This is a genomic window from Bacillus sp. FSL W7-1582, assembly GCF_038593325.1.
GTDB lineage: Bacteria > Bacillota > Bacilli > Bacillales > Bacillaceae > Bacillus > Bacillus altitudinis.
Window position 1 is genome coordinate 2,659,696 of record NZ_CP151987.1, and the last position, 230,686, is coordinate 2,890,381.

243 protein-coding genes, 22 tRNA genes, 3 rRNA genes, 2 riboswitches and 1 other annotated feature (2 of these 271 running past the window's edge) are annotated in these 230,686 nt (G+C 41.5%); of the genes, 76 read left to right on the plus strand and 192 right to left on the minus strand.

The features are described from left to right. The 7 genes from NSQ11_RS13660 to NSQ11_RS13690 form a co-directional block, all read right to left on the minus strand. A protein-coding gene (locus tag NSQ11_RS13660) for a DUF948 domain-containing protein (RefSeq protein WP_008343048.1) crosses the window boundary here: on the minus strand, nt 1–6 show its start. Its footprint begins 411 nt before the window's first position; 6 of the gene's 417 nt are visible here — the first part of the coding sequence; it begins with the start codon at nt 4–6; its stop codon lies beyond the left edge, outside the window. A 223-nt stretch (nt 7–229) separates the two neighbouring features. Continuing rightward, the gene (murC, locus tag NSQ11_RS13665) at nt 230–1,528 is read right to left on the minus strand and encodes a UDP-N-acetylmuramate--L-alanine ligase (protein ID WP_008343047.1); all 1,299 of its coding nucleotides are present in this window, start codon (nt 1,526–1,528) and stop codon (nt 230–232) included. Between the two features lie 302 nt (nt 1,529–1,830). Then, nucleotides 1,831–4,584: a DNA translocase FtsK gene (locus NSQ11_RS13670; protein WP_272754091.1), complete on the minus strand. Its 2,754-nt coding sequence runs from the start codon at nt 4,582–4,584 to the stop codon at nt 1,831–1,833. 196 nt (nt 4,585–4,780) lie between these two features. Next, complete coding sequence (ytpR, locus tag NSQ11_RS13675) at nt 4,781–5,386, minus strand: YtpR family tRNA-binding protein (protein WP_035391100.1); 606 nt, start codon at nt 5,384–5,386, stop codon at nt 4,781–4,783. A 16-nt stretch (nt 5,387–5,402) separates the two neighbouring features. After that, nucleotides 5,403–6,215 (minus strand): DUF1444 domain-containing protein, encoded by an 813-nt coding sequence (locus tag NSQ11_RS13680; RefSeq protein ID WP_008343044.1) that lies wholly within the window; start codon nt 6,213–6,215, stop codon nt 5,403–5,405. An 18-nt stretch (nt 6,216–6,233) separates the two neighbouring features. Beyond that, nucleotides 6,234–6,554 carry a thioredoxin family protein gene (locus NSQ11_RS13685; RefSeq protein ID WP_003217665.1) on the minus strand — a complete coding sequence of 107 codons (321 nt, stop codon included), beginning with the start codon at nt 6,552–6,554 and terminating at the stop codon, nt 6,234–6,236. Then, nucleotides 6,541–7,569: a PTS sugar transporter subunit IIC gene (locus NSQ11_RS13690; RefSeq protein WP_019743715.1), complete on the minus strand. Its 1,029-nt coding sequence runs from the start codon at nt 7,567–7,569 to the stop codon at nt 6,541–6,543. Before NSQ11_RS13690 ends, NSQ11_RS13685 begins: the two co-directional genes overlap by 14 nt. A 200-nt stretch (nt 7,570–7,769) precedes the next feature. Between NSQ11_RS13690 and NSQ11_RS13695 the strand changes: the two genes are divergently transcribed. Continuing rightward, nucleotides 7,770–8,216 carry a YtoQ family protein gene (locus NSQ11_RS13695; protein ID WP_007501817.1) on the plus strand — a complete coding sequence of 149 codons (447 nt, stop codon included), beginning with the start codon at nt 7,770–7,772 and terminating at the stop codon, nt 8,214–8,216. Nucleotides 8,217–8,259: 43 nt separating this feature from the next. Here NSQ11_RS13695 and NSQ11_RS13700 read toward each other — a convergent pair whose 3' ends face one another. Then, nucleotides 8,260–9,333: a M42 family metallopeptidase gene (locus NSQ11_RS13700; protein WP_008343043.1), complete on the minus strand. Its 1,074-nt coding sequence runs from the start codon at nt 9,331–9,333 to the stop codon at nt 8,260–8,262. 199 nt (nt 9,334–9,532) lie between these two features. On the opposite strand from NSQ11_RS13700, the gene NSQ11_RS13705 reads away from it, so the two are divergent. Next, complete coding sequence (locus NSQ11_RS13705) at nt 9,533–9,847, plus strand: PepSY domain-containing protein (RefSeq protein ID WP_003217759.1); 315 nt, start codon at nt 9,533–9,535, stop codon at nt 9,845–9,847. Between the two features lie 40 nt (nt 9,848–9,887). On the opposite strand, the gene NSQ11_RS13710 is transcribed toward NSQ11_RS13705, so the two are convergent. The 3 genes from NSQ11_RS13710 to trmB all read right to left on the minus strand — a co-directional run bounded on the left by NSQ11_RS13710 (nt 9,888) and on the right by trmB (nt 13,266). Next, nucleotides 9,888–11,585, minus strand: coding sequence for an NAD-dependent malic enzyme (locus NSQ11_RS13710; protein WP_035391093.1), 1,698 nt, complete (start codon nt 11,583–11,585; stop codon nt 9,888–9,890). A gap of 73 nt (nt 11,586–11,658) precedes the next feature. Continuing rightward, nucleotides 11,659–12,507: an MBL fold metallo-hydrolase gene (locus tag NSQ11_RS13715; RefSeq protein ID WP_035391091.1), complete on the minus strand. Its 849-nt coding sequence runs from the start codon at nt 12,505–12,507 to the stop codon at nt 11,659–11,661. A gap of 117 nt (nt 12,508–12,624) precedes the next feature. Further along, complete coding sequence (gene trmB, locus NSQ11_RS13720) at nt 12,625–13,266, minus strand: tRNA (guanosine(46)-N7)-methyltransferase TrmB (protein ID WP_025207815.1); 642 nt, start codon at nt 13,264–13,266, stop codon at nt 12,625–12,627. Nucleotides 13,267–13,455: 189 nt separating this feature from the next. On the opposite strand from trmB, the gene NSQ11_RS13725 reads away from it, so the two are divergent. Next, entirely contained in the window at nt 13,456–13,731 is a 276-nt protein-coding gene (locus tag NSQ11_RS13725; protein WP_019743713.1) for a YtzH-like family protein, read from the plus strand. On the opposite strand, the gene NSQ11_RS13730 is transcribed toward NSQ11_RS13725, so the two are convergent. The 4 genes from NSQ11_RS13730 to thpR form a co-directional block, all read right to left on the minus strand. Next, a complete protein-coding gene (locus NSQ11_RS13730; protein ID WP_026050132.1) occupies nt 13,728–14,528 on the minus strand; it encodes a phosphotransferase family protein in 801 nt (266 codons plus the stop codon). The two genes, NSQ11_RS13725 and NSQ11_RS13730, sit on opposite strands and share 4 nt — an antisense overlap. A gap of 284 nt (nt 14,529–14,812) precedes the next feature. Then, nucleotides 14,813–15,742 carry a YegS/Rv2252/BmrU family lipid kinase gene (locus tag NSQ11_RS13735; protein WP_017367869.1) on the minus strand — a complete coding sequence of 310 codons (930 nt, stop codon included), beginning with the start codon at nt 15,740–15,742 and terminating at the stop codon, nt 14,813–14,815. Nucleotides 15,743–15,789: 47 nt separating this feature from the next. Beyond that, complete coding sequence (locus NSQ11_RS13740) at nt 15,790–16,725, minus strand: hypothetical protein (protein WP_017367870.1); 936 nt, start codon at nt 16,723–16,725, stop codon at nt 15,790–15,792. 25 nt (nt 16,726–16,750) lie between these two features. Further along, nucleotides 16,751–17,302, minus strand: coding sequence for an RNA 2',3'-cyclic phosphodiesterase (gene thpR, locus NSQ11_RS13745; RefSeq protein WP_025207818.1), 552 nt, complete (start codon nt 17,300–17,302; stop codon nt 16,751–16,753). A gap of 90 nt (nt 17,303–17,392) precedes the next feature. On the opposite strand from thpR, the gene cysK reads away from it, so the two are divergent. After that, the gene (cysK, locus tag NSQ11_RS13750) at nt 17,393–18,325 is read left to right on the plus strand and encodes a cysteine synthase A (RefSeq protein ID WP_326115994.1); all 933 of its coding nucleotides are present in this window, start codon (nt 17,393–17,395) and stop codon (nt 18,323–18,325) included. Between the two features lie 56 nt (nt 18,326–18,381). On the opposite strand, the gene NSQ11_RS13755 is transcribed toward cysK, so the two are convergent. Both NSQ11_RS13755 and pepV read right to left on the minus strand, forming a co-directional pair. Beyond that, nucleotides 18,382–19,002 (minus strand): Type 1 glutamine amidotransferase-like domain-containing protein, encoded by a 621-nt coding sequence (locus NSQ11_RS13755; protein WP_048002547.1) that lies wholly within the window; start codon nt 19,000–19,002, stop codon nt 18,382–18,384. Nucleotides 19,003–19,029: 27 nt separating this feature from the next. After that, complete coding sequence (pepV, locus tag NSQ11_RS13760) at nt 19,030–20,430, minus strand: dipeptidase PepV (protein ID WP_017358328.1); 1,401 nt, start codon at nt 20,428–20,430, stop codon at nt 19,030–19,032. 94 nt (nt 20,431–20,524) lie between these two features. Here pepV and NSQ11_RS13765 point away from each other — a divergent pair, with 94 nt between their 5' ends. Together NSQ11_RS13765 and NSQ11_RS13770 are read left to right on the plus strand one after the other, a co-directional pair. Next, complete coding sequence (locus tag NSQ11_RS13765; RefSeq protein ID WP_017358329.1) at nt 20,525–21,823, plus strand: NCS2 family permease; 1,299 nt, start codon at nt 20,525–20,527, stop codon at nt 21,821–21,823. A gap of 369 nt (nt 21,824–22,192) precedes the next feature. Continuing rightward, the gene (locus NSQ11_RS13770) at nt 22,193–22,414 is read left to right on the plus strand and encodes a DeoR family transcriptional regulator (RefSeq protein ID WP_008356419.1); all 222 of its coding nucleotides are present in this window, start codon (nt 22,193–22,195) and stop codon (nt 22,412–22,414) included. Nucleotides 22,415–22,535: 121 nt separating this feature from the next. On the opposite strand, the gene NSQ11_RS13775 is transcribed toward NSQ11_RS13770, so the two are convergent. Both NSQ11_RS13775 and NSQ11_RS13780 read right to left on the minus strand, forming a co-directional pair. Beyond that, nucleotides 22,536–23,252 (minus strand): pseudouridine synthase, encoded by a 717-nt coding sequence (locus tag NSQ11_RS13775; RefSeq protein ID WP_017358330.1) that lies wholly within the window; start codon nt 23,250–23,252, stop codon nt 22,536–22,538. A gap of 16 nt (nt 23,253–23,268) precedes the next feature. Further along, nucleotides 23,269–24,891: a polysaccharide biosynthesis protein gene (locus tag NSQ11_RS13780; RefSeq protein WP_017358331.1), complete on the minus strand. Its 1,623-nt coding sequence runs from the start codon at nt 24,889–24,891 to the stop codon at nt 23,269–23,271. Nucleotides 24,892–25,066: 175 nt separating this feature from the next. On the opposite strand from NSQ11_RS13780, the gene NSQ11_RS13785 reads away from it, so the two are divergent. From NSQ11_RS13785 to NSQ11_RS13800, 4 genes are all read left to right on the plus strand, one after another. Then, nucleotides 25,067–26,338, plus strand: a complete 1,272-nt coding sequence (locus NSQ11_RS13785; RefSeq protein WP_017358332.1) for an NAD(P)/FAD-dependent oxidoreductase — start codon at nt 25,067–25,069, stop codon at nt 26,336–26,338. Further along, nucleotides 26,335–26,532 (plus strand): hypothetical protein, encoded by a 198-nt coding sequence (locus NSQ11_RS13790; protein ID WP_008343027.1) that lies wholly within the window; start codon nt 26,335–26,337, stop codon nt 26,530–26,532. The genes NSQ11_RS13785 and NSQ11_RS13790 overlap by 4 nt, the downstream gene beginning before the upstream one ends. A 140-nt stretch (nt 26,533–26,672) precedes the next feature. Further along, on the plus strand, nt 26,673–28,205 hold the full coding sequence (locus NSQ11_RS13795) for a BCCT family transporter (RefSeq protein WP_017358333.1): 1,533 nt from the start codon (nt 26,673–26,675) through the stop codon (nt 28,203–28,205). Between the two features lie 133 nt (nt 28,206–28,338). Beyond that, the gene (locus NSQ11_RS13800; RefSeq protein WP_017358334.1) at nt 28,339–28,863 is read left to right on the plus strand and encodes a CbrC family protein; all 525 of its coding nucleotides are present in this window, start codon (nt 28,339–28,341) and stop codon (nt 28,861–28,863) included. 31 nt (nt 28,864–28,894) lie between these two features. Here NSQ11_RS13800 and NSQ11_RS13805 read toward each other — a convergent pair whose 3' ends face one another. From NSQ11_RS13805 to NSQ11_RS13835, 7 genes are all read right to left on the minus strand, one after another. Then, on the minus strand, nt 28,895–29,077 hold the full coding sequence (locus NSQ11_RS13805; RefSeq protein WP_003217582.1) for a sporulation protein Cse60: 183 nt from the start codon (nt 29,075–29,077) through the stop codon (nt 28,895–28,897). Nucleotides 29,078–29,178: 101 nt separating this feature from the next. After that, on the minus strand, nt 29,179–29,490 hold the full coding sequence (locus NSQ11_RS13810; RefSeq protein ID WP_035391078.1) for a rhodanese-like domain-containing protein: 312 nt from the start codon (nt 29,488–29,490) through the stop codon (nt 29,179–29,181). 54 nt (nt 29,491–29,544) lie between these two features. Beyond that, nucleotides 29,545–30,228 (minus strand): YesL family protein, encoded by a 684-nt coding sequence (locus NSQ11_RS13815; protein ID WP_342501127.1) that lies wholly within the window; start codon nt 30,226–30,228, stop codon nt 29,545–29,547. Between the two features lie 24 nt (nt 30,229–30,252). Then, entirely contained in the window at nt 30,253–31,542 is a 1,290-nt protein-coding gene (locus tag NSQ11_RS13820) for a Gfo/Idh/MocA family oxidoreductase (RefSeq protein ID WP_342501128.1), read from the minus strand. 18 nt (nt 31,543–31,560) lie between these two features. Then, nucleotides 31,561–32,085, minus strand: a complete 525-nt coding sequence (locus NSQ11_RS13825; RefSeq protein ID WP_342501129.1) for a lipoprotein YteS — start codon at nt 32,083–32,085, stop codon at nt 31,561–31,563. Then, complete coding sequence (locus NSQ11_RS13830; protein ID WP_236810029.1) at nt 32,082–33,194, minus strand: glycoside hydrolase family 105 protein; 1,113 nt, start codon at nt 33,192–33,194, stop codon at nt 32,082–32,084. The genes NSQ11_RS13825 and NSQ11_RS13830 overlap by 4 nt, the downstream gene beginning before the upstream one ends. Before the next feature lie 18 nt (nt 33,195–33,212). Beyond that, on the minus strand, nt 33,213–34,178 hold the full coding sequence (locus NSQ11_RS13835; protein WP_008343019.1) for a sugar ABC transporter permease: 966 nt from the start codon (nt 34,176–34,178) through the stop codon (nt 33,213–33,215). A 231-nt stretch (nt 34,179–34,409) separates the two neighbouring features. On the opposite strand from NSQ11_RS13835, the gene NSQ11_RS13840 reads away from it, so the two are divergent. Continuing rightward, on the plus strand, nt 34,410–36,710 hold the full coding sequence (locus NSQ11_RS13840; protein ID WP_178930474.1) for a helix-turn-helix domain-containing protein: 2,301 nt from the start codon (nt 34,410–34,412) through the stop codon (nt 36,708–36,710). Nucleotides 36,711–36,745: 35 nt separating this feature from the next. Here the strand turns inward: NSQ11_RS13840 and NSQ11_RS13845 are convergent, their stop codons facing one another. After that, the gene (locus NSQ11_RS13845) at nt 36,746–37,117 is read right to left on the minus strand and encodes a helix-turn-helix domain-containing protein (protein WP_008343017.1); all 372 of its coding nucleotides are present in this window, start codon (nt 37,115–37,117) and stop codon (nt 36,746–36,748) included. 154 nt (nt 37,118–37,271) lie between these two features. On the opposite strand from NSQ11_RS13845, the gene NSQ11_RS13850 reads away from it, so the two are divergent. After that, nucleotides 37,272–38,459, plus strand: a complete 1,188-nt coding sequence (locus NSQ11_RS13850; protein ID WP_098680617.1) for an MFS transporter — start codon at nt 37,272–37,274, stop codon at nt 38,457–38,459. A gap of 13 nt (nt 38,460–38,472) precedes the next feature. After that, nucleotides 38,473–39,312, plus strand: a complete 840-nt coding sequence (locus tag NSQ11_RS13855) for an aldo/keto reductase (RefSeq protein ID WP_342501130.1) — start codon at nt 38,473–38,475, stop codon at nt 39,310–39,312. A gap of 44 nt (nt 39,313–39,356) precedes the next feature. Here the strand turns inward: NSQ11_RS13855 and NSQ11_RS13860 are convergent, their stop codons facing one another. The 6 genes from NSQ11_RS13860 to NSQ11_RS13885 form a co-directional block, all read right to left on the minus strand. Next, nucleotides 39,357–40,856 (minus strand): extracellular solute-binding protein, encoded by a 1,500-nt coding sequence (locus tag NSQ11_RS13860; protein ID WP_007501870.1) that lies wholly within the window; start codon nt 40,854–40,856, stop codon nt 39,357–39,359. Between the two features lie 25 nt (nt 40,857–40,881). Beyond that, nucleotides 40,882–41,742, minus strand: a complete 861-nt coding sequence (locus NSQ11_RS13865) for a carbohydrate ABC transporter permease (RefSeq protein WP_113767071.1) — start codon at nt 41,740–41,742, stop codon at nt 40,882–40,884. 218 nt (nt 41,743–41,960) lie between these two features. Continuing rightward, a complete protein-coding gene (locus NSQ11_RS13870) occupies nt 41,961–42,713 on the minus strand; it encodes an NAD(P)-dependent oxidoreductase (protein WP_342501131.1) in 753 nt (250 codons plus the stop codon). A 52-nt stretch (nt 42,714–42,765) separates the two neighbouring features. Beyond that, nucleotides 42,766–43,668, minus strand: a complete 903-nt coding sequence (locus tag NSQ11_RS13875; protein WP_007501875.1) for a dienelactone hydrolase family protein — start codon at nt 43,666–43,668, stop codon at nt 42,766–42,768. Between the two features lie 130 nt (nt 43,669–43,798). Continuing rightward, entirely contained in the window at nt 43,799–46,213 is a 2,415-nt protein-coding gene (leuS, locus tag NSQ11_RS13880) for a leucine--tRNA ligase (protein WP_058213933.1), read from the minus strand. Between the two features lie 97 nt (nt 46,214–46,310). Next, nucleotides 46,311–46,532 (minus strand) — a binding site (T-box leader). Nucleotides 46,533–46,634: 102 nt separating this feature from the next. Continuing rightward, nucleotides 46,635–46,964 (minus strand): DUF4257 domain-containing protein, encoded by a 330-nt coding sequence (locus tag NSQ11_RS13885; RefSeq protein WP_008343006.1) that lies wholly within the window; start codon nt 46,962–46,964, stop codon nt 46,635–46,637. 425 nt (nt 46,965–47,389) lie between these two features. Here NSQ11_RS13885 and NSQ11_RS13890 point away from each other — a divergent pair, with 425 nt between their 5' ends. Further along, complete coding sequence (locus NSQ11_RS13890; RefSeq protein ID WP_007501884.1) at nt 47,390–48,193, plus strand: STAS domain-containing protein; 804 nt, start codon at nt 47,390–47,392, stop codon at nt 48,191–48,193. Nucleotides 48,194–48,278: 85 nt separating this feature from the next. Next, nucleotides 48,279–48,977: a hypothetical protein gene (locus NSQ11_RS13895; protein WP_008343000.1), complete on the plus strand. Its 699-nt coding sequence runs from the start codon at nt 48,279–48,281 to the stop codon at nt 48,975–48,977. 60 nt (nt 48,978–49,037) lie between these two features. On the opposite strand, the gene NSQ11_RS13900 is transcribed toward NSQ11_RS13895, so the two are convergent. From NSQ11_RS13900 to NSQ11_RS13935, 8 genes are all read right to left on the minus strand, one after another. After that, nucleotides 49,038–50,348, minus strand: a complete 1,311-nt coding sequence (locus tag NSQ11_RS13900; RefSeq protein ID WP_113747076.1) for an ABC transporter permease — start codon at nt 50,346–50,348, stop codon at nt 49,038–49,040. Beyond that, a complete protein-coding gene (locus tag NSQ11_RS13905; protein WP_007501890.1) occupies nt 50,338–51,036 on the minus strand; it encodes an ABC transporter ATP-binding protein in 699 nt (232 codons plus the stop codon). Before NSQ11_RS13905 ends, NSQ11_RS13900 begins: the two co-directional genes overlap by 11 nt. A gap of 21 nt (nt 51,037–51,057) precedes the next feature. Further along, nucleotides 51,058–52,041, minus strand: coding sequence for an ABC transporter ATP-binding protein (locus NSQ11_RS13910; protein WP_008342994.1), 984 nt, complete (start codon nt 52,039–52,041; stop codon nt 51,058–51,060). Then, nucleotides 52,035–52,913 (minus strand): ABC transporter ATP-binding protein, encoded by an 879-nt coding sequence (locus tag NSQ11_RS13915; protein ID WP_007501894.1) that lies wholly within the window; start codon nt 52,911–52,913, stop codon nt 52,035–52,037. The genes NSQ11_RS13910 and NSQ11_RS13915 overlap by 7 nt, the downstream gene beginning before the upstream one ends. Continuing rightward, nucleotides 52,906–53,298, minus strand: coding sequence for a GntR family transcriptional regulator (locus NSQ11_RS13920; protein WP_024719312.1), 393 nt, complete (start codon nt 53,296–53,298; stop codon nt 52,906–52,908). The genes NSQ11_RS13915 and NSQ11_RS13920 overlap by 8 nt, the downstream gene beginning before the upstream one ends. Nucleotides 53,299–53,315: 17 nt before the next feature. Beyond that, nucleotides 53,316–53,495 carry a hypothetical protein gene (locus tag NSQ11_RS13925; RefSeq protein ID WP_008342991.1) on the minus strand — a complete coding sequence of 60 codons (180 nt, stop codon included), beginning with the start codon at nt 53,493–53,495 and terminating at the stop codon, nt 53,316–53,318. A 265-nt stretch (nt 53,496–53,760) separates the two neighbouring features. Further along, a complete protein-coding gene (locus NSQ11_RS13930) occupies nt 53,761–54,093 on the minus strand; it encodes a hypothetical protein (RefSeq protein ID WP_061419967.1) in 333 nt (110 codons plus the stop codon). 150 nt (nt 54,094–54,243) lie between these two features. Beyond that, nucleotides 54,244–54,519, minus strand: coding sequence for a YtzC family protein (locus NSQ11_RS13935; RefSeq protein ID WP_017367895.1), 276 nt, complete (start codon nt 54,517–54,519; stop codon nt 54,244–54,246). Between the two features lie 152 nt (nt 54,520–54,671). Between NSQ11_RS13935 and NSQ11_RS13940 the strand changes: the two genes are divergently transcribed. Next, on the plus strand, nt 54,672–55,637 hold the full coding sequence (locus NSQ11_RS13940; protein ID WP_342501132.1) for a TIGR01212 family radical SAM protein: 966 nt from the start codon (nt 54,672–54,674) through the stop codon (nt 55,635–55,637). Next, nucleotides 55,634–56,212, plus strand: coding sequence for a class I SAM-dependent methyltransferase (locus NSQ11_RS13945; protein WP_046344273.1), 579 nt, complete (start codon nt 55,634–55,636; stop codon nt 56,210–56,212). The genes NSQ11_RS13940 and NSQ11_RS13945 overlap by 4 nt, the downstream gene beginning before the upstream one ends. Before the next feature lie 20 nt (nt 56,213–56,232). Here NSQ11_RS13945 and NSQ11_RS13950 read toward each other — a convergent pair whose 3' ends face one another. From NSQ11_RS13950 to NSQ11_RS13960, 3 genes are all read right to left on the minus strand, one after another. After that, entirely contained in the window at nt 56,233–57,009 is a 777-nt protein-coding gene (locus NSQ11_RS13950) for a sporulation protein (protein WP_254505681.1), read from the minus strand. Nucleotides 57,010–57,231: 222 nt separating this feature from the next. Further along, nucleotides 57,232–58,311, minus strand: a complete 1,080-nt coding sequence (locus NSQ11_RS13955; protein WP_017358359.1) for a tetraprenyl-beta-curcumene synthase family protein — start codon at nt 58,309–58,311, stop codon at nt 57,232–57,234. Nucleotides 58,312–58,340: 29 nt separating this feature from the next. Next, nucleotides 58,341–59,120, minus strand: a complete 780-nt coding sequence (locus tag NSQ11_RS13960) for an alpha/beta hydrolase (RefSeq protein ID WP_019743683.1) — start codon at nt 59,118–59,120, stop codon at nt 58,341–58,343. 45 nt (nt 59,121–59,165) lie between these two features. Here NSQ11_RS13960 and NSQ11_RS13965 point away from each other — a divergent pair, with 45 nt between their 5' ends. Continuing rightward, nucleotides 59,166–59,681, plus strand: a complete 516-nt coding sequence (locus NSQ11_RS13965) for a gamma carbonic anhydrase family protein (RefSeq protein ID WP_008342977.1) — start codon at nt 59,166–59,168, stop codon at nt 59,679–59,681. A 141-nt stretch (nt 59,682–59,822) separates the two neighbouring features. Here NSQ11_RS13965 and asnB read toward each other — a convergent pair whose 3' ends face one another. Beyond that, nucleotides 59,823–61,721: an asparagine synthase (glutamine-hydrolyzing) gene (asnB, locus tag NSQ11_RS13970; protein ID WP_017358361.1), complete on the minus strand. Its 1,899-nt coding sequence runs from the start codon at nt 61,719–61,721 to the stop codon at nt 59,823–59,825. 148 nt (nt 61,722–61,869) lie between these two features. Continuing rightward, nucleotides 61,870–63,072 carry a methionine adenosyltransferase gene (gene metK / locus NSQ11_RS13975; protein WP_008342973.1) on the minus strand — a complete coding sequence of 401 codons (1,203 nt, stop codon included), beginning with the start codon at nt 63,070–63,072 and terminating at the stop codon, nt 61,870–61,872. A gap of 195 nt (nt 63,073–63,267) precedes the next feature. Then, a riboswitch (SAM riboswitch) is annotated at nt 63,268–63,402 on the minus strand. 226 nt (nt 63,403–63,628) lie between these two features. On the opposite strand from metK, the gene pckA reads away from it, so the two are divergent. Continuing rightward, a complete protein-coding gene (gene pckA / locus NSQ11_RS13980) occupies nt 63,629–65,215 on the plus strand; it encodes a phosphoenolpyruvate carboxykinase (ATP) (RefSeq protein ID WP_007501908.1) in 1,587 nt (528 codons plus the stop codon). A 40-nt stretch (nt 65,216–65,255) separates the two neighbouring features. Here pckA and NSQ11_RS13985 read toward each other — a convergent pair whose 3' ends face one another. The 6 genes from NSQ11_RS13985 to NSQ11_RS14010 are packed head-to-tail and all read right to left on the minus strand — an operon-like array spanning nt 65,256 to nt 70,392. Further along, nucleotides 65,256–65,498 carry a DUF2584 domain-containing protein gene (locus tag NSQ11_RS13985; RefSeq protein WP_048003412.1) on the minus strand — a complete coding sequence of 81 codons (243 nt, stop codon included), beginning with the start codon at nt 65,496–65,498 and terminating at the stop codon, nt 65,256–65,258. 39 nt (nt 65,499–65,537) lie between these two features. Further along, nucleotides 65,538–66,332 carry a prolyl oligopeptidase family serine peptidase gene (locus NSQ11_RS13990; protein ID WP_048003413.1) on the minus strand — a complete coding sequence of 265 codons (795 nt, stop codon included), beginning with the start codon at nt 66,330–66,332 and terminating at the stop codon, nt 65,538–65,540. A gap of 26 nt (nt 66,333–66,358) precedes the next feature. Continuing rightward, nucleotides 66,359–67,840 (minus strand): phytoene desaturase family protein, encoded by a 1,482-nt coding sequence (crtI, locus tag NSQ11_RS13995; RefSeq protein ID WP_252224471.1) that lies wholly within the window; start codon nt 67,838–67,840, stop codon nt 66,359–66,361. Then, complete coding sequence (locus tag NSQ11_RS14000) at nt 67,837–68,964, minus strand: glycosyltransferase (protein WP_046527564.1); 1,128 nt, start codon at nt 68,962–68,964, stop codon at nt 67,837–67,839. Before NSQ11_RS14000 ends, crtI begins: the two co-directional genes overlap by 4 nt. Continuing rightward, on the minus strand, nt 68,949–69,695 hold the full coding sequence (locus NSQ11_RS14005) for a lysophospholipid acyltransferase family protein (protein ID WP_252224472.1): 747 nt from the start codon (nt 69,693–69,695) through the stop codon (nt 68,949–68,951). Before NSQ11_RS14005 ends, NSQ11_RS14000 begins: the two co-directional genes overlap by 16 nt. Next, the gene (locus tag NSQ11_RS14010) at nt 69,664–70,392 is read right to left on the minus strand and encodes a carotenoid biosynthesis protein (protein WP_017358367.1); all 729 of its coding nucleotides are present in this window, start codon (nt 70,390–70,392) and stop codon (nt 69,664–69,666) included. Before NSQ11_RS14010 ends, NSQ11_RS14005 begins: the two co-directional genes overlap by 32 nt. A 173-nt stretch (nt 70,393–70,565) precedes the next feature. Here NSQ11_RS14010 and NSQ11_RS14015 point away from each other — a divergent pair, with 173 nt between their 5' ends. The 3 genes from NSQ11_RS14015 to NSQ11_RS14025 are packed head-to-tail and all read left to right on the plus strand — an operon-like array spanning nt 70,566 to nt 73,134. Then, nucleotides 70,566–71,567 (plus strand): ABC transporter substrate-binding protein, encoded by a 1,002-nt coding sequence (locus tag NSQ11_RS14015; protein ID WP_213406956.1) that lies wholly within the window; start codon nt 70,566–70,568, stop codon nt 71,565–71,567. 15 nt (nt 71,568–71,582) lie between these two features. After that, nucleotides 71,583–72,353 (plus strand): ABC transporter ATP-binding protein, encoded by a 771-nt coding sequence (locus tag NSQ11_RS14020; RefSeq protein WP_144624977.1) that lies wholly within the window; start codon nt 71,583–71,585, stop codon nt 72,351–72,353. Beyond that, nucleotides 72,340–73,134: an ABC transporter permease gene (locus NSQ11_RS14025; RefSeq protein ID WP_007501924.1), complete on the plus strand. Its 795-nt coding sequence runs from the start codon at nt 72,340–72,342 to the stop codon at nt 73,132–73,134. Before NSQ11_RS14020 ends, NSQ11_RS14025 begins: the two co-directional genes overlap by 14 nt. Nucleotides 73,135–73,164: 30 nt before the next feature. On the opposite strand, the gene ytkD is transcribed toward NSQ11_RS14025, so the two are convergent. Continuing rightward, on the minus strand, nt 73,165–73,641 hold the full coding sequence (gene ytkD / locus NSQ11_RS14030; protein ID WP_039964158.1) for an RNA deprotection pyrophosphohydrolase: 477 nt from the start codon (nt 73,639–73,641) through the stop codon (nt 73,165–73,167). 246 nt (nt 73,642–73,887) lie between these two features. On the opposite strand from ytkD, the gene NSQ11_RS14035 reads away from it, so the two are divergent. Both NSQ11_RS14035 and NSQ11_RS14040 read left to right on the plus strand, forming a co-directional pair. Next, nucleotides 73,888–74,541, plus strand: coding sequence for a TerD family protein (locus NSQ11_RS14035; RefSeq protein WP_050827614.1), 654 nt, complete (start codon nt 73,888–73,890; stop codon nt 74,539–74,541). A 22-nt stretch (nt 74,542–74,563) separates the two neighbouring features. Further along, on the plus strand, nt 74,564–75,346 hold the full coding sequence (locus tag NSQ11_RS14040; protein ID WP_019743674.1) for an AIM24 family protein: 783 nt from the start codon (nt 74,564–74,566) through the stop codon (nt 75,344–75,346). A 193-nt stretch (nt 75,347–75,539) separates the two neighbouring features. On the opposite strand, the gene NSQ11_RS14045 is transcribed toward NSQ11_RS14040, so the two are convergent. The 4 genes from NSQ11_RS14045 to NSQ11_RS14060 form a co-directional block, all read right to left on the minus strand. Beyond that, nucleotides 75,540–75,848: a hypothetical protein gene (locus NSQ11_RS14045; protein WP_017358369.1), complete on the minus strand. Its 309-nt coding sequence runs from the start codon at nt 75,846–75,848 to the stop codon at nt 75,540–75,542. Nucleotides 75,849–75,891: 43 nt separating this feature from the next. Continuing rightward, entirely contained in the window at nt 75,892–76,296 is a 405-nt protein-coding gene (locus NSQ11_RS14050) for a phage holin family protein (protein WP_039964161.1), read from the minus strand. Between the two features lie 157 nt (nt 76,297–76,453). Continuing rightward, nucleotides 76,454–76,645, minus strand: coding sequence for a hypothetical protein (locus NSQ11_RS14055; protein ID WP_008342942.1), 192 nt, complete (start codon nt 76,643–76,645; stop codon nt 76,454–76,456). Nucleotides 76,646–76,769: 124 nt separating this feature from the next. Then, complete coding sequence (locus NSQ11_RS14060; RefSeq protein ID WP_007501934.1) at nt 76,770–77,207, minus strand: Dps family protein; 438 nt, start codon at nt 77,205–77,207, stop codon at nt 76,770–76,772. A gap of 131 nt (nt 77,208–77,338) precedes the next feature. On the opposite strand from NSQ11_RS14060, the gene ytzI reads away from it, so the two are divergent. Beyond that, nucleotides 77,339–77,485, plus strand: a complete 147-nt coding sequence (gene ytzI / locus NSQ11_RS14065; protein WP_017358370.1) for a YtzI protein — start codon at nt 77,339–77,341, stop codon at nt 77,483–77,485. 8 nt (nt 77,486–77,493) lie between these two features. On the opposite strand, the gene NSQ11_RS14070 is transcribed toward ytzI, so the two are convergent. Beyond that, nucleotides 77,494–77,931 (minus strand): FixH family protein, encoded by a 438-nt coding sequence (locus NSQ11_RS14070; protein ID WP_008342936.1) that lies wholly within the window; start codon nt 77,929–77,931, stop codon nt 77,494–77,496. A 123-nt stretch (nt 77,932–78,054) separates the two neighbouring features. Then, nucleotides 78,055–78,528 (minus strand): S-ribosylhomocysteine lyase, encoded by a 474-nt coding sequence (locus NSQ11_RS14075; protein WP_008342935.1) that lies wholly within the window; start codon nt 78,526–78,528, stop codon nt 78,055–78,057. Nucleotides 78,529–78,656: 128 nt separating this feature from the next. Here NSQ11_RS14075 and yidD point away from each other — a divergent pair, with 128 nt between their 5' ends. Then, on the plus strand, nt 78,657–78,881 hold the full coding sequence (gene yidD / locus NSQ11_RS14080; RefSeq protein ID WP_008342933.1) for a membrane protein insertion efficiency factor YidD: 225 nt from the start codon (nt 78,657–78,659) through the stop codon (nt 78,879–78,881). 1 nt (nt 78,882) lies between these two features. Here yidD and NSQ11_RS14085 read toward each other — a convergent pair whose 3' ends face one another. Next, complete coding sequence (locus tag NSQ11_RS14085) at nt 78,883–79,449, minus strand: carbonic anhydrase (protein ID WP_046527630.1); 567 nt, start codon at nt 79,447–79,449, stop codon at nt 78,883–78,885. A 213-nt stretch (nt 79,450–79,662) separates the two neighbouring features. Here NSQ11_RS14085 and NSQ11_RS14090 point away from each other — a divergent pair, with 213 nt between their 5' ends. After that, nucleotides 79,663–80,655, plus strand: a complete 993-nt coding sequence (locus NSQ11_RS14090; protein ID WP_017358373.1) for a zinc ABC transporter substrate-binding protein — start codon at nt 79,663–79,665, stop codon at nt 80,653–80,655. A gap of 77 nt (nt 80,656–80,732) precedes the next feature. On the opposite strand, the gene NSQ11_RS14095 is transcribed toward NSQ11_RS14090, so the two are convergent. Further along, nucleotides 80,733–80,975, minus strand: coding sequence for a type B 50S ribosomal protein L31 (locus tag NSQ11_RS14095; RefSeq protein ID WP_017358374.1), 243 nt, complete (start codon nt 80,973–80,975; stop codon nt 80,733–80,735). Nucleotides 80,976–81,150: 175 nt separating this feature from the next. Here NSQ11_RS14095 and NSQ11_RS14100 point away from each other — a divergent pair, with 175 nt between their 5' ends. The 4 genes from NSQ11_RS14100 to NSQ11_RS14115 all read left to right on the plus strand — a co-directional run bounded on the left by NSQ11_RS14100 (nt 81,151) and on the right by NSQ11_RS14115 (nt 83,995). Continuing rightward, complete coding sequence (locus NSQ11_RS14100) at nt 81,151–82,482, plus strand: cytochrome ubiquinol oxidase subunit I (protein ID WP_035391038.1); 1,332 nt, start codon at nt 81,151–81,153, stop codon at nt 82,480–82,482. A 22-nt stretch (nt 82,483–82,504) separates the two neighbouring features. Next, nucleotides 82,505–83,551, plus strand: coding sequence for a cytochrome d ubiquinol oxidase subunit II (locus NSQ11_RS14105; RefSeq protein WP_342501362.1), 1,047 nt, complete (start codon nt 82,505–82,507; stop codon nt 83,549–83,551). A 68-nt stretch (nt 83,552–83,619) separates the two neighbouring features. Then, nucleotides 83,620–83,778: a DUF1540 domain-containing protein gene (locus NSQ11_RS14110; RefSeq protein WP_008342921.1), complete on the plus strand. Its 159-nt coding sequence runs from the start codon at nt 83,620–83,622 to the stop codon at nt 83,776–83,778. A 25-nt stretch (nt 83,779–83,803) separates the two neighbouring features. After that, complete coding sequence (locus NSQ11_RS14115) at nt 83,804–83,995, plus strand: hypothetical protein (protein WP_008342920.1); 192 nt, start codon at nt 83,804–83,806, stop codon at nt 83,993–83,995. Between the two features lie 105 nt (nt 83,996–84,100). Here the strand turns inward: NSQ11_RS14115 and menC are convergent, their stop codons facing one another. The 6 genes from menC to NSQ11_RS14145 all read right to left on the minus strand — a co-directional run bounded on the left by menC (nt 84,101) and on the right by NSQ11_RS14145 (nt 91,544). Beyond that, nucleotides 84,101–85,225: an o-succinylbenzoate synthase gene (gene menC / locus NSQ11_RS14120; RefSeq protein WP_008342917.1), complete on the minus strand. Its 1,125-nt coding sequence runs from the start codon at nt 85,223–85,225 to the stop codon at nt 84,101–84,103. After that, a complete protein-coding gene (locus NSQ11_RS14125; RefSeq protein ID WP_268359179.1) occupies nt 85,212–86,672 on the minus strand; it encodes an o-succinylbenzoate--CoA ligase in 1,461 nt (486 codons plus the stop codon). Before NSQ11_RS14125 ends, menC begins: the two co-directional genes overlap by 14 nt. A 70-nt stretch (nt 86,673–86,742) precedes the next feature. Further along, nucleotides 86,743–87,561, minus strand: coding sequence for a 1,4-dihydroxy-2-naphthoyl-CoA synthase (menB, locus tag NSQ11_RS14130; protein ID WP_008342913.1), 819 nt, complete (start codon nt 87,559–87,561; stop codon nt 86,743–86,745). A gap of 14 nt (nt 87,562–87,575) precedes the next feature. After that, entirely contained in the window at nt 87,576–88,406 is an 831-nt protein-coding gene (menH, locus tag NSQ11_RS14135; RefSeq protein WP_342501133.1) for a 2-succinyl-6-hydroxy-2,4-cyclohexadiene-1-carboxylate synthase, read from the minus strand. Beyond that, on the minus strand, nt 88,391–90,133 hold the full coding sequence (menD, locus tag NSQ11_RS14140) for a 2-succinyl-5-enolpyruvyl-6-hydroxy-3-cyclohexene-1-carboxylic-acid synthase (protein ID WP_342501134.1): 1,743 nt from the start codon (nt 90,131–90,133) through the stop codon (nt 88,391–88,393). The genes menH and menD overlap by 16 nt, the downstream gene beginning before the upstream one ends. Then, nucleotides 90,126–91,544 (minus strand): isochorismate synthase, encoded by a 1,419-nt coding sequence (locus tag NSQ11_RS14145; protein ID WP_008342907.1) that lies wholly within the window; start codon nt 91,542–91,544, stop codon nt 90,126–90,128. The genes menD and NSQ11_RS14145 overlap by 8 nt, the downstream gene beginning before the upstream one ends. A 381-nt stretch (nt 91,545–91,925) precedes the next feature. Here NSQ11_RS14145 and NSQ11_RS14150 point away from each other — a divergent pair, with 381 nt between their 5' ends. The 3 genes from NSQ11_RS14150 to NSQ11_RS14160 all read left to right on the plus strand — a co-directional run bounded on the left by NSQ11_RS14150 (nt 91,926) and on the right by NSQ11_RS14160 (nt 94,280). Beyond that, nucleotides 91,926–92,864, plus strand: a complete 939-nt coding sequence (locus NSQ11_RS14150; protein ID WP_048003421.1) for a 1,4-dihydroxy-2-naphthoate polyprenyltransferase — start codon at nt 91,926–91,928, stop codon at nt 92,862–92,864. Nucleotides 92,865–92,981: 117 nt separating this feature from the next. After that, the gene (locus NSQ11_RS14155; protein ID WP_060832581.1) at nt 92,982–93,716 is read left to right on the plus strand and encodes a TraR/DksA C4-type zinc finger protein; all 735 of its coding nucleotides are present in this window, start codon (nt 92,982–92,984) and stop codon (nt 93,714–93,716) included. 87 nt (nt 93,717–93,803) lie between these two features. Further along, nucleotides 93,804–94,280 (plus strand): tryptophan-rich sensory protein, encoded by a 477-nt coding sequence (locus tag NSQ11_RS14160; RefSeq protein ID WP_148780156.1) that lies wholly within the window; start codon nt 93,804–93,806, stop codon nt 94,278–94,280. 76 nt (nt 94,281–94,356) lie between these two features. On the opposite strand, the gene NSQ11_RS14165 is transcribed toward NSQ11_RS14160, so the two are convergent. The 24 genes from NSQ11_RS14165 to NSQ11_RS14280 all read right to left on the minus strand — a co-directional run bounded on the left by NSQ11_RS14165 (nt 94,357) and on the right by NSQ11_RS14280 (nt 101,687). Beyond that, a tRNA-Glu gene (locus NSQ11_RS14165) sits at nt 94,357–94,428 on the minus strand. Nucleotides 94,429–94,435: 7 nt separating this feature from the next. Beyond that, nucleotides 94,436–94,526, minus strand: a tRNA-Ser gene (locus NSQ11_RS14170). A 3-nt stretch (nt 94,527–94,529) separates the two neighbouring features. Next, nucleotides 94,530–94,604 (minus strand) — tRNA-Asn (locus tag NSQ11_RS14175). 6 nt (nt 94,605–94,610) lie between these two features. Then, nucleotides 94,611–94,687 (minus strand) — tRNA-Ile (locus NSQ11_RS14180). Nucleotides 94,688–94,703: 16 nt separating this feature from the next. Continuing rightward, nucleotides 94,704–94,777, minus strand: a tRNA-Gly gene (locus tag NSQ11_RS14185). A gap of 11 nt (nt 94,778–94,788) precedes the next feature. After that, nucleotides 94,789–94,864, minus strand: a tRNA-His gene (locus NSQ11_RS14190). A gap of 24 nt (nt 94,865–94,888) precedes the next feature. Beyond that, a tRNA-Phe gene (locus NSQ11_RS14195) sits at nt 94,889–94,961 on the minus strand. A gap of 16 nt (nt 94,962–94,977) precedes the next feature. Continuing rightward, nucleotides 94,978–95,054, minus strand: a tRNA-Asp gene (locus NSQ11_RS14200). A 15-nt stretch (nt 95,055–95,069) separates the two neighbouring features. Continuing rightward, nucleotides 95,070–95,146, minus strand: a tRNA-Met gene (locus NSQ11_RS14205). A 22-nt stretch (nt 95,147–95,168) separates the two neighbouring features. After that, nucleotides 95,169–95,261: transfer RNA gene (locus NSQ11_RS14210), tRNA-Ser, on the minus strand. Between the two features lie 7 nt (nt 95,262–95,268). Further along, a tRNA-Ile gene (locus NSQ11_RS14215) sits at nt 95,269–95,345 on the minus strand. Between the two features lie 4 nt (nt 95,346–95,349). Beyond that, nucleotides 95,350–95,423 (minus strand) — tRNA-Met (locus tag NSQ11_RS14220). 26 nt (nt 95,424–95,449) lie between these two features. Then, nucleotides 95,450–95,522, minus strand: a tRNA-Ala gene (locus NSQ11_RS14225). Between the two features lie 8 nt (nt 95,523–95,530). Beyond that, nucleotides 95,531–95,607 (minus strand) — tRNA-Pro (locus NSQ11_RS14230). Between the two features lie 7 nt (nt 95,608–95,614). After that, nucleotides 95,615–95,691, minus strand: a tRNA-Arg gene (locus NSQ11_RS14235). Between the two features lie 11 nt (nt 95,692–95,702). After that, nucleotides 95,703–95,788: transfer RNA gene (locus tag NSQ11_RS14240), tRNA-Leu, on the minus strand. 12 nt (nt 95,789–95,800) lie between these two features. After that, a tRNA-Gly gene (locus tag NSQ11_RS14245) sits at nt 95,801–95,872 on the minus strand. A gap of 30 nt (nt 95,873–95,902) precedes the next feature. Next, nucleotides 95,903–95,985, minus strand: a tRNA-Leu gene (locus NSQ11_RS14250). Between the two features lie 7 nt (nt 95,986–95,992). Further along, nucleotides 95,993–96,068: transfer RNA gene (locus NSQ11_RS14255), tRNA-Lys, on the minus strand. 37 nt (nt 96,069–96,105) lie between these two features. After that, nucleotides 96,106–96,181 (minus strand) — tRNA-Thr (locus NSQ11_RS14260). 33 nt (nt 96,182–96,214) lie between these two features. Then, nucleotides 96,215–96,290 (minus strand) — tRNA-Val (locus NSQ11_RS14265). A gap of 558 nt (nt 96,291–96,848) precedes the next feature. Next, nucleotides 96,849–96,964: ribosomal RNA gene (gene rrf, locus NSQ11_RS14270) — 5S ribosomal RNA — on the minus strand. 61 nt (nt 96,965–97,025) lie between these two features. Then, nucleotides 97,026–99,956: ribosomal RNA gene (locus tag NSQ11_RS14275) — 23S ribosomal RNA — on the minus strand. Between the two features lie 182 nt (nt 99,957–100,138). Beyond that, nucleotides 100,139–101,687, minus strand: a 16S ribosomal RNA gene (locus tag NSQ11_RS14280). Together the 16S, 23S and 5S rRNA genes form the textbook arrangement of a ribosomal RNA operon. 436 nt (nt 101,688–102,123) lie before the next feature. Beyond that, nucleotides 102,124–102,226: riboswitch (TPP riboswitch) on the plus strand. A 96-nt stretch (nt 102,227–102,322) separates the two neighbouring features. Here NSQ11_RS14280 and thiT point away from each other — a divergent pair. Continuing rightward, a complete protein-coding gene (thiT, locus tag NSQ11_RS14285) occupies nt 102,323–102,898 on the plus strand; it encodes an energy-coupled thiamine transporter ThiT (protein WP_007500615.1) in 576 nt (191 codons plus the stop codon). Between the two features lie 240 nt (nt 102,899–103,138). Here thiT and NSQ11_RS14290 read toward each other — a convergent pair whose 3' ends face one another. After that, nucleotides 103,139–103,693 carry a GNAT family N-acetyltransferase gene (locus tag NSQ11_RS14290; protein ID WP_035701109.1) on the minus strand — a complete coding sequence of 185 codons (555 nt, stop codon included), beginning with the start codon at nt 103,691–103,693 and terminating at the stop codon, nt 103,139–103,141. Nucleotides 103,694–103,862: 169 nt separating this feature from the next. Here NSQ11_RS14290 and NSQ11_RS14295 point away from each other — a divergent pair, with 169 nt between their 5' ends. The 3 genes from NSQ11_RS14295 to ftsW are packed head-to-tail and all read left to right on the plus strand — an operon-like array spanning nt 103,863 to nt 106,809. Further along, nucleotides 103,863–104,501 carry a DUF1232 domain-containing protein gene (locus tag NSQ11_RS14295; RefSeq protein ID WP_035701111.1) on the plus strand — a complete coding sequence of 213 codons (639 nt, stop codon included), beginning with the start codon at nt 103,863–103,865 and terminating at the stop codon, nt 104,499–104,501. A 14-nt stretch (nt 104,502–104,515) separates the two neighbouring features. After that, entirely contained in the window at nt 104,516–105,670 is a 1,155-nt protein-coding gene (rodA, locus tag NSQ11_RS14300) for a rod shape-determining protein RodA (protein ID WP_342501135.1), read from the plus strand. Beyond that, the gene (ftsW, locus tag NSQ11_RS14305) at nt 105,667–106,809 is read left to right on the plus strand and encodes a putative lipid II flippase FtsW (protein ID WP_272754201.1); all 1,143 of its coding nucleotides are present in this window, start codon (nt 105,667–105,669) and stop codon (nt 106,807–106,809) included. Before rodA ends, ftsW begins: the two co-directional genes overlap by 4 nt. Before the next feature lie 31 nt (nt 106,810–106,840). Here ftsW and NSQ11_RS14310 read toward each other — a convergent pair whose 3' ends face one another. Both NSQ11_RS14310 and NSQ11_RS14315 read right to left on the minus strand, forming a co-directional pair. After that, nucleotides 106,841–108,388, minus strand: coding sequence for a flotillin family protein (locus NSQ11_RS14310; protein ID WP_007500611.1), 1,548 nt, complete (start codon nt 108,386–108,388; stop codon nt 106,841–106,843). Between the two features lie 11 nt (nt 108,389–108,399). Then, entirely contained in the window at nt 108,400–108,930 is a 531-nt protein-coding gene (locus NSQ11_RS14315; protein WP_019743390.1) for a hypothetical protein, read from the minus strand. 205 nt (nt 108,931–109,135) lie between these two features. Here NSQ11_RS14315 and NSQ11_RS14320 point away from each other — a divergent pair, with 205 nt between their 5' ends. After that, complete coding sequence (locus NSQ11_RS14320; protein ID WP_048003085.1) at nt 109,136–109,615, plus strand: DinB family protein; 480 nt, start codon at nt 109,136–109,138, stop codon at nt 109,613–109,615. Between the two features lie 40 nt (nt 109,616–109,655). Here NSQ11_RS14320 and NSQ11_RS14325 read toward each other — a convergent pair whose 3' ends face one another. Next, complete coding sequence (locus NSQ11_RS14325) at nt 109,656–110,864, minus strand: iron-containing alcohol dehydrogenase (RefSeq protein ID WP_008344050.1); 1,209 nt, start codon at nt 110,862–110,864, stop codon at nt 109,656–109,658. Nucleotides 110,865–110,891: 27 nt separating this feature from the next. Continuing rightward, nucleotides 110,892–112,361, minus strand: a complete 1,470-nt coding sequence (gene betB, locus NSQ11_RS14330; RefSeq protein ID WP_144626062.1) for a betaine-aldehyde dehydrogenase — start codon at nt 112,359–112,361, stop codon at nt 110,892–110,894. Nucleotides 112,362–112,567: 206 nt separating this feature from the next. On the opposite strand from betB, the gene NSQ11_RS14335 reads away from it, so the two are divergent. Both NSQ11_RS14335 and NSQ11_RS14340 read left to right on the plus strand, forming a co-directional pair. Continuing rightward, nucleotides 112,568–113,125 carry a GbsR/MarR family transcriptional regulator gene (locus NSQ11_RS14335; RefSeq protein ID WP_046344315.1) on the plus strand — a complete coding sequence of 186 codons (558 nt, stop codon included), beginning with the start codon at nt 112,568–112,570 and terminating at the stop codon, nt 113,123–113,125. 72 nt (nt 113,126–113,197) lie between these two features. Continuing rightward, a tRNA-Ala gene (locus NSQ11_RS14340) sits at nt 113,198–113,270 on the plus strand. Nucleotides 113,271–113,329: 59 nt separating this feature from the next. On the opposite strand, the gene NSQ11_RS14345 is transcribed toward NSQ11_RS14340, so the two are convergent. From NSQ11_RS14345 to NSQ11_RS14445, 21 genes are all read right to left on the minus strand, one after another. Then, nucleotides 113,330–113,776 (minus strand): hypothetical protein, encoded by a 447-nt coding sequence (locus tag NSQ11_RS14345; RefSeq protein WP_039169955.1) that lies wholly within the window; start codon nt 113,774–113,776, stop codon nt 113,330–113,332. 102 nt (nt 113,777–113,878) lie between these two features. Next, nucleotides 113,879–114,697, minus strand: a complete 819-nt coding sequence (locus NSQ11_RS14350) for an N-acetylmuramoyl-L-alanine amidase (protein ID WP_342501136.1) — start codon at nt 114,695–114,697, stop codon at nt 113,879–113,881. 19 nt (nt 114,698–114,716) lie between these two features. Beyond that, a complete protein-coding gene (locus tag NSQ11_RS14355; RefSeq protein WP_008361671.1) occupies nt 114,717–114,980 on the minus strand; it encodes a phage holin in 264 nt (87 codons plus the stop codon). Between the two features lie 12 nt (nt 114,981–114,992). Beyond that, nucleotides 114,993–115,205 carry a BhlA/UviB family holin-like peptide gene (locus NSQ11_RS14360; RefSeq protein WP_017367922.1) on the minus strand — a complete coding sequence of 71 codons (213 nt, stop codon included), beginning with the start codon at nt 115,203–115,205 and terminating at the stop codon, nt 114,993–114,995. Nucleotides 115,206–115,241: 36 nt separating this feature from the next. Continuing rightward, on the minus strand, nt 115,242–115,382 hold the full coding sequence (locus NSQ11_RS14365; protein WP_079920608.1) for an XkdX family protein: 141 nt from the start codon (nt 115,380–115,382) through the stop codon (nt 115,242–115,244). Then, on the minus strand, nt 115,382–115,702 hold the full coding sequence (locus tag NSQ11_RS14370; protein ID WP_041507667.1) for a hypothetical protein: 321 nt from the start codon (nt 115,700–115,702) through the stop codon (nt 115,382–115,384). Before NSQ11_RS14370 ends, NSQ11_RS14365 begins: the two co-directional genes overlap by 1 nt. A 13-nt stretch (nt 115,703–115,715) precedes the next feature. Next, nucleotides 115,716–117,113 (minus strand): hypothetical protein, encoded by a 1,398-nt coding sequence (locus tag NSQ11_RS14375; RefSeq protein WP_234935787.1) that lies wholly within the window; start codon nt 117,111–117,113, stop codon nt 115,716–115,718. A 44-nt stretch (nt 117,114–117,157) separates the two neighbouring features. Continuing rightward, on the minus strand, nt 117,158–118,321 hold the full coding sequence (locus NSQ11_RS14380; RefSeq protein WP_072368325.1) for a hypothetical protein: 1,164 nt from the start codon (nt 118,319–118,321) through the stop codon (nt 117,158–117,160). Further along, nucleotides 118,293–118,502, minus strand: a complete 210-nt coding sequence (locus tag NSQ11_RS14385) for a phage portal protein (RefSeq protein ID WP_072368326.1) — start codon at nt 118,500–118,502, stop codon at nt 118,293–118,295. The genes NSQ11_RS14380 and NSQ11_RS14385 overlap by 29 nt, the downstream gene beginning before the upstream one ends. Next, a complete protein-coding gene (locus NSQ11_RS14390; RefSeq protein WP_079920582.1) occupies nt 118,499–118,828 on the minus strand; it encodes an XkdW family protein in 330 nt (109 codons plus the stop codon). The genes NSQ11_RS14385 and NSQ11_RS14390 overlap by 4 nt, the downstream gene beginning before the upstream one ends. Before the next feature lie 10 nt (nt 118,829–118,838). Continuing rightward, on the minus strand, nt 118,839–119,711 hold the full coding sequence (locus NSQ11_RS14395) for a hypothetical protein (RefSeq protein ID WP_342501137.1): 873 nt from the start codon (nt 119,709–119,711) through the stop codon (nt 118,839–118,841). A 15-nt stretch (nt 119,712–119,726) separates the two neighbouring features. Next, complete coding sequence (locus NSQ11_RS14400; RefSeq protein ID WP_057079157.1) at nt 119,727–120,110, minus strand: phage tail protein; 384 nt, start codon at nt 120,108–120,110, stop codon at nt 119,727–119,729. Nucleotides 120,111–120,121: 11 nt separating this feature from the next. Then, nucleotides 120,122–121,045 carry a YmfQ family protein gene (locus NSQ11_RS14405; protein WP_144626072.1) on the minus strand — a complete coding sequence of 308 codons (924 nt, stop codon included), beginning with the start codon at nt 121,043–121,045 and terminating at the stop codon, nt 120,122–120,124. Beyond that, on the minus strand, nt 121,032–122,078 hold the full coding sequence (locus tag NSQ11_RS14410) for a baseplate J/gp47 family protein (protein ID WP_008344084.1): 1,047 nt from the start codon (nt 122,076–122,078) through the stop codon (nt 121,032–121,034). The genes NSQ11_RS14405 and NSQ11_RS14410 overlap by 14 nt, the downstream gene beginning before the upstream one ends. Beyond that, on the minus strand, nt 122,071–122,493 hold the full coding sequence (locus tag NSQ11_RS14415) for a DUF2634 domain-containing protein (protein ID WP_024719684.1): 423 nt from the start codon (nt 122,491–122,493) through the stop codon (nt 122,071–122,073). The genes NSQ11_RS14410 and NSQ11_RS14415 overlap by 8 nt, the downstream gene beginning before the upstream one ends. A 14-nt stretch (nt 122,494–122,507) precedes the next feature. Further along, nucleotides 122,508–122,774, minus strand: coding sequence for a DUF2577 family protein (locus NSQ11_RS14420; RefSeq protein WP_017358996.1), 267 nt, complete (start codon nt 122,772–122,774; stop codon nt 122,508–122,510). Next, complete coding sequence (locus NSQ11_RS14425; protein WP_017367933.1) at nt 122,771–123,781, minus strand: hypothetical protein; 1,011 nt, start codon at nt 123,779–123,781, stop codon at nt 122,771–122,773. Before NSQ11_RS14425 ends, NSQ11_RS14420 begins: the two co-directional genes overlap by 4 nt. Before the next feature lie 11 nt (nt 123,782–123,792). Further along, complete coding sequence (locus tag NSQ11_RS14430; protein WP_342501138.1) at nt 123,793–124,461, minus strand: LysM peptidoglycan-binding domain-containing protein; 669 nt, start codon at nt 124,459–124,461, stop codon at nt 123,793–123,795. Further along, nucleotides 124,454–128,476 carry a transglycosylase SLT domain-containing protein gene (locus NSQ11_RS14435; RefSeq protein WP_342501139.1) on the minus strand — a complete coding sequence of 1,341 codons (4,023 nt, stop codon included), beginning with the start codon at nt 128,474–128,476 and terminating at the stop codon, nt 124,454–124,456. Before NSQ11_RS14435 ends, NSQ11_RS14430 begins: the two co-directional genes overlap by 8 nt. 55 nt (nt 128,477–128,531) lie before the next feature. After that, a complete protein-coding gene (locus NSQ11_RS14440; RefSeq protein ID WP_008344097.1) occupies nt 128,532–128,669 on the minus strand; it encodes a hypothetical protein in 138 nt (45 codons plus the stop codon). Between the two features lie 41 nt (nt 128,670–128,710). Further along, complete coding sequence (locus NSQ11_RS14445; protein WP_008344099.1) at nt 128,711–129,151, minus strand: phage portal protein; 441 nt, start codon at nt 129,149–129,151, stop codon at nt 128,711–128,713. A 183-nt stretch (nt 129,152–129,334) separates the two neighbouring features. On the opposite strand from NSQ11_RS14445, the gene NSQ11_RS14450 reads away from it, so the two are divergent. Further along, the gene (locus NSQ11_RS14450; protein ID WP_229200408.1) at nt 129,335–129,391 is read left to right on the plus strand and encodes a putative holin-like toxin; all 57 of its coding nucleotides are present in this window, start codon (nt 129,335–129,337) and stop codon (nt 129,389–129,391) included. A 277-nt stretch (nt 129,392–129,668) separates the two neighbouring features. Here the strand turns inward: NSQ11_RS14450 and NSQ11_RS14455 are convergent, their stop codons facing one another. From NSQ11_RS14455 to NSQ11_RS14540, 18 genes are all read right to left on the minus strand, one after another. Then, nucleotides 129,669–130,112 carry a phage tail tube protein gene (locus NSQ11_RS14455; RefSeq protein ID WP_003213309.1) on the minus strand — a complete coding sequence of 148 codons (444 nt, stop codon included), beginning with the start codon at nt 130,110–130,112 and terminating at the stop codon, nt 129,669–129,671. A 1-nt stretch (nt 130,113) separates the two neighbouring features. Then, on the minus strand, nt 130,114–131,460 hold the full coding sequence (locus tag NSQ11_RS14460) for a phage tail sheath family protein (RefSeq protein ID WP_342501140.1): 1,347 nt from the start codon (nt 131,458–131,460) through the stop codon (nt 130,114–130,116). Nucleotides 131,461–131,463: 3 nt separating this feature from the next. Further along, nucleotides 131,464–131,676: a hypothetical protein gene (locus NSQ11_RS14465; RefSeq protein WP_008344108.1), complete on the minus strand. Its 213-nt coding sequence runs from the start codon at nt 131,674–131,676 to the stop codon at nt 131,464–131,466. Next, the gene (locus tag NSQ11_RS14470) at nt 131,663–132,118 is read right to left on the minus strand and encodes a DUF6838 family protein (protein WP_041091933.1); all 456 of its coding nucleotides are present in this window, start codon (nt 132,116–132,118) and stop codon (nt 131,663–131,665) included. The genes NSQ11_RS14465 and NSQ11_RS14470 overlap by 14 nt, the downstream gene beginning before the upstream one ends. Before the next feature lie 4 nt (nt 132,119–132,122). Next, on the minus strand, nt 132,123–132,620 hold the full coding sequence (locus NSQ11_RS14475) for an HK97 gp10 family phage protein (protein ID WP_025207873.1): 498 nt from the start codon (nt 132,618–132,620) through the stop codon (nt 132,123–132,125). Continuing rightward, nucleotides 132,617–132,973, minus strand: coding sequence for a YqbH/XkdH family protein (locus NSQ11_RS14480; protein WP_017358987.1), 357 nt, complete (start codon nt 132,971–132,973; stop codon nt 132,617–132,619). The genes NSQ11_RS14475 and NSQ11_RS14480 overlap by 4 nt, the downstream gene beginning before the upstream one ends. Continuing rightward, nucleotides 132,970–133,353, minus strand: coding sequence for a DUF3199 family protein (locus tag NSQ11_RS14485; RefSeq protein WP_007500574.1), 384 nt, complete (start codon nt 133,351–133,353; stop codon nt 132,970–132,972). The genes NSQ11_RS14480 and NSQ11_RS14485 overlap by 4 nt, the downstream gene beginning before the upstream one ends. A gap of 13 nt (nt 133,354–133,366) precedes the next feature. Further along, nucleotides 133,367–134,290 carry a phage major capsid protein gene (locus NSQ11_RS14490; protein ID WP_135009764.1) on the minus strand — a complete coding sequence of 308 codons (924 nt, stop codon included), beginning with the start codon at nt 134,288–134,290 and terminating at the stop codon, nt 133,367–133,369. A gap of 22 nt (nt 134,291–134,312) precedes the next feature. After that, nucleotides 134,313–135,404, minus strand: a complete 1,092-nt coding sequence (locus NSQ11_RS14495; RefSeq protein WP_116306115.1) for an XkdF-like putative serine protease domain-containing protein — start codon at nt 135,402–135,404, stop codon at nt 134,313–134,315. Between the two features lie 35 nt (nt 135,405–135,439). Next, a complete protein-coding gene (locus NSQ11_RS14500; RefSeq protein ID WP_116306117.1) occupies nt 135,440–136,897 on the minus strand; it encodes a phage portal protein in 1,458 nt (485 codons plus the stop codon). After that, nucleotides 136,894–138,195 carry a PBSX family phage terminase large subunit gene (locus NSQ11_RS14505; RefSeq protein WP_160758062.1) on the minus strand — a complete coding sequence of 434 codons (1,302 nt, stop codon included), beginning with the start codon at nt 138,193–138,195 and terminating at the stop codon, nt 136,894–136,896. Before NSQ11_RS14505 ends, NSQ11_RS14500 begins: the two co-directional genes overlap by 4 nt. Before the next feature lie 8 nt (nt 138,196–138,203). Then, nucleotides 138,204–138,851, minus strand: coding sequence for a phage terminase small subunit (terS, locus tag NSQ11_RS14510; RefSeq protein WP_058213668.1), 648 nt, complete (start codon nt 138,849–138,851; stop codon nt 138,204–138,206). Nucleotides 138,852–139,002: 151 nt separating this feature from the next. Then, on the minus strand, nt 139,003–139,521 hold the full coding sequence (locus NSQ11_RS14515) for a sigma-70 family RNA polymerase sigma factor (RefSeq protein WP_017358981.1): 519 nt from the start codon (nt 139,519–139,521) through the stop codon (nt 139,003–139,005). Between the two features lie 124 nt (nt 139,522–139,645). Next, entirely contained in the window at nt 139,646–139,852 is a 207-nt protein-coding gene (locus NSQ11_RS14520) for an XtrA/YqaO family protein (RefSeq protein ID WP_045034528.1), read from the minus strand. After that, nucleotides 139,849–140,253: a holliday junction resolvase gene (locus NSQ11_RS14525; protein WP_342501141.1), complete on the minus strand. Its 405-nt coding sequence runs from the start codon at nt 140,251–140,253 to the stop codon at nt 139,849–139,851. The genes NSQ11_RS14520 and NSQ11_RS14525 overlap by 4 nt, the downstream gene beginning before the upstream one ends. A gap of 102 nt (nt 140,254–140,355) precedes the next feature. Next, nucleotides 140,356–140,550, minus strand: coding sequence for a hypothetical protein (locus tag NSQ11_RS14530; RefSeq protein WP_225310417.1), 195 nt, complete (start codon nt 140,548–140,550; stop codon nt 140,356–140,358). Next, nucleotides 140,528–140,680 carry a hypothetical protein gene (locus tag NSQ11_RS14535; protein WP_008344135.1) on the minus strand — a complete coding sequence of 51 codons (153 nt, stop codon included), beginning with the start codon at nt 140,678–140,680 and terminating at the stop codon, nt 140,528–140,530. Before NSQ11_RS14535 ends, NSQ11_RS14530 begins: the two co-directional genes overlap by 23 nt. A gap of 18 nt (nt 140,681–140,698) precedes the next feature. Continuing rightward, a complete protein-coding gene (locus NSQ11_RS14540; RefSeq protein WP_008344138.1) occupies nt 140,699–140,938 on the minus strand; it encodes a helix-turn-helix transcriptional regulator in 240 nt (79 codons plus the stop codon). A gap of 159 nt (nt 140,939–141,097) precedes the next feature. On the opposite strand from NSQ11_RS14540, the gene NSQ11_RS14545 reads away from it, so the two are divergent. The 3 genes from NSQ11_RS14545 to bioB all read left to right on the plus strand — a co-directional run bounded on the left by NSQ11_RS14545 (nt 141,098) and on the right by bioB (nt 143,212). Further along, entirely contained in the window at nt 141,098–141,475 is a 378-nt protein-coding gene (locus tag NSQ11_RS14545) for a helix-turn-helix transcriptional regulator (protein ID WP_007500560.1), read from the plus strand. Between the two features lie 243 nt (nt 141,476–141,718). Next, the gene (locus tag NSQ11_RS14550) at nt 141,719–142,069 is read left to right on the plus strand and encodes a hypothetical protein (protein WP_003213146.1); all 351 of its coding nucleotides are present in this window, start codon (nt 141,719–141,721) and stop codon (nt 142,067–142,069) included. Nucleotides 142,070–142,216: 147 nt separating this feature from the next. Further along, a complete protein-coding gene (bioB, locus tag NSQ11_RS14555; protein WP_017358975.1) occupies nt 142,217–143,212 on the plus strand; it encodes a biotin synthase BioB in 996 nt (331 codons plus the stop codon). Nucleotides 143,213–143,253: 41 nt separating this feature from the next. On the opposite strand, the gene NSQ11_RS14560 is transcribed toward bioB, so the two are convergent. The 4 genes from NSQ11_RS14560 to NSQ11_RS14575 form a co-directional block, all read right to left on the minus strand. Then, complete coding sequence (locus tag NSQ11_RS14560) at nt 143,254–143,727, minus strand: hypothetical protein (RefSeq protein WP_007500557.1); 474 nt, start codon at nt 143,725–143,727, stop codon at nt 143,254–143,256. A 171-nt stretch (nt 143,728–143,898) separates the two neighbouring features. Then, nucleotides 143,899–144,732 carry an undecaprenyl-diphosphate phosphatase gene (locus NSQ11_RS14565; RefSeq protein WP_035390159.1) on the minus strand — a complete coding sequence of 278 codons (834 nt, stop codon included), beginning with the start codon at nt 144,730–144,732 and terminating at the stop codon, nt 143,899–143,901. A 124-nt stretch (nt 144,733–144,856) separates the two neighbouring features. After that, nucleotides 144,857–145,999 carry an AI-2E family transporter gene (locus NSQ11_RS14570; RefSeq protein ID WP_007500555.1) on the minus strand — a complete coding sequence of 381 codons (1,143 nt, stop codon included), beginning with the start codon at nt 145,997–145,999 and terminating at the stop codon, nt 144,857–144,859. Between the two features lie 51 nt (nt 146,000–146,050). Then, nucleotides 146,051–146,458 carry a DoxX family protein gene (locus NSQ11_RS14575; RefSeq protein ID WP_135226211.1) on the minus strand — a complete coding sequence of 136 codons (408 nt, stop codon included), beginning with the start codon at nt 146,456–146,458 and terminating at the stop codon, nt 146,051–146,053. Nucleotides 146,459–146,658: 200 nt separating this feature from the next. On the opposite strand from NSQ11_RS14575, the gene NSQ11_RS14580 reads away from it, so the two are divergent. Beyond that, nucleotides 146,659–147,648, plus strand: a complete 990-nt coding sequence (locus NSQ11_RS14580; RefSeq protein WP_019743561.1) for a Gfo/Idh/MocA family oxidoreductase — start codon at nt 146,659–146,661, stop codon at nt 147,646–147,648. A 55-nt stretch (nt 147,649–147,703) separates the two neighbouring features. Here NSQ11_RS14580 and NSQ11_RS14585 read toward each other — a convergent pair whose 3' ends face one another. The 5 genes from NSQ11_RS14585 to NSQ11_RS14605 form a co-directional block, all read right to left on the minus strand. Continuing rightward, nucleotides 147,704–148,228, minus strand: coding sequence for a type 1 glutamine amidotransferase domain-containing protein (locus NSQ11_RS14585; protein ID WP_008344162.1), 525 nt, complete (start codon nt 148,226–148,228; stop codon nt 147,704–147,706). Between the two features lie 90 nt (nt 148,229–148,318). Continuing rightward, entirely contained in the window at nt 148,319–150,307 is a 1,989-nt protein-coding gene (locus tag NSQ11_RS14590) for a methyl-accepting chemotaxis protein (RefSeq protein WP_008344163.1), read from the minus strand. A 165-nt stretch (nt 150,308–150,472) separates the two neighbouring features. After that, nucleotides 150,473–152,449 carry a methyl-accepting chemotaxis protein gene (locus NSQ11_RS14595; protein WP_144610073.1) on the minus strand — a complete coding sequence of 659 codons (1,977 nt, stop codon included), beginning with the start codon at nt 152,447–152,449 and terminating at the stop codon, nt 150,473–150,475. 176 nt (nt 152,450–152,625) lie between these two features. Then, the gene (locus tag NSQ11_RS14600) at nt 152,626–154,614 is read right to left on the minus strand and encodes a methyl-accepting chemotaxis protein (RefSeq protein ID WP_099496710.1); all 1,989 of its coding nucleotides are present in this window, start codon (nt 154,612–154,614) and stop codon (nt 152,626–152,628) included. Between the two features lie 126 nt (nt 154,615–154,740). Continuing rightward, the gene (locus NSQ11_RS14605) at nt 154,741–156,732 is read right to left on the minus strand and encodes a methyl-accepting chemotaxis protein (protein ID WP_008345759.1); all 1,992 of its coding nucleotides are present in this window, start codon (nt 156,730–156,732) and stop codon (nt 154,741–154,743) included. 156 nt (nt 156,733–156,888) lie between these two features. On the opposite strand from NSQ11_RS14605, the gene NSQ11_RS14610 reads away from it, so the two are divergent. Next, the gene (locus NSQ11_RS14610) at nt 156,889–157,629 is read left to right on the plus strand and encodes a protein-glutamine gamma-glutamyltransferase (protein WP_008345763.1); all 741 of its coding nucleotides are present in this window, start codon (nt 156,889–156,891) and stop codon (nt 157,627–157,629) included. A 21-nt stretch (nt 157,630–157,650) separates the two neighbouring features. On the opposite strand, the gene NSQ11_RS14615 is transcribed toward NSQ11_RS14610, so the two are convergent. The 6 genes from NSQ11_RS14615 to NSQ11_RS14640 all read right to left on the minus strand — a co-directional run bounded on the left by NSQ11_RS14615 (nt 157,651) and on the right by NSQ11_RS14640 (nt 161,829). Then, nucleotides 157,651–157,899, minus strand: a complete 249-nt coding sequence (locus NSQ11_RS14615; protein ID WP_017358966.1) for a hypothetical protein — start codon at nt 157,897–157,899, stop codon at nt 157,651–157,653. A 24-nt stretch (nt 157,900–157,923) separates the two neighbouring features. Beyond that, entirely contained in the window at nt 157,924–158,955 is a 1,032-nt protein-coding gene (locus NSQ11_RS14620; RefSeq protein WP_050826556.1) for a nitronate monooxygenase, read from the minus strand. A 14-nt stretch (nt 158,956–158,969) separates the two neighbouring features. After that, on the minus strand, nt 158,970–159,371 hold the full coding sequence (locus tag NSQ11_RS14625; protein WP_025207889.1) for a secondary thiamine-phosphate synthase enzyme YjbQ: 402 nt from the start codon (nt 159,369–159,371) through the stop codon (nt 158,970–158,972). A 136-nt stretch (nt 159,372–159,507) separates the two neighbouring features. Further along, the gene (locus tag NSQ11_RS14630) at nt 159,508–160,800 is read right to left on the minus strand and encodes a hemolysin family protein (RefSeq protein ID WP_007500537.1); all 1,293 of its coding nucleotides are present in this window, start codon (nt 160,798–160,800) and stop codon (nt 159,508–159,510) included. Nucleotides 160,801–160,848: 48 nt separating this feature from the next. Continuing rightward, the gene (locus NSQ11_RS14635) at nt 160,849–161,523 is read right to left on the minus strand and encodes a zinc metallopeptidase (protein WP_024719711.1); all 675 of its coding nucleotides are present in this window, start codon (nt 161,521–161,523) and stop codon (nt 160,849–160,851) included. Nucleotides 161,524–161,604: 81 nt separating this feature from the next. Continuing rightward, complete coding sequence (locus NSQ11_RS14640) at nt 161,605–161,829, minus strand: hypothetical protein (RefSeq protein WP_008345775.1); 225 nt, start codon at nt 161,827–161,829, stop codon at nt 161,605–161,607. A 126-nt stretch (nt 161,830–161,955) separates the two neighbouring features. Here NSQ11_RS14640 and NSQ11_RS14645 point away from each other — a divergent pair, with 126 nt between their 5' ends. Beyond that, nucleotides 161,956–162,942 carry a potassium channel family protein gene (locus NSQ11_RS14645; RefSeq protein WP_025207891.1) on the plus strand — a complete coding sequence of 329 codons (987 nt, stop codon included), beginning with the start codon at nt 161,956–161,958 and terminating at the stop codon, nt 162,940–162,942. On the opposite strand, the gene NSQ11_RS14650 is transcribed toward NSQ11_RS14645, so the two are convergent. From NSQ11_RS14650 to NSQ11_RS14670, 5 genes are all read right to left on the minus strand, one after another. Further along, entirely contained in the window at nt 162,939–163,340 is a 402-nt protein-coding gene (locus tag NSQ11_RS14650; protein ID WP_008345780.1) for a YugN-like family protein, read from the minus strand. The genes NSQ11_RS14645 and NSQ11_RS14650 overlap by 4 nt on opposite strands. Nucleotides 163,341–163,369: 29 nt before the next feature. Continuing rightward, nucleotides 163,370–163,588 carry a spore germination protein gene (locus NSQ11_RS14655; protein ID WP_048003081.1) on the minus strand — a complete coding sequence of 73 codons (219 nt, stop codon included), beginning with the start codon at nt 163,586–163,588 and terminating at the stop codon, nt 163,370–163,372. A 115-nt stretch (nt 163,589–163,703) separates the two neighbouring features. Then, the gene (locus tag NSQ11_RS14660; RefSeq protein WP_024719715.1) at nt 163,704–165,059 is read right to left on the minus strand and encodes a glucose-6-phosphate isomerase; all 1,356 of its coding nucleotides are present in this window, start codon (nt 165,057–165,059) and stop codon (nt 163,704–163,706) included. Between the two features lie 126 nt (nt 165,060–165,185). Next, a complete protein-coding gene (locus NSQ11_RS14665; protein WP_125589742.1) occupies nt 165,186–166,358 on the minus strand; it encodes an iron-containing alcohol dehydrogenase in 1,173 nt (390 codons plus the stop codon). A gap of 119 nt (nt 166,359–166,477) precedes the next feature. Then, nucleotides 166,478–167,641, minus strand: coding sequence for an iron-containing alcohol dehydrogenase (locus NSQ11_RS14670; protein WP_008345790.1), 1,164 nt, complete (start codon nt 167,639–167,641; stop codon nt 166,478–166,480). 144 nt (nt 167,642–167,785) lie between these two features. On the opposite strand from NSQ11_RS14670, the gene NSQ11_RS14675 reads away from it, so the two are divergent. Beyond that, complete coding sequence (locus tag NSQ11_RS14675; RefSeq protein WP_008345792.1) at nt 167,786–168,022, plus strand: DUF378 domain-containing protein; 237 nt, start codon at nt 167,786–167,788, stop codon at nt 168,020–168,022. 66 nt (nt 168,023–168,088) lie between these two features. Here the strand turns inward: NSQ11_RS14675 and yugI are convergent, their stop codons facing one another. The 3 genes from yugI to NSQ11_RS14690 all read right to left on the minus strand — a co-directional run bounded on the left by yugI (nt 168,089) and on the right by NSQ11_RS14690 (nt 170,375). Further along, nucleotides 168,089–168,481, minus strand: coding sequence for a S1 domain-containing post-transcriptional regulator GSP13 (gene yugI / locus NSQ11_RS14680; protein WP_008345795.1), 393 nt, complete (start codon nt 168,479–168,481; stop codon nt 168,089–168,091). A gap of 199 nt (nt 168,482–168,680) precedes the next feature. Next, nucleotides 168,681–169,874, minus strand: coding sequence for an aminotransferase (locus tag NSQ11_RS14685; protein ID WP_035389238.1), 1,194 nt, complete (start codon nt 169,872–169,874; stop codon nt 168,681–168,683). Further along, nucleotides 169,875–170,375 (minus strand): Lrp/AsnC family transcriptional regulator, encoded by a 501-nt coding sequence (locus NSQ11_RS14690; protein WP_007500517.1) that lies wholly within the window; start codon nt 170,373–170,375, stop codon nt 169,875–169,877. A gap of 178 nt (nt 170,376–170,553) precedes the next feature. On the opposite strand from NSQ11_RS14690, the gene NSQ11_RS14695 reads away from it, so the two are divergent. Then, nucleotides 170,554–171,378: an alpha/beta hydrolase gene (locus tag NSQ11_RS14695; protein WP_017358960.1), complete on the plus strand. Its 825-nt coding sequence runs from the start codon at nt 170,554–170,556 to the stop codon at nt 171,376–171,378. Here the strand turns inward: NSQ11_RS14695 and NSQ11_RS14700 are convergent. After that, nucleotides 171,375–171,635 (minus strand): DUF1871 family protein, encoded by a 261-nt coding sequence (locus tag NSQ11_RS14700; protein WP_025207895.1) that lies wholly within the window; start codon nt 171,633–171,635, stop codon nt 171,375–171,377. The genes NSQ11_RS14695 and NSQ11_RS14700 overlap by 4 nt on opposite strands. 83 nt (nt 171,636–171,718) lie before the next feature. On the opposite strand from NSQ11_RS14700, the gene NSQ11_RS14705 reads away from it, so the two are divergent. Then, entirely contained in the window at nt 171,719–172,894 is a 1,176-nt protein-coding gene (locus NSQ11_RS14705; RefSeq protein ID WP_025207896.1) for a MalY/PatB family protein, read from the plus strand. 133 nt (nt 172,895–173,027) lie between these two features. Next, the gene (locus NSQ11_RS14710) at nt 173,028–174,320 is read left to right on the plus strand and encodes a HAMP domain-containing sensor histidine kinase (RefSeq protein WP_024719721.1); all 1,293 of its coding nucleotides are present in this window, start codon (nt 173,028–173,030) and stop codon (nt 174,318–174,320) included. On the opposite strand, the gene NSQ11_RS14715 is transcribed toward NSQ11_RS14710, so the two are convergent. Continuing rightward, nucleotides 174,321–174,497 (minus strand): hypothetical protein, encoded by a 177-nt coding sequence (locus NSQ11_RS14715; protein ID WP_008345810.1) that lies wholly within the window; start codon nt 174,495–174,497, stop codon nt 174,321–174,323. A 93-nt stretch (nt 174,498–174,590) separates the two neighbouring features. Here NSQ11_RS14715 and NSQ11_RS14720 point away from each other — a divergent pair, with 93 nt between their 5' ends. Beyond that, on the plus strand, nt 174,591–174,983 hold the full coding sequence (locus tag NSQ11_RS14720) for a kinase-associated lipoprotein B (protein WP_017358956.1): 393 nt from the start codon (nt 174,591–174,593) through the stop codon (nt 174,981–174,983). On the opposite strand, the gene kapD is transcribed toward NSQ11_RS14720, so the two are convergent. Next, complete coding sequence (kapD, locus tag NSQ11_RS14725) at nt 174,980–175,597, minus strand: 3'-5' exonuclease KapD (RefSeq protein WP_008345814.1); 618 nt, start codon at nt 175,595–175,597, stop codon at nt 174,980–174,982. The genes NSQ11_RS14720 and kapD overlap by 4 nt on opposite strands. Before the next feature lie 218 nt (nt 175,598–175,815). Between kapD and NSQ11_RS14730 the strand changes: the two genes are divergently transcribed. The 3 genes from NSQ11_RS14730 to NSQ11_RS14740 all read left to right on the plus strand — a co-directional run bounded on the left by NSQ11_RS14730 (nt 175,816) and on the right by NSQ11_RS14740 (nt 179,433). After that, on the plus strand, nt 175,816–176,994 hold the full coding sequence (locus NSQ11_RS14730) for an MFS transporter (protein WP_220482436.1): 1,179 nt from the start codon (nt 175,816–175,818) through the stop codon (nt 176,992–176,994). Between the two features lie 108 nt (nt 176,995–177,102). Beyond that, entirely contained in the window at nt 177,103–179,004 is a 1,902-nt protein-coding gene (locus NSQ11_RS14735) for a transglycosylase domain-containing protein (protein WP_342501142.1), read from the plus strand. Between the two features lie 18 nt (nt 179,005–179,022). Continuing rightward, entirely contained in the window at nt 179,023–179,433 is a 411-nt protein-coding gene (locus NSQ11_RS14740) for a thiol-disulfide oxidoreductase DCC family protein (protein WP_017358953.1), read from the plus strand. A 43-nt stretch (nt 179,434–179,476) separates the two neighbouring features. Here NSQ11_RS14740 and NSQ11_RS14745 read toward each other — a convergent pair whose 3' ends face one another. Beyond that, a complete protein-coding gene (locus NSQ11_RS14745; RefSeq protein ID WP_017367952.1) occupies nt 179,477–180,034 on the minus strand; it encodes a YufK family protein in 558 nt (185 codons plus the stop codon). Nucleotides 180,035–180,219: 185 nt separating this feature from the next. Here NSQ11_RS14745 and malK point away from each other — a divergent pair, with 185 nt between their 5' ends. From malK to NSQ11_RS14780, 7 genes are all read left to right on the plus strand, one after another. Beyond that, on the plus strand, nt 180,220–181,821 hold the full coding sequence (gene malK, locus NSQ11_RS14750) for a malate sensor histidine kinase MalK (RefSeq protein ID WP_008345824.1): 1,602 nt from the start codon (nt 180,220–180,222) through the stop codon (nt 181,819–181,821). Then, nucleotides 181,814–182,521: a response regulator gene (locus NSQ11_RS14755; protein WP_041091824.1), complete on the plus strand. Its 708-nt coding sequence runs from the start codon at nt 181,814–181,816 to the stop codon at nt 182,519–182,521. The genes malK and NSQ11_RS14755 overlap by 8 nt, the downstream gene beginning before the upstream one ends. Nucleotides 182,522–182,916: 395 nt before the next feature. After that, entirely contained in the window at nt 182,917–183,999 is a 1,083-nt protein-coding gene (locus NSQ11_RS14760) for a BMP family protein (RefSeq protein ID WP_025207900.1), read from the plus strand. A gap of 159 nt (nt 184,000–184,158) precedes the next feature. After that, nucleotides 184,159–185,694 carry an ABC transporter ATP-binding protein gene (locus tag NSQ11_RS14765; RefSeq protein WP_017358950.1) on the plus strand — a complete coding sequence of 512 codons (1,536 nt, stop codon included), beginning with the start codon at nt 184,159–184,161 and terminating at the stop codon, nt 185,692–185,694. Continuing rightward, complete coding sequence (locus NSQ11_RS14770) at nt 185,687–186,733, plus strand: ABC transporter permease (RefSeq protein WP_025207902.1); 1,047 nt, start codon at nt 185,687–185,689, stop codon at nt 186,731–186,733. The genes NSQ11_RS14765 and NSQ11_RS14770 overlap by 8 nt, the downstream gene beginning before the upstream one ends. Then, entirely contained in the window at nt 186,734–187,693 is a 960-nt protein-coding gene (locus NSQ11_RS14775; RefSeq protein WP_008345835.1) for an ABC transporter permease, read from the plus strand. Between the two features lie 179 nt (nt 187,694–187,872). Further along, a complete protein-coding gene (locus NSQ11_RS14780; protein WP_017358948.1) occupies nt 187,873–189,210 on the plus strand; it encodes a 2-hydroxycarboxylate transporter family protein in 1,338 nt (445 codons plus the stop codon). Between the two features lie 72 nt (nt 189,211–189,282). Here the strand turns inward: NSQ11_RS14780 and NSQ11_RS14785 are convergent, their stop codons facing one another. Then, a complete protein-coding gene (locus tag NSQ11_RS14785) occupies nt 189,283–189,492 on the minus strand; it encodes a hypothetical protein (RefSeq protein WP_017358947.1) in 210 nt (69 codons plus the stop codon). 219 nt (nt 189,493–189,711) lie between these two features. Here NSQ11_RS14785 and NSQ11_RS14790 point away from each other — a divergent pair, with 219 nt between their 5' ends. Genes NSQ11_RS14790 through mnhG form a run of 7 tightly spaced genes read left to right on the plus strand, consistent with a single transcriptional unit; the run spans nt 189,712 to nt 195,488 of the window. Beyond that, a complete protein-coding gene (locus tag NSQ11_RS14790; RefSeq protein WP_046526552.1) occupies nt 189,712–192,123 on the plus strand; it encodes a Na+/H+ antiporter subunit A in 2,412 nt (803 codons plus the stop codon). Next, nucleotides 192,120–192,551 carry a Na(+)/H(+) antiporter subunit B gene (locus tag NSQ11_RS14795; protein WP_008345843.1) on the plus strand — a complete coding sequence of 144 codons (432 nt, stop codon included), beginning with the start codon at nt 192,120–192,122 and terminating at the stop codon, nt 192,549–192,551. Before NSQ11_RS14790 ends, NSQ11_RS14795 begins: the two co-directional genes overlap by 4 nt. Continuing rightward, complete coding sequence (locus tag NSQ11_RS14800; protein WP_003213576.1) at nt 192,551–192,892, plus strand: Na(+)/H(+) antiporter subunit C; 342 nt, start codon at nt 192,551–192,553, stop codon at nt 192,890–192,892. Before NSQ11_RS14795 ends, NSQ11_RS14800 begins: the two co-directional genes overlap by 1 nt. After that, nucleotides 192,885–194,363 carry a Na+/H+ antiporter subunit D gene (locus NSQ11_RS14805; RefSeq protein WP_017358945.1) on the plus strand — a complete coding sequence of 493 codons (1,479 nt, stop codon included), beginning with the start codon at nt 192,885–192,887 and terminating at the stop codon, nt 194,361–194,363. The genes NSQ11_RS14800 and NSQ11_RS14805 overlap by 8 nt, the downstream gene beginning before the upstream one ends. 6 nt (nt 194,364–194,369) lie before the next feature. Beyond that, nucleotides 194,370–194,849, plus strand: a complete 480-nt coding sequence (locus NSQ11_RS14810; protein WP_017358944.1) for a Na+/H+ antiporter subunit E — start codon at nt 194,370–194,372, stop codon at nt 194,847–194,849. Next, a complete protein-coding gene (locus NSQ11_RS14815; RefSeq protein WP_008345849.1) occupies nt 194,849–195,130 on the plus strand; it encodes a Na(+)/H(+) antiporter subunit F1 in 282 nt (93 codons plus the stop codon). Before NSQ11_RS14810 ends, NSQ11_RS14815 begins: the two co-directional genes overlap by 1 nt. Continuing rightward, on the plus strand, nt 195,114–195,488 hold the full coding sequence (gene mnhG, locus NSQ11_RS14820) for a monovalent cation/H(+) antiporter subunit G (protein ID WP_003213369.1): 375 nt from the start codon (nt 195,114–195,116) through the stop codon (nt 195,486–195,488). Before NSQ11_RS14815 ends, mnhG begins: the two co-directional genes overlap by 17 nt. 90 nt (nt 195,489–195,578) lie before the next feature. On the opposite strand, the gene NSQ11_RS14825 is transcribed toward mnhG, so the two are convergent. From NSQ11_RS14825 to degQ, 6 genes are all read right to left on the minus strand, one after another. Beyond that, nucleotides 195,579–195,968: a hotdog fold thioesterase gene (locus NSQ11_RS14825; protein WP_017358943.1), complete on the minus strand. Its 390-nt coding sequence runs from the start codon at nt 195,966–195,968 to the stop codon at nt 195,579–195,581. A gap of 23 nt (nt 195,969–195,991) precedes the next feature. Beyond that, the gene (locus NSQ11_RS14830; protein WP_007500477.1) at nt 195,992–196,633 is read right to left on the minus strand and encodes a response regulator transcription factor; all 642 of its coding nucleotides are present in this window, start codon (nt 196,631–196,633) and stop codon (nt 195,992–195,994) included. 80 nt (nt 196,634–196,713) lie between these two features. After that, the gene (locus NSQ11_RS14835) at nt 196,714–199,020 is read right to left on the minus strand and encodes an ATP-binding protein (RefSeq protein WP_076821016.1); all 2,307 of its coding nucleotides are present in this window, start codon (nt 199,018–199,020) and stop codon (nt 196,714–196,716) included. Between the two features lie 13 nt (nt 199,021–199,033). After that, nucleotides 199,034–199,204 carry a competence pheromone ComX gene (comX, locus tag NSQ11_RS14840; RefSeq protein ID WP_017358941.1) on the minus strand — a complete coding sequence of 57 codons (171 nt, stop codon included), beginning with the start codon at nt 199,202–199,204 and terminating at the stop codon, nt 199,034–199,036. Beyond that, on the minus strand, nt 199,182–200,105 hold the full coding sequence (locus NSQ11_RS14845) for a polyprenyl synthetase family protein (protein WP_008345863.1): 924 nt from the start codon (nt 200,103–200,105) through the stop codon (nt 199,182–199,184). The genes comX and NSQ11_RS14845 overlap by 23 nt, the downstream gene beginning before the upstream one ends. A 151-nt stretch (nt 200,106–200,256) precedes the next feature. Next, a complete protein-coding gene (degQ, locus tag NSQ11_RS14850) occupies nt 200,257–200,397 on the minus strand; it encodes a degradation enzyme regulation protein DegQ (protein ID WP_003213123.1) in 141 nt (46 codons plus the stop codon). A 505-nt stretch (nt 200,398–200,902) separates the two neighbouring features. Here degQ and NSQ11_RS14855 point away from each other — a divergent pair. Next, nucleotides 200,903–201,256, plus strand: a complete 354-nt coding sequence (locus NSQ11_RS14855) for a hypothetical protein (RefSeq protein WP_017358939.1) — start codon at nt 200,903–200,905, stop codon at nt 201,254–201,256. A gap of 36 nt (nt 201,257–201,292) precedes the next feature. Here NSQ11_RS14855 and NSQ11_RS14860 read toward each other — a convergent pair whose 3' ends face one another. The 9 genes from NSQ11_RS14860 to NSQ11_RS14900 all read right to left on the minus strand — a co-directional run bounded on the left by NSQ11_RS14860 (nt 201,293) and on the right by NSQ11_RS14900 (nt 207,673). Next, nucleotides 201,293–202,519, minus strand: coding sequence for an HDOD domain-containing protein (locus tag NSQ11_RS14860; RefSeq protein WP_035701209.1), 1,227 nt, complete (start codon nt 202,517–202,519; stop codon nt 201,293–201,295). 139 nt (nt 202,520–202,658) lie between these two features. Further along, the gene (locus tag NSQ11_RS14865) at nt 202,659–204,128 is read right to left on the minus strand and encodes a nicotinate phosphoribosyltransferase (protein ID WP_007500472.1); all 1,470 of its coding nucleotides are present in this window, start codon (nt 204,126–204,128) and stop codon (nt 202,659–202,661) included. Nucleotides 204,129–204,145: 17 nt separating this feature from the next. Further along, a complete protein-coding gene (locus NSQ11_RS14870; protein WP_342501143.1) occupies nt 204,146–204,697 on the minus strand; it encodes an isochorismatase family cysteine hydrolase in 552 nt (183 codons plus the stop codon). A 60-nt stretch (nt 204,698–204,757) separates the two neighbouring features. Further along, nucleotides 204,758–205,165, minus strand: a complete 408-nt coding sequence (locus NSQ11_RS14875; protein WP_007500468.1) for a YueI family protein — start codon at nt 205,163–205,165, stop codon at nt 204,758–204,760. 27 nt (nt 205,166–205,192) lie between these two features. Further along, nucleotides 205,193–205,441 (minus strand): YueH family protein, encoded by a 249-nt coding sequence (locus NSQ11_RS14880; protein WP_008345876.1) that lies wholly within the window; start codon nt 205,439–205,441, stop codon nt 205,193–205,195. 94 nt (nt 205,442–205,535) lie between these two features. Then, nucleotides 205,536–205,757, minus strand: coding sequence for a spore germination protein (locus NSQ11_RS14885; RefSeq protein ID WP_008345878.1), 222 nt, complete (start codon nt 205,755–205,757; stop codon nt 205,536–205,538). 101 nt (nt 205,758–205,858) lie between these two features. Further along, complete coding sequence (locus NSQ11_RS14890; protein ID WP_008345880.1) at nt 205,859–206,080, minus strand: spore germination protein; 222 nt, start codon at nt 206,078–206,080, stop codon at nt 205,859–205,861. A 68-nt stretch (nt 206,081–206,148) separates the two neighbouring features. Next, nucleotides 206,149–207,252, minus strand: coding sequence for an AI-2E family transporter (locus NSQ11_RS14895; protein ID WP_008345881.1), 1,104 nt, complete (start codon nt 207,250–207,252; stop codon nt 206,149–206,151). 184 nt (nt 207,253–207,436) lie between these two features. Next, nucleotides 207,437–207,673, minus strand: a complete 237-nt coding sequence (locus NSQ11_RS14900; protein WP_003213721.1) for a YuzF family protein — start codon at nt 207,671–207,673, stop codon at nt 207,437–207,439. Nucleotides 207,674–207,853: 180 nt separating this feature from the next. Here NSQ11_RS14900 and NSQ11_RS14905 point away from each other — a divergent pair, with 180 nt between their 5' ends. Then, a complete protein-coding gene (locus NSQ11_RS14905; protein ID WP_039956281.1) occupies nt 207,854–209,338 on the plus strand; it encodes an alpha/beta hydrolase in 1,485 nt (494 codons plus the stop codon). Here the strand turns inward: NSQ11_RS14905 and NSQ11_RS14910 are convergent. The 8 genes from NSQ11_RS14910 to NSQ11_RS14945 form a co-directional block, all read right to left on the minus strand. After that, nucleotides 209,335–209,868, minus strand: a complete 534-nt coding sequence (locus tag NSQ11_RS14910; protein WP_007500462.1) for an HD domain-containing protein — start codon at nt 209,866–209,868, stop codon at nt 209,335–209,337. The genes NSQ11_RS14905 and NSQ11_RS14910 overlap by 4 nt on opposite strands. 144 nt (nt 209,869–210,012) lie before the next feature. After that, nucleotides 210,013–210,756, minus strand: coding sequence for a (S)-benzoin forming benzil reductase (locus NSQ11_RS14915; RefSeq protein WP_058337150.1), 744 nt, complete (start codon nt 210,754–210,756; stop codon nt 210,013–210,015). Nucleotides 210,757–210,859: 103 nt separating this feature from the next. Next, entirely contained in the window at nt 210,860–211,357 is a 498-nt protein-coding gene (essA, locus tag NSQ11_RS14920; protein ID WP_056702632.1) for a type VII secretion protein EssA, read from the minus strand. Beyond that, nucleotides 211,338–214,235 (minus strand): type VII secretion protein EsaA, encoded by a 2,898-nt coding sequence (esaA, locus tag NSQ11_RS14925; RefSeq protein ID WP_335357912.1) that lies wholly within the window; start codon nt 214,233–214,235, stop codon nt 211,338–211,340. Before esaA ends, essA begins: the two co-directional genes overlap by 20 nt. After that, nucleotides 214,232–218,707 (minus strand): type VII secretion protein EssC, encoded by a 4,476-nt coding sequence (essC, locus tag NSQ11_RS14930; RefSeq protein ID WP_255835768.1) that lies wholly within the window; start codon nt 218,705–218,707, stop codon nt 214,232–214,234. The genes esaA and essC overlap by 4 nt, the downstream gene beginning before the upstream one ends. 51 nt (nt 218,708–218,758) lie before the next feature. Further along, complete coding sequence (gene essB / locus NSQ11_RS14935) at nt 218,759–220,072, minus strand: type VII secretion protein EssB (protein ID WP_045034547.1); 1,314 nt, start codon at nt 220,070–220,072, stop codon at nt 218,759–218,761. Nucleotides 220,073–220,086: 14 nt separating this feature from the next. Beyond that, nucleotides 220,087–220,326 carry an EsaB/YukD family protein gene (locus tag NSQ11_RS14940; protein WP_008345897.1) on the minus strand — a complete coding sequence of 80 codons (240 nt, stop codon included), beginning with the start codon at nt 220,324–220,326 and terminating at the stop codon, nt 220,087–220,089. 95 nt (nt 220,327–220,421) lie between these two features. Further along, the gene (locus tag NSQ11_RS14945) at nt 220,422–220,715 is read right to left on the minus strand and encodes a WXG100 family type VII secretion target (RefSeq protein ID WP_003213769.1); all 294 of its coding nucleotides are present in this window, start codon (nt 220,713–220,715) and stop codon (nt 220,422–220,424) included. A gap of 407 nt (nt 220,716–221,122) precedes the next feature. On the opposite strand from NSQ11_RS14945, the gene NSQ11_RS14950 reads away from it, so the two are divergent. The 3 genes from NSQ11_RS14950 to NSQ11_RS14960 all read left to right on the plus strand — a co-directional run bounded on the left by NSQ11_RS14950 (nt 221,123) and on the right by NSQ11_RS14960 (nt 224,312). Further along, nucleotides 221,123–222,352 (plus strand): PucR family transcriptional regulator, encoded by a 1,230-nt coding sequence (locus NSQ11_RS14950; RefSeq protein ID WP_007500450.1) that lies wholly within the window; start codon nt 221,123–221,125, stop codon nt 222,350–222,352. Between the two features lie 110 nt (nt 222,353–222,462). Next, nucleotides 222,463–223,599 carry an alanine dehydrogenase gene (ald, locus tag NSQ11_RS14955; protein WP_342501144.1) on the plus strand — a complete coding sequence of 379 codons (1,137 nt, stop codon included), beginning with the start codon at nt 222,463–222,465 and terminating at the stop codon, nt 223,597–223,599. 116 nt (nt 223,600–223,715) lie between these two features. Continuing rightward, nucleotides 223,716–224,312, plus strand: a complete 597-nt coding sequence (locus NSQ11_RS14960) for a biotin transporter BioY (RefSeq protein ID WP_008345905.1) — start codon at nt 223,716–223,718, stop codon at nt 224,310–224,312. Between the two features lie 47 nt (nt 224,313–224,359). On the opposite strand, the gene NSQ11_RS14965 is transcribed toward NSQ11_RS14960, so the two are convergent. Beyond that, nucleotides 224,360–225,688, minus strand: a complete 1,329-nt coding sequence (locus tag NSQ11_RS14965; RefSeq protein WP_008345907.1) for a Na+/H+ antiporter family protein — start codon at nt 225,686–225,688, stop codon at nt 224,360–224,362. Nucleotides 225,689–226,024: 336 nt separating this feature from the next. Further along, complete coding sequence (locus tag NSQ11_RS14970) at nt 226,025–227,515, minus strand: leucyl aminopeptidase (protein WP_046344402.1); 1,491 nt, start codon at nt 227,513–227,515, stop codon at nt 226,025–226,027. Nucleotides 227,516–227,841: 326 nt separating this feature from the next. On the opposite strand from NSQ11_RS14970, the gene NSQ11_RS14975 reads away from it, so the two are divergent. After that, nucleotides 227,842–228,318, plus strand: coding sequence for a divergent PAP2 family protein (locus NSQ11_RS14975; RefSeq protein ID WP_008346791.1), 477 nt, complete (start codon nt 227,842–227,844; stop codon nt 228,316–228,318). Between the two features lie 40 nt (nt 228,319–228,358). On the opposite strand, the gene NSQ11_RS14980 is transcribed toward NSQ11_RS14975, so the two are convergent. From NSQ11_RS14980 to NSQ11_RS14995, 4 genes are all read right to left on the minus strand, one after another. After that, nucleotides 228,359–229,003, minus strand: a complete 645-nt coding sequence (locus tag NSQ11_RS14980; protein ID WP_017358926.1) for a 3D domain-containing protein — start codon at nt 229,001–229,003, stop codon at nt 228,359–228,361. A 99-nt stretch (nt 229,004–229,102) separates the two neighbouring features. Beyond that, on the minus strand, nt 229,103–229,423 hold the full coding sequence (locus tag NSQ11_RS14985; RefSeq protein WP_003212933.1) for a YuiB family protein: 321 nt from the start codon (nt 229,421–229,423) through the stop codon (nt 229,103–229,105). 81 nt (nt 229,424–229,504) lie between these two features. Then, nucleotides 229,505–229,630 carry a YuiA family protein gene (locus NSQ11_RS14990; protein ID WP_008346797.1) on the minus strand — a complete coding sequence of 42 codons (126 nt, stop codon included), beginning with the start codon at nt 229,628–229,630 and terminating at the stop codon, nt 229,505–229,507. Nucleotides 229,631–229,765: 135 nt separating this feature from the next. Next, a protein-coding gene (locus NSQ11_RS14995; RefSeq protein ID WP_342501363.1) for an NAD(P)/FAD-dependent oxidoreductase crosses the window boundary here: on the minus strand, nt 229,766–230,686 show its 3' portion. The gene runs 297 nt beyond the window's last position; the window shows 921 of its 1,218 coding nt (coding positions 298–1,218); the start codon falls outside the window, past its right edge; it ends in the stop codon at nt 229,766–229,768.

Below are 230,686 nucleotides of genomic sequence, written 5' to 3' on the forward strand. Positions count from 1 at the left end.
AATCATCTGATACCTCCTTTGCTGCGGGCATATTCAATTCAATACCCTCTCGTTGTATCATTCAAACATCGCCTAGAATGACCGATTGAATAATAATTCTACACTTATTCGCCAATTCCTGTCCACAGCGAACGAAAAAAAGCGGCACATCTTGTCACATTTAGCCCCTTTGTCACATTTTATTCAAAATAAAAAAGTGCCGATTGAATCGGCACTTTTTGACAGGCAATTATACTGCGACTTTCTCATAAGCACGAAGATACTTTTGAATATCTCCTGCTCCCATAAAGACCAAGATCGCATTTTCATGTGCTTTCAGCACAGATGTCTCTTCTTCTTCAATCAATTGGGCTTGCGGAATTTTTTCCCGCAAATCTTCAATGCTTAGTTTCCCAATGTTTTCACGAGCTGAACCGAAAATATCACAAAGGTACACATAGTCCGCTTTTTTCAGACTGTCTGCAAATTCACTTAAAAATTGCTGTGTACGAGTGAAAGTGTGCGGCTGGAAGACTGCTACAATATCACGGTCTGGATACTTCTGGCGGGCTGCTTCGATCGTGACTTCAATTTCAGTCGGATGGTGCGCATAATCGTCAATTAAGACTTGTTCACCGACTACTTTTTCATTAAAGCGTCGTTTCACACCGCCAAATGTCGTTAAAGCACCTTTGATGAGCTCTACATCAATGGCCTCATAGTGGCATAATGCAATGACCGCTAATGAGTTAAGGACATTGTGGTTTCCGTAAGCAGGAATGTAGAAGGTATCATAAAACGTATTACGTACAAATACATCAAATGTCGTGCCTTCTGTGTTTTTCACAACATTTCGTGCTTGGAAATCATTTTCTTCATTGAATCCGTAGTACACAACAGGTACTTTTGCTTGGATCTTGAGCAGATGCTCGTCATCACCGCAAGCGATGATGGCTTTTTTCACTTGAAGTGCCATGTTTTGAAACGCATCGAACACGTCATCAATATCCGTGAAATAATCAGGGTGATCAAAATCAATATTGGTCATAATCGCATAGTCTGGATGGTAGCTGAGGAAATGCCTGCGGTATTCGCACGCTTCAAATACAAAATACTCGCTGTTTTCTTTCCCCATTCCAGATCCATCACCGATTAAGTAGGAAGTTGGTTTTGCCGCTTGCATCACATGTGCAAGCAGACCTGTTGTCGATGTTTTACCATGAGCACCAGTAATTGCAACGTTTGTGAATGAATCCATGTATTCTCCAAGAAATTTATGATAACGAATAACAGGAATCCCTTCAGAAAGAGCACGCTCAATCTCAGGGTGTGTATCTGGGAATGCATTTCCTGCAATCACCGTCATCCCTGGCTGAATATTATCTGGGTCAAATGGAAGAATTTTAATATTTCGTTCTTCTAATGCTTTTTGTGTAAAGATATGTTTTTCGATATCCGATCCTTGGACAGTATACCCAGTATCATGAAGAATTTGGGCCAGTGGACTCATACCTGTCCCTTTTATTCCAACAAAATGATAAACAGTCATAATTGTACCTCCAACAAACGTCTATCTGACTTACAGTATATGACGCTCATTTCAATTTGCAACTTGTGATTTTTGTCTCTAGCTGATCACAAATCGCAGCTCCAAATAAAGATTTTTTTCCGATCTTCCTATTCTAATCAATATTAACTATGATTAGTATCCGACAACTTTCCCATTTCTAACACCTGCTTTCGCTCATTTTCATTAAAAAGCGTTCAAACAGGCATGCGAAAAGCGTCCAATTCAAAAATTGCACCTATGTGCTATCATACCATGTTTATCAAAAAAATGAAGTGGTTTGTTTAGATCAATTGTTCTAAGTCACTCAGTGTCATGAGGACCTCTCTTGGCTTACTGCCTTTTGCCCCAGAGATCATCCCTTCACGTTCCATCATATCAATCAATCTTGCTGCTCGATTGTAGCCAATTCTAAATCTTCTTTGCAAACTGGATGTACTTGCACTATTTTGCTCGATGGCGAACCTGCATGCGTCCATAAACAATTCATCTTCGTCTGTAATAGCAGAGCCTTGGAGCATTAATTCTTCCTGTTCAAAAAGGAACACAGGTTTGCGCTGTTTTCTCACATGCGCTACCACTTCATCAATCTCTCGATCTGATACAAAGTTCCCTTGTAGCCTTGTCGGTTTGCCAGAGCCATTTTCTAAGAACAGCATGTCTCCTTTACCGAGAAGCTTTTCAGCACCTGCCATATCAATGATCGTTCTTGAATCCACTTGGCTTGAAACAGAGAAAGCAATTCTTGTTGGGATGTTTGCTTTAATAAGGCCTGTAATGACATCAACAGAAGGTCTTTGCGTCGCAATGAGTAAGTGAATCCCGCATGCTCTTGCTTTTTGGGCAATTCGGCAAATGCTTTCTTCGACTTCATTTGGTGCGACCATCATTAAATCAGCCAGCTCATCAATGACAACGACGAGATATGGCAGTTTTTCACCCATTTGTTTTTCTTTCACCAGTTCGTTAAATCGTTTGATTTCTCTCACACCAGAGTGTGCAAACAGTTCGTAGCGTCTTTCCATTTCATCTACTACCCATTTCAGGGCAGCTGTGGCTGTCTTGGCATCAGTAATAACCGGGCTCACAAGATGCGGAATGTGATTATACGGCGCGAGTTCGACCATTTTAGGGTCGATTAACAGCATTTTCACTTCATCAGGTGAGGCTTTAAACATCAGGCTCACGAGAATGGTATTAATACAGACACTTTTCCCTGAACCTGTTGCTCCGGCAATTAAGCCGTGCGGCATTTTTTGTAAATCAACCACAACGGGCTGACCGGAAATATCCAATCCGAGCGCCGCCGTTAATGGAGATGGATTGTCTCTGAAGGCACTGCTTCTGATCATTTCTCTTAAGAAAACCATTTTACTGTGAAGGTTCGGCACTTCGATTCCAATCGTGTTCTTCCCAGGAATCGGTGCTTCGATCCGAATATCTTTTGCAGACAAACTGAGTTTGATATCATCTGACAGGTTTGTAATTTTGTTCACTTTCACGCCTGGTTCAGGATGCACTTCAAATCTTGTAACAGAAGGACCTTGCGTCACATGAACAACACTTGCTCTGACATTGAAGTTTTTCAGAGTGGCATTGAGCAGTTCTGCCCGTTCTTTCACCCATGTTCCGTCCTCTTCTTTTTGTGCTGGCGGAACGTCTAGAAGGGCTAAACTCGGAAATACATATCCTTGTGCATCTGCCGTTTTCTTCTGTCCTTGCACGCGCTGATCACTTTTTAACATCATGACGTTAAAAGGAACGGTGGAGGTTTGACCGCTTGAGCGCTTTGGCTGTGGAGAAGACGATTTTGGTTCTTCACGTTTTATTTCATGCGTTTCTTCAGGTGTTTCCTCAAGCTCTTCTGCCATATCCCCGGCGATCTCTGCTTGTCCAGAGTCAGCAAATTCATCTGATGCTTCTTCAACTGGCATGACTTCATCATCTGTTAATTTTACTTCCGGCAGAGAATCATCATCTTGCGAATCTTGTATGATCATCGGTTCTTCTTGTTCAAATGCTGCCACTGACACGTCTGCTTGACTTTCTTCTATCCATGCAGCCTCTGTTGTTTCCTCCATAGCCTCTACTTCATTCTCTTCCAGCACCGCAGTTTCTTCTACTGGGCTTTCTATCTCCATGTCGAGTGCTGGTGATGGGCTTTCAGCTGTTTCAAATGTAAAGCTCTCTTTTTTCTGAGCATCATCTTCAAGCGGAATCATCGGCTCTTCTTGTTCAATGGTGACTGCCTGTTCTTGCTCCATCTCTAGAGGCTCGTTAGATGCTTCAGCTTGCTCCATATGTAAGAATGCTTCCCGATCGTCTTTGGTCTGTGACAAAACTTGATCTTGATCCTCTGTCTCACTGAAAGGCTCGTCATATAAACGTTCCATCGTTGATTGAACGTGATCTTGATAAGCGAGTTCCTCTTGCAAAGTAAGCGGGGGCGTGACAGGTTGCTTCTCTGCTTGTTCTTCTGTTTGGGCTGACATCATGTCTTCCAACCGTTGTTCTTTTCGTATAGACGGGATGTTCATTTGCTGTCTTACATTCCGTTCACGCTCTGCTTCTTCTGATAACAGTGTGACACGCTGTGACGCTTCTTCTGCCGATTTCATTTTGACAGAAGATGTGTCTTCTTTGGCTGCCGCATGTTTTGGACGCATATCCTGGTGGTAGCCATAGATGGGTGAAGGGATTTGCTCTGGTTTAAAAGGCTTTTTATTGAGATCAGGCTGCACCGTTTGTTTTGGCTGATAGGTCGTCTGCTTTGCCTTTGGCTGACTTGACCGCGTGCGCCTTCTTTCTTGCTGCTTTGCTGCCTCACGTGCAGGTTCATCTGGAACGAGAGGAAAGCGGAAATTGCCTTTTGGATATTCATAATACACTTTCGTATCTTCAACTTTTTTATATTCTTTATGCTGTTCAACAGCTGGCTGCTTTGGTGCAATCGGACCTGTTTCAGGCCTCTCAGCTTTTTCTTCTTTTTTTTCTTCTCCTAAAAATACACTAAAAAATTTATCTAACCAACTCATCATTTATCACTCACTTTAACTCCCCTTACGTTTTCTTGGGCGATTTTTAGTATACCATTGCTTTTTCATGCAGAAAAGCGAGAAAAGTGCTACGCTTTGCTGTTCATGCTGTCTGTAGATGAAAAAAAGTCACTAAGTACGTACTTAGTGACTTTTGGTATAACACATTCTTCGCTCATTTGTACCCGTTTATGGGAGGTTACGCTTCAAATGGTTCGCCAGCTTGGCGACTTCCTTCTAGAACAAGGATTCCTTTTTCAGCAGGCGCATTCGGAAGATCTAATTCTTTTGCAGAACAAATCATTCCGCTTGAAGGAACACCTCTTAGTTCAGCATCTTTGATCACCAAACCGCTCGGCATCACAGCACCGACCTTTGCAACCACAACATATTGACCTTGATCAACGTTTGGTGCACCGCACACGATTTGTAAGGTTTCACCGCCAACATCTACTTGGCAAATGTTCAGTTTATCTGCATTCGGATGTTTTTCTTTTTCCTTCACATAGCCGACCACAAACTTAGGTGATAGATCAACTGTTAATGTTTCACTGACACCGTTGCGGTTCAAAATTTCATTGATATCTTGAACAAGCGTTTCAGAAAGCGGTACAGATCCGTTTTCTTCAATTTTCATGTAAGTAGATGCATTGAAAATATTAAAACCTGTTGTTTCTTTTGTGTCTTGATTGAAGATTCTTACGACATCTCCAAACGTTTCATGACCTACTTCTTCTCTTGTTACATCTTTCAATGAAATAAGGAGTGTGTCGCCGACACCTTCTGCATTATAAAAAACGTTCATTCTTCAAAATTCCCTTCTACTGCTGTTTTGGTCTACTTTTTGCAAGAATAAAGATCGGTTCAAGCTTGCCTTCGTCATATAAAAATGACAAGGCCGTAATCGGAACCGTGCCGCTGGCGAAGAAGCTCATCGACATTTGCCCTAAAATATCATAGCCTGATTCATTGCGTACATCTGCAATGATGAACACATCTTGATGGGGAACGGAAATAGCCATTTGTCCCTCTACTTTTTGCGCGTATTCTTGTAAAATCGATTCATTTAATATTCTGCTTGCATCGTACCCGTCGTTTGCACGGAAGAAATAAAAACGGTTGCCCGCCACTTCATCCATCTTCACGACAGTCTTTAGTGAACGGACGTTAAAACTTGCGGTTTCTCTAATTCGTTCTTTTGTCCAGTTCTCCTTTTGCAGCATCTTCTCGTCAATTAATCTGTAGGTGCTTCCAAGGTCAAGTGCATAGTAGATTCTTGTCTCTGCTGTATGCTCATCAAAAACGAGCGGAATCTCATCACTCGATGTTTCTGGAAAGGACGTTGAACGAATGACCGGATAAATGTGCTTCTCTTTACCTGAGATGTGCTGCGCTTCACCTTTCATAGCGCTGAGCGCTTCTTTCACATAATAAACGATCTCATCCAGTGTTTCATCAGGCTTTACTTCCCACTTTGCAATAATCGGCGGGAGCTCAAGCGTGATGCCCTTTCCTGTATGTTTATCTTCTACACGAAGCGTATCTTTTTCCCTGTCAAACTGGTGGGTCCAGCTGTCGTTCGTCAGACGGCTTTTCAATTGATTGGCAAGCTGTCTTGATGTCATTTTCGCCATAATAAGACTCTCCTTTCGTTATTTAGAAAGAGAATCTGTTAAAAATGCTTCAATCTCTTCCTTTGTCTTACGATCTTTGCTGACAAAACGGTTGATCTCTTGTCCGTTTTTAAAGACTAAAAAGCTTGGAATTCCGTAAATTTCCCACTCTGCACAAGTGTCGATGAACTGATCTCTATCCACATAGAAGTATTCAAATTCTGGATAGTTTGCTTCAAGCTCTGGCAAAAACGGCTCAATAAATGTGCAGTCAGGGCACCAGTCAGCTGAAAATAGTAATACGGTTAAGTCTTCTTGAATCACTTTTTGTAATTCTTCGTTTGATTCAATTTTTTTCATGTTTGATTCCTCCAGTTTGTATACTTAAATCTCCGAATTGTATATAGCCTTTCTTTCTCATCCATTCTGATACTACCAAACTAATCACTGCCGGGCCAACGATATGCAAAAGAGCAATTGCGAGGAAAACGGATGGATGAAATCCCATGACTGTGAGTGTCATGAGCTGGCCGACAAGACCGCTCGTTCCCATACCCGCTCCTGCCGCATTATTGACCATCCCAAAGCCAATAATACCAATTGGCGCAAGAATCAGTCCTGCAATCGTCGGCGGAATGAGAATGAGCGGATTTTTCACAATGTTCGGCAGCTGTAGTTTTGATGTTCCAATGCCTACCGCAGCAAGACCGCCAAAACGATTTTCTCTAAATCCTGCAGCAGCAAAGCCGACCATCTGCGCACAGCAGCCAATCGTTGCCGCACCAGCAGCAAGACCGCTTAAATCAAGCATCAGCGCAAGCGCAGCGCTTGAAATCGGTGAGCTAAGAGCAAGTCCAACAATGGTTGCAACCAGCATGCCCATGATGAGTGGACTTTGGTCAGTCCCCCATACGATCAGCCTGCCGAGCCCTGTCATCACCGCCTGAATCCCAGGGCCAATAAAAGCAGCAGTGAGAAAACCTGTGATAATGGTCACAAGCGGCGTTAAAATAATATCAATTCTTGTCTCACCACTGATCAGTTTGCCTAATTCCACACCAATGAGAGCAGCCACGAAGCTTCCAGCGGGTCCCCCAAGCTCTGCTCCAGCGGCACCTGAAACAACACTTGCGAAAATAATTAAAGGAGAAGCGTTTAAGCGATAAGCAACCGCTACGCCAATTGCTGGTCCCATCAGCCCCATAGCGAGCGTTCCCATTTCCACGATGAGAGGAAATGATAACAGGCCGCCTGCTGTTTTTAAAATCAGCCCTACCACTAATGTAGCAAATAGACCTAAAGCCATATAAGAGAGTGCATCAATAAAATACACCTTTGGCGAAAGGGAAATACCCTTTCTTTTTAAATAAGTCATCAACGTCGTCTTCCTGCTTTCTCATAGGAAAGACGAAGAGGCCTGTCCTTCCCATTATATGTAGTCTTCTTACGATGAAAAATAGTCTCTACCATGAATATCATAATCATATTTTTTTTGCTTTATCAAGCACTTCTTGTGTAACATGAAAAGAAACAGGGCAAACCTTTACTAAGTTTGTGCACAAGGAGGAGATTGTTATGCAATTAACGGTTTATTTAGCTGGAGAAATTCATAGCCAGTGGCGCGATGAAATTAAGGAAAAAAGCCAGTCGTTGAAACTACCAGTGACGTTTGTTGGTCCAATGGAGAATCATGACCGATCAGATAACATCGGAGAAGATATTTTAGGCGGGCAGCCAAATGCCATCTTGAAAGACGATGCGGCTTCTGATTTGAACAATTTCCGCACCGAACTATTATTAAATAAGGCAGACGTCGTCATCGCCCGCTTTGGTGAGAAATATAAACAGTGGAATACTGCAATGGATGCTTCTTCTGCCATCGCCAAAGGAAAACCCCTTATTTTGATTCGTCCTAAAGAATTACATCATCCCCTAAAGGAACTATCAAACAAAGCAAATATCACTGTCGAAACAGTGAATCAAGCAATTAAGGCGTTGTCATACGTGTTTGAACAGGAATAAGAAAAAGGCTGTGCTCTTAATGAGGCAGCCTTTTTCTTATCGTTTACACTTGTTGATAAATCGAATCCACCGTGCTTTGATCACAATTTTTCACAAGACGAACAATTAATTCTTTTGCCGCTGCATAATCATCCACATGCAAGACAGAGTGACTTGTATGAATGTAACGCGCGCATACACCAATAACAGCAGACGGTACACCTTGATTTGAGATATGGACACGTCCAGCATCCGTACCGCCTGGCGATACGAAATATTGGTATGGAATATTGTTTGTTTCGGCTGTATCGAGGACAAATTCTCTCATGCCTCGGTGCGTAATCATCGTGCGATCATAAATACGAAGAAGTGCACCTTTTCCAAGCTGGCCAAATTGTGATTTGTCTCCCGTCACATCATTTGCGGGACTCGCATCTAGAGCAAAGAACAGATCCGGCTGAATCATATTCGCAGCTACCTCAGCCCCTCTGAGCCCTACTTCCTCTTGGACGGTTGCACCTGAATATAGCTGACATGAGAGGGTTTCGTCTTTTAATTCTTTCAATAATTCAATGGCAAGTCCGCACCCATAGCGGTTATCCCAAGCTTTGGCTAAAATCTTTTTCGGATTGGCCATTGGGGTAAAGACCGTTGCAGGAACGATTTGCTGCCCTGGGCGAACGCCAAGCTCTTTCGCTTCTTCTTCACTGTCTGCACCAATATCAATCAGCATATCTGACGGTTTTACTGGTTTGCTTTTTTGTTCTGGTGTCAGAAGGTGAGGAGGTGTGCTCGATACAACGCCCGGAATTGGCCCGTGATCCGTATGAACATCCACGCGCTGCGCAAGCATCACTTGACTCCACCAGCCGCCAAGTGTTTGAAAACGAATCATTCCGTTTTTCGTAATGGATGACACCATAAAGCCGACTTCATCCATATGACCAGCCACCATAATCTTCGGCGCGTTCTCTGGGCCTTTGCGGACACCAAACACTCCGCCAAGACGATCCTGTATGAGTTCATCGGAATATTTCTCAAGTTCCTTTTTCATAAAAGCACGCACATGGTGCTCATTACCTGGAGTTCCCTGTAGTTCTGTTAAATTTCGGAAAAGCGACATTGTTTCTTCGTTCATTTGACAGTTACCCTCATTTCTATGTAATGACCATATAAATTCCTATAAAAATAACACTCACTTTATACTATAAGAATTCTTTCGGTTTTCCAAGTATCTCTCCAGAAATTTTGAATATGCTTTCAAGTATTCGGATTTCTTAACATCGCTGGACAAGTTTTGTATAATGGAAAAAACAGCAATACGGAGGTGCAGCACGTTGAAGTTAAAACATGTTCTGATTGGTGCGAGTATAGGCGTAGCCGCTGCAATTGTTGCAAAGAAAGTCTTTTTCCCTACGTATATCTCGTCTGAAAAAGCGTTAAAAATTGTGAAATCTGCTTTTAAACAGCGCGGCCCGATTGATGGCTCTTGGATTTATACTGTACCAGAACCGTATACCGTAAATGGTGAAACGATTGATGTGTACAAATCTGGCATTACACGCTCCGCCTTTGGCGAGCTGGAACAGTATGAAGTCATGATTGATGCAAAAACAGGCATGATCGTTGATGTCATTGATTCTGTTGCTTAATAAGAAAGCTTCGCAAAGACAAGTCCTTGCGAAGCTTTTTTTAGATGGCTTTGATTTTTTTGTATACAGGGTGCCACATGGCGTCTTGCACAGCCTGAATGAGATCATCAGGGGTTTCTTCCGCAATTCCTTCGTCAATCGCTGCTTGTGCCACACGGACAGCCACTGTCGCTGAAACTGTTCGAAGCTGATCAACACTTGGAAGCATCGCAGCACCCGGTTTTCCGACATTGACCATGCTCGCAATCGCTTCAGCACTCGCAACAAACATGCTGTCTGTCATGAGGCGGGCTTTACACACAATCGTTCCAAGACCAAGCCCTGGAAACACAAGGGCATTATTTGCCTGCCCAATTTCATATGTCACACCGCCATATTCAACTGGATCAAACGGGCTTCCCGTTGTGACAAGCGCACGTCCTTCTGTCCACTCAATGAGATCTTCCGGCTTTGCCTCTGAAAGAGGTGTTGGGTTAGACATCGGTAAAATCGCTGGCCGCTCTACATGTGACGCCATTTCTTTCACAATTTCCTCTGTAAATGCCCCACCTACAGTTGAGGTACCAATTAAGATCGTAGGTTTCGCCTGCTTCACGACCTCTAACAAATCAATTGAATGCTTTGGACCATTACGTGCATAATCCTTCACTTCATCAGAACGTCTTGCATACGGCTTTTGGAATGGCTGAATGTCAGGTGAATCATCTGTGAGCAATCCCGTTTTATCAATACACCAGAAATGATCATATGATTCCTCTTCTTTGACACCATCTCGCACGATGGCATCACGAATTTGCTCGGCTATACCAATCCCTGCTGTACCTGCTCCAAAGATCACGATTCGGTGATCTTTCAGCGGAACCTTCGATGCTTTTGCACAAGCAAGAACGGCAGCAAGTGAGACGGCTCCAGTTCCTTGAATATCATCATTAAACGTACAAATACGGTCCTTATATTTTTCCAAAATGGCGCGCGCATTTTTTGTACCGAAGTCTTCCCAGTGAAGAAGTGCATTTGGAAAAGTCGCACGGGCAAGCTCAACATATTGATCAATAAACTGATCATAGCGCTCTCCTCGAACGCGGGAGTGCTGATTTCCCACATAAAGCGGATCATTTAAAAGGCTTTCCTGGTTGGTCCCAGCATCAAGCACCACTGCCAGCACACGGCTAGGATCAATACCTGCTGCAGCTGTATAAACAGCCAGTTTTCCGACTGAAATGGCGATTCCGCCAACACCCCAGTCACCGATGCCTAAAATTCCTTCTGCATCTGTTGCGACAATGAGATCAATTGATTCATCCACTCCGTAAGATGCAAAAATTTCTTCCATTCCTTCTAGGTCATCAATGGATAAATAAATTCCTCTTGGCTTTCTATACTCGTGGCTGTAACGCTGAATCGCTGTTCCTACGGTCGGTGTGTAAACAATCGGCAGCATTTCTGCCAAATGCTCATTTAATAATTTATAAAAGAGCACTTCATTTCTGTCATGAAGCGCAGTTAAATAGACATTTTTCCCAAGTGCATCTGGCTGTGCTTTGAACTGTTCATATGCACGCTTTGCTTGATCTTCTAGTGTTAACACCTTCGGCGGCAGAAATCCCTTTAACCCAAGCTCTTCCCGCTCTTCCTTTGTAAATGCGACTCCTTTGTTTAAATAAGGGACAGACATGACTTCGATCCCTCTTAACGGTGTCTCGATGACATCACCATGTACACGATAAAATTGATTCACCTGCACTCTTCCTTTCACAAGTTCATTTTGTCGTTATTTTGTGTGAAAGGCGAAAAAACATACAGATGATCTTTTATCTTCCGGTTTCTCTTTTGACCTCATGGGTCATTGCCCCGTCTTCATCCCACTTTACAGCACGGTAGATGGCATCATGATAAAACAAGTACCATGCATTGTTTTCTTCGGCAAATGCCTGCCATTTTTGCTTCGCTGGGATCGAGGTCATTGGATAATCATCATATGCCAAGACCCAAAGCGGGTTTTTATGAGCGTGTGTCGGCATGATATCCGCTAAATGAATAGCTGTTTCTCCCTGACTTGTGAGCGTTAAGATGCTATGCCCATTGCTATGTCCACCTGTATGATGCAGGCGAATGCCTTCTGTTACTTCGATGCTATCTTCAAATGTCATGACTTGATCGGCAACAGGCTCCCAGTTTTCTTTCCAATATGTATTTCTTGAGCGGATGTTCGGTGCTCTCATTTCGTCCCATTCAATTTTGGACGTGATGATTTTTGCCTGCTGAAAAACAGACACGAGCTCATCGCCTTCACGTTTTGTCAGCCCGCTTGCATGATCAAAATGCAAATGAGTCATTAAGACGTAATCTATATCAGATGGGCGCAAACCGAGAGCCGCAAGTGATTCTTCTATTTTCGTTTCCTCTGTGACGCCATAATTGCGTTTTTGTTTCTCTGTCAGCTTCCCTGATCCGATGCCGGAATCTACTAACAGATGAAGACCGTTCCACCGTATGAGCATTGGATCACACCGTAATTCAATTTGATTTCGATCATTCACAGGGTATTTTTTTGACCATAATGGCTTTGGCACCACGCCAAACATGGCACCGCCATCCATGTGTGTATCTCCCCCATTTAACCAGAACAGTTCCATTTCACCTATTTTCATTGTCTCCATTGCTGTCATCCCTCCTTTTTCTATCGTAGCAAATACAAAGGAAAATCGCATGTGCTAATCTTTTTATCAAAAAAAGCTGACCGCAATCGTTCGGTTGCAGCCAGCTTTGTTCGCTTGTTATTCAGGGAATTTCACTTCTGATCGATAGATCGGTTGTCCCATGGAAGAGAATTTCTCTTCATATTCTGTCATGACATTTCCTTCGAGGCCATCCTCATGTAAATCAAGGCTCACATACGTTAAAAGGAGTCCGTAAGACGAAAAGCTTTTCAAGGAATATTCAAATAGTCCGCGGTTATCGGTTTTGAAATGTAATTCACCGCCTGGACGGAGGATCTGTTCATATCGCTTTAAAAAGGCTTTAAACGTCAACCTACGTTTTTCATGCCTTGATTTTGGCCACGGATCAGAGAAGTTTAAATACACCCGGTCAATCTCATTTTCCGCAAAGACATCTGTCAGTGTCTCTGCGTTGATGTTCAGAAGCTTTACGTTTTCTACATCTGTTTCTTTGATTTTATCGACTGCCGTCACAATGACACTTTTAAATAATTCAATGCCGATATAGTTTATCTCAGGATGAAGCTTGCCCATTCCGGCAATAAAACTCCCTTTTCCTGTACCGACTTCGATATGGATTGGATGATCATTTCCAAACAGCTCATGCCATTTCCCTTTGTATTGTTCAGGGTTGGCTAAAGCAATATGAGCATTTTCAGCTAAGTAATCATCCGCCCACGGTTTATGTCGCATTCTCAATTTGATACACCTCTATTTTCTTTACATTTTATCAAGATACCATGAAACATAAAGAGCCGCAAGACAGCAACTTATCCGCACATATGAAAAAGACCAGCTGCTATTTGGGCTGGTCTGCTTCATGTATAAAATCAAAGCTGAATGCACAGTTTAACCACATAAATGACACGCCTTGAAAGGAGCATACGTATGGGATTAAACCGCCAACATCAGCTTCAATTAATCAAAGATATTTTAACTGATCACCAGCTGGATTGCTGCGGGACTGTTGCAGAATATGAACAGGTGGGACGCGTGATTCAATTAATGCTGGCAAAAGAAGATTTGGATGCTGACGTTCGTCAGCTACTATCCGATATTTATGATTACAGCCAAAAAGGTACCTCTGTCAGTTCAATTGATGCACATATCGAAGCGCATCAATCGCATCTATCTGACTGGGTCGAGAACATTCCACTGTCTTAATGGATGTTTAACCGTTTTAAGAGTGCATGTAGCTCGGCTTGCACTTCTTTTTGCGCCTTTTCATTTCCTTTTCTTTTATGCCAAACGACAAACGAGACGGTTTCAGCCAGCACATACCATGCCATGCGTTTTCGCAAGTTGTCGGTCAGCGGAGCACCATACATAGAGAGCCAGCTTTCCCAGTTCTCTTCTTCAACATAATGGTATAAGAGCGGTCCAAGATCAATCGCTGGATCTGCAATCATTGCCCCGTCCCAATCAATTAAATAGAGCTGATTTTCATCTGTCAGCAGCCAATTATTATGGTTGAGGTCACAATGGCATACGACCTTATCCTCGAAATGAACTGCGTCCACATGTTTCTCTAAATACTGGATGGCGCGCGTGATATCATGTGAGTCAATCTGCTCTTTTAAGATCGATGCCTTGAGATGCATCAAGATCGATGCCGGGTCAAGCGAGTGCTTTTCTAATCGTTTCAGCATATCGAGCAGCTCTTTTGATGTATGAATTTTTCTTAGCTGCTCCGCTACAGGACGGTCATTCATGTCCTTTGGCTTCAGCTCTCTGCCGCTCAGCCAGTGCTGCGCAGTAATGACATCCCCATTTTCCATCCGTTTTGTCCAGACAAGCTTCGGCACAATGCCTTCAGCTGACAAAACCGCAAGAAACGGTGACGTATTGCGTTTTAAAAATAGCTTTTGGTCATTGTGTGTTGCGAAGTACGCATCTCCCGTAGCGCCTCCAGCAGGAGAGATGTGCCATTCGCTACCTAATATTTGTCCCAACCAGTTCATATCAATTTTCAACCCATCATTTCTTAAAATATTTTAAATCATGCTTTTTTAGTCGACAAAATTCAGCCGATTGAGATCAATTGGCTGTTTATTTTTTATTTATATGATCATAAAAACAAAAAGGACAGCTATTGAGAATGAGATGCTAAACAATAGCCGTCCTATAGATTTTATCGCTACCTTCTTATACTCGTCAAGCAAAACTAGAAAATCAGGACAAGAACCTTATGAAAAAGGAAGTCTTTTTTCATGTTTCTTTTGCTCGTGCGCACACTGGCTGCTTCTTAGCCACGTAATTTTAACGATCGCTCACTAGCCTTAACAAACACTGGAGTGGCGCCAATCACTTCTCCATCGGCGTGAAATAAAATTTTTTCATCTGCCTCCAAGTAGGCTTCTTCATGCTGAAAAAGGGTGACTCCTTCCATTACAAGGTGCTTTTTAAAAACCATTGCACTTAAAAATAAGAGAACTTTCAATGGATTCAAATCCGTGACAACGAGCGTTTGAAATCCTGATTGCCTCGCACTCGCTTCCGGCGCTGCTTCCAGCCCGCCCCCATAGTAAGGGTGATTACATACGATCACAAACCACACTTGGCGAAAAACTTTTCTCTCATTTTCAATAAAAAGAGCAAGGTCAAACGGTTTGAATGACCATAACGAATGTAGAAAAGACAGCGGGTAGATGATAAACCCGAGTTTGAGTCGGTTGAGCCACTTTTTCCCTCTAAAATGTACCGTTCTCTTCAAGACATGCGCATCAAACCCAACACCAATATGATTGAGAAAAAGAACAGATTGCGGACTTTCTGCATGATCTTGAAAGGAACCGAGAGAAAATGTTTTCGTCAGCATCCTCTTTTGTTTTCTCACTTCTTTGATCACATCATGACGCTGGATGCCCAGCCCCTTCGCAGCATCATTCCAATGACCTGCTGGGACAAAGCTTAGCTGCACATGATCAATTTCTTTTAAACCATTCAGTACTTCATGAAATGTGCCGTCACCGCCAATGACGATCAGCCGTTTCAATCTGTCGTCTTGCATAGCGCTAATCTGTCTCGCCAAAACTTCGGCATGTCCTTCATGCTGGGTAAGAAACGATCTGTAGGAGATCTCTACCTTTTGTAATTCTTTCTCTATGCTTCTCCAAGTGCGGAGTCCTTTTCCTTGTCCTGCTGCTGGATTGACGATAAAGTACCATTCATTCATATATTAGCTCCACTCAGGTCTCATTTTTTGGTGACCTTGATATGCCTTTAATCGAGCCATTCCTGCCTTCTTTTGCTGTCTGATTCACCATAAGCAAGCAATGCCTTTGTCGCTTTGAATTGCTGGTGCTTTGTCGGCGCGGTGTTTTTCCGTTGCTTGTCAAACCAATCCTCCGCTTTCTTCTTATCGACAACCTCCATCCCGAATGGAACTTCGGGCAAATCAATATACGAGGTGCGGCTGATGAGGATTTTTTTCACAGGAAGTTCTACACCACTTTGCTGTAAAATTTTTGACACAACAGTTCCAGAGCGCAGAAGGCTTGCACAAGGGTTTAAAACGGATTGAACAGCTTTTCCCGTCGCCCGCTTTTCCCAAAAACGTTCCTTCGATCCAATATATACGCTGTCTGGCTCTGCTTCTAAGAAAGATAAACAGATGACTTCAAGCGGCGTAATGAGCACTGGACACAATTCCATCTCAGCTTTTTGAATGAGCAGCACCGGCTTGTACATCACAAAATAAGAATCTGGCAGCTGCCTTGCAAGCATCCGCAGCTTTTCATCATATCGAATGTGATGGGAGACAGTTGAAATATGAGAGATCGTCGAGCTGGCCCATTTTAATTGAACATCGTAAAGATGATCCTTAAAAAAGTGAATCAGCTTCGTTTCATCGGTAGGAACGTTTGTAAAGACACCTTGTTCTATATCTGTTGGCTCGTTAAAAAGACTCAGGTCCCGTTCCTTTTTCATATCGGCTTCTTTTTGCTTTCTTTTTAAGGAGAATTTCTTTCTCTTTTCTTCCTCTTGTTCAGGTGCTTGCTCGGTGGCTTGGTCAGCCTGCTTTTGCACCTGCTCTTTGGAAGCCTTTTTTAACTCGTCCCATCTTTGTTTTTTCAACCGAATAAACTGATTGATGTAATGATGCGGGTCTTGTTCATATCGTGATATATAATCTTGGATTTTAATAATTTGCGCCATCTGCTGCTCACTCCAACCTCTAGAATCATTTATGTAATGTAAATTGTTTGATCGCGTGATAACGTGGGGTTTCTTTTAGACGAATTTCAAATAAAGCGATACTAGAAACCTCCATCGAATATGGTTCTTTCCGTAAGGGCGCTTGTTCTATATAGGACTGTTCTCTATTCCATTTGCGCGCAATCGTCATGTGTGGATGAAAGGGTCTCTTTTCGACAGGATGACCTGCTGTCAAAACGGTTGCTTTCACCTTTTCTCTTAGATCCATCAAAGGCTTACTTTCACTAGGCTTTGCAAAAAAGACTCTCGGGCGCTCCTTTTGACCAAATATTCCTACTTCATTCAGCTTGAGCGGGAAAGCAGACACCTCATGAGACAGCTGTGCAAGTAGCTCAGAAATCTTATTTAAACGGTCCTCTGGAATCGCACCTAAAAACACAAGGGTGACATGATAATCAATGGGTGCTGTCCATTTTTGAAAGGACAGTTCGCTCCTCTTGTCTATATCCGCTTTCATTTGATACGCGAGTTGTTCAGGGATTGGAATCCCGATAAAATAATGACGGCTTTCGGCCATATTTTCACCTGTCCTTTTTAACAAACTTTACGAATCCCCATTGATGATAGTATAACTAAAGTAATGCGGAATGAGAAGAAAGGGTGTCACATGATGAAGGTTGCACAAAATATAGCTGAATTAATAGGTCATACACCACTTGTAAAATTACAGCGCCTTCAGCCAGAACATGGCGCTGCTGTTTATTTAAAACTGGAATCATTTAATCCTAGCGGAAGTGTAAAAGATCGGGCTGCTTACAATATGATCCTTGAGGCAGAAAAACAAGGAAAGCTCACAAAAGGGGCAACGATTATTGAACCAACGAGCGGGAATACAGGAATTGGCTTAGCGATGAACGCTGCAGCAAGAGGATACAAAGCCATTCTGATCATGCCTGATACAATGACCCAAGAAAGAATCAATATTTTAAAGGCATACGGCGCACAGGTCGTTTTAACCCCGGGGGAGGAAAAAATGCCAGGCTGTATTCGCAAGGGAGAAGAATTAGCTGCTCAAATTCCTAATAGCTTTATTCCCATGCAATTTGACAATGGTGCGAACCCTGATGCTCATAGAGGGACAACGGCTGTAGAAATTATGGATGCAGTGCAACAGATTGGACAGCCGCTTGCCGCTTTTGTCGCCACTGCTGGAACGGGCGGAACCATTACAGGCACTGGAGAGGAACTCAAGAAAGCATTCCCGGAATTGACGATACGTGTGGCAGAGCCAAAGGGGTCTCCTGTTTTATCAGGCGGGAAACCTGGCAAACATAAGCTTGTTGGCACAAGTCCAGGATTTATCCCACAAATTTTAAACGAACAGGTGTATGATGAGATTGTGCAAGTGAGTGATGAAGATGCTTACGACATCACACGAAAGCTCGCCCGTCTTGAAGGTATTTTAGTCGGTCCATCATCTGGCGCGGCATGCTATGCAGCGATTGAAGCAGCCAAGCAAATGCCAAAGGATCACATTGTCATTTGTATGACAGCAGACACGGGTGAACGTTATTTATCAAGTGATGTGTTTCAAGATTAAAAAAGGAACAGGGCGTATGCTCCTGTTCCTTTTTCTTCGTTTCATATGAACAACTCCTACAAGACCATCTTGACCTCAGTCTGTTCGCCTGTCACAAGTAAAACTTGTTCATCAGTGAGCGGGCATAAAGAGAGCGTATTTTGATCTTTCTCTATGATGTGCTGCGCGGCTTCACCTAAATAAGGATTGTTTATATGCGGTACCGGATAGCTGCTGATCTCATTGAATCCTTCAAAGGAAGATAATTCTAGCGCTTTCTCCTGATCATCCATCAGTGAGATGTATTCAATGCTTGGCGCCATGATAATACTCCCCGCAGATTCTCCGATATACAGCTTGCCTTTGCCGATCTCTTCTTTCAATACACGATCGAGCCCGGGCTTTCTTAATTCTTGCAGCAAATAAAAGGTATTGCCGCCAGATACATACATGACATCATTCTTCCTAATGATCTGTGTGATCTCCTGAACCGTTTGCCCGGTCAGCTGAACAGTCTCTACACGCATTTCTAATTGATGAAAGGCTTCTTTTGCTGCATCGACATAGTGCGTGACTTCTTCCACTTCACTGGCTACCGGAATGAATGTCACACTTTTTCCTTTTAAGGTGTCGCCTGCAAAGTCAGACAAGAGAGAATAGCTGTCTTTGAATGAAGAGCATAAGAACATTTTTTTCACGGTGAATCCCCTCTTCTCTTTCCTTTTTTATTTCGCCAATTCATACATGGCTTGTGCATATAGCGCAGTTGCTCGTAGTAAATCATCGATTTCGATATATTCATCCTTTTGGTGTGCGCAATCAGGTCTTCCAGGGAATAGAGGGCCAAAGGCAACGCCTGCTTCTAATGACCTTGCATACGTTCCTCCCCCAATCGCAATAAGATGAGCAGGATCTCCTGTTTGTTCTTCGTAGACACGCTGTAATGTTTTCACAAGTGGATGGTCTTTTGAGACGTGATGAGGAGGACTGTTATCAAATTTCTCAATCGTTGCCCCTTTTATTCGTTCAATCCCTTTTTTGACTTCCTCACCGTCCGCGGTTACGGGATAGCGGACATTCAGTCCAAGCTTCGCTTCTTCGTTTTGCGAATAGCGGATTGTGCCAACATTCAAGGTCAAGTCACCACTAATATCATCTTTACAAGCGATGCCGAGTTTTTGTCCTCTTGTGTCTTGATCAAATAAGGCATTAATTTGTGATGTAAAAGCGAGCCCTCTTTCATCTAATTCATGCGCACATAAGAAATTCGCCATATGAATGCCCGCATTTGTGCCATTCGCCGGCTCCATTGCATGAACTGATACACCTTTTAATGTGAATGTCAGTCCATCTGCTGTATGGTTTGTCTCACCGGTTAACTGATTTTCCGCAAGATAGGCTGCAAAAGCCGTTTTTAAGGCTTCAGCATCGTGATCGTTTGCTGCTGCCACAATCGCGCGAGCCTCATCTGGGACCATATTGAGACGCATGCCTGATGTGAATTGCTTGAGGATGTAACGCTTGTTTTCTTCTGATTGTTCGTATGTAAAGGATACGATGGCATCTATGATCCCTTTTTCAGCATGAATAATTGGAAAATCAGCATCTGGTGCAAAGCCAATTTGCGGCATCGCCTCATGCTTGAAATAGTGATCGACGCAGCGCCAATCGCTTTCTTCATCTGTGCCAATGATGATTCGAATCTTTTTCGACAGCGGCAGACCGGCATCTTTTAACATTTTCAATGCGTAAAACGCCGCCATGGTCGGCCCTTTATCATCAATGGCTCCTCTTGCAAAGATTTTATTTTCTCTTATGTCCGCTGAAAATGGCGGGGTTGTCCAGTCGTCTCCCGCAGGCACGACATCCACATGGCATAGCACACCGACGATATCTTCGCCTTCTCCATATTCAATATGACCAGCATAACCATCAACATTTTTCACTTTGAAGCCCTCGTCCTGCCCTTTTTTGAGCATATACTGAAGAGCCTCATCCACTTTTTCACCGAACGGTTTTCCTGCTGTGCCGCCTTCTTCATCCAAGACACTTTCAATTTGTAAAAAAGATTGTGTATCCTGAATCAAATTGTCTTTTTTTCGTATGACTTCTGCTTCCCAATTCATTTTTCCATTCCTCCTTGAAAAAAGGTTGCAATCCACCCTTAAAACGAATATTATATTAAGTGTTTTGTAATAATGTTCGTAAATGGAGGATTTTATGTTTCAGTTAAAAGAGAACCAAACCAACATAAAGAAAGAATTACTCGCTGGTATGACGACATTCTTTACGATGGTATATATTGTAGCCGTCAATCCAGGAATCCTTTCAGATGCAGGCATTCCTTTTGACCAAGTTTTTACTGCAACCATTATCGCTGCTGTTGTCGGTACCCTTTGGATGGCACTCTTTGCAAACTATCCGATTGCCATTGCACCAGGTATGGGGCTGAATGTCTATTTCACCGTCACTGTTGTCGGTGGTGGGGGTCTCAGCTATCAAACAGCATTTAGTGCGGTATTTGTTGCTGGAATACTCTTTATCATTTTATCGTTAACATCCCTTAGAAAACAACTCATTGAGGCGATTCCAGATAATTTAAAGTACGGGATTACAGCAGGTATCGGATTATTTATTGCATTCATTGGGCTAAGACAGTCTGGAATCATCACTGCTGATCCACAAAATCTTGTGAAGCTTGGCAATTTAAGCTCACCTGTTGTCATTTTGACACTCGTTGGTTTAATGATTTCTGTCATATTAATGGTTCTTCAAGTGAATGGAGCGCTGTTTATCGGCATGTTAGCAACCACGTTAATTGCACTTGCAACAGGCCAGCTTCATTTTCCTAAAGTGCTAGTGGATACCCCAGCACTGCCTGAAGGAATGCTGATTACAAATCCATTCGCTGCGTTTGGCGATGTATTTTCCCATCACTTGTATGCTGTTGTCTTCTCCTTTTTACTTGTGACGATTTTTGATACAACAGGAACAATGATCGGGGTTGCGGAACAAGCAGGTTTAATGAAAAATGGTCAGCTCCCAAAAGTACGCAGAGCCTTACTTGCTGACTCTGCTGCGACGACAATTGGCTCAATGTTTGGAACAAGCCCAACCACAGCTTACATTGAATCTTCATCAGGAGTGGCTGCTGGCGGAAGAACTGGACTGACCTCTTTAACCGTTGCTGCATTGTTTATTGTGGCTTTGTTTTTTGGTCCGCTCGTTCAAGCCATTTCGTCTTTGCCGTCCATCACTTCACCTGTCTTAATCATTGTCGGCTGTTTGATGATGAATTCAGTGTCACGTATTCGCTGGAATGAGCTTGACGAAGCATTTCCTGCTTTTCTTGTGATTCTTTCCATGCCGCTGACATCTAGCATCTCTACAGGAATTTCACTAGGATTTATTTCATATCCACTTGTGAAGCTGGCAAAAGGAAAATGGAAAGAAGTGCATATTCTTGTGCTCATTTTTGCCGTCTTATTTTTCGTGCAGCTCTTTTTCTTAGAAGGATAACCAAAATAAAAAGACACATTTCTCATTTGAATGTGTCTTTTTTGTATGAATGATTTTTTATTTTGTAAATTTTCTGTGTTTATTTTTTGATCTTTCTTAAGTGGCAATTTTCTTTATACGCCTTGTGTTTATTGGATTGTAACCGGATTCAAATCATGATATATACCATAATTTCATTCATGAAGACAAGTTTAAAAACACGTAAAGTTGACTTTTTGGTGGAACTAGATGCATAATAACGTGTATAATAGAATAAATCATTAAGAAACACGAACATTTACCATTGTTGCATGTCCTTATGTCGCAGTTTTAGTGTAGTAAGTTGTGGTTAGTCAAGTCCATCCGATCTTATTGATAGGGAGTGGTTTTTTGAAACCTTCAACAAACCGTATGATGACTCGAATAAAATCAGTTTATATGTTCATTCAAGAGAAAGGTCTTGTGACGACACAAGAGCTGGTTGATGAATTCGGGATCACACCTAGAACCATCCAAAGAGACTTAAACGTGCTTGCCTATAACGATCTTGTTCATAGTCCAAGCAGAGGCAAATGGGAAACAACGAGAAAAAAAGTAAAAATATCATCATAAGCGAATAATGAACTTCCATATAACAAAAAGAACCGGCGGTCGCCGGTTCTTTTCATTTTGTTGACAAAGGGCTAAAATGAACTTGATTTTAGCCCTTTATCTTCTTTTCATTTGCTCTATATTAATCACGATTGATTAAACTGTCTAACTCTTCCTCCGTCAATTCACGGTATTCTCCGGGGGCCAAATCTTCGTCTAATGAAACAGCCCCCATCGAGAGCCGTTTTAAAAAGATCACTTCATTGCCCACTGCTTGTGCCATCAGCTTCACTTGATGGTACTTCCCTTCAGTAATCGTTAAACGGATTCGTGTATCTGCCTCTTGGTTGGCATCTACTTCAACCTTCGCCGGCTTCGTTCGGTAGTCGTCTAAAATCACAATTCCCTCTTCAAGACGAGTGATGTCTTGATCTCCAAGCGGGTATTTTAGATGAACTTCATACGTTTTCGGGACATGCTTTTTCGGAGATAACAATTGATGAGCAAGCTGGCCGTCATTTGTAAGGAGGAGGAGACCGACTGTATCCTTATCCAGTCTCCCCACAGGGAATGGCTCCCTTGCAATATCCTCTGGCTCTAGTAAATCAACAACCGTCTCATCTCGCAGATCCTCCGTTGCTGAAATGACACCGTCTGGCTTGTTCATCATGAGATAAATGAATTCTTTATACTCTACACGCTCTCCATGCACGAGCACTTCATCATTTGTTGGATCGACATGATCTTTCACCTGCTTCGCCACTTCTCCATTCACTGTGACAGCCCGGGCCTTGACCAGCTTCTTTACATCTTTCCTTGAACCAAAGCCGGTATTGGCCAGCAATTTATCAAGCCTCATGCTTCTCCACCTCTTCTTAACTCTTTTTTCTTAAAAATGATGGCATCCGGCTGCCAAGTACACGCTCTAACAATCCAACTTTATAAGATAAGAACATATACACACCGCCGCCTGTAATCATTGAAATCAAAATAACAATACCAGCTTGTATGATTCCGCCTTCATATGAAATGACTTGACTCACAAGCTGACATGTCACATAAGCCACTACAGCCATGATTGCCGTTAAAATACCAATTAAAATAAACCGTTTGAAAATCCTGCGGAACGAATAGCCTGCATGGCGCTTGATCATGATGAACATATACAAAATCGAGGCACTGTAGCCTAATGCCGTTGCAAGCACAGAACCGTTTCCTTGCAGCCAGCTAATCAGCGGGATATTGAGAACCGTTTTAATGATAATCCCTAACAAAAGACTGACGATCGCAAATTTTTGTTTGTTAATCCCTTGTAAAATCGCTGCGTTAATGGTGAATAAAGAAAACAGTAACGCAACAGGTGCATACCAAAACAAAATAGAAGTCCCAATCTCAGGATGCACAGACGGATAGAAAAACCAATAAACTGGTCCAGCCAATGCTGAAATGCCAAATGAAGCAGGCAGAACGAAGAATAAAATGACCTGCATCGTTTGATCAATTTGCCGATTCAGCAGCTTGTAATTTCGCGCTGTAAAGGATTCCGTTATGGTAGGAATCAATGTTAAACCAAATGCAGTTGCAAGTGACACAGGAATCATGACAAGCTTCGGTAAATATAACGTCACAATAGACAGAACCGCTGTACTAATATCCTGATGTCCTGATGCAATCATCGCTCTGTTAATTGTATTTGTATCAATATAAGAATAAATCGGAATGGCAAGCCCAACAAACACATAGGGTGCTGCATAACTGAACAGCTCTGTAAACATTTGCTTATAAGATAATCCAGAATAGTCCCCTGTATTCGGCTGCATTGCCAAAAGCCGATCTTTCCGTTTCAGCCAATATAAATAAAGCGTAAATAGACCGCCAAACGCACCAATGAGTGCGGCAAATGTGGCATAACCAACCGCAATAACAAGACCGCCGTCAAGCACTTTTAAAATGATAAACGTCGCTGTTAATAGGAAGATGATTCTGACAAGTTGTTCGATGACTTGGGAAACAGCTGTCGGGCCCATCATCGAGTGGCCTTGGAAAAACCCTCGCACAAGACTCATAATGGGTACAACTAATAGACCCAAACTGACCATCCGAATCACATAAACCACTTGATCAACCGTCAAACCGCCCGTTTCATTCGATCCTCCAAGCTGAATCTTGGCAAAGATCGGTGCGGTCAAATATAAAATAGAAAAGGCGATAATACCGGTGACAAGCATGACCGACATACCCGCCCTGAACATTTTTCTTGTTGTCTCATAATCGCCGATTGCATTATATTTAGAGACGAATTTCGATACCGCTGTTGGAAAACCGAGCGTAGCAATACTTAAAAAGATCGTATACTGATTGTATCCATATTGGAATAGCGCACCACCAGTCGCTCCGACCATTGCGCTAAATGGAATTAAGTAAATCATACCAAGAATACGAGAGAGATAAGTCCCTATCGTTAAAACCAACGTACCACGAAGCAGTTTATTAGACATGCGCTTAACCACCATTTTTCTAATGAATATTCAACTTAACTATTTTAACACATCATTTCATCGCACAGGTAACAAATCCAATACAGAAGTCACAAAACCAATCAATTCATATTTCAGCCTTCCCCAATCTTCGTTATAATAGAGAAATGACTGAAAGTAGAAAGAGGAATGTAACATGAAACATTATGATGTCATTGTCATTGGCGGTGGACCTTCTGGACTGATGGCCGCGATTGCATCGGCAGAACACGGTGCATCGGTTCTGTTAATTGACAAAGGAAACAAACTTGGCAGAAAGCTCGCCATTTCTGGCGGTGGACGCTGCAATGTGACCAATCGCCTTCCAGTAGAAGAAATCATCAAGCATATTCCCGGAAACGGCCGTTTTCTATATAGTGCATTTTCTGAGTTCAATAACGAGGATATTATTTCGTTCTTTGAAAATCTAGGTATTGAACTAAAAGAAGAAGACCATGGACGTATGTTCCCTGTCTCAAACAAAGCACAATCTGTTGTGGATGCCCTATTGGATAGGCTCCGCGCGCTCAATGTGACCATTCGAACGAATGAAAAGATTAAAACCGTTCTGTATCAAGACGGACAAGCAGCTGGAATTGTTACAAATAATGATGAAAAAATTTCAAGTCATGCCGTTGTCATTGCTGTTGGCGGGAAAAGTGTGCCGCATACAGGCTCTACTGGCGATGGCTATGCATGGGCAGAAGCCGCTGGTCATACCATTACAGAGCTCTTCCCAACCGAAGTACCCGTCACGTCAGACGAGCGTTTTATTAAGGACAAAGTGCTTCAAGGTCTTTCATTAAGAAGTGTGGCCGTGAGTGTTTTAAATAAAAAAGGAAAACCCGTCGTCACTCATGTCATGGATATGATCTTTACACACTTTGGCTTATCAGGTCCTGCCGTTCTGAGATGCAGCGGATTTGTTGTGAAGGAACTGAAAAAGCAACAGGCCGTCCGTCTTCAAATTGACTTATACCCAAAGCTCAATGACGAGGAGCTTTTCCAAAAACTTCATCGCGATCTAAAAGATGAACCAAAAAAAGCCATTAAAAATGTCCTGAAATCTTGGATGCAAGAGCGCTATTTATTGTTCCTTTTAGAACGAAATGGCATTGATCCACAGGAGACATTTTCTGGTCTCGCTAAAGATAAACTGCGCGCTTTTGCTCATGATTGTAAACATTTCATCGTCCATGCAAATGGGACGCTTTCTTTAGATAAAGCCTTTGTTACAGGTGGCGGCGTTTCTGTCAAAGAAATTGAACCGAAGAAAATGGCATCCAAAAAAATGGCCGGTCTTTATTTCTGCGGAGAAATTTTAGATATTCACGGTTACACAGGCGGTTACAATATTACGTCAGCACTTGTGACAGGCAGGTTAGCTGGCATGAATGCCGCACTAGAAGTAAAGGAGAGATTTCAATGATTAGACGCGCACTTCCGATTGTCCTTGCAGTTGTCATTAGTTTGACAGCCGCTTTCTTTATGAAGCTGTCCATTACCCCGTTAAAAATCGCCATTATTTTAGCGTTTACGATTTTCGCAGTTTGTTTAAAAGAATATGTCTACCGTCTGCGCAAACGAATTGAAGAAAAGTCATCTTCACATATCGATGGTTGATAAATGGAAGCAAAACATGTTACGGTAAAATAGAGGTCGAGTGAGAAACTCGCCTCTTTTTGTTTGAAAATAGTTGAGACAGGGGATATTAAACAAAATCCTCTGCTTAAACGTGTAGAACAACAGGAGAGTGAGATGGTGTGAAAAACGTATCAAGTGTATTTTGGATTGTGATTGCAATCACATTTATTGCCGTTCTATGGGGAGCCTTTTCTCCAGAATCACTGCAAAATGTGACAGATCAAATTCAAACATACATTACAAATGACTTTGGCTGGTATTATTTATTAGTCGTATCGCTTCTAGTCGGCTTTTGTCTATTCTTTATCTTTAGCCCTATCGGAAAAATTACGTTAGGAAAGCCAGGTGAAGAGCCTGAATTTGGTCTTTTTTCTTGGTTTGCGATGCTATTTAGTGCTGGAATGGGTATTGGGCTTGTTTTTTACGGAGCAGCTGAACCGATCAGTCATTATGCGATTCAATCACCAACGGGTGACACTGAAACTGCACAAGCCTTCCGTGATTCCCTTCGTTATACCTTTTTCCACTGGGGACTTCATGCATGGGCGATCTATGCCATTGTTGCGCTTTGCATTGCATACTTTAAATTTAGAAAAGATGCGCCTGGCTTAATCAGTGCAACACTGCAGCCAGTTTTAGGAGATAAAACGCACGGATGGATCGGAAAAACCATCGATTGTATTGCTGTGTTTGCGACAGTTGTTGGTGTTGCAACGAGCTTAGGATTAGGCGCAGCACAAATCAATGGTGGATTGGATTATCTATTTAACATTCCAAATGCCTTTAGCACACAATTGATTATTATCATCATTGTGACGGTGCTCTTCCTTGCATCTGCTCTTAGCGGTATTGGTAAAGGGATTAAATATTTAAGTAATATCAACATGGTATTAGCAGCTGTTCTGATGTTTTTCTTACTTTTGGTAGGTCCAACAGTTTATATTTTAAATTCATTTACTGACTCTATTGGACAATACTTATCCAACATCGTTCAAATGAGCTTTCGCTTATCTCCAAATGACCCTGAAAAGAGAGAATGGATTAACGGATGGACGATCTTTTATTGGGCATGGTGGATCTCTTGGGCACCATTTGTCGGGATCTTTATTGCACGTGTATCACGTGGACGAACCATTCGAGAGTTTTTAGTTGGTGTGTTAGTTGCTCCATCTATCCTTGTATTTCTTTGGTTCTCTATTTTCGGTGTTTCTGCGATGGACTTACAGCAAAAGAATATTGTCGATGTTGCAGGCCTTTCTACGGAAACCATGCTATTTGGAGTACTAAATGAATATCCGCTGGCAATGATCACATCGATTCTAGCTCTTATTTTAATTGCGGTATTCTTTATCACATCAGCAGACTCAGCTACATTCGTTCTCGGAATGCAGACAACCTATGGATCATTAAATCCAGCGAATAGTGTAAAGATCAGCTGGGGTATTATCCAGTCAGCAGTTGCGGCAGTGCTCTTATTTTCAGGCGGTCTTGAAGCCTTACAAAACACAGCCAAACTTGCTGCTTTACCGTTCTCTGTTGTCATCATTTTAATGATTGTATCTCTGTACAAATCATTAAATGAAGAACGAAGAGCGATTAAACAAGCAAATAAGTACAATAAACCAAGAAGTCCAAGAGTAAAAAAAGCATAATCATCACAAGAGAAAAGTCGTTCCTCATCCGAACGGCTTTTTTTCTCGTTGAAATAATTGAAGATTGTCATGACATCGCGTATTCCGATAAAATAGTGTTGAATCATCACTTTTCTACATAATGGAGGTTTATATGACGTTACCTACGTTCAAGTACAACCCAGACCCAGTTTCATTACATGTAATTAAAAAAGAGCAGACGATATGCCCCGTTTGTGAGAAAGAACGAGATTATGTATATCATGGTCCTTTTTATTCTGTTGAAGACGTTTCTGGCATTTGTCCTTGGTGCATTAAAGATGGATCAGCTGCTCAAACATATAATGGAATGTTTCAAGACGATGTGAGTTGTGATGACGTTGATCATGAAGAATATATAGATGAACTGATCTACAGAACGCCGGGTTACCGCGGATGGCAGCAGGAATATTGGTTAAGCCATTGCGGGGATTTTTGCGCGATTGTGCAGTATGTTGGATGGAAAGAAATTGAACATTTAGAGGAAGAACTCTCAGAGGATATTGAAGAGATTTGCAGTGGTGGACATTTCACAAAAGAGAACCTGAAACAATGGCTCGTGAACGGAGGAGACTTGCAAGGCTATCTCTTTCAATGCGTTCACTGCAAAAAGCATCGTTTACATATTGACGCTAGTTGATCATGGCAAAAGGACCTTTCAGCAGGTCCTTTTATTTTTTATATAAAATGAGCGCTGAAAAACAGTAGAGCTGCTCTCCTCCTTGCTCACAGATCACCGCCACATTGTATTTGATGTCAATAATTTGGTCGTCGTCCATTCCTTTTAAAAAAAGATTGATTTCGCTTTGCAAATCTTTCTCGTGTTCTTCATCAAATACAGCTACCTTCAGCACATATGCCACTCTCCCTTCTCTTGCTACTCTATTTTTATGCAAATAGAGACGGACATATGAACAAAAAAAGCCTTCCATCTTGTCGATGAAAGGACTTCTTTTTACAGCTTCGGTTTTGTTTCTCCTGTCCATGCAAGCATGCCGCCAACGACATTGGTTGCTTGATACCCTTGGTCTTCTAAGAAATAGCAGACATTCTCACTGCGTTTACCAGAACGGCAAATAATATAATACTCTTGCGACTTATCAAACGCATCCAGCTTCTCAGGAATATCCCCCATTCGAATATGGACAGCCTCTGGAATCATGCCTTCTGCTACCTCTTCATCCTCACGCACATCGACGAGTTGAATGACTTCTTCTTGCTCTAGCTTTTGCTTTAATTCTTCTATTGAAATTTCTTTTACTGACACGACTCTCATCTCTCCTTTTAATCACGGTGACACCATTATAGCAAATCATACACATCACTGCGTATTCACCCGCTTGGATTGAAGGAAAGACGGGAATCGTTTCTTCACATCAACTGCCGGCTGCTCGCTTTCAAACTCTATCTTTTTAAACACTTGATAGGCTAGCCACATGTGGCCATATGCGAGAATGCTGATGCTAAAAAATGGCACGATCCCTGGCAAATAAGCAAATAGGATAAAGAGAATAGCTGAGAAAACGAGCATAGAGAGCGTATATTGCAAATACGAGATGCCAAGCAGAAGGGAAAATTTCAAATAAAGACGCTTTTTCCAATCATAATGAGCCAGCAGCGGAAAGATATAAAACAAGCTGACAATAAACAGAAAACCAAAGATATAGATCGCAAAGCGAAGCACGTGTAAAAACCAACTCGTTGGATAAATATAAGCAAGGTCTACATAAATAATCGTCCCGATGATGACCAGCACCACTCCAATGACATTAGAGCGTACAAATTCTTCGCGGTATACTTTCCAAAAGGTTTGAAAGACGCTGACTTGCTCATGCCCTTGTATCCACTTTCTCATCACAGAAAATAACGCTGTTGTTGCAGGCATGAAGCCAAAGATTCCAAGCCCAAGTAAAGTGAACAAAAGCCATAACACATTCGTATAGGCGAGTCTCATCACCCACTCACACATACGCAGCATTCTGCTCATTGATCCATCATGATCCATCTCTCGTCCCTCCTCTCTTTCTCGTTACACCGTCTCTTTTTGAAACAATTCTTCTATTTCAATCGGGCGTTTTTCTGCAACTGATCGCCACATGCCTTCGCCAAGTGCAATGGAATAAGCACCCGCCTCTGCTCCTGCCGAAATGTCATAAGGAATGAGCGGATCTTTTCCTAAAAATAAATCTGCTAATAATAGCGGATCTCCGCCTCCATGACCACCTGATTGCTTCACAACTTCAATCGTTTCTTTTCCACCAAACATCGGGTAGTATGCAATTGTCTGTTCAGGGAATTGAAAAGGGATTCTCGATGGCACATGAAACTCATTTGTTTCAATCCGTCCCTTCGTCCCGTTAATCGCAAGCCGGTAGCCTTCATATGGCGCTGAAAATTGAATCGAGTAACTTAACAAAGCCCCCTGATCATAAGTCACTGACGCCACATATGTATCCTCAATATCAATTTCTTGATCAAAAATACAGGCATCCGGGCGATAATTCGAGTATTGCTTTGACTGCTGCTCACCTGATTCAATATGGTCATCCTCCACCTTTGTGCGCTCTACCCGCGGATTCCACCTTGCTTCATAATGACAGGTATCTCTTACATGACAGGTTCCACAATATCGATTCTCTTCACCCTGCAAAGGATTCCAAGGACTTTCATCCCCATAATAATTCAGTGCGCCATAGGCAAATACTTGCTTCGGCTTTTGATCAATCCACCAGTTGACCAAGTCAAAGTGATGGGTCGATTTATGAATAGACAGACCGCCTGAATATTGACGCGAGCGGTTCCACCTTTTAAAATAACTGGCTCCGTGATACGTATCAATGAGCCAGCTTAACTCAACAGACGTGACCCTTCCAATCTTTCCATCTAAAATAAGCTCTTTTATCTTTCGGTGGAATGGATTGTAGCGATAATTAAAGGTGACGGTGACCTTCCCTTTGCTTTCTGCCTCTTTTTCCATCACCTGTTTGGCATCTTTTGCTGTTGTGACCATCGGCTTTTCCGTTATGACATCCAGATCATGATCCAGTGCCTGCAGGATATATGTGACATGTGTATCATCTCGCCCCGCCACAATGACGATATCTGGTCTTGCTTCCTTCACCATCTGACCAAATGCATCCTCATGAAAAAATGAGACGCCCCTTAGTGATGGAAAACGCTCCTGACAAAGTGTATACCGCTTCTCATCTACATCTAAGAGCCCTGTAATCCTGTAATGCTCGTTGAAATCCTCGGTGAGCGGTTTGATAAACATATTGAAAGCACGGTGACTGAGCCCGCAAACGGCGACCCTTTTCACATTCCCCCACCCCTTTTTCTATTGGTTTTCACGAAGCTGCTTCATGAGAGACAGTGCCTCTTTAGATTTCTCCGCATACACAGGTATGAAGGCGACCATATCTCGGTGTAATCGAAAGGTATAGCCATTTAGCTGCTTCGTTCCTTTCTTGATTTGGACCGCATAATCGACTGTATTTCCCGTCTTTGCATCTTCCACCGTATATGGTCCTTCCCTTTCGCCATCTACCCGCATCTCTTCAAGCAGCTGAAAGCTTTCAGGATCATCATATGTTCTAAACATTTCTTCCGGGACAAACATCACGTCCCCCTCTTTTGCAGTAATTTCAACAAGAAGTTTTTCAGGAATTGCAGGGAAGATGTGAACATCGTATGTCTCCTGATTTGGTTGAAAAGCTTTCTCCACTAATTGGTCTTTCATTGCTTTTGACATGTCAGAAAAAATAAGGACATCAATCCCCTCTGTTTTCCCCTGACAGGCGGACAAATAAAAGGCAGCGATGAAGCTGAGGAGCCATACCGCAGCCCTTTGATGCCGCCTCATACCTTTTGAAACACAGACAGCTTTTCTAGTTCAGTTAACGCCATAATAAAAGCGCCTGCTCCATGCAAATCATTCGTGCTCCGCTCTCTGCCAACGTAATAATCATAAAAACCCGCAGATGTTCCAATACAAATGTCGTTCACCGTAAAATCGCCGTTGTCTTTTTCCTCCGTTTTATACTGAATCAACCCTTGATACGCTTTGACCACATGATCAACATATCGAAGACTGACATATCCTTCATTCATGGCTTTTGCCATCGCATATATGAATAGACATGACCCTGAGCTTTCAAGCCAGTTGTCGCTATGACTTCCTTTATCAATGATCTGATGCCATAGACCTGTTTCGTCGTCCTGATACTTTGCTACACTTTCCAGCATATCTGTCAGTGTGTCCTTCCACAATTTTCGTCCTTCATGACCTTCTGGCAAATCTTCGATCATATCGGCTAACGCAAGGACATACCAGCCAAAGGATCTTGCCCAAAATTCTGGGGAACAGCCCGTCTGTTGATCAGCCCATGGCATCACTTGCCGTTCATCCCATGCGTGATAGTAAAGGCCCGTTTTTTCATCTTTGGTATGCTTTCTCATGAGATGCTCTTGATGGATGACCATGTCCACCAGCTCCGATTCTCCTGTCAACTGGGCATACTTTAAAGCAAAAGGCCCACCCATATAAAGACCATCTAGCCACATTTGATAGGCATAATTGTCTTTATGCCAAAATCCGCCCTCAGACGTGCGATTCAGCGTCAGGTAAAGCCCCCGAAGCTTTTCTGCTGCCTTCACATACCGCTTCTCTCCCGTTCTTTCAATCAGCGGGAATAAAATGAGCCCTGCTTGAATGGCATCAAGCTCGTCTCTTCGGAATAACAGATTCCCATGGTCATCAATGAGTGAGTCAGCATAATTTTTCACATAATCAAAGTACGCCTCGTTTTCTGTTGCTTCGTAAAGCTTCATCACTCCGCAAAGGAAAACCCCTTGATGATAGTGCCACCTTCCAGCTGGCGGAAGTTCAATCGGTGTATACGCTTTCATTATTGTTTGTGCTAATTTCTCTGCATGCTCAAGCGGTGATCCCTTTTCAATCGATAATGTCATTGGTCTTCATCTCCCCTTTTAATAAATCCCTTCTTCTCCAAACTTCTTCGCTAAACGGTTTGCCATCATGACCAAAATAAGTCCAACGGCTGCTTTAAATAAACCAACAGCAGTACTATAGCTGAATTGTCCTTGCTTCAGACCAGCTGTATACACATACGTATCAAAAATCTCTGCAACTTCCCTGTTGGTCGCATTGAGTAATAAATAGACATGTTCAAATCCAAGCTCTAACGTATCACCGATTTTTAAAATGAGCAGTACAACAATGACACTTTTAATCGCAGGAAGGGTGATGTGCCACATTTGTCTGAGTCTGCCGGCTCCATCCATTTTTGCTGCTTCATATAGCTGCGGATCTACTGCTGTAATCGCTGCAAGATAAATAATGGTTGACCAACCCGCTTCTCTCCAGATTACCTGCAAAATGTACATGGGTCTAAACCATTCTTGACTAAGAAGGAAGTTAATCTTTTCTCCTCCAAAGAAAGCAATCAATTCATTGATTAACCCGCCATCTACCGTTAACAAAACAAAAGATAAGGACACGACAATCACCCATGACATGAAGTGAGGAATATAAATCATCGTCTGAACAAATTTCTTAAACAGTGCCAATCTGACCTCGTTTAAAAGAAGAGCTAATAAAATCGGAATCGGAAAGAAAATCACGACATTCATGGCAAATAAAATGAGCGTATTTTTTAATAAGATGAAAAATGTTGGTTCTGTAAATAAGCGAATAAAGTGTTTGAAGCCAACCCACTCACTGCCAAGAATTCCGAGAAATGGCTGGTAATCTTGAAAGGCAATGATCAGCCCCCACATAGGGACATATTTAAAGACAAGAAAATAAAGGAGCCCTGGCAAAATCATTAAATACAGAAATTTTTGACTAAGTAATTGGTTAAGTAAGCGCTTTCTCTTTTCTTTTTTCAAAGCTGCCGCAGGCACACCCTTGGCAGTGACATCCTGTGTTTTCACAGATAAAGCCTCCCCTCATGCTGATGCATGTGTTAACTGTATCTTAAGGATGAAAAATCCGTCTACAATCATATCATCAGATCATATTTACTCAGGGGAAGCTACTCAAAACGTTACATAAAACATAAGAAAATGATCCTAATCTCAGAAAATGATTATTGACAAACCTACCAGATTTTTGGATTAATAAACTAAGGGGAAAAGATTGTTTCGTTTGAAATGGGGGGTTTTATGAAAAGAAAGCAGTATAAATTTTATTACAAGCTGGTGACGTTTTTTTTCGTGCTTAGTACGATTCCTGTTATTATTGTCGGTATTTTTTCTTATCAGCATTCGCAAAAAACTGCACTCGAAAATATTTCAAATGAAAAGCTGGACAGCGTCAAACAAACGCAATCCAATATTGAGCATATTCTAAAGACAGTAGATCATTCTCTCACTCACTATGTCAGTTCGCCGCCTCTCCTTCAAACACTGGCAGAACCTTTAAATCCAGATCAATTCCAACTTTATAATCAAGTCCAACAAGAACTGAATTACCTGCAAACCTTCGACACCGATCTCTCCAATATTACACTTGTTAGTAAAATGGAAGATTGGTATATGAACAATTCTGGTCTTTATCATGTCTCAAACGGGGATCAAGAGAAAGCGTTAACCTCTTACCTCAATATTCCGAGTCATTCCAGCTGGGCACTTGAAGAAAATAATCCACTTGTCTCAACAAAAGAAGGAAAGACATCCTTTTGCAAATACAATGTGAATTTAATCAAGCAGCTTCCGATGAATAGTGTCCAAAAGAAGGGAATCGCCGTCGCCAGCATTCCAAGCTGCGTGATTGCTGACAACATGCCTGACTTCTCTCAATCTGATAGTATGTTTGTCATTGATACAAACGGAAAAGTGCTGCTACATAATCGAAAAGAACAAATTGGTGACTCGTTAAAAAATCAAGATTTCGTCAAACATGTCCTGTCACTTGAAGAACGATCCGGACAATTTGATATGAAAATCGATGAACTAAACTATCAAATTACGTTTCAAAAATCAGATTATAACGAATGGACATACTTATCCTTTGTCTCCATTCCAGAACTAAAGCAGCAAACGAAATCAATCGGGTGGATCACCTTTATTATTTGCTTTATTTTGTTAGCGCTTTCATTGTTATTTTCATGGTTTGGCTCTAGACACTTTTATAAACCGATTCGCTTATTATACGAATCCTTTGCACGTAATGAGTCGTTTTTGCATAAACAGCCTTTCCAAAATGAATTTGAGCTCATCGAATCGAGCATTAAACAAATGAAAGATCAAAACAATGATCTAGAGGAACGGATTGAGCAGCAAGTGACACACTTACAGCAATACTTTATGGTGCGGCTGCTGCTTGGCAAGCTGACGGAAGAAGAGATTCACAACCGATTTCAAAGTCTAGGCTTTCCTCGTGACTGGTCCCATTTGTCCATGCTTGTGACCCAAATCGATACACTAAAAGGAACGCCGTATGAAAAAAAGGATGCAGACTTGCTTTTATTTGCGATAAATGGACTGATCGAGCAGATTATTCCGCTAGATGAGCACCTTCAGCCGACCGTTGTCAATCAGCATCAAACGACGATTGTTCTCAATCAATCGAAGTCAGAAGAGGAATTTACTGAATATTTAAATCAATTAGCCGAAACAATTCAGCAGCGGATTGAGGAAGAGCTGGGCTTGTCGATCAGCATTGGGATCAGTCGCTCATTTAAAGAGCTCTCTATGGCCAAACATGCTTATATTGAGGGAAAAGAAGCCTTAAAATACAGGCTCAAAGCAGAGAAAAAATCCATTCTTTTATACGAACACATTCAGCAAGGAAAGACGTTTAAAACTCATTTCCCAAAACAGCTGCAGCATGATTTATTTGATGCCATTAAAGCAGGCGATCAAGGCAAGGCAGATCACTATTTACATGTGCTTCTGCAATCCATTTTTTCTAAAAATGCTGGACCACATGAGTACCAGATTGCTCTCGCTCGTTTTTTAAACAATCTCATCGAGCTGATGCATTTGCTAGGCATTGAATTGTTTGAAGTCGAAGATAATAAAATGCTCTATGATACGATCTTTGAGTTTAAAACGTTTGAAGATACAGAAGCGTGGCTGAAACATGAGATCATTCGACCCATCATTGATCAGCTCGGCGCGCGTGAAGACTCTCAATATAAAAATATCTCAGAGAAAATCATTCATATCATTCATCAAGAATTTGACTCAGATCTGACCTTGGACGAAATCGCTACACGCCTGCACTATAATCCAAATTATTTAAGTAGTATTTTTAGAAAAGAAATGGATATCTCCTTTAGTGAATATCTCTCGTCTTACAGACATCATGTCGCCAAAAACTGGTTGGTGGAGACGGATATGTCGGTGAAAGAAATTTCGGAAAAGCTAAAATACAAAAATCCGCAAAATTTCATCCGCTCCTTCAAAAAGCTGGAAGGCACGACGCCTGGAAAATACCGTGATCAGAAAAAAGGCACATAAAGCAAAGTCCCGCTCTCACAAGAAGCGGGACTTTTTTATTTAAACTGTTCATTTAGAATACTGTCTTCCAGCACTGAAAGCGGCTCGCCATACACTCGTTCAATATGGGCTGCCCCCCAATCACATAACGCATTTAAAATTCGCTCAAGTGACTGTCCGTATTCACTTAATTCATACTCCACTTTAGGCGGAACTTGTTCATATACAATGCGGTTAATCACACCGTCATTTTCAAGCTCTCGCAGCTGCTGTGTGAGCATTTTTTGCGTGATATTTGGCATGAGGCGCTTCAGTTCACTCGTCCGCTTTTTCCCATGTGTTAAATGACATAAAATGACACACTTCCATTTCCCGCCGATCACCTCAAGCGTTGCTTCCACAGAGATATTATATTTCTTCTTTTCCAACGTCTCTTCACTCCTTTTGATGCTGTACAGGCACTTTTTAGTACCTATATTACAAAAAAGTACGTACTTTTTTTTCTGTCATCTATGTTAGATAATAACTCTTGCCGATCGGCTTCGTCTATTAAAATGTCATGAAAGAAGGATGTGAATCACGATGCAAAACAAACAAAATCACTTTGCCCTTCTCGCACTAGCGATTAGTGCATTTGCTATAGGTACAACTGAATTTATCTCTGTAGGTCTTCTGCCGATGATCTCAGAAGACTTTGGCGTGAGTGTCAGTCAGGCCGGCTGGACCGTTTCTTTATATGCGCTCGGTGTTACCTTTGGCGCACCAATTCTAACCTCACTTACGTCAACGATGAAAAAAAAGACATTGCTTCTGCTCATTATGCTCGTCTTTTTGATCGGAAATACACTCGCCACGATTGCCCCGACTTTTTCTGTACTCTTAATCGGACGAGTGATTTCAGCCCTATCACATGGCGTATTTATGTCGATTGGCTCGACCATTGCCGCAAGCCTTGTGGTGAAAGAAAAGCGGGCAAGCGCTATTGCCTTTATGTTCACTGGTTTAACAGTCGCTACTGTGACAGGTGTGCCATTCGGTACGTTTCTTGGTCATGAGCTCGGCTGGCGGACGTCATTTGGTGTGATTGTTATGATTGGCCTAATCGCACTGATTTCTAACTATTTCCTTGTTCCGTCTCAATTGAAACAGGGCGTGAAAACAACGTTTAAGGATCAAGCAGCCTTATTAAAGTCGAAAAGAATGTTGCTTTTATTTGTCATTACTGCTACAGGGTATGGAGGAACTTTTGTCGTCTTCACCTATTTATCCCCTCTCTTGCAGCATGTGACAGGTCTTGCGCCTGGAACAGTTGCATTGATCCTGCTGTTATACGGAATGACCATCGCCGCTGGGAATGTCATTGGCGGAAAAGCAGCGAATAAACAGCCAATGAAGGCACTGATTTATATGTTTATCATTCAAAGTCTCATCTTGTTTATCCTTAGCTTTACTGCTGGATTTATGACACTCGGGATTGGAACTGTGATGCTGATGGGACTGTTTGCTTTCATGAATGTCCCCGGCCTTCAAGTTGCCGTCGTTGATTTTGCAGAAAGGTATACACCTGGAGCTGTCGATGTTGCTTCCGCTCTGAATATCGCTGCCTTTAATGCAGGTATCGCCATTGGTTCATTTTTAGGCGGCATCGTGACAGATACCCTTGGGCTTGTGCATACGGGCTGGGTTGGCGGCATCATGGTGCTCATGGCGGCCATACTCACGATGGTGAGTCATCAAATCGAACAAAAAGAATACAAACAAACCATGTAAAGGAGTCTTTCATATGAACGATTTACAAAGTAAAAAAACATTAAACAACGGCGTCCGCATGCCAGGATTTGGTCTTGGGGTCTTTCAGGTTGAAGAGGGAACGGAATTAATTGAAGCTGTTAAAACAGCCATTCAATTAGGATATCGCAGTATTGATACAGCTTCTATTTATGGCAATGAAGAAGGTGTTGGACGAGGCATACAACTTGGTCTAGCAGAAACAGGCCTTCGCCGCGAAGACATCTTTGTGACATCCAAAGTGTGGAATGCCGATTTAGGATATGAAGCGACACTAAAAGCATACGAAGACAGCCTGAAAAAACTTCAGCTTGATTACCTTGATCTGTATTTAATTCACTGGCCAGTTGAAGGGAAATACAAGGAAGCATGGCGCGCGCTTGAAACGCTGTACCGTGAAGGAAAAGTCAGAGCCATCGGTGTGAGTAACTTCCAGCCGCATCATCTAGATGAATTATTGAAAGATGCGGACATCATTCCAGCGATTAATCAAGTCGAGTTTCATCCAAAACTCACGCAGGAAACGCTGTTTACGTATTTGAAAACACATGGTATCCAAATGGAAGCCTGGTCACCACTTATGCAGGGAGAGCTGCTGCACCACCCGCTGATCACGGAGCTTGCGGGCACATACAGCAAAACACCTGCTCAAATTATTTTGCGCTGGGATGTGCAAAAAGGCGTCATTACGATTCCTAAATCAACGAAAGCCCATCGTTTAAAAGAAAATGCCGATATTTTCGATTTTGTCCTATCTGATGAGGATATGAAGCGCCTGTCTGCCTTAAATGAAAATAAACGAATTGGTCCTGATCCAGACAACTTCGACTTTTAATGAAAACACCCCCGCTTTTTACTAAGCGGGGGTCTTCATGTTCATCATTTTGATTTTTTAAAGGAAGCTTCATATTCTTCTATGATTTTATTTCCACCATTTGATTTCCACTTCTCTACATCTTTCTTAAATTGTTCTTCGTTGATATCACCAAGAATGAACTTATAGGTCGCATCATCGATGATTTTCTTCAATTCATTTCCTCGCTCTGATGCTGTTTCTGAATACAGGCTTTCAGCAGGGTTAGCGACAATGATGTTTTTATTGTCTTCTTCTAGCTCTTCATATTTTGTACGAACTGCATCGCCTTTATTTTTCAAGTAACGCTTATCAATCCCTACGAGGCTGACAAGTGGCTGTACATCTGTCTGCCAGCTTTTCACTTGGCTTTCTTCCCTCACAAATGTATTTCCATCTTGTTTGTTATAATGCTTTCCATCAATCCCATACGTCATGAGACCATACACGTCTTCTTCTGCAATTCGGTCAAAGAAAGCCAAAATTCTCTTTAACTCTGCTTCTGATTTGACGCTTGTTTTAGGGAAAGCGAAGATGCCATTATGGCCGCCTGATGCCCATACACGTTCTTTGCCATCTGGGCCTTTGATTCGGTTGATAATATCCACTTCCATGTTCTTATCTGTTGCATCATCTCTTAAGTTCACTGCATCTACCATATTTCCAACATAGATACCCGCTTTTCCTTGTGAAAACAATTCTTGCTGCTGCGTTTTGCTTGTGACTGGGAAGTCTTTGTTTATATAACCATTGTCACGCAGCTTTTTCATATATTTCATTGTATTCATATACTCATCTGTCATAAAGTCTGGCGTGAATTTGCCATTTTCTTCTTTCCAATCTGTTGGCATTCCTTCATAAGAACCGAGCGTTTTAAATGCACCGTAAATCAAATCATTACGGTCTGTAAAACCAATTGTATCGTCCTTGCCATTTTTGTTCGGATCTTTTTCAGTAAATGCCTTGGCTACCTCATAAAGGTCATCTAGCGTTTTTGGTGTATCCAAATTTAAATTTTCAAGCCAATCCTTTCGAATGACAATCCCTTGTCTTGAAAGTGGTCTCTCTCTATAAATGCCATAAAGCTTCCCATCGATAGAGGCATTTTTATTAATCAGTTCGTTCATCTTACTTAAATTTGGATAATCCTTTAAGTATGGACCGATTTCCCAGAACATGCCTGATCTGAACGCATTGATAGCAGATGAATTCTTAATGTCTTGAATCGTCACAATTTGCGGGAGGTTCCCTGCGGCAAGTGCTGAATTTAAACGGTCTTCTTTCACCGCATCAGGCACCCACGTAATATCAAGCTCTGTATTTGTAAGCTTCTCAATCTCTTCTAACACTGAATCTTTTGGCGGCTGCTGATGATACAAAATCGCCATCCATGACAGCTTCACCTTTTTGTCTAGATCAACCTTTTCATCTGATGAACTTGCCCCTTTACTTGAACAAGCTGACAGAATACCGCTTGCGGCAAATAACAAAACAAAGGCAATCAGCCATAATTTCTTTCTCCCCATAAGATCCCTCCGTTATTCCATCTTTTTAACCCTTTACAGAACCTAGTAATGCCCCTTTGTTGAAATGCTTTTGAATAAATGGATAGACAAGCAGAACGGGAATGGTCGCCACGACGATGACCGCCATCTTAATGGTTTGGTCTGGCGGCGGTGTGGATGAGCCCATATCTGACATATCTCCCTGCATACCGCTTGATACAATGACGATTTGTCTTAACAGGACCTGAATTGGCCATTTCACCGAATCGTTTAAATATAAAATGGCTGTCATGTACGTATTCCAATACGTCACGGCATAAAAAAGTGAAATCGTCGCAATAGCTGGCAAAGAAAGTGGCAGCACGATTTTAAAGAAGATCCCTAAATCGTTACAGCCGTCCATCTTCGCTGATTCTTCAAGGCTTGCTGGTATGTTTTGAAAGAAGTTTTTCAAAATGATCAAATTGAATGCATTGATGGCCACTGGCAGAATGAGTGACCAGTAAGTATCAAGCAGCCCAAGTGTTTTCACGACGATAAACGTCGGAATCATCCCTCCGCTAAACAGCATCGTGAAGACAACGAGAAACATGAGGGTTCTTCGGCCCTTTAGCTCCTGACGAGACAGCCCATACGCCATGAGTGAGGATAAAAACATGCTGACCGCTGTTCCAACGAATGTCACAAGAATGGATACAATCAGGCTGCGATACACAATATCTGTAGAAAAGATATAGCGATAGGCCTCTAGAGAAAACGTCGTTGGAAACAAAATAAACTTCTTTGAGATGACCTCTTCTACTGTCGCAAAAGAGGCGGCAATGACATGGATGAACGGGAGCACACATATTAATGCGAACATGAGTAGAAAAGAGTAATTAAATACATTGAACAATCGGCCTTTAATAGAACGATCTATGTTCATCACGCCCTTTCTTTGTAAGCGTTATCATTTCATCTGAACATAAGCTGCAGCCTTTGACGATATCGTGATTAAAATGTAACAAACGTGGAAAGAAAGCGTCTATAATCATCATGACAGACCACAGAGATGATCATGCCATTCGTGCTTTTAGCCTCATCAATGAAAAGAAAAAGATCATGAGCTAATGTCATGATTATGCCCTATGCCTGATCGTTTTCTTTCAGAATTTCTGCCGTATTGACATCTGGCCTGTAGCCTAACTCCTGCTTCGTTTTCTCAGAAGACCAAGGTTTTCCTTCGTTTTCTGATACAGCATAATAAGTCCCGAATGGAACGTCCGTTTCGATGGCAGCCTTGATCATGCCGAAAAGGTCTTCATGTGAAAGAAGTGTTCGTTTCGTTCTTTTTTTAGTTTGCAATCCTTCCATCTCATCTGTCACGACGGTTCCAATTCTCAAATTGATGACAGACATACCTGTTTGATCGTGAAACAAACGCCCAAGCTGTTCGGAAGCAAATTTTAAAATGCCATACACATTTTTCGTTGCTGGTACATCATCAGTCGTAATTTCTCGCTCTAGTAAGGAGTGACCATCTTTTTCATAGCGATCTGTCACATGATTACTGCTTGCAAAAATGACTTTTGGAATGCTTAACCTGGCCGCTGAACGAAACATATTATACGCGCTTATCCAAAACACCTCATTCATTTTTGCAAACTCCTTTTCATTCATCACATCATGCGTCATGTCTATGTTTAAAAGATGAATGATCACATCTGTATCTCTTGGAATGGCTTGAAACAACTCCTCTTCAATTGCCGCATTTGCCATGATGACTTCTTCTACACACCTTGTTTGATCAATGATGGTCAGGTCATACTCCAAAGAGAGCTCTTTAGTTAATAAACGTCCGATGACACCACATCCGCCAATCATGGTGATTTTTTTCATCTGTTTCCTCCTTCATCTTCTATCGGAGTAGTATGTCCATGCCGTCTATTGATTACAGCCACTTTTTCAAAAAACGTGTAGCCTCGTGGCGCATAGCAGCCGTTTCAAAATGACCTGCATGTAGACCTATAAGCTGATAACGTTCCTTTAAGGAAGCAGCTTGATAGGCTTGACTTAATGTCTGTTGAATTCGTCCAACACCTTCAGCAGGTGTAAGCTGATCATGCTTTCCAACTAAGCTTAAATGCGGTCTTGGGAAAATCATTTCTTGGATGTCAGCTGCTGTAAAGTGCTTAGCTAAGCTCGGTACATAATAGTAAAAACCGTGTCTATCTAAATGATTCTTTTCAATCAATGTGTGATGATCAACCTGTGCGCAAAGATCCACACACACACTGACCCTCTCATCAAGTGCTGCCGTCCACCATGAAAGAAGGCCGCCCATTGACATCCCAAAAACAGCTAAACGCTCTGGAAGCACATCAGAGCGGGACAGCAAATAATCAATTGCACACATGCTCTCATACAGCATCATGCCCCACATCACTTTTCCTGTTAACAGCATTTCTTTGAAAATTTCACTTTCTGTTCTCCCCCTTCTTTCACCAAATCCCGCATGATCAATCGCCAACACACTATAGCCTTTTGAAGTGAATTCTTTTGCGTATGAAGGCGCTTGCAAATAATGAGCCCCCTTCAATAACTCTTCTTTCCCATCCACATAATTCCCACCATGAGAATGCTGGAACAAGACAACAGGCCTTTTTTTCACTGTATCTTTCGGCTTCACAAAATAAGCCGGAACTTCCTCCACCCCATGAATAGAGAGAATGAGTGTTTCTACTAAGTACGATTCACGTTCCTCAATCTTTAACGTATACGCCTCTACACGATGGCGCTCCGGCATTTCCCCTAATAAACTGAGCAGTTGTTCACGTTTGCTTTCCTTTTCCATTGACGTCACTCCTCATTTTCTTGATCAACTTGTTAAATACGAGATTGATGGAGGAATCACCTTGTTTTCGACAAAATTATGTCCCGGGAAATAAACAACACCCATCGGCTGATACCGATGGGTGCGTTCATTAGTTTGCGACAATATTGACAAGTTTTCCAGGAACCGCAATCACTTTACGGATTGTTTTCCCTTCAAGCTGTTCTTTTATCCGTGCATCATTTTTCGCAAGCTCTTCTAGCTGCTCTTTTGTTGCATCAGCAGGAACCGTTAATTTTGCTTTCACTTTTCCATTTAGCTGTACGACAATTTCCACTTCATCATCGACAAGTTTTGACTCATCATATTGCGGCCATGCTTCATAAGAAATAGACCCTTCATGACCAAGTTTATTCCAAAGCTCTTCCGCTACATGCGGTGCAATCGGAGAAAGAAGTTTCACAAATCCTTCTGCATATTCTTTCGGCAGTGTGTCAGCCTTGTATGCATCGTTGATGAACACCATTAATTGTGAAATCCCAGTATTGAAACGTAAGCCTTCATAATGATCCGTTACCTTCATGACGGTTTCATGGTAGCTTCGCTCTAATGGCCCGCCAGATTGCTCTGTCACTTTATCACTGATGGAGCCATCTTCATTTGTAAACAGACGCCATACACGATCTAGGAAACGACGAGCACCATCAAGACCTGTTTCAGACCAAGCAATCGACGCATCTAAAGGTCCCATGAACATTTCGTACAGTCTTAATGTATCTGCACCATGAGATTCTACGATATCATCTGGGTTGACAACATTCCCTTTTGATTTACTCATTTTTTCATTATTTTCACCAAGAATCATTCCTTGGTTGAACAATTTCATGAACGGTTCTTTTGTTGGAACAACACCAATATCATACAAGAATTTATGCCAGAATCGTGCATATAGCAGATGAAGCACAGCATGTTCTGCTCCACCAATATACACATCAACCGGAAGCCATTTCTTCAGCTTTTCAGGAGATGCAAGTTCTTCTGTGTTATGTGGATCAATATAACGTAAGAAGTACCAGCAGCTACCTGCCCATTGTGGCATCGTATTGGTTTCACGGCGTCCTTTTTTACCTGTCACTGGATCGACAACCTCTACCCAATCTTTAATATTCGCTAAAGGTGATTCACCTGTTCCGCTTGGCTTAATCTCAGTCGTCTTAGGCAAAATCAGTGGAAGCTCTTCTTCTGAAACAGCTGAAGATGTTCCGTCCTCCCAATGAATAATTGGAATTGGCTCTCCCCAGTAACGCTGACGGCTGAACAGCCAGTCTCTTAAACGATAAGTGACTTTCTTTTCACCTTTTTGATGTTCTTCCAGCCATGCAATCGCTTTTTCAATTGCTTCTTCTTTCCCTAAGCCGTTTAAGAAATCAGAGTTGATGTGCTTTCCATCACCTGTGTAAGCTTCTTTGTCAATGTCTCCACCTTCGACAACCTCTTTGATTGGAAGATCGAATGTTTTGGCGAATTCATAATCACGCTCATCATGAGCAGGAACTGCCATGATCGCTCCAGTGCCATATGTGGCTAACACATAATCTGCAATCCAGATCGGCATCTTTTCCCCATTCAATGGATTGATGGCATAAGCACCTGTGAAAATGCCCGTTTTCGTTTTAGCAAGATCTGTTCGCTCTAAGTCACTCTTAGACTGAATTTCTTTGATATATGCTTCAACTGCTTCTTTTTGAGCAGCTGTTGTAATTTTTTCAACTAGTGCATGCTCTGGTGCAAGAACGGCATATGTTGCACCAAATAGTGTATCAGGACGTGTTGTAAACACAGTAAACTGTTCGTCATGTCCTTCTACTTCGAAGTGAACATGTGCACCTTCAGAACGTCCAATCCAGTTGCGCTGCATGTCTTTGATGCTTTCAGGCCAATCAATGTCTTCTAAATCTTCTAACAGCCTGTCCGCATATGCTGTAATTTTTAGCATCCATTGCTTCATTGGACGTCTTTCAACAGGATGCCCTCCGCGCTCACTTTTCCCATCAATGACTTCTTCATTTGCAAGGACTGTACCGAGTGCTGGGCACCAGTTTACAGGTACTTCATCAATATACGCCAATCCTTTTTCGTACAATTTCAAGAAAATCCACTGGGTCCATTTATAATAATTCGGATCTGTCGTGTTAATTTCTCGATCCCAATCATACGAGAAGCCCAATGATTGAATTTGGCGGCGGAAATTATTAATGTTCTCTTCTGTAAATTCAGCTGGATCATTTCCTGTATCCAGCGCATATTGTTCCGCTGGAAGACCAAATGCGTCCCATCCCATTGGATGAAGAACATCGTATCCCTGCATACGTTTCATACGTGATAAAATATCCGTTGCTGTGTATCCTTCAGGATGCCCTACATGAAGCCCTGCTCCTGATGGATAAGGAAACATATCTAGCGCATAAAACTTTGGCTTATCTTCCGAGTCAGATGTGGCGAATGTTTTATGTGTCAGCCAATAATCCTGCCACTTTTTTTCAATTTCCCGATGCTGAAAACTCAATGTGAAAACCTCCTTTAATATGTACGGCTTTATCTGCTCAGATGACCACTGCAAGAATTCAGATTTTTCTAAAATCAACAAAAAACCCTCATCCCTGGAAAGGGACGAGAGATTTTTTGGTTCCCGCGGTACCACCCTTGTTAGCGTCATGAACTGTTCATACGCTCACTTAATATCTTTAACGCAGACATGCGACAGAAGCTTTAACGCAACTGCAACTCTGAGGCGAGTTCAGAAGCAGATTTGATTGACTTTCACCAGCCGTCAATTCTCTAAAGACAAATACTGCTTTCCTACTACTCCTCTTCACTGTTCTTATCGTAACCGTCATCTAAGTAGTATTTTATAGAATTATGATCATAAGTGCAAGCAGGTTTGTATACAATGGGAATGTACCCTAGACTAGGGTAAAGTGAGGATATTATTCGTGTGGAGATCGGTTATGACGGTTGGAGCCTGCATCCTGTGAACGTTCTTCTCTCACAAAATCGAAGCTTCGCAGAACTGCTTCTCCTCCGTAACCTGAAATAATGGATAAGATGATCAAGTGCAGACTAGATTCGGGATTTGAGGATAAGACAAGCAGTGTAGCAGCAATCATCCCAACGAGCCAATCTTCAATAAACCCTAGATAAATAAACTTCTTTGTCATTCTGGGCTTCTCTAGCCTGCCTTTTTTCTTTACGTGACCGAGAATGCCCATGACCCCTCCAATGGCGCAAGCAATAATGACTTGTTGCAGCATTTTCATCACCTTCCTAAAGCCCTTAGAATAGTAAAGCGACTTCAGGCTGTCCAGCCCCCTGTAATGCCATTCTGCTGTTCCGTCATAATCCATGTAAAAGGTCTATTCTCTCTAACGAAGAAAAAAAGCTTGTTTCTTCCATTATATGTGAATGACCCAAAAACAATCTTGATGCATTGGAATCATTTTCACCTAATCCATATTAACTATTTTTGTCATTTTATGAATTATCCTCAAATGATCCCTTCTTTTTCTAATGAAAAGTCTCCTTACTTACTCTATTCTAATGGAGGACAAACTATGATGACAAATTTAACAAAGCGATTGCAATCATTGAAACAGAACATATGTTATGTTACGTTTAAAAAGAATTCATTTGGTTTCAAAAAAACCATCTTAAATGTCTAATAGTAGCAGCAAAGGAGGGTAATATGGTCAGCTCGAACATCTTCGGATTGCAAAAACAGCTTGAACTCATAAAAAAAGCGCTGGATCATGCGCGGATTGGTGTTGTCATTACAGACCCTTCTTTAGAGGATAACCCTATCGTTTATGTGAATCATGGCTTTACACAAATGACTGGATACAAACCAGATGAGATTCTTGGACGTAATTGTCGATTCCTCCAAGGAAAAGACACAAATCAAGAGCAACTTGCCTTAATACGTCACGGAATTCAAAACAAAACACCTATTACCACACAGCTCAAAAATTATAAAAAAGACGGTACTTTTTTTTGGAATGAACTCAATATAGATCCTCTATACATTGAACAAGATGACAAAACATTTTTTATTGGCTTTCAAAAGGACATTACAAAGCAGAAAGAATATGAACAACTCCTAGAAGATTCCTTACAGGAAGTCACCTCTCTGTCGACGCCAATTGTCCCAATCAAAAATGGTGTTTCCGCTCTTCCACTCATCGGAAAATTATCAGAAGAACGCTTTGATGCCATCGTCGCGAAGTTAACTTGTATATTAGAAGATTCAAAGGATGATTATTTAATTGTCGATCTTTCTGGTTTAATCGATGTCGATGATTCCGTTGCAGCGCGAATTTTCAAACTGCATCACCTGCTGAACTTAACTGGAACTGAACTCATCATCACTGGGATCAAACCACAGCTTGCGATGAAAATGAAAGACTTAGATACAGACTTCCAGAATACGATCACTTACTTAACAGTAAAAGAAGCAATCAAAGGATTGCCATTAGCTGAAAACCCTGTATAAACAGGGTTTTTTTAATTGAACCGCTCCCCAAAATGGAAAAATGAGGTATGATAGGTATAAATAGCGATATAGGGGGGGCTGCCAGATGATGATGTTACTCATCATAGGTCTTTTATGTATTTGTTTCGCCATAGGATATGCCGTCAATTATTTATTACTTAAACACCAAAATCAACAAATCTTTTCAAAAAAACTCTTCTATCCTTTTTTGACCATTGGTCTTGTTTTTTCTATTATGTCATTACCGTTTGCCGGCACAGGTGCTCCGAAAGCACAAGCAGATCCATCTTCTGAACAGCTGCTGAAAGAGCAAAAACAATTAGCATCTGACATTTCTCGTCTAAAGGAAGACAAAGAAACGCTGACGGCCTCTTTAGAAGACGTGACCAAAGAAAAAGAAAAGCTATCCAAGAAATTAGAAACCATCACCTCCGAAAAGAAGACAGTCAAACAGCAAGAAAAAACCATCCATGAGCTTGAAGAGAAAATAGACAAGCTAACCTCTACAAACGAAACACTCAAAAAAGAACACCAGAAAGTAAACAAAGACACCACGTCATCGGCCCAGCGATCTGCTCCTAAAGATGATGGGTCGAATACTGGCGGTCATGAGTCACAAAAAGAAACAAAAAAAGAATCTGCCGCCTGTAATATTAAAGGAAGTGTCAACGGCATATATCACACACCGAGCAGCAGATACTACTCACGGACAAAAAACGTGACCAAAATGTTCTGCTCCGTAGAAGAAGCTGAGCGTGCAGGGTACCGGGCACCAAAGCAATAGACATCTTTTGACGATAAAAAAACCTCCTGTCAGCCCACTATAGGTACAGGAGGTTCTTCTTTAAATTTCTCTTCTTAATGCTGTTAATACATTCGTTTTTGTCGCCTTACGTGCTGGATTGAGTCCAGAAATAATGGCGACTCCTGCACTAATCACTGTTGCTGTGACCACAAGGCTTAGCGGAATATAGGAGAAGGTGATCGAGAATTGATCACTGGATCCCCCTTCAGACATAGAAGACAAAATTGCTGGAATGATTAAATTCACTGCAAAACTAACGATGTACGAGATGATAATCCCGATGATCGATCCAATTACCCCAATATAAGCACTTTCCATGAGGAACATTCGCTTAATAATGGAAGGATTCGCACCGATGGCTTTCATGATCCCAATCTCTTGTGTCCGCTCTGTTACGGCCATTGTCATCGTATTGAAAATGCCGATCGCCGAAATAATCACCGCAATACATCCAACAAAGATGAGTCCAATTTTAAAGACTGTAAAGAACATATCCATTCCTTCAAGCTGATTCGTCACAGAGATAACTTGATAGCCGTCATCTGTCAGCTTATCTGTGAGCGCACCGACATTGTCGAACTTATCAGCATAGACAGACGTCATTTTTTCGACATTTCCTGCATCAGGAGACAGATCGAGCACTTGACTAAATTCTTTTTCATAAGCATTCGGAATAAGAATTTTATGATCCTGCTGCCACTCCAAATTCGGTTTCTTCAATACACCGACGACACGGAAATCGAACGTCTTTTCTTTCACCACTTCATTTTCTTCATTCAGTTTTGGCACCTTGATTTGAATGACTTTGTTTAAAATTTCCTTCGTATAGCCTTTTGGCTCTTCCGGTGTATCTTCACCATTTGATGTCTGATTCATTTCTTTTTCATAGTCTTTTCGTTCTTTTTCCGTCCAAAGTTGTTCTGCCATTTGATACCCAACTACAATTTCATTCGCCGATGTTGGGACTTTTCCACGGTCTAGTTCAAGGCCTGCCTCTTTTTCTTCTTTCATATCTGTCAGTACAGCCTGCGTATCACTTGAGCGATTATCGAGCTCGACGTGAACCGATGGAATGATTGACGTTCTCGCAACGACAGATTTCGCATGATCATATTTCTTTAAATCGTCAACCTTGACGTCACCTTTTTCTTTGCCTAACACTTTAATTTCTGTGATAATTTGTTGTTTCATGATTTCATCTTGAGCCGATTTTTGCAGACCAAAACCAACTGACGCTAGAACGATTAAGAAAGAGCATGCCATTGTCGTTGCAAGTATGGTCATAAACACACGCAATCTATTTTTCTTCATATTTCTTCTGATGAATTTGACCTGATCTCTAAATTTCAATGGACTGATCCCCTTTCTTTAATACACCATCATGAAGCTGGAACGTTGTGTCTGCGATTGAAGCGACTTCATCGTCATGTGTAATGATGACAAATGTAATTCCTTTTTCACGATTAAGCTGCTGGATAAAGGCTAGAATTTCGCCTTCAGTTTCTGAATCCAGACTGCCTGTTGGTTCATCTGCTAAAATAATAGACGGATTAAGGATCAAGGCTCTTGCAATACTCACACGCTGCTGCTGTCCACCTGACAGTTCATTAGGATAATGCCCTGCGTGATGTTCAAGACCAACTCGTTTCAGCATTTCCTTTACTTTCACTTTTCGCTCAGACGGCTTCACACCTTTTAAAGTGAGCGGAAGTTCAACGTTCTCATATGTTGTTAAACTCCCGATCAATTGAAAGCTTTGAAAGATAAAGCCAAAATGATCTAACCGAAAGTCTGCCCATTCTTTCTCATTAAAGCCGGTCACATTGGTGCCATCAACCATAATTTGTCCGCTTGTTGGCGTAATATATCCCGATATTAAATTCAGCAAAGTTGATTTCCCCGAACCGCTTCGTCCGACGATACATGCAATTTCGCCTCTTTTAATAGACAAGTCAATGTCTTTGAGCACAGGAATTTCGTTCTCCCTGCCCTTTTTCCCAATTTTAAACACATGATCTAACGATTGAATTTGAATCATCTCTACTCCCCTGCTCTCTGTTTATCTTTTTCGATAGATTAAGAAATAACTCGTCAGTGCACCTACAGCTCCACCGATGCACATCCCAACAAAATATCCAATTAATGAATCTGAGGAAAAACCAACCCAGCCAAACCCTAAGACGCCAAACACGATCACCATAATTTGAATTGGGCGATCCATTATTGAATAAAGGAAGAATCGGCCATTTCGTTCAATTGGATGTTTAATAAAGCTAAACAAGCCAATAAGGTAAAATAGCAACATCATGACAATTGGAACGATGTATTCTTCACCATTGAACCAAAGCGGATATTCCTGATAAAAACTGTTAGCTGTAATATAAGTAATGGGGGAAATGGGCGTGATCAAGAAATTAAAGATTTTATCCAGCCACATCCCGCTTGTTTTAAAGATAAAATCTAAATGAAGGATTGGTAAACCAATCACTAAGTAAGGTAAAATAGCTGTACTAAATCCAACGATTGCTTGAGAAATAGCACTCCCTGTTAAAGCACCTGCTGCAAAAAACAAACTATAGATCATCAAGGCTGACAACAGTGCAGAAACATAAAGACTGTTAAATCCAGGTGTCTCTATTGGCCCAAGACCTAATTTTAATAAATAAATGAGAAGGTATGAAACAGCATGAACACTTGCAATAATTCCAGCACCTAAGAAAAACTTTGTGTGAAAGATGGAACTTCTACTAAACGGCAAGGATACGGTAAAGTCCATCTGCCCTTTATTTCTTTCAAATCCTAGCTGAATCACAGCAAAAAATATGCCCATGACCCATGAAAGTGAGAGAAATGCGTCCGTCTTAAAAATATAAGTGAATGTTGTTGTATCCATTAGACAGTCTCGGTTATTCAAACAATCTTGAAAGGTTGAGTACTCCATTAAGAGGGATAATGGCGTCGCAAAGACCGCAACAAGCATCACTAAAATGAATGTCAGCTCAGACTGCTTCCATTCCTTATATAACAATTGCCGCTTTACCATCTGCGTTTCCCTCCAAACTTTGCAATGAATACTTCTTCTAAATTTACAGGCAGTTCATGCCAGACTTTTGGTTCAAGCGATTTCAAATACTCTTTTGCTTCTTCATCTGTTTTGAGTACAAGTGCTGTATAGAACACACCCGCTTGATCTAAGATGGCAACGCCTTTTTTTCTAATACTTAAGTTCATATCCTCTTCAAATGCCATCTGGATTTTGACGTAGTCATTCTTTAATTCATCTAAATCCATAACACTTGTGAGCTGATTTCCTTCCAAAAACCCGATTCGGTTACACATACGCTCAATATCCTCTAAACGGTGCGATGTAATTAAAATCGTTGTTTGTCGTTCTGCCACCTCGTCAATCATCAGCTGAAGAACGTCATTTCTTGTGACTGCATCAATCCCGTCTGTCGGCTCATCTAACAAAATGACTGCTGGTTTGATGGCAAAACTTAAAATGAGAGACAGCTGTTTCTTTAAACCTGTCGACAATTCACGGTATTTCACTTTTTCCGGAATCTCATACCGGTTCACAAGCTCATTGGCATATGTCACGTCAAACTTTGGATACAGTTGTTTTAACAGCTTTACAAGCTGTCCATAATTGTACCGGTCAAAGTAGGGATTTACGACTGGCATATACACAATATTTTGCTTCACTAACGGGTGGTCTTTTACGAGTACATCTTTAAAATAAATCTCTCCTTCATCTGGAAGAAGGATTTGCTGAATCAAGCGAAGAAGTGTTGTTTTACCAGAGCCATTCCGGCCAAGCAGACCAAAGATCTCTCCTTCGCCTATCTTGAAGGAAACGTTGCTGAGTACTTCACGTCCATTTAATTTCTTTGATACATTTCTGACCTCAATCAACTTGTTTTCCTCCTTTTAGACTTGAGCTGATCTCCTCCAGCCACTCTTTGAGTTGATGAATATCAATACCGGCATAATGAGCTTCAATAATGAGTTGCCTTAATTGCTCCTTCATCTCTAACACCTTCCCTTCATTCAGCTTTAACTGTGCACCTTCTGTCACATACGTTCCACGGCCTCTTAATGTTTCAATAATTCCTTCCCGTTCAAGCTCTTTATACGCTTTGCTGACGGTGTTTGGATTCGCAATAATAATGGTGGCAAGCTCTCTCACAGAGGGCAGTTTGTCACCTGGTTTCATCACGCCTTTTAAGCACAAAATTTTTAATTGCTCAATGATTTGTTCATATATTGGTGCAGCGCTTCTTGGATCTATTTGAATCATGATGGCTCCCTCTTTTCTCATTCATGCTTTTGCAGTCCTATCGCTTGATCATGTCCTTGCATTAAAGGGACCGAATTTGGAATAAAATCTTTTTGAACTTCAAAACCAATGAAAACGAGAACGAAAAAAAATGTACATGCTAACGCAACAGCCAGCACCATCCACTTTAAATTGATTGGTTTTTTTTCTTTTTTCATGGTTAAACACCTTTCTTCACGTTTAAGTGTCTGTAGTGTATTAGTTGATGTAGTACACTTAATACAATATAGACACTTGATTGAAAAGTCAAGGGACTCTAGAAAAAAATAGGCAGACGAACCAGATAAAATGACGAAGCTACTTAAAAGCTTTCGGAAGCCAGGTTTGCTTCTGGTTTAGGGTGTTCAACACGTTAATCACTTTCATAATCGCCTGAAAAAGTGCATAATAAAAGACCCCTAATATTGAGGTCTCTACAATGTTTTAATTAGATACTATTACTTTGTTTTTGGACTTGCTTTTGAACAGGATTAGCACCCACCATACTAATAAAAATATATAGCCTATAACTGTAAAGATAGACCAAACTGCACCCTGTCGCAATTGACTAAATAAGTGTTCAAATTCATTCATTCCTTCTACTCTACCAATGCTATTTATCAGGCTAATAATCGGAATTGTAACAGTAAATACAATGGTTAGAATGGACAATCCCCTATGTTTATTTTTCACAACACTGAATATTGCGGTTCCTAATGTTGCTAAGAAAAACAAGTAATATAATGCCCAAAACCAATCAGGAAGAGTCTCCAACATTTCTTCTACCCCCTTGAAGATATTTGCAATTTCTATATATAACATACTTTAACAGAACAAAAACCTATTACAAATATATATCCAAAAACAACAATCTTTGCGAAAACAGCCAAAAAATAAAAACAGACCCTTAAAAGAAGGATCTGTTCATCATTCGTTCTCGTATGAAATACCTAAAATCATTTGGTTTTGCAGACTTTGAATTTGTACACGCGTTCTGTCTAAACGTTCTCTTTGCTGATCATTGGCGACATCTTTTAACTTTTCTAATTCATTCACCGCATCCTCAAGCATGAGCTGCGCTTTTGAAAATTCTTCTACGTTATAATGTTCTTGGCGAGAGCTCAAATCAAACTGTTCGCTTGCAAACTCAAGAGTCTCAGTGCTTTTTTGGACAAATTCATCGATTGATTTTCTAGTTGCCATCTAGCCATCCCTCCATTTCATCATTGCTCTCGCCTATTTTGCCCACGTAAAGCTTTTTCACTAAAGAAAATGTTGGACAGATTCAATTGTCCTCTTTCGTGATTTTTGTTAAACTTTAAGGATGCCTATTATTATGCAAGGAGGTTACTGACTTGGATCAGCATAACCCTTTTTTATATTCAAACAGCGAAAAACGTTATCACACATGGAATTATCATTTGCGTGAGCACTTTGGTCATAAAGTATTTAAAGTCGCATTAGACGGCGGCTTTGATTGTCCAAACCGTGATGGTACTGTCGCACATGGAGGCTGCACATTTTGCAGCGCAGCAGGATCTGGTGATTTTGCAGGGAACCGGGCGGATGATCTCATCACTCAATTTAATGAAATCAAGGAGCGGATGCATACAAAATGGAAAGATGGAAAATACATGGCGTATTTCCAAGCTTACACAAACACACATGCGCCGCTTCCTGTTTTAAAAGAAAAATACGAAACCGTCATGAATCTGGATGGAGTGGTTGGTTTATCGATTGCCACAAGACCTGATTGTCTGCCAGATGACGTCGTGGAATATTTAGCTGAGTTAAATGAGCGGACGTATCTATGGGTTGAACTTGGTCTACAAACTGTACATGAGCGGACAGCGATGCTCATCAACCGTGCTCATGATTATGAATGCTACGTAGAAGGTGTAGAAAAACTGCGAAAACATGGCATTCGAGTCTGTTCACATATCATCAACGGTCTTCCTCTTGAAAACCGAGATATGATGATGGAAACAGCAAAAGCTGTCGCTGATTTAGATGTACAAGGAATTAAAATTCATCTACTTCACCTGTTAAAAGGAACACCGATGGTGAAGCAATATGAGAAAGGTAAACTAGAATTTCTCAGCCAAGAGGAATATGTTCAGCTTGTCTGTGACCAGCTGGAGATCCTGCCGCCAGAAATGATTATTCATCGTATTACAGGCGATGGTCCCATTGAATTAATGGTAGGTCCAATGTGGAGTGTGAATAAATGGGAAGTGCTCAATGCCATTAATGCTGAGCTTGAAAGGCGTAACAGCTACCAGGGCAAACGCTTCATCAGATTGGAAGAAGCGGCAAAATGATTTTAAAACGGATGCTCCCTTTTAGTAAAGAACTGTTAGAACGTGCATGTCAAAAAGGCGATATTGTCATTGATGCAACGATGGGAAATGGCCATGATACACGCTATTTAGCTGACCTTGTCGGGAAGGATGGACAAGTTTTCGCATTCGATGTACAGAAGGAAGCCATTGAGCAAACAAGCAAAAGACTTGGTGAGCACTACCCTTACGTTCACCTGATCCATGACGGACATGAACAACTTGCTGAGCATCTGCCAGCCGAAGCTTATGGTCACATATCTGGTGCAGTGTTCAATCTTGGGTACTTACCAGGAGGCGATAAAACCGTCACGACTCAGGCCCATACGACCATTGAAGCGATCAACCAGCTCATGGATTGGCTTAAGCCTGGAGGTCTGATCGTTCTTGTGATTTACCACGGTCATCCCGAAGGAAAAAAAGAGAAGGACATCCTTCTTGATTATTGCAAAACACTCCATCACGAAGAAGTACAGGTGATCTCTTATCAATACATGAATATTCAAAACGATCCGCCCTTTGTGGTAGCCATCGAAAAAAAACTCAAATCCTCTTAATGGATTTGAGTTTTTTTTATTTAATAAGCGTATTGGTCAATGATTTCTTCAAGCACTACTTCCAGCTCTTCTGCATCTGCAAGCTCTGATTGAGTAAAGCGGACACGTACAAGCTGTTCTCCGTCATTATACATTTCTTCCAGCCAGCCACGCAGCCCTCTTGCTCTACGGTCGACTTCAAAAATGATATCTAGCCCCTCTTCATCAATGAAGAAAATCACCTCTAACTCATCAAGCATTTGACGATAATAGTCGGAAGTCGGTATGAACTCAAACTCTTGAACAAAGGGAAGGCGGCGCCTAAAATAAGGTGCTTCTTCACAGTCTGCTTCATGAAGGTGAAAGCCTAAGTTTCCAACAGCTTCAAGCACACGTTTCACCCAAGGGTGCGCGCTTACGAAAATGCGGTCATGATCAAATTTATCAATACCACCTTGAATATCAAGGTCTGTCACAACAGCCACCTCTACTTTACCTACAGTCATTGGTGTATCAAGAGGAAGGTGAAATGAGAATGTAAACTGATGGGCTTCCCCAGGCTGAATTGTGAATGATTCAGTCACTCGGACAGAATGGATGGTTGTGTGTTTTCGCTGCTCTTCATCATCTTTTACAATGGTGTACCATGTTTTCAACTTTAAATCAATATAGCGAATATCTTGAGGCACTTTTCCGCCCTTCACATGGACTGTTCCCTTTACTTCTTCTCCCGGTTCATACGCATCTTTCTCCAAAATTGTATCCACTTTTGCTGCACCGATTCCTACACTTGCTGCAAACTTTTTAAAAAATGACATATTCGACCTTCCCCTTTTTTAAGTTTTTCAACAAATATACGTCATAAGGAGTAGATACGATCAATACTTTTCTCCTATTTTTCGTACACTAAGAATAATATCGGCAGCAAATAAGAGGATTGTAATCATAAAAGAACTGTACATGGTCCAAAGCGAAACAGTTCAAAACAAAAAAGCTTGTAGAAAAACATTTTCTACAAGCTGATGAGCTTATTTTATACGTTAAGAAGATTTCATCCAAGGCATTTTCTGATAGGTTCGATAGGCTCTGCCATTGATATAGAAAAAGAACGATGTTTTCCCGCTTGATTTGATCAACCGCTTTGCCAGCTTGTTCATCTCTTTTTGAGCTGTCACTTTTTCATCAGACAAATAGACCGCAAGTAACCCTCTATTGATTAGTTTGTGAAAATTCTCGTGTGGAATGCCTTTCAACTGTTCATCCGCTTTTTCAATAAAATGCTGTAGTCTATCCATCATCTCATGATGAGAGTTGTAGTACGAGCAAAAATTCAAATCGCCTTCCAGCCTGTCCTCTTCTTGGTCGATTAAATAGTCCAGTAAGATGTGCAGACCTTGAATATAAGGGAAATAGCTTTCGTAAATTTGCTTCGCCTGCTTCTCTGTAAAATCAGGCTGCAGTGCATAAGCCACAAGACAGAAAATGCCCAGCGTTGATCCTGCACATGCGGAAAACTCATACCACTCCATTTTCGGTAAATCCTTTTCATACTGGCGGAACCATGACTCTAATCGAGGTTCACGCTCATGAGGAACCACATGCTTATGTACTTGTAAATCACTATAATAATCACACAGCGTATGTAAATAGGGCTGAATGATCGGATAATGCGCTAGACGTGACAGCACATCTTGGCACGTCCTGACTAGCGCATGCAGGTACCCATGATCCTCTTGATCATCACGGAATTGATAATACGGCTTAAGCTCCGCATGAATATCGAGTGCATCTCTCATTGCCTGATGCAGCATATGAAAATCCTTTGGATCAAGTGATGTACTGCGGTCACACAAGTTATCTAAATAATCGCTAATCGTTTGGTACGCCACAATGAATTCAATACACGTTTCCTTCGCTTCACCTGCAAGCAGAGATAAAATTCCCCCGCCTTCACAGTGAAAGGTTTTACTGGATATGCTCGCTAGTGCCTGCGTTCTCAGTTCTTCATTTTCAATCATTTCTGCATGAGCCCGCCACTTTTTTAGCTCCTGATGAACTAGCGGAAAAATATCTTTATACACCTTCGTCATCAGTGCAAAAGGACGTTCTGGTACTGACAAATCAATCCACCCCCAACTTAAGCTCACAATTAAATATATTGATCAGTAAAGGCTCTTGCCGCCTTAAACACATCTTCTCGCTCGGGCTCATTAAAAATTTCATGATAAAGCCCTTCCCATTCACGGTATGATTTATTGGTTGATTCAATGCCATTGAACCATTTCATCACTCTTGTTTTATCTACTATCTTGTCATCGCCTGCCTGCATGAGCAGGAGCGGAATCGACCGAAAGACATTCGTTGGCTGCATCGCCGCATCGATATTTTTCACCAGTTCTCGATACCAGCGAACCGACACCTTCGTCACATAAAGCGAATCATTCGAATCTGCCTCTATCACATCTTGATTCCGTGTGGCAAGTTCGATCGACAGCCCGGATTCGACTTTAAAAGACGGCGCCAGCACATTTAGCCCTTTTGACGCAAAATCCATCAGCTTCTTCGGTTTAAATTGCAGACCTAAACAAGGTGATGATAAAATAAGGCCATCAATCTTCGTATGGGTATACTGCTTGAACCATTCAATCGAAATCAGTCCCCCCATACTATGTCCAAGTAAAAATGTCGGAAGTCTGAACGACTTCGCATGTTCAATCCATTCATCCACTGTATCAATGTATTCTTGAAAAGAACGAATGTGGCCTCTCGCACGTGTCGATGTCCCTTGCCCAGGCAGGTCACCCATGACGACGTGATAGCCTGCATTTCGCCACATTTCGATCAGCCATTTATATCGGCCATGATATTCACTAGCACCATGTACAATGACAATTGTACCAACCGGTCTTTCAGCATGCCAAGTCCACAAAGTAAACACCTCACAAATGTTGTATTAAGAAAGGAAGTCGAAAAAGTGATTTATCCATATCATCAGTTTACACCTGAGATTCATGAATCGGTCTTTGTTGCAGAAAACGCCACCATTACAGGTGATGTCACAATAGGAGAATATTCAAGCGTTTGGTTCCAAACGGTCATTAGAGGCGATGTAGCTCCTGTCAGAATTGGAAAAAACGTCAACATTCAAGACTTATCCTGTCTGCATCAAAGTCCTGGAAAAACACTTCTTATTGAAGATGGTGCTACCATTGGACACCAAGTCACATTACATAGCTCTATCATTCGAAAAAATGCCCTCATTGGCATGGGATCCATCATTCTCGATGGTGCGGAAATTGGCGAAGGAGCCTTTATTGGTGCAGGCAGCCTTGTCCCGCAAGGAAAAGTCATCCCAAAAGGTTCACTCGCTTTTGGCCGTCCAGCCAAAGTCGTTCGCCAGTTAACAGATGAAGATATCCAAGACATGGATCGTATCCGCAGAGAATATGTAGAAAAAGGACAATACTATCGTTCCCTTTTATCGCGTTAACATCATACATGTATCTTCACTTTATCATGTTTTTTTCAGGATATTAAGCAATAACTGTGTACCGCTTGTTATTTTACCCTTTTCCACCACTTTCTATCATGACAAAAAAGGTTTTCAGCACAAAGCTGAAAACCTTTTTCATTAGCTAAAAATAACTTCTTTCGGCTGGTGATTCAACTGCTCTGGATCAATGCTGCGCTCTACATAGATGCTATGCCAGATCATAAAGATCAGGACAGTCCAAATCTTACGGCTATGATCTGCTTTTCCAGCACAATGATCATTTAATAAATCAAGAACATATGCCTTGTTAATGTATTCATCTGTTTGACTGTTTTTAATGATATCTTTCGCCCAAGCGTTCATCTCATTTTTCAGCCAATGACGAATTGGCACAGGGAAACCTAGTTTTTTACGGTTTAACACATGGTCCGGCACAATGCCTTCTGCTGCTTTACGCAATAAATATTTCGTTGTGCCGTCTTTCGTTTTCAGCTCTTCTGGAATTTTAGAAGCTGCTTCAAATACGACCTTATCAAGGAATGGAACACGAAGCTCAAGAGAATTCGCCATTGTCATCTTATCTGCTTTAAGCAGGATATCCCCGCGCATCCACGTATGGATATCAACATATTGCATTTTGTTAATATCACTGTAGCCTGCACTTTCCTCGAAGTATGTTTTCGTCACGTCACGATACGTGATGTTCGGATCATACTGCTTTAAGAGGTTTTTCTTCACTGGCTCTTCAAAGATTTTTGCATTGCCGATATAACGTTCCTCTAATGGCGTACAGCCGCGAACGATAAAGCTCTTCCCTTTCATTCCTTCTGGCATTAAACGAGCCAGACGAAGAAGAAGCTTTTTCAGCATGGATGGTACAGATTCAAAAGGCTTTAGAGACAGCGGCTCACGGTAAATATTATATCCACCGAACAGCTCGTCTGCTCCCTCACCTGAAAGAACAACTGTGACTTGTTTTTTCGCTTCTTTTGCCACGAAATACAATGGAATCGCCGCTGGATCAGCCAAAGGATCATCTAAATGCCAGACGATCTTCGGAAGCTCATTCATATATTCCTCAGGAGAAATCACAGCACTAAAGTTTTGCAATCCCAGCTTATCAGCTGTTTCTTTTGCTACATCCACCTCACTGAATCCATCCTGCTGGAAACCAACAGAGAATGTCTTCAGTTCAGGGTGAAATTCCTTTGCGACCGACACGATGAAAGAAGAATCGATCCCGCCTGATAGGAATGAACCAACAGGCACATCACTTCTCATGTGGACTTTTACAGAATCATAGATAGCATCACGTACTTCTTCTACTAATTTCTGCTCTTGTGTTTGCTCAGGTTTGAATTGAACTTTCCAGTAAGTCTTAAATGCAATGTCTTGGCCTGGACGCAGTGTAAACTGATGACCTGGCTCAACTTTGTGCACTTTTTGATCAAGTGTATTTGGCTCAGGAACGAACTGAAAAGACATGTACTGCTGCAAAGCAGTCTCATCAAATAAAATGTTCTCATTCACAGCCATTAAGCTTTTGCGTTCAGAAGCAAAGTACACTTGGTCATCTATTTGTGTAAAATAGAGCGGTTTAATGCCGAAAGGATCTCTTGCGCCATATAATAACTGCGCTTCTTTATCCCAAATTAAAAAGGCAAACATGCCGCGAAGCTTCGATGCCGCTTCTTCTTTATAGTGACGATATGTGGCAAGAAGGACTTCCGTATCAGAATCTGTGCTGAACGTATAGCCTTTTTTCACAAGCTCTTCTTTCAGCTCCACATAGTTATAAATTTCTCCGTTGAAAATAATCCAATATTTTTCATCTTCATAAGAAAGCGGCTGCTTTCCGTGTTCAACATCTATAATACTTAAACGTCTAAATCCAAATCCTACATGCTCATCATGAAAGTACCCCTCATCATCCGGACCTCGATGAACGATGAGACGATTCATTTGCTTAATTAACTCTTCCTGCTCAGTAGTTTCGGACAATGGACGGTGATTAAATACACCAACAAACCCACACATATTATTGCCTCCACGTTATGTTATTTCTTAAAAGTAGACCTATAATTAGACAGTATTTTGTCCAATTTTGTTTCACATTTTTACGCTTTTTGTAGAATTTTTTTTAATCAAAAGGAAAACCGCTTAAAATAAGCGGTTTTGTATGTTGTTATTCTCCTAATGCTTCCTTGCGAAGCGTGTCGGCTTTATCCGTTTTTTCCCATGGAAGATCCAAGTCATGACGGCCAAAATGTCCATATGCAGCGGTTTGTTTATAGATCGGACGACGTAAGTCAAGCATTTTAATAATGCCGGCTGGACGAAGATCAAAGTTTGCACGTACCACTTCAATTAATTTCTCTTCAGAGGCTTTTCCTGTTCCAAATGTATCAATTGAAATGGAGACAGGCTGTGCAACACCAATTGCATAAGCAAGCTGTACTTCACATGAATCTGCAAGACCAGCTGCTACGATGTTTTTCGCTACATAGCGAGCCGCATATGCTGCAGAACGGTCAACCTTCGTTGCATCCTTACCAGAGAAAGCACCGCCACCGTGACGAGCATACCCGCCATAAGTATCAACGATGATTTTACGTCCAGTTAAACCAGCATCCCCTTGAGGTCCACCGATGACAAAGCGGCCTGTTGGGTTGATGAAGTATTTTGTTTCTTCATCGATCAGTTCACTTGGAACGACAGGGCGGATGACATGCTCTTTTAAGTCGCTTTGAATTTGTTCAAGCGTCACTTCTGGTGCATGCTGTGTAGAAATAACCACCGTATCAATACGAACTGGTTTGTTTTGTTCATCATATTCAACTGTTACTTGAGTTTTTCCGTCTGGACGAAGGTATGCAAGTGTTTCATTCTTGCGTACTTCTGTTAAACGGCGAGATAATTTATGTGCAAGAGAAATCGGCAGTGGCATAAGCTCTTCAGTTTCGTTGTTTGCAAAACCAAACATCAAACCTTGGTCACCTGCACCGATCGCATCAATTTCTTCTTCAGTCATTGTTCCTTCACGTGCTTCAAGCGCTTTGTCTACACCTTGCGCAATATCAGCAGACTGTTCATCAATTGATGTAAGAACCGCACATGTTTCCGCATCAAAACCATATTTCGCACGTGTGTAGCCAATTTCCTTAATCGTGTCACGCACCGTCTTTGGAATGTCGACATAAGTAGACGTTGTAATCTCACCGCTTACTAATACGAGACCGGTTGTTACAGAAGTTTCACAGGCAACACGTGCATTTGGATCTTTCTTTAAAATTTCATCCAAAATGCTGTCTGAAATTTGATCACAGATTTTATCTGGATGTCCTTCGGTCACTGATTCTGAAGTAAATAAACGACGATTTTGACTCATAATGGCTATTTCCTCCTGTACAAGACCACATCATCCCAAGATGAGGCCTCCAATATGATACGGAACTCGTTCCCTCTTATATTTCAACATGTTTATATTAGAGATGTTATTGGCAATTTGTTCATATGATATCCCAAAAATAAAAAAACCATTTCCTTCATTGCGAGGAAAGGGTCTGAGATCGCATGCCTTTCACTCTTATCGCTCAAGGTGTTCTTGTACCTTGCATCAGGTTAGCACCTTGGTTTCTCAGCATGTTCATGCCTTTTTCATAAGAAACCGGTTGCTGGGCTTCATCGGGCCTGTCCCTCCACCAACTCGGGATAAGAGTATCCGTTCAATAAGATATCTTATCTTAAACCCTTGCGTCATGTCAATGGTTCATAGGAATTATCTCCCCTTTTTTTCACCTCATCATTAGCATCACCAAAAAGCATATTTTCATAGCAGAAATGAAAAAACACACACAAAAATGTTTAAATAGTATAGACTATTATTATCAATGTGTTATACTAATCAAAACAAACAAATTCAACGGTAAAGGAAGGGTTTTTTTATGAACTCAGTGGATTTAAAAGAAGATTTGCAGTCATTGCTCTCATTAGAAAATACGCACCAAAATTTATCTGTTCCGAAACTTGTTGAAAAGATTTTGGCACGTAATGAAGGCGTTTTAACTTCAACTGGTGCTGTCCGCGCCACAACTGGTGCCTACACTGGACGTTCGCCTAAAGATAAATTCATCGTAAAAGAAGAAAACTCTGAACATAAAATTGATTGGGGTCAAGTCAATCAGCCGATCTCGAAAGAGGCATTTGATCGTTTATATACAAAGGTTGTGTCATACTTAAAAGAACGTGATGAACTATTTGTCTTTGATGGTTTTGCCGGTGCTGACGAAAAATACCGTATGCCAATTACAGTTGTAAATGAATTCGCTTGGCACAATCTCTTTGCAAAGCAACTATTCATCAGACCTGATGGATCAACACCATCATCAAACGAAAAACCTTTCACCATCTTATCTGCACCTCACTTTAAAGCAGATCCTGAAACAGATGGCACAAACTCTGAAACGTTTATTATCGTTTCTTTTGAAAAACGGACGATTCTGATCGGTGGAACAGAATATGCAGGTGAGATGAAAAAATCCATTTTCTCTGTTATGAACTACCTGCTTCCTGAACAAGATATTTTATCAATGCACTGCTCTGCTAACGTCGGTCAAGAAGGCGATGTTGCTTTATTTTTCGGCCTTTCAGGTACTGGAAAAACGACGCTTTCTGCAAGTGCAAGCCGCAAGCTGATTGGAGACGATGAGCATGGCTGGTCTAACACAGGTGTCTTCAATATTGAAGGCGGATGCTATGCAAAATGTGTGAACTTAAGTGAAGAAAAAGAACCACAAATTTACAAAGCTATCAGCTTCGGATCAGTGCTTGAAAATGTAGTACTTGATGAAGAAACACGTGAAGCAGATTATGATGACACATTCTTTACTGAAAATACACGTGCGGCTTACCCAATCGAAATGATTGATAACATCGTGAAACCAAGTATTGCAGGTCACCCATCTGCCATCGTCTTTTTAACAGCTGATGCATTCGGCGTTTTACCTCCAATCAGCCGTTTAACGAAAGAACAGGCGATGTACCACTTCTTGAGCGGTTACACAAGTAAATTAGCGGGAACTGAGCGTGGCGTGACGTCACCAGAAACAACGTTCTCTACTTGCTTTGGTTCACCATTCTTGCCACTTCCTGCTCATGTCTATGCTGAAATGCTTGGTAAAAAAATTGATGAGCACGGCGCAAAGGTATTCCTTGTGAATACAGGCTGGACTGGCGGCGGCTACGGTACGGGCAAACGAATGAATCTTGCTCATACAAGAGCAATGGTGCAGGCAGCGATCGAAGGCGATCTTGACAACGCTGAAATGATCACTGACGACATCTTCGGGTTACACATCCCGCTTCATATTCCAGGAGTGCCAGATGAAGTGCTTCAGCCTGCTAAAACATGGGACGATCAAGAGGCTTACAAAGAAAAAGCAAACTTCCTTGCAAATGAATTTAAAAAGAACTTCAAAAAATTCAGCCATGCAGCAAGTGATATTGAAGCAAAAGGCGGACCACTCGTCTAATCAAAAGGAAAAAGCTGAGGGAATGAATCCCTCAGCTTTTTTAGTTCGTTGAATGCAATGACATAAGACGGTATGTCACCTTCGTGATATTGTCTGTGAGCTCCAGCTTTTCAACATGTGCTGTTCCCGTTTTTTCTCCGTCTTTCGTTTTACGCACCTCAAGCGGAATATTTAATGGATAAATGCGGTACCCTTCCTTCATGAGCTCAAACACATTTTCTTCAATTCTTGTCTCTTTTCCTTTTGTGACAATCATTGTATTAAATTCAACAGGCATTCCCATAATGAAAATCCCCCTACTTTCTATATTTCTTTCTACCGTTTATTTTACCACATTTCCGCCTTTTCGGCTGTGCATCCATGTCGTCAACCGTCTGACAATCTCCCGGTTATGCTGTGGCGGGAAATAATGATGATATCCGTGAAAATACCATGTTTCCACAGACTTGCCATGCTGACGCAGGGCATCTTCTAATAAATACGCATGCTCAATGGATACATTCTCATCCAGCTCCCCATGAATGATTAGGACAGGTGCTTCAATTTGGTGCACATGATTCAAAGGCGTTCTAGCCTCATATGCTTCTGGTATCTTATGCGGAGGACCTCCTATCACACGCTTCATCATTCTTCTCATATCCACACGTTCTTCATAGGTGAGCTTCATATCACTTACGCCTCCCCATGTCACAAAGGAAGCGGCCTCATGCTTCATTTCAACAGCGGTCCATATGCCCATAATTCCGCCACGGGAAAAACCAAAGATATGAATGCGCTCCTGCTTCACCTTTTGATGATGTTTCAACAGCTGAAATGCAGCAAATGCATCTTTCCGGTCTTCTCCGGCAAAATCCTCGTTCCCTTCGCCTCCTTGATTCCCTCGGTAGAAGGGCGCAAAGACGACAAACCCTTGCGCAGCAAATTGCACAATTCGGCCAGGTCTAACCATTCCCACATTTTTAATGCCGCCCCGTAAATATAAAAAACCGTCATAGAGACCTTCTCCGGCCGGTTCAGCGAGCAGCCCCTTCATCCGAAGTCCATCGGCCTCATATGTCACTGTATATAAGTGAATATGCGGATGTGGCGACGGGAACCTTCTCTTTTCCACAATCACTTGAATTCTCTCCTTTTCATTCGGTGTTACGTTAAATGCTTGATGATGGCTTCTGCGACGAGCTGTCCTGATTTTGTCACCATCGGAGTGCCGCCGCCTGGATGACTTGTGCCGCCAACAAACCAAAGTCCTTCAATATCCTTTGATTGATTATTGATGCGAAAAAATGCCTGCTTGAATGAGTTTGACGACATGCCATAAATGGCCCCATGATACGCTCCCGTTTTTTGCTGTAAATCAAGCGGGGTTTGTACCGCTTCAAATTCTACAAGCTGGTCAAGATCAAAGAGACCCTTTTCCTTTAGTTTTGTTTTCATATGCTGGCCATATGTCTCCTTTAGCATGTCCCAATTTTGCTCTTTTGTCACATATGGCGCATTGGCTAATACAAACAAGTTACTTCTTCCTGGCCCTCCGCTTAAAGCTGGCTCTGAATGACCTGAATAACAGATGTAAAGCGTCGGATCATGAGGAAGCTGTTTTTTCTGAAAAATATCCTTGAATTCTTGTTCATAATTCTCTGGAAAAAACACGTTGTGATGAGACAATTGTTCATAGACTTTAGGGACGCCCAACAAAAGAACAAAACCTGATAACGATGGCTCAATGTTTGCCAGTTTTTGATTTCCAAAGCTCGGGCGGTCTTCTTCATCAATTAATTGGCGATAAACAGTCAGTGCATCTGCCCCCGCAATGACTTGATCTGCCTCATATAACTGCTGATCCGTTTCAACTCCTTGGATTCGCTTATTCTTTACATGAATCTTTTTGACCGATTCATTGAGATGAATTTGGACACCCAATTCCTTTGCCAGTGTCTCAAATGCCTCAACTAAACGATACGTACCGCCCTTAATACCATAAATGCCTTTTTCTCCTTCTAAATAAGCCATCATATTAAAAATAGCAGGTGCCTCGTATGGAGAAGAGCCAATGTAAGTCGCATACCGGCCAAACATCGCCAATGTATGAGGATGACGAAAATATTGACGCAGCAAGCGCTGAACAGATGTAAAAGGTTTGACAGCAAGAAGGGCTTTCATTAGCTTGACATCCGCTTTATCCTTCCAGGTCAATAATAAACGATTTAAAAACTGTTCCTCTGCCATTTGAAAAAGCTTCTTCGATTCCTGTAAAAATGCCCGGTATTGCTTTGCATCCTCTGGACTAAAAACTGCAATTTGTGATTCCATTTGCTCAATATCTGGCGTAAACTCGACCGTATGTCCATCTGAAAAAACATTTTTAGTAAGGGGAAAAATCGGATAAAACGTCACATAATCCTCCATTCGCCTATGACAGGAGGTAAATACTTCCTCAAAATACGCCTTCATTGTAATGGTACTCGGTCCTAAATCAAAAGAGTAGCCAGACGCTTGATGGCGTTGTAATTTCCCGCCTAAAGAAGCTTCTTTTTCTAAAATGGTGACCTGGAAACCGCGTGACTGTAAGCGAATCGCAGCCGATAACCCGCCAAGTCCGCCGCCAATAATGATCACTTTTTTCATTCGTACCTTCTTCCTTTCCATTCATAGCCTTCTTTTTTCAGCCCAATTTTCATAGAAGCAAAACCAATGGCCATCAGGCTCATGATACTGACAGGCAATAAAAAGGCCATCGTAGACGTTCTTCCATTTTCGATATCAATGACCGCTTTAATGGATACACCAAGCCCGTAGCAAAGAAGGGCTAAACAGAGATTGACCACATCAAAATGAATCAGTGCGATCATAAAGCAAATAACAGGAACTACATAAAGGACGGAGTATAAACAAAAGACACTGCTTAACAAAGCAATGCTTCGATTCACTCCCGGGAACAAATTTTTCCGATATCCTTCCCATACTTCCTGTCCACTCTCATACATTCTCATGTAGACAAAAGAATGAATACTTGCCAGTGTGAACGGAAAGCCCTTCGCTTTCACTCGTTTAGCCAAAGCCATATCATCCACGAGCGAATCCTTGATCGCTTCATGACCACCTATTTCGTGATAACAGTTCTTTTCAATGGCAATAAAGCCGCCATGTGCTGCGGCAAAAGCAGGATGTTGAGATGTTTTGACCCACTTCACTGGCAGATGGCAGCCAATCGTAAACATCATCATAGGAACGACAAGATGCTCAAAAGGCGTTCCCGTTTTTTGCTCTGGGAAACCTGAAAGCATGCCCGTTTTTTGTATGCATAACTGCTTGTACACCGCTTCAATAGCTCCTTGTTTTAAGCGGACATCTGCATCTAAAAATAACAGCCAATCAGAAGATGCTGCCTCAGCAAGCTGGGAACAAGCATATGATTTTCCAAGCCATCCTCGTTTCAGTACTTGACCTGACTGCACGTGAATCCATGGATATGTCTCTGCGAATCCCTCTGCAATCATTCTCGTCTGATCTGTCGAGTGATCATCCAGCACGATCAACTCTTTCGGATGGAGACGCTGATCAACAATCGACTGAAGGCAGGCTTCCAGCCGTTTTTCTTCATTTCTCGCTGGAATGAGGATCGATAATGAAATGGGTTCATCAGGTGAAAGAGATGCCGGCTTGAGTACAGGAAATTGCTTCATATTCCAAATCGTAAACATCAATTGGCAGAGCAGCAAAACACTGATGACAATTAAGAAGACCGCCATGTTTTCACCCACTTTTTAAAGGAATCAAACGCATCACTAGTTGACCGGCTTGTCCTTGTCACCTGCCTAAATTGTTCGTTTGTTGAAAAATCTGGATCAGCAATAATCTGTGCTTGATGTGCGTTTAACTGTGTTTCAAGCAGGTCTCCGAGTAAACTTGTTACTTCCTTACTGCGAAGTGATCCGCCAGCTACTAGGACATCTTCTCCAAACTCAACCGATACCGTTGGTTTTTGAAATTGATTAAATGTATAATGCAGCGTTACAGGTTTTATGACGACCTGCTCAAATTGCCTGACTAAAAAAGAAGCTCCGCCTTCCAGTTCAATCGGCCTTATGTCTTGGTGCATAATTTTCCCCTGCGGGAAGAGCCACACACCCCCGCCAGCCTCCATCTTCTCCTTTGCGGTCATTAATGCCTGCTTGACACTTTTCAGCTTCTCTTTATGGACTGGAAATGCACCAAGTTTTTGAAAAAAAGCATATTGCTTCAACTGCTTCTCTTCCATCATCATGGCATGATCCAGCTCAGACATTTGTTCTATTAAAAGAAAAATGATCAGTCCATCCCACCATGAACTGTGATTAGCGAGATAAAGAACAGGATGCTTCTCCTTTGGGTCAACCGTACCTTTCATCATGACACAGCGAAAATGTTTGTTCAGTAAATATCGTTTAAGATAAAAATAAAAGAGTCGTCTAAACGATCGGTTTTTGTCGCTTTCTTTCAAATCGAACCCTTCCTTCACACAAGATGACAATGATCAGTGCTAAATAAAAAATGACATCCAGCCCGCCCTTTAATGCTAAAAGACCAAAGAAGAACACCATGGCCTGATAAATACGTCCATTCCAGCGCAATGCCTGCTGATCAATGGAAACGAGCGGGAACAGAAATGAAAGTCCTGCTCCAATGATACCCCAGCTGACAAAATTCTCAAAAGGGATACCAAAGAAACCTCCGCCGTCATACCACACCCAAAACTTTCGTTCAGCCGCTACCGGATCTAATATGAGATCAAGCAGCACAATCCATATACCCGTTTCGACGGCTCGCTTCCACTTCGATTGTTGTCTTGATAAAAAAAGACTATTTAAAAACACACCAACCCATGCAAAAGCGATCGTCAAAGGCACTCCCGCCACAAGAAATCCTAGCGTCGGATAATAATCATAGGCCCCAAAAGGAAAATCAGTTGTGATTCCCACCCATTCAACCGTAAACGTCAACACACCCACAATGGCTGCTCTTACGATCACAAAGCTCCATGCCCCGTAGATATTTCGTCCAATCTCAATGACGCAGCAGGCGTAAAGCACAAGAAAGATACCATTCGCAAACTGAAGCCATGCCGGCACTTCAAAAAAGACCATTAAAATAAGACCCACTACATACCATCCAACAAATACCCAACTCAATCTATACACGAAACCGCTCCTTTATTTCTACCAAATTCAAGAAAGCATTCATGCTTCTAGTATAGAAAAAAAGACATGTTCTATAAATAAACAATGCGCTTCTTATTTCATCTAGGCACTCACCAAAAATCCCTTTTGACATACTTTAATTAGTGACCTAGAACAAAGGAGGCGAATTACTCTTGAATCGTTCCATTAAAGTCAGACTGGCATTCATATTCGTTGTCCTGCTCTTTATTCCATTTGTCGCCTGTAAAAAAGACCAAGAGCAGACCGTACAAGTAGCCGAGGTGACCCATTCGGTCTTCTATGCACCGCTTTATGTCGCCCTATCCGAAGGATTTTTCAAAGATGAAGGCTTAGAGGTTGAATTAAAAACCACTTGGGGCGGCGATAAAACAATGACAGCTCTCTTATCCGGCGGCGCTGATATCGCTCTGACCGGATCTGAATCTTCTATTTATGTGGAAGCACAAGACACGAAAGACTCTGTCATGAACTTTGCACAGCTGACACAAACAGACGGTACATTTCTTGTTTCAAGGGAAAAAATCAATCAATTTTCTTGGGATCAATTGAAAGGAAAAGACTTTCTCGGACAACGGAAAGGCGGCATGCCGCAAATGGTCGGTGAATATGTCCTGAAAAAAGAAGGCATTGATTTGAAACAAGATCTTCGCATGATTCAAAATATTGATTTTGCCAACATTTCAGGTGCTTTTTCCTCTGGAACTGGCGATTTTGTGCAGTTATTCGAACCGACAGCTTCCTTAATTGAAAAAGAAGGCAAAGGGTACATTACCGCCTCCTTTGGTGAGGCTTCCGGCAAGGTGCCTTATACCACCTTTATGGCAAAGAAGAGTTACTTAGAGGAAAACAAAGAGACAGCTGAAGCCTTTACTCGTGCCATTTACCAAGCGCAAAAATGGGTCAAAGCAAAGAGCCCAGAGGAGATTGCCAAGACAATCCAATCTCAATTTCCTGATACAGACCTTGATGTCTTATCAACAGCTATCAAACGCTACAAACAGCAGAACTCCTATGCAACAGATCCCCTTCTAAATGAAGAGGAATGGAACAAATTACAGGAAATCATGAAGGCAAGTGGTGAACTGCCGGAATTTATCCCGTACAAACAACTTGTCGATTCATCCATTGCCAAGAAGGTCACAGATCACAAATAGAACAGGAGGTAGCACATGTCTTTCCTTCAAATTAACCATGTGACCCACACGTACTTCTCTTTAAAAGAAAAAACAACGGCCATACAGCACATCAATATGGAGATCACTCAAGGTGAATTCATCTCATTTATTGGTCCTAGCGGATGCGGGAAAACAACCTTGCTTTCCATCATCGCAGGCATTACGCCACCCTCTGAAGGTCGAATTTTAATCGAAGGAAAAGAACCGAATCAACAGGAGCATCAAATCGGTTATATGCTCCAGCAAGATTATTTGTTCCCATGGAAAACGATCAAGGAAAATGTCATTCTCGGGTTAAAAATTGCAAAACAAGATTCACATGAAGCCACCTCAGCTGCCCTTAGCTTACTGCCAAAGCTTGGACTCAATGATGTCGAAGATAAATACCCGAAGGAGCTGTCAGGCGGGATGAGGCAGCGTGCGGCTCTCGCCCGAACGCTTGCAGTTGATCCCGGACTGCTTCTGCTAGATGAGCCATTTTCAGCACTAGATTACCAGACGAAACTGACATTAGAAGACCTCGTCTTTCACACATTAAAAAACTACCAAAAAACGGCTGTTCTTGTCACGCATGACATCGGCGAAGCCATTGCGATGAGTGATCGCATTTTCTTATTCTCAAAGCATCCCGGCTCTATCCAGCGAATGTTTACGGTTCCAGATGATCTGAGGACGCTCTCTCCTTTTGAAGCGAGACAGACAGCAAGTTTCCAAGAGCTCTTTCAAACGATTTGGAAGGAGCTGAAGACAGTTGAAACACAGTGACCTTTTACATGAAGCCTATCGAAAAAAAGTTCGAATGGAAAAACGCATGACGCGAGTCTACCAGTTGATCATTTTCGCCAGTTTCTTTTCGCTTTGGGAGCTTGCGAGCCATTTCAGACTGATTGACCCGCTCATTTTCAGTTCACCATCTGCCGTCTGCCAATTGTTTGTACAAAAATTATCAGATGGTTCATTAATCAATCATATGAGCATTACACTATTTGAAACAGTGCTCGGCTTTCTACTTGGTACTTTTTGCGGCATTTTATTAGCCGCCGCCTTATGGTGGTCCACCCGTCTTGCAAATGTACTTGATCCTTATTTGGTTATTTTAAATGCGATGCCGAAAGTCGCTCTCGCCCCCATTTTAATTGTTGCCCTTGGACCAGGCATGATCAGCATTGTCGCGATGGGTGCCATTATCAGTGTGATCATTACCACCATCGTCATTTATACAGCCTTTCAAGAAGTCGATGAGAATTATTTAAAAGTCATGAAAACCTTTGGCGCAAAAAAAAGAACGGTCTTCCGTGAGGTCATTTTGCCAGCAAGTATTCCAACGATGATCTCTGCCATTAAGGTCAATGTTGGTCTTTCTTGGGTTGGGGTCATTGTGGGAGAATTCCTTGTTTCCTCAAAAGGACTCGGCTATATGATCATCTATGGCTTTCAAGTCTTCAACTTTACACTCGTGTTCTTAAGTCTTTTCATTATCGCCGTCTTCGCCACCATCATGTATCAGCTTGTTGAATGGCTGGAACGCCGTTTTCTGCAAAAATAAAAAGCGCAGGGTCATGTCCCTACGCTTTTTTTAACGAATCAAACCGTTCTTTTCTAAATAAGCAAGACTTTGTCTCAAGACATCATCTTTCATAATAAAACTGAAATTTTTATTTTTTGCGATGGATCTTGGTAAGTCTGCGAAAAGAACGGGTCCTTTCGTTTCAAAATACGTGTCCTGCTTGACGAGCCTTTCAATATCAGCGAAATAAATATTTTTGACAATGATTTTCTCTCTGCCAAGCACCTGATATTGACCAATATACGTTAATTCACGAACAACAGCACCCGTCTCTTCGTGAATCTCTCGTATAGCGGCTTGATCTGCTTCTTCATTTGGCTCTACTTTCCCTCCTGGAAACTCGTAGCCTCGATCCTCATGTTCAGTAAGTAGCCATTTTCCTTGATAGCGGCAAATAGCCCAAACATGCTTAGGATGACTTGAAAAAGGCTGCTCTTCAAAAGAGAGCTTGACCGTATTATGATAATAGTCTTTAAATACATGCATGTGAAATCCCTCATATCCTGTCCTTGCTTCTTGTAAAACATCATACCACAGATCACATTTCTCTGAAGAATTTTTATGAAAAGTGAAACAAACGAGTACTTCTATCTCGTCTGTATGTAAAATAAGTATTCTTGCTAAAACCTTTTTATCATCTCCATCCTCATCCCATTTTAATCATGAAACCTTTTGCCCATGATGACGTAAATTAATAAGTGTTTGTCCTACACAGACGAGGAGGAAACCAGCATGAGCATCACAAATGGATCAAAACAAGAAAATAACAAAGCATGGCCAATGAGGCAACATGAGAAAGAAGACGCTTCTCTTGAGACAGTGAAGAAACACCTCATGAAAGGACAAAAGTTAGATTTAACAAAAGACAATCCAAATGTAGATCAAATTCATATCGGACTTGGCTGGGACTTATGTGGTCAGCCAATTGATTTAGATACGCAAGTGTTTCTCTTAAATGAAGAGGACAAGCTTCTGTCTCCAAAACACCTGATCTATTATCATCAGCAGCAAAGCTTAGATGGAGCTGTTCGCCATCTAGGTGATCATCAGGTCGGCGGAGGCCATCGGGACAATGAGATCATTATTATGCAACTGAGCAGAGTCTCACCCGATATTCAGAAAATCGTCGTAACAGCCACGATACATGATGCACACGAGCGGGCACATCATTTTGGACAGGTGACCAATGCCTACTTGCGCCTTTCAGATCAAATCACACAACAGGAGATTTGTACCTTTCAATTAACAGAGGATTATTCATTTTGTACATCCATCATTTGTGCTGAACTAACGAGAGTTGAGAACGAATGGAAAATCACCGCAACCGGACAAGGTACGACCCTTGATTTAAACGACCTATGCCGCATCTACGGATTCACATCTTGACAAAGAAAAGGAGCTGGCACAAATGGGATTTCATTTCAACACGATCGAAGAACTGACCTTACAAGCAGAAGGCAACGGGATCTTTTTTGCTAAAAAAGGCGCTATGATTGCCGATCAAGGTACATTTCAATACCGTAAACGATTACTTGGGACGAATAAAGGAAATGTGGTCAGCCAAGTATTTAATCATATTAGCAGAAAATTAACAGGTGAAAACCTTGAGATGATGGAAGTGAGTGGACAAGGCACTTGCTACTTGGCTGATTCTAGCGAGCATGTGACCGTCATCAATCTTGAGCCGAACGGTCCTTGGCAACATGTTAGCGTGGAAAGTGAAGATTTACTTGCCTTTACTGAAGAATGTCACTATGGCGTGACACCAGTAGGCGTTGGGATCTTATCACAGAAAGGGCTATTTACTTCAAAGCTCTCGTATCAAGGTCACGGGGCGCAGGTTGCCATCAAAACAAATGGAAACCCGCTGATTTTAAAAGCACCTTGCCGTGTAGATCCTGACGCTATTGTCGCTTGGACGGGCAAAGCACCGAAAGTCAAATTAGATGTGAACTGGAAAACGTTCATTGGACAAACATCGGGCGAATCCTACTTGTTTGAATTTCATGAACAGGACCAAATTGTGATTATCCAGCCATCTGAACGAACATCTGGAATGCGGGTCGGGATAGATGATAACCGGTACAAACCCCAGAGTCAGAGTACCTCACACGAAATCACCAACTCACAGCAGGAAAATAGAGGCGGAATCAGTGATCTAATCGGGGGTATCTTACAGCCTCGAAAATAAAAGCATGTAGAATGTCTCTACATACTTTCAGATCGTTGACAAAAGGCTAAAATGAACTTTCTTTTAGCCTTTTGTCTTCTTTTCAGCGTGATAGAAAACCTTTGCAGTCTAGGAAGGACGAGTACTGGCGCAGAGCGAATTTGACATTCATGAGCACCTGACAAAGGATGCGAGGGTTTGTCTACATGCTTTTTCAATTCATCAGTCCATTGGTCTCAATAAAGTTCTTTGTCTCTTCGTTACCGAGATCATGAATCATCGAGTAAATCTCTTTTCTTTTCCTGTCCATTTCGTCGTTTGGACTATCATAATGATATTCAAGAAATGGAACATGCGCCCGAAAGAAACCTTTCCAATCTGTCATATACTGTTCATCAAAATACTCTCTTAACTGCAAGATTTGGTCATCATCTGCTTCTATCTGAAATTGCCAAGCAGCCGCGTCTCTGTGCTGTGAGATTGATCCGTCTTGAACGGATACATAGTATGTGTGTGTCGCCATCTGATTCATCCTTTTTCCTTTAGTATGACCAGATATGAAGAAATTACGGCTTTTTGCGCAATTTATTTTTCATCATGTCTAACACATCAATAAACAACTGTGGAATAGGAATTCCGAGAGCTCTGGCTGTTGAGACAATCTGGTACGATTCATAAATAATATAAAAGATGAGCGCTAAATCCTTAATTGTCCCCCCAGTCTTCAGCATGACATCGAAGAAATGTGCCATGGATATTAAAGAAATCGTCACAACCTTTCGAACAAGCCTGGTCAAAAAACGCTTCATCGTAAGTTGTCCAGTCACAGATTCTCTTAGGCTTGAACAAATTAATTCTATAGCCATGAGTGTCACTAATATCATGAGTAAATATCCTGCTCCACCAAACAGAAAGCCCATTGCCGACAAACTGACTGTAAACAACGAAAAGATGCCTAAATCCTTGCTCACTTGGCATCAACATCCTTTCATAGTGGAACTTCTTACCTCAATAGTATATGCCGCATTTGATGAATAGCTTGGACGACAAAAAATAAAGGCATGGTTAGCTGTTCAAAAAATTCGTGAAGCGCATAAAAAGAGCCGCCTGTGACGGCGGCTTTCTTGGTTAAACTCTGACATCAATAAACGTAGCATCTGAATCTTTGGGCTGAACAGCTTGAGGCTGCTGCTGCACTTGATCGAGCATCACCATAGCTTGGGCTGTGTTCGTGGCAAGCTGTGAATTCAATAAACTGATATTAAGTGTTTTTTGAATACTCGCCACTTGCTGGCTCATCATTCCTGCAATTGAGGACATCTTCTCCCCTCCCTTCCCTTTTCTCTTCGGCTGAAAGCCCCATCAATTCAATGGGCTGTCTGTCACAAATCCACAAAAAAAGAATGCCGATCTGTTTGATGATCGACATTCCTTTCACATTCGCTTATCCTAAGTATGCTTTTAGCATCCAGTTGTGTTTTTCAATGGATTGATGAATTGCAAGCAGCATATCACCTGTTGTTTCATCGCCAACTTCTGCAGCCAGCTCCATGCCTCGCTTAAGTTCTTCTGCAATATTAGAGAAATCATCATACAGATTTTTCACCATTTGCTCGGCTGATTCATTGCCTTCCGCTTCTTGAATGCTAGAAATTTCTAAGCACTCTTTCATTGTCGCAACAGGTTGTCCATTTAATGCGAGCATACGCTCAGCCAAATCATCGATATAAGTGGCTGTTTCTGTATATAATTCTTCGAATTTTTCATGGAGTGTAAAGAAATCTTTTCCCTTTACATACCAGTGATAGTTATGTAATTTTACGTAAAGCACAGTCCAATCTGCTACTTGTTTATTGACGACGTTTAATAATTTTTCAGACATGTTGATTCCTCCTTATGTAGTTGCATTTAGTATGGGATTACCCTTTTTTTATTATACTGAAACCTGCCATCATTTTCTTCTATTTTGACCGCATGAAATATATGTTAATATGGAAATAAGGAGGGAGTTAGATGCTGTTACTTGGGATTATCAGCTTTATCATTATCTCAATCGTTGTCTTTTTATCACTGTGGACGACATCAAAGGCTTATGATTACAAGCATAAAGTCGATTCACCACAGGATGCTGAACCAAACCAACGTCCTAACCCAAAATAAAACCGCTTTCAATGATGTGAGGTATCTTCTTCTTCAGTAGATGAACTCTCTTTTTTCACATCACCTACATGGATGTTTGTCTTCGGCATATTATGCTGCTGTTTAGCTGTCACATGGACTTGTATGATATAAAGGCCATCTTGTTTGAAAGCTGTATGCAATTCATATACACCTTTCTCCTTTTTCTTTGGCTGAATCATCTTGCTGTTATCCTTGTCGCCATCTTTCCACACTTCAAATTCAACATCATCTGCATCATCAACAGGCGTATCACCATATGTGACAGCTGCTTTTACGATAACGTTTTCATTTTTCTCCACTTGCTCCGGCCCTGTTAGTTTGACTTCTAATAGCTCAGGCACTTCTCCCTTGTCATTGCTCGCTGCCGAGTTTCCACATGCACTAAGTAATGCGAGCATCAAAATGATTCCTACCATTTTCCGCATTCGTGTATCCCCCTTTTTTTACTGACATGTCCATTTTAACAAATATCCCCTATTTTAACAGCTCTCATTTCATTTCATATAAAAAACCGGACATTCAATATGTCCGGTTCATCATCTTACTGATTAACCAAATACTTTTAATAGCTCTTCTTGATCCTGAGACAGCCAGAAACGCATTAAACGTTTTGCTCCTTCAAGATCATGAAGCTTCGCTTGACCGCACTGCTCTTCATTTGCAGCAGGAATTTCTGTTACTTCCACTGCATCTTTGAATGTTGCATCAAGCAGTTCAACGATCTCTCTTGGTGTCGGTGCACCGCTGACAACTAAATAGTAGCCAGTCTGGCAACCCATTGGAGAAATATCAATGATATCAAAATGATCGTATTTCTCTGAGTGTGTTCTAATATTAAACGCAAGTAAATGCTCTAATGTATGAATCGTATCAGGTTTCATTGCCTGCTTGTTTGGCTGACAAAAACGGATATCAAATTTGTTCACTTCCCCATCTGATCCCACTTTATGAACGCCGCAATGACGAACGTAAGGTGCTTTTACAGCATTATGGTCAAGTTCAAAGCTTTCAACTGAAGGCATTAATCACCACTCCTATAATTGCAATTTCCTATATTATAACATATTGTTCCGACCAGTTTAGTTTATAAAACTTCCCTTCCTTGTCCTTTTTTCTTATACTGTGAAAAGACAGACAAGGAGGAACCTCTATGAAACAAATTTTTATCGGCATCATTCGCTTTTATCAAAAATGCATTTCCCCTCTGACACCGCCGAGCTGCAGGTTTTACCCCACTTGCTCTAACTACGGGCTAGAGGCGATCAAAACGCATGGCGCTTTAAAAGGCGGATGGCTCACGATTAAGCGAATTTTAAAATGTCACCCGCTGCATCCTGGAGGCATGGATCCGGTCCCGCCTAAAAAGGAAAAATAACTTACTTTTCTTCATAACCATTGACAACTAAGTCAAGCTTACCTGTCCCAGGATCAATGACAAGACCATGTACAGGCACATCAGATGGAAGAAGCGGATGATTTTTAACGACAGACACACTGTCTTTCACACTTTCTTCAACTGAGCTAAAGCTTTTGAGCCACTGTTGAAAATCGATTCCTGAGTATTCCAGTACTTCAATTCGTTTTTCTGGAATACCACGCTCAATGGCTTTATTTAAGAGTGTTTCGCTGTCTATTTTACTCATACCACAATCGTGATGCCCAATGACGTACACCTCGTCAGCATTCAATTCATAAACAGCCACTAAAATGCTTCGCATAATACTACCAAATGGGTGAGAAACAAGAGCGCCAGCACTTTTGACAATTTTAATATCGCCATTTTTCATGTTCATGGCGCGCGGAAGCAGTTCAACAAGTCTTGTATCCATACATGATAGAATGACAGCTTTTTTCTGTGGAAACTTCGTTGTTGTAAACTCTTCATATCGCTTCTCTTCGCAAAATTGTTGATTGTACTCGATGATTTCGTCTAAAAGTTTCATAAGTTTGTCCATTCCTTTTTCTTTTTTTAAAAATAAATATAGCACAATGTTTTAAATTTCGTCACGTTTTGACGTCTATTTTTTTAGAGGAAACATCTTCTGATGAAAATTTTTAAATTTCCTCTTTTCAAATCGTAATTATTACGATACAATAACTCAGGACATTAAATCGTAATCATTTCTATCTAATAGGTTGAGAGGAGACATTCTTAGATGAAAAAAATCTTTTTTATTTTAACAGCTGCTTTATTAGCGGTCGGTCTTGCCGCTTGCTCAAGCAGTGCGGGGACAAATGCTTCAAAAGGAAAAGCAGACGGGAAATTAACCATTTACACGACGATCTTCCCTATTCAAGATTTCACTGAAGAAATTGGCGGCTCTCACGTGAACGCTCAAAGTGTGTATCCTGCCAATGCAGATGCACACAGCTTTGAACCAAGTTCAAAAACGATGGTTGAAATGGCTGAAGGAGATGCCTTTATTTACAGCGGAACAGGTGCTGAAGCATTTGCTGATAAAACGGCTTCTACGTTAAAAGACCAAGGCGTGAAAACAGTGAAAGCAGCCGAAGGCATCAAGCTATTATCAACACAAGAAGAACATGCTCATGAAGAAGGTGAGGACCATGATCACGATCATGAAGGTGAAGATCATGACCATGATGGACACGACCACGGAGATAAAGATCCCCATGCATGGCTAGACCCTGTTTATGCACAGCAAATGGCAAAAAACATTAAAGACACACTCGTTTCACTAGATCCAGATCATAAAGACGAATACACAAAAAACTATGAATCACTAAAAAAAGAATTACAATCGTTAGATCAGGAATTCAAAACAACGTTATCTAAAGCAAAACATAAAGAAATTCTTGTTTCTCACGCAGCATACGGCTACTGGGAAAAACGCTATGGCATTGAGCAAATCAGTGTACTAGGACTCTCTGCTTCTGAAGAGCCTTCCCAAAAACAGCTTGAAAATATCGTACAACAGGCAGAAAAGCATCACATCAAGTATGTCATTTTTGAAAATAACGTCAGCAGTAAAGTATCAGATACGATTCGCAGTGAAATTGGAGCAAAAAGCCTTACACTGAAAAATCTAGAATCCATTACAGAAGATGATGCTAAAAATGGCGAAAGCTATGTCAGCTTAATGAAACAAAATTTAAACACATTAAAAACAGCTTTAAATGTTGAATGAATTCTTGAACCCCGTGCGATCAGCCGGGGTTTTTTAATGCACAAAAAAACACACCATGATCAGGTGTGTTTCTTTGTCTACATTTGGTATTTTTTCTTAAACTGCTCCGCTCTGCCGCCTTTTTCTCCGAATTTCTGGCGTCCTGTATAAAATGGATGCGTATCAGAGCTTGTCTCTACTTTAATGACAGGATAAGTCTTCCCATCTTCCCACTCTACGGTCTCATGTGATGTCTTTGTTGATCTACTTAAGAAGCGGTAACCGCTGTTTACGTCCATAAATACAACTTCATGTGAGGTTGGATGAATATCTCTTTTCAATGTCAAAACTCCCTTCATCATTAAAACGTAACGATTACGTTTTATAATTATATTCTACTCCCTCTTTTACAACTTGTCAAAAAACAAGCTTTCTTAGTCAGGAAGAATAATCTAAAAATGGTGGAGAATAATAAACACCATCAAAAGAGATGCGATAAGAAAGGCGGAGAAAAAATTGACTGATCTCGTTTTAGCTAGAAGTCTGTTCGGCACAACAATGGGCTTCCATATTATTTATGCCTCGCTTGGCGTAGGCATCCCGCTAATGATTTTGTTAGCTGAACTCATCTTTCAAAAAACGAAGGACCCGCATTATGCCATCATGGCCAAACGATGGACAAAAGCGCAGGCTGTTCTGTTAGGGGTCGCCATTCCAACCGGTACCATTGCTGGTACGCAGCTTGCCCTTCTATGGCCTGGTTTTATGGAGGTCATCGGAAAAGTCATGTCACTGCCATTTCAAATAGAAATTTATGCTTTCTTTATTGAAGCATTATTTATGTCTATTTATGTGTACGCAGCAGATCGTTTATCACCAGCCATGCGCATCATTACCGTTATTTTCGTTGTCATTGGTGCAGCAGCTTCAGCGATTCTCATTACAAACGTACATGCTTTTGAAGGAACACCCGCTGGCTTTCAAATGGTCAATGGAGAAATAACGAATATCGAACCTTGGAAGGCCTTTTTCAATCCTAGTTTTGTTGTAACTGCTACTCACGTAGTACTGTCTGCTTTTACAACAGGCGCTTTTGTCATTGCTTCTGTCGCTGCATTTAAAATGTTGAAAACAAGAAAAAACGAAAAGCTCTATACCTTTCATCGAAAAGCCCTTTTTCTTGGACTGATTGTAGGCGGACTTTTCTCTTTTCTCACAGCCTTAAACGGTCACGAATCAGCTCAGCTTCTGTATGAATATCAGCCTGAAAAATTAGCGGGTGCTGAAGGTTTATTTGAAACGCAATCGCATGCGCCTCTTGCCATTGGCGGTTTTACTGATGCCAATACGCAAGAAATCAAAGGAGCTATCGAAATCCCTTGGGCGCTTAGTTTTCTTGCAGGAAATAGCTTTGATACTGTGGTTAAAGGGTTAAATGATTTTCCTAGGGACGAGTGGCCGCCTTTATTTATTCACACATTATTTAATGGAATGGTCATTATCGGCTCATTGCTCATTTTCTTTGCTGTGTTAGCACTGTTTTACCGCAAAATTTTAAAACGCGAACATTATCCAAAATGGCTGCTTGTCCTTTATTTATTTGGCGGGCCCCTTAGTCTCTTGGCGATTGAATTTGGCTGGATCTTTGCCTGTACAGGCCGTCAGCCATGGGTGATTTATCGAATGCTCAAAACCTCTGAAGTCGTCACATCATCAGGATCTATCGGTACACTTTTCATCCTTTTTGCCATTGTCTATCTCATTTTAGGCATCGCAACTGTGATTGTACTGACGTACTACTTTAGAAAACATTCAATTGAAGAAGACTTACGGTTAACAGAATCTTAAAAAGGGAGCGATCTTGATGCAAATGGATGTAACAACTGATGCACTCATTGCAATCACCATCTTATGGGGATTCGTGTTTATCTATGCAGTGATGGCATCAATGGATTTCGGTGCAGGATTTTGGTCAATGATTTACATGAACAAAGAGCAGACAAAGGCCGCAAATATCGCAAATAAGTATCTTTCTCCAACTTGGGAAGTAACTAACGTGTTCATTGTAGCCATCGTCGTTGCCTTGTTTAGCCTGTTTCCAGGTGCAACATTTGTGCTAGGCACTGTTCTATTAATACCCGGCAGCATTATTTTGTTGCTTCTTGCACTGCGAAGCGGATTTCTCGTCTTCTCTCATTCACTGCCTAAAAAATATAGAAAAGCCGTTACATATATTTCAGGAATTAGCGGCTTTATTATTCCGTCCATCCTCATCATGGTTCTCCCCATTACACATGGTGGATTCATCTTTCAGGAGAATAATGTCTACTCATTAGATTTAGGATTGGTCTTTACAAGCGCAAATGTCTATTCTTTCGTAGGTTTTGCGATTTTCAGTACCCTTTTCCTCTCATCTTTGCTTTTAGCTGATTTTTCTAATGTTGCAAACGAAGATGAGGCTTATAACATTTATAGAAGAGGAGCACTGATTACGGGTCCACTTTCTCTCATGATGGCTTTCTTTATCATGCTCACACTGAGAAGTGAGGCCAATTGGCTGTTCACAAAAATGATGCAGAACATCCCGATCCTTCTTGTTTCTCTACTCATGTTTTTGCTTGCAGGTTTGGCTCTATTTTTACAAAACAGTCGCTTTAAACATCGGAAAGGGAGACCACGTTTAGCGGTTATCGCCATTACAATTCAATATTTCTTAGCAAGCTATGTGTATGGACATGCGCATTTGCCCTATATGGCCTATCCTGATATTACCATCATGTCTGGGTTTACAGATCCCGTCACATTTAGGGCATTATTTATTACGTATATTGTAGGGTTTATCATCCTATTCCCTGGGTTCTACTTCTTCTGGAAATTGTTTATGAAAGATAAGCGTTATATTCGTCAGGAAGATTAACATGAATGAACGACCCGTGCTTCGGTTACATTATAGATGAAAGACATACTCAAAAGGAGGTCATCTGTATGAGTCAAAAAATCCTTTGTGAAGTAAACAACTGTTCCTACTGGAATACTGGAAATCGTTGTGGTGCAGATGCAATTTATGTCGTCAGCCATACAGGAAATACGGCTGAGAAAAGTGAAGAAACTGACTGTAAAACGTTTAAACCTCAAGACCTTTAAGTCTCATTAAAGGAGGCGCTTCGCTTTGAAAAACGATCGGCTTGCTCAAACGTTTCTTGAAGAAATTCAGGACGCGGACGAGGCTGCATTTTATCAAGCAGCTCACTCCTTTTTAAATCTTTGGGATTATGAATACGGACATGTTTCCGACATGCCCAATGACATGTATCAGTATATTGGACAGCTTGCTTACGACAGCGGGCTTGTAGAAGAGTAAGAAAGAGCGGATGACCGCTCTTTCTTTTTGTTCAGACAGGAAGGAAAAACTTTCCTCAACTATACAGTGGTTCTATTGATGGTGCAAATGGCTATTCATTCGTTTTCATTTCACAAAATCATGTTTTGTAAACACATCAATTTTATCTGAGAAAGAACGAAGCGCTTGATAATCAACTTCTACGCCCATACCTGGAGAACGAGGCACCTCAATAAACCCATTTTCAACTTTGATTTCAGGAAAAATGATATCCTGCTCCCAATATTTCGACGATGCTGAAATATCCCCAGGAATCGTAAATTGCGGAAGTGATGCAAGTGCCACGTTTTGCGCGCGAGAAATGCCTGTTTCAATCATTCCCCCGCACCATAACGGAATCTGCTGCTCCTTGCAGAACGCATGAATCTTAAGAGCTTCAGTCAGCCCTCCAACTCGTGAAGGCTTCACATTAATAATCTGACAGCTTCCAAGTTCTACAGCTTTTCTCGCATCATCTAAAGAACAAATACTTTCATCCAAACAGATTGGTGTTTTTAAATGCTTTTGCAAATGCCGATGATCGACAATGTCATCTGCGGCTAAAGGTTGTTCAATCATTAATAAACGAATATCGTCGAGCTGCTTCAGTTTGCTAATATCCTTTAATTCATAAGCAGAGTTTGCATCCGCCATTAACGGAAGGTGAGGGAAAGACTCTCTTATCTTTTGTAGAAGTCCAATATCTTGTCCCGGCTTAATCTTCACTTTCACACGCTGATAGCCTTGATCAACAAACTGCTCGATTTGCTGAATCATATCATCTATTGGTCCTAACCCCGCAACGACACCAGATGGAATTCTATCTCTAGTACCGCCTAAGACGTCACGTAAGGACTTATTTTCTCGCTTTGCATAAATATCCCACACAGCTGCCTCAATTCCTGCTTTGGCCATTCTATTGCCTTTAAAATGGTACAAGCTGTCTGGTATGTCCGAAGGATGTGTAAAAGATCGGGTCAGCACGTTCGGGATAAAGAAAGCCCTCAGCATGTGATAGCAGGTCTCGATGGTTTCTTCTGTATACCACGGAGAAGAGAAGGCAGATACCTCTCCCCATCCAGTTAATCCTGTTTGATCTTTGACCTCGACAATAATAAACTCACGCTCTGAAATGGTCCCAAGGCTCGTTGTAAATGGCTGTTTGAGTTTCATCGTGACATGATATAAGATCACACGTTCAATTTGAATCATCTAAAAACCCCTTTGATTTGAGTCTGTGCCTCTGCAATTTATTCGACGCATTCCTTGGCAGCTCATCCACAAAGTGAAAAGCGGCGGGCCATTTATACTTGGCTAATTGCGACTGACATAAAGCATAGAGCTCATTCTCCGGAATCTGCTCATCTGTCACAAGGAAGGCAGCAGGTACCTCTCCCCATTTTTCATCATATATACCCGTCACTCCGGCTTCCTTTACATTTGGATGTGTTAAAAGAACTGCTTCAATTTCTGCTGGATAAATATTTTCTCCGCCAGAAATAATTAAGTCTGACCGCCGATCAAGCACAAATAAGAATCCGTCCTCATCTACATAGCCAATATCACCCGTTTTCAGCCAGCCCTGCTCAAATGCAGCAGCTGTTGCCTCTTGACGATAAAGGTAGCCTTTCATGACATTTGCACCTTTTACCATGATTTCACCATGCTCAAAAGGACGACACGGACGGTTCTCATCTTGAATCTTTAATTCACACCCAAAAAGGGGCTTTCCCGCTGATCCAAGCTTTTCCACACTAAATTCGGGCGCAAGTGTCACAATTTGTGAGCAGGTCTCCGTCATACCGTACGATTGAAACACAGGAAATCCTTTCTCCTTACTCTCTTGAAGCATCGCATAAGGCGCAGGGCCTCCGCCTAACAGCAGGCAGCGCAAAGATGACGGACATTCTTCAAGTCCACTTAATAAACGGGACAGCATGGTTTGTACAACTGACACCATCGTCACTCGATGCTGTTCAATAGCATCCTTGACTTCATCGACATCAAACTTTTGATGAAGCACGACAGTCATACCGTATATGACAGATTTAAATATAGCGGATAAACCGCTTATATGAAAAAGAGGCAAGGCAATGAGCCAGCGGTCGTCCTCCCTGATCCCTAAATTCAATGCCGAGGAAACAGCACTATGAAAATGATTGCCAAACGTTTGCTCCACCCCTTTAGGGCGTCCTGTCGTTCCAGATGTATACATAATCGTCGCCGTCTCATTTAAATCAATATCATGTACGACCTTCTTTTCCATATCATGATCTGCATCAGGTAAAGTCTCTATTGTATAAACAGGTAAATCACCATGATGCTCATTTGCATATGCAGGCTCTGTTAATAAAGCCATGACTTTCGCATCTTTCAGCTGAAAACGTCTCTCTGCTTTTGTTAACTTATTGTTCAATAACACAATCTTGAAGCCTAATAAAAAACAAGCGTGAACAAGCATGACCATGTGAGGATGGTTGTTCATTAAAATCGCAACCGTATCCCCTTTTTTAAAAGATGCACGTGTCAGTCGATTTGCAAGTTGGTCTACATCATTCGCTAAATCACGAAATGTCCACTCGTTGTCTTGATAAATGAGTGCGACCCGGTCTGGCGTTAAATACGCACGGTGCAGCAGCCAATTCGGTTGCTTCATCATGACACCTCCTTTTCATAAAAGAAAACAGCTCAGTCTGATGCACTAAGCTGTTTTCATCCATATCATTGAATCAAGGGAAACGAGGGAACTGACCGAAGTCTGGCTTCCGTTTTTCCTTAAAGGAATCGCGTCCTTCTTTTGCTTCATCTGTTGTGTAATAAAGAAGGGTCGCATCTCCTGCAAATTGCTGAATACCAGCTAATCCATCTGTGTCAGCATTAAATGCAGCTTTCAAGAATCGTAAAGCAGTCGGGCTTTTTTCTAGCATGTCCTCACACCACTTCACTGTTTCTTCTTCCAGCTGCTCTAATGGTACAACTGTGTTGACAAGTCCCATATCAAGCGCTTCTTGTGCATTGTATTGACGGCATAAGTACCAGATTTCTCTTGCTTTCTTATGACCCACAATACGTGCAAGATAGCCAGATCCATAACCAGCATCAAAGCTGCCCACTTTTGGTCCTGTTTGTCCAAAAATCGCATTGTCTGCTGCAATGGTCAGGTCACACACGACATGAAGCACATGCCCGCCGCCAATCGCATAGCCCGCAACCATCGCAATAACTGGTTTTGGAATGACACGAATTAAACGCTGTAAGTCTAGGACGTTTAGACGTGGAATTTGATCGTCTCCTACATAGCCGCCATGACCGCGTACTTTTTGGTCTCCACCTGAACAGAATGCTTTTCCTCCAGCACCTGCAAGGACAATGACACCAACATCTGAATTGTCACGAGCACGTGAGAATGCATCAATTAATTCACTTACAGTCTTTGGTGTAAATGCATTATGTACATGCGGACGGTTAATGGTGATTTTTGCAATCCCATTATATGTTTCATATAAAATTTCGTCATACTGACGCTCAGTTTGCCATTCAATAGCCATCAATATTTCCTCCTCTAATCTTGCGATAAAATAAACTCACTTACTATTTTACCAAAAAAATGTGGTTGTTCCACATGAACTGTATGCCCGGCATGCTCTGCTACTGTGAATTGACTGTATTCAAGCGCCTGCTGCATACGTTTGGCGATGTGACAAAACTTTTTATCAAGTGTTCCGCAAATGAGTAAAACAGGCTGTTTTATCTGCTTTAATGCTTGCCACATAGACGGCTGTGAACCGGTTCCTATACCTTCTAAGCTGCGAGCCAGCCCGTTAGGATCGGCTTTTAGCCTTCCCTCTCTCAGTTGCGTTAGCCTGTCCGCTGGCAAGGATTTCTGCGAAGCAAACAGCGGAATGTTCTCCCAAAAATCCACAAACTGCGCTAACCCTTCATGTCTGATCTTTTGAGCCAGCTGATGATCATGATTCAGCCTCGCCATCCGCTCTTTAAAAGAGTTCAGCCCTGGAGATGTACTCTCAAGAATCAGCTTGTTTACACGTTCTGGATAACGGGAGGTAAATGATAAAGCAATACGCCCTCCCATAGAATATCCGAGAATGTTCACTTTGTGAAGCTTTAATTGATCTAAAATCTCAGCAAGATCTGCCAGCTGCTGGGACATTGCATATCTTCTTATACTCTTTGGTGAGTCTGTGCGGCCATGTCCAAGCAAGCTGACCTGAATCAATCTCGTATGTTTTTCTGTATAAGTATTCAAAAAAGCCCAAGAAGCTGCACTCCCTGTAAAACCATGTAAACATAACGTGGCATTTTCAGCAGATGGATTATGGTCTATCACCTCATACGCCACTCCATCGTGCATTCGTATTATGAGTGAAGGCATTCTTTTTTCACTTCCCTCAATATCTCGTCCATCATTTGGCGATGTTTGCCCACGCGAGAATGCCGGTCAGTTTCAATCTCAATTAAATGAAGCCCTGGTTCTTGGATATGCGCCAAGTACACATCTTTTAACTCTTCTTTCGTTGTTGGCTTCGAATAGGTTCCCCCATATAGCTTTGATGCATACTCAAAATTCAACCCGGTCGGCGTACCAAAGAGCTTTTCATAATACGGTTCATCGGATGCCTGCGGAAGGAAAGAAAAGATTCCTCCACCATCATTGTTTAACAATACAACCGTGAGCGGAATGTCCATTAGCTTAGCTGCAAGAAGACCGTTCATATCATGGTAAAAAGATAAATCGCCGATGACTAAAGTGATGGGTTGTTTCAAGGCTGCATATGTTCCAAGAGCTGTGGACACAACACCATCAATACCATTTGTTCCGCGATTCGCCATCATCCGAAACGGTTTTGACTGCGTTTCAAAAAAGGTATCGACATCTCGAATAGGCATACTATTTCCGATAAAGAGCACACTCTCTTTTGGCAAAAGGTGCTGCAGCTGACGATACACATTTCCCTCAAATGTCAGGTCCTCATCATTGTATTGATTTACATGCATTCTAAAAGAAGAATTGACACTCTGCCAGCGTCGTAAATAAGATGTATCCTGATGCTTTTCCGCTCTCACCAAGACTTCTTCTACAAAAGAGGCTGCATGACTTTCAATCATGTATGATGCGCTTAAACCAGGATCTCGATAACCACCCGCAGCATCGACGACAATCTGCTTCACTTCCGCATGCTTTTCCAGCCACTTAAATAAAGGCTTAGACACAGGCATCGGTCCAAAACGAATGACCATTTCAGGCAAGAGATGCTGCTGCAATGCCTCATCTTTTAACAAAGAATCGTATGCATCTATAATGTATTCTTCACTTTCATGTCCATTTCGCAAAAGAGAAAGCGGGTCAGCTAAAATTGGCAGATGCAAAGCTTTTGCAAGACGTAACACTGACGCCTGCTCTTCCGGCGAGTGAAGTTCACCAGCAACAATGATTCCTTTTGCCGCTTTGTTCATGATAGACACTAATTCTGACATAACCCGATCATCCGGACGAGCTTGACCTGCTGCTAAAACTTTGTTCGCAACTCCTTCTTCTCTATCAAAAGGATCAATAGACAAGTCAGGTAGCAATGGTTCTCTCAGCGGCACATTCACTTGAACTGGTCCCTTTGGCTCCTGCATAGACACATGACTTGCCCTAGCAGCAGCAGTTTGGACATACCGCAGCATCGTTTGGCTTTCTTCTGGCAAGGCTAAGTCTGTGAACCATTTAACAAACTTACCGAATAAGAATTGCTGATCAATCGCTTGAGGTGCCCCAACCTCCCTCAATTCGTGCGGCCGATCAGCAGTTAAAACAATCAGTGGTACCCGAGAATAATGTGCCTCGACAACAGCTGGGTAAAAGTTAGCTGCTGCCGTACCTGATGTACAAATGAGTAGCACTGGTGTTTGGCTCGCTTTCGCAAGACCCAGTGCATAAAAAGCAGCAGACCGTTCATCCACTAACACATGGACATTGATTTCTTGATGAGCAAGAGCGAGCATCGCAAGCGGTGTTGAACGGGAACCAGGACAAACAACCGCCTCCTTCACACCACTTTGCACAAATTCATCCATTAATCTGCCAATATATCTTGTCATGATTTGATTATTCAATGGGACGACCTCCAAGAGCAGACAGCATTGGTCTTAATTTCACTTGCGTTTCTTCATACTCCTGTTTTGCAAGGGAATCCTCTACAATTCCACATCCAGCAAACAAACGAACTTGGTCTTCCTCAATAAGACCTGATCGAATGGCGACAGCAAATTCTCCATTGTCCTTAGAATCAATCCATCCCACTGGCGCCGCATACCAACCGCGTTTCAACGGTTCGATTTCACGAATCACCTCTACCGCTTTTTCCTTAGGATATCCTCCAAGCGCTGGTGTTGGATGAAGCTGTTCAATTAATGAAAAGAGTGAACAGCTGCTTTTAATTTCTCCCACAATGGGTGTAAATAAATGCTGAATGTTTTTCGTTTTATAAAGACTTGGTTGATTTGGCTTATGCACATGATGGCAGTTTGCTTCAAATGCCTGCTCAATCATATTCACGACAATTTGATGTTCAATCAAATTTTTCTCATCACAAAGCAGTTCCTCACCTAGTGCCTGATCTTCTACTTCATCTTGACCACGTACAATAGAACCTGCCAAACAAGATGAAAAGACTTCACCACCGCTTTTTTTCACTAAACGTTCAGGCGTCGCCCCGACAAACGCTTGTCTTCCCTGCTCTATAGCAAATACATAACTCGTTGTTTGATGTTTTAGTAATTCTGCTAATAGTGGAGCGAGTTCAATTTGATTTTTATAGTGAAGCAAGACTTCTCTTGCTAAAACAACCTTTTCATATTCGTTCACACGAATGTGTTCTGTCGCTTCATGGATTGCTTTCATCCATTCCTGGACATCTAACTCTTCCATATGAACAAGCTCAGCTTGTCCATGATTTCTGACAGGCAATGCATCAAAATTAGAAGCTTTCTGTTCTAACTCTTGAATGAGCTGATGAACATTCCCGTCCACCTCGTTCCATTCATTGATCGTTAGAAACGTGCCCTCTTTTGAAACAGTCAGCATCATCGATGGCACAAAAAAATGAGCCTCGCCAAATGCTTCCCAGTGACGCGCCTTCTCTTCATATGGATCAAATGAAAATCCTCCAAATAAAAGCGGACCAACTGCCGCTTGCTTTAACTCCTTCTCATCATGAAAATGGAACATATGCTGTTTCAGCTGCTCCCATTCTTGATGGACGATATTGAATCGTTCTTTGCCTTGCTCTGATGATTTAATCACGGCCGCTCTGCCAAGTCCAGAAAATATCATTTGGCTTTCTGGATCAGACCAAAAAAACCGCTCGCCTAAAAAATCCGCTTCGCCGCTTTGGAAAAAGGCAAGAGGATCCAGATCGTCAACTCTTCTGGAGTAGCTTATCAAAACAGCATGGTTGACGTTATTCGCTTCTTCTAATGTCGCAAGCGCTTCCTGCCGGAAAGTACTTTGCACTGTTGTCACCATGATACATTCCTCCAAAATCCATGAAATAACATATAAAAATAAAACCATCATGTAAAAAATACATGAACATTCGAGTATGTCGAATGACCTGCTTTTCTATTATAAACCTTAACAGATGAACTTAGTAAAGAAAACAGCTTTTAAAACCTCGAATCCTTATTATATCACGCTTTCAAGATTTTTTCGCTCCCGCTTATTGAAATGAGAACATCCCTTAAAAAATGGTAAGACCTGTTCGAAGATCAAGCTTTCTCTCTAGATGGGAACGATTAGCAAACATCTTTTTCTTGTTTCATCGCATCAATATATTGACACCTTTTTGAACTTTGCTAAACTGGAATTTGGACGTGTACGTATTTTTTATTTAAAGGAGTATATTTTATGCAGCATCAATCGATATCAGATCAGCTTTCACCAATTAAGCCTGATAAGAACTGGCGGATTTGGTGGAATTTACTACGACCGCATACATTAACAGCGGCATTTATTCCCGTTACTTTAGGAACTGTCCTAGCACTTCCGAGTGGTCAAATACATGTTGGGCTATTTTTAGCTATGCTATTTGCATCGATGTTTATCCAAATTGCAACGAACATGTTTAATGAGTACTTTGATTATGTTCGCGGATTGGACAATGAGAAATCTGTCGGTATCGGCGGAGCGATCGTGAGAAACGGTGTAAAACCAAAAACAGTTTTAGGCCTCGCTTATGCCTTATTCGCGCTTTCTTTATTACTTGGGATCTATATTTGCATGATGTCTAGCTGGTGGATTGCACTCATAGGACTAATTTGTATGGCAGCAGGCTATTTTTATACCGGTGGCCCTGTACCAATTGCTTATACACCATTTGGAGAACTTGTATCAGGTGCTTTTATGGGACTAGGCATCATTTTAATTAGTTTCTATATCCAAACAGCAACATTGACATCAAAAGCTGTGCTCATTTCATTACCTATCTCTATTTTAGTTGGTGCCATCTTACTGTCGAACAATATCCGTGATTTAGACGGAGATAAAGAGAATGGACGAAAGACACTTGCTATCCTAGCTGGACGTAAAGCGGCCGTCAACATCCTACTTTCCATGTTTGTGATCTCATATGTACTCATTTTTGTTTATATCTTTATGGATATCGTGGGTCTTTGGAGTCTTCTTGTCTTACTCAGTGTGCCAAAAGCTTATACAGCCATTAAAGAATTTAAGCAAAAAGAAAAACCAATTGAATTAATGAATGCCATGAAGTCGACAGCACAAACCAATACGTTTTTTGGTTTCCTGTTAACGATCGCATTGATCTTACAATATTATCTCGCATAACACGAAACGCCTGCAGCCGCAGGCGTTTTTTATTGAAGAATTGCTTCAAATTGGCACAAGTCTTACATAAAAATTTGCTCATACTAACAATATGTTTGATATGAAAGGGTGATCGCTTTGTTGTCTAAAAACGAATTACATCAGTTGAAGCAGCGACTTCTCGATGAAAAACAAGAAATTGAAGCCAAAAGCCATGACGATGAACAGAAAGTATCATTTCCTTATGATTCAGTGGGCGAACTGTCGGCCTATGATAACCACCCTGGCGACCAAGGGACAGAACTATTCGAACGCGGAAAGGACATTGCCTTAAACAGTTTGGAACATGAGCATCTGTCCGATATCAATGAAGCACTCCAAGCAATGGCAGACGGCTCTTATGGTTTGTGTAAAGTGTGTAAAGCCCCTATTCCTAAAGAACGCTTAGAAGCCCTTCCCACCGCCGTCACATGCACAGAGCATTCAAAAGAGCAGACCGTTTCACAAAACCGTCCCATTGAAGAGGACTTATTAAGTCCGCCCTCAGGTCAATTTGAAAATGAAGAAAGTGCTGCATATGATGGAGAAGATGCCTACCAAGACGTAGAACGCTATGGGAACTCTGATACCCCATCCGATATGGAATTTCCTCCATTGACATACGATGATGTGTATACACAATCAGAAGATGAAGATTATGTGGAAGACTATGAAGGGTTTGCAGCTGCTGATATTGAAGGAAAAGCAAGCAAGGTCTATCCAAATAAAGCACACGAAGCTTATGAAGAAGCATTAGATGAAGAAGGCGTCATGACAGTGTTTGGTGACTTGAAGCCTTACGAAGAAGATCCTTATACTAAAAAAAATCATTAGTCCCCACATATTGGGGGCTTGATGTTTATATCATGTAATAATTGGGAAATACGTTGAAGAGTGAATTGATTGGGAGGAGATTTCTGGATGGCTAAAAAAAGTATCATTTGGGCGGTTATCGTCTTCTTTATTACATACGCATTATTTTCTATTGCAGGGTTCCTGTTCCCTATCGACAGAGAATGGTATGACGCACTAAATAAACCTGAATGGACACCTAGTGGTGGTGTCATCGGTGCGGTCTGGGCTGTCTTATTCGCCCTCATTTCGTTATCTGCCGCCATCATTTATGCAAAGTATGGTTTTCAAAAAATCACATTACCATTTTGGATTCTGTTTCTTTTAAATTATGTATTCAATCAAGCCTTTAGCTTTTTTCAATTTACACAAAAAGATCTATTTGCAGCTACGATCGACTGCCTGCTTGTAGCACTGACAGCACTCTCACTTGTCATCGTCTCACGTAAACTAAGCAAAGTTGTCCCAATTTTATTGATTCCTTATGTTTTATGGGGATTCTTTGCGACATACTTGTCTTATACGATCTATTCCATGAATATGTAAAAAAAGACCGCTATGATGGCGGTCTTTCATTTTGCAGAAAATAAAAAAGAGATCTTTATTAGACCTCTTTAAAAAATGACCCGTACGGGATTCGAACCCGTGTTACCGCCGTGAAAGGGCGGTGTCTTAACCGCTTGACCAACGGGCCAGAAAAATGGCGGAGAAGGAGGGATTTGAACCCTCGCGCCGCTTGCGCGACCTACACCCTTAGCAGGGGCGCCTCTTCAGCCACTTGAGTACTTCTCCATTTGGCTCCGCAGGTAGGATTCGAACCTACGACCGATCGGTTAACAGCCGATAGCTCTACCACTGAGCTACTGCGGAAAGTCATGGTGGGCCTGAGTGGACTCGAACCACCGACCTCACGCTTATCAGGCGTGCGCTCTAACCAGCTGAGCTACAGGCCCATGAACGATATGCAAATGGAGCGGGTGATGGGAATCGAACCCACGACATCAGCTTGGAAGGCTGAGGTTTTACCACTAAACTACACCCGCAAAAATATGTATGGGGCGATTGATGGGAATCGAACCCACGAGTGCCAGAGCCACAATCTGGTGCGTTAACCACTTCGCCACAACCGCCATACTGATATTTATTTGTAAAAGTGGCTCGGGACGGAATCGAACCGCCGACACACGGATTTTCAGTCCGTTGCTCTACCAACTGAGCTACCGAGCCATGTATTCATTTAAAATGGCGGTCCGGACGGGACTCGAACCCGCGACCTCCTGCGTGACAGGCAGGCATTCTAACCAACTGAACTACCGGACCAATAGAGAAAAAATTTGGTTGCGGGGGCAGGATTTGAACCTGCGACCTTCGGGTTATGAGCCCGACGAGCTACCGAACTGCTCCACCCCGCGATGATATCATTTTTTAAAAATATGGCGGAGGAAGAGGGATTCGAACCCCCGCGGGCTTTGACACCCCTGTCGGTTTTCAAGACCGATCCCTTCAGCCGGACTTGGGTATTCCTCCGTATAGATGGTGGACCTTGTAGGACTCGAACCTACGACCGGACGGTTATGAGCCGTCTGCTCTAACCAACTGAGCTAAAGGTCCTTTATAGCGGCGGAGGGGATCGAACCCCCGACCTCACGGGTATGAACCGTACGCTCTAGCCAGCTGAGCTACACCGCCATGATATAAAATAATCTTTTAAAAAGTGGAGCCTAGCGGGATCGAACCGCTGACCTCCTGCGTGCAAGGCAGGCGCTCTCCCAGCTGAGCTAAGGCCCCATAAAAGATGGTCGGGAAGACAGGATTCGAACCTGCGACCCCTTGGTCCCAAACCAAGTGCTCTACCAAGCTGAGCTACTTCCCGATCTTAATGGCGCGCCCGAGAGGAGTCGAACCCCTAACCTTTTGATCCGTAGTCAAACGCTCTATCCAATTGAGCTACGGGCGCTTATTTTATAATGCCGAGGGCCGGACTTGAACCGGCACGGTAGTCACCTACCGCAGGATTTTAAGTCCTGTGTGTCTGCCAATTCCACCACCCCGGCGTGGATGGTATAAGCGGAAGACGGGATTCGAACCCGCGACCCCCACCTTGGCAAGGTGGTGTTCTACCACTGAACTACTTCCGCATTACAGGATTTCTTTATGTTGTTTGGCAATGCGGGTGAAGGGACTTGAACCCCCACGTCATAAAGACACTAGATCCTAAGTCTAGCGCGTCTGCCAATTCCGCCACACCCGCATGAAAATGGTGAGCCATGAAGGACTCGAACCTTCGACCCTCTGATTAAAAGTCAGATGCTCTACCAACTGAGCTAATGGCTCGCTTTTAAAGCGACTTGTCTATCTTACCATATGAAAGTGGTGCCGGCAAGAGGACTTGAACCCCCAACCTACTGATTACAAGTCAGTTGCTCTACCAGTTGAGCTACACCGGCTTTATCTATCCTAACATTATGTAAGAATAAATATGGTGGAGGATGACGGGCTCGAACCGCCGACCCTCTGCTTGTAAGGCAGATGCTCTCCCAGCTGAGCTAATCCTCCACTATGTAGGAATCTCTCGATCCGACAAAGATTATTATATACAGGTTTTACTCATTTGTAAAGGCTATATTAAAAAAATTTTATTTCATTTTTCATGACGTATTTCTTTTAACAGATGATGTTGATGTTACCAGTCAAAACAGCTTCAATTCAGCGATTAACAGCTGTATTTCTCTTCTCTATATTCTCTTTAAAAACGAGTAAATCCTTTAAAAATATCAGCAGCCTTTCAATTTTTATACTTTAATGATATAGATATTTCTTCATTTTAACTGTTAAACGCAATGAATGTTTTGATTTCAATAAAATAGCCTGATACAACTCCATTTAAATGAATGAATTTGTATCCAGCATCTATACACCTGCTATTCTTTCTCTCTATTACTTTTCTCCATACTTAAAAGTGAACATGCTTCACAGACTTTCACGTTGATTTAGAGCATTTCCACGCTTATAGTGAATTAAAACAACCTGATTTATACCACATATGAATCAAGGTGATCTTCTTTCAAACAGCACAAAAAAGACCAGTTCCGACTGGAACTGGTCCTTTGAAAAGCTTGGCGGCGTCCTACTCTCACAGGGGGAAACCCCCAACTACCATCGGCGCTGAAGAGCTTAACTTCCGTGTTCGGTATGGGAACGGGTGTGACCTCTTCGCTATCGCCACCAAACCTGATGGAGAGAATGTTCTCTCAAAACTAGATAACAACGTTCATTTTTCACATTAGAATATAGGTTAAGTCCTCGATCTATTAGTATCTGTCAGCTCCACGTGTCACCACGCTTCCACCTCAGACCTATCAACCTGATCATCTTTCAGGGATCTTACTTCCTTGCGGAATGGGAAATCTCATCTTGAGGGGGGCTTCATGCTTAGATGCTTTCAGCACTTATCCCGTCCGCACATAGCTACCCAGCGATGCCCTTGGCAGAACAACTGGTACACCAGCGGTGCGTCCATCCCGGTCCTCTCGTACTAAGGACAGCTCCTCTCAAATTTCCTGCGCCCGCGACGGATAGGGACCGAACTGTCTCACGACGTTCTGAACCCAGCTCGCGTACCGCTTTAATGGGCGAACAGCCCAACCCTTGGGACCGACTACAGCCCCAGGATGCGATGAGCCGACATCGAGGTGCCAAACCTCCCCGTCGATGTGGACTCTTGGGGGAGATAAGCCTGTTATCCCCGGGGTAGCTTTTATCCGTTGAGCGATGGCCCTTCCATGCGGAACCACCGGATCACTAAGCCCGACTTTCGTCCCTGCTCGACTTGTAGGTCTCGCAGTCAAGCTCCCTTGTGCCTTTACACTCTGCGAATGATTTCCAACCATTCTGAGGGAACCTTTGGGCGCCTCCGTTACATTTTAGGAGGCGACCGCCCCAGTCAAACTGCCCACCTGACACTGTCTCCCTGCCCGATAAGGGCAGCGGGTTAGAAGGTCAATACAGCCAGGGTAGTATCCCACCGATGCCTCCACCGAAGCTAGCGCTCCGGTTTCCAAGGCTCCTACCTATCCTGTACAAGCTGTACCAACATTCAATATCAGGCTGCAGTAAAGCTCCACGGGGTCTTTCCGTCCTGTCGCGGGTAACCTGCATCTTCACAGGTACTATAATTTCACCGAGTCTCTCGTTGAGACAGTGCCCAGATCGTTGCGCCTTTCGTGCGGGTCGGAACTTACCCGACAAGGAATTTCGCTACCTTAGGACCGTTATAGTTACGGCCGCCGTTTACTGGGGCTTCAATTCGCACCTTCGCTTACGCTAAGCGCTCCTCTTAACCTTCCAGCACCGGGCAGGCGTCAGCCCCTATACTTCGCCTTACGGCTTCGCAGAGACCTGTGTTTTTGCTAAACAGTCGCCTGGGCCTATTCACTGCGGCTTCTCGGGGCTTTAACACCCTAAGAAGCACCCCTTCTCCCGAAGTTACGGGGTCATTTTGCCGAGTTCCTTAACGAGAGTTCTCTCGATCACCTTAGGATTCTCTCCTCGCCTACCTGTGTCGGTTTGCGGTACGGGCACCTCTCACCTCGCTAGAGGCTTTTCTTGGCAGTGTGGAATCAGGAACTTCGCTACTAAATTTCGCTCGCCATCACAGCTCAGCCTTCACGGGAAACGGATTTGCCTATTTCCCAGCCTAACTGCTTGGACGCGGATATCCAATACCGCGCTTACCCTATCCTCCTGCGTCCCCCCATTGCTCAAATGGTGAGGAGGTGGTACAGGAATATCAACCTGTTGTCCATCGCCTACGCCTTTCGGCCTCGGCTTAGGTCCCGACTAACCCTGAGCGGACGAGCCTTCCTCAGGAAACCTTAGGCATTCGGTGGACGGGATTCTCACCCGTCTTTCGCTACTCATACCGGCATTCTCACTTCTAAGCGCTCCACCAGTCCTTCCGGTCTGACTTCACTGCACTTAGAACGCTCTCCTACCACTGTTCGTAAGAACAGTCCGCAGCTTCGGTGATACGTTTAGCCCCGGTACATTTTCGGCGCAGAGTCACTCGACCAGTGAGCTATTACGCACTCTTTAAATGGTGGCTGCTTCTAAGCCAACATCCTGGTTGTCTAAGCAACTCCACATCCTTTTCCACTTAACGTATACTTTGGGACCTTAGCTGGCGGTCTGGGCTGTTTCCCTTTCGACTACGGATCTTATCACTCGCAGTCTGACTCCCAAGGATAAGTCATCGGCATTCGGAGTTTGACTGAATTCGGTAACCCGGTAGGGGCCCCTAGTCCAATCAGTGCTCTACCTCCGAGACTCTTACCTTGAGGCTAGCCCTAAAGCTATTTCGGAGAGAACCAGCTATCTCCAGGTTCGATTGGCATTTCACCCCTACCCACACCTCATCCCCGCACTTTTCAACGTGCGTGGGTTCGGGCCTCCATTCAGTGTTACCTGAACTTCACCCTGGACATGGGTAGATCACCTGGTTTCGGGTCTACGACCACGTACTCATGCGCCCTATTCAGACTCGCTTTCGCTGCGGCTCCGCATCTTCTGCTTAACCTTGCACGGGATCGTAACTCGCCGGTTCATTCTACAAAAGGCACGCCATCACCCGTTAACGGGCTCTGACTACTTGTAGGCACACGGTTTCAGGATCTATTTCACTCCCCTTCCGGGGTGCTTTTCACCTTTCCCTCACGGTACTGGTTCACTATCGGTCACTAGGGAGTATTTAGCCTTGGGAGATGGTCCTCCCGGATTCCGACGGAATTTCACGTGTTCCGCCGTACTCAGGATCCACTCTGGAGAGAACAACATTTCAGTTACAGGGCTGTTACCTTCTTTGGCGGGCCTTTCCAGACCTCTTCGCTTATATCGTTCCTTTGTAACTCCGTATAGAGTGTCCTACAACCCCAAGAGGCAAGCCTCTTGGTTTGGGCTGTTCCCGTTTCGCTCGCCGCTACTCAGGGAATCGCATTTGCTTTCTCTTCCTCCGGGTACTTAGATGTTTCAGTTCCCCGGGTATGCCTTCTCATACTCTATGTATTCAAGTATGGATACTACTCCATTACGAGCAGTGGGTTTCCCCATTCGGAAATCTCCGGATCAAAGCTTGCTTACAGCTCCCCGAAGCATATCGGTGTTCGTCCCGTCCTTCATCGGCTCCTAGTGCCAAGGCATCCACCGTGCGCCCTTTCTAACTTAACCATTTCTTACTTTAGAAAGAATCACTATGTGTGATGAACTTTGCATTGCATTCAATGTGAATGTATTACTTATTGTTATCTAGTTTTCAAAGAACAATCCTGTCTCGCTAGAGACATGTTTGAAGGAATGATCCTTCAAAACTAAACAAGACGAAAAACGTACGCTGCTCCATATATCCTTAGAAAGGAGGTGATCCAGCCGCACCTTCCGATACGGCTACCTTGTTACGACTTCACCCCAATCATCTGCCCCACCTTCGGCGGCTGGCTCCATAAAGGTTACCTCACCGACTTCGGGTGTTGCAAACTCTCGTGGTGTGACGGGCGGTGTGTACAAGGCCCGGGAACGTATTCACCGCGGCATGCTGATCCGCGATTACTAGCGATTCCAGCTTCACGCAGTCGAGTTGCAGACTGCGATCCGAACTGAGAACAGATTTGTGGGATTGGCTAAACCTTGCGGTCTCGCAGCCCTTTGTTCTGTCCATTGTAGCACGTGTGTAGCCCAGGTCATAAGGGGCATGATGATTTGACGTCATCCCCACCTTCCTCCGGTTTGTCACCGGCAGTCACCTTAGAGTGCCCAACTGAATGCTGGCAACTAAGATCAAGGGTTGCGCTCGTTGCGGGACTTAACCCAACATCTCACGACACGAGCTGACGACAACCATGCACCACCTGTCACTCTGTCCCCGAAGGGAAAGCCCTATCTCTAGGGTTGTCAGAGGATGTCAAGACCTGGTAAGGTTCTTCGCGTTGCTTCGAATTAAACCACATGCTCCACCGCTTGTGCGGGCCCCCGTCAATTCCTTTGAGTTTCAGTCTTGCGACCGTACTCCCCAGGCGGAGTGCTTAATGCGTTAGCTGCAGCACTAAGGGGCGGAAACCCCCTAACACTTAGCACTCATCGTTTACGGCGTGGACTACCAGGGTATCTAATCCTGTTCGCTCCCCACGCTTTCGCTCCTCAGCGTCAGTTACAGACCAGAGAGTCGCCTTCGCCACTGGTGTTCCTCCACATCTCTACGCATTTCACCGCTACACGTGGAATTCCACTCTCCTCTTCTGCACTCAAGTTTCCCAGTTTCCAATGACCCTCCCCGGTTGAGCCGGGGGCTTTCACATCAGACTTAAGAAACCGCCTGCGAGCCCTTTACGCCCAATAATTCCGGACAACGCTTGCCACCTACGTATTACCGCGGCTGCTGGCACGTAGTTAGCCGTGGCTTTCTGGTTAGGTACCGTCAAGGTGCAAGCAGTTACTCTTGCACTTGTTCTTCCCTAACAACAGAGCTTTACGATCCGAAAACCTTCATCACTCACGCGGCGTTGCTCCGTCAGACTTTCGTCCATTGCGGAAGATTCCCTACTGCTGCCTCCCGTAGGAGTCTGGGCCGTGTCTCAGTCCCAGTGTGGCCGATCACCCTCTCAGGTCGGCTACGCATCGTCGCCTTGGTGAGCCGTTACCTCACCAACTAGCTAATGCGCCGCGGGTCCATCTGTAAGTGACAGCCGAAACCGTCTTTCATCCTTGAACCATGCGGTTCAAGGAACTATCCGGTATTAGCTCCGGTTTCCCGGAGTTATCCCAGTCTTACAGGCAGGTTACCCACGTGTTACTCACCCGTCCGCCGCTAACATCCGGGAGCAAGCTCCCTTCTGTCCGCTCGACTTGCATGTATTAGGCACGCCGCCAGCGTTCGTCCTGAGCCAGGATCAAACTCTCCGAGGTATGCAGGATGCATATCACACATGCGTTGCTACACGATGTAGCGAACTTAGCATGTGATCATTTCCTGCCTCGTCAGTCTGACTGACTACCTATGATGTATCATAGGATTTTTTTATAAAAACTCGAATTAACAGGTACGTTTTGTCTTGTTTAGTTTTCAAAGATCATCTTCGTTATCGCTCAGAAGCGACTTTATTAATATAACATTCTATCAAGATGAAGTCAACAACTTTTTTCTTGAATGTTATTTCTCAACCGCACTGTTTCAGCGGCGAATACAAATATAACACCTTTTAAAAGAAGAAACAAGTATTTTTTCTAAATAATTTATTTTTCCTGATCTCTTCCTATATATTCGTACAAAAAGGGCTTAACTCCATAATTCACTATTGTTGATCCTGTAGGTCTTTAGTATATTTATAATAGATTGAAATTTAATAACCGCAGGGGGAGCCTCGTGCTGAGAGTGAACAATTCGTTGTTCTGACCCTTTGAACCTGTCAGTTAATACTGAAGTAGGAATGTGGAATCACTTGCATACATGCATGTATGCAAGCCGATATGTTTTTCTATGAATCACATACTCATCCTGACATGGTCTCTCCTTGCACAATTCGTGAAAAGGGGATTTTTTTATGCAGCAATCAAATCAATTAGTACGACTGATGGAGATCGCCATCATGACTTCTCTTGCACTTGTTTTAGATTATTTATCAGGTCTCTTTTTAAGAATGCCAAACGGCGGGTCAATTGCACTGATCATGATTCCTGTCATTCTCATGTCCATTAGATGGGGCGTGTCTGCTGGATTTATCATCGGTGTGTTAATCGCAGGACTGCAGCTGATGAACAATCCTATTATTGCTACACCTGTACAAGGATTTCTAGATTACTTTGTCGCATCTGTTGTGATTTGTTTAAGCGGGCTATTCTCAGGATCAATTAAAAAAGCCATTCAGGATAAAAAGCGAAAGAAACAATTCTTCTATATTATCCTAGCTGTATTTGTCGCCAGTTTCTTCAGACTGCTGACGTTCTTTATTTCAGGTGTAGTCTTCTTTTCTCATTATGCACCAAAAGGAACACCAGGTTGGGTGTATTCATTAGTTTATAACAGCACATATATGATTCCTTCATTTATCATTTGTAGTATTGTTCTTTGTTTACTCATCCCTAGTGCGTCTCGTTTGGTTTTTCCTCGACAAAAATAACCCAGCTGTTTCAGCGGGTTATTTTTTTATGCATAATTTGCTGCTCTATTGAATCTATTAATAGTAGAAGATTTCATGCTGGAGGTACGACAATGAATCCTTACTCCATTATGCTGTGCTGTTACATCCTCAGTCTCGCCTACTTTTTGGCCAGTTTCTATGAGGCATTAAAAATAGCAGGTGTGAAAGGGAAAGTAGAGGCTTCTCCTTTTATATCTTATATTTTACTCGCCACCCTTTTTACTTTTTTCTCTCATTATTACTGGAAGCTGACGATATAATCTGTTGAACATGAGCACTTAGTACAGATAGTTCCCATCCATACCCTATTTCTTCATGGTTCTCACCAGCCAGCTCGAACTGGCTGGTGACGGCAAAACTAGGTTGAAGTTTTTGATAAAATTGCTTCGCTGAATTTTGCTCAAATACCCAGAGCAGCATATTCTGATAGCCTTTCTCTATTAAATAATCCACACCTTTTGCAATCAAAGCCATACCCGCTCCTGATTTCTGTTTTCTCTGCAACAAATAGATGGCATAAAGCTCACCATCATATTTTGAATATCTCTCATCACGCTGTTTTCCGAAGGAAGCAAAACCAAATACTCCGTCAGCATCCTCTGCGACAAACGTGCCTTCAAGCGACCTGCTTCTCCAGCTCTCTTCCCGCTCCCCTACATTCAAAGCATCTAAATACTCTTGTGAAATAATGCCGTGATAAGTCGTTTGCCAGCTCTTCACATGAATTTCGGCAATTTTAGGAATATCATTATGTACTGCATGTCTAACCTTCATCTGCACACCCCTTTTAGCCATTTCTTACTCTATGTTTCATATGATAAGTTTCTATTTTATAAAATTCAATCCCTAATGGATATTCGTTGACATTTTGTCAACACCCCTATATATTGGGTACGACTTCTTTTATTGAAGAGTTGAACTTTATGAAAAGGGGAAAGAAGAGATGGAATTTAAAACAACTGAGCTTCGGCAGTTTTTAAAAGAACAACTGCAAATACGTTCTCTTTCATTAAGAGAACTCAGTACACAAACAGAAATTGATAAAGCCACACTGTCTAGAATCATGAACGGAAAAAGAAAACCGACTTTGAACCATTTACAGCGGCTTTCAGATGCTCTACACATTTCTTTAGATCATCTATTGGCCACGGCTGGATTTTCAATTAAAAACGAAAGAGTTCACGGTAATACGTTCATTCAAGCCGTAGAAGAGATTGAGCGAACGCTGAAAGATCATGATGTCTATGACGGGACGTTCAGCGAGAATGAATTGAAACAGAAGTTAAATGAATATGAGACCTATAGTCAATCAGAAGAGGGAAAAGAAACGATCTCAGCAAAGTTTGAAAAAAAGATAGATACGATAAGTGGTGTTGGGCCATTTCTTGATCAATTGAAAAGCATGTACAGCTCGTTCATGAGCGGACGGGGGACGTCTCGAGAATTGATGTTGATGGGAGGCGCATTACTTTACTTCATTATGCCCGTTGATTTAATACCAGATTATATTTTTCCGATCGGCTATATTGATGACGCTGCAGCGGTGCAGGTCGTATTAAACCAGCTGACAAATAGGTCATAGCAGGTGACGGAGACATGAAAAAACAGAACAGCATTGACTTCGCATTATTATTCACTGTCATTTGCTTCTTTGTGATCAGCCTACTAGCTGTGTATAGCGGATCGGGACAGTATGAAACGCAAGATATGTTTTATTTCGTCAAAAGACAAGTTTTCTGGTATATCGTCGGCTTTGGCCTTATGGCGGCAGTTGCTTACTTTGATTATGAACTGCTTGAGCGGTTATCTTTTCGATTATTTGCAGGTGGTCTCTTTCTCATCATTCTCGTTCATTTTTTTGGCACGAATCAAAATGGCTCTCAAAGGTGGATCAGCTTGGGACCCATGAAAGTACAACCATCAGAATTTATGAAAATTTTTGTCATTCTTCTGTTAGCGGCTATTTTAAATCGATACAAACATCAGCGCTTTGCATTTAAAGAAAGCATGATTCCCACAATGAAAATTATATGCTGGACCGCTGTTCCTTTTTTCCTGATTTTAATTCAGCCAGATTTGGGGACGGCACTTGTGATCTTGTCTATCGCTTTTACACTGATGCTTGTGTCAGGCATTTCAAGTAAAATGATCGCTGCATTAATCGCTTCTTTTCTCGCGCTTCTTGCATTTTTGACCTACTTGCACAATGAACATTTTGAGCACTTTACAAAAGTGATTAAACCTCATCAGCTTGATCGCATTTATGGATGGCTCTCTCCTGATGAATTTGATTCGACATATGGGTATCAACTGAAACAAGCAATGCTTGGCATTGGGTCAGGACAATTATCAGGAAGCGGGTATGCAAAAGGAAATCAAGTACAAGGGGGAAATATCCCTGAAGCCCATACAGATTTTATATTTGCAGTCATTGGCGAGGAGTTTGGTTTTATCGGCGCCTCCCTATTGATCTGTTTATATCTTATGATGGTCTATCGAATGATTCATGTGGCTATGCATGCGAATACCCTTTATGGGCTTTATATATGTGCTGGGGTGGTTGGGCTGATCGTCTTTCAAGTCTTCCAAAACGTTGGGATGACAGTAGGGCTAATGCCTGTGACTGGTCTTGCCCTTCCTTTTATCAGCTATGGGGGCAGTGCGCTTTTAACCAATATGATCGCCATTGGCCTTGTGTTTAGTGTCAATCTGAGGTCCTCATCCTACATGTTTGGACGTAACTGGGATTGAAGGTGATGTCATTGATTCTTTCTCACCTAAAAAAAATCGACTACATTCTTGCTGGGACGATTGTTTGTCTTTGTTTCTTTGGATTGCTGATGGTGTACAGTGCGAGTTATCCTTTAGGCGAAATAAAATATGGACAGGGCAGCTACTTCTTCATGAAACAGTGGCAATGGCTTTTGATTGGGTTCTTCTTTTTCATCGCTGCGGCCCTGGTTCCATATCAAGCTTACCGTAAATGGATTCGGTGGCTTGTGATGCTGTCACTGTTATGTCTTATCCTTGTCCTGCTTCCTGGAATCGGTGTTGTCAAAAACAATTCACAACGATGGATTCAATTGGGCTCTCTGATCATCCAGCCCTCTGAGGCTGTGAAATTAGTGATGATCATCTATTTTGCCTATGTATATGCAAGGAAACAAGCGTACATTACATCCTTTAAAAAAGGAGTACTGCCTCCACTTCTTCTTTTGAGTCTAGCTTTTTTATTGATTTTAAAACAGCCAGATTTAGGTACAGCAGTTTCTATTTTATTGAGCTGCGGTATCGTCTTATTATGTGCTGGACTTAAAACACGCCACCTCATTCTACTAGGTTCGACGGCTGCGGCAGGGATCACTTTTTTTGCTGTGACCGCTCCTTATCGTTTGAAACGGATCACTTCTTTTCGTGATCCTTTCATGTATGAAGATGGAGATGGTTATCAGCTGATCCATTCTTATCTCGCCATGGATTCAGGAGGACTGACCGGGAATGGTTTAGGCGGAAGCATTCAAAAACTAGGGTTTCTTCCTGAAGCCCATACAGATTTTATTATGGCCATCATTAGTGAAGAGCTGGGAATCATGGGGCTGTTGTTTGTGATGGGTGCCTACCTACTCATCATGTATCGCGCCGTTCGAATCGTTCAAGGTTTACAAGATCCATTTGGAAAACTATTAACGATCGGGCTTACTTTTCAAATTATGATTCAAGCAGCCTTTAATCTCGGAGCTGTCTTTGGGCTTCTCCCCATTACAGGCATTCCTCTTCCCTTTATTAGCTACGGCGGATCTTCATTGGTGTTCATGATGATATCTGCAGGCATTCTTGTGAATCTCTCTTCATCTATCAAAAGACACCGGCATGTGCCCCAAGTAAAATAGACACCCTCTATCAGAAGGTGTCTTTTGATTTTTATTCTTCTATTTGACGATCAGCGATTTCTTTTTTTCTTGGCTGTTTGATTTCATTCGTCAGTTCTTGGATGCTTTGTTTCACATTGCCTTTGCCAGAGAAATTCTCAATAATTTCTTTAACATCAATTCCAGAAGAAGCTTTCAGACTTTCTTGAAGACTGGACATAAGGTTTGTCGCATAGCTGGTCACTTTGTTGGCACCGCTGCCTTCCCCGTTACCACCTGTATCAACAACTGTAATTTTATCAATGTTAGAAAGTGGAGCAGATACTTGTTTCGCATATTCAGGTAGCATTTTCACAATCATATCAAGAATCGCCGCTTGACCATACTGTTCGAATGCTTCTGCAATTTTCTCTTTCGCTTCTGCTTCCGCAAGTCCTTTCAACCTAATGACTTCTGCTTCTGTTTCCCCTTTTGCACGATCGGCTTCTGCTTTGGCAAGCCCGTCAATCCGAACTTTCTCTGCTTCTGCTTTTGCCATTGCTTCAATGCTGTATTTCTTCGCATCTGCTTCTGCAAGACGCTTCGCTTTTTCCGCCGCAGCCGACTGCTCAACAGCATAACGGTCCGCATCTGCTTTCTTTTTCACTTCAGAATCGTATTGACGCTCACGACGCTGGATCTCTTTTTCTTCTAATTCAATTTGCTTCTGACGTTCAATGATTTTGACTTGCATTTCTTGTTCAGTTACGTGCTGACGATTACGAGCTGTTTCAAGATCGTACGCTTGGTCAGCGCTTGCTTTTGCTGTATCTTGTTCACGTCTGAATTCTGCTCTTTTCAGCTCATTGATTTTTTCTGCTTCAGCGATTTCAGTGGCACGCTCAAGCTCAGATTTCTTCGCATCTTTATCTGCTTCTGCACGTTTGATACGTGTTTCTTTATCTGCTTCTGCTGTCGCAATATCTGCATCGCGTTTCACTTGAGCAATTCTAGGTTTACCTAGTGATTCTAAATAGCCATTTTTATCACGGACATCTTTGATTGTAAACGATACAATGACAAGACCCATTTTCGCTAGATCTTGAGAAGCAACACGCTGTACTTCTTGAGAAAATTTCTCTCTGTTTTTATAAATCTCTTCAACTGTCATTGACCCTAAAATGGAGCGAAGGTGTCCTTCTAGTACTTCTCTTGCTTCATTTTCACGATCTTCTTTTGTTTTCCCTAAAAACTGCTCTGCCGCAGTGGCGATTTCTTCAATTGATCCGCCAATTTTAATGATGGCCGTTCCATCCGCCATGACCGGTACACCCTGCTCAGTATAGACTTCAGGCGTTGAAACATCTAGCTTGCTAGATAGTAAGCTGAGCGGCTCTGCTTGTTGAAAAACAGGGAGTACAAAGGTACCTCCACCTCTTACAATCTTAATCTTGTTTCCACCTTCATCCACGTGGACATTTTTACTTCCGAGGTAACTTCCTGTGACAATTAATGCTTCATCTGGACCAGCTGTCCGGTATTTCGAAACAAATACACCAATAAGTGCAATGAGAATCACAAGCACAATTCCAATAATAATTAATATGGTTGTTCCTGGCATAGCATTCCCTCCTAGATTTCTTCATTTGGTATAACAGATAACACGCCTTTGTTCACTTCGACGACCAGCACCCGGGTTCCATATGGAATCTCCTCTTCGTCGAAACTGACGGCAGGCTTTGAGATTTTCCCGCTGTTACTAATTAACAGCACTTCTCCAAACCCATCTTTTGGTACAGATACAATGATCTCCCCAGTTCTTCCTTTTAGGTCGGCCTCCGTATATGAAAGAGATTCTTCAGCAGAGGAAAGCGGGACTAAGACAAATACATGTAAACAAGTAACGAGAACCACTGCGAGAATGGTAGATAATACTGCGCCAAGTCCACTTCCTACAATTGCTGTTTTTTCAGAGATAAATCCTCCAGCCGAGAAAAAGGTAAGAAATGCGAGGATCAATGTTGGTTGAAGGAACGGGACAGGAATCGCTTCAAACAATCCATCAAATACATCGCCAAAAAAGACGAAAACAAGCGTCAGGATTCCTGATACCATCAATATGTATAAGTACAGCGTCTGAAGAGGCAGCCCAAACACATCCATCTTCCTCACCCTTTCTTTATGAAATGAGCAGCCTTTCATTCATTTAGACCATGCTCACATCCAAGTGTATTCCTTCTAACAGGTAATACGAACCACTTTTGTAAAGGTTTCAAATTTCCTCACAATTCTTCAAAGGAATTCAACGATAGCTCAAGAATGATTGTCATGTACCAGTATGTTAAAATTTGATCTTGAGGTGATGAAAATGAGTTTATTACATGATGCAAGACAAGAATTGTGGCAAGAGCTGCAAGGTTTGAACGAAGAACAATTGAATCAAAAATTATCTGATGATACTTGGAGTATTCAAGAGGTGGCAGATCATTTAAAGAAGATGGACCTAGTTGCAGCAAAACATCTAGCTGCCGAGGGGAAAAAAGCACCGATTAAAGAATATGAGCCAAAGCCGGTGGAAATGGCAGAGGATCGTTCAAAAAAAGCCACTGCGCCTAGTATTGTTGAGCCAGAGCGCAAGCATGTGACACCTACACATTTAAAAGTTGAGCTTGATACAGCTCGTGAGAAATTAAATCAAATTTTATCAACGTTTACAGAGGAAGATTTCAAACGCGTGATTGCACATCCTGTGTTTGAAGAACTTTCATTAAAGCAATACCTTGATTTTATCGGCGCACATGAAAAGCGCCATATTCATCAAATTAAAGAAATTAAAGAACAGCTATAAGATGTAAAAAAGACTCCCTTTTGGGAGCCTTTTTTCATTATTACACTGTTTTAGGTGTTAAATCAAAGCAGCGGGCGTAAATCCAGTTGTATGCTTTTTCGTTCAGGTCTCTTGGGTTTCCAACTGTTTGCGGATCTTTCATTGCTTCTTTAGATAAACGGTCGATCATATCTTTTGGTACACCTTGTTCTTCTAATGAAGGAACTTCTAGGTCTTCCACTAAATCATACATCCAATTCACTGCTGCTTTTGCAGCTTCCTCTGTTGTCATTCTGCTTGTATCAATTCCGAATGCTTGCGCAATTCGAGCGAACTTCTCTGGGTACCCTTTCCAGTTATATTCCATGACAGGTCCCATCATTGCCGCTACACATTGGCCATGTGCGACAGGAATAATACCCCCAAGCGTTTGACTCATCGCATGGGCTGCACCAGCTGATTCACTTCCATAGGAAAGTCCTGCAAGCATCGCAGCTTGTGCCATTCCATATCTTGCTTCTAAATCCTCTCCATCAGCAAAGGCACGGCGAATATAATGAGCAGCATATTCAATGGCCATGAGCGCTACCGCATCTGTAATTGGCTGAGCAAACTTCATCGTATAGCATTCGATCGCGTGCGCAAGCGCATCGATACCCGTCATAGCCGTCACATGCGGCGGCATAGATACATGAAGCTCAGGGTCAATCACTGTTAGGTGAGCTGCAATGAGTGGGCCACCTGTGTTGAATTTGAATTCCCTTTCTTCGTCAGTAATCACTGCCCACTGCGTGACCTCTGAACCTGTACCAGCCGTTGTCGGAATGGTGGTTAACGGAGGGATTCTATTTTCAAGCGGTTTTTTCCCCTCAGCCGCTTCGTAATCAAGAACTGATCCTTCATGAGTCGCTTCCACACCAATAGCCTTCGCTGTATCCATTGAGCTTCCGCCGCCTACTGCGACTAAACCATTACAGCCTTCTTTTTCATATAACGCAGATCCTTCATTCACTAAACGGACTGGCGGGTTTGGTTCTACTTTATTAAATAGAACCACATCAACTTGTGCTTCTTTTAATGAAGCAATCACTGGATCTACAACACCCGCTTGATAAATACCAGGATCTGTGACAAGCAATACCTTTGAAACGCCGTATGCTTTCACTTCTTCCCCAACATGTTTCACTGCCCCAATGCCATGCTTGATGACAGTCGGAATTTCAAACGTATGGAATTTTTGCATGCTTTCAATTTTCATATTTAAAGTCATATAGAATCTCCTCCAGATAAGTGATATTTATTTAAACCAATGAACCGCTTCTGGTTTTGTATTTCGATATAAATGTTTTAGTTCCGTATATTCTTCAAGGCCCGTACGTCCTAATTCACGTCCAAGACCTGATTGTTTATATCCGCCCCACGGTGCTTGGGCAAAATAAGGATGGAAGTCGTTGATCCATACCGTGCCTAATCTTAATTGACGAGCCACTCGTTCGGCTTTGCCGATATCAGAAGACCACACCGCTCCTGCTAAACCATAAATCGTGTCATTTGCCAGCTCGATGACTTCTTCCTCTGATCGGAAGGATTCGACAGTGAGGACTGGTCCAAACACTTCTTCCTGTACAATTCGCATCTCTGATGTACAGCCTGAGAAAATCGTCGGCAAGTAGAAGAATCCTTTTTGAAGCTCCTCTGCATCAGGTCGTTTCCCACCTGTTTCTAATGTTGCGCCTTCGTCTAAACCGATGCTGACGTATTTTTCTACTTTTTCTCGATGCTCAGCTGAGATGAGCGGTCCGCTCTGGGTTCCTTCATCAAAGCCGTTGCCTAGCTTGATTTTTTTCGTACGCTTCACCAGTTCTTCTAAAAATTCATCGTGAATGGATTCTTCCACTAACAAGCGTGAACCTGCTGAACACACTTGCCCTGCATGGAAAAACACAGCATTCATTGCCTGGTCAACCGCTACGTCTAAATCAGCATCTTGAAAGACGATATTCGGGTTTTTCCCGCCGAGCTCAAGGGCGATTTTCTTCACATTCCCGCTGGCTCCCTGCATGATTTTCTTACCTGTTTCAATACCGCCTGTGAATGAAATTAAATCGACTTGGTCATTGACAGCCAGCTCATCGCCAACAGTTGCTCCAGGTCCAAGCACTAAGTTGGCAACGCCTGCTGGAACACCCGCTTCTTCCATAAGTTTGAAAACTTTGATCGTGGTTAATGGTGTAATTTCACTTGGCTTTAGTACGATTGTATTTCCAGCTGCAAGGGCAGGAGCGATTTTCCAGCTCGCTTGAAGCAACGGATAGTTCCAAGGAGTGATTTGACCGCATACACCGACAGGTTCTCGGACTAATTCGCTTTTTGAGTCTGGAATAGGCGATGCAATGATTTTCCCGCCATCCTTATCAGCAAGACCTGCATAATATTGGAACACGTTCGCAATATCGTCCATATCCGCTTTGCTTTCTTCTAATGTTTTGCCCGTATCAAGTGATTCTAATTTGGCTAATTCATCTAGGTCTCGTCTAATCAATTCCGCAATTTTGAACACAATATTTCCTCTTTCAAGTCCAGGCATGTTTGCCCAATCACCTTGATCGAAGGTTTTTCTTGCTGCCTTAATGGCTAACTGCGCGTCATTTCTTGATCCTTCACTGACTGTCGCGATCACTTCTTGATTAAATGGATTGATGATATCTCTTGTGTCGCCACTCTTAGCGCCAACCCATTGTCCATCGATAAATAGTGTTTGACTCATAGAAGGAACCTCCTCTGATTATCTTTGGTAAGTTTGTTAAATAAAAATTTAACGTTTTGAACATAATTAACTTAACATGTTCAAATTTTTCTGTCAAAGGGAGATATGTTTCATTTATTTTGACATTTTGCATTCTTTCGTTAACATATAGTCCATAAAGATTTTTTTGAACGTATTGAATTCACTTAATAGAAAGCAGGGACAAGATGAAAAAGCAGGAACAGCCACAAGCAGAGGAACGCATTTTAGCTGCTAAAGATCTCGTCATTGATTCCATCGCTGAAACAATGGATCTCTATGGCATTACTAGAAGTGCGGGTATTCTATATGGGACGATGTATTTAAATGAGGAAATGACGCTGGATGAAATGCGTGAAGAGCTGCAAATGAGTAAGCCTAGTATGAGTACGGGTGTGAAAAAACTGCAAGACATGAATATTGTCAAAAAGACCTTTCACCGTGGCCGAAGAAAACACAGCTTTGTTGCTGAGAAAGACTTTTTTAAGTTTTTCATGAACTTCTTCCCGCAAAAATGGGAACGAGAGGTTGAGGTCAATCTAGCAGCGATTGAAGAAGCGCAAGAACGCCTTCAAGATGTAGCTCGTGATGATCAGGCGGAGGAACATGAAAAAGAGGAAGCGAAACAGCTCATTGAACAGCTTGAAAGCTCAAAAGCCTATTATGACTGGCTTAGACGATTAGCCCACTCGGTTCATTCGGGAGAAATCTTTGACTATATTCCGATTGATCAGAAAGTAAAATAGCCGGAGTGTTTGTGTTTTACAGCTTGAATTTTACAGGAGGATTGATTATAATAAGTTATGTCGTAATACTTCGGGGCATTAGCTCAGCTGGGAGAGCGCTACGCTGGCAGCGTAGAGGTCAGCGGTTCGATCCCGCTATGCTCCATTATCAAAAGCCTATCCAATGATGGATAGGCTTTTTCATTTGATTTTACTCATAAAAGCTTATTTGTCTGGTTCTTGAATTTGATAACCAAAGACTCCTTTTATCTCAACATCCCCACATCCTTCTTTTTTGGTCAGTTTAATACCATGGGGTCTATAAATGTAGCGCCCACTTGATAAAATTCGGTCTGTTGCACTTAGATCATATTGGTTACCTGTATACTCTTTGACTGATGACGGAAAATCCGTTCCTGATAAGGATGTTCTGTAGAGTGTCACCTCTAAAGTACAACCCTCTGCATTTAGTATAGAAAATTGGTAGCCGTGAGTAGATGGATATTGTTCAGGATTATTTTGACCTCCTGGTACCCACAGATATTTTTCCTGTTCCGTCATGATGAAATCAACTTCTACTTCTCGATAAATGGTCTTAGCTGCAACCTTTTCCATATTAAAATGGAACATGACAATGAAACAAAGAGACATCATTACACTTATCCGCTTCATACAACCCCTCCATTCATTTTTACCATTATACAACAAATAACGCCAAAAATGGTTTTATTTTACTTTTTTATAATAGAAAAGGGTTGATTCATTCCATATGTGTTAACTTTCTATGACCTTTCTTAATGTTTCTTTGGTCTTTGGACCATATATGCCATCTGGGGTTAACCCATGCATCATTTGAAATCGAGACACTGCATTCGCAGTCTTGGGTCCGTAGTACCCATCGATTCCATTATTGATCGCTCCCTTATCAGGATAAAAATAAATCGATGCTAAGGCTTGTTGTACAGCTTTTACAGCTGACCCTTTTGTAAGAGGCTTCGTCACTTTTAAAATACCTGCAGGCAAACTGTATGTTTTTTTGACCTTGTTGGTTTTAGATGTTGATCTCGTTGATATGGTTTTGATAGATGTTTCTTTCACAGGTTTAGCTGTTGTCATTTGACTTGATGCTGATGCAATACCCGCCTTGAAGCCATCCCAACGATTTAACAGCTTACGCGGACACTCTTTCCCGCTCCAATGCTTATGCGGCACCACGTTTGATAAAGGAATTCCTAAATCCCCCATCAGTTTCCGAATAAGCCATTGGGCGTTTTTAACAGCCTGTTCAAAATTAGCGCCTGCATTTTCACAAATTTCAATTCCAATTGATTTCATATTGCCGGTTCCCCTGCCATCTCCTGCGTGCCAGCCATTTTCGTTTAGTGGCAAATGCTGATAAATGACCTGATCATCGACCGTGTAGTGCCAGCTAACCCCGGTACTTGCCCGAGCAACAAATGCTGCATGATTTGCCGCATCAGCCCCCCGTCCAGTGTTCGATGTATTATGCACCGTAATATAGAGCGGCTTCATCCTGTTTCCTGGTCTGTTGCGATTTTGTTTTGGGATGAGTGCTTGAATGATCTTCACCATATTGTTTCTCCTTCAAAAATTATTTTGTTAACCCTCTTTGTTTCAGGGCATCTTTTTGCAATTGACCTTTATAGGTCACATAATTATTTTTAAACCAAGCGATCACGGCAGTGACCATAGTGAAAATTGTGGAACCTGCCACATATAGTGCCTCTCCTACGGTTTGCACTTGCTCCTCGCTAATCGGCAGCACCGTTTGTCCAAACATGACAAGCGTTTGGTTGATAAGCGCAATAAAAAGAAGCACTGTGCGAATCACAGTGCCTTTGTCGAATGTTTTCATGATGTTTTCCTCCTATTTTAAATTCCGTTCAATTTTATCGAGCTTGTCGATCACGACGTCATACTTCTCACTAAACTTTGCTAACACATCATTTTGCGCCTCGATTTGCTCATTGAGTTTGTTTTCCCGTTCTTTTGTAGTGTTGAGAACATAAAACAGAATCCAGCAAAAAAGAACGGCGAATGGGCCTTGTGTCATTAAGTTTTGAACGACATCTACTTCCATTTGAATCACCTTCTTTCCGGCAAAAAAATAAAGCCATTAGGCTTTGTACATTTCTCCAGTTATATTTTGATAGTCTTCTGCCGAGATCCAGCCAATGCTTACATAAAATGCAATGTCCTCTGGGCCGTAACACTGCCAGTCCCAGAATTGTTTGATATCCGCTACAGTTGGAAACATCAATCTGAAGCACCTACTTTTTGCATAGCTAATAGCTGCGTTAATTGTTTTGATAACAAAGCATTTTGTTTCTTTAAAAGTTCTATATCACTTGGCGGGAGAGGGGCTGGTTTTAAGCTGTCTATATACTCTTGGGTCGCTGATTCATACCATTGTTGTTTTTTTACATCAAATGCAGCCTTATAAAAAGAAGGATTATTGGGTGGTGCAATTGTTGTGCATTGCTCTGGAATAATATAATTTCCTTCATCATCCCTTTCGAACACTTCGATAGGTCTGATCAATTCATTTTGCTGATTGTATTCATAAGCTTGTATCATTTGTATCACTTCCTTAATTTAATGGAACAACCATGTCTAAATAGTAGCCAGTTACTGCACTGTTATTCACTGCATGTAAACCAGTTAGTTTTAGCTCTCCTGTATTATAGATATATAATTTACTATGACCCGTTGTACCTGATACCGGAACTGATACTACTATTCCTTTATCTGGTAAACGATCAGCTGGAATCCATCCAAAAATAACTTCTCTATTTGCTTTTAGGTGGCCTCTCAGCAATAATAAATTTCCCCATTTCACATATTCAACTGGTCTATCCCCTATAGAAGAGCTTTTGTCTAAGGTTACATTTAGCCACTTAACATTTTCAAAATCAGCATCAGTCACTAGTTTTTTCCACCCTTTAAAAACACCATCAGTATGGACTGTTCCGAACCAATGAGTGTTGTCGTAACTTCTGCAGACATGAATGGTCTTTCTACCATTTACAGTTTCTAAGATATCGATATTAAACCAAGAAGAATCATTATCGACAGGCATATTTACAATATTAGATCCTACAGCAAAGTAAAAGCCCGATGGCAGCGTTAAAATATCAGTTCCTATTGACATTGAAAGTCTTAATCCCTTTGAATTTAATAGGTTATGGTCATTGAGACGTTTCCAACCGCTCCACTCTTGTTGTGTACCCGTTACATCAGTTGTTGAACGGTTAATATAGACATCTCCTGTATTGTTTGCACCGATGACCCATCCATAGGTATTCTCACTAAAAACAGACAAAGCCCTCATGGAACTTCTTGTCGGAAGATCTGGATGTGCTTCATGAATGTACCATGAATGAACTCCCGGCAATTTTATTAGCTTATCTAAAATACTAGGATCCTCCGCATTAATTCTTTCAAAAGCTTTTCCATCGTCAGCAGTAATTTTAGATAATTGTCCTGCATCCCATTTGTTTTTTTCATTTTGAGTCGGCATTTGCATCCAGTTGATTCCGATGTCATTCACATGATATGAAAAACAAAATGAGTTGCCTGATGTATCAATTGCAATTCCTACGCCAATATTATTTTGACCTACTAGCTGAAAGCCTCTTAATGCAGCATTTCCTATAGCTGGAGAATCGACTACTCCAGAACCACCTGGCGCATAAAATGAGCAAGCCCCTAGCGCTTTAATTCCCTCGTAGATACTGCCACCAGCAGGGATATTAATCAATTGGGAACCGTTATCATTTGTCAGTTTATATAGCTGTGATTCATTCCATTTTTTCTTTTCTGAACCAGATACGTGAGGAATTGGATCTCCCTTATGAAGGTTGAATTGTTCTAGTAGTTCCTGATCATTTTCAATCAAAATTTTCACTAAATCGTTAAAGAGATCTGCATGAGCTTTATCACTCGTCTTAAAAGGTTGAGGTGTTTTTATGATTGTTTCTCCTTTCAAAAAAACTATATTATTTAAGCGATATTATGATAACAGCAGCTAGTTCACTTCGTTCTAAATCGGAAACCAAACGTGATAAATTCATTAGGATTCAGATCATTAGAACAATATTGGACACAAACTTTTCCATCTGTCCCGATTGCTGTCCTATGAATTTGTGGTGTACTACTCTTACCTATGCTTGACGCTACTCCAATAAAGTGAGTCGATTGCATTGGTCTAAATCCTTCTTTTAAGGTAAAAGCAACAGAGTCAAAACCAACCTTACCGCCGGTAATTGACCCAATAATTTCAACCACACCTAATGCATCTTTACTATATTGCACGGTGTGGGGAATACCATCGACAGAATTATATATTTTCCAACCATTATCGAGCTGCGGAAGTTCTACCTTGTTCCACTTCACCTCATCATCCGCAGCAGTCAGTAATCTACGCCAGCCCTGCCAGCCTAAATTTAAATCAAGATAGTTCGTAAAGACGTTATTGCGATAATCTACAGCAATCACCCATCCAAACGTCCCCTTGTTATTACTGTCCGCAGATGTAAAGTGATAAAAACCGCGTGCAGATAAAGCTGAAGGATTGTCCTGTACACCTGCTGGAGAATAAAACGTGCCAAATGCCTTTCCCGCCTGTGTAATTTTATCGAGTAAACTCTCTGTAGTTCCTACAGATACACGTACGCCACCCGTGTCATTTGTAATTTTAATTAATTGGCTGCCATTCCATTTATCTTTATCGACTGTTCTCGGCAGCTGCGTCCAAGTGATAGATACATGGGTAGAATTATAGAAGAAGTAATATGCATAACCCGACGTGTCTACCGCAAATCCAGTACCAATGTTATTTTGTCCAACAGTTTGTATTCCTCTTAAATAAGCATTGCTGGGTGCAGGGGAATCTTCTACCCCTGGGGATGCAATGAAAGTACAGGTCCCCTTATCTTTTATCTCATCATAAATATTTTTGTCAGCTGAAACAGAGATCAAGTGTTTGCCGTCATCACCTGTGATCTTATATAACTGCGATTCATTCCATTTCTTCTTCTCTTCTTCAGATGCATGTGGGTTGGTGTCATCAATATGGCCAATGAGTTGTTCTAACAGTCCCTGATCATTCTCAAGTAAAACCTTTACCATGTCATTGAATAAATCAGCATGGGCTTTGTCGCTAACTTCAAATGACTTTGGTTTTTTTATCTCCATTTCGATCTACTCCTTCTTTCAGAAAGTTTGGGTCAATTTCTTTTAATTGCTCTAAAGTCAGTATGTGCTGGTGATATCCCTCTTTCATCTCTTCCATTGAACAATCCCCTAATTCAATGGCTTGTTTGACCAACTCAGGTGTCACCCATTGAAAATATAATGCCATGACCCAATAATTCATGTTTCACTCCCTCCTTTAATGAAGAGGATCTCATTTTTCAGCGCTATTAGTTCGTTTGTTAGAAGATCACATTGATGTTCAAGCTGTTTTCTCATTAGCTTTTCTTTGGCTACTTCTTGTGCTAGATAATCTAGTGGAAGAGGTGGTTGATACCTCGGGTTGGCTTGGGATTCCTCCCACCATTTTTTCAATTCTTCTGCCGTTGGCTTTGGCACATCTAAATGCCACTCGTTTATATACGAACCGTCGCCGTCATTTCTTAGTTCAAAATCTTTTTGCGGGTCCGCAGCGGGGTATTTATACTTAATGGCTTCATATAAAATCATCTGACTCCTCCTACACTCTTGGGAAATTACGGCCGCCTAATTCCGTAATATCGAAATAGTTGTACCAGCCTGAATTATCAGATATATAACGATCGGAATTTCCCGCATATCCTATATACATGTAAATTTCAATGTAATCTCCTTTATTCGCTGGCACATTCGCAGCCCCATATAAACCTATATCAAGTTTTGCCGATTCAGAGGGTGTGGCAGGGAGATGTCTATAATGAGATATATTTTTATAATTTTTACCATTTAAAAAAATAGATAGCTCAAAATTTGCATACATTTGAACTGTCTCAATATAGACTCCAGAGTTTACTAGATACATTCCGTTTTCCGGACAAATAAAACGACTATTTTTTATATCAAAATTATTGTGACTATCTTTGATTTTTCGATTAAAAAGGATTTTTTGTCGCTCAGCATTATTAAGCAACTGCTTACCAGTTGTACCAATGTTCGTATGAAGAAAACCAGAGATTTTGTGCCACTCTGTCCACCCTGAGGCTATATACCATTGTCTAAACCAAATACCAGTACTAGTAAAATAACTATTTGTTTCATTACCGTTGCCATAATAATATTGTACAAAACGATACTCATTCATTTTTTCGTTCTTCACAAAACCTAATTTTGTAGGATATCCGTTGTCATTCGCTATAGCCATCAACGTAATGCCAATTGGATATTCCTCACCACTGACTGATGCATCTTGAATGGCTTGATCACCTTTTAAAATGAACAAGGTTTCATTCGTGATCCCTGCTATTTGTTGACTGAGCGCATTGTCATTCTCCACAAGTGTATCGACCATCCGGTTAAATAAGTTGGCATGGGCTTTGTCAGAGGTTTCAAACGGTAAAGGTGATTTTATGTCCACTTCTTTTCCCCTCCATTAATAAATATCATCAATCTCAAAAACAAATTCGATGTCGCCGTCTTTTTGTTTGTCTGTCATGGTGCGGATGGCGGTGAATTTGCCGGCTTCGTCGACAAGGGCTAGTTCATTGATGACTTCGCCTGCGAGTTCTCCTTCAGCGATGGTGCAGGTGTAGCGGATTTTTGCCGGTTCCATGAAGGTAAATGAATCAATATTTTTTTGAACCAGTTCTTTTTTGAGTGCTTGTTCGGTTCCGTCAAGAGAGATCGGTTTTCCATCCTTTGTTCCTCCACTTCCGAATGCCATTTTGACGACTTTTGTGAGTTTTGTTCCTTCTGCTCGTGCCTTTGCCATTTGTTGACGTGCATATAGTGTGGTTACGGTTAATTGATCAGCCATTGTGATCCTCCTTATAGGTCTATTTTTTTAGAAGTTGCTGCTAGCATTTTTGATCCATCAAGTGGAACGGATCCATCGAGAATCCAGTAATGCTCCTTGATCAGTAAACTGCCGCCTTGTTCATTTTGAACATGTACCGGTAAGCGGAACGTCATCCTCTTTTTCGTTTGATGTGAAAGCTGGTTCTTTGCGCGCAAAGTCAGCGTAGCTGCTTGCTTCGTTTCATGCGATGCTCCAGTCATGACATAATTCATACGATATGCTGTTTCTTTCTCTTGTTGAAGCGGCATTCTCATCTTTAATGAATGCCGAAAACGAGCAGGGACTTCTGTAGTACCTCGTATCCCGCTGAGATAGAACGTTCCATTTAATACGAATTCACCATTGAGTAAAATTGGAATATGATCGAAAAAGCCCACTCTGCTTCGCAGTGTGAGCCGCTGGTGATGATCATTTGTTTCATGAACATCAGTATGATGACTGGCGGTGAACGTATACGCCAAATGTGCTGGCTTTAACGTTTCGAGTATTTCGACGATATATCTTGTGTTTTGCAGGTCATCTAGGTTGACACGCAATGCAAAATGATAACGATTGACTGTAAGTCGGATGGTCGCACTTGGATTTTTAAGAAATCGATTCACAGATTTCTCTAATGACAAATACGTAATTGGTGGAATGTTCGACATCATATTGAGTAATCGTGCCCTGCGCAGCTCAATCGAATCATCTGACTCTCGCTGCACCTTGAGCATTCTTTCCCAACGATTCAATCCCCACGTCGCTGTTAAAGGGAAGAACTGATCCGTTACATCAAAAATGGATTCGTCCAATTGTTCAAACTCTGGTGCCTCTGTTTTTAGTAAATGATCCACATCATAAATCTCTGTGAAATAAGGCGGCAAGTAGTTTTTCATTTCATCAAGTTTGCTCAATAACCTTCACCTGCCTCAGACGTGGTATCTCAATGTCCTGTAATACTAAGTTTTTTGACTCCCCATTCAATAAGACGTTTGCATAATCGGACACACTCTCTGAATGGTACAAAATATCATTTAAGGCGGACATTCGAATCGTACTTTTTTCAAATGCGATTGATTTTAACAGTGCTTTGACCTTTTCTTCTATTTCTTTTTGCGCACCTTCAAGTGTCCAGTCCATCTGAAGTTCGACGGACACTTCTACGTCAATATCCAGCCACTTGGCGCTTTCCACGGTTGCTTTTGAACCAATAGGAGCTTGCCCTTCTCCTTCTCCCGGTACAGGATCGATATACTCCTGGACCCTTTTGACAAGAAGCTCAGAGGCTACATCTAGATTGCCATCTGTGATGACAATTTTGACCGTTCCCTCTCCATTCCATAGCGGGAACACTTTCGCTCTGCCGACACCAACCACTTCCTCGGCCCACTTTTTGTAATGTGCTCTGTTGGCACTGACAGCCTCTCGCCTTGCGCGTATTAAATACCGATCGTATAATGACGCATCATCTTCTTCCTCTTGCCCTGGTATCACCAATTCCTTCATGATCATCGACTCTAGACCCGGAATGGTATCAAGCGATAGCAGCGGCTGACCTGTTAATTGCCCATTGCCGGCTGTACCTGTTGTCTCGCATTCTAGTGTACCGTCCTTTGAAAATTGAAAATAAACGTCTTCAATAAAGAATCTTGATCCTGCTGGAATGTTTACGTTCTCTGGTTGAATGGTTACGGACCAGACCGCTTTGGTGGCTGGCTTTCGTTCAATCCCCACTTCTGCTGCTCGTCGATCTAAAAATTCCCCCTGTGCTGTATCAGCAAAGACAAGCTCAAACACTTGATCAAGCCAAATATACGACTGTGCCAGTTCAGCAGCAGCAGGTGCCAAGGCATTCCAAATGACGCTGTTTTCTCTTTTATCTATGTCATCTGGCAGCCTGTCCAGCATTCTTTCCATCAACGCCTCATACGTTTGCTCCTCAAACATCTCCCTCCATCACCTCCTCTATTTCTAATGTGCCTTCATCTGTGACAATGGCTAGTTTGACTTGAAAGGCATCATTTTGCTTCGTGACCTCTATCTCTTCAATATGATCAATCCGCTCATCAACGACCAATGCTTCTTCTAGCAATCTTGGAATCTCCATTTCTTTGTATTCATCTGTTGCTTCTGTATCGGTCAATAGCTCCTGAATTTCAGTGCCAATGTCGTGACTGTAAATGGGATGTGCATAGCGCTCTGTTCGCAATGTCATATAAATAAATTGTCGGATCGCTTCAATGCCTGTAATGGCTTCATTTGTCAGCCTACCATTTTCAAAATCTATGCGATACGTCGTCGAGGTTTCTACCTCTTCGTCTTCTTCTGTTTCCTCGATTTCTTCCTCTGGTGAAAGTGCCACATTCATCACCTCCCTTACAATTTGTCGATGATGTAAAAGGACTGCCCTCCTGCCATTGCGAGTACCATAATGCTGTCTCCCCTTTTCAACTCATCATCCTCACCCTTATTTAAGCGTTTAGGCCAAATAAGCAGTTCTTCTGGAATGATCAGCTTACTGTTTTCATTTAATCGGATGTGAAGAGGCGAAGCCATTGTGACCTCTCCAATCACCAGATCAATTGGAGAAGCTGCATCTACTGCATTGACAGCAAGGCGTTTAATTGCTTCACTTAATCTCATGCTTGATCACCCTTTGGCATGGAATTTTTCTCAACGACGTCAATTGTCATGGTGTGCTTCACTCCATTGAATTCATGCTTGTCTTGATCGATCCAGTAGGTTTTTTTGATGTTGATTTCAGGGATTTTCAAATAGATTGGCAAACCGCTTTGCAGTTCAGGGATTCCGAGTGCTTGTATGCTTTTCACTTCTTGTTTGACGCCTTTTTTTTCAGCTAGGCGTACTTTCGCTCTTTTTTGAAGCTGCGGCTGGTTGATTTGACCTGTGACCGTCTCCACATGCTGTAAAATGCCGTACTGACTCTGACCCGCTTTGTCCTGTTCGATCACCACAATATCTGATTTGCTACCTTTTTTCTTATTCTTGCCCTGTTCGTCTACAGACGTGCGCATCTTCACACGTGTTGCTGTCTCTTCAATGGAGGTGCTGTACTGATAACCGATGAGGTTGACGCCTGATTCAATGACCCACACGTCCTCTGGATCGGGCCAAGCTCTCAGCCCCATCTTGCCTTTAGCAGAATAAATTTGATAATTTCTACCGGTTTGCCGCTTCGTTTCCTTCAATGCTTTTAAAATGATGTCATATAAACTCGTGTCATTTTTAAAGACGAGAGACTTCATGACATGTCCTGTATTTGCGATGGATGTCATAGGGATTTGAAAGTCTGCCCCGATCCGCCTCAAAATTTGATCTGCCCGTTGATTTGAAAAAACATATACATCTTGGTTTTTCACTAAATATTGGAGCATATCGTATGCGGTAAAGGTCAGCTTTCCTTCAACAGGCGTCCTAGAAAACACGATGCCTCTGAACAGCTCTTTTCCTTTCCATTTAAAAAGAACCGTGTCTCCTTCTGAGACACGGTAATATGTTTGACTGCCTTGCTTTGTGATAATGTTCGCCTGAATAGAGCGAGGGGCCTGATACCTTTGCCCCTGAAGTGTCACACTCTCTGTGACAAGCTCATACATCGTACCGCTTCTGATGGCAAAAAGCTCAATCAATGTCAGCCCCCCTATTGTGGTATTTTCAATTTTTGCCCTGGAAAAATCCAATATCCCGGCTGTTTAATATTGAGTTTACTTCGTTTGATCATCGCTGCTTTATTGGCATTCCAAATACGCCGCCATTTTGTACTATCGCCATAAAAACGGCCTGAAATGGCCCAAAGAGTATCTCCTTTTTTAACAGTGTACAATTTTGGTGGTGTTTTTGAGGGTCTTTTCTTTTTGGTTTGTTTCGCTTTTTTCTTTCGTTTGATTTTCCTAGGCGATGCGGTTTTATATTCCTTTAACTCGATCGTAAATTCACGATCACCTATGTCATAAGGCCCTTCCTTGTGAGTGAAGCTCTCAATGCTGCACGTCATATTGATTTTAGTCCCTGTCACAATCAGTCGCACAGACTTCTTTGAACGCATCATTCGTTCAATTTTCGCTATTGCATTCTCTGGTGATGGAATGCTTTTATATTCAGCAATTGGCGAATATTTCTTAGGAAATAATGAGGTGAATGATACTTGTTTAGCCGATGGTACATCAATAAAAGTCAGTTCTCCAAAGGAGGAGACCTTCACCGTTTCATTTTGTACGTTATTTGTGATCTCAAGTTCGGATGGAAGCACAGGGAATCGCAACTTCTCCTTGCCTTGGGAAATCCACAATTGATACACTGATTTACCCATCGATCACGACCCCTTTCGTTCCTGTCTGAAGCTCTACTTCCAGTTCGTCTACAAGCATTTGTCTAATTTTTTCGACAAGCGATTGCTGATCCTGTCCATTATGGAAATGCTGATCACCATTGAACTGGATGGTGATTTGTTTGTTGCCTGACGTTGTTGCAGTCCCAGCTGACTGTGCTGAGGTGACTTGCTGCATCTGTGATTCTGGTAAAGGAGCAGATGCATTTGATGGATCATAGACTTGCATCCCAAGTGCCTTGGCTGCCTGCGTCAATAAATATCTCCCGCGAATGCCTCTTTCTTCTGGAATAATCCATTCGCGTTTGTTTCCTTCACCGACTCTAGCTACCTGCTCCTGAGTAATCAGACCGCCATTGGCGTAGCCTTTATAAGGACCACCTCTTCTCATACTCCGTAATCCCGGTGTATTGAAGACTGTTCCATACCTGCCCTTAATGTAGTTAATGGCTGCTACGGCATTATGAATTGGGTTCCAAATATCATTCATGCCCTTGCCTTTATTGGAATGGAAGGTCGGTCCAATGGTTTGCATTAACCCTTTAGAAGGCGTTCCCTTCTTGGCGTTGGAATCCCACAAGTTGATGGCTTTCGGGTTTCCATTTGATTCGTGCTGAGCGATTGTCATAAGACCTGGAAGCCAGCTCATCGATGTACCAGTGGCCATCAGAGCTGCCATGAGCCATTGCTGAACACTAAGACCTGAAGCACCCATACCGCTGAACGCTCCGATTAATGAACCCGCTTGATTTTCAGCAAACTTTTTCACATCAACTGAATCGAGCCCTTTGACGACACCAATCGATGCGAATTTCCCTAGACTCATCATGACACGTGAAGGAGAATGAATGTCTAGTTCTTCTCTAAACGCCTGTTCCACTTTCTTCGCCATTTCTTTGGCAGCTTGTGTGACTTCACTTGCTTTTGAACGCATGCCGCTATTGAAGGCATCGATCATTCCTGAACCCCATCCTGGTGATTCTTGTTTGGCTTGCAGGAATGGTTGTTTGACGTGTTGGTCTACGTATTGGCTTGTGCCAATTGATGTGGCATTTTGACCTGTTGCAAAGCCACTAACAGTTCCAGAACCCCAAGTTGGTGATGCTGTCATCACTTGTTGGTATGGTGCTTTTACACGACTTTGCAAAAAGCTATCAGTTCCTGTTGGTGTCATTTGCTGGCCAGTAGCAAATGCCGATACCGTTTGTTGTCCGTACTTTCCTGAATCTGATGTCATTTGATTAAATGGCTGCTGAATGTTTTTTTGCTTCCATTGATCAAGTGAAACCACCTTTTGATTCAGCCCTTGTTCAAAATCATGATTAAATTGCTCACCTATGCTGGCAGATTGGATGTTTCCATTCATTGAAACCGTTCCACCAATTGAACCGGCAGAAGCAGTTGGAGCTGCTGGAGCATTTGGCGTTATTGGAGCTGGAGAGCTAGAAACTGGACTTGCTGCTCCGCTGCTGCTTGGCACAACAGACATTCCAAGATGAGAAGCAGCTTGTGCAAGCAACATCTTCCCACGGCCCCGGTTATTTTGAGTTGGAATGACAAATTCGTTACCCGCTTCACCAATCCATGATAAGGTAGGTTGGGTGATATAGCCGCCTGTTGCATTATTATCAGGTTTTTTCTTTCCAACGATCCAATTTATTACAACATCTACAATACCGCCTGCTTTTTCAAAAATCTTTTGGACCCAACCAAATGCTGCAGAAAAACCATCACTTATGGCACCAGCCACTTTTACGATCGGTGTCTGAATATTATCTTTAAACCATTTGGATAATCCATTCCATATATCTGTCACCACTTTATACGCTTCTTCAAACTTCTTACCAATGCTATCTTTGATGGTTCCAACCGTTTCTACAAGTGGATTCCATACATTGTTCATAAACCAAGAGGATACTGCTCCAAAAATTGATTGAATGGTTTTCCACGCATTTGATAATGCTGTCCAAATCCCAGTAGCGACTGTAACAACTGTGCTGCTTAGCGGTGTCCACACATTCTCAATAAACCAGCCTGCTACTGCACTGAATGTTTCTTGTATCCACGTCCAGGCATTGACTAGACTTGTCCAGATCGTGGTTGCTACTGTAACGACTGTGTCGCTTAGCGGTGTCCAGACATTTTCGATAAACCAGCCCGCAACTGCACTGAATGTTTCTTGTATCCATGTCCAGGCATTGACTAGACTTGTCCAAATCGTGGTTGCTACTGTAACGACTGTACCACTTAGTGGTGTCCAGACGTTTTCGATAAACCAGCCTGCGACTGCACTGAATGTTTCTTGTATCCATGTCCAGGCATTGACTAGACTTGTCCAGATCGTGGTTGCTACCGTGCCAACCGTGCTGCTTAATGGTGTCCACACATTTTGGATAAACCAGTCTGCGACTGTAGACCACACTTCAACAATTTGATCTTTGATTTCAATGGCTTTTTGGCCAATCTTCTCAAATCCACCGCCATCAAACCATTTTCCAATTGTTTCACCGATAGATTCTCCGCCCATACTGCCAGCGATGCCGCCTACTAGGCCGCCGATGGCTGTGCCTACTCCTGGTACTATACTTCCAATAGCTGCACCTGCTGCTGCACCTGCCATCCCTCCGGCGATGCCGCCTCCAGTCGCACCGATCTTTTCACCAGCATTCTCTTTTTTCATACCAATTAGATTTGTTGCACTAAGTACACTGCCTAAAATAGGTACTTTCTTTAATAATTTGCCGCTCCCTTTACCGATATTTTTCAACGCATCCCCTAATTTACTTGGAGGTCTTCTATTCATTTCGGTTCTTGTTGTGGCATTTGGATTTCTAGGTTGTCTTGGTGATTGACCATTTCTATTTTTGGTTTTAGTAGATCCTCCCCTGCTTAAACCTCTTGCACAACAAGGACAACAACTATTGCGAAACAAACCTTTACCACCTCGCGGCTTAGATTTCTTATTGGGAGCTGAATTTGATGGTGTGGATGTTGGTGCTGTTGTTGGTGCCGTTGTTGGTGCCGTTGTTGGCGCTGTTGTCGGCGCTGTTGTTGGCGCTGTTGTTGGCGCTGTTGTTGGCGCTGTTGTTGGCGCTGTTGTTGGCGCTGGAGTGCTACTTCCATTCGATTGATCACCTGCACCAAAGAGACGATCAAATACATTGGTCACCAATTCATCTAGTTTTTTTTCAGGATTAAATTTAATCTTCTCTTTTATTCTTCCGATCACATCTTGCTTGTACTCTTCCATTTTATTTTCAACCCAAGGAAGTGCCTTTTCGTCCCAAAACTTTCTAGGACTTAATTTTTCTTTCAGCTTGTCTGCAACATCACCTGCATATTTTTGAATTTCATTTAACCCTTTATTAGCAAGGCTCTGGAGCCAACCCTGTTTAGGTTCATCCGTTTTAACTGGCGGACTAACAGCCTCAGGTTCTTTTTTTATATTTTGTTCTTTCACAACTGACTCTGCCTGATCTCGTTTTTTCAACTTACTCTTTGCATTGTCTTGAACAGACACTCTTATCTCATGTTTAGCCATTGTCAAGCTTTTGAGTGTCTTTTTGATTCGTTGAATGGCAGCGGTGGCTTGGTCAACCATGTTTAATCTCATATAGTACGTTCTGTTCATGAGCTGAAGGATTGATTTTTTGATTGATGACATTTTTCCTGACAACTGATCATTCAGTTTGAACGTCAGCAGGATTGGACTTGCTTGTGATTGTTTCAAGCGATCTATACTGGATTTAATGACATCTAGTCCTTTTGCTTGAATCGATATGACCATCTGTTTCGGTATCATGTTCAGCTGGTTTGTTAATGATTTGAGATCACGATAGATTCCTTGATCTAGCTTCATGGACAATACAGAAAACCTTCTCATCGATAAATTGAGGTTCCTTAGCTTCTTTTCATCCATTTCCAGGCTTATTTTCACCGGTTTTCTAAATGGTTTGAGCTGCTTCTCAAACGTTTGAAAACGTTTTTGAATGCGCAACAGCTTCTTTGATACTTTGTCTTCTAATTCAAATCGTGCAGTGAGCTTCGCCAGTTTATTTCCCTCCTTTCTTTGCTTCTTTTTCTAGCATATCGAGCTTGTAGCTGATGAGTCCGAATAAGAATGCCTTAAATTGTCTTGGTGCTTCGTATAAATCGAGAAGTTCTGATGGGGAATAGTGAAGCTCATGCATGGCGTAATATAAAAACACTGCTTCCTTATCCCCATCTTTTATTAGTTTTTTGCTGCATCTTCTAAATCTTCAATTTCGTCTTCAAATCCGTTGATTTCAATGGCTTTGTTTAACCAGTTTGCGTATTCACCGCCGACAGATAAAACACGTTTTGCAACTTCAACTGGATCTTGTGTGCTGTAGGCTTCTCTTAATTCCTTTGAGCGGAAATCTGGATAAATCGTCGATTCAATGGCAATTCGTGCGTAGAAGCGCTGGCTGTCTAAGTCTTTCACACGGCCTCTGCCTTTGACATTTTTGAACGTTGTGTTTTCTTTTTCCAGTTCATCAATACGTTCCGTAGTAATCGCTTTGAAGACAAAAGGAATGACATTCCCTTTTTTATCAACAAAACGCTTAGAAATTGGTACTTTGACCTCTTCTGCTTCTACTGTTTGTCCTGGCATAAAAAATGAAAGATCAAATGTTTGTTTTTCGCTCATGTTTAAAAACTCCCTTTTGTTTGTTTTTTGAATACAAAAAAGCACATCCATTTTTGAATGTGCTTTCCAATCTTTTCATGTATAATATAACTCGTACAATTGAACGGCTTGCTCAAGGGTGTCTGGCTCATCCCCGATAGGAAGGGGGTGATGCTCATGTCAACGTTCCAAGCGATTTCCCTAATGCTTTTATTCGGGATGTTTATCCTTGCTTTGTTGACGTATATAAACAAAAAATAGACTCCCCCTTGAGCTTTGGTAGGTGAAAGGGAAAGTCTATCCTTAAAACTATCTAATTGATAAGCCAGCCCCTTGAAGGGCCTCATTGTACATTGCCGGGATGTTAGCGCATCCTGGCTTCTTTTTATTGTATGCAAATCGCTTTGCATGTAAACATCATTTTGTGTGTTATTGAATGCCATGTGCATTACAAATGCATTCATTTTTCATTACATTTGCATTATAGCATATTTGGTTTTTATTTAGCTAATTAATTAGCTAATTTCCTCCACATTTCTTAGAAAGAATTCTTCAGCTTTTCAGGCAGATCAAAGTCTTCGAATGTAAATGGAACTTCTTCTTCAAGTGCCTCTGAATCGACATCTAGTCCAGCAATTTTAGCTGAATCAAAGTTGACATCGAATAATGTCACACGCTCTGTGCCTCGGCCTGATGATTTATCATCAATTACCGCTTGAAGAGTGAAATAAGGATCTTCCCCTTTTTTCACATAGTTGAGCATAAGTTGAACGAAACGTGACGTAACTTTATAGAATGTTGCCGTTCCTGTTCCGTTTGCCCCTGTTGTTTTATGACCAGTCATTCGGCGGCCCATCACATTCACTTCTGATTTATTTTTCTCCACGTTTGCTTCAAACGTTTTGATAAAGGCAAGCTCCTCACCTTCTAAGAAAAGACGACCTTCTTTACCTGAGATTGTATTTTGCGCTTTAAAAGCCATCTTACTTCACCTCCACATTGAAATAGAATTTTTCTGCTGCGTCTACTGGCTGTACTGCTAAATCGATGATAAATCCATCACGATCTTCATTGAGGCCAATGACGATATCTGTTTCTGAGTTAAAGCCTGTAATGCCGCTTCCATCTTGAAGTTGTGTGAGATACTGTGTAATCAGTGTTTTCACAAGCTGCACACCGTCGTCTGATGCTGGAATGTCATTGCCATTGGCTTTGCGTAATTTAATCAAATTTTTCAGTTCAAATGTTAAATCATTGTTGATTGCATCTAGCACACGGATGATTTTGTTTTTCGCCATTTGCTGGTTCTTTTCAACCGTGAAGCTTGTCAAAGAGTTAATATCTTTTTCAACGCTCACCGTGCGGTCTCTTGCATCGAAAGTGAAAAGAAACTCTCCTTGTGATAAACGGTATTCTACTTGATCATTATCAAGACGCTCTAATGTATCGACTGCGCCTTCGTATTCAACAAAGGTCAGTGACTGATTAAAATTCGCTCCTGCACTTGCTCCTGCGACCCAAGCTGTTGTTTGAGCAGGCGCGAGTTCTGTTCCGTCTTCTAAAACAACACCGCTTGTGACATTGATGATTCCTTCTTGATCAGCTGCATAGTTAGCCACAACGCCTTGTACCTTACGTCCTTGTTTATCACGTAAACGCTCAATAAATGACGCGAATGTTGCTTTTAATTGCTCACTATTATCGACTGGGAGTGCAATGACATCAAAGTATTCCGTTTCAGCTGCTTCTAGGAAAGCTGTATAATCTGCGACACTTGCCACACCGTTTTTCCCGCCGCTTAAAGCCGCGCCAGCAGTAATGACCGCTTCGCCTTCACCAGAAAATTGAACGTATTTGTTTTTCACAAGATCTTTGACATCTGTGACCACCTGTTTATCGACAATATCTGTTCCAAGATAGGTGATGACGTCACGTTTTGTGCTGTCGAGTACATTTTCTGCCACTTGAATGGTGATCTCATTTCCTTTTTGACCACCATAATTGGCTGTGACCACAAAGTTTTCTGCAATTTCCGCTTTGGCTGGCTCTCCTTCGTTTAAACGATAAAGTAGAACCGTTTGCGCTTTTTTCTTCGCTTCACGGAAAAGAAGAAGTGACTTATCATCAATGTTAAGCCCGACCTTTTTATTTAAGTCTTCCATATCGGAAACGGAAATAAAGGTTTTTGGTTCTCCCCAGCTCATGACAAGAGGAAGTGCAACTGTTCCTCGCTCGCCTAAAGTAATTCGCTGCTCTGCTGTTGTTTTAAAATTAAAGTAAATGCCAGGACGCTTTTTCTCTGTACCTGGTGTAAAAGTGCCTCCGTTCATCCTTTAAACCTCCTTGGACAAAAAAGCATCGATGTGCTTCTTTGCTTCTGTTTTTGTAATTGGTTGATGTTTGATATAAAAAAGAGCACCTTCAAGGATTTCTGGTTTTACCCCAAAAAGATCCTTGCTGTGCTCTTTTAAGGCTTCAAATGAAAAGCCAAATTCTTTTTCTTCGCCCGCTGTTTGGTCGAGCTGTGTTTTTTTAGTCTTGCTCACGTTTGATCACCCCATCTGAAAAATTGATATCTTCTAGGCTTGGCTGTTTATCTCGGTTGTACCAATAGCTGCTATCCCACGTCAGGACAATCGCTGCTACACCTTGATCTATGATTCTTGTTTCCACTCTTTTTATGCGGACATAATCATCCAGCACCTCTCCATCTTCACTGATCATCTGAATGATTTGACGATCAGCAAGCAATGCATCGACGACTGTTTCCGCCGCATCATGCGCTTTTTCTGTATCCATATGAAACACTTTCACTTGCAGCGAATAAGATTTCATAAAAGTAGACACTGTATCTGGACCACTAATGACAGTCACTGGCGGCACATAAACAGATGGCACTTGGAAACGCTCTGGCAGAAGACGATCATACATTTTCACAGGAAAGTGTGTGTATATATAATGCATGATTGCCCCGACTTCTTGATTCATTCCATCACCTCCCAAAATGTCGATCGATCCAGCTTTGAAGCTTTCGATCCAGCGAGTGTTCAAACATTTGTTCATAGAGCATGACGGCATGATCCCAGTACCCATTTCCTTCAATCCATTGAGATGAAAGCATCATGCCAGTACTGGCATTCGGATCATATTCAAAGCGGCTGCCGTTCCATCTGCCAGGCACCCATCTTCGTTCTCCATTTGAAGAAATGGCATGTCCATCATTCACGTAAGAGGCATAATCAAGCTGTGTCCCTACTTCTAGCGTGAGCCCGCCTCGGGAAGTGAGAAAGTGATTCTCCTTGTCACCTTTTTGAAAGGAATTGAGGAGACGGCCTGTATCAACAGCCTTTTCTTTGATGATTTCATCTTGAATGATGTCTAAAAACTGTAAGCCCATTTCCTGTAACCACTCTTGATATTGCGCCGTTAAGCCGCCACTATTTGCCTGTTGGAGCTGGGATAGCAGCCGGTCAAGTCCATCAATTTTCATAGGTTTTCCTTTCTGACGGCCATCACTTCCATGTGATGATTTTTCACTCTTTTTGGCTGCTGCAACTTAAGTGAGATGCCGTTCCACACCATTTTGTCATGCAAACGAATGTCGCTTGCTAAAGGGAAATGGACGAGATAGGACTGATAGATGACTGTATTCGGTTCTTCTTGCACGAGTGACTGGCTTTTTTCTACAACATAGCAAGCCACATCTCTCATACTTGGTGTATCAGGATAAGTGAGGTCCGTCTGCAGATCTCCTGCTGGTATACCAAATTTGCCGCGGACTGCCCCCTCATTCTCTAAGTGAAAAAGATCACAGCGATCCGTTAATAGAGAATCATAACTCATAATGATCTCACCTTTAAATTGGCGCTGCCGCCAGTTAATGAAGGTTCAATATAATCAACAAGAAGGGCATACACATAAGGTCTGCCTTTCACTTTGTCCGCTGCCTTTGCATATGAATAATCACCCATTTTTTCTGAAGTCAAGCCTTTCATCATGGATTCGTCATCATTCAGCATGGCAAAATACTGGGCCATTTTTAATAAGGCGATCCTTGCTTTTTCAGGAATGGGCTGATATTTTTCATGTGTAAAATCGTGCCCGACCATTTGAAATACCGCTGCTTCTGCTTCAATAATATCTGCCGCTAGTCTCTCTACAGAACGATTTTTCACGCGATCAAATACAGAATAGGCTTGTAGTTCCTCAGCAGAAATGATCATAGCCTGCTGTCACCTACTCTTTCACTTTCATGACTTTGGCTACAGCATCCTCTTCCTCAAATTTGCTGTCGAGCTTCGCTGTCAGAACAATGATAAACTTACGGCTGCGAATATCTTTTTCTACTTCAATACGAATATTGCGAGAAAATCCTACGATAATATTTTTCGGATGTGTCAGTAAAATATCTGATACGTCTGTTCCTTCTTCATCATATGGCTGCATATTGGCAAGACCTTTGACCGGAACACCGAATGCAGAAGAAAGTCCGCCTTGAATCGCCGCATCTCCGAGACCTGTCTGACGGTTTGCTACTTGGTCTTTCCACTCGACCTCTAAACTTGGGGATGTATAAAAACGGAAATCCTGAGGTACACGTAAATATTTTGACGGCATCGCTTTGTAGGCTTGTTTGAACATTTGACGGCTAATTTCCGCTCCATTCGCATCGACAATATGAGAAACTGTCTGTTTTCGTACGCCATCCATTTGAGCTAAAAATGGATCTTGTGATGTTGTATCACCGTTGACGATCAATTCTTCAATATCGACTGCCGCTCGTTCCGCCAGCATTTGCATAATGGTCTGCTGAATCCCGTCTTTTTCAATGTTGTTTTCAATGCTGTCGTACGTCATATGAATCTCAGCAATGACTTCTTTTGCATTGAGCTGAACAGTGCTTGTCGCTGGGACAACACGGTCTTTTGCATCAAGCGCTTTGCCTTCTTCTGCTGGGCGTAAAATGCGCTGACCGAAGCCGATTTTTTCGATTTTTTGTGAATCACTTTCCATTGGAATGATACGTGCATCATTTAAAACGGTTGGTGTATTTTGCATCATTCTAATGAATGTGTTGGATTGGGCTGCGTTCATGAGACCGCCTGTTTTTAAGCTGGCAAGTGTCATTTCAGCCTTGCGAATCAACTCTTGATTTCTCACACTTTTTCCTCCTTATTTAGGCTTATAGTAAGCCATCCCATATGGGCTTTGTCATATCATTTTGTGTATCGTGATTTGTTTGTTTAGAAATGCCCCGCGCTTTTTCAAGCATGTGTATCCGCTCTGAAATAGGCAGTAGCTGTTGCTGAAGCACTTCCTGAATCGCTGCTTTTTCTCTGCCTGCTGATTTCTCTAAGGAAGAGAGCTGATGACGAATTGGCGCAACCACTTGCTCCAGCACTTTTTGTACAGGTTCTTCTTCACCTGTTTGATCTGTCCCTTGTTTATCCGCTTGTTGTAAAACGTTGTCGATGGCCATTTTTGCTTTTTCTAGTTCGCGTACTTGATCAGTCGTTAATCCGGCATCTTGCTTTTGAACGGATGCTGGTCTTTCGCCAATCGTTTGGAGGACATCATTTGTTTTCAACACATCCTGCACAATTGGAATCAATTGTTCAAGTGCCGCTCTTACGCTAGATTCATCACCATCACTTGACTGCAACGTTTCCAGCAGATGATCTAAAACGCTCCAAAATTGTTGTGGCATATTTGCACCTTCCTCTTTCAAAAAGAAATTTTTCAGCAAAGAAAAAAGCCCTCTCTCGTTCGTTTCTTGAGATAGGAGCTGATCGTGTTCCTCTATTGCGATGATGTCTGCTGTTCCAGCCATTGAGTAGCCTGTAATGTGGCCTTGCTGAATTTGGTCCCAAATATCTTGTGATGCCTTTGTCACAAGTACCCAAGATCCTTTTTGAATCAGCTCCCCGCCTACTTCAAAATCCGCTGGGGCAATGTATGATTCGACGACTTCGCCAACACCGTCTTGAAAATCATGCTGTTTATCAATGTGACGGGCATCTTTCATAAAACCGTGTGCTGCTCTTTCAATTTCTTTGGCCGACATAAAGTCTTGATGTGCATCAGGTGTATTCGGTTCATACACGACGCCATATACGAGGCGATGCGCGTCCTCTGCCTTCGTCAGGACACTGACTTCTTTTTGAAAGTCAGGCTGCTTTTTCTTTGCTTTCATCAAGAAAAATTTCTTTTGGTTGGCGGCCCTGTCTACATAGGAAACATGCGTAATTTTTGCGTTTTTTAATTCCCTTGGCATATGTTCACCCCCTTTCAAAAAAAGCTCACGTCCTTTTATTTCTCTAGCCCGTTTGGCTCAGATGGAGACAGCCCATCAGCTGTTTTTATGCGGCTTTCTAAAGGTCGGTGGTAGAATTCTTCCGGCCATTCCTCTAACGTCTTGCCAAGAATACGCCCCGCAAGATCTCGTAAATCATTTGGCGATACTGCCCCAGCCTGAATAAATGGTGTCAGAACCTTCGCTATCTCTAACGGATCTCTAAAGTCAGGGCCATTTAATAGAAAGCGGACATGCCATATATCTAAATCCGGGAGAAAAAGAGTATTGAGTTTCCCTGTAATAAGATGCCGCTCTGGCTGAAATACTTGCTCCTCCGTTGTTTTTCGCGCGGTATCTGCTGTAGCCTTGTTATAATCTTGTGACTCTCCTGTGTAAATAGGCGGCAGACGAAAAGCGGAGCGGATTTTGTTTCTCGTCTTTTCATCGTATTCTAAAAAGAGCGCATCCTCTTGTAGGATTTCCGCCAAGGATTTAAAGTTCACTTTGACATTTGATACATCTTCTTCACCTGTTAATCCTTTTTCTGTCGGAAGCCCTTCTACTTCAAGCAATAAAAACTTATGCGCATGGTCAGAGCCTTCAATATCATCCATATAATCTTGTAGCTGCTGATAAGAAGTCTCTGACAGCATGCCATTTTCGACAATGATGGCACCAGGTACATGCCGTCCTTGCTTAAAATAAAGATAATTCAGCTCTTCTGCTTTTCGTGCGCCATACATATTGACGATGTTGCCAATCCAGCGGGGAATCCCATACGTCCCACTGCCAATTTTAAAATGAATGACTTCTGTTGCTTGAAGCGGTTCTGGTGTAGCATCATCGTACTTGCCTGTTTCACAATTTAATATGCGCGGATCACCATACTCCTTGAAAAAGACTTTCTTCTCATTGATGACCTGCACATATTTTCGGAATCGTTTCTTGCGATTCATCGTCTTTAATTCGCCGTTTTCTGTAAAGCGGAATTCGACGTCGACTGGCTCACTCAGTTTGCAAATGCGGATATGGAGTGCATCCAAATACTCGATTCCTGCCGGCTTTCCTTGTCCATCCCGCAGCACCTCTAAAAAGCCATTTCCTGTTTTCTCCCGGTCTTCTAAGACATAACCAAGAATCACGTCAGCAGACTCATCATAGTTCATGTATTTCGTAAACTCTTCGAGTCTTGTCCATTCCTTCTCGGCTGTCTTCTTTTTGACCGGTTTCACATCTTCCGCATTAAAATCAAAGGCGTATTCCACCCCAAGGCCAAAGCCTAAAATGTTTGTTCGATACGCATCTATACATTGCTGAAGAATCGTTGAGTATTCTGCCATGCTTTTTAATTCATTGATATGGTAGGGCGGGGGGACAATGTCATCTTTTTCGTATGAAAATTCATCCTCATACATTTGTTTTGTATGATCAGACATGTTGGCCTTCATAATCGTTGCTTTTAATTGTTTCATTGTATGGACCTCCTCTCTCGGTTTGGACGGACACGCTCTGAAGCAGTCTGTTTCAAATCGGTCACCTCATAATCATCTAGCGCATACCAAATGGCGGATAATGTGTGTGGATCGATTTGAAATTCATCTTCCTCTAAGCGGCCGTTCTTATCTGCCTTATAGGTTAGTGATTGAAGTTCATAGATGGTATAAGGGCAAGCATCGGAACAAATGATTTTCTTAAATCGTTTGATTTTCTTTGTATATTGCAAACGTGACCCTTGGAACTTATGAGCAGCGACCATTTGAAATCCGCGCTGCCGAAAATAGTGAATCGTTTTAGGCTCTGCTGCATCTGCCTTAATCAGTTCCTTTGATTCAACAAATTCTTTCAGATCAACAGCTGTTTCATCATCCGTTTTCCCGCGGTCGTAATATTCCCAATAAATATATAAGTACTTTTTTTCATGATCGACAGCTAACCGAATGAGCGCATTGTAGGATTCGACAAATCCAAAATCCATCCCCGCCCGTTTCAGCGGTCTTTCAATCTGCCCGATCGCTTCTAATACGTCAGCATGCTGTCTGACCTCAAATTGCGGAAACACTTTTGTGCCATTGATACCGAAGTATCCCTTCCTTGCAATTCGATAAAGATCTGGATCGTATTCTTTCAGCTCATCCAGCTGCTTGACATAGCTTTTAGGAAGAAATAGATTGTCTTCTGCTGTTGAGTGGTGATAGTACGTATCTTTTATCACGATGGTTCGCTGTTTGTATAAGGTTTCGTCATCAAGGACAAAACGTTTCAGCTGCTCATCTCGAAAGAAATGTCTGTACGTCCAATTATCCTGACCAACGGGATTCGTCGATAACATCATATAAAGAGGTAAAACCGGATGTCTCAGCCTTCCAAGCAGTTCTTTAAACCCTTCATAAGAAACCTCGGAACACTCCTCAATCCAAATAATTGAGATGTTGTTGATCGACTTCAATTTCTCAGGCTTGTCCAGTCCTTTAAATAAAATGCTGCTCCCATTGCGAAAAGTGAGAGCAAGCGGTGAACTGCGGCACTTTACTAGATGATCGATGCCAAGATCGCTGACGATTTCTTGTAAAAGAGAATAGGTCGACTCCCGGTGCGTATCATACACTTCTCGAATGACAAGTGCTGTCCGTTTTTCCTCAAGCAGCTTTAAGATCAGCTTTAAAGCAATGTGATAGCTTTTGGATGAGCCATAGCCGCCTACTAAAAACTGAAACTTTTGATTCCAATCGAACAAAAAGTGTTCAAAGTGAGGATTGACTTCTTTTTCAATCAACGGCGTCATGAATCGTCCTCTTTTCTTTTGATCATGATATGAAGATCTTCTTCTTTTTCCTCACGAACTGCTTTTTTTGTTTTTTCGATTGTTAGCTCAATTTGCTTCAGCCTTAATCTTCGTTCATCTTTCGCATGAGCGAGCTCTTCAAACTGTTTAATCAGCCGTCTTAGCTCTCCCATTGCACGAGATTGGGCATTTAAAAAAGTAGCATGCCGATCCCATGAAAATTGAAACGAAAATTCCTCTGCCGTGATCTCTGGCTCTGGATGAATACCTTCGCCTGTTTCTTCCTCTAATGAAGAAGGCAAGTACGTCGCCTTTTTCAGTTCTTTGATCATGTCATCTTGATCTGCTACATGCATGATGCGCTGCGCTCGAATAATGGCTGCGTATTGAATTTGAATTTGATCCCAGATGATATCAAGAGATGTGCGCCCATCCATTTTTTCCATGATTTCAATCGTTTCATCTGAAAGAAATTGATGAAAGATCGAGTGCGCCTGCTTTGACGGTGTTTTTTGTCTTTGCCAGCCGTATCGTCTTTTCCATGATTTAACGGTATGGATGGAGACGTTGTATTGATCCGCTAGTTGCTGGTACGTCATCCCTTTCATATAATCCTGCTTAGCCTCTATCCGTTTATCTTTCATTTACATTCACCTGCCGCCTCCTTTTAGTTCGAATGATTCCCTGAAGAGGAATCATTTGTGCCGGGCTAGCAAACATTCGTTTGGTCTTTCTAACTATAGGTGGCAACTGTAAGACAAGCTTTTGAAGATTGAGTGATGAAAGAAAAAAAGCCTATTCAGCAGCTTTGAATAGGCGTTCTTGTACTTTTTTGGACATTTTGGTCCGAGCTCTTTCCATATGTTTTTGGACTGTTCCTTTTTTTACATCTAGCATAATCGCAATCTCACTAAATGACAGACCCTGCGTTGTGTGCATAAAAAACACGTCTTTCTCTCGATCTGTTAAAACAGACAAAGCTTCATCGATTCGCCTTTTATCCCGCTCACTTACCTCTCTTTCTTTCTCTTGAATGAGGGTGTATTCATGTGATAAAGCCTCTAATACCTCTTGATTAGCAAGAATGGTGCGCTGGTACACAGACCGTCTATCTAATCCTCTGCGTGCGCCTGGCTCTCTACCGATTTGAAGCCATTCCACCACGTATTCTAGATCGCTGACCATACTGGCGATCATTTTTTGATCATGTTTGTCCTGATCTGACATCTGTTTCTCTTCTTTGTCTTTCAATTGTTCATATCGTTTTCTGGCATCTTTTAAACTTCTTTTATATTCAATCAGTAAATCTTGCATCTATGCTCTCTCCCTTTTTTAAGAAAATAAAAAACGGACACCAATCAGCCCCTTTCTATAGGGTCTTGATCAGTGTCCGCAGGCTTTCCGTCTTGGACTTATTCAGTTGTTTTTGTTCATCAGACTAGCTGATTTTAAAACCAATCTCATGATCGACTCTTGCAAAATGCCCTTTTGCTGTTTGAATAATTGTTTTTCCATGCTCAGGTACATCCATCATATAAGCCGTTCCTACGTTTCCATCTAACACAATGACTTGAATCTTCCCTTTTTCCATTTCACCGACAAATGTCTGGTTTTCTTGAATCATGATTTGTTTTGGCTCGTTCATATGCTTGTCTCCTTATTTGGTGGTGAGGATCTCATATCATCACCCATCGTATTTAAAATGATTTCCATTCGAGGACGCATGCTATAAAACTGTGAAACTCTTAATTCTACAATCTGTAAAGAGGCGTCATCGGTAAAGGCATGAAGTGCTTCTTTTATATACTGCAAATTTGGTTGAAGAATGCTGATGTGTACCGGGCGTATCAAACCTTTTTCTGCAGATGTACGCGTGTCTTGGCTGTTCGCTAGATCAATGGGCATATTGTAAAATGAGCGAATGTCGAGTGATAATGCGCCTTTTATTCTGCTTGAGCATTGCGCTTTTGCGGCTGCTTGAATTCTGTTTATCAATGTCTCTTTTGTGCATAAATGTTCTTTTTCAATGATAAAATGAAGGACCATGCTACGATCTCCCGTCATCCTTCCCCCACTGCCGAATGTCTTGTTCGTTTTGACCCGCATTGAGTAAACATTTCAGGAATGTCATGATTTGCTTCAATCGATTCATGTCGCATTCATCCTTTCCTTCTTCTTGTCATCAACGGCTTTTTCTGCCATGAGGGTCATGTATGTGCGTTTTTCTTCTGCCGTGGGGAAAGCAAACATCGGCTCTTTTTGATGAAAAGTGATCCAGCCGCCAGCTTGTACTAGGCAATGCTGTGCTTCTTTTCGGGCATCAAATGTCATCTGATGTCTCATCATCATCAAATCCTTTCTCACGGTTCTCGTCCTCTAATCGATAACCATTTCGGGACATTTCATATGGCCAGTAACGTTTTGGATAGCCGAAATCATTCATTTGTGTCACCATCGGATGTTCGATATTCATTCTGTTTGTCTCCCCTTTTTAAGAACGGTCTTCCTTACGACTATTACTCTTTTTGTGTAACTTTTGACCAAAAAAAAGCTCTTGAACACCGATATTTAACAAATCTGCAATATGCTTGGCTATTTCTAAGCTGGGCTTTGTTCGGCCCATTTCTATATTTGCATAGCCACTCGTGTACTTATATCCAAGTTTTTTCGCCATATACGTTTGTGTTTTTCCTTGTAATATTCGTTCTTCTCGTAAATTTTCAAGTTTCATGTTTCCACCTCTTACTCATTATGTGTAAGTTATATTCATTATGATAATATACACAAAACGAGTAAGTCAATCATATTTTTATTCTTTTTGTGTATTTATTTATCTTTTCCGTGTAATTCATGATAAAATTTACACATAATATGAAAAAAGGTGTTTCCGATGGATAATTTGACTGGAAAGATTCTAACTGAATTAAGAGAGAAACATGGATGGAGTAAGTCTACCGTTGCCAAAAAACTCGGATTAAAGGCGATGTCAACCTATGCTAACTGGGAATATGGATTGAGAAAGCCAGATGGTGAAATGATTGTGAAAATCGCCGAGTTATACGGGGTCTCAACAGATTATCTTCTCACAGGTAAAGACAAAAACGCCTCTGATGACGATCTTGCAGATGATCCTGATTTGCAAATTGCGTTTAAAGCTGCCTCCGATTTTTCTGAAGAAGCACGAAGACAAACCATCGACTTTATTAACTACATTAGAGAGAAAGAGAAACAAAAAGGCCGTCAGCCAAAACAGACAGACGACAAATAAAAGATCTCTTTTTATAAAGCATCACATAGCTGGGTAGATACCCAGCTTTTTTTATGTCTCTTTTTCCTCCTAAAAAAGAATGACATATGAATAAAAAATCATGTGTTTTTTGGGTAAAATCGTCTTTCCCTACATAATATGTGACAATTTTCACCAAAAATACTCATTTTTCCACTTATTTTGATTGACATATAATTCTATTATTATTAATATATGTATATACCAAAAAAAGGAGTGTTACCGATGAAAAAATTAATGAAAGCTTGTACATTGTCTTTAGCTGCTTTAGGTGCTCTTACGTTCTTCCAAACTGAAGGTGCTCATGCAGCTGCACAGCCTAAAGAACCAGTTATAGCAAAAGCTCCTATTATGAATAAAGTGATTACAGTGAACCGCACACTTACTGTAGGTTCTTCAATTGCTGTCTCACTTCCAGCTAGCCAAATTTCTGTCTCAGGCGCAACGTATGCCATTCAATTAGACCAAACTGCTCCAAATTTCACTTGGATCCGTGCTGTACAACGCGGTTCTGTTACAGTGTCTTACTATAATTCACTAGGTGAGCTCGTCATTAACTATATTACTGTTCGTTAAGCGATTTTTTTCATATGAAAAGGCGATGACTACATGTTCATCGCCTTTTTGTGTTTTTTAATTAAGCCGCTTACCAGTGCTTGCCAATCTCTATCTATTATGTTAACTTTTAATAAAAATAAGTTTACATATTGAGAGGGGCTTATGATGGGAAAAATAACGTCTTTGTCTTGGGAAACGATCGTGAAGAAAGCCATCAATGATGAACCAATTACGATGGAAGAAGGTCTAAAAATTCTTGAAGCAGACGACGCAGAGTTGCTGCCTATTATGCATGCTGCTTATCAGGTGAGATTTCATTTTTTTCAAAAAAAGGTGAAATTAAATATGATCTTTAACGCCAAAAGCGGATATTGTCCTGAAAACTGCGGGTATTGTTCACAATCGGTGATTTCAACAGCTCTGCTTGAGAGATATACAATGCTTGACCAAAAAACCATTGTGGCCGGTGCGCGTGAGGCGTTAAAAAGAAAAGCGGGGACTTATTGTATTGTAGCAAGCGGGAGAGCACCTTCGCACCGTGAATTAGATGAAGTCACCGCAGCAGTAAAGGAAATTACTGAGACGATGCCTTTGAAGGTGTGTGCATGCCTTGGGTTATTAAATGAAGAAAAAGCGAAACGGCTGAAGGAAGCGGGTGTTCATCGGTATAATCATAATCTCAATACACATCAAGATCATCATGCTCAAATTACAACGACCCATACGTATGATGACCGCGTATCGACCATTGAGAAGGTCAAACAGTCAGGGATGTCACCATGTTCAGGGGTTATTATTGGAATGGGCGAAACCAATCAACAAATTGTCGAAATGGCTTTTGCGCTTAGAGCCCTTGATGCGGATTCGATTCCCGTCAACTTTCTCCATGCAATTGAAGGAACGCCTCTTGAACATCAAGAACGTACACATCCAATCAAAGCGTTGAAGGTTTTGGCACTGATGCGATTTATCAACCCGGCTAAGGAAATTCGAGTATCTGGGGGAAGAGAGTTTAATTTACGAACGCTTCAGCCTCTCGCATTATATGCAGCGAACTCTATTTTTGTAGGCGATTATTTAACGACAAAAGGACAGCAAGTTCAAACCGATCATCACATCATTGAAGATTTAGGTTTTGAAATAGAAGAATGTGCGCTTTAAAAAAAGTCTGCCGATGAATCGGCAGACTTTTGACGTTGAGATTAGAATCTTTTATGGAAATCGACAGTACCGCTTCCTTCTTCGCGGTCAAAGCTGCCAACAAAAGTCCAGTTAATATAGCCCCCGTCACCATTGTTGACAAACGTACCATCTTCAAATACCCAAATACCAAACGTAATGCCGTCATATTCAACACTATCATAATAAACAACATTGTTCAGTCCGCTAAAATCATGATCTTGGCTTAAGTTTTGAACAACTACGTTGTAATTTTGACCTGCTTCATAGAATGCACTGTATGCCGCATTTTTTACAAATCCATCACGATTTTGAGATGATTTTACTGCTTGTTCAATTTTATCGGCAATGGCTACTGGATCAATCGAGACACTTCCATCGACACCTGTTGTCGTAGCAGCTTCAGCCTTTTGACCAAAAGTCGTAAGAGATAAAGGGACAGCAACCATTGACGTAGCAATCATAGAGCTAACAAAAAATTTACTTGTTTTCCTCATTATTTCTAACTCCTCCTTTAATTGGTATGTTTATGTACTACCCTTTTCTTTGTCACTTAAACACTAATTTAAGAAAAAACTTCTTTTTCTACCAATTAAGAGGCTGTTTTTACTGTTTAAAAGAGCAAAACAACAAAAAAACTACTCTTTTAAAAGAGTAGTTTTCCATCATTACATAAACATGATGAATAAAATCAGACCTAGGATGATTCGGTAGATCGCAAAAGGCACAAGTTTGATTTTATTAATCAGTTTTAGGAAGAATCGAACAACAAAGAGAGCCACAATAAACGCACTCACAAAGCCCACAATAAAGAATGGAAGCATGTCTGTTGTTAAATATTCGGCATTTTTAACAAGTGTTAAGAGGCTTGCTCCCGCCATAATCGGCATGGCCATAATAAACGTAAAGTCAGCCGCCGCTCGGTGATTCAGTCCAAGAATAACACCACCTGCTATTGTAGAACCTGAACGCGAGAAGCCTGGCCATAGTGCTAAACATTGAAATAGCCCGATATACAGCGCTTGTCTGTACGTCATATTATCCACAGAGCTTGTTTCTGTTTTACGTTTATTGATCCAATCAGCGACAAGCATCAGCACAGCCCCTAAAATCAAACCGACAGCGACCGTTCTCACATCAAACAAATATTTATCAATATAATCTTCAAATAAGAATCCTAAAATGACGGCTGGGACGAGTCCAACAGCAATTTGAGCAATGGTCAGCTTATGTCCGCTGCGTTTTTGTTCTTCTGTGATATTTTTCTTTAAGCCTAATAAGTTCAAAATACGATCTTTGAACACGATCATGACAGCTAAAATAGAACCTAACTGAATCACGACTTTAAATGTGTTTGCAGCCTCTGGCGTAATGATGTCTTTTGATTTTAGCCAAAGATCATCAACAATGATCATATGCCCTGTAGACGAGACAGGTGCATACTCTGTTAATCCCTCGACAATTCCTAAAACCAGTGCCACGAATAAATCCCATAGATTCATGATTTTCTTTCCTTTCAATTCTGATCTTTTGAAGGCAAACATCTATGTCCACATAAAGACAAGCTTTCTTTTTCGAAAGCTCGTCTTTATGATACTATATTTTTTTCTAAAAAAGATTATGACATCAAACCTTTTCTTCTTTATACAAATTGGATCGCATTTTGAACCAATCAAACAGGTGGGTCGTGATCACTTTCAGAACGGCATACGTCGGAATCGCAACAATGATGCCGACGACGCTGAACAATTTACCTGCTGTTAATAGAACAAAAATAATCGTAATCGGATGGATATGAAGGTTTTTCCCCATGACCTGAGGAGAAATGAATTTCCCTTCAATAAGTTGAACCACTGTCCAGACAATGATGAGTTTTAAAAGCATCACTGGTGATGTCACAAGCGCAATCACAATCGCTGGTGTAATCGCAATGGTTGGACCAAGGTATGGCACTACACTTGTACATGCCGCAATAATCGCCAGCAGCAGCGCATAGTCAAGTCCAATAATCATATAGCCAATTAAAAGAAGAATACCGATACAGAAGCTGACAATGATCTGCCCGCGTATATAAGAACTTAGACGATGGTTCATTTCGTGAAGCACGATATGAGTATGGTCTCTAAACTTATTCGGGATAAATTTCAAGAAATAGTCAGGCAGTTTTTTGCCGTCTTTTAATAGATAAAACAGAATGAACGGAACCGTCACGATCGAGATGATAATTTCAGTAAGCGCCCCTAAGAAAGTGCCGACTCCGGTAAAAGTACTTTCCAAAATCTTCGTCGCTTGACTTGACGCTTTACTCACCAATTCAGAGACGTTAAAGTTCATCGTTTTCTGCACTTGACTAATAAAGTTGCTTCCAGTTAATTGTCTAATCTGTTCTTCTACCGTATCAACGTATTTTGGCAGATTATGAAACAGACTCATCGTTTGTGCTTGTAAAAAAGGAATAATAGATACAATGGTCACTGTAATGATCCCAATAATGACGATATATAAAAGCAAAATCGAAAAGATCCGTTTGACCTTAAATCTCTCTAATAAATTCACAATTGGATTTAATAAATAATACACAACCCCCGTTAAAATAATCGGTAAGGCAATGGTTTTGATGAGTACAATGAGCGGTGTGAAAATAAAAGATGCTTTCATGAAAACAAGGATATTCAACCCTATTAATAGCAGGATGAGTAAAAAGAGAACAAACTTGTTATCAAGAAAAAATTTTCTAAATCGACTGCTCCACATTTGCATAGAATTCATATCTTTCCTCCAAACACGGGCTATTTTATTAGTAAATTGTACACTACTTGATCATCTTTTTGTGATCATTGTTTTAGCTTTTTTTTCATGTTTCGCAATGGACATGGCCCATCCAATCAAAATCGGTTGTCCGATTAATCTCATCCATAACAAGGCTTGTTCTGTGCTCTCTTGCCCTGGAAATGGAATCCCTTCTCTCGCAGCAAATAGGTTCGCAGGGAAAATGAGCACCAGATAGACAGCGATCATTTTTGCTGCCACAATCCTTACGTTTGGAAGAAGCAGTAATACGGCCAGCAGCCATTCCAAGCATGCGGTGGCATAAATGATGCCATAGGGAAATGGCCATCCAGACATCATGCGGGCAAAGCCGCTTGGCTCTATCACATGAAAAACACCGGCTGCTATAAATAAAAGCGCGAATGCGTATGTACTTCCTATATGTAGGATGCGCTTCATGTTCGTTTCCTCCTCCCTCCTTCTCAAGTATTACCCGAATGAAGGAGGAAACTATCCACTTTTCGTACATTTATATTCTTTATGTAAGACGCATCAGCTAAGGTAAAGGTTTCATCCGCTTTTCAATAAAAAAGAAGATTCTTTCATACAAACGCTTTCAAAGCATGTATAATCAGAGAAAAGCAGAAGGAGGGAATGTGATGATTCGATTTGCTGTCATCGGAACGAATTGGATTACAGATCGATTCTTACAGGCTGGTGAAGGAGTGGCGGATTTTACATGTACGGCCGTCTATTCTCGGTCTGCTGAAAAAGGACAGGCATTTGCAGACAAGTATGGCATTGATACCGTCTTTACTAATTTACAACAAATGGCGGCAAGTGATGCGTTTGATGCTGTGTATATCGCAAGTCCAAACGCCCTTCACAAAGAGCAAGCGATGCTGATGATGGCGCATCAAAAACATGTATTATGTGAAAAACCATTGGCCTCTCACCGGAAAGAGGCTGAAGAAATGATTGCTGCTGCGAAAAAATATCAGGTGTGCTTAATGGAAGCGATGAAGACCACATTTCTGCCGAATTTTCTTCAAATCAAACAGCATCTTGATCAACTAGGCCCCATTCGGCAAGTGATCGCTCATTACTGTAAATATTCCTCAAGATACGATGCCTACCGAAACGGTGAGATTCCAAATGCTTTTAAGCCGGAATTATCCAATGGCTCCTTAATGGACATCGGCGTGTATCTTGTCTTTCCCATCATTTATTTATTCGGGCTGCCACATCAAATCACCGCGAGAGGCTATACACTTTCTTCTGGAGTAGATGGGAGCGGTTCATTACTTTTACAATATGAAGGACATCAAGCACTTCTTTTCCATTCAAAAATCTCAACATCTCATGTATCTGCTGAAATTCAAGGGGAGGATGCCACGATGGTGATTGATCAATTCCATCGCCCTTCTCGTATCATCATCCATGATCGGAATGGACAGCAAACCGATATTTCTATCAAAGATGATCAACCGGCTATGTATTATGAAATCGATCACTTCATTCAATGCATCAAGCAAAAAAAGGGACAGTCTCCAATCAATACATTTGCCTTATCCGTTCAAACCATGTCCGTCATGGACGAGGCGAGAAGACAAATGGGCATTATCTATCCAGCCGACAGACAAATGTAATGAGGCATTGAATGAACAAAGGGCGTTTTACAGCCCTTTGTTTGTTCATGTGAATCTAGTTTGCCGCTAATACATCGGCAAATGCTTTCACATATGGCGGAAGGTCCGGCGGGCGTCTGCTAGATACAATATGACCATCTGTCACAACGGCTTCATCAAACCATTCTGCTCCAGCATTCGTCATATCATCTTTAATACCAGGTGTACTCGTTACTTTTTTACCTTTCAGGATACCAGCTGAAATGAGCACCCAGCCGGCATGACAGATTTGTCCGATCGGTTTGCCCTTTGCATCAAACGTACGAACGATGTCTAATACTTCTGGATATCGGCGCAGTTTATCGGGCGCCCATCCCCCAGGAACGAGAACCGCATCATAATCATCTGCTTGAATGGAATAGAAGTCTGCATCTGATACAGCCGGCACTCCGTACTTCCCGATATATTCATGATCTGCTTTTTCGCCTACGAGATGGACAGTTGCCCCCTCTTCTCTTAATCGCAAAACGGGATACCATAGCTCTAAATCTTCAAAATCATCACTGACTAACGCAATGACCTTCTTATTTGATAAACGCATAACATCTCTCCTTTTCTTCGGATTTCCTCTATTGTACGAGATCATCTCTTAAAAAGAAAAGCGGTTCCCCTTGAGGAGAACCACTTTCCATTATTCACTGATCTTGAATTTTTTAATTAAGTCACGCAATTCTTCCGCCATTTGGGAAAGCGTCGTCGAAGAAGAACTAATCTCTTCCATTGATGCCAGCTGTTCTTCTGCTGATGCTGCGATATCTTGAATACTTGCTGAACTCTCTCTCGATACATCTGCAATTTCATTCACTGCTTTAGAAATTTGCTCAGATCCTTTTGAAAGCTCACGAACTGTCGTATTCATTTCATTGATTCTTGTCGCAATTTCTGCCGTTTGCTGATTGATTTGTGAGAAGCTTTCTTTTGTTTGGTCTGTAATTGATAGGCCATTTTTTACTTCTTCATTCACAGATTTGAACATATTTTGAGACGTTTCTATTTCAGAGACAATTTCTTTGACGAGTTTTTCAATCTCTTTTGCAGAATCTGATGATTGAACCGCCAGCTTACGGACTTCTTCTGCTACAACCGAGAAGCCTCTGCCTGACTCGCCCGCACGTGCTGCTTCAATGGCTGCATTCAGAGCCAGTAAATTCGTTTGATCTGCTATACCGTTAATGACACCTAAAATGTTGGTGATATCTTTTGATTTATGCTCTAATCCGTTGATCACACTTTCAGCTTCTTTCACTGAATGATCAATCGTTTTCATTTGGCCAACTGTCTGTTCAACAAGCTGTCCGCCTGTTTCTGCGACTGTTTTTGATTGAACCGATGATTCTGTAATGACATCAGATGTTTGTGCAACTTCATTTAGCCCTTCGTTCATTTGTTTCAAGTGGGCTGCACTTTGTTCCACCATTTCACTTTGATTTTCGTTTCCGTTCGAGAATGTTTCAATGGATGATGTAATATGTTCGGTTGCTTTTGTCGTTTGACCTGCACTTGCCGTCAGTTCTTCAGACGATGACGCCACGTTTTCAACAGATGTCTGTACAGCTTGGATGACGTCTCTGAGTGACTCACTCATTTCATTAAAACTTGTACCGAGCTGACCAATTTCATCCTTTGATTTAACATCAATTTTTTCTGTTAAATCTCCTTCGCTAATCTTCTTAGAAGAGGAGACAAGCATGGAAAGTGGTTTTGTAATAGAACGGATGATAAAGAAGATGAGAATACCGCCAATGATGAGCGCACCAGCTAATATAATGGCCGCCATGTTGAAGACTGGCTGCGCCGCTTCTTCTACTTCACTGACAAACATTGTACCGGCAATTTTCCAACCAGTCGCTTTGTTTGTTGTGAACTCCATTTGCTTTTCTTTCCCTTCAAACATATAACTCATTGAACCTTTGTCTTGTGTATAAAGCTTGTCTACCCAATCACCTGTTAATTTTGTTCCTGCTTTTTTCGTTGGATGTGCCACGTATGTTCGATCTGGGCTTCCGATAAAAGCATGACCTTCTTTACCAATATTGATACTATTAGACTCTTTTACTAGATTCGCAATGTCCAGGTTCATGGCAATAACACCAGAACCGTCCTCTAGTTTTTTAGAAATCGTCACAACAAGTGTACCAGTTGATGCGGTTGGGTATGGAGCGGAAACAGACAGCTCACCGTTTTTCGCCCAGCCATCTTTGTACCAATCCCGCTCAGTTGCGACATAATCAGCAGGCATTTTTTGATTTGGATATCTTGAGAACACTTTTCCATCACTTGAAGCAACAAAGATGCCTTCTGTGTCATCATTCATGCTCATGAATTGCTCAAAGCGCCCTTGAATATCAGTCGTTCCTTTTTGCCCCAGCTTTTTCTTCGTAATCCATTTGCTAAAGAAATCGGCTGCGTCTGTTTTTACTTTCACAACCTTCGTAATGTTTTTGTCCAGCTGTTCTACATTTTCCTTTGCACTTTGCATGATTTGATCATTTAAAGAGGTGCTCGCCGTATGATATGAAGAGAATGCCAATACGATAATTGGGCATAAAAGAATAAATAAGAAAGAGAAAACGAGCTTTTTTGATATAGATGGTTTTTTGAAATACTGTATGAAATTCATAAAAAAGAAAACTCCTTTTAGTAAGATAGTATATATATCGGAAGTACTACTAGGTTCTTTACTTTTTTAATTTATTAAAGTCTAGATAAGTCCAAAATACCCAAATTATGTGCAAAGAACGGAAAAACACCTGACGTCAAAACGTCAGGTGTTCTACTATGACTCTTATATTTTAAATTGTTTGATGAGCTCTCTCAGTTCTTCTGCCATTTGAGATAAAGTGGCGGAAGATGAGCTGATCTCTTCCATTGATGCCAGTTGTTCTTCTGCTGAAGCCGCAATATCTTGGAAACCTGCGGAACTTTCACGTGAAAGCTCTTTGATTTGATTGACTGCTTGTGAAATATCGTTTGAGCCATGAGAAAGTTCTTGGGCTGACCCGTTCATTTGTTTCATTTGTTCTGTCATTTCTGATGTCTTATGGGTGATTTTCTCAAAACTCACTTTCGTTTCATCTGTAATGTTTAATCCAGATTGAACTTCACCTGCTACTTGTCTAAACATCTTCTGCGACTTTTCAATTTCATCTACGATTTCGTTCGTTAGGCTTTCAATTTCTTTTGAAGAGCTGCCTGATTGCTCTGCCAACTTGCGGACTTCTTCAGCGACCACAGAGAAGCCTCTTCCTGCCTCACCTGCACGTGCTGCTTCTATCGCTGCATTTAAAGCAAGGAGGTTCGTCTGATCTGCAATGCCATTGATAACTCCAAGAATGCTTGTAATGTTCTTAGATTTCTGTTCTAGCCCTGCAATCACAAGCTCTGCTTCTTTCACTGCTTGTTCAATCGTTTGCATTTGACCTGCTGTTTTTTGAACGAGCTCTCCACCAGCCTGAGCGGTTTTGCTAGACTCAATAGATGATTCCATCATATGAGAAGTCGTGTTGACCATATGTGATAAGCTTCGATCCATGTCGTTTAACTGGACAGAGCTTTTTTCGATCATCTCATTTTGATGTTCATTGCTGTTTGAGAACTGTTCAATAGATGAGGTAATATGCTCAGTCGCTTGGGCTGTCTGTCCTGCACTAGCCGTTAATTCTTCAGATGAGGCAGCAACATTTTCAATTGAATTCTGGACGGCTTGAATGACTTGTTTCAGCTTTGCCGACATATCGTTAAAGCTCTGTGCAAGCTTGCCGATTTCATCGTGAGTGCGCACCTCGATATGCTGGGTGAGATCCCCCTGACTGATTTTCTCAGCCGATTCAGAGAGCTCTATGAGTGGTTTTCGGATCGATTTAATAATAAAATAAATCGCGATTCCACCGATGACAATCGCAGCAGCTAGGATGATCATGGTTAAGTCAAGCACTGGCTGTGCGGCTTCCTTCACTTCGTTGACATACATTGTTCCCGCAAGCTTCCAGCCTGTCGCTTCATTTGTGTCATAAAACATTTGCTTCGGCTGTCCGTTGAATTCATATTCGAAACTGCCTTTTTTATTGTGATACATCTTTTCGATGAAATCGCCTGTCAGTTTCGTCCCGGCCTTTTCCGTTTTATGAGCAATGTAACGTTGGTCTGAGGTAGCGACAAACGCATAACCTTCTTGACCAATTTTGATGCTGTTTGTATCTTTCACAATCGTGTTCAATCGTACATTTATACCAATGACACCAGAACCATCTGCTAACTGTTCTGATATTGTGATGAGCAGGTCATCTGATGACTTGTCTGTAAAAGGATCTGAAATGATGAGTTTGTCATCTCCCATTGATTGTTGAAACCATGGTTCATTTTTTGCGCTTTTGGCACTGCCTTTATGAATCTCTGAATATTCAGTTAGTTTACCATTCTGATCTGCAACAAATACTTCTACGACATCGTCGTCTGTTTCCGATAGTTGCTCTAATTTCACCTTAAGTAAATCCTTATTTTTAGAGGCCAGTTCCTTTTTTTTCACCGATTTAGATAAATATGAAACAATATCAATTTTAGGCTGTACATCTTTATTGATCAATTCATTTAATTGATTCACACCATTTGCAGCGCTAGACATAATCTCATCATTGAGAGACTTAGACGCCACTTCATAGGAAAATGCGGCCAACACAAGAATGGGCACTAGGAGAATCGCTAAGAATGCAGTAATTAATTTCTTTGACATCGTAAAGTGCTTAAAAAAGTTGATTTTTTTCATGACTCTACTCCTTTTGGTTTATGATTTGGGATCATCCCCCTCTATTTTTAGGTAATACGGATTATTTTTCAAGGTGTAATGCTCGAAAACTCATCAAAATAAGCATATTTACCTATTTCTTTCGTTATATTCAGTTCAAAAAAGAACCCCCTAGCTGGAGGTTCTTTTCATTTTGTTTATTCGACTTTAAATTTGCTAATCAAATCACGTAATTCTTCTGCCATTGAAGATAGGGTGGCAGAGGATGAGCTGATCTCTTCCATTGATGCCAGCTGTTCTTCAGCTGAAGCGGCAATGTCTTGAATATTGGCGGAGCTTTCACGTGATACGTCTGCAATCTCACGGACAGCCTCAGAAACATGTGCAGATCCTTTTGACAGCTGGACAACTGTTCGATTCATTGTTTGGAGCTGATCTGAGATTTCTTTGGTCATGTCGAAAATATTGTGGAAGCTGACTTTCGTTTGTTCAGTAAAGCTTAAGCCTGATTGAACTTCTTGATTTACTGCTGTGAATACTTCTTGTGATACATCAATATCTTGAACGATTTCTTTGATTAAGTTTTCAATTTCTTTCGCTGAGTTGGCAGATTGAACAGCAAGTTTTCTTACTTCTTCTGCTACAACGGAGAAGCCTCGACCAGATTCGCCAGCTCTTGCTGCCTCAATCGCTGCATTCAGCGCAAGTAAATTCGTTTGATCTGCGATGCCATTAATGACACCAAGAATCTGGGTAATATCTTTTGATTTGCTTTCCAGCGCACTGATGACATTCTCTGCTTTTTTCACTGATTGATCAATCACGTTCATTTGAGAGGCGGTTTTTTCTACTAGCTGTCCGCCTTCTCCTGCAATCTCTGTTGATTTGATGGATGAAGCGGTAATCGATTCAGCCGACTCGTTCATGTGCTGAAGGCCTCTGTTCATTTCTTCTAACTCTTCTGAGCTTGATTCCACTTTATCATTCTGGCTTTCGTTACCAGTAGAGAATTGTTCAATGGCTAATGTAATATGCTCTGTTGCTTTACTTGTTTGTCCTGCGCTTGCGGTCAGTTCTTCTGATGAAGAAGCGACATTTTCAACGGAGGTTTGGACGGCACCAATGAGGGATCTTAATGAGTCAATCATCGTATTAAAGCCTTTACCAACTTGTCCTATTTCATCATCTGATTGAATCTGAAGTTTATCACGTAAATCACCATCGCTGACCTTTTTCGAGAAACGGGCAAGATTGGATAATCTACTTGAAATAGAGCGGACAATAAAGAAGATGAGGGTTCCTGCTACGATCAGTGTCACACTGAACACAATAATGGCTGTATTGAAAACGGGTTTAGCTGCATCCTCTACTTCTGATACGAGCATCGTTCCGCCGATTTTCCAGCCGGTTAGTTCATTGGTGACATACGCCACCTTTTTATCTGTTCCATTGAGTGTATAGCTGCCGTTTCCTTGTTTGTTTTTAAAAATAATGTTCGCCAAATTCTCACTGACTTTGCTTCCAGCCTTTTGGGTTGGATCTGCTAACACGGTTTTATCCTTCTCCATGATGAAAGCATATCCTTTTTGACCTATTTTGATTTCTTTTAGCTTTTGAATGAGGCTGTCAATTTCCATATCAAGACCAATTACCCCTGAGCCATCTTTCGTTTTTTGGGCAATGGTGATGACCATTTTACCTGTAGATGCTGCGACGTATGGCTTCGTGATGACTTGTTTACCATCAGCACTCATGGCCTCTTGATACCATGGACGCTCTCTCGGATCATAGCCATCAGGCATTTTTTGAACTGGGTATTGCATGAACAAGCCCTTTTCTGAACCTGCATAAATGGCTGAGACATCTTTTTCATTAATTTTTCCGTATTGCTGCAATTCTTTAATGGTAGCTTTTCTATTTTTTTCTTGAAGATTAGCCGCTTTGAGATCATCTGTAAACAGGGTCACAGCCTCTGCCTTGTTCCCAATATTCTCATCGATTAAGGTATCAAATGCATTGACCTGACTCATCGCACTGCCCATAATCTGTTTGTCTAACTCTGTCTTTGATGTGAAAAACGCACTAATGGTCAGTGCAACAGTTGGCAGTATTAGGACTACCAAAAAGGCAATAACTAATTTTTTAGAAATGGATGGTTTTTTGAACCATTGGATCATTTTTCCCATTTTCTCTTTCCCCCTTTACTTCTCTAAAGTTATTATCGGATGAAAGGTTTATTTTTAGAGGGCTGGAAATGACGTTTAAAAATAAAAAAAATACCCAGACAATTCTGGATATTTTTTCATCGTTTTTTAATCAATTTTAAATTGACTTGTCAGCTCTTTTAGTTCCTCAGCCATATTGGCAAGTGTGACAGAAGAGGACGAAATTTCTTCCATAGATGCCAATTGTTCTTCAGCAGATGCCGCAATATCTTGAATGTTCGCCGCACTTTCTCTTGAAACTTGACGCATCTCCTGCATAGCTTGTGACACAAGTTTTGATCCGCTTGATAGGTCAACCGCTGTATCATTTAATTGAGTGAGCTTTTTCGACATACCTTCTGCCGCCTCATAGATGTTTTGGAAGCTTTCTTTTGCTTCTTCTGTCATCCCAAGTCCTGCATTTACTTCTCGGTTAACAGCTTTGAACATCTCTTGAGATTTGGAAATTTCCAACACAATTTCTTGGATCAGCTTTTCAATTTCTTTCGCTGAATCTGCGGATTGGACCGCTAGTTTTCTGACTTCCTCTGCTACGACAGAGAAGCCGCGCCCTGATTCACCTGCTCTTGCTGCTTCAATGGCTGCATTGAGTGCAAGTAAATTCGTTTGATCTGCGATGCCATTAATGACATTTAAAATGCTCGTAATATCTTTAGACTTGTATTCTAATTCTTTCATGACTTGTTCTGCTTCTTGTACAGATGTGTCGATATGTTTCATTTGATTCGCTGTGCTTTCAACGATACGTCCGCCTTGTCCAGCCGCTTCTGTCGATTGAATGGAGACAGCAGTCACTTCTGATGAAGTTTGTGACATACCTTGTAATCCTTCATTCATTGCGACAAGCTGATTCGTGCTAGATTCGACTTTCTCATTTTGTGCTTCATTCCCATTTGAGAATTGTTCAATCGACATGGTGATATGCTCTGTCGCCTGACTTGTTTGGCTGGCACTAGCAGTCAGCTCTTCTGAAGCTGAAGCCACATTGTCGACAGATTGCTGGACCGCTCGAATAACTTCACGCAAAGATTCACTCATCTTACTAAAGCTTCTTGTGAGGTCTCCTATTTCATCCTTCGATTTGGTTTCGAGGGTTTCCGTTAGATCCCCTTCACTCACCTTTTCTGAGAAATCAACAAGCCTTCTAAGTCCAATTGTGATGGAGCGAACGATAAAGAAGATAGCGATACCGCCAAGGATAAAAGAAGAAATTAAAAGAATAATGGCAGAATTCCAAACTGGCTGTGCTGCTTCTTCTGTTTCTGATACAAACATCGTTCCAGCAATTTTCCAACCTGTTAAATCATTTGTCACAAAAACGAGGCGTTTTTGCTCTCCTTTATTCTCATAAGTTGATGTTCCTTCTTTGCCGCTGTAAAGGATTGATGAAATATTTTCTGTAACTGCAGAGCCTGATTTTTCTTCTGGGTGAGCTACAATCTGTTTGTTTTTATTTGCAATAATTGGATATCCTTCTCGTCCAATTTTAATATCTTTGATTTTATCGACGATATCTTGAACATCAATATCAATCCCAATGGCTCCCGACCCGTCCTTCAGACGCTGAGCGATTGTGACAACCATGCCGTTTGTTGTGGCAGAGATGTATGGATTGGTGACCACAGGTTCGCCTTTTTCGTCCTGCATCGCCGCTTTATACCAATCACGAGTTGTTGGATCATAGCCTTTTGGCATGTCCACTTTAGGGAACTGAATAAAATCACGATTTTTACTTGCTGCATAAAATCCAACTACATCATCTTCATTGATTTTACTGTATATCTCAAAATGCTCATACAGTTCGTCCTGGTTTTTCTTTTTAAAGTCTGCAGCACTGGATGTTTCGGTAAACAGTTTGACTGCGTTCTCCTTATTCAAGAGCTTTTGCTCGATCATGTCATTCAGCTCATTGACTCTTGCGTTGGCTCCGTACATGATTTCATGATCTAATTCTTCTTTGGCAATCTGATATGAAATCGTACTGAGTGTAATGATAGGCAAGACGAGAACAAGTGTGAATGAAATAATCAGCCTTTTAGAAATCGATGGTTTTTTCAACCATTTTATGATACTTTTCATGTTTTTCCTCCTTTTAAACGTTATGTTTTATATCGGACAGCTTCATATTATTTTCATGTTTTTCAAATAAAAAGGATGCCTTTTTGTTTATTTTCACAAATTGATTCCTTGCCCAAGCATCCCGCATACGCTAATACAAAAGGGGGCGCTTTTCATATGATTATCCTTTCAGGACAGCCAGTGACAAATGAGCAGCTGGCATCGTTTCAGCTAGAAGGACAAAAGCGGATCATTTTGATGCAATTACAAGCCTCAAATGATACGTTCCGTTATAGGCAGGCATCTGATTTGTTATTTGAGGTGACTTTACGATCGAATATCATGAATGCGGCAAGAGATTTGAACAAGAGCGGTGCCTCATTTGCTATCTTTCAAAGGTCCCGTGCGAATGACGCCTATTGGCGTGTATCAGAGGCCGGAGCGTTAGAACTGCGCTATCAAGTCGAGCCATCTACGGGGATTAAAGACATCTTTGAAAATGGCTCAAAATATGCCTTTGAATGTGCCACAGCGATTGTCATTGTGTTTTATATGGGAGTCCTGCAAACGGTAGGAGACGAGAAGTTCAATCGAAGACTTAGAAGTTTAACGCTGTATGACTGGCACTATGATACATTATCCATTTATACAGAGCGCGGAAATGATTTTATTTATGGGGATTGCCTATATTTCGAGAATCCAGAGTTTAGCTATCAACAGTCTCAATGGCGCGGAGAAAATGTGATTTACTTAGGGGAAGATCAATATTATGGGCATGGGCTTGGGATCTTAACAGCTGCAGAGATTATCGATAAATTAAATGCCAGAAGACGGCCAGGGGCTGTTCAGTCCGCTTATTTACTGCCGCAGACTACTAGGATGGATGTTATTTATCTCAGGCAAATGTTTGGTAGCTAAAAAGGGCCTCTTGTCTATAGGTTATGACAAGGGGCCTTTGTATGCCTTGCGTTTGCGGTAATCATGGAGCGTGCCAAGCATTGTGTTTGCTAGGATTTCCATTTCTTCTAGATCGTTTCTTGTGACTGGAGGGTCGTGCTGATTCCATTTGACATAACGAACGAAATAGTAATGACGAATGGGGGTAAGGACGGCAGGGGAGTGCGGAAAATCATCAAATAGAAATTCAATTTGTCCTTTTTTCCGATATGAATGTTTTAAGATTTCCATCCTGTCACACCACCCATTATCAAATTATTTCTGCGTGAGTTCATGCATGATCTCTTCAACGGTTAAAATCGAGAGAATGCGGCCAACCCCCTGACCTGCCCAAAGAGCCATTTGTTCTCGGTTTCCTGCAGCAGCTGCCGCTTTTCGCATCGGTGTTGTCCATACATGCTGTATGGGATAGGGGAGAACCCGGTCTTCATTTCGTCTTTCTTCCTCCATCCACTGATTGACAATGCCTCTGGCTTTTTTTCCAGAGAAAAGCCGTGTCATCGCTGTTTCACTGCCTTCTGCCTGTAACAGCGCCTTTTTGTACACATCTGCCGCAGCACTTTCTTGACTCGCTAAAAATCGTGTCCCTATTTGAACCGCATCCGCTCCAAGTGCTAGTGCTGCTTTCATAGTGGTCCGGTCTGTGATCCCTCCAGCGGCGATCAATGGGATATGACAGACAGACTTGACATCACTGATCAGGCAGAAAAGTCCCTGCAGAGCATCTCCCTTTGAAGGTAAGAAGGTGCCTCGGTGCCCTCCTGCTTCGCTTCCTTGAAGAACAATGGCATCCATTCCTTTTTCTTCTAAAAGCAGTGCTTCTTTTTTTGTTGTAGCTGTTCCAATGAGAAAGATCCCCTTTTGTTTCAGATGATGAATTGTTTGTTCATTTGGACAGGCAAATGTAAACGACACAGCTGGGACTTCTTCTTCTTGAAGAATGTTGATTTTTTGTTCATAGTCCTTCCATAATTCTTCTTCTCTAGGGATCATCTGTGCTTCTTGTATGACAGGCAGCCGGTCTGTCCAAAATGATACATCTTCTGTTTTCGTTTCTGAAATGGGTTCAGGGACAAACACATTCACTTGAAATGGACGAGATGTCAGCTGTTTGACCTGTCTGATTTGCTGCCTCATCTTTTCTGGCTGTACATAACCACTTGCTAAGCTACCGAGACCGCCATATTGTGAAACAGCGGCGACAAGCTGCGGCGTCACCGCTCCTCCTGCCATTGGTGCTTGAATGATGCCATGTTCAATTTGAAGTAACGCTGTGAATTCTCCCATCTTCTCCCCCGCCCTTACTCGTTAGATGACACCTGGACATAAAAGTGACGATGTCTCGGTCCGTCAAACTCACAAAAATAGATTCCCTGCCACGTTCCAAGCACAAGATCACCATGATGGACAAGAACGTGCTGAGATGCTCCCATATAACTAGCTTTCATATGCGCTGCTGTATTGCCTTCCATATGACGATCTTTTGAATGTTCCCACGGAAAGACTTCGTCAAGCCGGCGCAGCATATCTCGTTTGACGTCTGGGTCGGCATTTTCATTAATGGTGATTCCAGCCGTCGTATGTGGACAATAGACCATAACCGTTCCGTTTTGAATTCCAGTTTCCCGGACATATTGCTGAACTTCATGGGTAATGTCTATCATGTCATCGTGTTTGTCTGTTTGTACGTTGATTTTTTTCATTTCACTGGCTCCTTTTGATCATCTCTATAAAACCATACCCTTTTTATGTGAAATCAATCACTGCCGGTTGGCAGAAACAAATCTTCTTACCTAAAGTTTACCAAGCAAAAAAACCTCGTCAATAGCTCCGAGGTTTTTAGGAAAAGTGAACCTTTTTTACTTCTATGGTTCGAATATGATGATCTTCTGCATCGACAATTTTAAATTCACAGCCTTCTGCTTCAATGATATCTCCAATGTCAAAATCAATTTTATGCGTCATCATCCACCCTGCAATTGTATCAACATCATCATTTTCAATCGCTAAATCCAATAAATCATTTACTTCATCGATCAAGGCTTTCCCATCCATCACATAATGAAAGTCACCTTTTTTCACAATATGTGGGGTTTCATCTTGATCATATTCGTCCCGAATCTCCCCCACAATTTCTTCTAATATGTCTTCAACTGTGACGAGACCTGCTGTTCCGCCGTATTCATCTACAAGCACCGACATATGAATCCGTTCCTTTTGCATCAAAATCAGCAGTTCTTGAACCGGTGTACTTTCAATGACTCGAATAACAGGGCGCATTAAGTCTTCAATGGACACCTCTTGATTGAGAAAACTTGCTTTAAATACGTCTTTGCTATTGATCACACCAATGACATGATCTTTGTCTTCTTTAATGACAGGATAACGTGTATACCTTTCGTTCAGCATATAATGCGTCACGTCTTCCAGGCTCTGTTCAATTTCAATGGCAGAGATTTCTGTGCGCGGGATCATGATCTCTCTCGCCACTCGGTTATCAAATTCAAATATTTTATTGACATATTTGTATTCAGATTGGTTGATCTCGCCCTTTTCGTAGCTTTCAGACAGGATAAGACGCAATTCTTCCTCACTGATCGCCACTTCATGTTCTTTGACAGAATGAAAACCAAATAATTTCACAATGCCTCGTGCAGCCCCATTTAATGCTTTAATAAACGGGTACATGACTTTATAGAAAAAAATAAGAGGTTTTGCCGTCACAAGACTGACGGCTTCTGCCTTTTGAATGGCAATCGTTTTGGGAGCAAGTTCCCCAACGACAACATGCAAAAACGTAATGATCACAAAGGCAATGATAAACGATATGATGTCTGTCAAAGCGGAATGAAGGCCTGCCTTTTCAAAAAGCGGATGCAGGAAATGTTCCACTGTCGGCTCCCCTAACCACCCTAAGCCTAATGCCGTGATGGTAATGCCAAGCTGACAGGCAGATAAATATTCATCAAGGTTGGTTGTCAGTTTCTGAACATGAATGGCTCTCTTATCACCGCTTTCAATCAGCTGATTGATTTTTGAGCCTCTAATTTTCACAATCGCAAATTCAGTGACAACAAAAAATGCTGTCGCAGCAATGAGTAATAGGACTAAAAATACGTTTAAAATATACAAAAAAACCCTTACCTAACACGGGTAAGGGCTCACCTCCTCTGGCGTCAATTAATCATTACGGCCATTTAGGAAGATCATTACAAAACGGAGCAATTCAAACAGGGAGACAAGGGCCGCTGCTACGTACGTAAGAGCTGCGGCATTTAACACCTTGTTCACGCCTCTTTCTTCACTGCTTCTAATGATTCCTTCTGAAACAATGATATTCTTTGCACGAGAACTTGCGTTAAACTCAACAGGCAATGTCACTAGCTGAAAGAACACAGCAGCTGAGAACAAAACGATCCCAAGCCCGATTAAGTTAAGGCTGCCGAGCAATAATCCACCTAGGAAAAGAAGCGGGGCAACACCAGATGCAAAGTTCACGACAGGGAAGATCTTATGTCTCAAGACAAGCGCACCATAGGATTCCTGATGCTGCAAGGCATGTCCAACCTCGTGTGATGCGACTGAAATGGCCGAAATGGAATGGCCATAATACACTGGTTCAGATAAACGAACCACACGCTGCGTCGGGTCGTAATGATCAGTCAAAGTTCCTCTTACCGGTTCAACGGGTACGTCGTATAACCCGTTGCGATCTAAAATATATCGAGCGGTTTCAGCACCTGTTTTCATACTGGCAGCTTCAACCTTTGAATACTTTTCAAAATTATTCTTTACTTTAAATTGTGCCCAAAAAGACAATCCCAATGCGGCAAATGTTAAAAAATAAAAAAACAGCATGCTCATCAGCTTCCTTTTTATTTTATATATTTATTTACAATTTTAATGACTTTTATGTAACGTGTACAGCAAAAAGCACTAGGTCTTTTTAAGGGGAATCACTACACCAATGAAAAAGAAGAACATTCCGATGCATGCTGTATAAAATGTCACCGTTCCATATAGGTCTTGAAAAAAACGAAGCCACGAGAAATCATTCATGAAATGGTTCACCGCATTTAAATCAAACACGAGTAAAATCACCGCAGATGATAAAAAGTGTGCGCCGATAAAAAGAAGTACGGTCTTTTGAACAAACGACATTCGCATTCCCTCCTTCTTCTCTCTTATTTTAAGATATGGGTTCTGTTTCAATACATGACGATGATGAAAAATTGTTTCCTAATCGGGCATACTGACATTAGCAGTTTCCCTGAAAGGACGAGTTCGATGAAATCAAACCGTATCTTCATTGCCTGGCTAAGATGGCCTCTTTATGTTCGCATTGCGATCATCATCTGTTTCTTGCTTCTCTTTTTTGGACAATTAATCGTCATACTTGAACCAAAGCAGTATCATACGATCTTTGATGGGATCTGGTGGGCTCTCATTACAGTCGCGACGGTAGGCTATGGTGATTTTGTGCCGCAAACCATGCCCGGACAAATCGCAGGTATGGCGCTGATTCTGATCGGGGCAAGCTTTGTAACGGCTTATTTTGCCACGCTTGCTGCCGCTGTATTTAGCAAACAGCACCATTATGTAGAGGGGAAGGTGGCTTTCAAGGGGAAGGGACATCTCATCATTGTCGGCTGGAATGAGAAAACGAACAAACTGCTTCAATCGTTTCAAACCATTGATCCCGCCATGCCGATTGTACTCATTGATGATTCCTTAAAGGAAGGACCTCTTTTAGAGAATGTTCATTTTATTAAAGGCCATGGTACAGAGGATGCCACACTTCGCAGAGCAAATATTATGAGTGCTGATACATTGATGATTACCGCCGACCAGCATGAAAATGAAGTGACGGCTGATATGCAGAGTGTCTTAACCTTGCTTGCGGCAAAAGGATTAAATCCTTCGTTATATTGTTTAATTGAAATTTTAACCGATCGCTATGTGAAAAATGCTGAGCGGGCTGGAGCCAATCAAGTCATCCACACTTCTGATGCCGTGAATCATTTAATGGTGGAGCATTTTCTTTTAAAAGAACAGCTCATGGCGTTAAAAATCAAAAGAAACATGACCCTCCATAAACAGATCACCATCATTCCAGTACCGGCTTCATTAGCTGGAGAGACATTCTTAACGGCACTTCATCACTTTCTAGAGCACCATGTCATCATTGTAGGCGTACAAAAAAAAGAAGGACCCATGATGAATCCTCCTTTTGGATATGAGCTTCATCCAGAGGATGAGCTGATCAGCTTTTAAAGCAGTGCATCTTCTAATTCTTTGACGAGTGAAAAGCCAATTTCGGCATAAGCCTTTGACACATCTCCGTCTTTCTCTTTTGGTTCTTGGAATTGGTTAAAAGATGCCCCTACATTTCCAACCATCGCATGGTCATCTAATTTATCTTGATAGACATGCTTTAAGAGAAATGGATGTCCCATTTTCACCACAACGCCTGGCTGATCCAGCTGTCCTTTCTCGGCTGTAAACGGAACTCTGAGAAAGGTATAGCCGTCACGGTTGTCAATTTTATAATCAAAATATCCATGATCATAATCCCAATTCCCATTAATGACATATCCGAGCGGCTTCATGTTTTCTTCTAAATGGTACAGTGAAAAGCTTTCACCAGTTAGCCTAGATGGTACATGAATCATACAGAACCCTCCTTTTTGTATAGGGTTCGTTAAAGAGAGGAATTCATACATTTGCCTTTCGTGATTTGCACATTGTTTGTAAAAGCAGCATCAAATAAGGCCTGGCTGGATGATGCATTTGTTTCGTTCGCACTGCCCGCTCCTGATGTTTCTTTCGTAGCTCTCATTGGACAAATCCGCCCAACATTCCCAAAATTAACGATGGCCTGCCCGGAAATGTCATGGATATAAATATGATTTGTTCTCATCGCTTCATCAACCTCCTCCATTGATTATTCTATGTACAAAGCTTAGGGAGGCTTGCACTGACACCATGAGAACATAAAAAAAGGCACATCTTATGCAAAGATGTGCCTTTTATTCTTATGATTGTTTGAGACGGCTCTCAAGTTCTGCCTTTTTCTCTTCGAAGCCCGGTTTTCCTAATAAAGCAAACATGTTCACTTTATACGCTTCTACTCCAGGTTGGTCGAATGGATTGACGCCTAGTAAATACCCAGACATCGCACATGCTTTTTCGAAGAAGTACACGAGATATCCGAATGTATAAGCATCCATTTCAGGAATCGTCACAATCAGGTTCGGTACTTTTCCATCAGTATGAGCAAGCATTGTGCCTTCAAATGCTTTTTTATTGACGAAATCAACCGTTTTTCCTGCAAGATAGTTTAACCCATCAAGGTCTTGTTCTTCTGCTTCGATGACAAGTTCATGTCGTGGCTTATCTACATTCACGATAGTTTCAAACAAGTCTCTTCTTCCTTCTTGTACATATTGTCCAAGTGAATGAAGATCCGTTGAGAAGTTGGCAGATGAAGGATAGATTCCTTTTTCATCTTTCCCTTCACTTTCGCCGAATAACTGCTTCCACCATTCTGCAAAGTATTGTAATCCTGGCTCATAGTTAATCAGCATTTCAATTGTCCGTCCTTTATTGTAAAGAACATTACGGACAACCGCATATTGATAAGCCGCATTTTCTGAGAGCTCAGATGAAGCGAAGTCTTCACTTGCTTTCGCAGCACCTTCCATCATTTGATCAATGTCTGCACCGCTTACAGCGATTGGCAATAGACCAACTGCTGTTAAGACGGAATAGCGTCCGCCGACGTCATCAGGGATGATAAATGATTCATAGCCTTCTTCAGTTGCTAATGTTTTGAGTGCCCCGCGTGCCTTGTCAGTTGTCGCATAGATGCGTTTTTTCGCTTCTTCAGCACCATATTTTTCGATAAGGAGCTTTTTAAAGATACGGAACGCAATGGCTGGCTCTGTTGTTGTACCAGATTTTGAAATCACATTAATGGAGAAATCGGCATCTTCTAGCAGATCCATTACATCTGTTAAATAAGAAGAACTGATGTTGTTTCCAATAAAGATGATTTGCGGTGTTTTGCGTTTGCCTTTTGGCAAACTATTATAGAAAGAATGGTTTAAAAACTCAATGGCCGCACGTGCGCCAAGATAAGAACCACCAATTCCAACAACGAGTAATACATCAGAATCAGATTTAATCTTTTCTGCACTTTTTTTAATGCGGGCAAATTCTTCGCGATCATATTGCTTCGGTAAGTCAACCCAACCTAAATAATCACTGCCAGTACCCGTTTGTTCATGAATATTATGATGGGCCACCTTCACAAAATCTTTTAAATATGTAAGCTCATGTTCTTGAAAGAAAGGTAACGCTTTCGAGTAGTCAAATTGAATATGTGTCATCGCTTGTAAGCCCTCCATTACGTTAGTTCTGTCCCTTTCACTTTAGCGGAACTAGCTATTGAAATCAAGTGATCGTCATTGATGCAGCAAAAAGCCGCTCCTCATAAAGAGAAGCGGCCATCCAAATTATAAAGAAGCTTTTAAAATCGCTAAAATGTCATCACGGTTTAGTTTCATAAAGTTACCAAAACCGCCATATTCCATTTCTTTTGCTGCGATATCAGCAATTTTGTCCAGTTGATCTTCACCAATATCATAATCCGCTAAACGGCTCGGTGCACCTAGGCTTGTCCAGAAGGCTGACAGCTTGTCGATTCCTTCTAATGCAATGTCACGATCCGATTTTCCTTCTGTCTCAATGTCAAACATGTTCAACATGAGGTTTTTAAAACGTTCGACATTATGATCAAGTGTATGACGCATCCAGTTTGGGAAGAGGATCGCAAGTCCACCTGCATGCGGAATGTCATAGACTGCTGATACGGCATGCTCAATCGTATGTGATGCCCAGTCGCCAAAATAGCCCATTTGCAGCGTGCCATTTAAAGCAATTGTTCCTGCATAAAGGATGGTTTCACGGTGCTCATAGTTTTGTAAGTCTTCAAGTAGCTTTGGCGCTGTCTCGATGACTGTTTGAAGAACAGCAAAACACATCCGATCTTGTAGAGGCGTGTTTTTGACATTATGGAAGTATTGTTCAAATACATGGCTCATCATATCAACCATGCCATACACCGTTTGATTCTCTGGCACAGAATATGTGTGCTCAGGATCTAAAATTGAAAAAGCAGGGTGCGTGACTGAACTGCCCCACACATACTTTTCATTTGTTTCCCAGTTCGTGATCACAGAATCCGGGTTCATTTCTGAGCCTGTCGCTGCAAGTGTCAATACTGTGCCAAATGGCAGTGCTTTTTGAGCGGTCGTTTTCTTTGAAATAATATCCCAAACATTTCCGTCATATTCAGCTCCAGCTGCAATGGCTTTTGTACAGTCGATGACACTTCCACCACCAACTGCTAATAAGAAATCAATGTTCTCATTTTGGCAAATGTCGATCCCTTTTTGCACTGTAGTGAGACGAGGGTTCGGTTCAACTCCTGACAGTTCAAATACGTCAGCCTCTGCTTCATTTAAAGCGCTGATTACTTTATCATAAAGACCATTTTTCTTAATACTGCCTCCACCATATACAAGAAGCACTCGTTTTCCATAACGAGCGAGTTCGCTTTTTAGTCCGTCTAGTTGTCCTTTTCCAAACATCAATTTCGTTGGATTATAGTAAATAAAGTTCTCCATCTGTTCTACATCTCCTTAAAACATTTATATCCAAAAACATGAAAGACTACTGTAACATATGTACATGCAGAACTCAAAAAAGATAACTGCTTAAAAGCAGCTATCTTTTCCATGTTCGATTATAAAGAAGCGTTTAAAATAGCTAGAACATCTTCTTTATTCAGCTTTTTAAATTGGCCAAATTCACCACGTGCCATTGCACGGTCTGCAATCAGATCAATTTTCTCATCGTTGATGTCATAGTCAGCTAAACGGTTTGGTGCGCCTAGACTTGTCCAGAAAGCAGAAAGTTTTTCGATTCCTTCTAAGCCAACTTCTTCGTCTGTTTTGCCCGCAGGGTCTACATCGAATACACGCACTGCTAATTGCTTGAAGCGACCTGGGTTTTCTTGAATGACATGCTTCATCCAGTTCGGGAACAAGATCGCAAGTCCGCCTGCATGAGGGATGTCATACACCGCAGATACCGCATGCTCAATATTGTGAGATGCCCAGTCTCCGCGTGCACCCATTGAAAGCATTCCATTCAGTGCAATAGTGCCTGTGAATAAAATCGTTTCACGAAGCTCATAGTTTTCCAAATCATTGATCAGCTTCGGTGCTGTTTCAATGACCGTACGAAGAAGTCCTTCACACATACGATCTTGGTAAGGTGTATTCTCCGTGTGATGGAAATATTGTTCAAACACGTGAGACATCATGTCAACCATGCCATAAATCGTGTGGTTTTTTGGCACAGTAAATGTATTGACTGGGTCAAGAATAGAGAATTTAGGGAAGACAGCTGGACTGCCCCATCCGTATTTCTCATTTGTTTCCCAGTTTGTGATGACGGAGCCAGAGTTCATTTCAGAACCTGTCGCGGCAAGTGTTAATACTGTACCAAATGGGATGGCTTCCATTGGGACATGCTTACGAGTGACGATATCCCAAGCATCTCCATCGTATTTCGCACCAGCTGCGATCGCTTTGGTTGCGTCAATGACGCTACCGCCGCCGACTGCCAAAATAAAATCAATTTGGTTCTCTTTGCAAAGCTCAACCCCTTTTCTAACCGTTGTTAAGCGCGGGTTTGGCTCAACACCAGCAAGCTCAGTGATTGTAGCTCCTGATTCTTTTAAGATGCTGACAACTTGGTCATAAAGGCCATTTCGTTTAATGCTGCCTCCACCATATACAAGCAATACGTTTTTTCCGTAGTGTTTTAGTTCATCTGAAAGGGCTGATACTTCTCCCTTTCCAAAGATTAATTTCGTTGGGTTCCAATAAGTAAATCGATCCATGTGATCTCCTCCTCGCGCTACATTATGCGCCTCTTTCATTCCAAAAGTAAAGTAATTTGCTTTCATCCATTTTCTTACGCATAGTTTGGCTAAAAATCTGCAAAATATAAATGTATTGATACTGTAGCGAAAGGAGGAATCACGATGAGTGCTATTCAGCGTATTGCCCTCGTGCTCACGATTATCGGTGCTATTAACTGGGGACTAATCGGCTTTTTTCAATTTGACTTAGTAGCAGCGATCTTTGGCGGTCAAGGTGCTGCATTATCACGTATTATTTATGGTCTTGTTGGAATTGCAGGTCTTGTCAATCTTGGTCTGTTGTTCAAACCTAGTGAAGAAGCTGTCCGCCGTGACGAGCCAAATCCAGAGGTCCGCTAATGAAAAAGACATAAAAAAAGACTGCCTATGAGGCAGCCTAAGGCACCGTTTGAAGCGGTGCTTTTTTTATTTCTTGATAAGGTCTTTACGGTTAGATTGCTCAATCCACTCTTCAAGTTTATCTTTTAGTGTATTGAAACCTTGTGGTGCAGCAGCTTCTTCTTTCACTTGCTGTGGTCTTTGTTTCTTTGGTTTGCTTTCTTTTCTTTCAGGTGCTTCTTGCGTTGCACGGATAGAAAGGCTGATTTTACCAGCATTTTCATCAACAGAAAGAACTTTCACTTGTACTTCGTCACCAATTGAAAGGTGCTCGTTGATGTCTTTTACAAAACCGTGTGTCACTTCAGAAATGTGCACAAGTCCTTGAGTTTCTTCATCTAATGCAACAAACGCACCATACGCTTGTAATCCTGTTACTTTACCAGTGTAAACACTGCCTACTTCAAACTTTGTCGCCATGATAACAACTCCTAAATAAATGTTTTAATATTCGTTTATACGCAATTAAAAACTATATCACAGAACGCTCTTTTACGCAAAATATTTTTTAATTGGGTTTAGATCCGTTCAAAAGGGGGAATACCTGAAAACAAGAATGCTTTCTAGTATTCCCCCCTAATTTGAGAGGCATGAGTCCAGTTGGATTGATGCCTTTTTTTTATTTTAAGATAGCAGGTGCCTCTTCTTGCACTTGTCTATTCTGCAAAAAACGCTGGATTCTTGAAAGTGATTCCTGCAAGTGATCGAGTGATGACGCATATGAACAACGAATATGCCCTTCACCACTTGGGCCGAATACATTTCCAGGGACAACTGCTACTTTCTCGCTAAGCAGCAGCTCCTCGGCAAATTGTTCTGAAGTCATGCCTGTGCTTTTAATGGACGGGAAAGCGTAAAACGCTCCGTTTGGCTGATGGCAAGTGAGTCCAAGTTCATTGAGAGAGCCGACAAACAAATTACGGCGTCTTCTGTAGCTTTTCTTCATTTTCTCCACATCTTCAAGTCCATTTTTTAATGCTTCTTCTGCGGCATATTGTGCCATAGCCGGTGCACACATCATAGAATATTGATGTATTTTCAGCATGGCATCACGGAGGACTGGCGGTGCTGCCACATAGCCTAAGCGCCAGCCTGTCATAGCGAATCCTTTTGAAAAACCTGAAATCAAAATCGTTCTTTCCTTCATATCTTGAATTGCCGCCACACTCGTAAAAGCTTCATCGTACGTCAGCTCTGCATAAATCTCATCTGTAATGATTAAAAGATCATGCTCCTTTGCAAACTGAGCAATATCTTCAAGCTCTTCTTTCGAGTAAACAGACCCTGTTGGGTTTGATGGAGAGCATAGCAAGATGGCTTTTGTTTTCGGCGTCAGCTTCGTACGAAGATCAGCAGAATCGGCTTTAAAATCTTTTTCAGCCGATGTACTTAAATAAACCGGTACACCGCCCGCAAGTGTCGTAAGAGCCCCATATGCGACGAAACAAGGCTCTGGGATGATTACTTCGTCCCCGTTGTTTAAAATGGCGCGAAAGGCCAAATCAAGCGCCTGGCTACCGCCAACGGTAATAATGAGTTCTTCTTCAGGACTGTACTCAATGTGAAACCGCTTATATAAATAATGACTCAATTCTTTTCGCAAAGAGAGCAGCCCAGCATTTGCTGTATAAGAGGTCAGTCCTTGCTCTAAAGACATAATACTGGCTTCTCTCACATTCCAAGCTGTCACGAAATCCGGTTCGCCGACCCCGAGGGAGATAACCCCTTCCATTGTGGCTGCCAAATCAAAGAATTTCCGAATACCTGACGGCTGAATGCTTTGTACCGTTTCAGATAAATAAGACTTTTTCATTTAAGGAGACACCACGATTCTTTTGTCATCGTCCCCTGTTTCAAAGACTTTCCCATCATGCTTATATCTTTTCAAAATAAAGTGGGTAGTGGTTGAAACAACAGAATCAAGTGTCGATAATTTTTCAGATACGAAGCGGGCGATATCAGACATGGATCTTCCTCTGATCACAACAGATAAATCATACACGCCTGACATTAAATACACGGACTCCACTTCTTGGAACCTGTAAATGCGTTCAGCAATTTCATCAAAACCGACGCCTCTTTTTGGGGTCACTTTCACATCAATCATCGCTGTAACGCCTTCGTGTCCGTCTACTTTTCGCCAGTCAATCATGGTCGAATAATCAATAATGACTTTTTGATCTTCCAGCTTTTGAATAATGGCTTCTGCTTCTTCTGATGTCACACCTGCCATTTTTGCAATTGTATTTAAATCGGCGCGGCTGTTTTCATCTAAAATCTCTAATATTTCAGTTTCTTTTTCGGTTAGTTTCATTGATTTCACACCTCTGATTGTAAAAAGCTAGTTTTAAAAAATCTTCTGAACATTATAGCACGTTTTTCCCATTATGCTAAGCAGGGAAAAGATTCTAATCGTAGCTTAAAATCCACTTTTTAGGGTACAATACAGTCACCTAACAGAGAGTGAGTATCAAATATCGGAGTTGATGAGTGTGGACATTGTACAGCCATCCTATATGAAAAGTAAATTCGGTTTAGATATCTATTACGAACACTATCCAAATGAAGGTAAGAAGACATTGATTTTGATTCACGGCCTTTTCTCATCTACCTTCAGCTATCGAAAGCTCATCCCGCTTCTGAAACAAGACTTCAATTTAATTGCGATTGATCTGCCTCCATTCGGGCAGTCCGAAAAATCGAATACGTTCATTTACAGCTATCGCAACATGGCAAAAATCATCATTGAACTAGCTGGTTATTTGCAGATTCAGCATGCGATCCTCGTGGGGCATTCCATGGGGGGACAAATTGCTTTATATGCTGCCTCTGAGCGTCCCGACCTATTTGAAAAAGCTGTTCTTTTATGCAGTTCAGGGTATATGAATAAGTCCAAAAAGTCGCTTGTTTACAGCACATATATTCCTTATTTTTATCTCTATTTAAAAAGAAAGTTGTTCAAGCAAGGTATTATGAAAAATTTAACCGCTGTTGTGCATGATCATTCGATTATTGATCAAGAGATGGTAGACGGATATTTAAAGCCTTTTTCAGATGACCAAATTTTCAGAGGTATTTTTCGTTTGATTCGGCATAGGGAAGGCGATTTAGCGTCAGATGTCTTAAAGAAAATGGAGACACCTGTCCTGCTGATTTGGGGGGAGGAAGACCGGATCGTTCCTATTCAAATTGGCGAAAGACTGCACAAAGATCTGCCGCATTCAACCTTTCACGCATTAAAAAAAACCGGGCACCTCATCCCTGAGGAAAATCCGGTCTTTGTGTCTGATCAAATTGGTCATTTCAGCCTGTCTTAAAACGAGCAGGAGCTACTTTCTCTTATGATAAAAAGCTGATTTGCGATATGCTGGCAGCTTTCCATCGGAAGAAGCTGATCAAATGAGTGATGGTAAATGGCTTGAATGTCTTTCGCGAAAGATAACGGGTCTTCTGCGTCGTATAAGGCACTGATGACGTCAGCAGGCTCCGTTTCGTAAAAGTCCTCTCCATACTGAAAAGGGTCCCATGCCTTAATGATTTGAATCATCTCTTCTACAGCTTGACTATCTTTCATGGGGATCACCGCTTATAATAAATTTTGTGATGTTTATTTTAGCACAACCAAGAATGGTTGAAAAACGGCTAGAGGTGGGTTTCATGAATTTCGACGAACAGATCATACGTAAAGGTTCAAAATCAGTCAAATGGGATCAAGCAGAGTCTTTATTCCTGACAACAGATGCGCTGCCAATGTGGGTAGCAGATATGGATTTTAAAGCGCCCCAAGTCGTGCTTGATGCTTTAAAAGAACGATTAGATCACGGCGTATTCGGCTATGCATTTCAGGATCAGGATACGCAGCAAGCAGTAGCTGACTGGGTCAAAAGAAGACACGGTTGGACGATACAAACAGATGCCGTCACCTTCACACCAGGTATCGTGACAGCACTTAGTTTTGCGGTACAAGCCTTTACAGCTCCGAATGATGAAGTGGTCATTCAGTCACCGGTGTATACGCCCTTCTATCAAATGATTGAAAGAAACGGACGTATCGTCTCAACCAACCCTTTAAAAATAGAAAACAACCGTTACATGATGGATTTTGATGATTTAGAGAAGAAATTAAGCAGGCCAGAAGCAAAGCTGATGTTTCTTTGTCATCCGCATAATCCTTCAGGGAGAGCTTGGTCAAAAGAGGAATTAAAGCGTGTAGGAGATTTATGTGTACAGTACGGTGTCACCGTCGTGTCAGATGAAATTCATTCCGATCTGATGCTTTACGGGCAGCCGCATGTGCCTTTTGCCAGCCTTTCTGATGAGATAGCTAACATCACGGTAACGTGTATTGCACCGAGTAAAACATTTAATTTAGCTGGTCTTCAGGCATCTGCCATTATCATTTCTGATGAAGAAAAAAGAACTCTTTTCACCAATGAAGTGCAAAGAAATGGATTGTCTAAACTGAATGCCTTTGCGATTCCTGCCATGGAGGCGGCCTATCGCCACGGAGATGAGTGGCTTGATTCACTTGTTCTTTATCTCGAAAATAACATGAAGATCGCAATGGATTATATTGATGATTATCTGCCGAGCATGCGTTATATGAAACCAGATGCTTCTTATCTATTGTGGCTGGATATTCGTGATTATGAGCTCACTCAAGCAGAATTGAAACGTAATCTGCTGAAAAAAGGCAAGGTCATACTAGAGCTCGGAAACGTATATGGGCACGAAGGAGACGGCTTTATTCGAATGAATCTAGGCTGTCCTGCCGGAACAGTGAAAGAAGGTCTGAAGCGCCTTCACCAAGCATTCACTCAATCATCCGAATAAAACCATTTCTATCAAAAGAACATCCTAACGGGTGTTCTTTTTAAAGAAAAAAACCCTCCTATTATCATATCTACTTTGTACATGAAATGATATAATGAGAGGAATTACAATTATTTACGAGGAGAGCATTTAAATGGAAATGTTCAAGGATTTTCTGCTCCATGTATCTTTTATTCTATTTCCAATCTTTTTATATCATGCACTATGGCTAAGCCGGACCCCTGCTCATTTCCCTAAAACGAATAAACTGCTCATCACCATATTTGCATCCATTTCATCAGCACTATGTATTATGTATCCAGTTGGTTCGATTTTAGATTTGCAGACTGGGCTTCAATCGATTCCCCTTGTACTGGCTATTTTATACGGGGGATATACCGCCGGAATCGTCGCTATCTTGGTTAGTTCAACCGTAAAATTCGTGATGTATGGCTCTTTTTTATGGGTTGGATTGATTGTTGTACCGATTTACTTTTTCATTCCTTTCTTGCTTTACCGGAAATGGCGCCAATATTCTAAGCAGAGAAAGCTGTTATACGGAGTCATGATTGCGTTATCAAAAGGGATGTTTATTTACATTGGACTGCTTGTGGTCAGCTTAATTGAGTACAGCCCTGCATTCATTATGCAGCAAAAGCTACTTGAATTATTTTTCTCAACTCTTTACTACATATTCTTTCTTGTGCTGAGTATTTATTCCATTGAGTTTGTGAAAGAGAATGCGCAAATGAGAACACAGCTTGTCCAATCAGAGAAACTGACGATTGTGAGTGAACTGGCAGCAAGTGTCGCCCATGAAGTCCGCAATCCACTGACGGTGGTGAGAGGATTTATCCAACTGCTCTTTTCAAGTGACAATACGAAAGAGCCGTCAACCAATAAAGATTATAAAAATCTCGTTTTATCTGAACTTGACCGTGCTCAGGATATTATTACGAGCTATCTTGATATTGCGAAACAAAATTATTATCAAATTGAGTCTCTCAATTTATCTAAATTACTTGAAGAGTGTGCGTCGCTGATGACATCCTATGCGAATTTTAAGTCGGTCACGATTCATCAATCGATTGAACCAGACTTATACATCCAAGGTGATGAAACGAAAATCAAACAAGTCATGATTAATTTAATCAAAAATGCAATCGAAGCAGCACCCGAACACGAAGGTAAAATCGAACTGTTTGCTTCTAAAGAAAATCATCGAATCTGCCTTTATTTCGTTGATAACGGTGTAGGCATGTCAGAAAGCCAAATGAAAAAGCTTGGTGAACCCTATTACACATTGAAAAATAAAGGAACAGGGCTTGGGTTGACAGTGACATTTTCCATCATTGAAAATCATCATGGAACGATTCGTTTCAAAAGCTCATTGCAGTCTGGTACAACAGTCACCGTGAAGTTTCCTGAAGATACAAGAAGAAAATGATCAATCCATTTTTTTTGTCCTTTTTTCATCGATCTGCTCCTGCTTCTTAGAAGCACGAACGATCAGACGAAAGCAAATAAATGCAGCAGCAAAGAAAAGCACCGTCGTGATTGCCGCAGGGATATACTCCCTTTTATCTTCAGGAAAATACAGTAGAAAGAATATGATGAACGACATGTTCCGCTCTTCCCCCTTTTGCTCGTTTACTTCACTATATTGGCTAAAAGAAAGGAAATACCTTCTTATGCGAAGGAAATGGAGGAATTTCATATGACAGACATTCAGATTGGACAAATCGTGAAAGGTTTTTACAAAACAGGTGTTTACATTGGGGAAGTGACAGCCGTTAAACCATCTACTTATCTCGTTCAAGTAAAAGCGGTTTTAACACACCCCACTCAAGGTGACCTGCATCATCCAAAAGAAGCGGACGTACCTTTTTTTCAGGAAAGACGGGCTTTGGCCTTTAGGGAACAGACGAACATCCCTCATCATATGGTCAAGCCTTATGATGGCGACATACCTGATTATCAAGTATCACTGAAAGACGCCGTAGACAAATTGAAAAAAGGGCTCAGTGCGGATGATTCCAAGTGGGCTGAAAAATCAAGAGCGTGCCTCTCTTCTCTTGAAAAAGATTATTTTCCAGAAGACGCCCGCTAATCTGCCGAATCAAAAAAGTGAGAGAAGTCAATAAGTTCACCAATTTTGGTTGTTTGCGGATTTTCCACATAGGATCGATCTTTTTCAAAAAGGGTGAACAGCTGATAAGTGGTCATGGCATCATCGAGTGCTTTATGATGCTTACCAGCTCCTTCACTGCCGTACTCCTTAGCTGCTTTCCGAAGTCCTGTGAGTGTTCTATCCCCAAAAAAGGTTTTATATTCAAAAGCCAGATCCCTTTGATTCCCCTTAAAAGGAAAACCAATATGATTGAGCATACAGTTTTGCTTCAGTACCTTCATGTCCATATTTCCCCATGTGATAATCTCACAGTCTTCTCCCCCATCGAGTGACACGAGCTTCTCGATAAACGCCTCAAAAGAAATCCCGCTTTCTACATCCTGCTGCGTAATGCCAAGGAACGATTTACAGCGCTTTGTCAGCTTTGGGAACTTTTTCGGTTTGACATAGCTTGAGAATGTGTCTATGATCGTTTCATTTGATGCTTTAACGACACCGGCTTCAATGATTTCTGGGAAAAAATTTTGTGGATGATATTTCCCATCAGGCATCGTAAATTCAAAATCGACCACAAGCAGCGTCTTCTGTTCCATCAGTCTCACCCCACTTTCTCGTCTGTTTTCCATCCTGCTACTATTATATTAAGACGGACTTTGAAATCACTTCATTTTCGTGAAAATAATGCAGATTCACTATGCCCAACCTATTCATCAGATGAAAGATCGTTTATTTTCCTTTATAATTATTAAGGAACACGAAATAAATAAAGAAGGTGGTCTTTATCACAAACAGGAAGAAAAACTTGTACATCATGTGGTTTGTGAACTTTTTTGTATCTGCCAGCATTACAATGATCGTCCCTTTTTTATCACTTTACATAGAGTCTCTTGATAGCAGTTATTCGAATGAATTTGTTCAAAGATGGAGCGGCTATGTCTTTGGGGTTACATTTTTAACAGCCTTTCTCATTTCTCCAATTTGGGGACGGATTGGTGACCGGCATGGCTATAAAAAGATTTTGCTCATTAATGGCATTGGGATTGCAACAAGCATTTTATTAATGGGGCTTGTTCAAACCGTTTATCAACTATTTGCGTTAAGGCTTTTCATGGGACTTGTGACAGGCTTTATTTCGACTTCGATGGCACTGATTTCTGCACAGACCGAAAAGGCAACAGCCGGTAAGACCCTTGGTACGATGCAGATGAGTAATGTCGCCGGAGGGTTATTCGGTCCGTTAATGGGTGGATTTATGGCAGACAGTGTCGGATTCATTTATACATTTTTCTTAACAGCTGCTGTCATATATGTGTCAGCGATTGTCATTATCTTCGGTGTGAAAGAACAGCCGATCCGTTCAAAAGAAGCAAAACGGGTATCTTACTCACGGAAGGACGTCCTTGTCCATATTTTCAAACAGCCTTTACTTGTCGTCACCATGCTACTCACATTTATTACGCAAGTCGGGAACTTTAGTATTCAGCCGCTTTTAGCCTTGTACATTCATGATTTACACGGCCCCGTCAACCTTGCCTTTTATGCAGGACTGGCGTTTTCTGCAACGGGGCTTGGCAATTTGCTGTTTACACGGAAATGGGGAGACCTTGGAGATCGAATTGGTCACGATAAGGTGCTGCTTGCCCTTCTCATCCTCTCCTCCATTTTATTCATCCCGCAAGCGATGGCAGATTCCTACGGGATGTTAGTGATCTTCCGTTTCTTATACGGGATGGCACTAGGCGGCATCATTCCTTGTACGACGGCCTATATTCGCATCAAAGCGCCTGCCTCTATGCAAGGGGAAGTGCTTGGTTACAATGTCAGCTTCCGCTTTCTTGGAAATGTCGTCGGACCCGTCATAGGCGGTATTGTGGCGAGTCATTACGGAATTCCAGCTGTCTTTTATGTCACCGCCGGCATTTTCCTTTTCGGGGCATTATTTTTATGGGCGGTCCGCTCACAATCAAAGACAAAAGAGAGGAGTGTCTGATCCATTATCAGATACTCTTTTCTTCTGTCTAAATGCCTTGTTTACTAGACTTCACGTCTATTCTTTTCTAAAAATAACCTTCTCGTAATCGCAAAAGAATGGTACGATATGGCTAGAAATCCGAAGAAAGTGAGTGACCTCATGTTTCGTGCAATCATTGGATGGTTATTACTTGTTGCCCTCATTCCATTATTTGTTCTGACTTTTTATCTATCAAAGGAAGAAGCCGCAAGTGTAAAACCTGTTAACGAAGTGCTTGATCAAAAAATCAAGCTGGAAAAGGTAGACTTTTCCCAAAACAGTTATATGTATGATCGAGATGGTTCTCTTATCTCTGAGATCGTATCAAACGATGAGAACCGTGTTTTCGTGAAGTACGATAAAATTCCTGATTCCGTCAAGGAGCTGTTCCTCCGATCAGAGGACCGCAACTTTTATGACCATAAAGGCATTGACTTTATGGGCGTGATTCGTGCCCTTGCCGCAAATGTGAAAAACCATGGCATTAGCCAAGGCGCTAGCACCATCACACAACAGTTATCCCGTAATTTATATTTAAGTCATGAACGTTCATTCAGCCGAAAGTTTACAGAACTGCTCTATTCCTATGAGCTCGAGCGAAAATTCACAAAAGAGGAAATACTCGAAAGCTATTTAAATACGATTTATTTCAGTAACGGGGTTTACGGTGTCGGTTCTGCGGCTAATTACTATTTTGATAAGCCGCTTAGTTCTTTGACACTTGCACAGATGGCATTTATTTCTGCGATTCCTAACAACCCTACGCTGTATGACCCATTGAAAAAATTCAAACATACAAAGAAACGCCAGGAACGGCTGCTTGGTATTTTAGAAAAAGATGGTGTCATTACGAAGAAGCAATTCAAAAAAGCAGTGAAAGAAAAAATCAGCTTGTCCTTAAGTGAAAAGAAAAATCTTTACCCTGACTATGTGACCTACGCCAATGAAGAATTTACCGATCTGGTGTCTGATCAGGAAGGCTTTACAAAACGATTGAAAAAAGCCAAAACAGCTGGCGCAAAAAAGGCAATTCAAAAAGAATTATCAGAAAAGGTCAGTGCATTGCTTCAAGATGGTGTGAAGATTTATACAGCACTAGACCCTTCCTTACAACAAAGAGCGGTTTATCAGCTCAATGCACAATTGCCTTATCAAGGTGTGGAAGGCGGTTCAGCAGTCATTAACCACCAAACCCATCAAATCGTCGCACTTGCTGGCGGGAAGAATTATAAAAAGTTTGATTTCAACTACGCCTATCAAGCGCAAAGACAACCAGGTTCCGCAATTAAGCCGCTGTTAGATTATGGCCCTTATATTGATCAAACCGGTGCCACGGCATCAAGTAAAATCAGTGCCGGCAAGTTTTGCAGTAGCGGATATTGCCCGCAAAACTATAATCATAAAACGTATGGAACTGTAACACTTGAAACAGCCTTTAAGAACTCTTACAATACACCAGCGATTCGTATGCTTGATACAGTCGGTGTCAAAAAAGGCTTCAGCTATTTAGAAAAGTTCTCATTCGAACATATTGTCGCAGATGATTACCGCCTCCCTTCTGCACTTGGAGGATTTACAAAAGGCTTCTCGCCGCTAGAAATAACCGATGCATATACCGTGTTTGGCAATCAAGGTGCCTATACGCGAAATCACTCCATTACAAAGGTCACAGACTTAAACGGCAAAACCCTTTACAAGTGGAAAGAGTCGCCGAAGCAAATCTATTCTCAGCGTACAAATGAAACAATGCGCAAGCTGCTTGCCTCTGTTGTGAAAAGTGGAACAGGGAAAAAGGCGAATTTCAATTCTCCTTACATTGGGGGAAAAACAGGCACATCCAATGACTACAAAGACATTTGGTTTGTTGGCCTGACAGATCAATACACAATGGGTGTATGGGTAGGAAGAGATAGAGGAACCGTTGAATCTATTTATAGTTCAAGTCCGCACTTACGTATTTGGAAACAAACTATGCAATACGCTAGATAAACAGGAGGTTTGATTGCGATGCATTCAACACAACCCTCTCACTTCATTTTATTTGACGGTGTCTGCAACGTGTGCAGTGGTGCTGTTCAGTTTATCATCAAGCGCGACCCGAATGAGCGGATGATGTTTGCTTCTTTACAATCAGATACAGGGCAGCGTATTTTAAAAGAAAACGGCTTGCCTTTAGATGAGTTCAATTCATTCATTTATATTGAAAATGGGACCCTTTATATGAAGTCAACAGGCATCTTAAAAGCGGCGCGCCATTTAAAAGGGATATACAGATGGAGCTATTTACTCCTCGCGATCCCTCGACCAATCCGTGACTGGTTTTATCAACTCATTGCAAAGAATCGCTACAAATGGTTTGGTCAAAAAACATCCTGTATGATGCCTACACCTGATATTCAGAAGCGGTTTCTTCCATAAAAAAAGCATCCTCCATCATCGGAGGATGCTTTCTTTCGTCTGATTAAGCTGGCAGACTCGCCATCACACTGTTATAAAGCTTAATAAATAAGTACAAAATGCCGATCAAAAACGTGGCCCAAAACAGCAGATTAAACATCATAAACCCAATTAAATTCAGCATGGAAAGTGATTGATAAATGCGTACCACAACCCAGATAAAATAGACGAGACTTGCTAAAACAAAAAGCCCAACAAGCAGAATAAGCTGCTGCGTCAATAGAAATGCAAGTAAGCTGGCAAACAAATAGACAACCGATGCAATCCGAATTTTCTTTAAGTTCTCCCCTTCAGGGTCCTTTGCAAAAAAGAGCAGCGCTAGCTCTAACACCGTATCTGCAATGAGTTTTAAAGCAGATAAAATCATAAAATAAACAAGTGCAAATGCGGCAAACAAAGCAAGACGAATGCCCTGTTCAGAGAAAAATTCCAGCATTCCTTTTAAAATCCCTGCTTGGGTCAAGAAGTCAGTCGTGATACCTACTGTAAAAATAGAAAAGGCAGAGCTGAATAGCAAAATCGAAATCAGCGGAAAATATCCAGTCAAATATGTATTTTTCATAAATAGATCCTTTCTCATAAGCTCATTTTTATTATGGCTCACTTAAAACGGATTGACAAGATGCTTTCCAAGTAAACTGGAATCTAAATCAAATTTGTGATTTTGCACGTACATTCCTTCACAAACTTACATTTTCCCGTTAAAGTATTACTATTACGAAAAAATTGCACGTTAGGGGTATACTCGTGAAAAAAACTTTAAGACTGCAAACACGGCTGACGATCTTTGTCTGTATTGTTGTCCTGATCTCCCTCTGTATCACATTCTTTACGATCTGGTCAGAAACAGCCAAAAATATTCATCAGCAGGAACGTGACATTGCCCTCTCTACTGCCAAAATGGTCGCAGAGGCTCCGATCACAGCGAAATCATTAGAAAAAGATCAATCATATACAGCACTACGGAAATATACAACCAATGTGCAGCGTATTACCAAAACCGAATTCGTTGTCGTCATGGATATGAACGGTATCCGCAAAACACATCCGAATCCGCAAAAGATTGGGAAGCGGTTTGCTGGAGGTGATGAAAAACCGGCATTACAGGGTAAAGAACATATTAGTACCGCATCTGGAACACTTGGCAAGTCCATGCGTGCCTTTGTTCCTGTTTATAACCAAGATGGCAAGCAGCTCGGAGCTGTGGCAGTTGGGATTACATTAAAGGAAATTGATTTAATTATTCATCAAAGCCTGCTCCCGCTCTACTTTGTCACATCGCTTAGCCTTTTATCTGGCATTATCGGCGCACTCATTGTGGCACGTAAAGTAAAGAAGATTATGTTTGGACTAGAACCAGATGAAATTGCCACTTTATTAAAAGAACGAAGTGCTATGCTAGAGTCAACAAAAGAAGGCATTCTTGCCGTCGATCAGCACGGTAAAATCAAGCTGGCAAATGCAGAAGCTAAACGTCTTTTTCATAATATGGGCATTATGGTTGACCCTAGAGAACAAGATGTACAGGCCCTTCTTCCTTCAAGCGGCTTAAAGCAAGTAATCGAAACACGGAAACCGCTGCTTGATCGCGATGTCAGAATGAACGGATTGGAGCTGGTCTTTAATGAGGTACCGATTACGGTAAAAGGAGAAATTGTCGGAGCGATCGCAACCTTCCGTGACAAAACAGAAGTCAAACATCTGGCTGAGCAGCTGAGCGGGGTGAAGATGTATGCCAATGCACTTCGTGCCCAGTCACACGAATTTATGAACAAGCTCCATGTCATTTTAGGATTGGTCCAGCTGAAGAACTATGATGACCTTGGCACCTATATTAAAGATATTGCGATTTATCAGCAGACAGAAACAAATGAAATCATCAACCATGTGAAAAACTCTGTCTTAGCCGGGTTTTTACTAGGAAAACAAAGCTACATCAGAGAACAAGGCGCAGCTTTAGAAGTCAATTGCAGTACACAGGTACCAAACTCGGAGGACCCAGCAGTCACACATGACCTTATTACGGTCATCGGTAATCTGTTAAATAACGCACTCGATGCCGTTTCCCATACAGAGAACAAAAATATCTCCATCTCATTCAGATATGTCCAAGAGCAGCTTCATATTGAAATTACAGACACAGGGGTCGGTCTGACAAAAGAAGAACAGGACATTATGTTTGATCAAGGCTTTTCAACAAAAGGAGAAGACAGAGGATTTGGCCTTTATTTTGTTGACCAAAGCATCAAAAAACTGAACGGACATATGATCGTCACAAGCGAAAAAGGAGAAGGAACGACCTTTAGTCTCCGTATTCCATATAAACAAAAGGAGGATTCACATGATTAATGTGTTGATCGTAGAAGATGACCCAATGGTCGGAGAGCTGAATAAACGCTACTTGACCCAAATAGAAGGATTTGAATTAAAAGGGATTGCCACCTCATTTCAAAAGGCACTAGACATCTTAAAATCAGAAATCATTCACCTTGTATTGCTTGATATTTATATGCCTGGACAAAATGGGCTCGCCCTATTATCAGAAATTCGTAAGCAAAATCATTCCGTTGACGTCATCGTCATTTCAGCTGCAAATGAAGTGGATGTCGTACAGCAAACGATGCGAAACGGAGCTGTCGACTATTTAATCAAACCTTTTGAGTTTGAACGCTTCCAATCAGCACTGGCAGAATATAAAAGAAAACATGCCCTATACCAAACGATGAATAGCATCTCTCAAAATGATTTAGACGCGAAGCTTTTTCATAAAAAAGCAGAGGCGGAAAAAGTCCTGCTGCCAAAAGGCCTGACGAAGAGCACACTCAAACTCATCTGGACAAGCATTCAATCATTCGGTCAGCAGGCTTTCACGACCGAAGACCTAGCCAATCATACTGAAATCTCTCAAGTTTCGATTAGAAAATATTTGAAATTTCTTGAGGATATCGAAGTGGTTGATGTGGAGATGGCATACGGGACAATCGGCCGCCCTGTTTTCCAATATAAACTGAATACAAGCAACATGAATTTGATTCAGCAATATCTTTAATTTGACACATCTGACCTTTCACAAAGGCCAGATGTTTTTTTATGGCATACGATGTCACAAACCCCTTGATATCAGTGGTTCCACTGTAGTAGAGCACATCATAAAAGCGGCATTATATCATATTTCAGCACATAAAAAGACATCGAATTTAGCCTTTTAACATTTTTTTAAAAATAAAACAAATTTCTATTTATTTATTCGATGGGAAATGATAAATTATGATTGATTAGTTCAACGAGATATAAGTCTGATGTCTTACATCTTCTCTCCTGTTTCCATCAATTTCAAAAGAATGCAGGATAAAATACCCTTTTCACAAGGATAGGAGAAGGCAAGAGTCGGTCTTTTTTCGCGAGACTTTTCTGAAACTTTTAAATTTTATAGGGGGTTATGTTTTGAAGAAGCGCAAAATTGGACTTGCATTGTCCTTAGTCGTAGCAGCAGGAACCATCCTTGGAGCATGCGGCAACTCTGGCTCAAACAGCGGTGAAAACAAAAAAGATAAAGATCAATTCACTGTTGCAATGGTAACTGATGTCGGTGGTGTCGATGACAAATCGTTTAACCAATCTGCTTGGGAAGGTTTACAAGCATTTGGGAAAGACAACAATTTAACAAAAGGTAAAAACGGCTTTGATTACTTACAATCAAAAACGGATGCAGATTATCCAACAAATTTAAATACACTTGTTAGACAAAAATTTAACCTGATTTATGGTATCGGCTATAAAATGGAGAGTGCCATTTCTAAAATAGCTGATCAGCGAAAAGATTCCAAATTTGCAATTGTGGATGCAGTTGTTGATAAGAAGAACGTAGCTAGTATTACATTTAACGAAAACGAAGGGTCCTTCCTTGTAGGTGTTGCAGCGGCTCTTTCTACAAAATCAAACAAAATTGGTTTTGTTGGCGGCGTTGATTCTGAATTAATCAGAAAATTCGAAGTTGGTTTCCGTGCAGGCGTTGAAGCAGCTAATCCAAAAGCAAAAGTTGAAGTGAAATATGCTGGTGCATTTGATAAAGCAGACATCGGTAAAGCAACAGCTGAAAGTATGTACAAATCTGGCGTTGACATTATTTATCATGCAGCTGGAGGTACTGGAACGGGTGTCTTTACAGAAGCAACCAATTTAAAAAAGGCAGATCCAAATCGAAATGTTTGGGTCATTGGTGTTGATAAAGACCAGTATGACGAAGGTAAAGTACCTGGAACAAAACAAAGTGTCACTCTTACTTCTATGATTAAGAAAGTAGACACAGCTGTACAAGACTTAACAACAAAAGCAAAAGAAGGTAAATTCCCTGGTGGCGAAGTCATCACGTACGGTCTGAAAGAAGGCGGCGTTGACATCTCTCCATCTCAAGAGAATCTAGATAAAGATGTATTGAAGAAAGTCGAAGAATGGAAACAAAAAATCATCAAGGGTGAAGTGAAAATCCCTGCAACACGTGATGAACTAAAAGATTTTAAAGCTTAATTTGTGCATCGGGATAAGCGCGTCTTATCCCCTTGCCTCTCCTTTACCTCCTCTTTATTCGTAAAAGGTGGTAAAAGAAAAGCTGCAGCCTTGTTTTGCAGCTTTTCTTTTGCTAGTTTTTATCTTCATCAGCACCCTAAAAAAGGAGCGGTTAAACCTGTGGATTATGTCATTGAAATGTTGAATATACGCAAAGAATTCCCTGGCATTGTAGCAAATGATAACATTACGCTGCAGCTAAAAAAGGGCGAAATTCATGCGCTGCTTGGTGAAAACGGCGCTGGAAAATCAACGCTCATGAACGTGCTTTTCGGACTGTATCAGCCTGAAAAAGGTGAAATCAAGGTACACGGAAAACCGGTTACAATCTCAAGTCCAAATGATGCAAGTGATTTAGGCATTGGAATGGTCCATCAGCATTTTATGCTAGTTGATACATTTACTGTGGCTGAAAACATCATTTTAGGAAAAGAGCCAAAGAAATTTGGAAAGATTGACAAAGAACAAGCCATTCAGCAAGTGCAGGAACTTTCTGACCGTTATGGACTGAAAATAGACCCTGCCGCTAAAGTATCTGACATCTCAGTCGGTATGCAGCAGCGAGCAGAAATCTTAAAAACACTATACCGCGGCGCTGACATCTTGATCTTCGACGAACCAACAGCCGTCTTAACACCTCAAGAAATAAAAGAACTCATACAAATTATGAAAAACTTAATCAATGAAGGCAAATCCATTATTTTAATTACCCACAAACTAAAAGAAATTATGGATGCCTGTCATCGCGTGACCATTATCCGAAAAGGGCAAGGTATTCGTACACTTGATGTGGAACACACAAACAAAGACGAGCTTGCCAGCTTAATGGTCGGCCGCGAAGTCTCATTTAAAACAGACAAAAAAGCAGCCTCCCCTGCTGAAGAAGTCTTGCAAATTCAAGATCTCACTGTCAAAGATACGCGAGGAATTGAAGCCGTGAAACAACTCAATTTATCAGTGAAAGCCGGTGAGATTGTCGGAATTGCGGGTGTAGACGGAAATGGTCAATCTGAATTAATTGAAGCCATTACAGGTCTGAAAAAATCCGAATCTGGTACGATCATGCTAAACGGGAAAGCCATTCAAAATCTCCCGCCTCGTAAGGTCACAGAATCTGGTATCGGACACATTCCTCAAGACCGTCATAAGCACGGACTTGTCCTTGATTTTTCAATTGGAGAAAATATTTCCTTACAAACGTATTATCAGCGTCCATATTCGAAGTTTGGCTTGATGAATATGAAAAATATTTATCAAAAAGCAAAACAAATCATTGCTGAATACGACGTACGGACACCTAGTGAATATACAGAAGCACGTGCGCTATCAGGGGGTAACCAGCAAAAAGCCATTATTGGCCGTGAAGTGGACCGAAATCCTGATTTATTAATTGCCGCACAGCCGACACGTGGACTTGACGTCGGAGCCATTGAGTTTGTTCATAAGCGTCTGATTGAACAAAGGGATGCAGGCAAAGCCGTTCTGCTCATCTCCTTTGAGCTTGATGAAATTATCAATGTCAGTGATAAGATTGCTGTGATTTTCGAAGGCAGCATTATTGCCATTGTTGATCCAAAAGAAACAACAGAGCAAGAACTTGGTCTGTTAATGGCTGGAAGTACGCAACAGGAAGTGGGGAAAGAAGCAAATGTCTAATCGCTTAACAAATCTGCTGATTCCGCTTATAGCCATTGTACTTGGTCTTTTCGTTGGGGCCATCATTATGCTGGCAAGCGGTTATAGTGTCATCGAAGGTTATAGCGCCCTTTGGAATGGCGTATTCGGTGAAACGTATTATATGGGAGAAACCATCCGACAAGTCACGCCTTATATTTTATCAGGACTTGCTGTTGCCTTTGCATTTCGGACAGGCCTCTTTAATATCGGGGTAGAAGGTCAACTTCTCATTGGCTGGATTGCATCTGTATGGATAGGAACAACCGTCCATGCACCTGCGTATATCCACCTGCCTCTTGCACTGATCACTGCAGCAGCTGCTGGTGCATTATGGGGCTTTATTCCTGGGTTTTTAAAAGCACGTTTTTATGTTCATGAAGTGATTGTCACTATTATGATGAACTACATTGCACTTCATGTGACTAATTTTATTATTACAAATGTTCTTACAGATCATAAAGATAAAACAGATAATATTAATTCGACTGCCTCATTACACTCTGATTTTTTTGAAAAAATCACTGACTTTTCAAGCATGCATAACGGAATCATTGTAGCTGTCCTATCTGCCGTTATTATGTGGATTATTATCCAAAAAACCTCTAAAGGGTTTGAATTGCGTGCTGTTGGTATGAATCAACACGCATCCCAATATGCTGGAATGAATGTGAGAAAAAACATTATATATTCCATGCTCATTTCTGGTGCCTTTGCAGGTCTTGCAGGTGCGATGGAAGGGCTCGGAACCTTTGAATATGCATCAATAAAAGATGCCTTCACTGGCGTTGGTTTTGATGGAATCGCTGTTGCCTTATTAGGCGGAAATACAGCTATTGGTGTCGTCTTAGCGGCATTATTGCTTGGTGGATTGAAAGTCGGTGCTTTAAACATGCCGCTTGAATCTGGCGTACCGACTGAGGTCGTTGATATTGTGATTGCGATCATTATTCTTTTCGTTGCCTCAAGCTATATCATCCGTCTTGTCATTCAACAATTGAAGAAAAAGGGGGGAAAATAAGTGGGATTTCTGCAAATTCTTGAAATCATCGTCCCGGCTACACTTGTATATGCTGCACCACTTATTTTAACCGCTCTTGGAGGCGTCTTTTCAGAAAGATCAGGTGTCGTCAATATCGGTCTTGAAGGTTTGATGGTCGTCGGAGCATTTTCTAGTATTATCTTTAACTTAATGTTTGCTGATACGTTTGGTGCCTTGACCCCGTGGCTCGGTCTTCTTGTTGGTATGGCCATTGGCGGCGTGTTCTCACTCATTCACGCTGTTGCCACTATTACGTTCAGAGCAGATCAAACGGTCAGTGGTGTTGCGATTAACATGCTTGCCCTTGGTGCTACGCTGTTTGTTGTCAAACTGATTTATGGAAAAGCACAAACGGATAAAATTACAGAACCTTTCTATAAAGGAGATATTCCCCTTTTAAGTGACATTCCGATCATTGGTGATATTTTCTTTAAAGATGTGTATTATACGTCCATTCTCGCATTAGTTCTTGCGGTTGTCGCTTGGTTTGTTTTATTTAAAATGCCGTTTGGCTTGCGACTTCGTGCAGTCGGCGAGCACCCAATGGCAGCTGATACAATGGGAATCAAGGTATACCGGATGCGCTATATCGGCGTCTTCATTAGTGGTCTATTTGGCGGCCTTGGCGGAGCTGTGTATGCATCGACCATCGCTCTTGACTTCTCACACGCCACCATTACAGGACAAGGCTTCATTGCGTTAGCCGCCCTTGTTTTCGGGAAATGGCACCCATTTGGCGCTATGGGCGCTGCTTTATTCTTTGGATTTGCACAAAGCTTAAGCATCATTGGCTCTCTGCTTCCGCTGTTTCAAGATATCCCGAACGTGTACATGCTCATTGCACCATATGTGCTGACGATCCTAGCTCTTACTGGCTTCATTGGACGAGCAGACGCACCAAAAGCACTTGGTACCCCTTATTTAAAAGGAAAACGATAAATAAATACCATGTATGATCAATCCCCTGAAGGACAAACTATCTTCAGGGGATTTTTGTATGATAAAAACGACAAAACCCCCGTTTATTTTACTTTTATTACACTTAATTTAGTTTAATAAATAGATGAGTGTCACAGAATCTTCTACAATTGAGACAAATAGCATTTGGGGGTGTTTATGTGGCTAATACACAACAATTGAAATCGATTACAAACGATTCTGACAATAATAAAAGCGTTTTCCGAAAAATTCTTTCTTGGAAAATTGGTGTTATTGATCTACCTGTGTATATAGTACTTGCAGCGATTATTTTAACTGCCGCTTATTTTAATAAAATTCCAGCAAATATGCTTGGTGGTTTCGCTGTTATTATGATTTTGGGGATTTTCCTAGGAGATGTAGGACAACGTATTCCAATCTTAAAAGATATTGGTGGACCGGCGATTCTTTCTTTATTCGTACCATCGTTCCTGGTCTTTTTTCATGTTCTGAATCCAAACTCGTTGGAAGCGGTTACGTCTCTGATGAAAACGTCGAACTTCCTATACTTCTATATATCTGCTCTTGTAGTAGGTAGTATTCTTGGGATGCAACGAACTGTTTTAGTACAAGGCCTTATTCGTATGTTTGTTCCTCTTGTTGCAGGTACAATTACAGCTGTAGTTGCTGGAATTCTAGTGGGTCTTCTAGTTGGTTACACACCGCATCATTCGTTCTTCTTTATCATTGTACCGATTATTGCCGGTGGTGTCGGTGAAGGGATATTGCCATTATCAATTGCTTATTCGCAAATTCTTGGTGTATCAGCAGAGTCATTAATTTCTCAATTGATTCCGGCTGCTGTCATTGGGAACGTCATTGCCATCATTTGTGCTGGCGCAATGAAAAAGCTTGGTGAAAAACGTCCTGAACTAAACGGGAACGGAAGACTTGTTAAATCAAAAGAAGCAAATGAAATCTTCGAACAGCCTGACATGGATACTAAAGTTGACTTCAGCTTAATGGGTGCAGGTGTGCTTGTTGCATGTACAACTTTTATCTTTGGCGGCTTATTAGAAAGTTTTGTTCATATTCCAGGTCCAATCTTAATGATTGTTCTTGCTGCATTAATCAAATACTTAAACGTGATGCCTCAGCATTTGCAAAACGGCTCACAGCAGTTCTACAAGTTTGTATCGAAAAGCTTTACATGGCCTCTAATGGTTGGTTTAGGAATTCTATACATTCCACTTGATGATGTGGCCACTGTTATTTCGATTCCTTTCGTATGTGTATGTATTGCTGTTGTTCTAGGCATGGTTGGTTCTGGTTACTTTGTTGGTAAATTCATGAACATGTATCCAGTTGAATCTGCAATTGTGACTGGCTGTCACAGTGGATTAGGCGGTACTGGTGACGTTGCAATTCTTTCAGCTTCTGGAAGAATGGGCCTTATGCCTTTCGCTCAAGTCTCTACACGTCTTGGCGGAGCAGCAACCGTTATTTGCGCAACAATCTTACTTAGAATGTTTACTTAAAAAAAGAAACAAAAAGCATGTCCTTTTCATAAGGGACATGCTTTTTTTATATTTCTTTTCTCCCATACATCCTCATTCATCAGCTAATACAATTCGTATATACTCCCGAGGCTGAAAAGGATACTGTTTCGCCTGCGGATAGGTCATATGGAGGAGATGTTCAGAAAATAGCGGCCATTCACTCCCGGCCTGCCACCTTTTTTGATCATTTCGTTCAATCAAGAATGCTCCTCCTAAAATCGTGCAGAATATGCTTAAGCTGATGGCGATCTTTCGTTTCATTTGATCAGCTCCTTTAAGAAAAGCATGTACGAAATACAAAACAATATACAACGAGTTTCATTTTTGATAAAATATTTTTTGTGGTCAAAAGAACTCAAAACAATTTTGATTTGCCGTAAATCAGTTCAAACCAATGCACTATGTCTGTATTTACGCTATAATTTTAGTTACCAGTTCTTTAGAACGTGAATTTATATTGATCAAAGGAGGTTCATTTTCTTGCAGCTTATTCACTTCGCCATCCTATCACCTTTTTTACTTGCCTTTGTCGTCCCTTTTCTCTTTAAATACGTAAGGCGTATACATACAGGATGGTTTGTTCTCATCTTGCCTATTCTTTTATTTACCTATTTCATCCAAATGCTCCAGATCACCTCGAATGGACGAACGTTGTTCTCACAAGCTGAATGGATTCCCTCTCTAGGGATGAATTTCACTGTGTATGTAGATGGTCTCAGCCTGTTATTTGCTTTACTCATCACAGGTATTGGTGCACTTGTGGTTCTGTACAGTATTTTCTACTTATCAAAGGAAAAAGAACAGCTTGGCTCTTTCTATACGTATTTATTAATGTTTATGACCGCTATGCTCGGTGTTGTTCTCTCTGACAACATGGTCGTACTTTATTTGTTCTGGGAGCTAACGAGTATCTCTTCCTTCCTCTTAATTGGGTATTGGTATAAGCGTGAGCGTTCTCGTTACGGAGCAACCAAATCACTGCTTATTACTGTGTTTGGCGGATTGGCTATGCTTGGTGGCTTCATCCTCATTTACCTGATCACTGATTCATTCAGTATTCGCGAAGCAGTCAATCAGCTTCAGCTCATTATGGCATCACCTTATTTCATCCCTGCGATGGTGCTCATTTTACTAGGGGCCTTCACGAAATCAGCGCAGTTCCCATTTTATATTTGGCTGCCTGATGCTATGGAAGCACCAACCCCTGTAAGCAGTTATCTACATTCTGCTACTATGGTCAAAGCCGGTATTTATCTGGTTGCCCGCTTTAGTCCGATTTTTGCTATATCAGAGGTGTGGTTTTGGACCATTTCGATTGTCGGACTTATCACACTATTCTGGGGATCTTTCCACGCCGTTCGGCAAAATGATTTGAAAGCCATTCTGGCCTTCTCGACAGTGAGTCAACTCGGGATGATTATGCTCATGCTAGGAGTAGGCGCAGCTGCCATTCATGAAAACAACCCTGCCTTTTTTGGCGCAGCCGTTCTTGCTGCTATTTTTCATCTCATTAACCACGCAACCTTTAAAGGTAGTCTCTTTATGGCAGCAGGGATTATCGATCACGAAACAGGTACACGTGATATTCGCAAATTAGGTGGATTAATGACCATCATGCCAATTACCTTTACAATTACGTTAATTGGTACATTCTCGATGGCTGGACTCCCGCCTTTTAATGGATTTTTAAGTAAAGAACTATTTTTCACAAGTATGATCCGGATTTCTGAGATCAGCTTTACGGATGTGTCAACATGGGGGGCTATCTTCCCTGCTATCGCTTGGCTCGCTAGTGTGTTTACGTTCATCTATAGTATGATGATCGTCTTCAAAACATTTAGAGGCCGTCTGAATGTCGATCAATTGGAGAAAAAACCGCATGAAGCACCGATTGGTATGCTGATCCCGCCAATTATTTTAGCTGCACTTGTGGTCACGTTCTTCTTTTTCCCTAATATTCTTGCCTATTCTGTCATTGAACCTGCCATTCAAGCGATCATTCCAGAAGCCATTCAAACAGGAAGCCGCTTTGCCGTAAAAATTGAAGCGTGGCATGGATTCCAGCCAGAGCTTCACATGACAATTGGTGTAGTTGCGCTCGGTACCATTGGCTATTTAACGCTGTCAAAATGGCGCCCAATGTACAACATATTTAAGGAAAAATGGTCATTTAACGCTTTGTATGATCGTTCGCTTATAGGTGTAGAAAAAGGGGCTTACCGCCTAACAAACAGCTATATGACAGGATTCCTTCGTGACTATCTTGTCTATGTATTTGGGTTTATGATTATCGTGCTTGGCAGCGTGATGTTCTACAAGCAAGCCTTCTCATTTCAAACTGAGCACGCTGCATCAATCGGCACGTACGAAGCCATCCTTTCACTTGTGATGGTCGCAGCGACAGTCACGACTGTATTTGCTCGTTCACGCTTAACAGCTATTATTGCGCTAGGTGTTATGGGCTACACGCTGTCATTGTTCTTCGTGATTTTCAGAGCACCTGACCTTGCGCTGACACAGCTCATTATTGAAACCATTTCTGTCGCGCTGTTTTTACTTTGCTTCTATCATTTGCCAAAGCTGAGTCTGAAGCAAAAAACACGAAGATTTAAATTAACAAATTTGATCATCTCATTAGGTGTTGGAGTCGTTGTCACATGTCTTGCTTTCGCTTCCACAAGCCAGCAGTCTCTTGACACGATTTCAACGTACTTTATTGAAAACAGCTACAAACTGGCTGGCGGAGACAATATTGTCAATGTCATTCTTGTCGATTTCAGGGGCTTTGATACACTCTTTGAGATTACAGTGCTGGCTATTGCGGCACTTGGTATTTATGGATTATTGAAGGTAAAAGCACAAGGAAAACGGAAGAGAGGCGTACGGCGATGAGAAAGATTGATACGAATGATATGCTCTTACAAGTCACAACTAAAATTACAGCATTCATCATCTTGCTTTTCTCACTTCACCTATTTCTTGCAGGACATAACAATCCTGGCGGAGGATTCATTGGCGGTTTGATGAGCGCTGGTGCTGTCGTTCTTCTGCTTTTAGCCTACGACCTTAAAACAGTCAGACGCATTTTACCATTTGACTTTATTTATGTGGCTGGTGTCGGTTTGCTCGTTGCCATCCTAACAGGTATGGGATCTTTTCTGTTCGGAGCACCTTTCCTATCCCATGCATTTGATTATTTCCAACTGCCGTTTCTAGGGAAAACAGAACTGGCGACAGCGGTCCTGTTTGATATCGGTGTGTATTTAGTTGTTGTTGGTGTCACCATGACCATTATTCAAACGATTGGAGAGAAGGAATAATGGAATTTCTAATGTCTATTATCGTCGGAATCATTTTTATGGCAGCGACCTATTTAATGCTTTCAAAAAGCCTTCTGCGGGTCATCGTCGGTACTGCCGTTTTAAGTCACGGCGTCCATTTGCTTCTATTAACAATGGGCGGCTTAAAAAAGGGAGCACCTCCTATTTTGAAAGAGGGGCTCACATCCTATGTAGATCCATTGCCACAAGCATTAATTTTAACAGCCATTGTCATTGCTTTTGGTGTAACATCCTTTTTGCTCGTGATGGCCTTCCGTGCCTTCCAAGAGCTGAGAACAGATGACATGGATCAAATGAGAGGAAATGATCAGCATGAATAATCTCGTGATCCTGCCTATATTAATACCATTACTAGCTGCTACATTATTGATCTTTATGAATAAAAACACCATGCTGTCGAGAGGCTTTAGTGTGTTTGCATCTCTTTTAGCCATTATCTGTAATGTCTATTTGGTCCAAACGATTTTCACAAACGGCATACAAACCCTTTATTTGGGCGGCTGGAAAGCACCGTTTGGCATTGCCCTTGTGGCCGATCAGTTTGCTGCGCTTCTTGTGCTGACCGCTTCCATTGTTGGACTTGTCACAGTTCTTTTTTCCTTTCAAACGATTGGGAAAGAAAGAGAGCGGCTTTTCTATTATTCTGGTGTCCAATTCTTGTTAGCTGGCGTCAGTGGTGCCTTTTTAACGGGAGATATTTTCAACCTGTTTGTCTTCTTTGAATTGTTGCTGATGGCATCTTATATGCTCATTGTTCTGGGTGGTTCAAAGCCCCAGCTTCGTGAATCACTGAAATACATTGTGTTTAATATTATCTCATCGGCATTATTTATTGTTGGCGTAGCGTGTTTATATGCAGTCACAGGCACACTGAACATGGCTGATTTAAGTGTGAAAATAGCTGAATCTGGGCAAACAGGGTTAATCACCGTGATTGCCATTCTGTTCCTGATTGTATTTGGCTTAAAAGCTGGGGTCTTCCCGCTTTATTTCTGGCTGCCAGGGTCTTATCATGCTCCGCCAGCAGCGATTTCAGCTTTGTTTGGTGCACTGCTGACAAAGGTCGGCCTATATGCAATTGCCAGGGTCTTCACACTTATCTTTATACATGATACAGGTTTTACACATACACTTATGGCTTGGCTGGCCGCTCTAACGGTTATATTCGGTGTCATTGGCTCTATCGCCTATTCTGATGTGCAAAAAATTGTGATTTATAACATTGTCACAGCTGTTGGTGTCATTTTGTTCGGGATTGCGGCCAATACACCGGCATCACTCCAAGGCGCCATTTATTACCTCATTCACGATATGGTGATCAAAGGAGCTTTATTTATGCTTGCAGGGGCATTGTTTGTGTATGCTGGAACCAACCATCTGAAAAAAATGGGTGGGCTGATTCAATCCCAGCCTCTACTCGGCTGGATGTTCTTCATATCGGCTTTATCACTTGCGGGTATTCCTCCACTAAGTGGATTTGTTGGCAAGCTGAAAATTGTTGAAGGTGGGTTTTCTGCTGGGTACATGACGTTCTCTATCCTTGTTTTACTGTCCAGTCTTCTTGTCCTTTATTCTGTTATGAGGATTTTCATGCTCGCGTTTTGGGGAGAGGAACAGGATATGCGAAGAAGAAAGCCATCCATTAGAGGAATGGTGTATCCTGGGGTACTGCTTGTTATCTTATCGCTTGCGATTGGATTAGGCACAGAATTCATTGCACCTTATATCAATCAAGCTGCGGAAATGCTTTCAACACCAGAAAAATATATTCAAGCTGTGCTGAAGGAGTAGATGAACATGGCCTTTCAAATATTATTAAACGCTCTCCTCGCCTTTACATGGATGTTTATGAATGATACATACAGAGCTGCAGACTTTGTATCAGGCTTTGCACTAGGGATGATCGCCATTTTTATGCTACGGCGATTCTTCCCGCAACGTTTTTACGGCTATGCCCTGTATGCGATTATCAAGCTCGTCATCATTTTTATCAGAGAGCTGCTTCTTGCCAATTTGAGTGTACTCAAGACGGTGTTATCTCCAAAGCTTAAGATCAAGCCTGGTATTTTCGCCTTTCGTACAGATTTAAAAACAGATTGGGAAATCACCATACTGGCTAATATGATTACATTAACACCTGGTACACTGGTCATCGATATTTCGGATGATCGTTCGATTTTATATATTCATGCGATGGATATTGAAGATGCTGAAAAAGCCATCCACGATATTCGGGTATCATTTGAAAAAGCGATTCAGGAGGTGAGCGGTAAGTAATGGAACTGATCTTGCAAATGTCACTTGGGATTCTTGCGCTGTCTACTTTGCTTTTTGTCATACGGGTCATCAAAGGACCTTCTATTCCTGATCGCGTTAGTGCGCTTGATGCGATAGGAATCAATTTAATTGGGATGACAGCCATCGTGTCTATCTTACTGAAAACCACGACGTTCTTTGAAATTATTTTACTGCTCGGTATTCTTGCCTTTATCGGCACTGTCGCTTTTTCCAAATTCCTTGAGAAAGGGGAAGTGATTGAAAATGATCGTCATCGCTAAAGCGATCGTAATTTTCTTTATTCTGCTTGGCGCTATCCTCTGTTTAATTTCAGCCATTGGTGTCCTTCGCCTGCCGGATGTTTACACACGTATGCATGCTGCATCAAAAGCATCGACACTTGGTGTTGTTCTCATTTTAGTTGGTGTGTTCTTTCATGAATGGTTTCTTGCAGGGATCATCTCTGCGAAAATCCTGCTTGGGATTGTCTTTATCTTTCTGACCGCACCAGTCGGCGCTCATTTGATCGGAAGAGCCGCTTACAACACTGGTGTGAAAATGGACAAACGAAGTGTCCAAGATGATTATGGCGGTTTCCGTAACTTTGTCATTAAACGAAAAGAAGATTCTTATTTATAAATGAAGAACCTGACATTCAGGTCTTGTTCACTTTACCCGCATGTTCATAAAAGGGTATTAAAAAAAGCTTCCGCTGCACCGGGAGCTTTTTTATATGCGATCAATGACAGCGAGTGTACATCTTGACGTACAGATATGACGGTCTCGATCATCTTTTATATCGATTTGGAATACCATTGTACGCCGTCCTACATGTACAGGAACAGCTGTAGCTGTCACCACTCCATCACGTACAGATTTTAAATGATTGGCATTGATTTCAATACCTGAACAAACCTGCTTCGTTAAATCCAAATGAGCAGCAGCACCCATGCTTGCCACTGTTTCTGCTAGAGCAGCTGATGCTCCTCCGTGCAGTAATCCAAATGGCTGTTTTGTTCGGTGATCGACTGGCATTGTCGCCACGCATCGTGACGTATTGCATTCCACAATCTCAATCCCCAGTGCCTCAAGCAGTGTATTTGAACCACTCACATCCATCAAGGCCCTCTCCCTTCACACGTTTACAGGACACTTTCCGATTTTGCAATTAACACCGCTTCTGTTCGAGATCCAACATTCAGCTTATTAAAGATGGAGGTCAAACTGTATTCAATCGAGCGTTTGCTCAAATGAAGCACATCGGCGATCTCTTGGTTTGTGTACCCTTTTTCCACTTCTCTTAAGATTAAGCATTCACGCTCTGTTAACAGCTCATGATCCGTCTGCTGCGCCTGTTCTGGCTTCTCTTGTTGCTGTGAAATTAATTTCTTTAAATAGGATAGCTGAATGACAACTTCTCCTTGCAATGTGCGGTGTATGTATTCAATGATTTTGTCTTTTGTCTCTGTTTTACTTATTGCACCATGCAATCCAGCTCGAATGGCCTCTTCGAAATAATCATCTACTTCATATCCTGTATAAATGATAATTTTCACTTGTTGATTCGTTTCTAGAATTTGTTTGGCAATGTCCATTCCATTGATATCCCCGAGATTTAAATCCATCAAGATCACATCATAGATGGAAAAGTCATGCGTCTTTAAAAAGGCGCCTTCTGCATCAGGACTTAAACAATCGACTGATAGCTGCTGATCTGATTCTAATATGCTTTTTGTCCCTTCCATGACAGCCGGATGATCATCAATGACCAATATCTTCTTCATGTCTTCCTCCCTTTAAATCACTCACTTCCATTTTATATAAAAGACTTGGCAGATGCCAAGTCTTATTCCTTAAGAAATCGTTACAATTCCATTTCAATTTTCACCTTGAGCCCTTTTTCAGGTGCTGTGTGAATTTGAAGCTTTCCATTTAGAGCTTTGACTCGTTCCCTTATGCCAGAAAGACCCATGCTCATCGTGTGCTGATCAAGCTGGCTTGCATCAAATCCGACTCCATCGTCCTCATAATGGAGAACAACTTGATCTTTAATACAAATGAGCATCACTAAGACTTGGCTGGCCTTAGAATGCTTCAACGCATTGGATAACAGCTCCTGCACAATCCGGTAAATATTCAGCTGTGAGTCAATATCAATGTCCAGTTCTTTATCAAAGCGGGTTGTATTCAGCCTAATATGAAATGGCGCTTCCTCTTGAATTTGCGAAGTCAGCTTCGAAATTGCCTTCACTAACCCCAAATCATAGAGGAGCTGCGGCCGAAGTTCATGACATGTTTCTCTCGTGGTTTGAATCACCTTAGACATTTGTTCATTCCATGAGATCAATGAATTTTCAATAGATGTTGGGCATTGGTTGTTTTGGAAATTGGTTAAGAACATCTCGGACTGTCTCTTCAGTGAAATCAAATCCTGCAGCACAGAATCATGAAGATCCCTCGCTAAATCTGAACGCTGCTTCTCTTCCATGGCGAACATGACTTTCTTCAGCCAGGCGGGATTGGCTTCCCGCTGTTTCAAATCCTCAAGATGCTCCATCAGTTCTTCGATCTTAACGACATTTTCTAAACTGACACTTGTGTAAAATGCCAATGTTTTCAGCCATGAGATTTCATCGCGGGTCAGCTTAGGTGTCCGTAAATTAGATAAACAGCAAATCACAAACGAGTGACCACCCCGCTCACCAATTTTCATCATGAATCCTTTATCCAACCCGATGATTTTACCAACTTCACCTAAAATATCTTGAAATTGATCCACATACTCTTTCCATAGCTGGCTTTCTTCTATTGATTCATCAATTTCAACAATTTGTCCATCTGCCTTCACTTCAAGCACAAAGGCTTTGTTCACAACAAGTACTTCTAAGATGGTGTATTTTAAATGATACAATACTTGATGAAGTGATGACGCCTCACGAATAAGCTGTGTAAATTTAAATACACTATCCTGATAATTATGCTTCTCTGAAAAACGCTTCAATCGAAAACGGAAATCGATAATTTCTTTAAAGTAGAAGACGGTAAGCATAAGAATGTACGTGATAATCGTAAATTTCACTGTATAGAAATTTGCATTTGGCTTTTGAATAAAATCAAAAAGAACAACCACAAGTATTGTTGGTGTAATTGCTAAAAAACCGTAGTATTTAATCCTTCCCATAAAGAAATCAACATTATATAGCTTATTTGACATAAATTGATAGACTAAGAAAAAAGGAATTAAAAGAACAAACGATGCAACAACATACGGTGAAATAAAATATATACCAAAAAAATAAGGAATGATAAAAAATAGCATGAATGGACTGAATGCTGAGATTAAAATGAGTGCAAATGCTCGAAGTACATTGCTGACTTCATTGTCTTTCAATTTTTTAGCAGCCCTTATAGTGATAATAATCGAAAGGAAAGCCAGAACAAAAAATGAAAGTAAATTGACATATGCTAATAGATCTACTGGTCCTGCTTTATTTTTATAGAATAAAACTAATAAAACGTTAGTCACTGGAACTAGATACAAATAAAAAAGAACTCGACGACGAATAATCTCTGTTCCTAATTCTTTTAAATATTGATACATAAAGTGCATATATAGTGGAGGTACAATATTCATTGTAACGATTACAAGAATACGACTGATAGCCTCACCTTTTCCAGAACCACCAGAACTTACATAACCTATAGACACCGCCAAAAGAAATAAAGCTAAAATATAAGCTGACTCTTTTTGGTTTGCTTTATTCATTTTTAAAATCATAAATATACAAAATAGACAGATGGAATAAAGAATGACTGGTATTAGATAAATAAACAGATTCGCTTGACTCAATAACCTTACATTCTCTAAATCAATTTTATCACCATGTCTATCAACGACTAAACTTTTAACATTAGCTAAAAAACCTCTTTTAACTTCTTCAACTGGTTTTTTATTCCCATTCACTTCAAGTATGATATCGCCTTTCCTAACTCCAGCTAGATAGCTATCTGTAAAATTATCGACATCCACTACCTCAAGTTGACCGTGACTATTTTCCTTAACAGCTGCTCCAACAAAAATATTAAATACGTTGATATAAGAGATGTAAATCACATAGATGAAGCTAAGGATAACTAATATAACTGTTAACTTAGAGTAAAACTTTCTCATAATATTTATCTACTCAAGCAGTTGCCCATATGATTGCTTTAATAACGTCTTCTTTCTGGAATCCGTCAACAATAATACTTGCAGTTTCTTGATCAACGTGAAGCAATGATGCGTTCCCATTAGCGATTTGATTTAATGTTGAAGGATTCTCCACTAAATAACTAACCAATTCCTGAATTTTCATCTTCTCCATCTCCATTTAAAAAAAGTATCAGTTTTTTCTTTTTTGAAGCCTCTAAATGTAGTTTCTTGAATGCTTCTTTAAACTTATTTCTGAGAAGGTTTCTCATAATAAATACATATTGTTGAGCACCAGATTTTTTTAATTTATCCTTTAATTCTTCAGAGCCGGCACTCTTATCCTTTGATTGAAAATAACTGAGCAAGTCTGAACTAGATGGATTAAACTCATTTTTCAAGTAAACTAGCGGTAATGTTTGCATTCTTTTAAAGTCAATATTATCTTTATTAAAAAGACCTAGATAGTCATTTTCAAGCTGTTCCGCCATTCCTAGGTAATAAGCATATTCTTCTACCTTCTTTTCAAAAGAACCTGTTGCCAAAACAACACCTAACACACAAGGTAATACAAACAGTGACCCTGCTTTTAACTTCATGATATTTAAACAATCCTGCTCATTCTCTGGCTCCAGTGTCATATCTATATGCTGCCCTTGCATTGACTGAATGGAATAAGAATATACATTGTTTAAAAGCTTCGCTCCATGATCAAGCTTTGAAAACACATCAAAACTCAATGCAAAGAGAACATTCGCCGCATTAATCGCAATTCCGCTCTGACATTTCATCCAAGGATACGAATCATTATCCTGATCTTCAATATCATCTAATATATCGGCAGATAAGATGAGAAGTTCAATCCCTGCTGCCAGTTTTGTAATCGCTTGCTTGTCTTGTCCGCCAAATGCCTCATAATGTTGGTAAGCCAATTGCCCAAAAGGAAATTCATTCTTTATATCTGTAAATTCGAGAAGCAGCTTTTGTAAATCATTTTGCCTGACTGCATGTTGAATAAAATCAGACATTTTCTGCTTGATTTTTGTATTCTCTAGATAGTTTAGCATACTCGATCTTGATCCTCACCCTCTCGCCTCTTATTTTACTAAAAAGAAATAAGCAAATGTCCACTGACATCACTATTTAACAATTATATAATAATATATCCTTTTTTTGTATGTATTTGGATAAAAAAAAGACTTGATGGTTATCAAGTCTTTAAGAAATTTTCACATATTCATATTTGTCGTATTGATCAATGCTTTTGTTAATGTTATGAAGAGAAGCCGTTGTTTCTCTAATTTCGTTTTCAAGTTTCCATAATAGTTGTTTAAGTTCTTCGATTTCATACTTTTCCATCGATTCCACTCTCCTTTTTTGGAAGATCAATGTATTTGTGTATGTTGATTGGGTCATAAGTATTTGATCTGTTACTAACAGTGTAAATGCTATTGAGTATTTTTTCACCGAAAAGTATGCACAAAATGTGTGCGTGATACCGCAAAATTCAATAGGTCTTTTTTCATCATTTTCAGACTTTTCAAATGATACTTTTATCTCAATTTCAAAGGAAATACGTCATTTTTGCGACATGAACAGGCATCATTCGTCACAATTCTTGTGTAACAGAACGTATGATCCCTTCTGTTTCCTCGGTTTTTCATGTTATAGGTCAGACGACAGGCTCTACTGTAGACACCGCAATTTTTTGGCGACATTCACCGAAATTGACCGCAAAAGTACCTATTTTTATGATGAATATGCAAAGATAGAAAGATCATTTTGATTCTTTATTCGGATTTTCTTCATACATTTAGAACAGATATCCGTCCAAATTCACTTCAATGAGAGAAGAGGTGACCATGTGTTTTACTATGTTCCTTATCCTCCTTTGCAGGTTCCCGCAATGGGGAACGCATACCTGCGAACACCTATGACTTTTCCTCCAGTAGATGCTCATGCGTTTCAAAAGGCTGCAAAGGAATCAACCCGTCTCGTGGCTGATGCATCCCTCATTACACAGCAGATTTCCGGTTCGCTTTCGTTTGGACAGCGAATCATGGAAGCTGCTGAACGAGCTGACACCGCAAGTGTAATTCGAATGCTGAAGCAGATTGGGGTGAAAAGCAATATCGATATCCGCTTTAGTCCAGAAGGCATCCGTATCTACTTATCCCTCTCTTCCAGTAGGCTTTTTCTACTTTTACAGTGGGGATAACAAAGAAAAAGGCCGCTCTAGTGGGAGCGGCTTTTCTTAAGATTCAAACATTTTATGACACCATTCAATGGCTTCTATATAACAGCCGTAGGCTTCCTGCTTAGGGAGACTTCCACCTAACATTTCATCATCCCATTCATTTCGTTCAATACGTTTGGCAACGTCTAACACAAGGAAATAGTCATTTTCATAGCCAAGCAGTGCCTCACCTACTTCATCCGAAAGAGGCAGTTCTTTCACAAGTTCAGTAATGTCCGCCCTGACAAGCGTATCAATGAGTGAAAACATACCTGTTAGCATATAAGAAGCGGGATGCTCTCGTTCAGTCCGACTAGCAATGAGTTCACACGTTTTGGCACGAATGAACGACATTTTGATGATTTCCTTTTGGCTTGAGTTGGCTTGGACATTCAGTTCTTTAAATGAGAGGATAAAGATCCATCGCCGTATTTCATTAAACCCAAGCAGGATAATCGCCTGACGAATACTCTTGATTTGATAAAGACGTCTCATGCCGCCAGAATTCAGCATTTTTAATAATTGATATGAAAGGGAAAGATCACTTTCTATAAAGTGCGTCACGGTCTGAATATTCGGCTGCTCCTTGCTCAGCTCATTCAATAGCTGATGGTATGCGTGGAAGCTAGTCGATAAGGCTCGTCCCGAAATGACGTGCGGCTCACTAAAGAAATATCCTTGAAACAAATGGAAGCCAGCTTCTAACGCTTCTTCATATTCTTTTCGCGTTTCTACCTTTTCAGCAAGGAATCGAAGTCGATACTTTTTATATGTATGTAAAATGTCTCTTCGTTCTTCACATGTTGTTTTCAGAAAATCAATTTTTAAAATATCAATGCAATAGAGGAGTTCATCGAGTAACTTGTCATGAAAATGTGTTCCACTCAGAAAGAAATCATCGAGCGCAATCGTGTATCCCCACTTTTTTAATTGCTTACATCTCATAATAAGTGCCGGAGTAATCGGTACATTTTCTAATATTTCGATCACAAGCTGATGTGGATCAAAATAAGTGAGCAGATCAGACGAAAGCAAGCTTTCGGTGAAATTGATGTAGCATCGTTTTCCTTCTGTCAGTGTTTCGATGCCAATGTTTAAAAAACTATTGATAATGAGGTCGGTTGTCGCTTGATCACCATCTTCAGCGCTATATGTATTGGTTTCACTATCTCTATAAAGCAGCTCGTATGATACGACTTGTTCTTTTCTGTTAAAAATAGGCTGCCTTGCAACAAACACCCTCAACTGCTCCATTCCTCCTTTATGCAATGACAAACAAGATGTGCTTTCAGTATACCAAATGATTGCCCATAAGGTTCATTTTGAATCGTCCAACATTAAAAAAAGAGACCATCTGGCTTGATGATCTCCTTTCCCGGGGTAATCAGCTTTCATAAAGCTCTTTTTTGATTTTATTTTTCACATCATGGATAAACTGCATCTTATTATCCCAGCATTTTTGACTCAAATCGACTGGGTATTCTTCTGGTTTGCTGATTCGTTTGTATTCCTCCCAGAAGAGTCCGAGACTGTCCTGCACATATGCTTGAATCGTTTGGATATCTGGATTATCATACACCAGCTTCCCTTGTTCAAAAATTGGGACATGAAGGTCCTTTGCCACAAAATTTGTCACAAATTTGCTGATAAATGTATGAACTGGATGGAACATTTTCAGCTTATCTTCACTTTGAACATCTTCTTCTTCAAGGGCAATGTAGTCTCCCTCAGAGTGATGATTCAATTGATTGATAATGCGATACACTCGTTTACGGCCTGGTGTTGTCACTTTCTCTGGGTTAGAAGAAATTTTGATCGTGTCATTCATCTGACCGTTTTCTTCAATCGATACAAGCTTATATACAGCACCAAGAGCTGGCTGATCGAATGCGGTAATCAGTTTCGTTCCAACACCCCATACATCAATTTTTGCACCTTGTGCTTTTAAGTTCATAATGGTGTGTTCATCAAGATCGCTTGATGCAATGACTTTTGCGTCATGGAATCCAGCTTCATCCAGCATCGTTCTCGCCTTTTTAGACAAGTAGGCAAGGTCTCCGCTATCAAGTCTGACTCCAATAAAGTTGATTTTATCACCGAATTCTTTCGCTACCTTAATCGCATTTGGAATGCCTGATCTGACCGTATCATATGTATCCACTAAAAAGACACAGTCTGTATGTGTTTCGGCATATTTTCTAAATGCAGTATATTCGTCGCGATATGCTTGTACAAGTGCATGGGCATGTGTGCCTGATACGGGAATATTGAAGCGTTTCCCTGCACGGACATTACTTGTTGCCTGAAATCCGCCGATCAGTGCTGCTCTTGCTCCCCACATGGCTGCATCCATTTCATGGGCACGTCTTGTTCCGAATTCTAATGCTGTCTCATCTTCAATGATTCCTTTAATACGAGCCGCCTTTGTTGCAATTAGCGTCTGGAAGTTCACGATGTTGAGCAGTGCCGTTTCAATTAGCTGCGCTTCAACAAGTGTTGCCTCGATGCGCATAATAGGTTCATTCGCAAAGACAATTTCTCCTTCTCTCATTGAATGAAGTGTCCCTGTAAATGACAATCCGCTTAAGTATTCAATGAAATCGCTTTTATAACCGAGTTCATCTTTTAAATATGCAAGGTCGCTCTCGGTGAAAGAGAAGTCCGATAAATATTCAATCGCTTTCTCTAAACCAGCAAATACAGCGAAGCCGTTGTCAAATGGAAGCTTTCTAAAGAAGAGTTCGAAGACTGCCTTCTTCTCATGAATGCCGTCTCTCCAATACGTTTCTGCCATGTTAATTTGATAAAGATCTGTATGTAGTGATAAACTGTCGTCAATAAACCGATGCTCCAACTTCCATTCTCCTTCCCTTACTTAACCACTTTCGCACCAAGCGTATGCTCAAAGTGAGAAAGTGCCCACTCGTGCCCCGCTTCATTAAAACTCGCCACGGCATTCTCATGAATCACAAGTTCAAAGCCTTTATTGTACGCATCAACAGCTGTATGAAGTACACAAATATCGGTACACACTCCGGCTAGGTGAAGTTCAGTGATGCCACGCTCGCGCAGTTTCATTTCTAATTGAGTGCCTGCAAAAGCAGAGTATCTTGTTTTTTCCATATAATAGACATGTTTTAAATGTGTTGACGTGTGAAATAGTGAACTTAGTTTTCCGTAAAGTTCAATTCCTTCTGTTCCGCGAATATTATGGGGCGGAAATAACTTTGTCTCTGGATGATATGGATCTTGCTCTTCATGATGATCGACGGCAAAAACAACAAAGTGTCCTTCATCAATAAATGAAGAAGTGATCTCTGTGATCTTCGACTCAATCGCCTGTCCAGGCTTTCCGCACGTCAGTTTTCCATTGTCTGCAACAAAATCAACTGTATAATCAATACAAATCAATGCTTTGCCCATCCGCATCTCTCCCATATGCTCTTTTGAATCATTATAGCTTATTCATTTCACTAGGGAAACCTATTCAACAGATTCACGAGAAAAAGCTTTTTGAAAAAGCTCATCTTCTATATAGATGTGCTCTTGATTGATCGCATGCGGCACCTCTATCACAAGCCCAAAAGGTGAATGTGACTCGTGATGGTTGACCACTTTAAAAGAACAACCAGCGGCATTTGCCATTTTGACATATGGAGAATAAGAAGCATATGACAATTCACCATTTAAAAGAACAGTGGCCTCTCGGTTTGCCTTCAATACTTGCTCTACCTCTTGATACGATTTATGTCTCGATACTTGTCCTTTTGTCAGAGCGAGAAGTGCACGTTCTCTTAATGAGCCGAGAAACATTCTTCGTTCATCTGGTTTTGTTTCAGCATGTCCAAATATCCCTTGCTGCAAATAAAAGTCTACGGATTCTTCTTTCATTGCTGTGTTCACTCCTGGTTTCTGAATTTACATTTCTGTGACCCAGTGCACAATTTTTTGTGCGAGTTCACGGGCTTCGTCTATTTCTACTCTTTTATTTAAAGATTGTTCTAGTGCTTGCTCAAGCTGCGTTTTTTCGTCTTCATACGCGATAGAAATACTCCATTCCATATCAGGTACAGCGACAAGCGTTTTATATTCTTTTTTATTTTCATGTAAATATACATTGTAGGTTGTTGGTTGCCCGCTTGTCAGATGCGCTTTTCTTATTTTCATTTGATGTGTTTTCCCCCCTTTTTCTTCTTCCTTCTTCTATCCATTGTACCATAAAAAAAGACAGCTTCTGAAAAGGAGACCCTTTCAAAGCTGGCTATGCGTTAAAGCTCTTTTGCTGGCTGATCAGGTTTGAATCCCACACAAATGTGACGTTCGGATTGTTGAAGAATTGAACAAAGTCTCCTGCATTATAGGTGCCTGAACCACCAGCGGAATGATCCACACTTTTTGGCGAAATAGCAAACACATCGCCGAAATGTGCAGAACCGTTTCCTATGACACGGTCAATATGAATGGGTCCAACAATTGCTGGCATCTTTCCACCACCTTTACTACCCTCATCATATGCCTAGCGGAACAATACGTGTCTATCCAACATAAAAAAGACAGCTGATATGTCATATGATCAGCTGTCTTTTATGCATTAAATGATTGAGGCTGGCCAAATAGTGTAAAGTCCCAAAGCATAGTGGCATTCGGATCGCTTGTCAGGGACATATAATCACCTGAATTAAAAGCTCCCGCTCCACCGGTCGAGTGATCTACAGCCAAAGGGGCAATGGCGAGAACGTCACCAAAAGTAGCCGAGCCGTTTCCGCCTAAAGACTCAATATGGATGGGTCCAACAATCGCAGGCATCTTCCTTCTCCTCCCTATTCGCTTATGTGAGTTATGTTATGCAAAAAGGGAAAAGTTGTGCATCTGCCCTAAACGTTTAAATGCTGTTCTTTTCGAGAGCGCTGACGCAGCTGAACCAATCTGACAATATTGAGTGTGATGGCTTTCAGCAACGCATAGACAGGAACGGCAAAAATCATGCCAAGGATTCCGCCAAAACTTCCTGCCCCAATTAATAGCAAGATAATTGTTAACGGATGTGTGTTGAGACGTTTTCCAATGATCAATGGAGAAATGACGTTTCCATCGATCTGCTGAACAACAAGAATGACAATAACAGTCACAACCGCTTTTCCAGGCGAATCAAGAAAAGCAATGAGCACAGCTGGCGCCGCACCAAGATATGGCCCAAGATATGGAATGACATTTGTCACCGCAATAATGATGCCGAGAATGAGCGCATATTTCACACCAATTAATAAGTATCCGATAAAACAAGCAACTCCGACAAATAAACAAACAACGATTTGCCCTTGTATGTAAGCAGCAAGCGTATCGTTTAATTCTTTAAAAATCTTCAATCCTTCCTTACGGTAAGGCATTGGCAAAAATTGAACGAGCTTGTCCGGAAACTTATGCCCGTCTTTTAGCATGTAAAATAAAATGAATGGAACGGTAATGACAGCGAGGGCAATATTCGCAATCACGCCAAACACCGCCGACATACTGGAAGCAATATTTTCCGGTAAATCTTTTAATGTCGAAACGATCGACTGTTCAAACTTCGAAACAGACACATAATCTTGGTTCATCATCCATGTAAATGTTTTAGAATGCGAGAAGTCGTTGATAAATTTCTGCATGTCCGTGACATACCCCGGGAAGCTTTTGACAAGTCCACCCACCTGCGTGACAATGACAGGTCCAGCAGCATTGACAACAAACGTGATAAGCCCGATGAATAGGAGATAAATAATCAGAATGGCGAGCGTCCTAGGTATCTTCTTCGACAAAAATCGAACAATCGGATTAAAGATGAAAAAGAGAATACCTGCCAGTAAAATAGGAACAAACAACGTTGAAGCAAATAAAATGATCGGCTGAAATAAAAACGAAACTTTTGTTGATACATACACAATCAGTAAAACCAGTAATATTTGGAATGTCCAAAAATGAACTTTAGATTTTAACAAAGATGCTCCTCCTGTTACGTATTGACCTTATTAAAAAACTACTATTCAACCCACCTTCTGTCAACTGCTTCTTGTTTTAGAACCATATTTTTTGAAAAAAAAAGAACAATTGGTATATCATGCACTTTTTCCAGATATACATTCTGTAAGCATTGAAAAAAGCAGACACCTGTGCGTCTGCTTGTTACACTCTTTCACTGTGATCAGGCATCACCGACACGATTTGCTGGATCCGCACATAAAACACTGATTTTGCCCCCGCCTCAATCACAATATGATCCGGCATCACTTCCTTCAACTTTCCACGTACTGTATCTTTCACTGTTTGAACAATCAATCTCATACCGACTACTTTCTGCAATGTTTGATAAACATATGGATCAACTAATGAAACAAGCTGTGGACTTCCTTGTTGTGCCATGCTACCTGCCCCTTTACTTGTGTATTTACCCACAGCGTATGCAATGACCCATGTGAGTGTCACTCAGCAAACCCACAACATTATTACCGTATTTTTACATTTCATATTTTTTTACAATTTTTAGAAGTATAATAGATTGGTGCTGCCAACATCTTAAATTATTTGAAGAGGTGAATGATCTTGAAAAAATTAATCTGTATCGTTGCTGTCATGCTCTTACTATCCTCTGCAAGTTATGCGCACGCAGGCACAATTGGAGATGCACCTGGTACACCAGGAAAGTGGTTTAAAGGCGAAGAACCGGTACAAAAAGACCTGTCAAAACCCCCACTTGTTTTTGTACATGGCATAAACAGTTCTTCCTCCACATGGTCTGATCGAAACGATATGGCAAAACAAGCTGTTCTGAACGGATACGAAAGCGCGTTCATAGATTTATATCCAGATCAGGACATGAAAAAGAATGGGAAACTATTAGCAGAAAAGTTAAAAGAAATCTATGAATTTTTCGGCAGAAAACTGATCATAATCGGTCATAGTAAAGGTGGAGTGGATACGCAGGCTGCACTCGTGTATTACAACGCTCATCCATATGTAGAGAAAGTCATCACACTTGGCTCTCCACATTATGGGACGCCGCTTGCGGATTTAGCCTATAGCAAAGGCGGAAGCTGGCTTGCGCAAATCCTTGGACAAAAGAGCGACGCGCTCTATTCTCTGCAAACCGGGATGATGGCAGCTTTTCGAAGTGAAACCGACCAGCTGGAGACGTTCCCTCATAAATATGTAACCTATTCTGGTTCAGATTGGGGAACCTTTGGCGGAGTGCTTTATTTAGGCGGCATGTATTTAAAAAGCTTTGGTGCAAACGATGGCGCTGTGACGGTCAGCAGCACAAAGCTAGCATATGCAAACAATATTTTAACAGGAAAATGGGATCACTTTTCGATCAAAAACGGCACAAGCATGTTCCCCGTATTTCAGGCACAGCTGCGTGCAAGTACCGCAAGCGCTGAAAGCGAAGACGAACAAGAGCAAGAACCAGTCTCTTCAGAGCTAAATACAAACGTTTATGTGAAAGGTGGAGAAAGTGAAAAGGATAAAACAGAAGCGTTCTATGTAGAGGAAGGAACGAATGGCCTATCGATTCAGTGGTTAAATGAAAGACAGGAAGCCAATCCGGAAATCGTTGCGCCAAATGGAGATGTCTTAACCAATTTGACGACATCCGAAGCATCATTCCCATATGAAGGCGCCTATTCACACCATGTGCAAATCAATAAACCCGTTCCAGGAAAATGGACGATTCGATCAAATTCAGGAAAAAAGGATCCTTATTTGCTACTTGTATCCTTTGATTCACCATTGAATGAAGAAATCAAAATCGCTGCAGCGAAATCAGGAGATGCATCGACACATTCGAGCAAGCTGATTAAACGATTAAGCAAAACTGTAGAGACCACTTATTTTAAAGATGCCGAGAAGGATCATCCACTGAAAACGAGCTCTTCATCTGCCGTTCAATTGAAAAAAGAAGGTGCTTATTCCGTCACGGTTCATTACACAGGTCTCACTGCGTCAGGGACGTCGGCATTTAACCGTACTGTGATCCGCACATTGTATGTGGATCAGCACGGAACGATTCATGGAGATATTCCATATTAAACAGAGCGTTTCATGGGCTGAAGCGCCTGCTGCACCTTCTCATCCAAATCAGCAATTTTTTTGAGCGCAAGTGATTCATCTATTTGTCTGTAATGATGGTGTCCACCAGGCTCTTCGTCCATTTCATCTGCTTTCTTCACAATTTGCTGGAGTGTGTCCTTATGCAGGTCGCCCTCTGGCAAATATGAATCTGTGTGAAGCAAAATCGCAAGGGCAATCTCTTTGGCTGCTTTTGGTTCCTCGCCGAGCCGTATGAGCAGTTTATGTGCCCGCTCTGCCCCTTTAATGGCATGAATATCATTCCGTCTATATGTCTCGTAATCCCATTCTCCGCCTGCTGTATACCATTCATAGTGGCCGATGTCATGCAAGAGTGCTGCTTTCACAGCAAGATCCGGGTTAATCCCCGCCTGCATCGCCAGTTTGAATGCGTGATAAGCACAAGCAATGGCGTGGGCTTTTCCTGAACGATTTAAATATTTTTGAGCGACTGGATGGGTGTAAACATCCATTAATGTAACCTTTCTCATGGAAACCCCTCCTTATCTATATTTTTAGCATCCTAACATATTCTGAAAAGAAACTCAAATGTTCTGTCATATTTCCGATGAGTCTCAAAATTAGCTTATGCTTAATAAGCTGTCTTTGCTTGTACAATACGAAAAAAGCAGCCGTTATGACTGCTTTTTTTCATACTCACGGGCATCGTATACACAACCGCCAGCTGGGTCATCTGCTAGAAGGTCGAGTAAAATACCGGCCACTTCATCTGGGCTCTTTAGCGTACCTGTTTCATGTAATTGCTGAAACCGCTCAATTTGTTCAAAGTCCTGTTTGGAGGATTTCCGAATCTCTCCCTGCATATCCGTATCAATCGTACCGGGTGAAAAGGAAAACGTGGTGACAGGATATGCTTCGTCCTGTTGTTCCTCATGTAAAGTCCTCATAAACATATCAAGCCCTGCTTTTGAGCTACAATAGGCACTCCATCCTTTGTACGGATTTTTAGCTGCTCCAGAAGAAAGATGCACGATGGTTTTCTTCCCTTCAAGAGATTGTGTCTCTCTCACAAACACATGACTGAGCAAAACAGGGATGACAAGGTTCAGCGTATAATGCTGATGAAGCGTATCTTCTCCGCCTTGCCCTGCACGCTTGATAGGAGTGACCATTCCTGCATTATTGACAAGCAAGACGTCATCAGCGTCTGCGAGAGTTTGCGAGGACAAGATGCCCTGAAGCCACTTTGCAGCCGATACCTCATCAGTGAGATCGACCTGTGAATGCGTGAGGTGTGGATGGGATAGTGGCGACTCACTTCTTGCAGCGGTATACACGTTATCCCCGCGTGAAAGTAGCTGTTTGACAAGTGCTAAACCAAATCCTTTTGATCCGCCTGTGACGATTGAAATTCGAATGACAATCTCCTCCCTTGATAACACTATTTTAAATAGTGAATCGGTCTCACATCAAGCAATCTGCATCTGCATAAAGAAAAGCCTGCCCTTTTCATAAGGCAGGCTATTTCTTTTCCGTCTTCACATTCACCTTTGGAATGAGAATGATCATGACCATGATGCCAAAGGCGATCAAGATGCCAAAAATGATTGGTAGAAGCGCCGATCTCTGCTTTTCATGATCATCGCCAGAAGGCGTTGATACAGCCGAATCGCTGAAAGAGATATTCATCTCTTTCATCATACGAGCTGGCGTTTTAGGCGGATTGTCTTTCAGATCACTAAAAAGCTGCGGCGCAAGTTGACCACCAGAGGTCTTAGGCGGGTCAGCAAAGTGAATGTCCGTTTTGACTTTAGATGTTGTTTTGCTTTGTTCGTATTTCGTTTGATCCCTCAATATACTCGAATTAATATTGAGGTTCTTTTCTTGATATTCATTCGGCTTGACATTCGTATCCGTATCTTCACCTGTAGCAGCAAAAGCAGCAGGACTGAGGAGAAAAAGGGATATGACACCAAGTGCCATCCCTTTGACGAATAGATTAAGTCTCATGAGTGACATCACGTTCCTCTGTTTTGTCTTTCCATAGCTTCTTCACTAGTGGAATGACCATGAACAATATCGTTAAAATCAGTAGCCCTGTGATGCCCATACCGAAGTTGTCTCCATTTCCATATTGGATGGACAGATACACGTCTGTCACTGGATTTGTAAAATGGAAGTTTGGCATGACCAAATCAATTAACGGTGCAACAAAGAAGAAAATAAGCGCCGTTGCTGCCATCCATCCGGCAATTGAACCGAAAAGGAAAGCTGTGCGAATGAAGGCAGAGCATGCCACTAGCAGCAAAATCGTAAAGATCGACCATTGAATGGCTTGGTCATCAGCTAGTTTGTAAATGTTGAGTCCAAACAGGCTGATCATGAGCCCGACTAGCAGATTTAAAATACCAAAGAGTGCACCTTTGACCAGCATTGGCGCTGACGCATAATACGAGCTAAAAAAGCCAATCAACAAACTGCTGATCATGACAATAACCAAAATGACTACTGGCGGTACAGTCTGCGTTTTTTCTTCTGGCACATCGCCGCTAATTTTCAACGGATTGGCTAAATGGTTATACACATAGTTGCTGTTGCCTTGATCGTCTAAAGTGTTGCCTAAAATACCCTTTAAATCTTGTTGAACAAGCTTTGTAGAATTGACATTCTTACTCCAGTTTTCGTTCAGGGTATCTGCTTTTTCTTGAACGGTTGTGACACTTTCTTCAATGTTATTCGTATAATCGGCCACCCCTTTTTGGCGGTCGGTTAACGAACTCATATTTTCAGAAAGACGAAGCACTTCCTGACCAATTGAATCCTGTGCACTCACAACAATCGAACTGCCCGCAAGGTCTGCCGTATACACCGCATCTCCTTGATCAGCCATTTGTTCAGCTACTGTGTCCGCACTTTCAGAAATGGCATTTAACTCCTGTTCCATGCTTGCCTGCTGAGTCGAAATGTATTCTGCGTAGCCATCTGAGAATTTTTGCATCTCATCAATAAAGGTAGACACATCATCATTTGACGTCAGCATTTGATTTTTGAGTGTATCCCAGTTTTCCGTTTCTTCTTTTTTGATGGAAAGGATGGACTGGATTTCATCTCCTTTTGTGTCTAGTAGAGATGAATTGTTTGTTGGTTGATATAGGTTCCCAAGCATCATCTCTAGCTGAGACAGTTGATTGGAGTATTCCATTAACTTTTTGGTGCTTGTTGAATTTGTTTTAAACTCTTGATCAAATATTTTCGTATTCACAGTGTTGCCAATCGGCGAGTTTACTCGTTTCAGCTCTTGCACTTTGTTTAAAATAGAGGATTCCTGATTTTTGATTTCATTCGGAATGACGTTATATCGATCTTGTAACCTTAGAATCATCTTTTCAAGCTTCTCTACTTTTTTCGTGAGGCTTTCAAGCTCCTTACTCATTTGACTTACTTTGTCTTTCAATTGGTCGTTATGAGCGGCCGCTTTTTCTTGAATCTTCTTTTTCACTTCTTCTAAACGATTAGACAGTGCTTTTAGGTCATCTTTTGATTGATTCGTGCCGCTGTTATCTGGCTGAACAGCATCCTGACCGTTTTCACCCTCTTTATCATCTTCATTAGTAGGAGGTGCAGTCTGATCTTCTAATTGATCAGCTAGATCGTTCATTTCTGATGAAATTTGCGAGAGTTCATTTGTTTCATCATCTAAGTTAATGCCAATCTCTTCTGGGTTCTCATTATCTTGATCTGATTGCCCGTCATCATCAGGATCAGCTGGCTGCTCGGGTGCGTTGATTAGCTCTTGCCTTTTTGCTTCTAGCTTATTCTGCAAGGCGATGATCTTACTTTTATAGGCCTCTAAGTATTGACCTTCATAATTCTTCAATAGTTCTTCTTGAGACGCCTTCACAAGGTCCGTTAATCCCGACGATTGCTTAGGAATTACGTCTTCTCTTGCCCTTTGAACAGATTGAATTGCGCTGTCCGTTGTTTTAAGCTGACTTTGGACCCCATTGATATCGGTTTTGAGTCCGCCCATTTGATCGCTAAAGCTGCGGGCATTTTGGTTTTGAATCTCAGCAAGCTGTTTGAGTCCTTGCTGGATTTGTTTTTTGCTTGTCGATTGCGCTTTGATCAAGAGATCCTTTTGTTTGTCTTGATACTGCTGATATTGATCGACTACTTTGACGAAATCCTTCAGCTGGCTTTTCGCTTCTTCTGTTGTACTTAAACCGTCTTTATACTGTTTTTGTGAATCGGCCATCGCATTTTTTAGTTCTTCTATTTGTTTCTTCTGCTGCTGGACGGCATCAGATAGTTTGTTTGAATTTGGCTTATAGAAGTTGTACATCGTGTTTTGGAATTCGACCTCTTTGCCAACAATATGCTCAAACTCTTCTCTGACATTGCCGATTTCCTGTGATACAAAACTCCAATATAAAGTCGACATTTGTTCATTCATTTTCTTTTGAGCATTTTCTAGCTCTCTTTGTACTTTTTCTTTATTCACTGCATTGAGCTGATCTTGGATTGAGAATTGGATAGATGCCTTCTCAGGATGATCCTTATCATAGCTCAGCACATTTTTAGAGAAGTCAGATGGAATATAAAGAACTGCATCGTACTTTCTATTTTTCAGGCCATTTTCTGCCGCACTTCGATTGACGACTGTCCATGTGTAATCTGGACGCTCTGATAATGCCGCCACCACATCCTGTCCGAAACGAGCGGTATTTTCACTTTCGCTCGCCCCCATATCCTCATTGACCACGGCTATGTTACGTGTGGCATTCTTTTTCTGTTTTGCCGGATCATCCCCAATGAGATGGAAAAATAGAACCGGCAAGACGAGAATCAGTATCATGGTCGACACGATTTTGATGGAGCTTTTTTGCTGCTCTGTCATTGAACACTCTTCCTTTCTACCGCACATAAAGGAACCTGGATTTTCTTCTCTTTCCCGTTTTCAACCAAATATCCGAATCCTGGCTGAATCTCTGGTTCTTGTCTTGCATACGGAAGCGGTATGATGTTTTGCTCTGATTTTTTCATCAGTAACATGGCATGACGAACTTGTTTGATTTCGTTTGTGAGTGCATCATAGCCTTTACTGAATTCGGTATGATTTCCTGATGCGATCAAGCTGAAGCCTAAGTGTGCATATGATTTCATGAAATCAGCCAATTGATCTTGAAGGCGTGGGTCGATTGTCTGCTGAAAACGCGTAATGCCATCAATCACAAGCACAATTTGAGAGAACGACAACTGATCAGTCTCTCCTCGGCGCACAGCTTCGACGTACATCTCTTCACGCACCTTGAATAAACGATCTATTTCCTCTGCCCATTCTGTGATATCATCCTTTGTTTCAAGGTAATCAATGTTTTCTTCTTTTGCATAATGAGAGAGCCCCCGATCAATCGAATCAAAGACGGCCAGCTTCTCAGGTTTTGCTACTAATAGCTGATCAAGCATTAGTTTGGTCACATTCGTTTTCCCTCGCTGCGTTTGACCGATGATGAGGCAATGTTTATTCTTCTTCAAGTCAAAGTAAACAGGTGCAACAGATTCCTCATCTAGTCCGACTGGAATGTGATACGGCTGTTTTTGTTCTTCTAAGCGACTCTCTAGCTCCCAAATGGTCAGCTTATCAGGAAGCATTGGTACAGGTTTTGGTTTTTCAGCTGATTCAAAGCGAGCATCTAGAAGCTGGATCTCTTGTTTTAAATGCTCAAACAATTCGAGATCGTTCTCTCCTTCAACTGGCAGGAACATTTGGGCAAAGTAAAGCTCTTCTTTGTTGATAATGACTCGTCCTGGAATCGGCTCTAAGCTGAATTTCGGTCTGCCAATAATGGAGTATGCCTCTCCTTGATCCATTAAATAATGGACAATCTTTGTTTTCAAGTTGTTCATAAGAGATTGACGGACTGCGTTGACACGAGTCGCTGTGATTAAGAAATAAATGCCTAACGACTGTCCATCACGGCTTAACTGAATAAATTCAGATTCGAGTTCATGCATTTCGTCTTTCACAATGTCAAAGTTGTCAATCACGATAAATATGAATGGAAGCTTTTTCTCATTCAGCGCATTGTACATTTTGATATGACTCATTTCCTGCTGTCTAAATAAACGCTTGCGATATTCAACCTCTTCACGAAGACGCTTCATCGACTTTTGAATCTTTCTCATTTGATCCATTAAGAAATAATCAGCCGTATGCGGAAGTTTGGCAAGCGGTAGCAAGGTGCCGTTACCGAAGTCATAAATATATGCATGCCATTCTTCAGGTGAATATCTTTCTGCGAAGCTCATGAGCAGTGTTGTCGCAGCAAGTGATTTGCCGTAGCCGGATGAACCGAAGATGCCAATATTTCCATCCTCCATCATTTGATAAGAAAGTGGATGCTGGCTTTGCTGATCTGGCTCATCGACAAGAGCGAAATGGAAGACGTGCTCTTCACTTGATGCATAACGTGTTTTTGGAATCCGTTCTTCAAGCGGTGGAAGCCATGGACTCGGAAGCTTTTCAATTCCAAGCTCCTGCTGCATACGTTCAATTTCATCCACAACAGCGGAAATTTCCGTCACTGTCTCTTTTTTCACAGCCGGCTCTGTACTTACCCCTGATAATGGGATCAGTCCAGTGTCCGTTACAATGGCAATGTCATCTTCTGATCCGTAGCCGTCTTCCATATACGGTGCACCGCTCCAAGCCGACTGGAATAATTCATAGATTTCATTGTTCCCCACTTGTAAATATCCACGACCTGTCACGGTAATCGACGCTGCATCACTATTTTTCAAAATTTCCTTACTGTCTGATGCATCTTGTACCTTTAATGCGACTTTAAAGCGGGAGTTACTCCAAATTTGATCATCAATGACCCCGCCGGGCTTTTGTGTCGCCAAAATGAGATGGACACCGAGACTTCGTCCAATCCGCGCGGCACTGACAAGCTCTCTAATAAAATCTGGCTCTTCACTTTTTAATTCAGCAAACTCATCAGAGATTAAGAACAAATGAGGCATCGCCTGTTCCGCCTTTTTCTCTTTATAGAGTTTCGTATAGTCATTGATATGATTCACATGATACTGATCAAACAAGCGCTGTCTTTTCTTCAGTTCACTTTTAATAGAGGCAAGCGCTCTTTCACTAAAGTTTTTGCTGCCTTCAATGTTTGTGATCGTACCAAGTAAGTGCGGAATATTTCGGAACGGCTGCGCCATTCCGCCCCCTTTGTAATCAATGAGCAGGAACGCCACTTCATGCGGGTGAAAGTGTACAGCCAAGGATAAAATATACGTCTGTAAAAACTCACTTTTTCCTGATCCCGTTGTTCCTGCTAATAGACCATGTGGGCCATGTGCTTTTTCATGCAGATTTAGATCGACAATATCGTTTTTTCCTTTATAACCGATAGGCACAGATAATGACTTTGCTGTTTCAGATGTCAGCCATTTTTCACGAATGCCAATGTCATCTACCTGTTTGGCATGAAACAAGTCAAGGAAGGAGACTGTTTCTGGAATCGAGTTGGTCATCCCGACTTGATGATCTAATGTTCTTAAGGTTCTGGCAAACAGCTCATTGTCCGCTCGCTCATGTGCATCCAGCTGAAATGGAATTCGTACAGCCTTCTTATGCTGAATGAGAATATCTCCTTCTTCTTCGTTAATGTAACGAACAAGCGTTGAAATATTTTCAGCCAAGCTTTCCTTTGTTTCTGCCGCAAAGATAATTGAGATGCCTAAATCCGTCCGGCTGCCTTCTAGGTATTCTAAAATCACATGTTCCGCAATGAGTTCATGGTTTGTCACGATAAACACAAAGTGAGGCGTAAAGATTTTTTTCTCTTTTTCCTCTTCCAGATCACGCTCTCGTAAAATTTCATAAATAGAAGACAAAAGCTGATCACGTGTTTGTTCGTTGTATATAAACCCTTTCCCGTATGTATGAGGAAGTTGGAAGTGCGGCAGCCATTTCATCCATTCCCAGTTCTCATACTCCTGTTCATTAAAGATAAAAACAAATCTCAAATCATGATAGCTGTGCGAGAAAGCAAGCTGACCGACAAGCTGGTGAAGCTCATTTTTGACAATTGCCGGTTTTCCTATTAATCCGGTTGGACCGTCCGCAAGACCGAACGTAATCGGTACATCTTTTACCTCGCGATAGACGTTTTGCATATGCTGTGTTTGTTCCATTAAGTCATCGATGTCACGATTGGCCATATCGCCGCCGCTCGTCGATAATTCATAACTTGAAGGAACTGCACCTGTCCCTAGACGCAACTGTAAAAAATCATCACTGACAAGCGTCTTTTCCCAAATACGCCCGCTGATTTCTGACGTCAAATATTTCATTTGTTCAAAAGACGGATAATGATACGTTAAAATAAATTGTTGACGGTCATACAACTCTTGCAGCTCTTTCCGCTTATTTTCTAAGTAAAGAGAGTAAACGCGTTGCCGCTTCTCTTCTCGTCTTTTGCGCTGTGATTTCTCTTTAAAATATTGAACGGACGAAGTAATTAACGTCATAATAAACATCGCCATCGACACGACAATAAAGATACCTCGCGGCTGTACAAGGGCCACGATCCCCATGACAATCAGCATGACAAGCGGCGGAAGAACCACGAGCCAAAGTCCTCTGCCGTTATTTTCACTCTCCTGTGAAGGAAAGCTGAAAGACACCCGGTCATCTGGCAGATCGTAAATCAAACGTGGTGTTCGTCTATATAAAGGATATTTTTGTTTCGTTTCGGTACTCGGCGGCCTTGTTTTTTCTAAACTTGTTTGAAATGGTTCAAATGCTATTACTTGCAATAAATCATCATCTTTCAATGACAGCGTCAAAAAGTTCCAAAACAGCTCATCTCCAGCAAGAAGCTGCTGTGGACCGTGCAGCTGTTTCCCGTTCACATAGATCGTTTCATCTTGGGGAATCACATACCAAGCGCCTTCTATTTTTTCCAACGTGAAGGATTTGGCATTTTGAAACATTGAATGGGCTTCTTCTTTCCACACATCCGCTTCATCTATTTCTTCACTTGAAATAGTCACTTCGACTCTATTTCCTAGGTAATAAATGATTTGATCATGATGTGAATCCATCAACATGAGTGTGAGTGAACCAACCTGATATGGTTCATGTGGAAGTAAGTGACCTTTCTTTTTTTCGCCCTGATAAAGAGAAAAGCCGTCATTCGTTTCATCTGGAGATAAACGAATCAATCCTTCATCAAACGAAAGGGAAGGAATCGTTACTGTATGCTCTATTTCAGGTCCAATCACAGCTTCCCGGTTGAACTGCTCATCTAAACGGACGGTTTGATAATCTTCTTCATAAAAAACCCATAGAAGACTCAAACGCTCCACCTCCTCATCGGACAGCACCAACTGTCAGTTGTATCGAAAGAATTATTTTTTCTCATCTTTTTTCGTCTGAGAGGTTTTCTTTTTTGCATCAGATTCTTTCTCTTTTTTCTCCTGATCGGCTTTTGACTGCTCTTTTTGTTCAGCTGTTTCATCTGTTTGGCTTGCATCTGAGGAGTCATTGGTGCTCGTCTCCGTTGTTTCTTTTTCTTCATACTTCGCCATTTCCTTAATGATTGGATCTAGCTGTTTTTGTTTTTCTTCAGCAGATAGGCTGTCGTCATTTTGAATTTCATTGCGGTAGGCGACGAGTGCTGTGAATATGTATCGGTCGTCCCCGAGCACCCTTGCAATATCCAGAGCTTCCTTGCTATTGCCTTGTCCAATATGAATCCAGAACAGGAAGTATTGCGGGTCTGTCTGCAATGTGTACGTATCCGTGATTTCTTTTTTGTGCTGGTCAAGCAATAGATTCCCTTGATTCGTTTGCACATACGAAATGGCCAGTTCATATTGAAGAGAGACTGGCATTTGATCGGCTTTGTATTTTTCGAGCGTATCCACCACTTGGCTGTACTGTTTGTTGAGATAATATTTGTTCGCTTCCACATACGCTTCTTGTTTCGGCATGGCGAAAAAGAACGTGTAAATGGTATACACCAATGCAGGAATCAAAAGAACAAGGAGACCAAGTCCAATGTATCGTTCAATCTTCCATTTCTTTTTTGGAATGGTTAAGAGCGTCTTTTCTTTTGCTTCGATGGCTTCTATTTTTTGTTGAATCAAAGCAGACAATTCTTCCAGCGACTGTGTGTCACTTATTTCCTTTGCCTGCTCAGATAATTTCAACGTATCATGATAAGCCAAATATTCTTGAAACTGATATTCATGGTCCACCACTCGAAGAATGACGGCTTTGACCTCTTTTAATAGACGATGTTGGTCGGTTTCATATGGCGGGATGCTTTCTTTGACCCCGTAATGCAAAAATGCAGGCGCTAAGCCTTGATGAAAAACAATGTTTTCAGGAGAAACAATAGGATGCAGCCGCTTCACGTCGTGTTTGCACACTGCATCGACAAGCTGGTATGAAAAAATCCATTTGCTTTTTTCATCCTTTGCATGGATGAAACGAAATTCCTGATAGGCAGGAGGCGGTTGAATCGAAATGATGACCTCACCTTCGGTTAATTGGATCTCTTTTTTAAATGAAGGATTGATGTCTTTAATCGGTGCCGCTTCTAAACCGTCTAAGAGTTTAATTGTCTCTCTTTGAAAAATGAAGGTGTAAGTGCCTTCCTCTTTTTTCATGACTGCTTCTAATTGTTCTTCTAAATAGGAACTCTTTTTATCTGCCATTTACAAAAGTCCTTTCATAGTATTTCCAGCCTGTCTCCTGTGGTGATTCCACAGTCTGACAGCTTATATTCGCCTGAAAACACAGCTTTCTTATTGACTACACGCACCCATCCGCCATCTCGTTTAGGTAGTGAGATTTGTTTTGCCTGCCAGGCGATATGGATGACTTGTTTAATATGTAAATAATTTGATAGTCTCAAATCAAACACACTGCCATCATAGTTTTTTAAGTCGATGGTAATATCGATATACACAAATTTCCACCTCACAAAATAGAAAGAGCGCCGGCATCAACTGACAGACTCGGCGCTTTTTCTGCTTTTCACACTTAGAAAGGAAATCCCTTTGATTAGCCGCGGATTTGGCTAGCGATGTCTTGGTCAGTGCTTTCAAGTGTATTTGCAGTTTGATCAAGCTGATTGCTGACATCTGTTAATAGATCAGACATTTTGATGAATGAAGGTTTTAGCTGTTCGTATTGATCAGCGAATGCTTCACTAGAAGCACCTTCCCACATTCCTTTTAGGTCAGAGATCATTCTATTTAGACGATCAACTTGGTTTAACACTTCTTGACTTTCAACACCATATTGCTTAGCGGTCGCTCTTAGTTCTTCTGGGGTTACGCGAATAATTCCTGACATATTCCTCATTACCTCCCGTGCATAGCCGCCATATAATGGGCTAATCCACTTATTTTTTGACGTTATTATTATAAAAACAGAAATGATACACAGTCAAACAAATCTGTTTTTATTTTACAAAATGAGTCTATAGAATTACTGTTTTTTCGCTCTTTATCTAGTATTTAACAATTTTTTGGTCATATATTCTTAATAAAAGGGCGTGCACTTCGATGAACCTTTCCGCCTATTGATTTTTTACTACATTATTATTGTACTATTTCTTTTTGTGATAAACGCATGACCAATGTGCTCATTTCTCAAGCTTTTTGTTTTTTTAATGATTATGGCATTTTCTTGTTGATTTACGTACCTGATTCTCTTCATAATGTAAGTACGTGAAATATTCGAAAAAGCAGGGGTTTTTTATGACAAAAAAGACAGATCCATTTAAGTATAGCCTTGATCGTTTAGAGGATGTGGCAGACCAAATTAGTGATGTGCTCAATTGCCCTATTACTATAGAAGATACTCATCATCGATTATTAGCCTATAGCACACATAATGATTTCACTGATCCCGCCAGAACTTCAACCATTATCTCCCGCCGTGTACCGGAAAAAGTCATTAATCGGCTTTGGAAAGACGGTATCATTCCTACACTCCTTAAAACAGATGAACCGCTTCGCGTACCTCAAATTGCAGAAGTCGGTCTATCCAGCAGGGTTGCCATTTCCATATGGAAAGACAAAGAGGTGCTCGGTTTTATCTGGGCAATTGAATCCACGCAGCCTTTTTCAGATGAAGAAATGGACCTTCTCAAGATGGCAGCACATGCCGTGAAAAACAAATTACTCAATTTACAAATTCGAAAAACGAAAACAGAAGAACGCAATCAGGAGCTATTTTGGAAGATGCTCACAGGACATATTCATGAAAAGGATGAGATGCTTGATCTCTTCTTGAGGCTTGGGATGAGGTGTCCAGACACGTATGCGATTATTATTTTTCGCCTTCGTGATGAACTGACAGAAGATACGGAAAAGAAGCTCTCCTATCTGCTTGAAACAACGCAGCAAGTGCAGGTGCTTTTAACGACTGTTGATTTTAACGAATTCATTATTCTTGTCTCGCCAAAAACAGAACATCCGCTTCAAGATATTAAACAATTCACAAGCGGCATGCTAAAGCAGTTGTCTGATCGGTATCAGCTCCATGACGTTCAAGCGGCCATTGGTGGAATTTACGATCACATTACTCATATTCAGCCATCCTATAAAGAAGCACTGGCCGTCTTAAAAACAAAAGAACGCTTTCCTGTGGAAACAGAACGTTTAAACAGCTTTTCTGAACTGGGTATTTATCAATACTTAGATGTGCTTGCAGAAAAACGAAAGGGATCGTCTTATTCCAGTTACTCTTTATCAAAGCTTGAGGATTACGATCTCAGGCATCATTCCAACCTCGTCGAGACCCTTGAACGATTTATTGATTGTGACAGCAACGCCAATATCGCCGCAAAGCAGTTAAATATTCATATCAACACACTGAATTACAGACTGAAACGGATTACGGACATTGCAGAAATTGATTTAAAAAACATGAATGAGAAAATGACCATTTATCTTGATATGAAGCTAAAAAACGTCCCTTTGTGAAATTTCACAAAGAGGCGTTTTTTAATTTTTTCATTCAACCGAAGAATTTTCTAAACTTTCAGTATACACTAGACATACAATATCAATAGATAAGCATAGGAGGAATTGACATGATCATCGGCATTCCGAAAGAAATTAAAAATAATGAAAACCGGGTCGCATTAACACCAGGAGCAGCATCTCAATTGCTTTCAGCTGGACACCAGATTTTAATTGAAACGAACGCTGGTTTTGGAAGCGGATTCACTGATGACGATTATGTATCTGTTGGTGCAGAGATTCTTGATCAAGCGAAAGATGTGTGGGTATCTTCTGATATGATTATGAAGGTAAAAGAACCATTACCAGAAGAATATTCATATTTCAGAGAAGGTCTGATCTTATTTACGTACTTGCACCTTGCAGCAGAGCCCTCCTTGGCTGAAGCATTAAAACAAAAAGGTGTAACAGCCATTGCTTATGAAACGGTAACGGACGGAAAATCACTCCCTCTATTAACGCCAATGTCTGAAGTTGCAGGTAGAATGTCTGCTCAGATTGGTGCTCAATTTTTAGAAAAGCCAAAAGGTGGAAAAGGCATTTTGCTCGCCGGCGTGCCAGGAGTATCGAGAGGGAAAGTCACCATTATTGGCGGCGGTGTCGTTGGAACAAATGCAGCGAAAATGGCGATCGGACTTGGCGCAGATGTCACCCTTATTGATGTAAATGCGGAACGATTACGTCAGCTGGACGATCAGTTTGGTCACCAAATGAAAACGTTAATGTCTAATCCTGTTAACATTGCAGATTCAGTGAGCGAGGCAGACCTGCTCATTTGTGCGGTTCTCATCCCAGGTGCCAAAGCTCCAACCCTTGTCACAGAAGAAATGGTGAAACAAATGAAGCCTGGTTCTGTCATTGTCGATGTAGCCATTGACCAAGGCGGGATTGTGGAAACAATCGATCATATTACAACACATGATCAGCCTACTTATGAAAAGCACGGCATTTTACATTATGCTGTTGCCAATATGCCAGGAGCGGTTCCGAGAACATCGACAGTTGCTTTAACAAACGTCACGGTCCCATACGCACTGCAGATTGCAAATAAAGGCGCTGCAAAAGCGATCAAAGAAAACAAGACAATTGCTGAAGGCGTCAATGTGATGAACGGACATATCACCTATGAAGCTGTCGCTCGTGATCTCGGCTATGATTATGTGCCTGTTAGTAAAGCCCTTGAAACCTCTTCCATGACCGAAGCTTAATATCTAGCCCGCCCTTTTCAGGGGCGGGTTTTATTGTTAACCTAAAATAAAAATGAGTTGACAAAAAAACCTCTTCCCCTTAATCTATTTGTACAGATAAGACAGGGGGAAATATCATGCAAAAGAAGACAAGAACAGCTGACTTTGTGCTCGTCGGGATGTTTGCTGCACTCATGGCTATCGGAGCCAATATCACATCCATTGTGCCATTTTTACAGGTCGGCGGAATCCCACTTACGATGCAGCCGTTTTTTTGTGTGCTTGCTGGTCTTTTGTTGGGCAGACGACTTGGCGCATTGGCCATGATTGTCTATGCTCTTGTTGGGATCGCTGGTGCACCTGTATTCGCACAGTTCTCGGCGGGTCTCGGCGTTATTTTAGGAAAAAGCGGTGGCTTTGTGTTATCATACATTCCTGCTGCTTGGCTTGCCGGATTCATTCTTGAAAAAAGACAAAACCCTGGTTTTGGCCGCTTTTTATTTGCAGCCATTGCAGGAACGACCGTGATGTATGTGATCGGGACAACTTATACATACATCGCATTAAATGTATGGCTGAACGCACCAATCTCTTATCAAACTACATGGTTCTTCATGATTTGGTTTATGGTAAAAGACTATGCGCTGACCATCCTCCTTGCGATGCTGGCACCTAAAATTTATCGATCAGTTTCAAAAGCCACATCCTTTCGAAAAGAACAAACAGCTTCCTAATATCAGAAAAGGTTCCTTTACTCTATGAGTAAGGAACCTTGTTTCATTTATAGCATAATTGCCGCAAGCCAGCCGAACAAGACGAGCGGGATATTATAAAAAGCGAATGTTGGGACACATGTACCCCAAATGTGGTGATGCTGTCCATCCATATTCAGTCCAGATGTTGGTCCGAGTGTACTGTCGCTTGCAGGTGAACCTGCATCTCCTACCGCCGCAGCTGAACCAATAATCGCAATAGTCGCCATCGGGCTGAATCCTAAGTGTAAACAAAGCGGGACAAAGATCGTCGTAATAATCGGAATCGTTGCAAATGATGAGCCAATGCCCATTGTCACTAGCAGACCCACCAATAGCATGAGAATAGCCGCTAAGCTTTGGCTGTTTCCGATAAATTGAGAAGACGCCTTGACGAGAGATTCAATATCTCCTGTTTTCGTTAAAACATTGGCAAATCCAGCTGCAACAAGCATGACAAATCCGATAAATGCCATCATGTTCATGCCAGATGTAATCAGCGCATCTGCTTCATCGCGTTTCATCATTCCCGTTACAAACAAGACAAGCAAGCCTGCAAGCGCACCGAAGATCATCCCTTCGACTCCAAGGCTTTGAGAGAGATATAACTGAACAATAAGTGATACAAGGATCGCAAGTCCAGCAAAGAATAAGCTCTTTTTTGTATATGCTGATTTTTCTACATCCGTAATGTCACGATTCTCATATGTTTTTGGCTTACGATAGACAAAGAGTGAAACGATCAAGCCAAGAACCATGCCGCCTACAGGAATCAGCATCGCATACGGAATGTCTGCTAAATTCACTGTTAAACCTGCATCTTTCATGTTGTCACGAAGCATTCCGTGAAAAATCTGTCCAAAACCGACCGGAAGCAAAATATATGGTGCAGTAAGTCCGAAAGTCATCACACATGCTAGCAGTCTGCGGTCAATTTGAAGCTCGTTAAACACCTTTAATAATGGCGGGATTAAGACCGGAATAAAGGCAATATGAACAGGAACAACGTTTTGAGAAAAACAAGATACGATCAAAATGACCAGAATAATGAGCACTTTTGATAATGTTTTTCTTCTTGAATCGCCTTCTTTTCCAAGAAGCTTCACAGCTCCTTCGACCATGGCATCAGGAAGACCCGTTTTCGTCAGTGCGGCTGCGAATGCACCTAATAGTGCGTAACTAATCGCCACTGTCGCATTTCCGCCAAGACCGTCAGTGAACGCTTGAACTGTTCCCCCTAGACCTAATCCACCTGCAAGTCCGCCCGCTAAAGCGCCAAGTGCCAGCGCAATCACGACATTGACCCGCAGCAAGCTTAATATCAACATTAAAACAACCGCTAAAACAACTGCATTCATGGTGAAACCTCCGAAATCCTTTAGTTTACTAATGTAGTAGATAATTAAAGTACCAACGTATGTTACCATAGAAAATTTACTTCGTCAAATGGCGTATGTCCTACATAAAAAGCTCTGCCAGTTGGCAGAGCTCAGATTGTTGACAAAGGGCTAAAATGAACTTTATTTTAGCCCTTTGTCTTCTTTTCAGCGTGATAGAAAACCTTTGCAGTCTAGGAAGGACGAGCATCGGCGCGGAGCGAATTTGACATTCGTGAGCACCGAAGCGCAGGACTGACACCGAATGCGAGGGTTTGTCTACACGCTGAGCTCTGCCAGTTGGCAGAGCTTCCGTTGTTATTTCTTCGGTTCAAATCGTTCCACAAATGTTGCTAATGATCTGACCATCACACCTGTTGCTCCTGTTGGACCAAAGCATGAAGGCTTTTCTGTCGTGGCTGTTCCTGCAATATCTAAGTGAACCCAAGGGGTGTCTTCAGCGAATTCCCCAATGAATGCACCTGCCATGATCGCATGACCATCACGACCTGGTGAGTTATTCAGATCAGCCATTTTGCTGTTTCTTACTCGTTTTTTATCTTTTTCGGTGATTGGCAGCTGCCAAATCATTTCCCCACATTCTTCTGATGCCTCTTTAAACTGGGCATACAGTTCATCGTTATTGGTCATCACGCCTGTTGTTTCATTCCCAAGTGCCACAATGACACCGCCTGTTAATGTCGCAACATCCACAAGCACAGAGGCACCATGCTGCTTCGCATAGGTCACACCATCTGCTAAAACAAGACGGCCTTCTGCATCCGTGTTAAGCACTTCGATTGTTTTGCCGCTTAGTGAGACAATGACGTCATCTGGCTTCATCGCATCTGCTGAGACCATATTATCTGTTGAGGCGATGACCGCAATGACATTCTGCTCTGGACGAAGTTCACCAATGATTTCCATTGCACCTAAAACAGAGGCTGAGCCGCCCATATCTGTTTTCATCCCCACCATACTTGCTCTTGGCTTTAAGGAATACCCGCCTGTATCATACGTAATCCCTTTACCGACAAGACCGATGACGTCTGTCCATTCTTCCTTGCCTTGATATTTCAATACAATCAGCTTCGGTGGTTCTGTTGAGCCTCTATTAACGGCTAGAATAGCGCCCATTCCGAGCTCTTCCATTTGTTCTTTATCTAAAATTTCAATCTCGAATTCATATTTATAAGCAAGCTCTGCCGCATAGGATGCAAGATCAGAGGACGTGAGCATGTTCGGCGGCATATTCACAAGTGTACGAGCCGAATTGACCGATTGTCCGTAGACTTCGCCCACTTTCAGACTTGCCTGAATTTCGGCAGCATCATGATCCGTTGTTGCATAAACAAATTCGATAAAGCGATCCGGTTCATTCGTTTTATGTTTAAAATCTTGTAATTCATATGTAGCTAAAAGGCAGCTTTCAGAAAGGGCATGGGCTGCATCTTGAACAGGCAGATCCTTTCCTGTAAATGTATCAAGCAAAACCGAAACTGCTTGCTTTTTATCTTGATGAAGCTTTTTAAATAAATGCGCAAACACTTCCTTTGCCTCTTCAAACGTGTAATCTGACTCCTTCCCAAGCCCGACAAAATAAATACGTTTAATGCCGGTTTCAGGGGATGGGAAAAATTTCGAAAGCTGATTTCGCTTAGACGAAATATCGCCTTCTTTTAGTAATTCAGTGATTCTTCCTCCATGTAATTCATCCATTTCTTTTGCTTTTCCTGATAATTGGCTCTTTTGAAAAAGTCCGATGGCCAGTGTATCTTTATGTTGCAACTCATTTGTCGAGAAAAACATATTTATCACACGCTCCTTCAATGAACTCCATATTTCACATTGGAACTTCTATTATATCAAAATTTATGTGCTGATACGATCATTGCCAGCCTGTCTTCCCTTGAAGAACATTTATATTTTGGCACGCGGAAGGGCATCATGAAAAAGCGGCAGCGATCCATAGCAGCCTGTCCATGGTCTCCTCGTTCCACATCTACTTTCTTTAATGTTATAATGAACATGGACTTGGCAACAGTTCTTACTGCCATCATTTTTTTATCTTACTAGGGTAAATACTTTATCATTTCGCACGTTATTTTTTCTTAAAGAGAGGATGTTTCTTGTTCATGAGCGTACTGACGAATTTTCCGCTGCTTGCCAGCCTTGCAGCCATCTTTTTTGCACAATTTGTAAAAGTACCGATTCAATTTATCATTTCTAGACGACTAGATTGGTCGCTCATTACAAGCACAGGCGGAATGCCAAGTTCACACTCCGCAGCAGTAACAGCACTCTCAACAGCAGTTGCTTTAGAGCACGGGCTAGGAACATCTATTTTTGCCATTTCCGCCATCTTTGCCATTATTACAATGTTTGATGCGACAGGTGTTCGCAGACAGGCAGGAGAACAGGCAACTGTCCTGAACAAACTGGTCACAGATTTTAACCGGTTTGTTGCCGAGGCAAAGAACTTCCCAAATGCGGAAGAAAAAGAGAAGCAAAAGAAATTGAAAGAGCTTCTTGGGCATAAGCCGATTGAAGTCTTCTTCGGCGGCTTAACAGGAATCTTGCTCACACTCATCTTAGATTATTACTTCATGTAGAAACGAAAAAGCTTTGGACCTTTTGAGATCCAAAGCTTTTTTATTCTTTATTGGCTTGAAACTGCTGCCGGAACACTTGCATCGATTCTGCTTCATTCAACTGATTTAAGTCTTTTTCTGTCAGCGTCCCTTCACCCTTTTTAATCACATAAACGTCCAGCACTTTTTTACCCCATTCTCTATACACATCATCAACCGTTTCATAATATAAATCAAGCTTATGACCTTTAATCGCTTTCCCAGTATCTGCGACTACACCATAGCCATAATTGGGGATAAACAGGACAGTTCCTATCGGAAAGACAGATGGGTCCGCTGCCACGGTTGAATATAAATCACGTTTTACTTTGACGCCTGAATATGTAATGCCATATGCATGATGTTCTTTCGTCTTACCTGTTGATTCTACTCCTGCTGTATAACCTGTGGCGACAACCTTTTGCTTCGGATAATCGTTCCAATTAAATGCTTCTTCGAGAGAAACAGCACGCAAATCATCACTTTTCACCGCCATCGTCTGCCTTTTTGGATGCTTTAAAAAAGAAGATACGTGCTTACCGGCATCGGTCTCTTTCACCCATGCAGCTAAATCACTTGGTTCTACGCCAGATATGCCCGTAAAGCTTGTCATCAAGGCAAGCATAAACAGACCTGTCATGAACAATCGTTTCATCCATGTTTTCATTTCTATTTGTCACTCCTCTACCCATCTATTTGTTTCCAAACAAAATGGAAACTATGCAAAGGAGAAACAAAAAAACCCACTTGCGTGTAGACAAGTGAGTTAAAACATTTGATAGCCTCTTTTACGAAGGGCATTGATGACAAAACCTGAGGCAATGGCACCAATTAGACCACTTAATAAAATGATGATATCTGCCGCAGCAAGAGAAACGATGCGGTCTCCTATCCCGGAAAAAGCAATGCCTGGTTCTCTTACATAAGCGATCATCTTTTGATTATTGATAATGAAAAGGCATACAATTGGATATAAAATTGCCATAATCCATGACATTCTCAGCAGCATATTCAGCAAAAAGCCAATGCCGAAGAATAACACGAAAAATAAAATAACTGAAATGATAACGACTGGTAAACTGATCACTTCATCTCCACCCCCAAATATCCCATCATTAGTTTAACTTGGAAATAGAGATGAAGTCAATCAATGGAAAAAGCCGTAAGATTAATGCTTCTTTCCTGTCCCTTTACATTCCTCACATGTTTCTGATCCGCCGAGCAATAACTGAAAATATCCTTTTCCTGAACAATACTGACAAGTTGACTTTTTTTCTTTCGTTTGTGCATTCATATTGCTCACTCCTTAATCTAAATTTTCTGATAATTCATCATAACATATTTTTCTGTCCAGTACCAAGTGAGAAAATATTCCGTAAAACATGAAAAAACGTGTACCACAGGGATACACGTTTTTGTCTATATCGGTTTAGAAGAACTTGAATTTTCCTTTTTTCAGAACAAGTCCTGGTCCGCCAACCATGAATAATGAACGGTTGTCGATGATTTTTTTCATTGCAGAAGCTTTTGTTCCTTGAAGTTTTTTACCAAACGCAACACCTACAGCGTCGTGTTCACCAAGAGAAGCAACTGTTCCTTTGATGTCTGGCTTAAAGCTTTCAAGCGTGCCACCTTTTACTAGTGCAGCAAGGTTTTTCGCTACTGTTTCACCTTGCTGCATCGCAATTTGTGCAGTAGGTGGGTATGGACGATTAATTTCTTCATTGATGATTAATGAGCAGTCACCGATGATGAATACATCTTCATTTTCCGGTACACGAAGATCTGGAGACACTTTTACGCGGCCGCTCATGTTTTCAAATCCAGCTTCTTCAACGATTGGGTTACCACGTACACCAGCAGCCCATACAACAGTTTCAGCTTTGATTTCTTCTGTATCATCGTCTTTTCCAACAATGATGCCCTCAGGCGTACATTCTTTGATCGCTGTACCGATTTTGAACTCAACACCTTTACCTTGAAGGTAGTTCATCGCATAGTCGATCAATTCAGGATCAAATCCTGGAAGAGCTGTTGGTGCAGCTTCTACACAGATAATACGCACGTCTTTTTGATCAATATCATACTCTTTGCAAAGCTCAGGTACACGGTTTCCAAGCTCACCAAGGAACTCAATACCTGTGAAGCCTGCACCGCCGACAACGATAGTTAGACGCTCTGGGCGCTTTTCAGCATCTGTATTATAAGTCGCAAATTGAAGCTCAATATGCTCACGAAGCTGACGAGCAGAGTTGATGTTAGAGATTGAGAATGCATATTCTTTCAGTCCTGCAATACCAAATGTTTCAGGAACAGCACCAAGCGCAACAACAAGGTAGTCATAAGAAAG

Excerpts from the sequence above, each read along its gene's own strand:
- murC (WP_008343047.1), bottom strand. The coding sequence starts at position 1,528 with ATGACTGTTTATCATTTTGTTGGAATAAAAGGGACAGGTATGAGTCCA.
- NSQ11_RS13670 (WP_272754091.1), bottom strand. The coding sequence starts at position 4,584 with ATGATGAGTTGGTTAGATAAATTTTTTAGTGTATTTTTAGGAGAAGAA.
- ytpR (WP_035391100.1), bottom strand. The coding sequence starts at position 5,386 with ATGAACGTTTTTTATAATGCAGAAGGTGTCGGCGACACACTCCTTATT.
- NSQ11_RS13680 (WP_008343044.1), bottom strand. The coding sequence starts at position 6,215 with ATGGCGAAAATGACATCAAGACAGCTTGCCAATCAATTGAAAAGCCGT.
- NSQ11_RS13685 (WP_003217665.1), bottom strand. The coding sequence starts at position 6,554 with ATGAAAAAAATTGAATCAAACGAAGAATTACAAAAAGTGATTCAAGAA.
- NSQ11_RS13690 (WP_019743715.1), bottom strand. The coding sequence starts at position 7,569 with ATGACTTATTTAAAAAGAAAGGGTATTTCCCTTTCGCCAAAGGTGTAT.
- NSQ11_RS13695 (WP_007501817.1), top strand. The coding sequence starts at position 7,770 with ATGCAATTAACGGTTTATTTAGCTGGAGAAATTCATAGCCAGTGGCGC.
- NSQ11_RS13700 (WP_008343043.1), bottom strand. The coding sequence starts at position 9,333 with ATGAACGAAGAAACAATGTCGCTTTTCCGAAATTTAACAGAACTACAG.
- NSQ11_RS13715 (WP_035391091.1), bottom strand. The coding sequence starts at position 12,507 with ATGGAGACAATGAAAATAGGTGAAATGGAACTGTTCTGGTTAAATGGG.
- NSQ11_RS13725 (WP_019743713.1), top strand. The coding sequence starts at position 13,456 with ATGGGATTAAACCGCCAACATCAGCTTCAATTAATCAAAGATATTTTA.
- NSQ11_RS13730 (WP_026050132.1), bottom strand. The coding sequence starts at position 14,528 with ATGAACTGGTTGGGACAAATATTAGGTAGCGAATGGCACATCTCTCCT.
- NSQ11_RS13735 (WP_017367869.1), bottom strand. The coding sequence starts at position 15,742 with ATGAATGAATGGTACTTTATCGTCAATCCAGCAGCAGGACAAGGAAAA.
- NSQ11_RS13740 (WP_017367870.1), bottom strand. The coding sequence starts at position 16,725 with ATGGCGCAAATTATTAAAATCCAAGATTATATATCACGATATGAACAA.
- thpR (WP_025207818.1), bottom strand. The coding sequence starts at position 17,302 with ATGGCCGAAAGCCGTCATTATTTTATCGGGATTCCAATCCCTGAACAA.
- cysK (WP_326115994.1), top strand. The coding sequence starts at position 17,393 with ATGATGAAGGTTGCACAAAATATAGCTGAATTAATAGGTCATACACCA.
- pepV (WP_017358328.1), bottom strand. The coding sequence starts at position 20,430 with ATGAATTGGGAAGCAGAAGTCATACGAAAAAAAGACAATTTGATTCAG.
- NSQ11_RS13765 (WP_017358329.1), top strand. The coding sequence starts at position 20,525 with ATGTTTCAGTTAAAAGAGAACCAAACCAACATAAAGAAAGAATTACTC.
- NSQ11_RS13775 (WP_017358330.1), bottom strand. The coding sequence starts at position 23,252 with ATGAGGCTTGATAAATTGCTGGCCAATACCGGCTTTGGTTCAAGGAAA.
- NSQ11_RS13780 (WP_017358331.1), bottom strand. The coding sequence starts at position 24,891 with ATGTCTAATAAACTGCTTCGTGGTACGTTGGTTTTAACGATAGGGACT.
- NSQ11_RS13785 (WP_017358332.1), top strand. The coding sequence starts at position 25,067 with ATGAAACATTATGATGTCATTGTCATTGGCGGTGGACCTTCTGGACTG.
- NSQ11_RS13790 (WP_008343027.1), top strand. The coding sequence starts at position 26,335 with ATGATTAGACGCGCACTTCCGATTGTCCTTGCAGTTGTCATTAGTTTG.
- NSQ11_RS13800 (WP_017358334.1), top strand. The coding sequence starts at position 28,339 with ATGACGTTACCTACGTTCAAGTACAACCCAGACCCAGTTTCATTACAT.
- NSQ11_RS13815 (WP_342501127.1), bottom strand. The coding sequence starts at position 30,228 with ATGGATCATGATGGATCAATGAGCAGAATGCTGCGTATGTGTGAGTGG.
- NSQ11_RS13825 (WP_342501129.1), bottom strand. The coding sequence starts at position 32,085 with ATGAGGCGGCATCAAAGGGCTGCGGTATGGCTCCTCAGCTTCATCGCT.
- NSQ11_RS13830 (WP_236810029.1), bottom strand. The coding sequence starts at position 33,194 with ATGACATTATCGATTGAAAAGGGATCACCGCTTGAGCATGCAGAGAAA.
- NSQ11_RS13840 (WP_178930474.1), top strand. The coding sequence starts at position 34,410 with ATGAAAAGAAAGCAGTATAAATTTTATTACAAGCTGGTGACGTTTTTT.
- NSQ11_RS13850 (WP_098680617.1), top strand. The coding sequence starts at position 37,272 with ATGCAAAACAAACAAAATCACTTTGCCCTTCTCGCACTAGCGATTAGT.
- NSQ11_RS13855 (WP_342501130.1), top strand. The coding sequence starts at position 38,473 with ATGAACGATTTACAAAGTAAAAAAACATTAAACAACGGCGTCCGCATG.
- NSQ11_RS13860 (WP_007501870.1), bottom strand. The coding sequence starts at position 40,856 with ATGGGGAGAAAGAAATTATGGCTGATTGCCTTTGTTTTGTTATTTGCC.
- NSQ11_RS13870 (WP_342501131.1), bottom strand. The coding sequence starts at position 42,713 with ATGAAAAAAATCACCATGATTGGCGGATGTGGTGTCATCGGACGTTTA.
- NSQ11_RS13875 (WP_007501875.1), bottom strand. The coding sequence starts at position 43,668 with ATGGAAAAGGAAAGCAAACGTGAACAACTGCTCAGTTTATTAGGGGAA.
- NSQ11_RS13885 (WP_008343006.1), bottom strand. The coding sequence starts at position 46,964 with ATGAAAATGCTGCAACAAGTCATTATTGCTTGCGCCATTGGAGGGGTC.
- NSQ11_RS13890 (WP_007501884.1), top strand. The coding sequence starts at position 47,390 with ATGGTCAGCTCGAACATCTTCGGATTGCAAAAACAGCTTGAACTCATA.
- NSQ11_RS13895 (WP_008343000.1), top strand. The coding sequence starts at position 48,279 with ATGATGATGTTACTCATCATAGGTCTTTTATGTATTTGTTTCGCCATA.
- NSQ11_RS13905 (WP_007501890.1), bottom strand. The coding sequence starts at position 51,036 with ATGATTCAAATTCAATCGTTAGATCATGTGTTTAAAATTGGGAAAAAG.
- NSQ11_RS13910 (WP_008342994.1), bottom strand. The coding sequence starts at position 52,041 with ATGGTAAAGCGGCAATTGTTATATAAGGAATGGAAGCAGTCTGAGCTG.
- NSQ11_RS13920 (WP_024719312.1), bottom strand. The coding sequence starts at position 53,298 with ATGATTCAAATAGATCCAAGAAGCGCTGCACCAATATATGAACAAATC.
- NSQ11_RS13925 (WP_008342991.1), bottom strand. The coding sequence starts at position 53,495 with ATGAAAAAAGAAAAAAAACCAATCAATTTAAAGTGGATGGTGCTGGCT.
- NSQ11_RS13930 (WP_061419967.1), bottom strand. The coding sequence starts at position 54,093 with ATGTTGGAGACTCTTCCTGATTGGTTTTGGGCATTATATTACTTGTTT.
- NSQ11_RS13935 (WP_017367895.1), bottom strand. The coding sequence starts at position 54,519 with ATGGCAACTAGAAAATCAATCGATGAATTTGTCCAAAAAAGCACTGAG.
- NSQ11_RS13945 (WP_046344273.1), top strand. The coding sequence starts at position 55,634 with ATGATTTTAAAACGGATGCTCCCTTTTAGTAAAGAACTGTTAGAACGT.
- NSQ11_RS13950 (WP_254505681.1), bottom strand. The coding sequence starts at position 57,009 with ATGTCATTTTTTAAAAAGTTTGCAGCAAGTGTAGGAATCGGTGCAGCA.
- asnB (WP_017358361.1), bottom strand. The coding sequence starts at position 61,721 with ATGTGTGGGTTTGTTGGTGTATTTAATCACCGTCCATTGTCCGAAACT.
- metK (WP_008342973.1), bottom strand. The coding sequence starts at position 63,072 with ATGAGTCAAAATCGTCGTTTATTTACTTCAGAATCAGTGACCGAAGGA.
- pckA (WP_007501908.1), top strand. The coding sequence starts at position 63,629 with ATGAACTCAGTGGATTTAAAAGAAGATTTGCAGTCATTGCTCTCATTA.
- NSQ11_RS13985 (WP_048003412.1), bottom strand. The coding sequence starts at position 65,498 with ATGGGAATGCCTGTTGAATTTAATACAATGATTGTCACAAAAGGAAAA.
- crtI (WP_252224471.1), bottom strand. The coding sequence starts at position 67,840 with ATGAAAAAAGTGATCATTATTGGCGGCGGACTTGGCGGGTTATCGGCT.
- NSQ11_RS14000 (WP_046527564.1), bottom strand. The coding sequence starts at position 68,964 with ATGGCGGTCTTCTTAATTGTCATCAGTGTTTTGCTGCTCTGCCAATTG.
- NSQ11_RS14020 (WP_144624977.1), top strand. The coding sequence starts at position 71,583 with ATGTCTTTCCTTCAAATTAACCATGTGACCCACACGTACTTCTCTTTA.
- ytkD (WP_039964158.1), bottom strand. The coding sequence starts at position 73,641 with ATGCATGTATTTAAAGACTATTATCATAATACGGTCAAGCTCTCTTTT.
- NSQ11_RS14035 (WP_050827614.1), top strand. The coding sequence starts at position 73,888 with ATGAGCATCACAAATGGATCAAAACAAGAAAATAACAAAGCATGGCCA.
- NSQ11_RS14040 (WP_019743674.1), top strand. The coding sequence starts at position 74,564 with ATGGGATTTCATTTCAACACGATCGAAGAACTGACCTTACAAGCAGAA.
- NSQ11_RS14045 (WP_017358369.1), bottom strand. The coding sequence starts at position 75,848 with ATGGCGACACACACATACTATGTATCCGTTCAAGACGGATCAATCTCA.
- NSQ11_RS14055 (WP_008342942.1), bottom strand. The coding sequence starts at position 76,645 with ATGTCCTCAATTGCAGGAATGATGAGCCAGCAAGTGGCGAGTATTCAA.
- NSQ11_RS14060 (WP_007501934.1), bottom strand. The coding sequence starts at position 77,207 with ATGTCTGAAAAATTATTAAACGTCGTCAATAAACAAGTAGCAGATTGG.
- ytzI (WP_017358370.1), top strand. The coding sequence starts at position 77,339 with ATGCTGTTACTTGGGATTATCAGCTTTATCATTATCTCAATCGTTGTC.
- NSQ11_RS14070 (WP_008342936.1), bottom strand. The coding sequence starts at position 77,931 with ATGCGGAAAATGGTAGGAATCATTTTGATGCTCGCATTACTTAGTGCA.
- NSQ11_RS14075 (WP_008342935.1), bottom strand. The coding sequence starts at position 78,528 with ATGCCTTCAGTTGAAAGCTTTGAACTTGACCATAATGCTGTAAAAGCA.
- yidD (WP_008342933.1), top strand. The coding sequence starts at position 78,657 with ATGAAACAAATTTTTATCGGCATCATTCGCTTTTATCAAAAATGCATT.
- NSQ11_RS14085 (WP_046527630.1), bottom strand. The coding sequence starts at position 79,449 with ATGAAACTTTTAGACGAAATCATCGAGTACAATCAACAATTTTGCGAA.
- NSQ11_RS14090 (WP_017358373.1), top strand. The coding sequence starts at position 79,663 with ATGAAAAAAATCTTTTTTATTTTAACAGCTGCTTTATTAGCGGTCGGT.
- NSQ11_RS14105 (WP_342501362.1), top strand. The coding sequence starts at position 82,505 with ATGGATGTAACAACTGATGCACTCATTGCAATCACCATCTTATGGGGA.
- NSQ11_RS14110 (WP_008342921.1), top strand. The coding sequence starts at position 83,620 with ATGAGTCAAAAAATCCTTTGTGAAGTAAACAACTGTTCCTACTGGAAT.
- menC (WP_008342917.1), bottom strand. The coding sequence starts at position 85,225 with ATGATTCAAATTGAACGTGTGATCTTATATCATGTCACGATGAAACTC.
- NSQ11_RS14125 (WP_268359179.1), bottom strand. The coding sequence starts at position 86,672 with ATGATGAAGCAACCGAATTGGCTGCTGCACCGTGCGTATTTAACGCCA.
- menB (WP_008342913.1), bottom strand. The coding sequence starts at position 87,561 with ATGGCTATTGAATGGCAAACTGAGCGTCAGTATGACGAAATTTTATAT.
- menH (WP_342501133.1), bottom strand. The coding sequence starts at position 88,406 with ATGCCTTCACTCATAATACGAATGCACGATGGAGTGGCGTATGAGGTG.
- NSQ11_RS14145 (WP_008342907.1), bottom strand. The coding sequence starts at position 91,544 with ATGGTGACAACAGTGCAAAGTACTTTCCGGCAGGAAGCGCTTGCGACA.
- NSQ11_RS14150 (WP_048003421.1), top strand. The coding sequence starts at position 91,926 with ATGCAGCATCAATCGATATCAGATCAGCTTTCACCAATTAAGCCTGAT.
- NSQ11_RS14160 (WP_148780156.1), top strand. The coding sequence starts at position 93,804 with ATGGCTAAAAAAAGTATCATTTGGGCGGTTATCGTCTTCTTTATTACA.
- thiT (WP_007500615.1), top strand. The coding sequence starts at position 102,323 with ATGCAGCAATCAAATCAATTAGTACGACTGATGGAGATCGCCATCATG.
- NSQ11_RS14290 (WP_035701109.1), bottom strand. The coding sequence starts at position 103,693 with ATGAAGGTTAGACATGCAGTACATAATGATATTCCTAAAATTGCCGAA.
- NSQ11_RS14295 (WP_035701111.1), top strand. The coding sequence starts at position 103,863 with ATGGAATTTAAAACAACTGAGCTTCGGCAGTTTTTAAAAGAACAACTG.
- rodA (WP_342501135.1), top strand. The coding sequence starts at position 104,516 with ATGAAAAAACAGAACAGCATTGACTTCGCATTATTATTCACTGTCATT.
- NSQ11_RS14310 (WP_007500611.1), bottom strand. The coding sequence starts at position 108,388 with ATGCCAGGAACAACCATATTAATTATTATTGGAATTGTGCTTGTGATT.
- NSQ11_RS14315 (WP_019743390.1), bottom strand. The coding sequence starts at position 108,930 with ATGGATGTGTTTGGGCTGCCTCTTCAGACGCTGTACTTATACATATTG.
- NSQ11_RS14320 (WP_048003085.1), top strand. The coding sequence starts at position 109,136 with ATGAGTTTATTACATGATGCAAGACAAGAATTGTGGCAAGAGCTGCAA.
- NSQ11_RS14325 (WP_008344050.1), bottom strand. The coding sequence starts at position 110,864 with ATGACTTTAAATATGAAAATTGAAAGCATGCAAAAATTCCATACGTTT.
- betB (WP_144626062.1), bottom strand. The coding sequence starts at position 112,361 with ATGAGTCAAACACTATTTATCGATGGACAATGGGTTGGCGCTAAGAGT.
- NSQ11_RS14335 (WP_046344315.1), top strand. The coding sequence starts at position 112,568 with ATGAAAAAGCAGGAACAGCCACAAGCAGAGGAACGCATTTTAGCTGCT.
- NSQ11_RS14345 (WP_039169955.1), bottom strand. The coding sequence starts at position 113,776 with ATGAAGCGGATAAGTGTAATGATGTCTCTTTGTTTCATTGTCATGTTC.
- NSQ11_RS14350 (WP_342501136.1), bottom strand. The coding sequence starts at position 114,697 with ATGGTGAAGATCATTCAAGCACTCATCCCAAAACAAAATCGCAACAGA.
- NSQ11_RS14355 (WP_008361671.1), bottom strand. The coding sequence starts at position 114,980 with ATGAAAACATTCGACAAAGGCACTGTGATTCGCACAGTGCTTCTTTTT.
- NSQ11_RS14360 (WP_017367922.1), bottom strand. The coding sequence starts at position 115,205 with ATGGAAGTAGATGTCGTTCAAAACTTAATGACACAAGGCCCATTCGCC.
- NSQ11_RS14365 (WP_079920608.1), bottom strand. The coding sequence starts at position 115,382 with ATGTTTCCAACTGTAGCGGATATCAAACAATTCTGGGACTGGCAGTGT.
- NSQ11_RS14370 (WP_041507667.1), bottom strand. The coding sequence starts at position 115,702 with ATGATACAAGCTTATGAATACAATCAGCAAAATGAATTGATCAGACCT.
- NSQ11_RS14380 (WP_072368325.1), bottom strand. The coding sequence starts at position 118,321 with ATGGAGATAAAAAAACCAAAGTCATTTGAAGTTAGCGACAAAGCCCAT.
- NSQ11_RS14385 (WP_072368326.1), bottom strand. The coding sequence starts at position 118,502 with ATGAATTATTGGGTCATGGCATTATATTTTCAATGGGTGACACCTGAG.
- NSQ11_RS14390 (WP_079920582.1), bottom strand. The coding sequence starts at position 118,828 with ATGATTTTATATGAAGCCATTAAGTATAAATACCCCGCTGCGGACCCG.
- NSQ11_RS14400 (WP_057079157.1), bottom strand. The coding sequence starts at position 120,110 with ATGGCTGATCAATTAACCGTAACCACACTATATGCACGTCAACAAATG.
- NSQ11_RS14410 (WP_008344084.1), bottom strand. The coding sequence starts at position 122,078 with ATGTTTGAGGAGCAAACGTATGAGGCGTTGATGGAAAGAATGCTGGAC.
- NSQ11_RS14420 (WP_017358996.1), bottom strand. The coding sequence starts at position 122,774 with ATGAGATTAAGTGAAGCAATTAAACGCCTTGCTGTCAATGCAGTAGAT.
- NSQ11_RS14430 (WP_342501138.1), bottom strand. The coding sequence starts at position 124,461 with ATGGGTAAATCAGTGTATCAATTGTGGATTTCCCAAGGCAAGGAGAAG.
- NSQ11_RS14440 (WP_008344097.1), bottom strand. The coding sequence starts at position 128,669 with ATGCATGAGCTTCACTATTCCCCATCAGAACTTCTCGATTTATACGAA.
- NSQ11_RS14445 (WP_008344099.1), bottom strand. The coding sequence starts at position 129,151 with ATGAGCGAAAAACAAACATTTGATCTTTCATTTTTTATGCCAGGACAA.
- NSQ11_RS14455 (WP_003213309.1), bottom strand. The coding sequence starts at position 130,112 with ATGGCTTTTAAAGCGCAAAATACAATCTCAGGTAAAGAAGGTCGTCTT.
- NSQ11_RS14460 (WP_342501140.1), bottom strand. The coding sequence starts at position 131,460 with ATGAACGGAGGCACTTTTACACCAGGTACAGAGAAAAAGCGTCCTGGC.
- NSQ11_RS14470 (WP_041091933.1), bottom strand. The coding sequence starts at position 132,118 with ATGAATCAAGAAGTCGGGGCAATCATGCATTATATATACACACACTTT.
- NSQ11_RS14475 (WP_025207873.1), bottom strand. The coding sequence starts at position 132,620 with ATGAAAATTGATGGACTTGACCGGCTGCTATCCCAGCTCCAACAGGCA.
- NSQ11_RS14480 (WP_017358987.1), bottom strand. The coding sequence starts at position 132,973 with ATGAGTTATGATTCTCTATTAACGGATCGCTGTGATCTTTTTCACTTA.
- NSQ11_RS14485 (WP_007500574.1), bottom strand. The coding sequence starts at position 133,353 with ATGATCATTTCTGCTGAGGAACTACAAGCCTATTCTGTATTTGATCGC.
- NSQ11_RS14495 (WP_116306115.1), bottom strand. The coding sequence starts at position 135,404 with ATGCCAAGGGAATTAAAAAACGCAAAAATTACGCATGTTTCCTATGTA.
- NSQ11_RS14500 (WP_116306117.1), bottom strand. The coding sequence starts at position 136,897 with ATGAAACAATTAAAAGCAACGATTATGAAGGCCAACATGTCTGATCAT.
- terS (WP_058213668.1), bottom strand. The coding sequence starts at position 138,851 with ATGAAAGATAAACGGATAGAGGCTAAGCAGGATTATATGAAAGGGATG.
- NSQ11_RS14515 (WP_017358981.1), bottom strand. The coding sequence starts at position 139,521 with ATGCAAGATTTACTGATTGAATATAAAAGAAGTTTAAAAGATGCCAGA.
- NSQ11_RS14520 (WP_045034528.1), bottom strand. The coding sequence starts at position 139,852 with ATGAACGAGCCAAAACAAATCATGATTCAAGAAAACCAGACATTTGTC.
- NSQ11_RS14525 (WP_342501141.1), bottom strand. The coding sequence starts at position 140,253 with ATGGTCCTTCATTTTATCATTGAAAAAGAACATTTATGCACAAAAGAG.
- NSQ11_RS14530 (WP_225310417.1), bottom strand. The coding sequence starts at position 140,550 with ATGAGACATCAGATGACATTTGATGCCCGAAAAGAAGCACAGCATTGC.
- NSQ11_RS14535 (WP_008344135.1), bottom strand. The coding sequence starts at position 140,680 with ATGAATATCGAACATCCGATGGTGACACAAATGAATGATTTCGGCTAT.
- NSQ11_RS14540 (WP_008344138.1), bottom strand. The coding sequence starts at position 140,938 with ATGAAACTTGAAAATTTACGAGAAGAACGAATATTACAAGGAAAAACA.
- NSQ11_RS14545 (WP_007500560.1), top strand. The coding sequence starts at position 141,098 with ATGGATAATTTGACTGGAAAGATTCTAACTGAATTAAGAGAGAAACAT.
- NSQ11_RS14550 (WP_003213146.1), top strand. The coding sequence starts at position 141,719 with ATGAAAAAATTAATGAAAGCTTGTACATTGTCTTTAGCTGCTTTAGGT.
- bioB (WP_017358975.1), top strand. The coding sequence starts at position 142,217 with ATGGGAAAAATAACGTCTTTGTCTTGGGAAACGATCGTGAAGAAAGCC.
- NSQ11_RS14560 (WP_007500557.1), bottom strand. The coding sequence starts at position 143,727 with ATGAGGAAAACAAGTAAATTTTTTGTTAGCTCTATGATTGCTACGTCA.
- NSQ11_RS14565 (WP_035390159.1), bottom strand. The coding sequence starts at position 144,732 with ATGAATCTATGGGATTTATTCGTGGCACTGGTTTTAGGAATTGTCGAG.
- NSQ11_RS14570 (WP_007500555.1), bottom strand. The coding sequence starts at position 145,999 with ATGAATTCTATGCAAATGTGGAGCAGTCGATTTAGAAAATTTTTTCTT.
- NSQ11_RS14575 (WP_135226211.1), bottom strand. The coding sequence starts at position 146,458 with ATGAAGCGCATCCTACATATAGGAAGTACATACGCATTCGCGCTTTTA.
- NSQ11_RS14580 (WP_019743561.1), top strand. The coding sequence starts at position 146,659 with ATGATTCGATTTGCTGTCATCGGAACGAATTGGATTACAGATCGATTC.
- NSQ11_RS14585 (WP_008344162.1), bottom strand. The coding sequence starts at position 148,228 with ATGCGTTTATCAAATAAGAAGGTCATTGCGTTAGTCAGTGATGATTTT.
- NSQ11_RS14590 (WP_008344163.1), bottom strand. The coding sequence starts at position 150,307 with ATGAATTTCATACAGTATTTCAAAAAACCATCTATATCAAAAAAGCTC.
- NSQ11_RS14595 (WP_144610073.1), bottom strand. The coding sequence starts at position 152,449 with ATGAAAAAAATCAACTTTTTTAAGCACTTTACGATGTCAAAGAAATTA.
- NSQ11_RS14600 (WP_099496710.1), bottom strand. The coding sequence starts at position 154,614 with ATGGGAAAAATGATCCAATGGTTCAAAAAACCATCCATTTCTAAAAAA.
- NSQ11_RS14605 (WP_008345759.1), bottom strand. The coding sequence starts at position 156,732 with ATGAAAAGTATCATAAAATGGTTGAAAAAACCATCGATTTCTAAAAGG.
- NSQ11_RS14610 (WP_008345763.1), top strand. The coding sequence starts at position 156,889 with ATGATTATCCTTTCAGGACAGCCAGTGACAAATGAGCAGCTGGCATCG.
- NSQ11_RS14615 (WP_017358966.1), bottom strand. The coding sequence starts at position 157,899 with ATGGAAATCTTAAAACATTCATATCGGAAAAAAGGACAAATTGAATTT.
- NSQ11_RS14620 (WP_050826556.1), bottom strand. The coding sequence starts at position 158,955 with ATGGGAGAATTCACAGCGTTACTTCAAATTGAACATGGCATCATTCAA.
- NSQ11_RS14625 (WP_025207889.1), bottom strand. The coding sequence starts at position 159,371 with ATGAAAAAAATCAACGTACAAACAGACAAACACGATGACATGATAGAC.
- NSQ11_RS14640 (WP_008345775.1), bottom strand. The coding sequence starts at position 161,829 with ATGTCGTTTGTTCAAAAGACCGTACTTCTTTTTATCGGCGCACACTTT.
- NSQ11_RS14645 (WP_025207891.1), top strand. The coding sequence starts at position 161,956 with ATGAAATCAAACCGTATCTTCATTGCCTGGCTAAGATGGCCTCTTTAT.
- NSQ11_RS14650 (WP_008345780.1), bottom strand. The coding sequence starts at position 163,340 with ATGATTCATGTACCATCTAGGCTAACTGGTGAAAGCTTTTCACTGTAC.
- NSQ11_RS14655 (WP_048003081.1), bottom strand. The coding sequence starts at position 163,588 with ATGAGAACAAATCATATTTATATCCATGACATTTCCGGGCAGGCCATC.
- NSQ11_RS14660 (WP_024719715.1), bottom strand. The coding sequence starts at position 165,059 with ATGACACATATTCAATTTGACTACTCGAAAGCGTTACCTTTCTTTCAA.
- NSQ11_RS14665 (WP_125589742.1), bottom strand. The coding sequence starts at position 166,358 with ATGGAGAACTTTATTTACTATAATCCAACGAAATTGATGTTTGGAAAA.
- NSQ11_RS14670 (WP_008345790.1), bottom strand. The coding sequence starts at position 167,641 with ATGGATCGATTTACTTATTGGAACCCAACGAAATTAATCTTTGGAAAG.
- NSQ11_RS14675 (WP_008345792.1), top strand. The coding sequence starts at position 167,786 with ATGAGTGCTATTCAGCGTATTGCCCTCGTGCTCACGATTATCGGTGCT.
- yugI (WP_008345795.1), bottom strand. The coding sequence starts at position 168,481 with ATGGCGACAAAGTTTGAAGTAGGCAGTGTTTACACTGGTAAAGTAACA.
- NSQ11_RS14685 (WP_035389238.1), bottom strand. The coding sequence starts at position 169,874 with ATGAAAAAGTCTTATTTATCTGAAACGGTACAAAGCATTCAGCCGTCA.
- NSQ11_RS14690 (WP_007500517.1), bottom strand. The coding sequence starts at position 170,375 with ATGAAACTAACCGAAAAAGAAACTGAAATATTAGAGATTTTAGATGAA.
- NSQ11_RS14700 (WP_025207895.1), bottom strand. The coding sequence starts at position 171,635 with ATGAAAGATAGTCAAGCTGTAGAAGAGATGATTCAAATCATTAAGGCA.
- NSQ11_RS14705 (WP_025207896.1), top strand. The coding sequence starts at position 171,719 with ATGAATTTCGACGAACAGATCATACGTAAAGGTTCAAAATCAGTCAAA.
- NSQ11_RS14710 (WP_024719721.1), top strand. The coding sequence starts at position 173,028 with ATGGAAATGTTCAAGGATTTTCTGCTCCATGTATCTTTTATTCTATTT.
- NSQ11_RS14715 (WP_008345810.1), bottom strand. The coding sequence starts at position 174,497 with ATGTCGTTCATCATATTCTTTCTACTGTATTTTCCTGAAGATAAAAGG.
- NSQ11_RS14720 (WP_017358956.1), top strand. The coding sequence starts at position 174,591 with ATGACAGACATTCAGATTGGACAAATCGTGAAAGGTTTTTACAAAACA.
- kapD (WP_008345814.1), bottom strand. The coding sequence starts at position 175,597 with ATGGAACAGAAGACGCTGCTTGTGGTCGATTTTGAATTTACGATGCCT.
- NSQ11_RS14730 (WP_220482436.1), top strand. The coding sequence starts at position 175,816 with ATGTGGTTTGTGAACTTTTTTGTATCTGCCAGCATTACAATGATCGTC.
- NSQ11_RS14735 (WP_342501142.1), top strand. The coding sequence starts at position 177,103 with ATGGCTAGAAATCCGAAGAAAGTGAGTGACCTCATGTTTCGTGCAATC.
- NSQ11_RS14740 (WP_017358953.1), top strand. The coding sequence starts at position 179,023 with ATGCATTCAACACAACCCTCTCACTTCATTTTATTTGACGGTGTCTGC.
- NSQ11_RS14745 (WP_017367952.1), bottom strand. The coding sequence starts at position 180,034 with ATGAAAAATACATATTTGACTGGATATTTTCCGCTGATTTCGATTTTG.
- NSQ11_RS14755 (WP_041091824.1), top strand. The coding sequence starts at position 181,814 with ATGATTAATGTGTTGATCGTAGAAGATGACCCAATGGTCGGAGAGCTG.
- NSQ11_RS14770 (WP_025207902.1), top strand. The coding sequence starts at position 185,687 with ATGTCTAATCGCTTAACAAATCTGCTGATTCCGCTTATAGCCATTGTA.
- NSQ11_RS14785 (WP_017358947.1), bottom strand. The coding sequence starts at position 189,492 with ATGAAACGAAAGATCGCCATCAGCTTAAGCATATTCTGCACGATTTTA.
- NSQ11_RS14795 (WP_008345843.1), top strand. The coding sequence starts at position 192,120 with ATGAGAAAGATTGATACGAATGATATGCTCTTACAAGTCACAACTAAA.
- NSQ11_RS14800 (WP_003213576.1), top strand. The coding sequence starts at position 192,551 with ATGGAATTTCTAATGTCTATTATCGTCGGAATCATTTTTATGGCAGCG.
- NSQ11_RS14805 (WP_017358945.1), top strand. The coding sequence starts at position 192,885 with ATGAATAATCTCGTGATCCTGCCTATATTAATACCATTACTAGCTGCT.
- NSQ11_RS14810 (WP_017358944.1), top strand. The coding sequence starts at position 194,370 with ATGGCCTTTCAAATATTATTAAACGCTCTCCTCGCCTTTACATGGATG.
- NSQ11_RS14815 (WP_008345849.1), top strand. The coding sequence starts at position 194,849 with ATGGAACTGATCTTGCAAATGTCACTTGGGATTCTTGCGCTGTCTACT.
- mnhG (WP_003213369.1), top strand. The coding sequence starts at position 195,114 with ATGATCGTCATCGCTAAAGCGATCGTAATTTTCTTTATTCTGCTTGGC.
- NSQ11_RS14825 (WP_017358943.1), bottom strand. The coding sequence starts at position 195,968 with ATGGATGTGAGTGGTTCAAATACACTGCTTGAGGCACTGGGGATTGAG.
- NSQ11_RS14830 (WP_007500477.1), bottom strand. The coding sequence starts at position 196,633 with ATGAAGAAGATATTGGTCATTGATGATCATCCGGCTGTCATGGAAGGG.
- NSQ11_RS14835 (WP_076821016.1), bottom strand. The coding sequence starts at position 199,020 with ATGAGAAAGTTTTACTCTAAGTTAACAGTTATATTAGTTATCCTTAGC.
- comX (WP_017358941.1), bottom strand. The coding sequence starts at position 199,204 with ATGAAAATTCAGGAATTGGTTAGTTATTTAGTGGAGAATCCTTCAACA.
- NSQ11_RS14845 (WP_008345863.1), bottom strand. The coding sequence starts at position 200,105 with ATGCTAAACTATCTAGAGAATACAAAAATCAAGCAGAAAATGTCTGAT.
- degQ (WP_003213123.1), bottom strand. The coding sequence starts at position 200,397 with ATGGAAAAGTATGAAATCGAAGAACTTAAACAACTATTATGGAAACTT.
- NSQ11_RS14870 (WP_342501143.1), bottom strand. The coding sequence starts at position 204,697 with ATGGGCAAAGCATTGATTTGTATTGATTATACAGTTGATTTTGTTGCA.
- NSQ11_RS14875 (WP_007500468.1), bottom strand. The coding sequence starts at position 205,165 with ATGAAAGAAGAATCCGTAGACTTTTATTTGCAGCAAGGGATATTTGGA.
- NSQ11_RS14880 (WP_008345876.1), bottom strand. The coding sequence starts at position 205,441 with ATGAAAATAAGAAAAGCGCATCTGACAAGCGGGCAACCAACAACCTAC.
- NSQ11_RS14885 (WP_008345878.1), bottom strand. The coding sequence starts at position 205,757 with ATGCCAGCAATTGTTGGACCCATTCATATTGACCGTGTCATAGGAAAC.
- NSQ11_RS14890 (WP_008345880.1), bottom strand. The coding sequence starts at position 206,080 with ATGCCTGCGATTGTTGGACCCATCCATATTGAGTCTTTAGGCGGAAAC.
- NSQ11_RS14900 (WP_003213721.1), bottom strand. The coding sequence starts at position 207,673 with ATGGCACAACAAGGAAGTCCACAGCTTGTTTCATTAGTTGATCCATAT.
- NSQ11_RS14910 (WP_007500462.1), bottom strand. The coding sequence starts at position 209,868 with ATGAGAAAGGTTACATTAATGGATGTTTACACCCATCCAGTCGCTCAA.
- essA (WP_056702632.1), bottom strand. The coding sequence starts at position 211,357 with ATGTCACTCATGAGACTTAATCTATTCGTCAAAGGGATGGCACTTGGT.
- esaA (WP_335357912.1), bottom strand. The coding sequence starts at position 214,235 with ATGACAGAGCAGCAAAAAAGCTCCATCAAAATCGTGTCGACCATGATA.
- essB (WP_045034547.1), bottom strand. The coding sequence starts at position 220,072 with ATGGCAGATAAAAAGAGTTCCTATTTAGAAGAACAATTAGAAGCAGTC.
- NSQ11_RS14945 (WP_003213769.1), bottom strand. The coding sequence starts at position 220,715 with ATGTCAGGAATTATTCGCGTAACCCCAGAAGAACTAAGAGCGACCGCT.
- NSQ11_RS14950 (WP_007500450.1), top strand. The coding sequence starts at position 221,123 with ATGACAAAAAAGACAGATCCATTTAAGTATAGCCTTGATCGTTTAGAG.
- ald (WP_342501144.1), top strand. The coding sequence starts at position 222,463 with ATGATCATCGGCATTCCGAAAGAAATTAAAAATAATGAAAACCGGGTC.
- NSQ11_RS14960 (WP_008345905.1), top strand. The coding sequence starts at position 223,716 with ATGCAAAAGAAGACAAGAACAGCTGACTTTGTGCTCGTCGGGATGTTT.
- NSQ11_RS14965 (WP_008345907.1), bottom strand. The coding sequence starts at position 225,688 with ATGAATGCAGTTGTTTTAGCGGTTGTTTTAATGTTGATATTAAGCTTG.
- NSQ11_RS14970 (WP_046344402.1), bottom strand. The coding sequence starts at position 227,515 with ATGTTTTTCTCGACAAATGAGTTGCAACATAAAGATACACTGGCCATC.
- NSQ11_RS14975 (WP_008346791.1), top strand. The coding sequence starts at position 227,842 with ATGAGCGTACTGACGAATTTTCCGCTGCTTGCCAGCCTTGCAGCCATC.
- NSQ11_RS14980 (WP_017358926.1), bottom strand. The coding sequence starts at position 229,003 with ATGAAAACATGGATGAAACGATTGTTCATGACAGGTCTGTTTATGCTT.
- NSQ11_RS14990 (WP_008346797.1), bottom strand. The coding sequence starts at position 229,630 with ATGAATGCACAAACGAAAGAAAAAAAGTCAACTTGTCAGTATTGTTCA.